This is a genomic window from Bradyrhizobium sp. 23AC, assembly GCF_054863025.1.
The window spans coordinates 729,654-955,694 of sequence record NZ_JAVAYN010000001.1 but is presented as its reverse complement, the minus strand read 5'-3'; the positions used below and the strand labels follow the sequence as shown (position 1 = coordinate 955,694).

General features: G+C 64.7%; 211 protein-coding genes, 3 tRNA genes and 1 pseudogene (2 of these 215 running past the window's edge). 86 read left to right on the top strand and 129 right to left on the bottom strand.

Annotated features, from left to right (window positions below; all coding sequences use genetic code 11):
- From RAD10_RS04500 to hemJ, 6 genes are all read right to left on the bottom strand, one after another.
- Window positions 1–692 carry the 5' portion of a ParA family protein gene (locus tag RAD10_RS04500; protein ID WP_461616470.1) on the bottom strand. Its footprint begins 175 nt before the window's first position, so only the first 692 of its 867 coding nucleotides appear in the window; the start codon lies at window positions 690–692; its stop codon lies off the left edge, out of view.
- Between the two features lie 30 nt (window positions 693–722).
- Window positions 723–1,355, bottom strand: a complete 633-nt coding sequence (gene rsmG / locus RAD10_RS04495; RefSeq protein WP_461616586.1) for a 16S rRNA (guanine(527)-N(7))-methyltransferase RsmG — start codon at window positions 1,353–1,355, stop codon at window positions 723–725.
- A gap of 150 nt (window positions 1,356–1,505) precedes the next feature.
- On the bottom strand, window positions 1,506–3,386 hold the full coding sequence (gene mnmG, locus RAD10_RS04490; RefSeq protein WP_461616469.1) for a tRNA uridine-5-carboxymethylaminomethyl(34) synthesis enzyme MnmG: 1,881 nt from the start codon (window positions 3,384–3,386) through the stop codon (window positions 1,506–1,508).
- A 606-nt stretch (window positions 3,387–3,992) separates the two neighbouring features.
- Entirely contained in the window at window positions 3,993–5,342 is a 1,350-nt protein-coding gene (gene mnmE / locus RAD10_RS04485) for a tRNA uridine-5-carboxymethylaminomethyl(34) synthesis GTPase MnmE (RefSeq protein ID WP_461616468.1), read from the bottom strand.
- A 313-nt stretch (window positions 5,343–5,655) separates the two neighbouring features.
- Complete coding sequence (gene rho, locus RAD10_RS04480; RefSeq protein WP_008133567.1) at window positions 5,656–6,921, bottom strand: transcription termination factor Rho; 1,266 nt, start codon at window positions 6,919–6,921, stop codon at window positions 5,656–5,658.
- Between the two features lie 247 nt (window positions 6,922–7,168).
- Window positions 7,169–7,603, bottom strand: coding sequence for a protoporphyrinogen oxidase HemJ (gene hemJ / locus RAD10_RS04475; RefSeq protein WP_461616467.1), 435 nt, complete (start codon window positions 7,601–7,603; stop codon window positions 7,169–7,171).
- Between the two features lie 459 nt (window positions 7,604–8,062).
- Between hemJ and RAD10_RS04470 the strand changes: the two genes are divergently transcribed.
- The 4 genes from RAD10_RS04470 to dnaQ are packed head-to-tail and all read left to right on the top strand — an operon-like array spanning window position 8,063 to window position 10,911.
- Complete coding sequence (locus RAD10_RS04470) at window positions 8,063–8,902, top strand: pyruvate, water dikinase regulatory protein (protein WP_018323540.1); 840 nt, start codon at window positions 8,063–8,065, stop codon at window positions 8,900–8,902.
- Window positions 8,903–8,910: 8 nt separating this feature from the next.
- A complete protein-coding gene (locus tag RAD10_RS04465; protein WP_461616466.1) occupies window positions 8,911–9,519 on the top strand; it encodes a Maf family nucleotide pyrophosphatase in 609 nt (202 codons plus the stop codon).
- 23 nt (window positions 9,520–9,542) lie between these two features.
- On the top strand, window positions 9,543–10,142 hold the full coding sequence (coaE, locus tag RAD10_RS04460) for a dephospho-CoA kinase (protein ID WP_461616465.1): 600 nt from the start codon (window positions 9,543–9,545) through the stop codon (window positions 10,140–10,142).
- Window positions 10,143–10,197: 55 nt separating this feature from the next.
- Window positions 10,198–10,911: a DNA polymerase III subunit epsilon gene (gene dnaQ / locus RAD10_RS04455; protein WP_461616464.1), complete on the top strand. Its 714-nt coding sequence runs from the start codon at window positions 10,198–10,200 to the stop codon at window positions 10,909–10,911.
- Here the strand turns inward: dnaQ and secB are convergent.
- Window positions 10,908–11,390 carry a protein-export chaperone SecB gene (secB, locus tag RAD10_RS04450; RefSeq protein WP_091965356.1) on the bottom strand — a complete coding sequence of 161 codons (483 nt, stop codon included), beginning with the start codon at window positions 11,388–11,390 and terminating at the stop codon, window positions 10,908–10,910. The two genes, dnaQ and secB, sit on opposite strands and share 4 nt — an antisense overlap.
- Window positions 11,391–11,801: 411 nt before the next feature.
- Here secB and RAD10_RS04445 point away from each other — a divergent pair, with 411 nt between their 5' ends.
- Genes RAD10_RS04445 through RAD10_RS04435 form a run of 3 tightly spaced genes read left to right on the top strand, consistent with a single transcriptional unit; the run spans window position 11,802 to window position 14,612 of the window.
- Window positions 11,802–12,509, top strand: a complete 708-nt coding sequence (locus RAD10_RS04445) for a Tim44/TimA family putative adaptor protein (protein ID WP_028139379.1) — start codon at window positions 11,802–11,804, stop codon at window positions 12,507–12,509.
- Entirely contained in the window at window positions 12,487–14,025 is a 1,539-nt protein-coding gene (mltA, locus tag RAD10_RS04440; RefSeq protein WP_461616463.1) for a murein transglycosylase A, read from the top strand. Before RAD10_RS04445 ends, mltA begins: the two co-directional genes overlap by 23 nt.
- Window positions 14,022–14,612, top strand: coding sequence for a Smr/MutS family protein (locus RAD10_RS04435; RefSeq protein WP_461616462.1), 591 nt, complete (start codon window positions 14,022–14,024; stop codon window positions 14,610–14,612). Before mltA ends, RAD10_RS04435 begins: the two co-directional genes overlap by 4 nt.
- Here RAD10_RS04435 and RAD10_RS04430 read toward each other — a convergent pair.
- From RAD10_RS04430 to hslV, 5 genes are read right to left on the bottom strand one after another with little or no spacing between them, the layout of a single operon-like run.
- Entirely contained in the window at window positions 14,609–15,733 is a 1,125-nt protein-coding gene (locus RAD10_RS04430) for a hypothetical protein (RefSeq protein ID WP_461616461.1), read from the bottom strand. The genes RAD10_RS04435 and RAD10_RS04430 overlap by 4 nt on opposite strands.
- 28 nt (window positions 15,734–15,761) lie before the next feature.
- Window positions 15,762–17,066, bottom strand: coding sequence for an ATP-dependent protease ATPase subunit HslU (hslU, locus tag RAD10_RS04425; RefSeq protein ID WP_104461915.1), 1,305 nt, complete (start codon window positions 17,064–17,066; stop codon window positions 15,762–15,764).
- A 49-nt stretch (window positions 17,067–17,115) separates the two neighbouring features.
- Complete coding sequence (locus RAD10_RS04420; RefSeq protein WP_461616460.1) at window positions 17,116–17,733, bottom strand: DUF2585 domain-containing protein; 618 nt, start codon at window positions 17,731–17,733, stop codon at window positions 17,116–17,118.
- A complete protein-coding gene (locus RAD10_RS04415; protein ID WP_461616459.1) occupies window positions 17,730–18,212 on the bottom strand; it encodes a GNAT family N-acetyltransferase in 483 nt (160 codons plus the stop codon). Before RAD10_RS04415 ends, RAD10_RS04420 begins: the two co-directional genes overlap by 4 nt.
- A gap of 3 nt (window positions 18,213–18,215) precedes the next feature.
- Window positions 18,216–18,776, bottom strand: coding sequence for an ATP-dependent protease subunit HslV (hslV, locus tag RAD10_RS04410; protein ID WP_018323528.1), 561 nt, complete (start codon window positions 18,774–18,776; stop codon window positions 18,216–18,218).
- Between the two features lie 200 nt (window positions 18,777–18,976).
- Here hslV and hisB point away from each other — a divergent pair, with 200 nt between their 5' ends.
- The 7 genes from hisB (at window position 18,977) to coaA (ending at window position 23,724) form a co-directional block, all read left to right on the top strand.
- Entirely contained in the window at window positions 18,977–19,570 is a 594-nt protein-coding gene (hisB, locus tag RAD10_RS04405) for an imidazoleglycerol-phosphate dehydratase HisB (RefSeq protein ID WP_018323527.1), read from the top strand.
- A gap of 64 nt (window positions 19,571–19,634) precedes the next feature.
- A complete protein-coding gene (locus RAD10_RS04400; RefSeq protein WP_461616458.1) occupies window positions 19,635–20,165 on the top strand; it encodes a DUF2628 domain-containing protein in 531 nt (176 codons plus the stop codon).
- Window positions 20,162–20,812: an imidazole glycerol phosphate synthase subunit HisH gene (hisH, locus tag RAD10_RS04395; protein WP_461616457.1), complete on the top strand. Its 651-nt coding sequence runs from the start codon at window positions 20,162–20,164 to the stop codon at window positions 20,810–20,812. Before RAD10_RS04400 ends, hisH begins: the two co-directional genes overlap by 4 nt.
- The gene (gene hisA, locus RAD10_RS04390; protein ID WP_461616585.1) at window positions 20,809–21,552 is read left to right on the top strand and encodes a 1-(5-phosphoribosyl)-5-[(5-phosphoribosylamino)methylideneamino]imidazole-4-carboxamide isomerase; all 744 of its coding nucleotides are present in this window, start codon (window positions 20,809–20,811) and stop codon (window positions 21,550–21,552) included. Before hisH ends, hisA begins: the two co-directional genes overlap by 4 nt.
- A 3-nt stretch (window positions 21,553–21,555) precedes the next feature.
- On the top strand, window positions 21,556–22,329 hold the full coding sequence (gene hisF / locus RAD10_RS04385) for an imidazole glycerol phosphate synthase subunit HisF (RefSeq protein ID WP_018323523.1): 774 nt from the start codon (window positions 21,556–21,558) through the stop codon (window positions 22,327–22,329).
- 90 nt (window positions 22,330–22,419) lie between these two features.
- The gene (locus RAD10_RS04380) at window positions 22,420–22,740 is read left to right on the top strand and encodes a phosphoribosyl-ATP diphosphatase (RefSeq protein ID WP_018323522.1); all 321 of its coding nucleotides are present in this window, start codon (window positions 22,420–22,422) and stop codon (window positions 22,738–22,740) included.
- Window positions 22,741–22,767: 27 nt separating this feature from the next.
- On the top strand, window positions 22,768–23,724 hold the full coding sequence (gene coaA / locus RAD10_RS04375; RefSeq protein ID WP_028139389.1) for a type I pantothenate kinase: 957 nt from the start codon (window positions 22,768–22,770) through the stop codon (window positions 23,722–23,724).
- Between the two features lie 344 nt (window positions 23,725–24,068).
- Here coaA and RAD10_RS04370 read toward each other — a convergent pair whose 3' ends face one another.
- From RAD10_RS04370 to RAD10_RS04350, 5 genes are all read right to left on the bottom strand, one after another.
- Window positions 24,069–25,127: an AI-2E family transporter gene (locus RAD10_RS04370; protein WP_461616456.1), complete on the bottom strand. Its 1,059-nt coding sequence runs from the start codon at window positions 25,125–25,127 to the stop codon at window positions 24,069–24,071.
- Window positions 25,128–25,369: 242 nt separating this feature from the next.
- On the bottom strand, window positions 25,370–25,999 hold the full coding sequence (locus tag RAD10_RS04365) for a histidine phosphatase family protein (protein ID WP_461616455.1): 630 nt from the start codon (window positions 25,997–25,999) through the stop codon (window positions 25,370–25,372).
- A 103-nt stretch (window positions 26,000–26,102) separates the two neighbouring features.
- Window positions 26,103–28,340: an ATP-binding protein gene (locus tag RAD10_RS04360; protein ID WP_461616584.1), complete on the bottom strand. Its 2,238-nt coding sequence runs from the start codon at window positions 28,338–28,340 to the stop codon at window positions 26,103–26,105.
- A 126-nt stretch (window positions 28,341–28,466) separates the two neighbouring features.
- Window positions 28,467–28,940: a hypothetical protein gene (locus tag RAD10_RS04355; RefSeq protein ID WP_461616454.1), complete on the bottom strand. Its 474-nt coding sequence runs from the start codon at window positions 28,938–28,940 to the stop codon at window positions 28,467–28,469.
- Window positions 28,941–29,036: 96 nt separating this feature from the next.
- Window positions 29,037–30,575, bottom strand: coding sequence for a YifB family Mg chelatase-like AAA ATPase (locus RAD10_RS04350; RefSeq protein ID WP_461616453.1), 1,539 nt, complete (start codon window positions 30,573–30,575; stop codon window positions 29,037–29,039).
- A 228-nt stretch (window positions 30,576–30,803) separates the two neighbouring features.
- On the opposite strand from RAD10_RS04350, the gene RAD10_RS04345 reads away from it, so the two are divergent.
- Both RAD10_RS04345 and RAD10_RS04340 read left to right on the top strand, forming a co-directional pair.
- Window positions 30,804–31,049: a PilZ domain-containing protein gene (locus RAD10_RS04345; protein ID WP_461616452.1), complete on the top strand. Its 246-nt coding sequence runs from the start codon at window positions 30,804–30,806 to the stop codon at window positions 31,047–31,049.
- Window positions 31,050–31,128: 79 nt separating this feature from the next.
- Complete coding sequence (locus RAD10_RS04340; RefSeq protein ID WP_461616451.1) at window positions 31,129–31,902, top strand: tetratricopeptide repeat protein; 774 nt, start codon at window positions 31,129–31,131, stop codon at window positions 31,900–31,902.
- Window positions 31,903–31,923: 21 nt separating this feature from the next.
- Here the strand turns inward: RAD10_RS04340 and RAD10_RS04335 are convergent, their stop codons facing one another.
- The 7 genes from RAD10_RS04335 to rsmI all read right to left on the bottom strand — a co-directional run bounded on the left by RAD10_RS04335 (window position 31,924) and on the right by rsmI (window position 39,112).
- The gene (locus RAD10_RS04335; protein WP_461616450.1) at window positions 31,924–33,213 is read right to left on the bottom strand and encodes an AAA family ATPase; all 1,290 of its coding nucleotides are present in this window, start codon (window positions 33,211–33,213) and stop codon (window positions 31,924–31,926) included.
- Entirely contained in the window at window positions 33,210–33,944 is a 735-nt protein-coding gene (locus RAD10_RS04330; protein WP_461616449.1) for a CpaD family pilus assembly protein, read from the bottom strand. The genes RAD10_RS04335 and RAD10_RS04330 overlap by 4 nt, the downstream gene beginning before the upstream one ends.
- Window positions 33,945–33,999: 55 nt before the next feature.
- A complete protein-coding gene (locus RAD10_RS04325) occupies window positions 34,000–35,517 on the bottom strand; it encodes a type II and III secretion system protein family protein (RefSeq protein ID WP_091965312.1) in 1,518 nt (505 codons plus the stop codon).
- 13 nt (window positions 35,518–35,530) lie between these two features.
- Window positions 35,531–36,352 (bottom strand): Flp pilus assembly protein CpaB, encoded by an 822-nt coding sequence (gene cpaB, locus RAD10_RS04320; RefSeq protein ID WP_461616448.1) that lies wholly within the window; start codon window positions 36,350–36,352, stop codon window positions 35,531–35,533.
- A gap of 466 nt (window positions 36,353–36,818) precedes the next feature.
- A complete protein-coding gene (gshB, locus tag RAD10_RS04315; RefSeq protein ID WP_461616447.1) occupies window positions 36,819–37,763 on the bottom strand; it encodes a glutathione synthase in 945 nt (314 codons plus the stop codon).
- A 10-nt stretch (window positions 37,764–37,773) separates the two neighbouring features.
- Window positions 37,774–38,175, bottom strand: a complete 402-nt coding sequence (locus RAD10_RS04310; protein ID WP_183708581.1) for a YraN family protein — start codon at window positions 38,173–38,175, stop codon at window positions 37,774–37,776.
- Window positions 38,162–39,112, bottom strand: a complete 951-nt coding sequence (gene rsmI / locus RAD10_RS04305) for a 16S rRNA (cytidine(1402)-2'-O)-methyltransferase (protein WP_461616446.1) — start codon at window positions 39,110–39,112, stop codon at window positions 38,162–38,164. The genes RAD10_RS04310 and rsmI overlap by 14 nt, the downstream gene beginning before the upstream one ends.
- A 339-nt stretch (window positions 39,113–39,451) precedes the next feature.
- Between rsmI and RAD10_RS04300 the strand changes: the two genes are divergently transcribed.
- Window positions 39,452–40,684: a penicillin-binding protein activator gene (locus RAD10_RS04300; protein ID WP_461616445.1), complete on the top strand. Its 1,233-nt coding sequence runs from the start codon at window positions 39,452–39,454 to the stop codon at window positions 40,682–40,684.
- 117 nt (window positions 40,685–40,801) lie between these two features.
- On the opposite strand, the gene hemW is transcribed toward RAD10_RS04300, so the two are convergent.
- Genes hemW through rph form a run of 3 tightly spaced genes read right to left on the bottom strand, consistent with a single transcriptional unit; the run spans window position 40,802 to window position 43,363 of the window.
- On the bottom strand, window positions 40,802–41,986 hold the full coding sequence (hemW, locus tag RAD10_RS04295; RefSeq protein ID WP_461616583.1) for a radical SAM family heme chaperone HemW: 1,185 nt from the start codon (window positions 41,984–41,986) through the stop codon (window positions 40,802–40,804).
- 16 nt (window positions 41,987–42,002) lie between these two features.
- A complete protein-coding gene (gene rdgB / locus RAD10_RS04290) occupies window positions 42,003–42,638 on the bottom strand; it encodes an RdgB/HAM1 family non-canonical purine NTP pyrophosphatase (RefSeq protein WP_461616444.1) in 636 nt (211 codons plus the stop codon).
- Between the two features lie 11 nt (window positions 42,639–42,649).
- Window positions 42,650–43,363, bottom strand: a complete 714-nt coding sequence (rph, locus tag RAD10_RS04285) for a ribonuclease PH (RefSeq protein ID WP_091962487.1) — start codon at window positions 43,361–43,363, stop codon at window positions 42,650–42,652.
- Window positions 43,364–43,545: 182 nt separating this feature from the next.
- Between rph and hrcA the strand changes: the two genes are divergently transcribed.
- A complete protein-coding gene (gene hrcA, locus RAD10_RS04280; RefSeq protein ID WP_091962484.1) occupies window positions 43,546–44,634 on the top strand; it encodes a heat-inducible transcriptional repressor HrcA in 1,089 nt (362 codons plus the stop codon).
- Between the two features lie 96 nt (window positions 44,635–44,730).
- Window positions 44,731–45,348, top strand: a complete 618-nt coding sequence (gene grpE / locus RAD10_RS04275) for a nucleotide exchange factor GrpE (protein ID WP_461616443.1) — start codon at window positions 44,731–44,733, stop codon at window positions 45,346–45,348.
- Window positions 45,349–45,468: 120 nt separating this feature from the next.
- Here the strand turns inward: grpE and pncA are convergent, their stop codons facing one another.
- Window positions 45,469–46,191 (bottom strand): bifunctional nicotinamidase/pyrazinamidase, encoded by a 723-nt coding sequence (gene pncA / locus RAD10_RS04270; protein WP_461616442.1) that lies wholly within the window; start codon window positions 46,189–46,191, stop codon window positions 45,469–45,471.
- Between the two features lie 286 nt (window positions 46,192–46,477).
- The gene (locus tag RAD10_RS04265; RefSeq protein WP_165637578.1) at window positions 46,478–47,419 is read right to left on the bottom strand and encodes a hypothetical protein; all 942 of its coding nucleotides are present in this window, start codon (window positions 47,417–47,419) and stop codon (window positions 46,478–46,480) included.
- A 393-nt stretch (window positions 47,420–47,812) separates the two neighbouring features.
- Here RAD10_RS04265 and dnaK point away from each other — a divergent pair, with 393 nt between their 5' ends.
- The 8 genes from dnaK to RAD10_RS04225 all read left to right on the top strand — a co-directional run bounded on the left by dnaK (window position 47,813) and on the right by RAD10_RS04225 (window position 55,208).
- Window positions 47,813–49,714, top strand: coding sequence for a molecular chaperone DnaK (dnaK, locus tag RAD10_RS04260; protein ID WP_028139411.1), 1,902 nt, complete (start codon window positions 47,813–47,815; stop codon window positions 49,712–49,714).
- Between the two features lie 246 nt (window positions 49,715–49,960).
- Window positions 49,961–51,088 carry a molecular chaperone DnaJ gene (gene dnaJ / locus RAD10_RS04255; RefSeq protein ID WP_028139412.1) on the top strand — a complete coding sequence of 376 codons (1,128 nt, stop codon included), beginning with the start codon at window positions 49,961–49,963 and terminating at the stop codon, window positions 51,086–51,088.
- A gap of 88 nt (window positions 51,089–51,176) precedes the next feature.
- Entirely contained in the window at window positions 51,177–51,776 is a 600-nt protein-coding gene (locus tag RAD10_RS04250; protein ID WP_091962468.1) for a class I SAM-dependent methyltransferase, read from the top strand.
- A 57-nt stretch (window positions 51,777–51,833) separates the two neighbouring features.
- On the top strand, window positions 51,834–52,412 hold the full coding sequence (locus RAD10_RS04245; protein WP_104466033.1) for an NADPH-dependent FMN reductase: 579 nt from the start codon (window positions 51,834–51,836) through the stop codon (window positions 52,410–52,412).
- A 6-nt stretch (window positions 52,413–52,418) separates the two neighbouring features.
- Entirely contained in the window at window positions 52,419–53,129 is a 711-nt protein-coding gene (pyrF, locus tag RAD10_RS04240; RefSeq protein WP_461616441.1) for an orotidine-5'-phosphate decarboxylase, read from the top strand.
- Between the two features lie 22 nt (window positions 53,130–53,151).
- The gene (locus RAD10_RS04235; protein ID WP_027566211.1) at window positions 53,152–53,463 is read left to right on the top strand and encodes a DUF1330 domain-containing protein; all 312 of its coding nucleotides are present in this window, start codon (window positions 53,152–53,154) and stop codon (window positions 53,461–53,463) included.
- Between the two features lie 282 nt (window positions 53,464–53,745).
- A complete protein-coding gene (gene dapB, locus RAD10_RS04230) occupies window positions 53,746–54,561 on the top strand; it encodes a 4-hydroxy-tetrahydrodipicolinate reductase (RefSeq protein ID WP_461616440.1) in 816 nt (271 codons plus the stop codon).
- Window positions 54,562–54,584: 23 nt separating this feature from the next.
- Entirely contained in the window at window positions 54,585–55,208 is a 624-nt protein-coding gene (locus RAD10_RS04225) for a 2,3-bisphosphoglycerate-dependent phosphoglycerate mutase (protein ID WP_461616439.1), read from the top strand.
- A gap of 132 nt (window positions 55,209–55,340) precedes the next feature.
- Here RAD10_RS04225 and RAD10_RS04220 read toward each other — a convergent pair whose 3' ends face one another.
- Window positions 55,341–56,237 carry a methylated-DNA--[protein]-cysteine S-methyltransferase gene (locus RAD10_RS04220; RefSeq protein ID WP_461616438.1) on the bottom strand — a complete coding sequence of 299 codons (897 nt, stop codon included), beginning with the start codon at window positions 56,235–56,237 and terminating at the stop codon, window positions 55,341–55,343.
- A gap of 54 nt (window positions 56,238–56,291) precedes the next feature.
- Complete coding sequence (locus tag RAD10_RS04215; RefSeq protein WP_461616437.1) at window positions 56,292–56,822, bottom strand: DUF2244 domain-containing protein; 531 nt, start codon at window positions 56,820–56,822, stop codon at window positions 56,292–56,294.
- Window positions 56,823–56,844: 22 nt separating this feature from the next.
- Here RAD10_RS04215 and nth point away from each other — a divergent pair, with 22 nt between their 5' ends.
- Genes nth through RAD10_RS04200 form a run of 3 tightly spaced genes read left to right on the top strand, consistent with a single transcriptional unit; the run spans window position 56,845 to window position 60,383 of the window.
- Window positions 56,845–57,597, top strand: coding sequence for an endonuclease III (gene nth / locus RAD10_RS04210; RefSeq protein ID WP_461616436.1), 753 nt, complete (start codon window positions 56,845–56,847; stop codon window positions 57,595–57,597).
- Window positions 57,598–57,631: 34 nt separating this feature from the next.
- The gene (locus RAD10_RS04205) at window positions 57,632–58,768 is read left to right on the top strand and encodes an HlyD family secretion protein (protein WP_461616435.1); all 1,137 of its coding nucleotides are present in this window, start codon (window positions 57,632–57,634) and stop codon (window positions 58,766–58,768) included.
- Entirely contained in the window at window positions 58,755–60,383 is a 1,629-nt protein-coding gene (locus tag RAD10_RS04200) for an MFS transporter (protein ID WP_461616434.1), read from the top strand. Before RAD10_RS04205 ends, RAD10_RS04200 begins: the two co-directional genes overlap by 14 nt.
- 6 nt (window positions 60,384–60,389) lie before the next feature.
- Here RAD10_RS04200 and RAD10_RS04195 read toward each other — a convergent pair whose 3' ends face one another.
- The 3 genes from RAD10_RS04195 to RAD10_RS04185 all read right to left on the bottom strand — a co-directional run bounded on the left by RAD10_RS04195 (window position 60,390) and on the right by RAD10_RS04185 (window position 64,351).
- Entirely contained in the window at window positions 60,390–61,130 is a 741-nt protein-coding gene (locus RAD10_RS04195; protein WP_461616433.1) for a sulfate transporter family protein, read from the bottom strand.
- A 256-nt stretch (window positions 61,131–61,386) separates the two neighbouring features.
- Window positions 61,387–61,833 (bottom strand): nickel-responsive transcriptional regulator NikR, encoded by a 447-nt coding sequence (gene nikR, locus RAD10_RS04190; RefSeq protein ID WP_461616432.1) that lies wholly within the window; start codon window positions 61,831–61,833, stop codon window positions 61,387–61,389.
- A 37-nt stretch (window positions 61,834–61,870) separates the two neighbouring features.
- Complete coding sequence (locus RAD10_RS04185) at window positions 61,871–64,351, bottom strand: heavy metal translocating P-type ATPase (protein ID WP_461616431.1); 2,481 nt, start codon at window positions 64,349–64,351, stop codon at window positions 61,871–61,873.
- A gap of 65 nt (window positions 64,352–64,416) precedes the next feature.
- Between RAD10_RS04185 and RAD10_RS04180 the strand changes: the two genes are divergently transcribed.
- Window positions 64,417–64,692, top strand: coding sequence for a metal-sensitive transcriptional regulator (locus RAD10_RS04180; protein WP_007598521.1), 276 nt, complete (start codon window positions 64,417–64,419; stop codon window positions 64,690–64,692).
- 257 nt (window positions 64,693–64,949) lie between these two features.
- Here the strand turns inward: RAD10_RS04180 and RAD10_RS04175 are convergent, their stop codons facing one another.
- Window positions 64,950–65,933 (bottom strand): YiiX/YebB-like N1pC/P60 family cysteine hydrolase, encoded by a 984-nt coding sequence (locus tag RAD10_RS04175; protein WP_461616430.1) that lies wholly within the window; start codon window positions 65,931–65,933, stop codon window positions 64,950–64,952.
- Window positions 65,934–66,125: 192 nt separating this feature from the next.
- On the opposite strand from RAD10_RS04175, the gene RAD10_RS04170 reads away from it, so the two are divergent.
- Window positions 66,126–67,514 (top strand): flavin monoamine oxidase family protein, encoded by a 1,389-nt coding sequence (locus RAD10_RS04170; protein WP_461616429.1) that lies wholly within the window; start codon window positions 66,126–66,128, stop codon window positions 67,512–67,514.
- A 176-nt stretch (window positions 67,515–67,690) separates the two neighbouring features.
- Here the strand turns inward: RAD10_RS04170 and RAD10_RS04165 are convergent, their stop codons facing one another.
- The 6 genes from RAD10_RS04165 to rpmI all read right to left on the bottom strand — a co-directional run bounded on the left by RAD10_RS04165 (window position 67,691) and on the right by rpmI (window position 73,375).
- Window positions 67,691–68,461 (bottom strand): sulfite exporter TauE/SafE family protein, encoded by a 771-nt coding sequence (locus tag RAD10_RS04165; RefSeq protein ID WP_461616428.1) that lies wholly within the window; start codon window positions 68,459–68,461, stop codon window positions 67,691–67,693.
- A 55-nt stretch (window positions 68,462–68,516) separates the two neighbouring features.
- Window positions 68,517–70,925 (bottom strand): phenylalanine--tRNA ligase subunit beta, encoded by a 2,409-nt coding sequence (gene pheT, locus RAD10_RS04160; RefSeq protein ID WP_461616427.1) that lies wholly within the window; start codon window positions 70,923–70,925, stop codon window positions 68,517–68,519.
- Window positions 70,922–71,368, bottom strand: coding sequence for an endonuclease domain-containing protein (locus RAD10_RS04155; protein ID WP_461616426.1), 447 nt, complete (start codon window positions 71,366–71,368; stop codon window positions 70,922–70,924). Before RAD10_RS04155 ends, pheT begins: the two co-directional genes overlap by 4 nt.
- Before the next feature lie 104 nt (window positions 71,369–71,472).
- Window positions 71,473–72,555 (bottom strand): phenylalanine--tRNA ligase subunit alpha, encoded by a 1,083-nt coding sequence (pheS, locus tag RAD10_RS04150; protein ID WP_461616425.1) that lies wholly within the window; start codon window positions 72,553–72,555, stop codon window positions 71,473–71,475.
- A 178-nt stretch (window positions 72,556–72,733) separates the two neighbouring features.
- Window positions 72,734–73,093, bottom strand: coding sequence for a 50S ribosomal protein L20 (gene rplT / locus RAD10_RS04145; protein ID WP_247295030.1), 360 nt, complete (start codon window positions 73,091–73,093; stop codon window positions 72,734–72,736).
- An 81-nt stretch (window positions 73,094–73,174) separates the two neighbouring features.
- Window positions 73,175–73,375: a 50S ribosomal protein L35 gene (gene rpmI / locus RAD10_RS04140; protein ID WP_008539890.1), complete on the bottom strand. Its 201-nt coding sequence runs from the start codon at window positions 73,373–73,375 to the stop codon at window positions 73,175–73,177.
- 273 nt (window positions 73,376–73,648) lie between these two features.
- Here rpmI and RAD10_RS04135 point away from each other — a divergent pair, with 273 nt between their 5' ends.
- The gene (locus RAD10_RS04135; RefSeq protein ID WP_461616424.1) at window positions 73,649–74,053 is read left to right on the top strand and encodes a hypothetical protein; all 405 of its coding nucleotides are present in this window, start codon (window positions 73,649–73,651) and stop codon (window positions 74,051–74,053) included.
- Between the two features lie 63 nt (window positions 74,054–74,116).
- Here the strand turns inward: RAD10_RS04135 and infC are convergent, their stop codons facing one another.
- Entirely contained in the window at window positions 74,117–74,656 is a 540-nt protein-coding gene (infC, locus tag RAD10_RS04130) for a translation initiation factor IF-3 (RefSeq protein WP_080670072.1), read from the bottom strand.
- Window positions 74,657–74,902: 246 nt separating this feature from the next.
- Between infC and RAD10_RS04125 the strand changes: the two genes are divergently transcribed.
- Window positions 74,903–75,691 (top strand): alpha/beta hydrolase, encoded by a 789-nt coding sequence (locus RAD10_RS04125; RefSeq protein WP_461616423.1) that lies wholly within the window; start codon window positions 74,903–74,905, stop codon window positions 75,689–75,691.
- A 161-nt stretch (window positions 75,692–75,852) separates the two neighbouring features.
- Window positions 75,853–76,320 carry a nuclear transport factor 2 family protein gene (locus tag RAD10_RS04120; protein WP_461616422.1) on the top strand — a complete coding sequence of 156 codons (468 nt, stop codon included), beginning with the start codon at window positions 75,853–75,855 and terminating at the stop codon, window positions 76,318–76,320.
- Window positions 76,321–76,393: 73 nt separating this feature from the next.
- Here the strand turns inward: RAD10_RS04120 and RAD10_RS04115 are convergent, their stop codons facing one another.
- The 3 genes from RAD10_RS04115 to RAD10_RS04105 form a co-directional block, all read right to left on the bottom strand.
- Window positions 76,394–77,191, bottom strand: a complete 798-nt coding sequence (locus RAD10_RS04115; protein WP_461616421.1) for an acyl-CoA thioesterase domain-containing protein — start codon at window positions 77,189–77,191, stop codon at window positions 76,394–76,396.
- 182 nt (window positions 77,192–77,373) lie between these two features.
- Window positions 77,374–78,549: a tRNA epoxyqueuosine(34) reductase QueG gene (queG, locus tag RAD10_RS04110; RefSeq protein ID WP_461616420.1), complete on the bottom strand. Its 1,176-nt coding sequence runs from the start codon at window positions 78,547–78,549 to the stop codon at window positions 77,374–77,376.
- A complete protein-coding gene (locus RAD10_RS04105) occupies window positions 78,498–79,190 on the bottom strand; it encodes a glutathione S-transferase family protein (RefSeq protein WP_461616419.1) in 693 nt (230 codons plus the stop codon). The genes queG and RAD10_RS04105 overlap by 52 nt, the downstream gene beginning before the upstream one ends.
- 169 nt (window positions 79,191–79,359) lie before the next feature.
- Here RAD10_RS04105 and RAD10_RS04100 point away from each other — a divergent pair, with 169 nt between their 5' ends.
- The 3 genes from RAD10_RS04100 to RAD10_RS04090 all read left to right on the top strand — a co-directional run bounded on the left by RAD10_RS04100 (window position 79,360) and on the right by RAD10_RS04090 (window position 82,343).
- The gene (locus RAD10_RS04100) at window positions 79,360–80,166 is read left to right on the top strand and encodes an undecaprenyl-diphosphate phosphatase (protein WP_028139439.1); all 807 of its coding nucleotides are present in this window, start codon (window positions 79,360–79,362) and stop codon (window positions 80,164–80,166) included.
- A 107-nt stretch (window positions 80,167–80,273) separates the two neighbouring features.
- Complete coding sequence (locus RAD10_RS04095; protein WP_461616418.1) at window positions 80,274–81,599, top strand: FAD-binding oxidoreductase; 1,326 nt, start codon at window positions 80,274–80,276, stop codon at window positions 81,597–81,599.
- Between the two features lie 3 nt (window positions 81,600–81,602).
- Window positions 81,603–82,343, top strand: coding sequence for an SDR family oxidoreductase (locus tag RAD10_RS04090; RefSeq protein ID WP_461616417.1), 741 nt, complete (start codon window positions 81,603–81,605; stop codon window positions 82,341–82,343).
- A gap of 60 nt (window positions 82,344–82,403) precedes the next feature.
- Here RAD10_RS04090 and RAD10_RS04085 read toward each other — a convergent pair whose 3' ends face one another.
- Window positions 82,404–83,369, bottom strand: coding sequence for a complex I NDUFA9 subunit family protein (locus RAD10_RS04085; protein WP_461616416.1), 966 nt, complete (start codon window positions 83,367–83,369; stop codon window positions 82,404–82,406).
- A 151-nt stretch (window positions 83,370–83,520) separates the two neighbouring features.
- Between RAD10_RS04085 and RAD10_RS04080 the strand changes: the two genes are divergently transcribed.
- The 3 genes from RAD10_RS04080 to RAD10_RS04070 all read left to right on the top strand — a co-directional run bounded on the left by RAD10_RS04080 (window position 83,521) and on the right by RAD10_RS04070 (window position 86,113).
- Window positions 83,521–83,607, top strand: a tRNA-Leu gene (locus tag RAD10_RS04080).
- A 47-nt stretch (window positions 83,608–83,654) separates the two neighbouring features.
- Window positions 83,655–85,274, top strand: a complete 1,620-nt coding sequence (locus RAD10_RS04075) for a DUF6538 domain-containing protein (protein ID WP_461616415.1) — start codon at window positions 83,655–83,657, stop codon at window positions 85,272–85,274.
- A gap of 71 nt (window positions 85,275–85,345) precedes the next feature.
- Window positions 85,346–86,113 (top strand): DUF3800 domain-containing protein, encoded by a 768-nt coding sequence (locus RAD10_RS04070; protein ID WP_461616414.1) that lies wholly within the window; start codon window positions 85,346–85,348, stop codon window positions 86,111–86,113.
- 536 nt (window positions 86,114–86,649) lie between these two features.
- On the opposite strand, the gene RAD10_RS04065 is transcribed toward RAD10_RS04070, so the two are convergent.
- On the bottom strand, window positions 86,650–87,288 hold the full coding sequence (locus RAD10_RS04065; protein WP_461616413.1) for a recombinase family protein: 639 nt from the start codon (window positions 87,286–87,288) through the stop codon (window positions 86,650–86,652).
- Between the two features lie 48 nt (window positions 87,289–87,336).
- On the opposite strand from RAD10_RS04065, the gene RAD10_RS04060 reads away from it, so the two are divergent.
- The gene (locus RAD10_RS04060) at window positions 87,337–88,005 is read left to right on the top strand and encodes a helix-turn-helix domain-containing protein (RefSeq protein ID WP_461616412.1); all 669 of its coding nucleotides are present in this window, start codon (window positions 87,337–87,339) and stop codon (window positions 88,003–88,005) included.
- Window positions 87,983–88,089: transfer RNA gene (locus RAD10_RS04055), tRNA-OTHER, on the top strand. Before RAD10_RS04060 ends, RAD10_RS04055 begins: the two co-directional genes overlap by 23 nt.
- 240 nt (window positions 88,090–88,329) lie before the next feature.
- On the opposite strand, the gene RAD10_RS04050 is transcribed toward RAD10_RS04055, so the two are convergent.
- From RAD10_RS04050 to RAD10_RS04025, 6 genes are all read right to left on the bottom strand, one after another.
- Window positions 88,330–89,127, bottom strand: a complete 798-nt coding sequence (locus RAD10_RS04050; protein WP_461616411.1) for a ParB N-terminal domain-containing protein — start codon at window positions 89,125–89,127, stop codon at window positions 88,330–88,332.
- A gap of 467 nt (window positions 89,128–89,594) precedes the next feature.
- The gene (locus RAD10_RS04045; protein ID WP_461616410.1) at window positions 89,595–89,948 is read right to left on the bottom strand and encodes a hypothetical protein; all 354 of its coding nucleotides are present in this window, start codon (window positions 89,946–89,948) and stop codon (window positions 89,595–89,597) included.
- 3 nt (window positions 89,949–89,951) lie between these two features.
- Window positions 89,952–90,191 carry a hypothetical protein gene (locus tag RAD10_RS04040; RefSeq protein ID WP_461616409.1) on the bottom strand — a complete coding sequence of 80 codons (240 nt, stop codon included), beginning with the start codon at window positions 90,189–90,191 and terminating at the stop codon, window positions 89,952–89,954.
- Between the two features lie 10 nt (window positions 90,192–90,201).
- A complete protein-coding gene (locus RAD10_RS04035) occupies window positions 90,202–90,588 on the bottom strand; it encodes a hypothetical protein (protein ID WP_461616408.1) in 387 nt (128 codons plus the stop codon).
- 134 nt (window positions 90,589–90,722) lie between these two features.
- Window positions 90,723–91,637 (bottom strand): MrcB family domain-containing protein, encoded by a 915-nt coding sequence (locus tag RAD10_RS04030; RefSeq protein WP_461616407.1) that lies wholly within the window; start codon window positions 91,635–91,637, stop codon window positions 90,723–90,725.
- Between the two features lie 289 nt (window positions 91,638–91,926).
- Window positions 91,927–93,198, bottom strand: coding sequence for an MFS transporter (locus tag RAD10_RS04025; protein ID WP_461616406.1), 1,272 nt, complete (start codon window positions 93,196–93,198; stop codon window positions 91,927–91,929).
- Between the two features lie 423 nt (window positions 93,199–93,621).
- Here RAD10_RS04025 and RAD10_RS04020 point away from each other — a divergent pair, with 423 nt between their 5' ends.
- The 12 genes from RAD10_RS04020 to RAD10_RS03965 all read left to right on the top strand — a co-directional run bounded on the left by RAD10_RS04020 (window position 93,622) and on the right by RAD10_RS03965 (window position 106,889).
- On the top strand, window positions 93,622–95,136 hold the full coding sequence (locus tag RAD10_RS04020; protein WP_461616405.1) for a YadA family autotransporter adhesin: 1,515 nt from the start codon (window positions 93,622–93,624) through the stop codon (window positions 95,134–95,136).
- A gap of 20 nt (window positions 95,137–95,156) precedes the next feature.
- Window positions 95,157–95,711 carry a hypothetical protein gene (locus RAD10_RS04015; RefSeq protein WP_461616404.1) on the top strand — a complete coding sequence of 185 codons (555 nt, stop codon included), beginning with the start codon at window positions 95,157–95,159 and terminating at the stop codon, window positions 95,709–95,711.
- 229 nt (window positions 95,712–95,940) lie between these two features.
- A complete protein-coding gene (locus tag RAD10_RS04010) occupies window positions 95,941–97,245 on the top strand; it encodes a UbiA family prenyltransferase (protein WP_461616403.1) in 1,305 nt (434 codons plus the stop codon).
- A gap of 104 nt (window positions 97,246–97,349) precedes the next feature.
- Entirely contained in the window at window positions 97,350–97,964 is a 615-nt protein-coding gene (locus RAD10_RS04005) for a ribonuclease D (protein WP_018323452.1), read from the top strand.
- 173 nt (window positions 97,965–98,137) lie between these two features.
- Window positions 98,138–98,872, top strand: coding sequence for an LPS export ABC transporter periplasmic protein LptC (gene lptC / locus RAD10_RS04000; protein WP_018323451.1), 735 nt, complete (start codon window positions 98,138–98,140; stop codon window positions 98,870–98,872).
- Window positions 98,873–98,876: 4 nt separating this feature from the next.
- Window positions 98,877–99,587: an LptA/OstA family protein gene (locus RAD10_RS03995; RefSeq protein ID WP_461616402.1), complete on the top strand. Its 711-nt coding sequence runs from the start codon at window positions 98,877–98,879 to the stop codon at window positions 99,585–99,587.
- Between the two features lie 223 nt (window positions 99,588–99,810).
- Window positions 99,811–100,815 (top strand): LPS export ABC transporter ATP-binding protein, encoded by a 1,005-nt coding sequence (lptB, locus tag RAD10_RS03990; protein ID WP_028139458.1) that lies wholly within the window; start codon window positions 99,811–99,813, stop codon window positions 100,813–100,815.
- Window positions 100,816–100,904: 89 nt separating this feature from the next.
- Window positions 100,905–102,524: an RNA polymerase factor sigma-54 gene (gene rpoN, locus RAD10_RS03985; protein ID WP_461616401.1), complete on the top strand. Its 1,620-nt coding sequence runs from the start codon at window positions 100,905–100,907 to the stop codon at window positions 102,522–102,524.
- Window positions 102,525–102,725: 201 nt separating this feature from the next.
- Window positions 102,726–103,352 (top strand): ribosome hibernation-promoting factor, HPF/YfiA family, encoded by a 627-nt coding sequence (hpf, locus tag RAD10_RS03980; protein WP_028139460.1) that lies wholly within the window; start codon window positions 102,726–102,728, stop codon window positions 103,350–103,352.
- A 232-nt stretch (window positions 103,353–103,584) separates the two neighbouring features.
- Entirely contained in the window at window positions 103,585–104,046 is a 462-nt protein-coding gene (ptsN, locus tag RAD10_RS03975; protein ID WP_008141251.1) for a PTS IIA-like nitrogen regulatory protein PtsN, read from the top strand.
- Between the two features lie 490 nt (window positions 104,047–104,536).
- On the top strand, window positions 104,537–105,853 hold the full coding sequence (locus RAD10_RS03970) for an O-antigen ligase family protein (protein ID WP_461616400.1): 1,317 nt from the start codon (window positions 104,537–104,539) through the stop codon (window positions 105,851–105,853).
- Between the two features lie 13 nt (window positions 105,854–105,866).
- Window positions 105,867–106,889 (top strand): glycoside hydrolase family 5 protein, encoded by a 1,023-nt coding sequence (locus RAD10_RS03965; RefSeq protein ID WP_461616399.1) that lies wholly within the window; start codon window positions 105,867–105,869, stop codon window positions 106,887–106,889.
- A gap of 143 nt (window positions 106,890–107,032) precedes the next feature.
- Here the strand turns inward: RAD10_RS03965 and RAD10_RS03960 are convergent, their stop codons facing one another.
- From RAD10_RS03960 to RAD10_RS03925, 8 genes are all read right to left on the bottom strand, one after another.
- Window positions 107,033–107,305 (bottom strand): BQ00720 family protein, encoded by a 273-nt coding sequence (locus RAD10_RS03960; protein ID WP_007598581.1) that lies wholly within the window; start codon window positions 107,303–107,305, stop codon window positions 107,033–107,035.
- Between the two features lie 50 nt (window positions 107,306–107,355).
- Complete coding sequence (locus tag RAD10_RS03955) at window positions 107,356–107,781, bottom strand: Hsp20 family protein (protein ID WP_027531607.1); 426 nt, start codon at window positions 107,779–107,781, stop codon at window positions 107,356–107,358.
- 286 nt (window positions 107,782–108,067) lie between these two features.
- Entirely contained in the window at window positions 108,068–109,153 is a 1,086-nt protein-coding gene (locus RAD10_RS03950; RefSeq protein ID WP_461616398.1) for a sn-glycerol-3-phosphate import ATP-binding protein UgpC, read from the bottom strand.
- Between the two features lie 108 nt (window positions 109,154–109,261).
- A complete protein-coding gene (gene ugpE / locus RAD10_RS03945) occupies window positions 109,262–110,110 on the bottom strand; it encodes a sn-glycerol-3-phosphate ABC transporter permease UgpE (protein ID WP_461616397.1) in 849 nt (282 codons plus the stop codon).
- Window positions 110,110–110,991, bottom strand: a complete 882-nt coding sequence (gene ugpA / locus RAD10_RS03940) for a sn-glycerol-3-phosphate ABC transporter permease UgpA (RefSeq protein ID WP_461616396.1) — start codon at window positions 110,989–110,991, stop codon at window positions 110,110–110,112. Before ugpA ends, ugpE begins: the two co-directional genes overlap by 1 nt.
- A gap of 50 nt (window positions 110,992–111,041) precedes the next feature.
- A complete protein-coding gene (gene ugpB / locus RAD10_RS03935; RefSeq protein ID WP_091962346.1) occupies window positions 111,042–112,358 on the bottom strand; it encodes a sn-glycerol-3-phosphate ABC transporter substrate-binding protein UgpB in 1,317 nt (438 codons plus the stop codon).
- Window positions 112,359–112,576: 218 nt separating this feature from the next.
- Window positions 112,577–113,797 (bottom strand): CaiB/BaiF CoA transferase family protein, encoded by a 1,221-nt coding sequence (locus RAD10_RS03930; RefSeq protein ID WP_442548206.1) that lies wholly within the window; start codon window positions 113,795–113,797, stop codon window positions 112,577–112,579.
- A gap of 188 nt (window positions 113,798–113,985) precedes the next feature.
- Window positions 113,986–114,411: an organic hydroperoxide resistance protein gene (locus tag RAD10_RS03925; RefSeq protein WP_018323436.1), complete on the bottom strand. Its 426-nt coding sequence runs from the start codon at window positions 114,409–114,411 to the stop codon at window positions 113,986–113,988.
- Between the two features lie 155 nt (window positions 114,412–114,566).
- Between RAD10_RS03925 and RAD10_RS03920 the strand changes: the two genes are divergently transcribed.
- Entirely contained in the window at window positions 114,567–115,025 is a 459-nt protein-coding gene (locus RAD10_RS03920; protein ID WP_028139469.1) for a MarR family winged helix-turn-helix transcriptional regulator, read from the top strand.
- Window positions 115,026–115,037: 12 nt separating this feature from the next.
- Here RAD10_RS03920 and RAD10_RS03915 read toward each other — a convergent pair whose 3' ends face one another.
- From RAD10_RS03915 to RAD10_RS03905, 3 genes are all read right to left on the bottom strand, one after another.
- Window positions 115,038–115,274 (bottom strand): GIY-YIG nuclease family protein, encoded by a 237-nt coding sequence (locus tag RAD10_RS03915; RefSeq protein WP_461616395.1) that lies wholly within the window; start codon window positions 115,272–115,274, stop codon window positions 115,038–115,040.
- A 187-nt stretch (window positions 115,275–115,461) separates the two neighbouring features.
- Window positions 115,462–115,537: transfer RNA gene (locus RAD10_RS03910), tRNA-Ala, on the bottom strand.
- 91 nt (window positions 115,538–115,628) lie between these two features.
- Window positions 115,629–116,036 (bottom strand): TIGR02300 family protein, encoded by a 408-nt coding sequence (locus RAD10_RS03905; RefSeq protein WP_091962334.1) that lies wholly within the window; start codon window positions 116,034–116,036, stop codon window positions 115,629–115,631.
- Window positions 116,037–116,196: 160 nt separating this feature from the next.
- Between RAD10_RS03905 and aroA the strand changes: the two genes are divergently transcribed.
- From aroA to RAD10_RS03845, 12 genes are all read left to right on the top strand, one after another.
- Window positions 116,197–117,534 (top strand): 3-phosphoshikimate 1-carboxyvinyltransferase, encoded by a 1,338-nt coding sequence (aroA, locus tag RAD10_RS03900; RefSeq protein ID WP_461616394.1) that lies wholly within the window; start codon window positions 116,197–116,199, stop codon window positions 117,532–117,534.
- The gene (gene cmk, locus RAD10_RS03895) at window positions 117,531–118,169 is read left to right on the top strand and encodes a (d)CMP kinase (RefSeq protein ID WP_028139472.1); all 639 of its coding nucleotides are present in this window, start codon (window positions 117,531–117,533) and stop codon (window positions 118,167–118,169) included. The genes aroA and cmk overlap by 4 nt, the downstream gene beginning before the upstream one ends.
- 267 nt (window positions 118,170–118,436) lie before the next feature.
- Window positions 118,437–120,143: a 30S ribosomal protein S1 gene (gene rpsA, locus RAD10_RS03890; protein ID WP_028139473.1), complete on the top strand. Its 1,707-nt coding sequence runs from the start codon at window positions 118,437–118,439 to the stop codon at window positions 120,141–120,143.
- A gap of 389 nt (window positions 120,144–120,532) precedes the next feature.
- Window positions 120,533–121,513 (top strand): signal peptide peptidase SppA, encoded by a 981-nt coding sequence (gene sppA / locus RAD10_RS03885; protein ID WP_091962325.1) that lies wholly within the window; start codon window positions 120,533–120,535, stop codon window positions 121,511–121,513.
- Between the two features lie 170 nt (window positions 121,514–121,683).
- Complete coding sequence (locus RAD10_RS03880) at window positions 121,684–121,989, top strand: integration host factor subunit beta (RefSeq protein WP_007598410.1); 306 nt, start codon at window positions 121,684–121,686, stop codon at window positions 121,987–121,989.
- A gap of 74 nt (window positions 121,990–122,063) precedes the next feature.
- Complete coding sequence (locus tag RAD10_RS03875; protein ID WP_183259491.1) at window positions 122,064–122,456, top strand: DUF1049 domain-containing protein; 393 nt, start codon at window positions 122,064–122,066, stop codon at window positions 122,454–122,456.
- Between the two features lie 65 nt (window positions 122,457–122,521).
- Window positions 122,522–123,193, top strand: coding sequence for a phosphoribosylanthranilate isomerase (locus RAD10_RS03870; protein ID WP_461616393.1), 672 nt, complete (start codon window positions 122,522–122,524; stop codon window positions 123,191–123,193).
- Window positions 123,190–124,407: a tryptophan synthase subunit beta gene (trpB, locus tag RAD10_RS03865; protein ID WP_104465333.1), complete on the top strand. Its 1,218-nt coding sequence runs from the start codon at window positions 123,190–123,192 to the stop codon at window positions 124,405–124,407. The genes RAD10_RS03870 and trpB overlap by 4 nt, the downstream gene beginning before the upstream one ends.
- Entirely contained in the window at window positions 124,404–125,240 is an 837-nt protein-coding gene (gene trpA, locus RAD10_RS03860) for a tryptophan synthase subunit alpha (RefSeq protein WP_461616392.1), read from the top strand. Before trpB ends, trpA begins: the two co-directional genes overlap by 4 nt.
- Window positions 125,241–125,413: 173 nt before the next feature.
- Entirely contained in the window at window positions 125,414–126,355 is a 942-nt protein-coding gene (accD, locus tag RAD10_RS03855; RefSeq protein WP_018323424.1) for an acetyl-CoA carboxylase, carboxyltransferase subunit beta, read from the top strand.
- Window positions 126,352–127,695, top strand: a complete 1,344-nt coding sequence (locus tag RAD10_RS03850; protein WP_461616391.1) for a bifunctional folylpolyglutamate synthase/dihydrofolate synthase — start codon at window positions 126,352–126,354, stop codon at window positions 127,693–127,695. Before accD ends, RAD10_RS03850 begins: the two co-directional genes overlap by 4 nt.
- 121 nt (window positions 127,696–127,816) lie before the next feature.
- Window positions 127,817–128,557 (top strand): metallophosphoesterase family protein, encoded by a 741-nt coding sequence (locus tag RAD10_RS03845; protein WP_461616390.1) that lies wholly within the window; start codon window positions 127,817–127,819, stop codon window positions 128,555–128,557.
- 124 nt (window positions 128,558–128,681) lie between these two features.
- Here RAD10_RS03845 and RAD10_RS03840 read toward each other — a convergent pair whose 3' ends face one another.
- The 12 genes from RAD10_RS03840 to ubiE form a co-directional block, all read right to left on the bottom strand.
- Window positions 128,682–129,689 carry an ATP-dependent DNA ligase gene (locus tag RAD10_RS03840; protein WP_461616582.1) on the bottom strand — a complete coding sequence of 336 codons (1,008 nt, stop codon included), beginning with the start codon at window positions 129,687–129,689 and terminating at the stop codon, window positions 128,682–128,684.
- 145 nt (window positions 129,690–129,834) lie between these two features.
- On the bottom strand, window positions 129,835–130,155 hold the full coding sequence (gene trxA, locus RAD10_RS03835) for a thioredoxin (RefSeq protein ID WP_007598398.1): 321 nt from the start codon (window positions 130,153–130,155) through the stop codon (window positions 129,835–129,837).
- A 67-nt stretch (window positions 130,156–130,222) separates the two neighbouring features.
- A complete protein-coding gene (gene addA, locus RAD10_RS03830; RefSeq protein ID WP_461616389.1) occupies window positions 130,223–133,729 on the bottom strand; it encodes a double-strand break repair helicase AddA in 3,507 nt (1,168 codons plus the stop codon).
- Window positions 133,723–136,869 (bottom strand): double-strand break repair protein AddB, encoded by a 3,147-nt coding sequence (gene addB, locus RAD10_RS03825; protein ID WP_461616388.1) that lies wholly within the window; start codon window positions 136,867–136,869, stop codon window positions 133,723–133,725. Before addB ends, addA begins: the two co-directional genes overlap by 7 nt.
- 211 nt (window positions 136,870–137,080) lie before the next feature.
- The gene (locus RAD10_RS03820; RefSeq protein WP_461616387.1) at window positions 137,081–137,803 is read right to left on the bottom strand and encodes a nucleotidyltransferase family protein; all 723 of its coding nucleotides are present in this window, start codon (window positions 137,801–137,803) and stop codon (window positions 137,081–137,083) included.
- Between the two features lie 118 nt (window positions 137,804–137,921).
- A complete protein-coding gene (locus tag RAD10_RS03815) occupies window positions 137,922–138,239 on the bottom strand; it encodes a PilZ domain-containing protein (protein WP_461616386.1) in 318 nt (105 codons plus the stop codon).
- Window positions 138,240–138,325: 86 nt separating this feature from the next.
- Window positions 138,326–139,858: a tRNA (adenosine(37)-N6)-threonylcarbamoyltransferase complex ATPase subunit type 1 TsaE gene (gene tsaE, locus RAD10_RS03810; protein WP_461616385.1), complete on the bottom strand. Its 1,533-nt coding sequence runs from the start codon at window positions 139,856–139,858 to the stop codon at window positions 138,326–138,328.
- Complete coding sequence (locus RAD10_RS03805) at window positions 139,855–142,359, bottom strand: sensor histidine kinase (protein WP_461616384.1); 2,505 nt, start codon at window positions 142,357–142,359, stop codon at window positions 139,855–139,857. The genes tsaE and RAD10_RS03805 overlap by 4 nt, the downstream gene beginning before the upstream one ends.
- Window positions 142,360–142,793: 434 nt before the next feature.
- Window positions 142,794–143,252: a dUTP diphosphatase gene (gene dut / locus RAD10_RS03800; protein WP_461616383.1), complete on the bottom strand. Its 459-nt coding sequence runs from the start codon at window positions 143,250–143,252 to the stop codon at window positions 142,794–142,796.
- On the bottom strand, window positions 143,249–144,700 hold the full coding sequence (gene coaBC, locus RAD10_RS03795) for a bifunctional phosphopantothenoylcysteine decarboxylase/phosphopantothenate--cysteine ligase CoaBC (protein WP_461616382.1): 1,452 nt from the start codon (window positions 144,698–144,700) through the stop codon (window positions 143,249–143,251). The genes dut and coaBC overlap by 4 nt, the downstream gene beginning before the upstream one ends.
- Before the next feature lie 72 nt (window positions 144,701–144,772).
- On the bottom strand, window positions 144,773–146,347 hold the full coding sequence (ubiB, locus tag RAD10_RS03790) for a 2-polyprenylphenol 6-hydroxylase (RefSeq protein ID WP_091962268.1): 1,575 nt from the start codon (window positions 146,345–146,347) through the stop codon (window positions 144,773–144,775).
- A complete protein-coding gene (gene ubiE, locus RAD10_RS03785) occupies window positions 146,344–147,105 on the bottom strand; it encodes a bifunctional demethylmenaquinone methyltransferase/2-methoxy-6-polyprenyl-1,4-benzoquinol methylase UbiE (protein ID WP_461616381.1) in 762 nt (253 codons plus the stop codon). Before ubiE ends, ubiB begins: the two co-directional genes overlap by 4 nt.
- A gap of 81 nt (window positions 147,106–147,186) precedes the next feature.
- Here ubiE and mutM point away from each other — a divergent pair, with 81 nt between their 5' ends.
- A complete protein-coding gene (gene mutM / locus RAD10_RS03780; RefSeq protein ID WP_461616380.1) occupies window positions 147,187–148,086 on the top strand; it encodes a bifunctional DNA-formamidopyrimidine glycosylase/DNA-(apurinic or apyrimidinic site) lyase in 900 nt (299 codons plus the stop codon).
- Between the two features lie 224 nt (window positions 148,087–148,310).
- Here mutM and RAD10_RS03775 read toward each other — a convergent pair whose 3' ends face one another.
- Both RAD10_RS03775 and RAD10_RS03770 read right to left on the bottom strand, forming a co-directional pair.
- Window positions 148,311–149,054 carry a nucleotide-binding protein gene (locus tag RAD10_RS03775; protein WP_461616379.1) on the bottom strand — a complete coding sequence of 248 codons (744 nt, stop codon included), beginning with the start codon at window positions 149,052–149,054 and terminating at the stop codon, window positions 148,311–148,313.
- Window positions 149,055–149,354: 300 nt separating this feature from the next.
- Window positions 149,355–150,713: a peptidoglycan-binding protein gene (locus RAD10_RS03770; RefSeq protein WP_461616378.1), complete on the bottom strand. Its 1,359-nt coding sequence runs from the start codon at window positions 150,711–150,713 to the stop codon at window positions 149,355–149,357.
- Window positions 150,714–150,961: 248 nt separating this feature from the next.
- On the opposite strand from RAD10_RS03770, the gene RAD10_RS03765 reads away from it, so the two are divergent.
- A complete protein-coding gene (locus RAD10_RS03765) occupies window positions 150,962–151,765 on the top strand; it encodes a HesA/MoeB/ThiF family protein (RefSeq protein WP_091962254.1) in 804 nt (267 codons plus the stop codon).
- A gap of 9 nt (window positions 151,766–151,774) precedes the next feature.
- On the opposite strand, the gene RAD10_RS03760 is transcribed toward RAD10_RS03765, so the two are convergent.
- Window positions 151,775–152,782: an aldo/keto reductase gene (locus RAD10_RS03760; RefSeq protein WP_461616377.1), complete on the bottom strand. Its 1,008-nt coding sequence runs from the start codon at window positions 152,780–152,782 to the stop codon at window positions 151,775–151,777.
- Window positions 152,783–152,902: 120 nt separating this feature from the next.
- On the opposite strand from RAD10_RS03760, the gene RAD10_RS03755 reads away from it, so the two are divergent.
- Complete coding sequence (locus RAD10_RS03755) at window positions 152,903–153,814, top strand: LysR family transcriptional regulator (RefSeq protein ID WP_461616376.1); 912 nt, start codon at window positions 152,903–152,905, stop codon at window positions 153,812–153,814.
- 3 nt (window positions 153,815–153,817) lie between these two features.
- On the opposite strand, the gene RAD10_RS03750 is transcribed toward RAD10_RS03755, so the two are convergent.
- Window positions 153,818–154,819: a 2-hydroxyacid dehydrogenase gene (locus tag RAD10_RS03750; protein ID WP_091962243.1), complete on the bottom strand. Its 1,002-nt coding sequence runs from the start codon at window positions 154,817–154,819 to the stop codon at window positions 153,818–153,820.
- 342 nt (window positions 154,820–155,161) lie between these two features.
- Between RAD10_RS03750 and RAD10_RS03745 the strand changes: the two genes are divergently transcribed.
- Window positions 155,162–155,692 carry an SH3 domain-containing protein gene (locus RAD10_RS03745; protein ID WP_018323403.1) on the top strand — a complete coding sequence of 177 codons (531 nt, stop codon included), beginning with the start codon at window positions 155,162–155,164 and terminating at the stop codon, window positions 155,690–155,692.
- A 176-nt stretch (window positions 155,693–155,868) separates the two neighbouring features.
- Here the strand turns inward: RAD10_RS03745 and irrA are convergent, their stop codons facing one another.
- The gene (gene irrA, locus RAD10_RS03740; protein ID WP_014490952.1) at window positions 155,869–156,360 is read right to left on the bottom strand and encodes an iron response transcriptional regulator IrrA; all 492 of its coding nucleotides are present in this window, start codon (window positions 156,358–156,360) and stop codon (window positions 155,869–155,871) included.
- A gap of 353 nt (window positions 156,361–156,713) precedes the next feature.
- On the opposite strand from irrA, the gene fabA reads away from it, so the two are divergent.
- The 3 genes from fabA (at window position 156,714) to fabI (ending at window position 159,433) form a co-directional block, all read left to right on the top strand.
- Entirely contained in the window at window positions 156,714–157,235 is a 522-nt protein-coding gene (fabA, locus tag RAD10_RS03735; protein ID WP_091962240.1) for a bifunctional 3-hydroxydecanoyl-ACP dehydratase/trans-2-decenoyl-ACP isomerase, read from the top strand.
- Between the two features lie 39 nt (window positions 157,236–157,274).
- Complete coding sequence (gene fabB, locus RAD10_RS03730; RefSeq protein WP_461616375.1) at window positions 157,275–158,498, top strand: beta-ketoacyl-ACP synthase I; 1,224 nt, start codon at window positions 157,275–157,277, stop codon at window positions 158,496–158,498.
- Between the two features lie 137 nt (window positions 158,499–158,635).
- Window positions 158,636–159,433: an enoyl-ACP reductase FabI gene (gene fabI / locus RAD10_RS03725; protein ID WP_461616374.1), complete on the top strand. Its 798-nt coding sequence runs from the start codon at window positions 158,636–158,638 to the stop codon at window positions 159,431–159,433.
- Window positions 159,434–159,550: 117 nt separating this feature from the next.
- Here fabI and RAD10_RS03720 read toward each other — a convergent pair whose 3' ends face one another.
- The 4 genes from RAD10_RS03720 to RAD10_RS03705 all read right to left on the bottom strand — a co-directional run bounded on the left by RAD10_RS03720 (window position 159,551) and on the right by RAD10_RS03705 (window position 162,583).
- Window positions 159,551–160,147, bottom strand: a complete 597-nt coding sequence (locus RAD10_RS03720; protein ID WP_461616373.1) for a glutathione S-transferase family protein — start codon at window positions 160,145–160,147, stop codon at window positions 159,551–159,553.
- Window positions 160,148–160,282: 135 nt separating this feature from the next.
- Window positions 160,283–161,212 (bottom strand): hypothetical protein, encoded by a 930-nt coding sequence (locus RAD10_RS03715; RefSeq protein WP_461616372.1) that lies wholly within the window; start codon window positions 161,210–161,212, stop codon window positions 160,283–160,285.
- Complete coding sequence (locus RAD10_RS03710; RefSeq protein ID WP_461616371.1) at window positions 161,194–161,649, bottom strand: GNAT family N-acetyltransferase; 456 nt, start codon at window positions 161,647–161,649, stop codon at window positions 161,194–161,196. The genes RAD10_RS03715 and RAD10_RS03710 overlap by 19 nt, the downstream gene beginning before the upstream one ends.
- 7 nt (window positions 161,650–161,656) lie before the next feature.
- Entirely contained in the window at window positions 161,657–162,583 is a 927-nt protein-coding gene (locus RAD10_RS03705) for a hydrogen peroxide-inducible genes activator (RefSeq protein ID WP_179732622.1), read from the bottom strand.
- Window positions 162,584–162,698: 115 nt separating this feature from the next.
- On the opposite strand from RAD10_RS03705, the gene katG reads away from it, so the two are divergent.
- A complete protein-coding gene (gene katG / locus RAD10_RS03700; protein ID WP_461616370.1) occupies window positions 162,699–164,864 on the top strand; it encodes a catalase/peroxidase HPI in 2,166 nt (721 codons plus the stop codon).
- 233 nt (window positions 164,865–165,097) lie between these two features.
- Here katG and pnp read toward each other — a convergent pair whose 3' ends face one another.
- The 8 genes from pnp to rimP form a co-directional block, all read right to left on the bottom strand.
- Window positions 165,098–167,251 (bottom strand): polyribonucleotide nucleotidyltransferase, encoded by a 2,154-nt coding sequence (gene pnp / locus RAD10_RS03695; RefSeq protein WP_461616369.1) that lies wholly within the window; start codon window positions 167,249–167,251, stop codon window positions 165,098–165,100.
- Window positions 167,252–167,626: 375 nt separating this feature from the next.
- Window positions 167,627–167,896: a 30S ribosomal protein S15 gene (rpsO, locus tag RAD10_RS03690; protein WP_008131787.1), complete on the bottom strand. Its 270-nt coding sequence runs from the start codon at window positions 167,894–167,896 to the stop codon at window positions 167,627–167,629.
- Between the two features lie 2 nt (window positions 167,897–167,898).
- Window positions 167,899–169,035, bottom strand: a complete 1,137-nt coding sequence (truB, locus tag RAD10_RS03685) for a tRNA pseudouridine(55) synthase TruB (protein ID WP_461616368.1) — start codon at window positions 169,033–169,035, stop codon at window positions 167,899–167,901.
- A complete protein-coding gene (gene rbfA, locus RAD10_RS03680) occupies window positions 169,032–169,478 on the bottom strand; it encodes a 30S ribosome-binding factor RbfA (protein ID WP_461616367.1) in 447 nt (148 codons plus the stop codon). The genes truB and rbfA overlap by 4 nt, the downstream gene beginning before the upstream one ends.
- A gap of 155 nt (window positions 169,479–169,633) precedes the next feature.
- Window positions 169,634–172,342: a translation initiation factor IF-2 gene (infB, locus tag RAD10_RS03675; RefSeq protein WP_091962215.1), complete on the bottom strand. Its 2,709-nt coding sequence runs from the start codon at window positions 172,340–172,342 to the stop codon at window positions 169,634–169,636.
- Between the two features lie 69 nt (window positions 172,343–172,411).
- Window positions 172,412–173,095 (bottom strand): RNA-binding protein, encoded by a 684-nt coding sequence (locus RAD10_RS03670; RefSeq protein ID WP_018319417.1) that lies wholly within the window; start codon window positions 173,093–173,095, stop codon window positions 172,412–172,414.
- A 23-nt stretch (window positions 173,096–173,118) separates the two neighbouring features.
- Window positions 173,119–174,729 (bottom strand): transcription termination factor NusA, encoded by a 1,611-nt coding sequence (nusA, locus tag RAD10_RS03665; RefSeq protein ID WP_018319418.1) that lies wholly within the window; start codon window positions 174,727–174,729, stop codon window positions 173,119–173,121.
- A 2-nt stretch (window positions 174,730–174,731) separates the two neighbouring features.
- A complete protein-coding gene (gene rimP / locus RAD10_RS03660) occupies window positions 174,732–175,487 on the bottom strand; it encodes a ribosome maturation factor RimP (protein ID WP_461616366.1) in 756 nt (251 codons plus the stop codon).
- A gap of 362 nt (window positions 175,488–175,849) precedes the next feature.
- Between rimP and RAD10_RS03655 the strand changes: the two genes are divergently transcribed.
- Complete coding sequence (locus RAD10_RS03655; protein WP_461616365.1) at window positions 175,850–176,932, top strand: DUF2336 domain-containing protein; 1,083 nt, start codon at window positions 175,850–175,852, stop codon at window positions 176,930–176,932.
- Here the strand turns inward: RAD10_RS03655 and trmB are convergent.
- The 16 genes from trmB to murJ form a co-directional block, all read right to left on the bottom strand.
- On the bottom strand, window positions 176,929–177,639 hold the full coding sequence (gene trmB / locus RAD10_RS03650) for a tRNA (guanosine(46)-N7)-methyltransferase TrmB (RefSeq protein WP_461616364.1): 711 nt from the start codon (window positions 177,637–177,639) through the stop codon (window positions 176,929–176,931). The genes RAD10_RS03655 and trmB overlap by 4 nt on opposite strands.
- Window positions 177,636–178,793 (bottom strand): M20 family metallopeptidase, encoded by a 1,158-nt coding sequence (locus tag RAD10_RS03645; protein ID WP_461616363.1) that lies wholly within the window; start codon window positions 178,791–178,793, stop codon window positions 177,636–177,638. Before RAD10_RS03645 ends, trmB begins: the two co-directional genes overlap by 4 nt.
- A gap of 85 nt (window positions 178,794–178,878) precedes the next feature.
- Window positions 178,879–179,292 (bottom strand): helix-turn-helix domain-containing protein, encoded by a 414-nt coding sequence (locus RAD10_RS03640; RefSeq protein ID WP_018319423.1) that lies wholly within the window; start codon window positions 179,290–179,292, stop codon window positions 178,879–178,881.
- Window positions 179,293–179,513: 221 nt separating this feature from the next.
- Complete coding sequence (lnt, locus tag RAD10_RS03635; protein ID WP_461616362.1) at window positions 179,514–181,127, bottom strand: apolipoprotein N-acyltransferase; 1,614 nt, start codon at window positions 181,125–181,127, stop codon at window positions 179,514–179,516.
- Window positions 181,124–182,242 carry a hemolysin family protein gene (locus RAD10_RS03630; protein WP_461616361.1) on the bottom strand — a complete coding sequence of 373 codons (1,119 nt, stop codon included), beginning with the start codon at window positions 182,240–182,242 and terminating at the stop codon, window positions 181,124–181,126. Before RAD10_RS03630 ends, lnt begins: the two co-directional genes overlap by 4 nt.
- 1 nt (window position 182,243) lies before the next feature.
- Window positions 182,244–182,753, bottom strand: coding sequence for an rRNA maturation RNase YbeY (gene ybeY / locus RAD10_RS03625; RefSeq protein WP_461616360.1), 510 nt, complete (start codon window positions 182,751–182,753; stop codon window positions 182,244–182,246).
- Between the two features lie 60 nt (window positions 182,754–182,813).
- Window positions 182,814–183,812, bottom strand: coding sequence for a PhoH family protein (locus RAD10_RS03620; RefSeq protein WP_028139517.1), 999 nt, complete (start codon window positions 183,810–183,812; stop codon window positions 182,814–182,816).
- A gap of 64 nt (window positions 183,813–183,876) precedes the next feature.
- On the bottom strand, window positions 183,877–185,271 hold the full coding sequence (gene miaB / locus RAD10_RS03615) for a tRNA (N6-isopentenyl adenosine(37)-C2)-methylthiotransferase MiaB (RefSeq protein ID WP_461616359.1): 1,395 nt from the start codon (window positions 185,269–185,271) through the stop codon (window positions 183,877–183,879).
- A gap of 181 nt (window positions 185,272–185,452) precedes the next feature.
- Window positions 185,453–186,133: an HAD family hydrolase gene (locus RAD10_RS03610; protein WP_461616358.1), complete on the bottom strand. Its 681-nt coding sequence runs from the start codon at window positions 186,131–186,133 to the stop codon at window positions 185,453–185,455.
- A gap of 4 nt (window positions 186,134–186,137) precedes the next feature.
- Window positions 186,138–186,593, bottom strand: a complete 456-nt coding sequence (locus RAD10_RS03605) for a Fur family transcriptional regulator (protein ID WP_018319430.1) — start codon at window positions 186,591–186,593, stop codon at window positions 186,138–186,140.
- 39 nt (window positions 186,594–186,632) lie between these two features.
- Window positions 186,633–187,118: a ribosomal protein S18-alanine N-acetyltransferase gene (gene rimI, locus RAD10_RS03600; RefSeq protein WP_461616357.1), complete on the bottom strand. Its 486-nt coding sequence runs from the start codon at window positions 187,116–187,118 to the stop codon at window positions 186,633–186,635.
- Complete coding sequence (gene tsaB, locus RAD10_RS03595; protein ID WP_461616581.1) at window positions 187,115–187,810, bottom strand: tRNA (adenosine(37)-N6)-threonylcarbamoyltransferase complex dimerization subunit type 1 TsaB; 696 nt, start codon at window positions 187,808–187,810, stop codon at window positions 187,115–187,117. The genes rimI and tsaB overlap by 4 nt, the downstream gene beginning before the upstream one ends.
- A gap of 88 nt (window positions 187,811–187,898) precedes the next feature.
- Window positions 187,899–188,468 (bottom strand): NifU family protein, encoded by a 570-nt coding sequence (locus RAD10_RS03590; protein WP_461616356.1) that lies wholly within the window; start codon window positions 188,466–188,468, stop codon window positions 187,899–187,901.
- A gap of 167 nt (window positions 188,469–188,635) precedes the next feature.
- Window positions 188,636–189,130, bottom strand: coding sequence for a universal stress protein (locus RAD10_RS03585; RefSeq protein ID WP_026202179.1), 495 nt, complete (start codon window positions 189,128–189,130; stop codon window positions 188,636–188,638).
- A 92-nt stretch (window positions 189,131–189,222) separates the two neighbouring features.
- Entirely contained in the window at window positions 189,223–190,275 is a 1,053-nt protein-coding gene (trpS, locus tag RAD10_RS03580) for a tryptophan--tRNA ligase (protein ID WP_018319435.1), read from the bottom strand.
- A gap of 91 nt (window positions 190,276–190,366) precedes the next feature.
- Window positions 190,367–191,899, bottom strand: a complete 1,533-nt coding sequence (gene murJ, locus RAD10_RS03575) for a murein biosynthesis integral membrane protein MurJ (RefSeq protein ID WP_461616355.1) — start codon at window positions 191,897–191,899, stop codon at window positions 190,367–190,369.
- A gap of 125 nt (window positions 191,900–192,024) precedes the next feature.
- Here murJ and RAD10_RS03570 point away from each other — a divergent pair, with 125 nt between their 5' ends.
- Window positions 192,025–193,026 carry an adenosine kinase gene (locus RAD10_RS03570; protein WP_461616354.1) on the top strand — a complete coding sequence of 334 codons (1,002 nt, stop codon included), beginning with the start codon at window positions 192,025–192,027 and terminating at the stop codon, window positions 193,024–193,026.
- 131 nt (window positions 193,027–193,157) lie between these two features.
- Here RAD10_RS03570 and RAD10_RS03565 read toward each other — a convergent pair whose 3' ends face one another.
- Window positions 193,158–194,852, bottom strand: coding sequence for an AMP-binding protein (locus RAD10_RS03565; protein ID WP_461616580.1), 1,695 nt, complete (start codon window positions 194,850–194,852; stop codon window positions 193,158–193,160).
- 119 nt (window positions 194,853–194,971) lie between these two features.
- Window positions 194,972–196,165 (bottom strand): serine hydrolase domain-containing protein, encoded by a 1,194-nt coding sequence (locus RAD10_RS03560; RefSeq protein ID WP_461616353.1) that lies wholly within the window; start codon window positions 196,163–196,165, stop codon window positions 194,972–194,974.
- Between the two features lie 346 nt (window positions 196,166–196,511).
- On the opposite strand from RAD10_RS03560, the gene RAD10_RS03555 reads away from it, so the two are divergent.
- The gene (locus RAD10_RS03555; RefSeq protein WP_461616352.1) at window positions 196,512–196,832 is read left to right on the top strand and encodes a hypothetical protein; all 321 of its coding nucleotides are present in this window, start codon (window positions 196,512–196,514) and stop codon (window positions 196,830–196,832) included.
- Between the two features lie 119 nt (window positions 196,833–196,951).
- The gene (locus RAD10_RS03550; protein WP_461616351.1) at window positions 196,952–198,445 is read left to right on the top strand and encodes an NAD-dependent succinate-semialdehyde dehydrogenase; all 1,494 of its coding nucleotides are present in this window, start codon (window positions 196,952–196,954) and stop codon (window positions 198,443–198,445) included.
- A gap of 52 nt (window positions 198,446–198,497) precedes the next feature.
- Here RAD10_RS03550 and RAD10_RS03545 read toward each other — a convergent pair whose 3' ends face one another.
- The 4 genes and pseudogenes from RAD10_RS03545 to RAD10_RS03530 form a co-directional block, all read right to left on the bottom strand.
- Window positions 198,498–198,773 (bottom strand): hypothetical protein, encoded by a 276-nt coding sequence (locus RAD10_RS03545; RefSeq protein ID WP_104464997.1) that lies wholly within the window; start codon window positions 198,771–198,773, stop codon window positions 198,498–198,500.
- 426 nt (window positions 198,774–199,199) lie between these two features.
- A pseudogene (locus tag RAD10_RS03540) lies at window positions 199,200–199,389 on the bottom strand (hypothetical protein); the annotation flags it as partial.
- A gap of 361 nt (window positions 199,390–199,750) precedes the next feature.
- The gene (locus RAD10_RS03535; protein WP_461616350.1) at window positions 199,751–200,665 is read right to left on the bottom strand and encodes a phosphoribosylaminoimidazolesuccinocarboxamide synthase; all 915 of its coding nucleotides are present in this window, start codon (window positions 200,663–200,665) and stop codon (window positions 199,751–199,753) included.
- 77 nt (window positions 200,666–200,742) lie between these two features.
- A complete protein-coding gene (locus RAD10_RS03530; RefSeq protein WP_104464999.1) occupies window positions 200,743–201,660 on the bottom strand; it encodes a pirin family protein in 918 nt (305 codons plus the stop codon).
- A 270-nt stretch (window positions 201,661–201,930) separates the two neighbouring features.
- On the opposite strand from RAD10_RS03530, the gene RAD10_RS03525 reads away from it, so the two are divergent.
- The gene (locus tag RAD10_RS03525) at window positions 201,931–202,992 is read left to right on the top strand and encodes a helix-turn-helix domain-containing protein (protein ID WP_461616349.1); all 1,062 of its coding nucleotides are present in this window, start codon (window positions 201,931–201,933) and stop codon (window positions 202,990–202,992) included.
- Window positions 202,993–203,138: 146 nt separating this feature from the next.
- Window positions 203,139–204,566 (top strand): serine hydrolase domain-containing protein, encoded by a 1,428-nt coding sequence (locus RAD10_RS03520; protein WP_461616348.1) that lies wholly within the window; start codon window positions 203,139–203,141, stop codon window positions 204,564–204,566.
- Window positions 204,567–204,573: 7 nt separating this feature from the next.
- Here the strand turns inward: RAD10_RS03520 and RAD10_RS03515 are convergent, their stop codons facing one another.
- Window positions 204,574–205,941 (bottom strand): MmgE/PrpD family protein, encoded by a 1,368-nt coding sequence (locus RAD10_RS03515; RefSeq protein WP_461616347.1) that lies wholly within the window; start codon window positions 205,939–205,941, stop codon window positions 204,574–204,576.
- A 118-nt stretch (window positions 205,942–206,059) separates the two neighbouring features.
- Between RAD10_RS03515 and RAD10_RS03510 the strand changes: the two genes are divergently transcribed.
- Both RAD10_RS03510 and RAD10_RS03505 read left to right on the top strand, forming a co-directional pair.
- The gene (locus RAD10_RS03510) at window positions 206,060–207,175 is read left to right on the top strand and encodes an FUSC family protein (protein ID WP_461616346.1); all 1,116 of its coding nucleotides are present in this window, start codon (window positions 206,060–206,062) and stop codon (window positions 207,173–207,175) included.
- Between the two features lie 308 nt (window positions 207,176–207,483).
- Window positions 207,484–207,978, top strand: coding sequence for a septal ring lytic transglycosylase RlpA family protein (locus RAD10_RS03505; protein WP_461616345.1), 495 nt, complete (start codon window positions 207,484–207,486; stop codon window positions 207,976–207,978).
- A gap of 16 nt (window positions 207,979–207,994) precedes the next feature.
- Here RAD10_RS03505 and RAD10_RS03500 read toward each other — a convergent pair whose 3' ends face one another.
- The 13 genes from RAD10_RS03500 to rpsT all read right to left on the bottom strand — a co-directional run bounded on the left by RAD10_RS03500 (window position 207,995) and on the right by rpsT (window position 224,701).
- Entirely contained in the window at window positions 207,995–208,657 is a 663-nt protein-coding gene (locus tag RAD10_RS03500) for a 2-hydroxychromene-2-carboxylate isomerase (protein ID WP_461616344.1), read from the bottom strand.
- On the bottom strand, window positions 208,654–209,142 hold the full coding sequence (locus tag RAD10_RS03495; RefSeq protein WP_461616343.1) for a DUF2867 domain-containing protein: 489 nt from the start codon (window positions 209,140–209,142) through the stop codon (window positions 208,654–208,656). Before RAD10_RS03495 ends, RAD10_RS03500 begins: the two co-directional genes overlap by 4 nt.
- Window positions 209,139–210,533: an MATE family efflux transporter gene (locus tag RAD10_RS03490; RefSeq protein ID WP_461616342.1), complete on the bottom strand. Its 1,395-nt coding sequence runs from the start codon at window positions 210,531–210,533 to the stop codon at window positions 209,139–209,141. The genes RAD10_RS03495 and RAD10_RS03490 overlap by 4 nt, the downstream gene beginning before the upstream one ends.
- Before the next feature lie 202 nt (window positions 210,534–210,735).
- Entirely contained in the window at window positions 210,736–212,031 is a 1,296-nt protein-coding gene (murA, locus tag RAD10_RS03485; protein ID WP_028139540.1) for a UDP-N-acetylglucosamine 1-carboxyvinyltransferase, read from the bottom strand.
- 117 nt (window positions 212,032–212,148) lie between these two features.
- On the bottom strand, window positions 212,149–212,616 hold the full coding sequence (locus RAD10_RS03480; protein WP_461616341.1) for a hypothetical protein: 468 nt from the start codon (window positions 212,614–212,616) through the stop codon (window positions 212,149–212,151).
- Window positions 212,617–212,924: 308 nt separating this feature from the next.
- Window positions 212,925–215,360, bottom strand: coding sequence for a DNA topoisomerase (ATP-hydrolyzing) subunit B (gene gyrB, locus RAD10_RS03475; RefSeq protein WP_461616340.1), 2,436 nt, complete (start codon window positions 215,358–215,360; stop codon window positions 212,925–212,927).
- Window positions 215,361–215,701: 341 nt separating this feature from the next.
- On the bottom strand, window positions 215,702–217,858 hold the full coding sequence (locus RAD10_RS03470) for a hypothetical protein (protein ID WP_461616339.1): 2,157 nt from the start codon (window positions 217,856–217,858) through the stop codon (window positions 215,702–215,704).
- 157 nt (window positions 217,859–218,015) lie between these two features.
- Window positions 218,016–218,759, bottom strand: a complete 744-nt coding sequence (locus RAD10_RS03465; RefSeq protein ID WP_461616338.1) for a hypothetical protein — start codon at window positions 218,757–218,759, stop codon at window positions 218,016–218,018.
- Window positions 218,760–218,878: 119 nt separating this feature from the next.
- On the bottom strand, window positions 218,879–220,015 hold the full coding sequence (recF, locus tag RAD10_RS03460; protein ID WP_091962119.1) for a DNA replication/repair protein RecF: 1,137 nt from the start codon (window positions 220,013–220,015) through the stop codon (window positions 218,879–218,881).
- Between the two features lie 46 nt (window positions 220,016–220,061).
- Window positions 220,062–220,349: a GIY-YIG nuclease family protein gene (locus RAD10_RS03455; protein WP_461616337.1), complete on the bottom strand. Its 288-nt coding sequence runs from the start codon at window positions 220,347–220,349 to the stop codon at window positions 220,062–220,064.
- Between the two features lie 56 nt (window positions 220,350–220,405).
- Complete coding sequence (gene dnaN / locus RAD10_RS03450) at window positions 220,406–221,524, bottom strand: DNA polymerase III subunit beta (RefSeq protein ID WP_018319464.1); 1,119 nt, start codon at window positions 221,522–221,524, stop codon at window positions 220,406–220,408.
- 260 nt (window positions 221,525–221,784) lie between these two features.
- Entirely contained in the window at window positions 221,785–223,194 is a 1,410-nt protein-coding gene (dnaA, locus tag RAD10_RS03445; RefSeq protein WP_461616336.1) for a chromosomal replication initiator protein DnaA, read from the bottom strand.
- Between the two features lie 1,240 nt (window positions 223,195–224,434).
- The gene (gene rpsT / locus RAD10_RS03440) at window positions 224,435–224,701 is read right to left on the bottom strand and encodes a 30S ribosomal protein S20 (RefSeq protein ID WP_018319466.1); all 267 of its coding nucleotides are present in this window, start codon (window positions 224,699–224,701) and stop codon (window positions 224,435–224,437) included.
- Window positions 224,702–225,078: 377 nt separating this feature from the next.
- Here rpsT and RAD10_RS03435 point away from each other — a divergent pair, with 377 nt between their 5' ends.
- On the top strand, window positions 225,079–225,396 hold the full coding sequence (locus RAD10_RS03435) for a hypothetical protein (protein ID WP_461616335.1): 318 nt from the start codon (window positions 225,079–225,081) through the stop codon (window positions 225,394–225,396).
- A 197-nt stretch (window positions 225,397–225,593) separates the two neighbouring features.
- Window positions 225,594–226,041, top strand: partial view of a peptide-methionine (S)-S-oxide reductase MsrA gene (gene msrA / locus RAD10_RS03430; protein WP_461616334.1) — the 5' portion only. It continues 209 nt past the right edge of the window; the window shows 448 of its 657 coding nt (coding positions 1–448); the start codon lies at window positions 225,594–225,596; its stop codon lies beyond the right edge, outside the window.

Below are 226,041 nucleotides of genomic sequence, written 5' to 3'. Positions count from 1 at the left end.
AACTGGCGGACGTCGGCGACGACCTGGTTGGAGAGGTTGTTGCGCGAGTCGAACATGGTCAGCACGATACCGTGGATCGACAGGTTCGGATTGAGCGTCGAGCGCACCTGCTCCACCGTCTGCAGCAATTGCGACAGACCTTCGAGCGCGAAGAACTCGCACTGCAGCGGCACCAGGATCGCGTCCGACGCAGCCATCGCGTTCACCGTGAGCAGGTTGAGCGAGGGCGGGCAGTCGATCAGCACATAGGTGTAGTCGGCATCCGGCGAGACGTTGTTGTTGAGCGCGCCGATGGCGTCGCGCAGCTTGAAGGCGCGGCCGGGCGTGGTGCCGAGTTCGAGCTCGAGGCCAGAGAGATCCATGGTCGAGGGCGCGATGTGCAGCCGCGGCACCGCGGTCGAGACCACGGCTTCACGCAGCGGGGCTTCGCCGATCAGCACGTCATAGGTCGAGCATGAGCGGTTGCGGCGATCGATGCCGAGACCGGTCGAGGCGTTGCCCTGCGGATCGAGATCGACGATCAGGACGCGCTCGCCGATCGCAGCGAGTGCCGTGCCGAGGTTGATCGCTGTGGTTGTTTTTCCCACTCCGCCCTTCTGATTCGCCAGCGCCAGGATGCGCGGATGGCCATGCGGCACCTCGCTGGTCGGTTCTTGGGTCTGCTCTGGCTGCGGCTCGTCAATCACGGTCATCGAAATTTCCCCACTCAACCCCTGAGCGCCTCAGCTGCGCCGTTCGGCGGCATCGAGCTCCACGATCCAGCCGTCGCCCGTGCGGCTTCGGTGGAGCCGAGGCTCGATATTCCAATATTTAGCGGCTTCGGTCAATTCAGCCTCTACATCTTGACCCTTGAGAAATAGCGCCTTTGCGCCCTGGCGCATCAGCGGCTCCGCAAAGCCGATGAGTTGATGTAGCGGAGCCAGCGCACGCGCGGTGACGCAATCGACGGGGCCGGTGATTCTATCCACATTATCCCCGATCTCAGCGAGATGTACGACTCCCGGAGATGCGGTGACGCGAATTGCTTCGCGCAAAAAGGCGGCCTTCTTGGCGATTCGCTCGACGAGATGGACGCTGGCGCCTGCGGTCCCGGCCATGGCACAGGCCAGAACAACGCCGGGAAAGCCGCCACCGCTGCCGAGGTCGGCCCAGCGCTTTGCGGCGGGCGCGAGATCGACGAGCTGGAGCGAGTCGGCGATGTGCCGGGTCCAGAGCTGCGGCAAGGTCGAGGGCGCGACCAGATTGGTCTTGGCCTGCCACTCCCGCAGCAGCGCGATGTAGCGGTCAAGCCGGGCTTCCGTTTCATGTGAAACGGGCGCGAGCTTGAGCGCCGCGATCTTGTCAGCGGCGATGATCGCATCAAGTGATTGATCGTTGGCGCTGGCCTTGTCGATCTTTGGTCCGGGCTGTGACGGCGCGGCTCGCCGTCCTGCCCCCTCGCCCGCCTCAGATCGTTGCGATGAAGATCTACCGCCTGCCGGCCCGCGTTGTTTCACGTGAAACGCCTATGCAATCGCTTTCGAGGTCTTGCGTGCTTCGCGCCGGAGATAGGCCGCGAGAATGCCGAGCGCTGCCGGCGTCATACCGTCGATCCGGCCAGCCTGCCCGACGGTGAACGGCCGCGCCTTCTCCAGCTTGGCCCGCACCTCGTTGGAGAGACCGGGGACCTGCTGGTAATCGACCTCCGACAGGACCATCCCCTCGTCGCGCCGGAAGGCCTCGACGTCGGCGCTCTGGCGCTCAAGGTAGACATCGTACTTGGCGTCGATCTCAAGATGGATGGCGATAACCGGATCGATGGCGGACAGCTCTGGCCAGATCGCGCGGACCTGGCTCCAGCCGATATCCGGATAGGCCATCAGCGAGAACGCCGACCGGCGCTGGCCATCCCGGTTCAGGGACAGTCCGTGCTTGATCGCCTCGTTCGGGGTGATCGCCAGCGACTTCGAGAGCGCCCTGGCCGCGTTGAGGGCGTCCATCTTGGCGCGATGATGCTGGGTCCGGGCATTCCCGACGCACCCCAAGGCGATGCCCTTCTCGGTCAGGCGCTGATCGGCATTGTCGGCCCGCAGCGTCAGGCGATACTCGGCCCTGGAAGTGAACATCCGATAGGGCTCGCTGATCCCGCGGGTCACGAGGTCGTCGATCATCACGCCGAGATAGCCGTCGGCGCGGTCGAACACGGTCAGTGCAGCCCCGCTCGCAGCCAGTGCCGCGTTCAGGCCAGCCACGATGCCCTGCCCGGCGGCCTCTTCATACCCGGTGGTGCCGTTGATCTGTCCGGCCAGGAACAGGCCGCGCAGACGCTTGGTCTGCAGGGTCGGATCGAGCTCGCGGGGATCGATGTGGTCGTACTCGATGGCATAGCCCGGGCGAACCATCTTCACTCGCTCCAGACCAGGGATGCTGGCGAGGATCGCGAGCTGGACCTCCTCTGGGAGCGAGGTCGAGATGCCGTTGGGATAGACCGTGTTGTCGTCGAGCCCTTCCGGCTCAAGGAAGATCTGATGGCCGTCGCGGTCGCCGAAGCGGACGATCTTGTCCTCGATCGACGGGCAATAGCGGGGACCAGAGCTCTTGATCTGGCCGGAATACATCGGCGAACGATGAACATTGGCCCGGATCACCTCATGGGTCGCAGCCGTCGTTCGGGTGATCCCGCACTGGATCTGCGGGGTCGTGATCCGCTCGGTCATCACCGAAAACGGCTCCGGCGGCTCGTCTCCGGGCTGCATTTCGACGGCCGACCAGTCGATCGTGGTGCCGTCCAGACGCGGCGGAGTGCCGGTCTTGAGCCGTCCAAGGGTGAAGCCGGCGCGCTCAAATGAAGCGGAAAGACCCATCGCGGGGGCTTCATCGACGCGGCCGGCCGGCCAGCTCTTCTCACCGAGATGAATGAGACCGCGGAGGAAGGTGCCCGTGGTGACAACCACAGCCCCTGCCCGAAGCTCCCGGCCGTCGGCCAGGCGCAGGCCGGTGACTCGGCCATTGGCCACGATTAGCTCGTCCGCCTCGCCCTCGATGACCGAGAGACCCTCAGTCTGCCGGATCGCGGCCTGCATTGCGGTCGCATAGAGCTTTCGATCTGCCTGGGCTCGAGGACCACGGACGGCGGGACCTTTGCGGCGATTGAGCACGCGAAACTGGATGCCGCCGGCGTCGCCCACGCGACCCATCAGACCGTCCAGCGCATCGACTTCGCGAACCAGATGGCCCTTGCCGAGGCCACCGATCGCGGGATTGCAGGACATCGCACCGATGGTGGAGAAACGATGCGTTACCAGCGCGGTCGTTGCGCCCATCCGTGCAGACGCGGCCGCGGCTTCACAGCCGGCGTGGCCGCCGCCAATCACGATGACGTCGAAGCTCTCTCGCTCTGTTCGCATGGCCGGACTTCTAACTCAGTGTCGGGAAACCCGGAAGAAGAAACTAGGGGAGCCGGATGTTTCACGTGAAACACCGGCCCAGGGCCGAACCGATTTCACGAAAACAACCCCATGCACAGTAGAACGGGCGTTGAAGTGTCTCGTGTTTCACGTGAGACGAAACGGAGTTCGTCAGCGAGGAGTAGCTCAGTTCGACGAAGACAACGACTTAACTAGGATTGCGTCGGCGCGGTAGATGCCTTTGACGAACAAGGCCTCGCCACCCGTCATTGCGAGCGTAGCGAAGCAATCCAGAATTCCCTCCCGCAGAAGCAGTCTGAATTGCTTCGTCGCAATGGCGAGGGCGGGTTTCAGCCCGAGCCGATCCTTGTACTCTCGGAGAGACTGGAACCTCCTTCGCCCCTGAGACCATGCCCTCGGCCAAGTAGTGTTTCACGTGAAACACCCAGGCGGGATCAGCACAGCGAAGTAGCAGAAGCCCGGATCGCGCTGCCTTATCGACTCGACTACGTGTTCCCCGATCGACGTAGGGCGAGCGAGCGATGGATGTTTCACGTGAAACACAAGGAATGGAACAAGCGCTAGTTCTACAATGAAGAACTAGCTCTACTTTCCAATGCAGAACTTTTGAAAGATGGCTCCGAGGACGTCTTCGACATCCACCCGGCCCAGCAACCGGCCCAAGGCGTAAGCGGCGGCGCGCAGCTCTTCGGCCGCAAGCTCCTCGCCGTCTTCTACAAGGTCCAGACTCCGGCGCAAGCTCTCTGACGTTCGGACCAACAGATCCCGCTGGCGAGCCCGGGTCACCAGCGCGCCCTCGGTGGTTCCGAAAAACTCCGAAGCGAATTTAACCAGCGCATCCACCAGTTCCGGGACACCATTCCCCCGACTCGCCGAGATTCCGAACTCGCGGGGCGGTACGACGCCCTCGCTCAGGTCAATCTTGTTGCGGACGATCCAGACCGGGCCACCGGACCGACCGCCCTCGCCGGACGTCCAAGACGATCTCATCGCACTGGGATCGACGTCCTGCTCCCCCTCCACCAGCCACAGCACGAGGTCGGCGTCCTCGGCCCGCGCTCGCGCGCGGCGCACGCCCTCCTGCTCGACCGGATCATCGGTCTCGCGAATGCCCGCGGTGTCGATCACAGTGACGGGATAGCCATCGAGATCGAGCTGGACTTCGATCACGTCGCGCGTCGTGCCGGCATGCGGCGAGACGATCGCGACCTCGCGGCGTGCGAGCTGATTCATCAGCGTCGACTTGCCGACATTGGGCTCGCCCGCGATCGCGACCACGAGGCCCTCGCGCAGACGTTCAGAATGTCCCTGTGCCGCAAGGACTTTTGTGATTTCGTCGTGCAGAGCCTTGATCGCTTTCACTGCCGGCGCCCTCAGCTCCGCCGGCACATCGCCCTCATCGGAAAAATCGATGCCGGCCTCGATCAGCGCCGAGGCCTCGATGATGCGCTCGCGCCAGTCGCGCGCGCGATCGCCGAGCAGCCCACGCAATTGCCGTAGCGCCTGGCGGCGCTGGCGATCGGTGTCGGCGTGGATGAGATCGTCGAGACCCTCGGCTTCGGTGAGATCGAGCTTGCCATTCTCGAAGGCGCGCCGCGTGAACTCGCCTGGCTCGGCGGCCCGAGTATTCGGAATTACAGAAATAACAGCAAACAGCGTGGCTAGCACAGCGCGGCCGCCATGAACGTGGAATTCGGCGACGTCCTCGCCGGTCGCGCTGGCCGGCCCCGGAAACCACAGCACGACCGCATCGTCGATCGGCTGGCCCAAGCCGTCACGAAGCAGCCGGCGGCTGGCCTGCCTCGGCGCCGGCAGCTTCCCCGCCAAGGTCGTCAACGCCAGGCCGGCCTGCGGACCCGAGACGCGCACCACGGCGATCGCACTCGGAGCCCGGCCGGACGACAGCGCAAAGATGGTCTGGTCTCGCGGATGCATGGCCTATTTGTCCGGCTCGCGCCGAAAAGGCAAACGGCCCATTCATGGACCGCGGCGGTCCGTTTTTGCTGCGCCTTTGCCGCAGCAAGTATCATATTGCAGCGCAGTATAGACCCGGCAGTTTGCTGCAAGAACCGCGCCGATCAAGGAAGGTCCGCCAGCAAATATCAAGCATTATATAGATATATCAACACCTTCGGAGAAGGTCGGACCTGCGCTTCGATACAGCTCCATGCTGCACCGTTGCCGCAGCAAAACCGCACAACGAAAAAGGGCGCCCGAAGGCGCCCTCTGATTTCATATTGCACTGCACTCAGGTGTTCATCGAATCGAAGAACTCCGAATTGCTCTTGGTCGAGCGCAGCTTGTCGAGCAGGAAGTCGATCGCGTCCATCGTGCCCATCGGATTGAGGATGCGGCGGAGCACGTACATCTTCTTGAGCACCTGCGGATCGGTGATGAGCTCCTCCTTGCGGGTGCCGGAGCGCGAGATGTCGATCGCCGGGAAGGTGCGCTTGTCCGAGACCTTGCGATCCAGGATCAGCTCCGAGTTACCGGTGCCCTTGAACTCTTCGAAGATAACTTCGTCCATGCGGCTGCCGGTATCGACCAGCGCGGTCGCGATGATGGTCAGCGAGCCGCCCTCCTCGATGTTACGGGCCGCACCGAAGAAGCGCTTCGGGCGCTGCAGCGCGTTGGCGTCGACACCGCCGGTCAACACCTTGCCGGATGACGGCACCACGGTGTTGTAGGCGCGGCCGAGGCGTGTGATCGAATCGAGCAGGATCACGACGTCGCGGCCGTGCTCGACCAGACGCTTGGCCTTTTCGATCACCATCTCGGCGACCTGGACGTGACGCACCGCCGGTTCGTCGAAGGTCGACGACACGACCTCGCCCTTCACCGAGCGCTGCATGTCCGTGACTTCTTCCGGACGCTCGTCGATCAACAGCACGATCAGGTAGCACTCGGGATGATTATGCGTGATCGAATGCGCGATGTTCTGCATCAGCACGGTTTTACCCGTGCGCGGCGGCGCAACGATCAAGGCGCGCTGGCCCTTGCCGATCGGCGCGACGATGTCGATCACGCGTGCAGAAAGGTCTTTCCGCGTCGGATCGTCGATCTCCATGCGGAAACGCTGATTCGGAAACAGCGGCGTGAGGTTGTCGAAATTGACCTTGTGCTTGGCCTTTTCCGGGTCCTCGAAATTGAGCGTGTTGACCTTCAGCAGCGCGAAGTAGCGCTCGCCCTCTTTCGGGCTGCGGATGTGGCCTTCGATGGTGTCGCCGGTGCGCAGGCCGAAACGGCGGATCTGCGACGGTGAAACGTAGATGTCATCCGGGCCCGGCAGATAATTCGCATCGGGCGAGCGGAGGAAGCCGAAGCCGTCGGAGAGAACCTCGACGACGCCCTGGCCGACAATATCGGTCTCGGCGAGCGCGAGCTGCTTGAGGATGGCGAACAGCAGCTCCTGCTTGCGCATGGTGCTGGCATTCTCGACCCCGTTCTCCTCCGCGAACGAGACGAGCTCGGCCGGCGTTTTGGACTTGAGGTCTTCGAGTTTAATTTCCCGCATTGGGGTGGTCCTGTGGGGTAACCTTGGGAGGGGTGCGAGGAGGCTCTGAAATGCGGACGTGAGAAGATAAGGTCCGCAGGTCTGGCAAGGTTAAGTGCCGATGAGGCTTCAAACCTGATGCGGTGTCCGGCCTCTGGAAAGCTCAGACACAACCACATCCGCCTGCGTTGGGTGGGATAGCGACAATATAGAAAATCGCTCCCTTCTCCGCAAGCCGAAGCGCTGAGCTAATCGTCGCGCGCCTCGCCTAGAACGGCTTCACGATCACCATGATGACGATGAAAATCATCAGAACGGTCGGCACCTCGTTGATAATTCTATAGAATTTCTGGGTTCGGGGGCGCCGGTCGGCGGCGAAATCCTTCAGCCAGCGGGAAAAAAAGCCGTGGACCGCCGACATCGCCAGGACCAGTGCCAGTTTTACGTGCAACCAGCCGAACGAGAACCAATGGCCGGACCAGGCGAGATAGAGCCCGGCGAGCCAGGTGACGATCATGGCCGGGTTGATGATGGCCTTGAGCAGCCGGCGTTCCATGATCTTGAACGTCTCGGACTGCTTCGAGCCGATTTCGGCCTCGCTGTGATAAACGAACAGCCGCGGCAGATAGAGCATGCCCGCCATCCAGGCGATGACGGCGATCACGTGCAGCGCCTTGATCCAGAGATAGACGTCTTCAAACATTTTCTGCTTCCGGATTTCTGACCCAGCCGAGGGAACGCTGGGGATAGTAAGAACTCGTTAAGGTCTTGCCTGCACACATATCCGTCCGTAGCGCCTTCCTCAAATCTAGAATCTTAGATTCTTAAGGTTTGAGTCTATGTGACCGTGGATTGGACTCACACAATTCCGTCCGCGCGTTCACGCGCGCTTGTTCACATCCATCAACATATCCCTGATCGCTCTGGCGACTTGCGATAAGTCGGCCAGCTTCAAAGGCTTGCGCCTTTCTGTCGGCAGCTTATCAAGGGGGTTGTCCGCGCAATCCCGTTTCCCTGCAGCGAGGGCGCCGGACTTGTCCTGACGGGCAGCGGTGTGAAGAAAATTGGCACTTGTCCCGCCCCTGGTGTCGCGCAACCCTTTCCGAGGGGTTAAGCTCCACAGAAATCCACAAACCACCCCGCCTTCATCCAAAGAGTTTTCGTGCCAACCTCGAACAATTATTTCCATCTGCACCTCGTGTCCGACTCCACCGGCGAGACGCTGATCACCGTGGCACGGGCGGTTGCGGCCCAATACGCCAACGTCACCCCGGTCGAGCACGTCTATCCGCTGGTGCGCAGCCAGAAGCAGCTCGACCGCGTGCTCGACGAGATCGAGGAAGCACCGGGGATCGTGCTGTTCACGCTGCTGGAGAAGGATCTGGTCTCCAGGCTCGAGGACAAGTGCAAGGAGATCAATGTTCCGAGCCTGTCGATCATCGGCCCGGTGATGCAGCTGTTCGAAGCCTATCTCGGGGCTGCGACCACCGGCCGCGTCGGCGCCCAGCACGTCCTCAATGCGGAATATTTCAAGCGCATCGATGCGCTGAACTACACCATGATCCATGACGATGGTCAGCATGTCGAAGGCCTCGACGATGCCGACGTGGTGCTGGTTGGTGTGTCCCGCACTTCCAAGACGCCGACGTCGATTTATTTGGCCAATCGCGGCATCCGCACCGCCAACGTGCCACTGGTTCCCGGCATTCCGGTGCCCTCGCAATTGGAGACGCTAACGCGGCCGCTGGTCGTCAGCCTGCACGCGACGCCGGAACGCCTGATCCAGATCCGTCAGAATCGCCTGCTCTCGATGGGAACCGATTCCGGCAACGACACCTATACCGACAGGCAGTCGGTCACCGAGGAAGTTGCGTTCGCTCGCAAGCTCAGCGCCAAGCATGATTGGCCACTGCTGGACGTCACGCGACGCTCGATTGAGGAAACCGCGGCGGCGATCATGAAGCTTTATAGCGACCGCCAGCGCAACCGGCCTTCCGGATAGTTTTCGCGATGGGTCTGTGGCTCGGCAAATCTCCGTTGATCCTGGCTTCGCAGAGCAGCGCCCGAAAAATGCTGCTGGCCAATGCCGGGCTGGAGTTCAAGGCTATTACCGCCGATATCGACGAGCGCGGTATTCAATTAGCTTCAGCGCTTTCAAATCCGCGCGAGATCGCACTGCTGCTGGCGCGCGAAAAGGCCAAGGCGATCTCGGCCAATCATCCCGGGAGCTACGTGATCGGCGCCGATCAGACACTGGCTCTTGGCAATCGTCTTTTCAACAAGCCCGCGGGCCGTCCGCAGGCATTGGCGCAATTGCGCGATCTCGCCGGCAACAGCCATGAGCTGAATTCCGCCGTGGCCCTGGCGCATGACGGCAAGATTGTTTTCGAAGACGTCGCGGTCGCACGTATGACCATGCGCGAGATGACCGAGGACGAGCTTTCAGCCTATCTGGACGCTGCCGGCGACGCCGTCACCACCAGCGTCGGCGCCTATCAGCTGGAAAGCCTGGGCATCCATCTGTTCGAGCGGATCGAGGGCGATCATTTCACCATTCTCGGCCTGCCGCTGCTGCCGCTGCTTGCGTTCTTGCGACGTGAACGGCTAGTTGCGGTGTGAATGACAGACAGGGCTGAGCGCTGATGCGGATCCTGGGACTGACCGGCTCGATCGGGATGGGAAAATCCACCACTGCGAAACTGTTCGCGGAGGCCGGTGTGCCCGTCTACGACGCCGATGCTGCCGTGCATCAGCTCTATGAGCGCGAAGCGGCTCCCGCGATCGAGGCCGCCTTTCCCGGCACCACCGTGAACGGCAAGGTCGATCGGCCAAAATTGTCGGCGCGCGTGGTGCACGATCCGGCCGCCATCAAGCAGCTCGAGCAGATCGTCCATCCGATGCTCGGCGCGTCCCGGCAAAGATTCTTCGCCGCGGCGGAAGCCGCCAAGGCGCCGGTCGTGGTGCTGGACATCCCGCTGCTGTTCGAGACCGGCGGCGAGAAGCGCGTCGACGCCGTGGTCGTGGTCTCGACCTCGCCGGAACTCCAGCGCGAGCGGGTGCTGGCGCGCGGCACCATGGACGAGGCCAAGCTCGACGCGATCATCGCCAAGCAGACGCCGGACGCCGAGAAGCGCAAGCGGGCCGATTTCGTGGTGGATACGTCACACGGACTTGACCCGGTGCGCGCGCAAATCGCCCACATCCTGGCCGAGGTCGTTAAGATGCCGCAGCGGCGGGCCTGATTCGCCGCCGCACACGGCTCTCAAGACGCTGCTCTCAAGCTACTGATCTCAAGACATGCGCGAAATTGTTCTCGATACCGAAACCACCGGCCTCGATCCGCTGCGCGGCGATCGTCTGGTCGAAATCGGCTGCGTCGAGATGCTCAATCGCATGCCGACGGGACAGACGTACCACGTCTATATTAACCCTGAACGGGACATGCCGGCGGAAGCCTTTGCGGTGCACGGGCTGTCGGCCGAATTTCTGTCGACCAAGCCGCTGTTCCACGAGGTCGTCGATGCGTTTCTGGAGTTCATCGGCGATGCGCCGCTGGTGATCCACAACGCCTCGTTCGACATCGGCTTCATCAATGCCGAGCTCGACAAGATCAAGCGTGCCGCGATTCCGCGCGAGCGTCTGGTCGATACGCTGCTGCTGGCGCGCCGCAAGCATCCCGGCGTGTCCAACCGGCTCGATGATCTCTGCTCGCGCTATGCGATCGACAATTCACACCGCACCAAGCACGGCGCGCTGCTGGACGCCGAGCTGCTGGCCGAGGTCTATGTCGATCTGGTCGGGGCACGGCAGTCGCAGCTGCTCCTGGCGTCGGACGCTCAGGAGATTCGCGTCAATGCGGCTGGCGATGCGCCGCGGCGGCAGCGGCTGGTGCCGCTCGCGTCGCGGGTTTCCGATGCCGAACGCGAGGCCCACAAGGCCTTCATCGCAACGCTCGGCGACAAGGCGATCTGGAACGAGTTTTTGCCCGCTCCAGCTCCTCCGGCTGGTTAGGCCTGGCCGCTCGGCTGAGCGGCCATTTGCCGCTCCATGTTCTGACGATAGAGGCCGACGAAGTCGACCGGATCCAGCATCAGGGGCGGGAACCCGCCGTCGCGCACGGCCGTCGCGATGATCTCGCGGGCGAACGGGAACAGCAGGCGCGGGCACTCGATCATGACCAGCGGATGCAGATTCTCCTTCGGCACGTTGGCGATACGGAACACGCCGGCATAGGCGAGCTCGAACGAGAACATGATCTTGCCCGCGGTCTCGGCCTTGCCTTCGACCGACAACGTCACCTCGAACTCATGTTCGCTGAGATTGTTAGCGCTGACATTGATCTGGATGTTGATCTGGGGGGGCTGGCTCTGCTGCTGGAGCGAGCTGGGCGCGTTCGGATTTTCGAACGAAAGGTCCTTGGTATATTGCGCCAGCACGTTGAGCTGGGGAGCCTGGGCCGCCTCGGGAGGGGTGCCGTTACCGTTGGTCATGAGAGTCTCTCCTTACCCGATTTGGGCTGAATTTCGCGGCGGTTGGCTAACATAGGGCCGCCTCATTCCACAAGGACGAACGGTCCCGGAGGCGGGATTCCGGCCGCGCCGCAACTGCCGCGTTCGTCCCGCCTTTTCCGTAAAACTGCGCCTTAAATGATTGAAGATGCGCGATTTCCGGGCAGGATCGGGTTTCCCCTTAAGCATAAAACGCGCTACACTCGGTGCTGTGCCAAAAGGCGCCATTGGCCGGGCAAGATTTCGTGCCTACATCCCACGGACCTGACGCGGACCTAAAATGGTGATGTAGACTTGCCGTTCCCGTATGGAACGGTCTACTGGCCGGATTGATTTTCCCGGCGACGACCCCAAGGCGAAGACCCAGAACAAAGACCAGAAAGCGAATCCGACGTGGACATCTACACCATCATCTTCCTGGCGCTGGCGGTCTTCATCTTTCTGCGGCTGCGCAGCGTGCTTGGGCAGCGTACCGGCAACGAGCGGCCGCCGTTCGATCGGACTGCCGCCCGCAACGCGCTCGGGGGTGCCCAGGACAACAACGTCGTGACCATGCCGGGCAAGGTGATCGACCAGGCCCCGCTGGCGCCGACGGCCGAGCCGACCCCGCCCTCCGATCGCTGGAAGGGCCTGACCGAGCCGGGCACCGCGCTGGCGCAGGGCCTTGATGCCATCGTCGACAAGGATGCCACGTTCGACCCGCGCCATTTCATCTCGGGCGCCCGCGGCGCCTACGAGATGATCGTGCTGGCCTTTGCCAATGGCGACCGCCGCGCGCTGCGCGACCTGTTGTCGTCGGACGTCTATGACAGCTTCGAGGCCGCGATCAAGGAACGCGAGAAGAACGAGCAGAAGACCGAGACCCGCTTCGTCTCGATCGACAAGGCCGAACTCGTCGGCGCCGAGCTGCGCGACCGTACCGCCCAGCTCACGATCCGCTTCGTCTCGCAGATGATCTCGGCCACCCGAGACAAGGCCGGCAACATCGTCGACGGCAGCGCCGACACGGTCGCCGACATCACCGACATCTGGACTTTCGCCCGCGACGTCACCTCTCGCGATCCGAACTGGAAGCTGGTTGGCACCGGAAGCGCGAATTAAGGTCTATCTGAAGACCGGCGCGACGGCGCTTTGCGCAGGTGTCGTCGTGCTGTCGTCGTTTTCGCTCGGCGCCGAGGCGGCGCGGCGCCACTATCGCAGCCATCACCATCATCCCCCGCAATTGCCTGCCGCTCCGCCGCGGGCCTTGCCCTATCCGCAGCTCCTGCTGCCGTTCGAAATTCCGGGCGCGCAATATCTGCCGCTGGCCTGGGCGGACGTGAAGGGCTGGAGCGATGACAATCATCTCGCGGCGTACAAGACGTTCCGCGCCAGCTGCAAGCCGATCAATGCGCAGACCGGCGCAGCCGAGCCGAAGGCCTTGGGAGGTTCGCTGAGTGAGCCTTGCCGGGCGGCAAAATCGCTCGAGCTCACCGACGACGCGAAAGCAAAGACCTTCTTCGAGGAGAATTTCGCGCCGCTGCGGATCTCGCGCCTCGGCGAGCCCGACGGTTTCGTCACCGGCTATTACGAGCCGGTGCTGGAGGGATCGCACACGCAGACCGAGGTCTACAATGTTCCGGTCTACCGCCGTCCCTCGAATCTGTTCGTGCGCGGCTACAAGCAGGATTCGGTGAGCCTGCCCAACAAGGGCCCGGTCTATCGCAAGATCGGCCGCCGCAAGCTGGTGCCCTATTACGACCGCGGCGAGATCGAGGACGGCAAGATCGCCGGCCGCGGGCTGGAGATCGCCTGGCTGAAGGATCCGACCGATCTGCTGTTCGCGCAGATCCAGGGTTCGGCGCGGATCAAGTTCGACGACGGCAGCTCGGTCCGGCTGAACTACGACGCCTATAACGGCTATCCCTACACCGCCGTCGGTCGCATCCTGATCGAGCGCGGCATCATTCCGAAGGAAGAGATGTCGATGCAGAAGATCAGGGAATGGATGACGCAGAATCCTGATGGCGCCAAGGAGCTGCGCCGCGCGAACCGCGCCTATATCTTCTTCCGCGAGGTCAACCTCTCCGACAAGGACGAGGCAGTGGGCGCGCAGGGCATTCCGCTGACGGCCGGGCGCTCGATCGCGGTCGACAAGGCGCTGCATGTCTACGGCACGCCGTTCTTCATTGAGGGCGAGCTGCCGATCGAGTCCGAACGCGCCAAGACGCCGTTCCATCGGCTGATGATCGCGCAAGATACCGGCTCGGCCATCATCGGCCCCGCGCGCGCCGATCTGTTTTTCGGCGCCGGTCAGGAAGCCGGCCGCGTCTCCGGACGCCTGCGCCATCCCATGCATTTCGTGATGCTGGTGCCGAAGGGCCTCGATCCCTCGGCACGCGGCGCGCGGCTGCCGGTGCCCGATCCGCGCCCCTCGGAGAAGATCGCCAAGCTGTTTCCGCAAACCGATCCCGGGAAGGGGACGGCGAAGCCGGCCGCTGCCGCCGGCGCCGCGGAAACCAAGAGCGACACCGTCGCCATCGCGGGTCCAGTCCCGTTGCCGGCGCCGCGTCCCGTGATCGAGCCCGCTTCCGAACCGCAGCGGCCGGTGAAGAAACGTCCCCATCGGCAGCAATGAAGCGATCGTCCCGTCCGCCCGTGCTGGAGCCTCGCCCCTCGCCGCGCCGCCGCGCGCTGAGCGAGGAGGAGCGCGCGCTGTGGGAGGTCGTTGCCAAACAGGTCAAGCCGCTGAGGAAGCACCGCGCGGCGAAGGCACATGTCGCTCCGCGCGCCGAGCCCTTGCCCGCAGCACCCGTCACGCGGCCTGCGTCATCACCACGGCCGGTTGCCGCTGCACCGGCGCCGCGCGCCGCAAAGCCGACCGTCCCGCCTTTGGCGCCGCTCGGCAAGCGCGAGCGCACAAAACTGTCGCGCGGCCGCAGCGAGATCGAGGCGCGGCTCGATCTGCACGGCATGACCCAGACGCGCGCGCATCGCGCCCTGACCGGATTCCTGCACCGCGCCCATCACGACGGCATGACCTTCGTGCTCGTCATCACCGGCAAGGGCCGCAGCGGCGGCGAAAGCGGCGTGCTGCGCCGCCTGGTGCCGGAATGGCTGAGCCTGCCGGAATTCCGCGCCTTCGTCGTCGGCTTCGAGACGGCGCATATCGGCCATGGCGGCGAGGGCGCGCTGTATGTGCGGATCAGGCGGGCGAGGTTTTAGAACGGCCGGATGATTCCGACGCGCGGGATCAGCGTGAGGATCAAGCCGAAGATATTCGTCTTCTGATCCTCTACCGGAATCAGCGACGCCTCGCGCGCGACCGGCAGCATCTTCACCGCATGCAGGATCAGGAACATGCAGACGGCCCAGTTCGAGATCCAGCGCGAATAGTCGAACACCATCGCAAACATCACGAGATAAGCGAGGCTGACGCCGATCAGTGCCGCGAGCACGAGGCGGCGGTGCGTCTCGCTTGCGAGAGCGCCGATCAGCTTGGCAAAATAGCGCCACAGCGGCGTGTGCAGCCAGATCAGCAGCGCGAACACGGGCACGCCGAGGACGTTGTGCGGCAGGCGCCCCCAGGTGTCCGAGACCTCCTTGGACAGCGGCTGGTACCAGATATAGGCGAATTGCAGCAGGTCGGTTCGCGAGGGATCGGCCATCCGGCTCTTCAGATAGGCGACGAAATCCGCTTCCGGGATCGGCATCGTTCCCAAAAATTGCGCCGCAAAGAACAGCACCGCGACGATGAGCAGGGCGACGATGCCGAAGGCGACATTGCCGCGATTGAGCCCGCAGGCGAGATAGTGTCTGATCACGACGATGGTGACGATCGTCGGCACATACATCAGCAGATGGATGTGATGGATCAGCACGAGAATGATCGAGAACAGCGCAGCCGTGGCCACGAACAGCAGAGACCTTGCCGGCATCAGCAAGAGGACGATTGCGAGCGCGCAGCCATAGATGTCGAAATGGCCGAGCGTGTGCATGAAGTTCTTCAGGAAGAACGGCGAGCCCGCGATGAAGACGAACAGCGGCAGCGTTTTCGCGGTGAAGCCAAAGCTCTTCTGAAACAGCCTTGCGTAAAGGGCCAGCGTCACCAGCCACGTCACCCCGCCGATCGCGAACACCGACCAGACCGGCACCTTGGCCGTGAACAGCGCGACGATCGCCCCGATCAGCGCGCGCTTGATGAAGCCGAAATGGTAGTCGACCACGAGGTGGATGTAGGGGACGTAAGGCGGCAGCTGGATCTTGTGAACGAACACGCCGACGATGACCGCGGCGTTGATCGCGAGTAGCAGGCGCCAGGGATTTTGCAGGATGGGTACGGTCACGCCGCATCAATAGCGTGACCGTCCAAAATTACAAAATGAACCGGCTCAAATCGGCGTTCTTGGCGAGATCACCGACGTGCTTCTGGACGAAATCCGCATCCACCTTGACGGTCTCGCCGCTGCGGTCGGGGGCGGTGAAGGAGATCTCGTCCAGCACCCGCTCCATCACGGTCTGCAGCCGCCGCGCGCCGATGTTCTCGACGGTGGAATTGACGGCGACCGCGACGTCGGCGAGCGCGTCGATGGCGCCGTCGGTGATGTCGAGCGTCACGCCCTCGGTCTGCATCAAGGCGACATATTGCTTGATCAGCGAGGCCTCGGGCTCTGTCAGGATGCGGCGCATGTCGTCGCGGGTCAGCGCCTGCAATTCGACGCGGATCGGCAGGCGGCCCTGCAATTCCGGCAGCAGGTCCGACGGCTTTGCGACGTGGAAGGCGCCCGACGCGATGAACAGGATGTGGTCGGTCTTGACCGCGCCGTGCTTGGTCGAGACCGTGGTGCCCTCGATCAAGGGCAACAGATCGCGCTGCACGCCCTCGCGCGAGACGTCGCCGGCGGCACGGCCCTCGCGCGCGCAGATCTTGTCGATCTCGTCGAGGAACACGATGCCGTTATTCTCGACCGCGTTGATCGCCTCCAGCGTCAGCTGATCGGTGTCCAGCAGCTTGTCGGATTCCTCGTTGACGAGGATCTCGTGCGAGCCCTCAACCGTCAGCCGCCGCGTCTTGCTGCGGCCCCCTAACTTGCCGAAGATGTCGCCGATCGAGATCGCGCCCATCTGCGCGCCCGGCATGCCCGGGATCTCGAACATCGGCATGCCGCTGCCGCCGCCTTGCGTCTCGATCTCGATTTCCTTGTCGTTGAGCTCGCCGGCACGCAGCTTCTTGCGGAAGGATTCACGCGTCGCAGGGCTGGCATTGGCACCGACCAGCGCATCGAGAACGCGCTCCTCGGCGGCGAGCTGCGCGCGAGCGTGCACGTCCTTGCGCTTCTTCTCGCGGACCTGGGCGATCGCGACCTCGACGAGATCGCGCACGATCTGCTCGACGTCGCGGCCGACATAACCGACCTCGGTGAACTTGGTCGCTTCCACCTTCAGGAACGGCGCATTGGCGAGCTTGGCGAGCCGCCGCGCGATTTCCGTCTTGCCGACGCCGGTGGGGCCGATCATCAGGATGTTCTTCGGCAGCACCTCTTCGCGCAGCGAGCCTTCAAGCTGCTGCCGGCGCCAGCGGTTGCGCAGCGCGATCGAGACGGCGCGCTTGGCGTCGGCCTGGCCGACGATGAAACGGTCGAGTTCGGAAACGATTTCGCGGGGAGAGAAGTCTGTCATGTCTGTCTAGCTAGGGCGGGAGGCGGTTAAGGACAAGTCGCTTTTTAGGTCAGATGATGGGCGGACCCGATTGCCATTGCTTCACTGCTTCGATCGGATGGATCAACATCAGGATATTGAGCGTCAGATTGTCGCGAATGTGCAGCGCCAGCATGATCTCGAAGGCGAGCCCGATCAGGACGGTCGCACTGACAGGCAGCGCGCGTGCGGCGAGGAACCCCAGCATCATGGCCAGATTGTCGGAGACCGAATTGACGATGCTGTCGCCGAAATAATCCAGCGAGATCGTGCCGGCGCGGTAGCGCTCGATGATGAAGGGCGAGTTCTCGACGATCTCCCAGGCGCCTTCGATCAGCATGGCGATGATCAGTCGAGCCGGCCAGGACAGAGACAGCAACGGCAATCGCGCGAACAGCAGCCAGGTGAGGCCATAGAACAGGAAGCCGTGCAGAACATGGGAAAAGGTGTACCAGTCGGCGATGTGCTGGGAGTTCTCCGAGCTGTTCACCACGCCGTGCCACAGCTTGACATAGCCGCAGGTGCAGATCGGCACCCGCCCCATGCCAAACAGGATCGCGGCCTGCAGCGCCAACAGCAACAGCGCGATGCCGGCCCAGGCGAGCGGCGGAAATGCCGTCTTGACGGTGGAGGTTGCGGCAAGCGTCATGGCTCTCGGATCATCAGGAGTGCGGGACCATCGGGCGTAACGATCTCGTGCTGCGGCACGAATCCAGCTTTCTCATAGGCACGAATTGCGCGCGGATTGGCGGGGCTGGGGTCGATCACGATGCGCGGCACGCCGCGGGCAAAGAGCTGGTCGATGAAAGCGCGGATGAAAGCCGAGCCGTGGCCGCATCCGAGCATGTCGGCCTCGCCGATGAACTGATCGAGGCCGCGGGTGCCCGCGGGCTGCGGGCCGAAGCTGACATGCCAATCGCCGATCTGGTAGCACTGCAGGTAGGCGAACGACCGGCCGTCAAGGCTGACGATGAACTGCGCCAAGTCAGGATGCTCGAGGTCGCCACCGACGAGCTCGAGCGTCTCCGGATCATGCCACCATTCGGCGACATGCGGCGCGTCCAGCCAGCGCCGGATCATCGGCAGATCGGCCGCGGTCATCGGGCGGAAGGTGTAGACGGGCGCCATGGCCTATCCCGCTGCCAGGCTCTCGATCGTCAAATTCCGGTTGGTGTAGACGCAGATGTCGGCGGCGATGTCGAGGGAGCGGCGGACGATGGTCTCGGCGTCCTTGTCGGTGTCGAGCAGGGCCCGGGCCGCCGCCAGCGCGTAATTGCCGCCGGAGCCGATCGCCATCACGCCGGCCTCGGGTTCGAGCACGTCGCCGGTGCCTGTCAGCACCAGGGAGACGTCTTTGTCGGCCACGATCATCATGGCCTCCAGCCGCCGCAAATAACGGTCGGTGCGCCAGTCCTTGGCCAGCTCGACCGCGGCCCGGGTCAGCTGCCCCGGGTATTGCTCGAGCTTGGCTTCCAACCGCTCAAAGAGCGTGAAGGCGTCGGCGGTCGCGCCGGCAAAGCCGCCGATCACGTCGCCCTTGCCGAGCTTGCGGACCTTCTTGGCGTTGGACTTGATCACGGTCTGGCCGATCGAGACCTGGCCATCGCCGCCGACCACCACTTTGCCGCCCTTGCGGACGGTCAAAATCGTGGTGCCGTGCCAGCCCGGCGAGCTGTTCTGGGAATCCTGCATGAAGTACCTCGTTGTCCGGCCTGATTTAGGCGGTCGGAGGCAAGGGGACAACCTGGGCACAACGGGCCGCTCCGGCCCCAATTCGCTCACCATAGGTGGAAGTGCCGGCCAGCCAAGGCGATCCCGCGGTAGCGAAGGCGTCATTTGGCTGTTAAAAGACCGGCGTTTTCGGCCCCGAGCCAGGATGAGAGCCAGTTTCAATGCGCACCGCGACGATCAAGCGCAAGACCAAGGAAACCGACATCGAGGTCTCCGTGAACCTCGATGGCACCGGCGTGGCCAATATCGCGACCGGCATCGGCTTTTTCGACCATATGCTCGATCTCCTCGCCCGCCATTCCCGCATCGACCTCACGGTCAAGGCCGTGGGCGATTTGCACATTGATTACCACCATACCACCGAAGACACCGGCATCGCGCTCGGCCAGGCGGTCAAGCAGGCGCTCGGCAACATGGCGGGCATCACCCGCTATGCCGGCGTCCACATGCCGATGGACGAGACGCTGTCGCGCGTGGTCATCGACATCTCGGGCCGCCCGTTCCTGGTGTTCAAGGCCGACTTCCCCCGCGACAAGATCGGCGAGTTCGACACCGAGCTGGTGCGCGAGTGGTTCCAGGCCTTCGCCATGAACGCCGGCGTGACTCTCCACGTCGAGACCCTATATGGCGATAACAGCCACCATATCGCCGAGTCCTGCTTCAAGGGCCTGGCGCGGGCGCTGCGCACCGCGGTCGCGATCGATCCGAAAGCGGCGGGAGAAATCCCGTCCACCAAGGGCTCGCTCGGCGGCTGACCTCTTCGGCTAGCGGCATGCGCCGCTTGCGGCATCACTGAATTCCTAGGAACGGGGCATCACCATGCCTGTCTACACAGTTCATGCTCCCTCCCCTGCCGGAGCCGATTTGCGCGCGACCGACAAGTTCGTGTTCGTGCGCGACGGATTCCATTTCTGGGCGATGATCCTCGGTCCGTTCTGGCTGCTGTGGAATCGGCTGTGGCTGGCGCTGATCGGCTGGGTGGTTTTCGTCGCAGCGTTCAACGCCGGACTGTCGAGCCTCGGCGTCGGACGCGGCTCGATCTTCTTCGCCGATCTCATCGTCGCGCTGCTGATGGGCTTCGAGGCCTCGAGCCTGCGTCGCTGGACGCTGTCGCGCGGCAAATGGCGACAGCTCGACGTGGTGGTTGGCGATGACGAGGACACCGCCGAGCGTCGCTTCTTCGAGCGCTGGAGCCAGAAGCAGCACGGCATCGTCAACGATCAATGGGCCGTCGATCGCGGCGGCCCGCCGCCGACCCGCAGCGTGCCGGGTCAGCAATTCTCTAACCCGCCGCCGATTCCGGCCGGCGGCATCATCGGGTTGTTTCCAGAACCGGGAGGGTCAAGATGAGCGTCGCCATCATCGATTACGGTTCCGGTAATCTGCATTCCGCCGCCAAAGCCTTCGAGCGCGCCGCGCGCAGCCTCGAAAATCCGCAGAAGGTTTTCGTCACCAGCGATCCCGATCAGGCCTACGAGGCTGACCGTCTGGTGCTGCCGGGCGTCGGCGCCTTCGCCGATTGCCGGCGCGGGCTCGACGCCGTCAACGGCATGGTCGAGGCGATCACCGAAGCGGTGCGCGTCAAGGCGCGGCCGTTCTTCGGCATTTGCGTCGGCATGCAGCTGATGGCGACCCGTGGCAAGGAGCACGTCACGACCGATGGCCTGAACTGGATCGGCGGCGACGTCGAGAAGATCACGCCGCGCGACGAGAGCCTGAAGATCCCGCACATGGGATGGAACACGCTCGACGTGCTGCAGGAACATCCGGTGCTGAACAAGCTGCCGCTCGGCCCCAAGGGCCAGCACGCTTATTTCGTGCACTCCTACCACCTCAATGCGGTCAACGAGGCGGACGTGCTCGCGCGCGCCGACTACGGCGGGGCGGTCACCGCGATCGTCGGCAAGGACACCGCGATCGGCACCCAATTCCACCCCGAGAAGAGCCAGCGTTTTGGCCTCGCTCTGATCTCGAACTTTTTGCGATGGAAACCGTGATCCTCTTCCCTGCGATCGACCTCAAGAACGGCCAATGCGTGCGCCTCGAGCAAGGCGACATGGCGCGCGCGACCGTGTTCAACCTCAATCCGGCCGCGCAGGCGCAGAGCTTCGTCGAGCAGGGCTTTGAGTATCTCCATGTCGTCGATCTCGATGGCGCCTTTGCCGGCAAGCCGGTGAATGCCGAGGCCGTCGAGGCGATGCTGAAGACGATCAAGATTCCGGTGCAGCTCGGTGGCGGCATTCGCGATCTCGCGACCGTTGAAGCCTGGCTCGACAAGGGCATCACCCGCGTCATCATCGGCACCGCCGCGGTGCGCGATCCGGAACTGGTGAAGGCTGCGGCGAAGAAATTCCCCGGCCGTGTCGCGGTTGGGCTCGACGCCCGCGACGGCAAGGTCGCGGTCGAAGGCTGGGCCGAGACCTCGCAGGTGACGGTGCTGGAGATCGCAAAGCGCTTCGAGGATGCCGGCGTTGCCGCCATCATCTTCACCGACATCGCGCGCGACGGCCTGCTCAAGGGCCTGAACCTCGATGCGACCATTGCGCTGGCCGACGCCATCTCGATTCCCGTGATCGCCTCCGGCGGCCTCGCCTCGATCGAGGACGTGAAAGCCATGCTGACGCCGCGCGCGAAAAAGCTCGCGGGTGCGATCGCCGGCCGCGCGCTCTATGATGGCCGGCTCGATCCCGCCGCCGCCCTCACCTTGATCCGCAACGCGCGCGCGCCTGGGAGCTGACACATGTTCAAGGTGCGCGTGATCCCCTGCCTCGACGTCAAGGACGGACGGGTCGTCAAGGGCGTCAACTTCGTTGATCTCAGAGATGCCGGCGATCCCGTCGAAGCCGCGATCGCCTACGATGCCGCCGGCGCAGACGAGCTCACCTTCCTCGATATCACCGCGACCCATGAGAATCGCGGCATCATGCTGGACGTGGTCCGGCGCACGGCGGAGGCCTGCTTCATGCCCGTGACCGTCGGCGGCGGCGTGCGTGAGGTCAACGACATCAAGACGCTGTTGCGCGCCGGCGCCGACAAGGTCTCGATCAACAGCGCCGCGGTGTCGCGGCGCGAGTTCGTCAAGGAAGCGGCGGAAAAATTTGGCGAGCAGTGCGTGGTGGTCGCGATCGATGCCAAGCGCGTCAAGCGCCCCGGCGGGGACCGCTGGGAGATCTTCACCCATGGCGGCCGCAACTCGACCGGCATTGACGCGATCGAATATGCCCAGGAAGTGGTCTCGCTCGGCGCCGGTGAAATCCTGCTCACCTCGATGGACCGCGACGGCACGAGGCAGGGCTTCGACATCCCGCTGACCCGGGCGATCGCCGATAGCGTTGCCGTGCCCGTGATCGCCTCGGGCGGCGTCGGCAATCTCGACCACCTCGTTGACGGTATCCGCGACGGCCACGCCACGGCCGTGCTGGCCGCCTCGATCTTCCATTTCGGGGAATTCACCATCCGCGAAGCCAAGGAGCACATGGCCCGGCGCGGACTGGCCATGCGCCTCGATGCCTGACGACTCCCGTACATAAAAGTGCTACATGAGGTAGCGGGGAATGGCCTCCGTGGCCAAGTGCGTTGCCAAGCGTGTTTCCGAGTAATTCCGATGCCGCGTTTCACAATCCACGATCTGGCCGAGACCATCGACGCCCGCGCGGCGGCCGGCGGCGAAGCGTCCTATACCCGCAAGCTCCTCGACAAGGGCGCCGAGCATTGCGCCAAGAAGTTCGGTGAGGAAGCAGTCGAAACCGTAATCGCAGCAGTCGAAAACGATCGCGCGCATCTGATCGCCGAGAGTGCCGACCTGCTCTATCACTTCCTTGTCTTGCTGAAGGCCCGCGGCGTAAAGCTGGAAGAGGTCGAAGCGGCGCTGGACAAGCGCACGAATATGTCAGGGTTGGAAGAGAAAGCGTCGCGTAAGGGCTAGTATAAGCCGCAACGGAAAGGTCGCGTCATGGATATCCGCGCACCCGAGCAGCAATATAATCCGTACCGCATCTATTCGCGCGAGGAGTGGGCGCGTCTGCGCGACGATACGCCGATGACGCTGGAGCCGGGCGAGTTCGACCGGCTGCGCTCGCTGCACGATCGCCTCGATCTCAAGGAAGTCGAGGATATTTATCTTCCGTTGTCGCGCCTGCTCTCGATCTATGTCGATGCGATGCAGCGCCTGTATTATGCGGAGCGCCAGTTCCTCAACATCCGCGACCGCAAGGTGCCCTACATCATCGGCGTCGCCGGCTCGGTCGCGGTCGGAAAATCCACCACGGCCCGCGTGCTCCAGGCCCTGCTGGCGCGCTGGTCGCCGCGCCCGAAGGTCGAACTCATCACCACCGACGGATTCCTCTATCCGAACGCCGTGCTCGACCGGCAGGGCATCATGCAGAAGAAAGGCTTTCCGGAAAGCTACGACCTGCCGCTGCTGCTCAGCTTCCTCTCCGATATCAAGTCCGGCCGCCGCCATGTGCGTGCGCCGGTCTATTCGCATCTGACCTACGACATCGTGCCGAACCAGTGGGCCGAGATCGACCAGCCCGACATCCTGATCGTCGAGGGCGTCAACGTGCTGCAGACCGGCAAGCTGCCGCGCGACGGCAAGGCGGTGCCTGTGGTCTCCGACTTCTTCGATTTCTCGGTCTATATCGACGCCGACGAAGCCCCGCTGCGGCAATGGTACATCAAGCGCTTCCTGGCGCTGCGCGACACCGCATTCACCAATCCAAAGTCGTACTTCAACCGCTACGCGCTGTTGTCGGACGAGGAAGCCACTGCCACCGCGATCGCGATCTGGGAGCGCACCAACCTCGCCAATCTCGAGGACAATATCCTGCCGACCCGCCCTCGCGCGACGCTGATCCTGAAGAAGGGCGCCGACCACACCGTGGAGAACGTGGCGCTCAGGCGTCTGTAGTCGCGGCGGTCGCCGGGTCCTGCGCGTTCGTGCAGCGGTGTCTTTTGTTGCAGACCGACAAGAGGTATTGGGCTATGACCTTGGAAAACGCGAGGTCTCGATGGTTGATCGTCTCAGAAGTGCTGCGGAACAACTCGAAGCACCGACCTGTCCGGATTGCCATGTCGAGATGAGGTGGTTCCGCTCGGAACTGCTTGCAGACGAGCCGGTTCCGGTGATCGCGCATCTCTTCGTATGCCCACATTGCAAGCGAGCAGCAAAGACCGACACCATATTCAAGGGCACTCCGGGGCCGCCTGACAAGCTCTCAGCGCCGCGCTTCGTAGCTTACGCTGCGTAGCAGGTCATTTCCGGACTTCCTGTTGCTCTTTCGAGCGGACGTAGACCTGCCAGGCCGTCAGAAACATGGCCGCGACGAGTGGGCCGATGACGAAGCCGTTTGCTCCGAAAGCCGCAAGGCCGCCCAGGGTGGCGAGCAACACAATGTAGCTTGGCATCCGGATCGACTGTCCTACCAGGATCGGGCGGAGAAAGTTGTCCGCAAGGCCAATCACGAAGGTGCCGAAAGCGAGCAGGATGATTCCCTTCGTGACTGAGCCTGCCACGAGCAGATAGAGCCCGGCTGGAAGCCATACCAGCGCGGAGCCGAGCACGGGCAGAAGCGAGAGCAGCGCCATCAGCGCGCCCGCCAGGAGCGGCGCGGTCAGTCCGAGCAGCCAGAAGATCACCCCGCCAAGCGCGCCCTGAATCAGGGCAACGAGGATGATTCCCTTGATCGTCCCGCGTACCGCCAGGGTGAACGCATTCAAAATCTCGGCGCTGTGGCTCGCGCGCAGCGGCAGGGCGTCGCGGATGCGCGCGTTCAGCTCGTCACCATCGCGCAGCAGAAAGAACAGCAGGTACAACATCACGAGCAAGCTTGCGACGAATTCGAGGGTCAACTGACCGATGTTGATCGCGTGCCCGGCCAGCTGCTGGCCGGCCGGGACGAGCAGACCCGACAGGCGTTCTTTCAGGGCCGAAAAATCGATGCTGGCGAGGCGATCCGCCATGGGAGCGGCCCAGTCGGGCAGCGCGGATTTCAGTTGCTGAAGCGGATGAGCAAAACTGATCTCCCCCGACTGAACGCGCTGATACAGCTCCCCTCCCTGGTCGATGAGCGAGGCGATGACGATCGCGACGGGGATCAAGACGATCACCACCACGACGACGACGGTGGAGAATGCGACAAGGTTGCGCTTTCCCGGCAGGGTTTCCAGGAAGCGTCGATAGAGCGGGGCGAAGATGATGGCCAGCAGCGTGGCCCACAGCAATGCTCCGGAGAAAGGCCAGAGCACCCAGCCAAATGCTAGCGTGATTGCGGCAAGCAATACCAGAAATGAGCGGTCTTCCGATGTTCTCACGTGTTCGCCAGCCTTTCAGTCGGAACTCGCAAGACGTGGGTATCACAAGACGATCGTGCGGGGGCAAGTCGCACAAGGTCAATCTGTCCACGGCGTTCTGTCCACGGCGTTTCTGCAATGTCTCGGCAAATCTCAATTGCCGAGACATTGGCCGGATACCCTCCACGTGAGCCGGCTCGTCGAGCGGCCGGGGAAATCCTTCCCCTCCATCGCACCAGCGATCAGGACTGAATGCAGGCGCTTCACTTGCCGGCTTTGGCGCTCCATTCTGCAGGCTTGATGCGCCCGGCAAAGGTGGCCGGGCCGGAGCCGCCGGCCTTGTAAACGAAGGCCTCGCCTTCCCCGACGTCACCGGCCTCCTTGCCGAAGGCATCGGCGATGTTCGTCTTGTGGGTGACCAGGAAATTGTTGGCACCAGCTTTCGGCGTCGCGTCGACGAGCTGGCGCACGGCCTGTCCGGCCTTTGCATTGGCGCCGGTCGGGTTTGCCATTCCCGATGCGCTGGCGTTGCTGCTGTCCGTCAACGCGTCGACCGGCTTGACCTCGCGGCCGGAGATCAGCTTGCCGGCCTCGATCGCACGGTTGAGCCGGCTGGTGTAGACGTCGCCGATCGGGATCTCGAGGTCCTTAATCGCCGCCCCGATCTGGCGCGCCATGTCCCTGCCCTTTTCGCTGAGCTGACGCTGGGCGTTCATGTCGTCGAACTTGAAGGGGTAGACGTCCTTTTGGCTGTCGTCGGTGGCGGTGTGCCGAAAGATCAGCACGTAGCCGCCTTGCTTGAGCGAGGCGATGAGCTCCGGCGTATCGGCCGCGGCGTGTCGGGAAAATCCAGCGAGAAAGACAATGAATATGAGGCGGCAAAGCACGTTCATGCGCGAAACCCTCCTGCAATGCCCCCGGAGGATGGTGACGCGCAACGCGGTCGATTTCAATTATCGATTGCCTGATGGGATGAGTTCCCGCGAGGTTTTCGGATCAGACTGCCAGCCGCCGTGACGCCGCAAGCCCTGCCAGCGCTTCGTCCAGCTTGTCGCGATCGAGCGGCTTGATCAGGAATCCGTTCATGCCCGCCTCGAAGCAGGCATAGCGGTCTTCCACCAGCGTATTGGCGGTGAGTGCGAGGATCGGCGTGTGATGGCCGCCGGTCGCGGCCTCATGCGTTCGGATGCGCTTCGTCGCCTCGATGCCGTCGAGCTGCGGCATCTGGATGTCCATCAGCACGAGATCATAGGGCGTGCCGGCCGATGAAGCGGCGAGCCAGGACTCCAGCGCGGCCTCGCCGTGCACGGCGATGACGACGCGATGGCCGAGTTTCGTCAGCAGCGAGCGCATCAACAGCGCGTTGATCTCGTTGTCCTCGGCGACGAGGATCGACAGGCCTTTGGTCGCTCCTTTGGCCGGTGTCGCGCCGGCAGCCTCCGCCGGTGGTTCCGGCGCCAGATCGGGCGAGGCCACCTCCGGCGTCATCGCAAGGCGCGCGGCGAGCGAAGCCGCCCGCAGCGGCTTCACCAGAAAGCCGGTGAAGGCCGGCGACAGCTTTTCGTGGCGCGAGCTGGAGGTCAGCAGCACGAGGCGCTGCAGCGCATGCGCGCGGGCCATTTCGCCCAGCTGGTCGGCTACGGCAGAGCCGATCGCACGATCGATTAGCACCGCGTGCCATGAGCGTTCCGGCAGCAGCGCTTCGGCGACCGCGGCGTCCGCAACCATGCAGGTCTGGCCTCCCCAGCGCTCGAGGCGCCGCGCGATCAGCGAAGCCTCGATGCCGTCGGCGACGAGGAGCATCGACTTGCCGGTGAGGTCGGGGCTTGGAAAGGTCGTCTGTCCCGCGCTGGCTTGCGACGGCGGAAGCGGCACCGCGATCTCGAAGGTCGAGCCTTGGCCCGGCTCGCTCGCGAGCGTGATCCGGCCGCCCATGCGCTTGACGATGCGCTCGCTGATGGCAAGGCCAAGCCCGGTGCCGCCATAGGTGCGGGCGACGCGCTCGTCGGCCTGCTCGAATTCGCGGAAGATGCGCTGCTGCGCCTCCGGCGCAATGCCGATGCCGGTGTCGCGGACCAGGAAGCTGATCTCGTTCGGCCAGATGCCGGGTTCGACGATCAGTGCGACGCCGCCGTGAGCTGTGAATTTGATGGCGTTGCCGGCGAGATTGAGCAGCACCTGGCGCAGCCGCGCGGCATCGCCGACCACCTCCAGCGGCAGGCGCTCGTCGACATAGGCGGCGATCTCCAGCGACTTGGCCTGCGCGCGCGGCGCGAGCAGCTCGGTGATCTCCTCGACCAGGGTCGAGAGCGCGAAGGGACGTTGTTCGAGATCAAGCTTGCCGGCCTCGATCTTGGAGTAGTCGAGCAGTTCCTCGATCAGCGCCATCAAGGCTTCGCCCGAGGTTTTCACCGCTTTGGCATAAGTCGCCTGCTCCGGGGTCAGCGTGGTGTCGAGCAGGAGGCCGCCCATGCCGATGATGCCGTTGAGTGGCGTGCGGATCTCGTGCGAGGCCATCGCGAGGAAGCGCGATTTGGCACGGTTGGCGGCGTCGGCCTGGTCGCGCGCGTCGGACAGAGCGCGTTCGGTCTCGGTGCGGTCGGTGACGTCGCGCCCCACGCTCTGCAATTCGGCGGGCTGTCCGGCATCGAGGCGGACGTAGCCTTCGCGCCAGGCGATCCAGCGCGCGCCGAGCGGGGTTGCGATCTTCTGGTCGTGGATGCGTGTGCCGCTGCTCTCGCGGGCGCTGTCGCCCTGCTCCAGCACGTCGAAATCGAAACGCGTGCCGACCAGCGCGCTGCGCGCCTGTCCGGCGAGCGCGCAATAGGCTTCGTTGGCAAAAGTGATGCGGCCATCGGTAGCGCGCAGCACGATGAGGTCGCCCTGCTGCTCGAATAGGCTGCGGGCGCGTTCTTCCGCCTCCTTCAGCTCCCAATTGCGGTCGATCAGCGCCTCGTTGTGGGCGGCGAGCGTACGCAGCCGCCTGTTCACGAAACGCAGGCGCATGCTCAGCGTCGCAAGGCCGAGGCAGGCGAGCGCGAACAGGAAGCTCGCGCCGATCGCAAAGGTGTGGGGATCGTAGCCGGAGTTTTCGGACCGGCTGCCGGACACGAAACCATAGGCGCCGCCGAAGGTCGCCGAGAAGATCATGAAGGAGCGGATCGCGAAGGCGATGCGGGGATGCTGTCGCCTGAAGCGGCGCATGCGCACCTTGATCCGGAACGTCCGACCCATCGTCACCGACCCCGACTCTTTTTCGAAATCCCGCCACCCGCCGTCTGCGACGATGTCGCGCCGACCTTGCGAACAGCTTGAGGCTTTGGCGCTGCCTCCAAACAGGGTTGACGAGGTGTTAACGCTTCAGAGCGAGGCGGCCTGGAGCGGGAGCGGGCGGTGGCCGCCATGGGCGCCGACGATCAGCGCCGCGGCCTCACGCTGCGAGAACGACTTCGAGCGCACATAGATGCGGTAATCCGCCGGCCCTTCGGTGGAGAGATAGATCACCTGGCCGCCATCGACGGGCTGAGCGGCAATCGAGACCAGGCGCGTCGTGGCATTGGCCTGACAGGAATCCGGCTCGGAACCGAGACCGTCGTCGACCACGGCGAAGTCCGCGGTATCGGCATCGTCGGTGATCTGAACCCGCACCGTGGCCCGGGCGGGATCTTCGGTGAAGGCGACATGGACGCCGGCGGTCCAGAACAGGGAGGTGAGCTCGACCGAGGTTTCGCCGAGGGCGATGCAGGGATGCGAGACCGAACCGATCTCCGCGCGGGCGAACACCGCAGCCGCCAACAAGGGAACAACCGAGGCCAGGATCTTGAAACGCAACATGACACTCTACTCGCCGGGGCCCCGGGAACTCATTGGGCCTTATGGTTTGCAGAGCGTAAAGGAAACTGGTTACCGCCGGGTTGATGCGCGGAATGATCAAGCCAGCTGCCGCACATCCTCCGCGAGTGCGCGGTAGGACAAGGCTTCGGCGAGATGCAGCCGGCCGATCTTGTCGGCGCGATCGAGGTCGGCCAACGTGCGCGCCACCCGCAGCACGCGGTGATAGCCGCGCGCCGACAGCCGCATGGTCTCGGCGGCGTCGCGCAGCAGCTTCTGGCCCTGCGCGTCCGGCTTTGCGATCTCCTCCAGCACGGAGGCAGGAGCCTCGACATTTGTGCGAACCTTGGGCAGGCCGGCATCGGCATAACGCGCGAGCTGGATGTCGCGCGCCGCCGCCACGCGGGCGGCGACCTCGGCGGAGCCTTCCGCCGGCGGTGGCAGGATCAGATCGGCCGCGGTCACGGCGGGCACCTCGATGCGCAGGTCGATGCGGTCCATCAGCGGGCCGGAGATGCGCGCCTGGTAGTCGCCGGTGCAGCGGTCGACGCGGCCGCGCTTGCAGGCATAGCCCGGCTCGAACGCGTTGCCGCAGCGGCACGGATTCATCGCCGCGACCAGCATGAAGCGGGCAGGATAGGTGACGCGATGGTTGGCGCGCGACACCGCGACCTCGCCGTTCTCCAGCGGCTGCCGCAGCGAATCCAGCACGCGCGGATCGAATTCGGGCAGCTCGTCGAGGAACAGCACGCCCTGATGCGCCAGCGAGATCTCGCCGGGTTTTGCGCGCATGCCGCCGCCGGTGAGCGCGGCCATGCTGGCGGAATGATGCGGCGAGCGGAACGGCCGCCGCGCCGTCAGCGCGCCGCCGTCGATCTCGCCGGCGACGGAGGCGATCATCGAGACCTCGAGCAGTTCGCTCGGTGACAGCGGCGGCAGGATCGAGGGCAGGCGCGCCGCCAGCATCGACTTGCCGGCGCCGGGCGCGCCGATCATGAGCAGATGATGCCCGCCAGAGGCGGCGATCTCCAGCGCGCGCTTGGCGCTTTCCTGACCCTTGATGTCGCGCAGGTCGAGCGTGGAGGCGGCGGGTTCGTGCACCTTCGGTGACGGCCGCGACAGCACCTGCGTGCCCTTGAAGTGATTGGCGATCTGGATCAGCGAGCTTGCCGCGATGATCTGGATGTCCGGGCTCGCCCACGCCGCTTCGGAGCCGCACGAGGCCGGGCAGATCAGTCCTTCCTCGCGCATATTGGCGCCGAACGCGGCGGGAAGAACGCCGGCCACGGGCGCGATCGAGCCGTCGAGGCCGAGCTCGCCGAGCACGGTGAAACCGGTCAGCGCATCCGGCGGGATCGCGCCGATCGCCGCCATCAGGCCGAGCGCGATCGGCAAATCGTAATGGCTGCCTTCCTTCGGGAGGTCGGCCGGCGCCAGATTGACGATGATCCGCCGCGCCGGCAGCGCCAGCCCCGAGGCGATCAGCGCCGAGCGCACCCGCTCGCGCGCCTCCGACACCGCCTTGTCCGGCAGGCCCACGATCGCGAAGGCCGGCAGACCGGGCGCAACCTGCACCTGCACGTCGACCGCGCGGGCCTCGATCCCCTCAAAGGCGACGGTGGAAACCCGTTGAACCATGCTCAAACCAGCCTGCCCCTCTCGCACAATTAGGGGTAGCAGAGGCGGGCCGTTTCCGCAAGAACAATACGGGAACGATCTGGGACGGGGAGCAAGCCCTAACCAATCGTAAACGCCACGCCGACACTACGTCTCGAATGCCAGCTTCTGTCCTCAGCACATTCCAACGAATGTCCGCTACTCCTAAGGTTGCGGGATGGGCCGTGGTCTAACGGGTGAACAATTCAAATGCTTGCAAATCGCCGGAGAAGCGAACGTCGGGTATGCAGCCGGCTCGCCAAGATCCATTTTGGCGCGGGCTCGCTGCCGCGGGACTGCACGATCACCGATATCTCGGATGGCGGCGTGAAAGTGGTGGCGGAATACCTGGAAGTGCCGCCGCAATTCACCATCATCTTCGCACCCGACTATTCCCGCCAATGCCGCCTGCGCTGGCGCATCGGCTGCGAATTCGGTGCCGAGTTCACCGACTAAGATCTCACAGGCCGCGTCCTTAACGGGACTTTAGCGTTAATCGGTAAGCATCTCTGATCAGTTGCCGAGTGATCAGAGTATGTCCAAGCGTTCGTCCCTCGCCTCTCCCCGGGCGAGATTGCTGCTTCCCGCCTTTCTCGCGCTCGCGCTCGGCGGCTGCCAGACCGCCGGCATCGAGGATGTGACCGGCGCGCTCGGTGTCAGATCGGAAACGGCGGCCAAGGCCGACGCCAAGCCAGAGATGGACGCGTTGCGCGAGCGCTATCGCGCCAAGCCCAGTGATCCCAACGTTGCGCTCGCCTACGGCAAGGCGCTGCGCGAGAGCGGCCAGCGCGCGCAGGCGGTCGCGGTCATGGAGCAGGCCGTGCTCGCCCATCCCAGCAACAAGGCGCTGCTCGCCGGCTATGGCCGCGCGCTCGCCGACAGCGGCAGTTTCCAGCAGGCCTTCGATGTCCTCAGCCGCGCGCATACGCCCGAGGATCCGGACTGGCGCATCCTGTCGGCGCAGGGTGCCGCGCTCGACCAGCTCGGCCGCAACGAAGAGGCGCAGCAATATTATGCCGCGGCGTTGAAGATCGTGCCGGACGAGCCGACCGTGCTGTCCAATCTCGGCCTGTCCTATATGCTGCAAAACAATCTGCCGAAGGCCGAACAGGTGCTCGGCCGCGCTTACCAGCGCAATCAGAATGATGCGCGGGTCCGCGCCAATCTCGCGCTCGTGCTGGGATTGCAGGGCCGCGAGGCCGAGGCCGAAATCCTCGTGAAGGCGGATTTGCCGCCGGACCAGGCCGCGGCCAAGGTCGCGGCGCTGCGGCAGCTGCTGGCGAAGAAGCAGCAGCGGGCGGACAAGTAATCCGCCCCTTTTAATGTACGCTTACGACGCCTTGCGATGCGGCGCGGAGTTGCGGCTTGATCTGCCCTTGAGCTTCTTGAGCAGCGGCCCGAGCAGCGAGCGCTTCGGCTTTTTCACCTCGCCACGCCCGGCGAGGCGGTTCGCCATGTTCTGGAACAGCTCGGTGGTGCGGTGGCTCTTGGAGACCTCCGCGATCATCTGGCCGTTATTGGCCGCGGTGGAGAACAGTTTCGAATCGAACGGGATCACCGCGATCGGCTGGCTTTCCATCGTCTTGGCGAACGCCTTGACCTCGATCTCCGCGCGCTTGTGCATGCCGACCTGGTTGAGGCAGTACAGCGGCGGCCGGTCGTTCGGCCGTGCCGCCTTCAGCACGCTCAGCATGTTCTTGGTGTTGCGCAAATTGGCCAGATCTGGCTCGGCCACGATCACGATGTCGTCTGCGTTCACCAGCGCGCGCCGCGTCCAGCCGGACCATTGGTGGGGAACGTCGAGCACGATGCACGGCGTGGTCATGCGCAGCGTGTCGAACACGGCGTCGAAAGCTTCGGCGCCAAAATCATAGACGCGGTCGAGGGTGGCAGGCGCCGCGAGGAGGCTGAGGCGCTCGGTGCATTTGGAGAGCAGGCGCTCCATCAGCGCCGTGTCCGGCCGGTCCTGCGACAGCACCGCGTTGGCGATGCCCTGCACGGGGTCCTGGTTGTAGTCGAGGCCCGCGGTGCCGAAGGCGAGGTCGAGGTCGATCACGACGGAATCGAGCGCGAGGTCACGGGCGATGGTCCAGGCCACATTGTGCGCGACGGTGGAGGCGCCGACGCCGCCCTTGGCGCCGACCACCGCGATGACGCGGCCGGTGATGATGGCCTCGGAGGCCGAGAACAGGCTGCAGATGGAGCGGACGACGTCGAGGGTTTCGACCGGTCCCACCACGTAATCGTTGACGCCGCGGCGCACCAGTTCGCGATAGGGCGCGGTGTCGTTGGGATTGCCGATCACGACCACGCGGGTGCCGGGGTCGCAGACGCCGGCGAGGTCGTCGAGTCCCTCGAGGATGTCGCGCGTACCGTCGGATTCGATCACGATCACGTTCGGCGTCGGCATCGATTCATAGACTTCGATCGCCGCGGCAAGGCCACCGTCCTTGGCGGTGAGGTGGGCCTTGGCGAGCCGGCGGTCCTGCCCGGCCGCGGTCACCGCGGCGAGCGTCTTCTCGGTTTCGCAAAAGGCCTGCACCGAGATGCGCGGAACCGGCGCAATGTGTTCCTCGGGGTGCTGCGGATCGTCCGCTTCTTCGTCGTGAATGCCGGTCATTTGCCTGTGTCGCTGAGCTTGGCCCTGTCGGCCTCGGAATTGGGAGTCGAGATCGCAGTGCCCTTGCGATAGCGATCAAAGGCGATGTCGCGCCGCGCGGTATAGGCGGGCGTCTCGGATCGCGGCTGCTCGAGGTCGGCCGGATTGTCGATCATCGCGGCGAGATTGCGCTGGCTGGCGCAGCCCAGATTGAAGTAGGGCCGGTTCTCGTTGTAGCCGGGATCGAGGATGTTGGGGCCGAGGTCTTCCGGCCACAGCCCGCAGGGGCCGGCGACCGCGGCGATCTTCGAATAGCTCAGGCGGATGGTGGGCAGCAGCCCGGGATCCTCGGGGCGATAGGGATGCTGGACGATGGCACGCGACGGCACGCCGCCGGATGCGAGGACGGAACGGATTTCCCGATAGGTCGCAGCCGCCGCGCGCGAATTCGCGCTGTCGACGGGAACGTCGACGACGACGGAGCCGGTGCCTTCGCGCACCCAGTCCCGGGCGATGCCCGCGACGTCCGAATGCTGCGCGGCCGACAGGCCGCCCCTCGCCTTGCCGACGAAGATCACGATCGACTTCTTGCCTTCCTGCACCGCGATCGGGTGGCGCTGGCGATAGTCGGTCGGCACCGTCTGGGTGACGATCTCGCCGGTGGTATTGCAGGCGCCCAGCATGACGGAGAGCCCCGTCAGTGCCAGCGCGACGCCCAGATTGCGACGTCGATCGGCTGTCGTCTTCGTCATCGCTTCATCCCCTCTTGCCCCGAATCCTGTCCCGCTCCCCAGCCGTCCGTTCGTCTCAGTCGATGATGAAGCCGAAATCGCCGGGGGCGCCGGCGATCGGATCGACCCGACGCGCGATGCCATAGAGGCGGTTCATGCGGCCGAGCAGCGCCGTCTGCGCGTCCGAGGCCGGCGCGAAGCCGTCGTCGGGCCGCGCCAATTCCTTCTGGGCGACCGCGCGCACCACATAGGGCGTCACGATCACCATCAGCTCGGTCTCGTTGTTGACGAAGTCCTGGCTGCGGAACAGCGCGCCGATGATCGGCACCTGGTCGACGCCGGGCAGGCCGTTGATCGCCTGCTTGGTCTGCTGCTGGATCAGGCCGGCCATCGCCATCGAGCCGCCCGAGGGAATTTCCAGCGTCGTCTCGGCGCGGCGGGTCTGGATCGAGGGGATGGTGATCGAGTTGCTCGAGGTCGACGACACCGCCTGCGTCAACGTGATCGAGTTCGTATTCGACAGCTCCGAGACCTCGGTCATCACGCGAAGGCTGATGCGGCCTTCGCTGAGCACGACCGGGGTGAAGTTCAGCGAGATGCCGAACTTCTTGTAGGTGACCTGGGTGGTACAGACGTGGGTGACCGGATCGCAGGAATAGCCTGCCGGAATCGGGAATTCGCCGCCGGCGATGAAGGTGGCGGATTCGCCCGAGATCGCTGTCAGGCTCGGTTCGGCGAGCGTGCGCATGACGCCGGCGCTTTCCATCGCGCGCATGGTGGCGCTGACGGTGGCGACGCCCTTGGCGAGGCCGGCGACGCCGAGCCCGTTGCTGCCGACGATCGGTCCGCCCGAGACCGAGAACGGGTTGGAATTGTTGAAATTCACCACCGCGGTGCCGGCGTTCAGGCTGGCGCTGAGATCGACGCCGAGCTGCTTGACGATGTCGCGGCGTACTTCGCCGACGACGACCTTGAGCATCACCTGGTCGCGGCCGCGCACGACGATGCTGTTGACGACCTTGTCCGAGCCGCCGACCAGCTTTGCGGCGACCTCGCCGGCCTGCTGGGCCTCGACCGGGCTCGACACCGATCCGGTCAGCATCACGCTGTCGCCGACGCCTTCGATCTGGACGCCCGGCAGCGACTGGCGCAGGGCCGCGCGCATGCCGTTGAGGTCGCGCTTCACTGCGATGTCATAGGAGGCGACCTGCTGGCCGTCGGCGGTGAAGAACACGACGTTGGTCTGGCCGACCTGACCGCCGATGATATAGGCGCGCTGGGCCGAGCGGATCACTGCATTGGCGATCTTGGGATCGGCCACCAGCACGTCCTTGACCTCGCGCGGCAGGTCGATGACGACGGACTTGCCGACGCCAAGCGAGAGAAAACGCGTCTTCGCCGACGCGATGGTCGCGACCGACGACACGCCGAGATCCGGTGCCTGCATCGGCGCCTGGTCGCCGACCGGCGCATCCGTCGCGCTGACGAGGTCGGGGGCCGCGAGCAGCCCCAGCATCAGCATCGTCCCCGTCCAGAACGAGCGCGTGCGCTTCCCCCGAAGGCGCAGGCCCATCCGATCATCCCCGTAGTTCATGCTATCCCCATCATCACTTCTGTGACGTCAATTGCCGTGCCTGCACCCCGTAACGGATCACGTTCACGCCGCCCGCGCGCTTGATCCCCTGGTCCTCAGGCGTGCCCTCGACTGCGTTGGCATCGACGATGCTCCGCAGCGCGAGCTGGAGCGTGCCGCCCTGGCGCGCGGCTGCGAGCACTGCGACCTGGTCGGGCCGGAGCTCGAGCGTGACGGTCTTGCCGACGACGGCGTTCTGGCCGTCCTTCTCCTTCGGCGCCTGGTCGATCGCGAGTACGCGGATATTGGTCAGGATGACCTCGGACAGGACGAGGTCGTTGCCGCCGGTCGGACCGTTGTTGTTGGCGCCGTCGGGGTTCTTCAGACGGCGGGTCAGGACGATGTCGACGCGGTCATTCGGAAGGATGAAGCCGCCAGCGGCGGTCTCCGCTGAAATCTCGGTGGAAACGGCGCGCATCCCGGCGGGCAGGATCGCGGCCATGAAGCCGGAGCCGTCGGCCTTGACCAGCTTCTGCTCGCGGATCGGCTCGCCCTGCATCAGCGGGACGCGGGCGATCGAGCCGGCGATCTGGGTCTGCGCCTCGGGCCTGCTGTCGCGGCGGATGAAGGCGCTGCTCGCGGTCGCTGCCGGCCAGGCCTGCCATTGCAGGTCGTCGGGCTTCACGGCCTGGCCGAGCCCGATGTCGGACTTGGCGACGAGGACCTCGACGGTCGGCAGCTTCTCGGCGACGGGCAGGACGGGCGCGGGCTTGTTGTCGAAGCCGCTCGCCAGATACGCAGCGACACCGCCGGCGCCCAGCGCGATGACGAGAACGACAATGCGTGCGGTATTCATACGCTTCTACTCTTACGCGGGGCACTCGAACCGCACCTGGCGGGTTCCCCGTGTCGATGAGTAGGGAGTAAAAGTATAAGGGGTGTTGCGAGGCCGAACGCGCCGGCCGGCCGCGATGCTGGTTTTCGGCAGATGGTGAACGCGGCGTTATCCGGTCGGCCAGCGGCCCCGTAGATTCACGCAGTACGAGGCGTCCGTTCGAATGACAGGCGCGGCGTCATGGTGAATGGGGGGTTAGTGATGCGCGGCCGCGATCATGCCAATGAGATCGCAGCAGCGCTCCACAACATCGATGTCGTCCCGGCGAACGCCGGGACCCATAACCCCAGGGAGCAGTTTGACGAAGATTGAGCGCCCGGTACCGCGACCAAGCTCTCCGGATAGATTCCGCGGTATGGGTCCCGGCGTTCGCCGGGACGACGTTGAGGAGAGTTCGCGCGCTCCCCAACGTCATCATTGCAGAGTGCTACTGCGCCCGCTTCTGCTCGATCACGTCCCAGACCTTCGCCGCAACATCGGGGCCGCCGAGGCGTGCGATCGCGCGGATGCCCGTTGGCGAGGTCACGTTGATCTCGGTGAGGTTGCCGTTGATGACGTCGATGCCGACGAACAACAGGCCGCGCTCGCGCAGCGCCGGGCCGACGGTGGCGCAGATCTCGCGCTCGCGCGGGGTGAGCTCGGTCTCCTGCGCCGCGCCGCCGCGCACCATGTTGGAGCGAAGGTCGTCGGCGGCCGGCACGCGGTTCACCGCGCCGGCGAACTCGCCGTTGACCAGGATGATGCGCTTGTCGCCATGCTTCACCTCGGGGATGAATTGCTGGATCACCCAGGGCTCCCGGAACGTCACCGAGAACATGTCGAACAGCGAGCCGAAATTCATGTCCTGCGGCATCACGCGGAATACCGCCGCGCCGCCATGGCCGTGCAGCGGCTTCATCACGACGGCGCCGTGCTTGTCGCGGAAGGCGTTGATCTCATCTAAGTCGCGCGAGATCAGGGTCGGCGGCATCAGCTGCGGAAAATTCATCACGAACAGCTTTTCCGGCGCGTTGCGCACGGAAGCTGGATCGTTGACCACCAGCGTCTTCGGATGGATGCGCTCCAGAAGATGCGTCGAGGTGATATAGGCGAGGTCGAACGGCGGGTCCTGGCGCAGCAGCACCACGTCGAAGCCGTTCAGCGCCTCGCGCCTGGGTTCGCCGAGCGTGAAATGGTCGCCGGACTCGTCGCGGACGGTCAGGAGCTGAACCGGCGCCACGATCTCCTCGCCGACCATCGAGAGCTTGTCGGGCGTATAATAGGACAGGCCGTGGCCGCGCTTCTGCGCCTCCAGAAGCAGCGCAAAGGTGGAATCGCCCTTGATGTTGATGCGGGCGATGGGGTCCATCTGGACGGCGACGTTCAGTTTCATGGTCTGCCTTTCAGGTCGAGGCGTCGAATGCCGCCAACACATGGCGCGGAAGTGAGCGCGGCGCAATCAGCATGGCGTCGAATCGCAATTCGAATTCGGCATGCTCGGGATGCGCCACGAGCCAGCCTTGCGCGGCGGCGATGATGCGCTGCTGCTGGCGCGGCGTCACGGCGAAGGCGGCGTCATCCAGCGTGGCCCGCGCCTTGACCTCAACGAAGGCGATCAGATTGCGGCGGCGCGCCACGATGTCGATCTCGCCATGCGGGGTGCGGTAGCGCTTGGCCAGGATGCGATAGCCCTTCGCCATCAGATAGGCCGCTGCGCGACTCTCCGCGGAGATGCCGGTGTGGAACGCGGCGACGCGCTCGGGCGAGGCGACCTTCGGTTCCACCGGGACCTCAGTCTTCGCCATCGCCGGCCCTTAAGTCTTTGGCGAGTTCGAGCGCACGGGCATAGACCTCGCGGCGCGGCCGGCCCGAGAGCGCGACCGCATGTGCGACGGCATCCTTGACGCTGTGCGCGGCAAGCTGTTCGCGCAACAGATCGTCCAGCGCATCCGATGTCAGCATTTCGGCATCGGCCGCTGGCGGAGCGATCACCAGCACGAACTCGCCGCGCGTCTCCAGCGTATCGGCCTCGCGCGCCAGCTGGCTCAGTGGTGCGCGCGAAATCTCCTCGTGCAGCTTGGTCAGCTCGCGGCAGATCGCGGCCTCGCGTGCCCCCATGATCTCGGCGAGCTCTGCGAGTGTGTCCTGCACGCGGTTGCCGGACTCGAACATCACCAGCGTGGCGTCGATGCGCGCGAGTTCGGTCAGGCGCGAGCGCCGCGCGGCCGATTTCGCCGGCAGAAACCCCTCGAAAAAGAAGCGGTCGGTCGGCAGCGCCGCCACCGTCAGCGCCGCCAGCACCGAGGACGGGCCGGGCAGGGCATACACCGCATGGCCGGCGGCGCAGACCTCGCGCACCAGCTTGAAGCCGGGATCGGAGATCAGCGGCGTGCCGGCGTCGGAGACCAGCGCAATCGAGCCGCCCTGCCCCAGCGCCTCCAGGATTTTCGGACGCGCGGCTTCCGCATTGTGCTCGTGATATTGCTTGAGCTGCGCGGCGATGGCGTAGCGCTCGGTCAGGCGCCGGGTGATGCGGGTGTCCTCGCAGGCGATGACGTCGACGCCAGCGAGGGTCTGCAGCGCCCGCAGCGTGATGTCGCCGAGATTGCCGATGGGGGTTGCGACCAGATGGAGGCCCGGTGCCGCCTTCGGCGTCGCAACTCGATGGGCGTCGATAGAGAAACCGCGCGAGGCGGCGTCTTGAGCTTCAGGCGTATTTATCGGGGCCGGCTTTGCGCGCATAATGAAGTCAACTTAGGCACGATCCGCAGGGCTGGGAACCGGTTCGCCGAAAAAGATCGTGCCGAGGTGAGGGGCGAGGAACGGACGGGAATGTGATCGATCCAGGATCACGTCGAGCGGGCGTGAGGGCTCTCGCGCCATATTCGCGACCGAAACGCCGCCTTGATGCTGAATGAGCGAGGGCAAACAGCTGCCGGGACAGCAAGGCGGCCGCGTTAAGCGGCTATTATCCTTTTGTTTCGGTTAACTATTTGCCGACAATATGCCTGAATCCGCGGCTTGTGTCGTGGAAAGAATGTCGTGACCGGCCGGCGCCGGCGGGTCAGAAGAGAAGCTGAAATGGTGGGCCCGCGTTATCCAAAATCTCCTGTTCCGGGGTCCCTGATGTCAGGGGCGACCCGCCGGAGCGCGCTCGGCCTGTTGCTCGGCACGCCCCTGCTGTCGGCCTGCGCCGGCGTGCAGCAGAGCCTGAGCCAGTTCTCCAACCCGTTCTCGAGCTCGACGCCGCCGGCTCAACCGGCAGGTCCCCCGCAACAGGCGACGACCGCCGGCACCGGCGGCGTGAAGGTCGCCGTGATCCTGCCGCTCTCGGCCGCCGGCAATGCCGGCCTTGCCGCGCAATCCATGCGTAACGCCGCCGAGATGGCGCTGGCCGAGTTCCAGAACCCGAACATCCAACTGCTGATCAAGGACGACAATGGCAGCCCGCAGGGCGCGCAGGCGTCCGCGCAGCAGGCCGTCGACGAAGGCGCCGAGATCATTCTGGGACCGCTGTTCGCGCAATCGGTGCCCGCGGTGGCGCAAGTCGCGCGCACGCGCGGCATCTCGGTGATCGCGTTCTCGACCGATTCCAGCATCGCCGGCCGCGGCGTCTATCTGCTCTCGTTCCTGCCGGAGTCCGACGTCAACCGCATCGTCGAATATTCCGCCAGCATCGGAAAGCGTTCCGTCGCCGTGCTGGTGCCGGACAATGCCTATGGCAATGTCGTCGAGGCGGCGGTGAAAGCGGCTGTGCCGCGGCGTGGCGGGCGCATCGTCGCCTTCGAGAAATACGGCGCCGATCGCGCTACACCGGCGCGCACCGTGGCGCAGCAGCTCGGCAGTGCGGATGCATTGTTCATTGCCGATGACGGCGATGCCGTGGTGACGGTCGCAGATGCGATGACCGCGGCGGGCGCGAACTTGCGCAACATCCAGCTGCTCGGCACCGGCCTGTGGGACAATCCGCGGGTCTATGCCAATGCGAGCCTGCAAGGCGGCCTCTATGCCGCGCCCGACCCGGCCGGCTTCCGCGCCTTCTCCGGCCGCTACCGCACCAAATACGGCGCCGAGCCGATTCGCACCGCGACACTCGCCTATGACGCGGTCGCCCTCGTCGCCGCGCTGGCGCGCACGCAAGGCACCACGCGCTTCTCGCCCGACGTGCTCACCAATCCCTCCGGCTTCGCCGGCATCGACGGCCTGTTTCGTTTCCGCGCGGATGGCACCAACGAGCGTGGCCTCGCGGTGATGAAGGTGGCGACGGGTGGCGGCGTTGCGGTCGCGGGCTCGCCGAAGAGTTTTGGGGCGTAGCTCGGGAGACGGTGCCGTAGGGTGGGCAAAGCGAAGCGTGCCCACGAATTTCACGTGATAAAGTGAAAGATGGTGGGCACGGCGCAAGTGCGCCTTTGCCCACCCTACGAGATCTCGTTACGCCGCGAGATCCGCGACCACCGCGTCCAGCACCGGAAATCCGCTGCTCGTCACGCGCAAGCGGCCCGTCGCATCCACCGTGATCGCGCCTTCCTCGCGCAGCAGCGCGATGCGCTTGGGATCGAGCGGGCGGCCGGAGAGGGCTTTGTAGCGCTCGGGGTCAATGCCTTCGGCGAGGCGCAATCCCATCAGCAGGAATTCGTCGGCCCGTTCTTCGCTGTTGAGGAGATCGTCGGTGACGATTCCATGGCCGTTGGTCTCGACCCGCATCAGCCAGGCCTCGGGGCGCTTCTCGGTGGCGGTCGCATGCCTGACGCCGTCGATGTCGAGCCGGCCATGCGCGCCGGGACCGATGCCGGCATATTCCTCACCGCGCCAGTAGACCAGATTGTGCCGGCACTCGGCGCCGCGCCGCGCGTGATTGGAAATCTCGTAGGCGGGCAGGCCGAGCTTGTCGCAGGTCTCCTGCGTGACGTCGTAGAGCGCGCGCGAGACTGCTTCGTCGGGCGTCTTCAATTTGCCGGCCTGGTGGAGGCCGAAGAACGGCGTGCCTTCCTCGATCGTCAATTGATAGAGCGACAGATGCTCGGCCGCCTCGTCGATGGCAAGACGCAGTTCATCGGCCCACATCGCCGGCGTCTGGTCGGGACGAGCGTAGATCAGGTCGAACGAATAGCGATCGAACGAGCGGCGTGCGATGGCGACGGCATCGAGCGCCTCGCGCGCGCTGTGCAGGCGGCCCAGCGCTTTCAGCGAGGCATCGTCGAGCGCCTGCACACCGAGCGAGACACGGTTGACGCCGGCGGCGCGATAGCCGGCAAAGCGCGTGGCTTCGACGCTGGTCGGATTCGCCTCCAGCGTCACCTCGACATCGCCGGCGACGGTCCAGTGCTTGCCGATCGCGTCGAGCACCGCGCCGACGGTTGCGGGCTGCATCAGCGAGGGCGTGCCGCCGCCGAGAAAGATCGAGCTGACCTCACGGCCGGGCGAGCGCTCGGCGGTGGCTGCGATCTCGCGCGCGAAGGCGGAGGCGAAGCGCGCCTCGTCGATCGCGGCGTGACGGACATGGCTGTTGAAGTCGCAATAGGGGCATTTCGACAGGCAGAACGGCCAGTGCACGTAGACGCCGAAGGCTTCAGATTCTTGTTTTGACGCGTTTTCCTGGCGCGAACCGGTATCCACTTCGCTCGAAAACGCTCTAGCGCGGCTCAAGGCAGATCTCCGCCAGTTTTACGAAGGCGCGGGCGCGATGCGACAGGCCGAGGCCGAGCGGCGGCAGGCCATGCTTCTCGATGCTGTCCATCTCGCCGAAGGTGCGGCTGTGGCCGTCCGGCAGGAACATCGGGTCATAGCCGAAGCCGGCGGTGCCGCGCGGCGGCCAGACCAGCGTGCCGTCGACGCGCGCCTCGACCTCTTCGAGATGATCGTCGGGCCAGGCCACGCAGAGCGCGGAGACGAAATGCGCTTTGCGCTTGTCCGGCTTGGTGGCGCCGCGCTCCTGCAACAGGCGCTCGATCTGCGCCATCGCCGCGGCGAAATCCTTGGAAGGTCCAGCCCAGCGCGCGGAGAAAATGCCCGGCGCGCCGTCGAGTGCGTCGACCACGATGCCGGAATCGTCGGCAAAGGCGGGAAGCTTGGTCGCCTTCGCCGCTGCGATCGCCTTGATCGCGGCATTGCTGCGGAAATCGTTGCCGGTCTCGTCCGGCTCGCCGAGGCCGAGCTCTCCGGCCGACACCGCCTCGATGCCGTACGGCGCGAGCAGCTCCTTCATCTCGGCGAGCTTGCCGGGATTATGAGTGGCGATGACGAGCTTTCCGGTGATTCGGCGGTGCATGGGCCTATTGACTACGCGACAGCCAGTTTCTGCAAGTCCACGAGACGCGCGATGCCCTTCTGGGCCAGCGCCATCAGCGCCAGGAACTCGTCCTGCGTGAAAGGCTCGCGTTCCGCGGTGCCCTGCACCTCGATGATGCGGCCATCGCCGGTCATGACGAAATTGGCGTCGGTCTGGGCTTCCGAATCCTCGGCATAGTCGAGATCGAGCACCGGCGTGCCGTTGTAGATGCCGCAGGAGATCGCGGCGACGTTGTCGCGCATCACGTTGGCCTTGATCATGTTGCGCGCCTTCATCCAGTTGATGCAATCGGCGAGCGCGACCCAGGCGCCGGTGATCGAGGCCGTGCGCGTGCCGCCGTCGGCCTGGAGCACGTCGCAATCGACCGTGATCTGGCGCTCACCGAGCGCTTCGAGATCGACGATGGTGCGAAGCGAGCGGCCGATCAGGCGCTGGATCTCGACGGTGCGGCCGCTTTGCTTGCCGGCGGAGGCCTCGCGGCGGGTGCGTTCGGAGGTCGCGCGCGGCAGCATGCCGTATTCGGCGGTGACCCAGCCGCGGCCCTGGCCCTTCAGCCACGGCGGCAGGCGATCTTCCAGCGTGGCGGTGACCAGCACGTGGGTGTCGCCGAATTTCACCAGGCAGGAGCCTTCCGCATATTTGACCACGCCGCGCTCAAGCGTCACGGGGCGCAATTCGTCGGGCGCACGGCGGCTTGGCCGCATGGGAAATCCTCCAAAACTCGCAGGTGTAGGGCTGTTCGCGGTGCTTGTAGGTGGGGTGAGGGTATGCGGCAAGGGGAAAGGACAAGGCTTTTTCACCCCCGGTTTTCCACCCTGCAAACGCGACGCTTGTCAGAACCCTCCTGGATGGACAAATTATGAGCATCTGAGAGGAGTTACCGTCTGTGGCCCATCACGATCCGATCCATCTGATCGCGCCGCGCGCAGGCCTCGCCCAGCTCAACGAGCGTTCTCGCGACATCTTTCGTCAAATTGTCGAAAGTTATCTCGCGACCGGTGAGCCCGTGGGCTCGCGCAATATCTCGCGCCTCATCGCCATGCCGCTGTCGCCAGCCTCGGTCCGCAACGTCATGGCCGATCTGGAACAGCTCGGCCTGATCTACGCCCCGCACACCTCCGCCGGCCGGCTGCCGACGGAACTCGGCCTGCGATTCTTCGTCGATGCCCTGATGCAGGTCGGCGACCTCAACGAAGCCGAGCGGCAGTCGATCCAGAGCCAGCTTGCCACCGTCGGCCAGGCGCAATCGGTCGAGGCGGCGCTGGACCAGGCGCTGACGCGGCTGTCGGGCCTGACGCGCGCCGCCGCGGTGGTGCTGACGCCGAAATCCAATGCCCGGCTGAAACACATCGAATTCGTCCGTCTGGAACCGGAAAAGGCCCTGGTGATCCTGGTCGGCGAGGACGGCCAGGTCGAAAACCGCGTGCTGTCGCTGCCCCCCGGAGTTCCCTCCTCGGCGATCACCGAGGCCGGCAATTTCCTCAATGCGCGCATCCGCGGCCGCACCCTGGCCGAGGCGCGGCTCGAGCTCGAGACGGCACTTGGACAGGCCCGCGCCGAGCTCGATCAGCTTGCACAGAAGGTGATTTCCGCCGGCATCGCCAGCTGGTCCGGCGGCGAGAACGAGGATCGCCAGCTCATCGTCCGCGGCCACGCCAATCTGCTCGAAGACTTGCATGCGCTGGAGGATCTGGAACGGGTGCGCCTGCTGTTCGACGATCTCGAGACCAAGCGCGGCGTGATCGACCTGCTGGGGCGCGCCGAGACCGCTGAGGGCGTGCGCATCTTCATCGGTTCGGAGAACAAACTGTTTTCCCTGTCCGGCTCCTCCACGATCATCTCGCCCTATCGGGATGCCGCCGGCCATATTGTCGGTGTTTTGGGCGTGATCGGGCCGACGCGGCTGAATTATGCCCGCGTGATCCCGACCGTGGACTACGCGGCCCGCATCGTCAGCCGCCTTTTGGGAGGCTGATCGGCGTTTCCGCCGATCACGGGCGCTTGATTTTCGGCGCTTTAGGCACGATATCCGGGCCAACAATCCCTGGAAACGAGTTCGAGATTAGAGCCGATGACCGAGCAAGACCGGCAACCCGAAGACACGACTGCCGCGACCGGCGAGCCCGTGGTGTCAAAACCCTACATCATGCCCGACGATCCCGAGCCCGGCTCGGTCGAGCTGTTGCAGAAGGAAGCCGCCGAGGCGCGTGACCGCATGCTGCGGACGCTGGCCGAGATGGAGAATCTGCGCAAGCGCACCACCAAGGAGGTCGCCGACGCCCGGCTCTACGGCATCACCGGCTTTGCCCGCGACGTGCTCGACATCGCCGACAATCTCCAGCGCGCGCTCGATGCCGTTCCGGCCGAGGCCCGCGCCACGGCCGATCCCGGCCTGACCGCGCTGATCGAAGGCGTCGAGCTCACCGAGCGTTCGCTGCTCAACGCGCTGGAAAAGCACGGCGTGAAGAAGCTCGATCCGCAGGGCCAGAAGTTCGACCCGAACTTCCACCAGGCGATGTACGAAGTGCCTGATGCGTCGGTGCCGTCTGGCACCGTGGTGCAGATCATGCAGGCCGGCTACACCATCGGCGAGCGCGTGCTGCGCCCGGCCCTGGTCGGCGTCGCCAAGGGCGGCGCGAAGCCCGCGGCCGCGGCGAACAACAACGAGTCGAGCGGCGCGGGGAATTGAGTTTGGTGTCATTCCGGGGCGATGCGTAGCATCGAACCCGGAATCTCGAGATTCTCAGGTGCGCAATTGCGCACCGTAGTTCGGCTCTTCGAGCCGCCCCGGAATGACAGCTCGGAAATCTTACGCGCTCACCGCGATATCCGCAGACTGAATCCGCTTCACGCCGGCCTTGGCCATATCGGCCCAGGCTTTTGCCAGCGAGCCCTGCGTGTCGATGCCGCGGCAGGCGTCTTCCACGACATAGACCTCGAAGCCCGCCTTGCGCGCGTCGAGCGCGGTCCAGGCAACGCAGAAATCCGTCGCGAGCCCTGCGACGAAGACGCGCTTGATCTTGCGTCCCCTCAGATAGCCGGCAAGTCCGGTCGAGGTCTTGCCGTCGGCTTCGAGGAAGGCCGAATAGCTGTCGACGTCCTTGTGAAAGCCCTTGCGGATGATGAGTTCGGCGTGCGGGATCGCAAGGTCCTTCGACAGCGAAGCGCCGTCGGTGCCCTGCACGCAATGGTCGGGCCACAGCACCTGCTTGCCATAGGGAAGGTCGACGGTCTCGAACGGCTTCTTGCCGGAATGCACCGACGCAAACGAGATGTGGCCCGGCGTGTGCCAGTCCTGCGTCATCACCACATTCGCAAATGCCTTCGAGATCTTGTTGATGACGGGCACCACCTGCTCGCCCTCTTTCACCGCGAGGCTGCCGCCGGGCAGGAAGCAGTTCTGCACGTCGATCACCAGCAGCGCGGAGGCATCGTCCGGCTTGATCGATGCCGCTGCAAGGAGTGCGGTTGGAGCCAGCGTTGCAAGCGCCGTCGTCCCAAGCATTGCCAAGACTTGTCGCCGATCCAGCATCGTTCGCCTCCCCTTAGGATGAACTCAACGGAGACGAAGCCTAGTTCCGTTCGTGTACGAACAGAAGCCCGAAAATGCGGCCGGCTTTGGTGAGGGCTTGGGCTGGCAAGCCCACAGTACCGTCATCCCGGGGCGCGCAAAGCGCGAGCCCGGGATCCATAACCACGGGGAGAAGTTTGGCGAAGACTCTTTGTGGGACTGCGACCGACTGCCGACCGCGAGATCACGCGGTATGGATCCCCGCCTTCGCGGGGATGACACCGAATGTGTTGCGCCGCCTTCGCAGCTAACCCTTCGGCTGAATCCCGTCGCGCACGGCGCGGAAGCGGGTGAAGGCGGCCAGCCACTGGTCGCGCGGGGCGCTGGCGATGATGCGCAGCGAGGCGCCGCCGCTCGAGAAGCGGATCCACTGAACCACGGTCACCGGGACCTTGTCCTTGCCGCTGACGCCGTCGATCCGGGTCTCGAAGCCTTGCTGGCCGTTGATGCGGATCGGCTCGGACATGGTGACGCGCGATTCGCGCACGCCGGGAATCTGAAGCGCGGCCTCCTGGGCGAAGCGGGCGCGGTCGTCGGCCTGCTGCGGCGTGGCGCCGATCAAGCCGAGGATCATGAACGGCTTCGACTCGTAACCGGTGCTCTCGTCGCCGTCGGCCAGGATGATGCTCGATCCCGGCGCCAGCGTGCGGATGTCCTTGAATTCGGCGAGATCGGTGATCCTGAAAGGCATCAGCGCGATCTGCTCCTCCGCCGAGACCTGCTTGCGGGTGGTGGCGGTCGCAAACATCTGCCGCACCGCTTCATCCGTGTAGATCTTGGTGGCATTCTCCGGGACCTGCACCGCGACATAGCCGGAGAAGCCGGCGCCCGGCACGATCATCGAATAGCGCTTCACCGGGGTGTCGCCGGCCTTGCCGCTTTCGGTGGTGAAATAGGCCAGGCCCGCGGGCGTCTCGATCTTGTCCTGCTTGACGCCGCCAGCGCCGGCCGGATTGGAATTGAAGGCGCTCACGACCTCGCCATAGGCCGCCGGCGGCAGCTCGGTGATCAACACCTTGACGCTGCCGTCCTCGCTCTCGAATCCCGGAAAGGTTTTTGCCGTGCTGAGACCGACCAGCGGCACCATGCCGAGGCGCAAGCCGGGCGGAAACACGGCGTCGGCGGCGAGGGCCGGAAACGCGGAGGCGATCAGAAGGGCGAGCGCGGCGAGGGGGCGGATCAGCTTCATGGGCACTCTGATTGGTTCACATTGAGGCCGTTCGATGGTCGGCCACCGGGCCGCATTGTCGCGCGAAGCAGCTGTGGCGGCTGACCGGCCGGTCCGCCTTTTACCGGGTTTGGGCGTGCGGCAACAGGGCGGGCGGGCTTGCGGTAGCGGGGGCTTGCTGAAGCCTGAACCTGTTAATAATTCCTCACCCGCAAGGGCGGTGAAGCCCGGATATCATCGTCCAAAACCCAATGTTTTCACGGCAGAAACGTAGCTTCGGTCCTTGCGGGCCCCTCCCCCCCTCCTATATGAGCCTCAATCATCGCAATATCGCGGATGTTTGATCTTAGGGGGTTTCGGTCGGGTGCCTTCTGGGCCCAGCCAACCTGCCGCAAAAACAAGGATATCAGGACCATGGGAAAGGTCATTGGGATCGACCTCGGCACCACGAATTCGTGCGTCGCCGTGATGGATGGCAAGAACGCCAAAGTCATCGAGAATTCCGAAGGCATGCGCACGACGCCTTCGATCGTCGCCGTGACGGACGACGGTGAGCGCCTCGTCGGCCAGCCGGCCAAGCGCCAGGCCGTCACCAATCCCGAGCGCACCTTCTTCGCAGTGAAGCGCCTCATCGGCCGCCGCTACGACGACCCGATGGTCGAGAAGGACAAGAAGCTCGTCCCCTACAAGATCGTGAAGGCTTCCAACGGCGACGCCTGGGTCGAGGCCGACGGCCAGACCTACTCGCCCTCGCAGGTCTCGGCGTTCATCTTGCAGAAGATGAAGGAGACCGCGGAAGCCCATCTCGGCCAGAAGGTCGATCAGGCCGTCATCACCGTTCCCGCATACTTCAACGACGCCCAGCGCCAGGCGACCAAGGACGCCGGCAAGATCGCGGGTCTCGAAGTGCTGCGCATCATCAACGAGCCGACCGCGGCCGCGCTCGCCTATGGCCTCGACAAGACCAAGACCGGCACGATCGCCGTGTACGATCTCGGCGGCGGCACGTTCGATATCTCGATCCTCGAGATCGGCGACGGCGTGTTCGAGGTGAAGTCGACCAACGGCGACACCTTCCTCGGCGGCGAAGACTTCGACATGCGCCTGGTCGGCTATCTCGCCGACGAATTCCAGAAGGAGCAGGGCATCAACCTGCGCAACGACAAGCTCGCGTTGCAGCGCCTGAAGGAAGCCGCTGAAAAGGCCAAGATCGAGCTGTCCTCGACGACGCAGACCGAGATCAACCTGCCCTTCATCACCGCGGACCAGACCGGCCCGAAGCATCTGACGATGAAGCTCACCCGCGCCAAGTTCGAGGCGCTGGTCGATGACCTCGTCCAGAAGACCGTCGAGCCCTGCCGCAAGGCGCTGAAGGACGCCGGCGTCACCGCCGGTGAGATCGGCGAAGTGGTTCTGGTCGGCGGCATGTCGCGCATGCCGAAGGTCCAGGAAGTCGTGAAGCAGCTGTTCGGCAAGGAGCCGCACAAGGGCGTCAACCCGGACGAAGTCGTGGCGATCGGCGCTGCGATCCAGGCCGGCGTGCTCCAGGGCGACGTCAAGGACGTGCTGCTGCTCGACGTCACCCCGCTGTCGCTGGGCATTGAGACGCTGGGCGGCGTGTTCACCCGCATCATCGACCGCAACACCACGATCCCGACCAAGAAGAGCCAGGTGTTCTCGACCGCCGAGGACAGCCAGAACGCGGTCACCATCCGCGTCTTCCAGGGCGAGCGTGAAATGGCGGCCGACAACAAGATGCTCGGCCAGTTCGACCTGATGGGCATTCCGCCGGCTCCGCGCGGCATGCCGCAGATCGAGGTGACCTTCGACATCGACGCCAACGGCATCGTCAACGTTTCGGCCAAGGACAAGGCCACCGGCAAGGAGCAGCAGATCCGGATCCAGGCCTCCGGCGGCCTGTCGGAAGCCGACATCGAGAAGATGGTCAAGGACGCCGAGGCCAATGCCGAGGCGGACAAGAAGCGCCGCGAGGCCGTGACCGCCAAGAACGAGGCGGATGGTCTGGTGCATTCGACCGAGAAGGCTTTGGCCGAGCACGGTTCGAAGGTCGGCGAGACCGAGCGCCGCGCCATCGAGGATGCCGTCGGCGACCTCAAGGAAGCGCTGAAGGGCGACGATGCCGAGGCGATCAAGGCCAAGACCCAGACGCTGGCCCAGGCTTCGATGAAGCTCGGCGAGGCCATGTACAAGCAGCAGGCCGAGGCCGACGCCAAGAAGGATGCGGCCAAGGACGACGTCGTCGACGCGGAATTCACCGAAGTCGATGACGACAAGAACAACAAGAAGTCCGCCTGAACCCCAAGAGGGTCATGATGCGGACGGCTTGGACCCCACACGCTCTACCGGCCTCCTCCTTCGCGGGGGAGGCCGTCGTGTCGGGACGGACGGGCGGGTCGCCCGTTACGATCGATCAATTCCCAGCCGTTATGCTGAACGCCGCCACGCTGCCCTCTGCCGCCAGGCAGAAGGCTGCCTATATCGTCGTGTGGCGACGTCGTTTCGCTCCGACTTGAAATCGCGATTGGATAGACCGAGTCCCACATGTCCACGTCCACCAAGCGCTGCTATTACGAAACCCTCGAAGTCGAACGCGATGCCGACGAATCCGTTCTGAAATCGTCGTTCCGCAAGCTGGCGATGAAGTTCCACCCGGACCGCAATCCCGGGGACGACACCAGCGAAGTCAAGTTCAAGGAAATCAACGAGGCCTACGAGGTCCTCAAGGACAAGGACAAGCGCGCGGCCTATGACCGTTACGGCCATGCCGCCTTCGAGCAGGGCGGCGGTGGCGCCGGCTTCGGCGCGGGTTTCGCCTCTTCCTTCTCCGACATTTTCGAAGATCTGTTCGGCATGGCCGGGCAGCGCGGCCGCGGCGGCCGCGAGCGCGGCGCCGACTTGCGCTACAATATGGAAATCACGCTCGAGGAAGCCTTCGGCGGCAAGACCGCGCAGATCGAGATTCCGGTCTCGGTCACCTGCGAGGCCTGCTCGGGCATCGGCGCCAAGGCGGGAACCAAGCCGAAGACCTGCTCGAGCTGCGGCGGCGCCGGCCGCGTGCGGCAGTCGCAAGGCTTCTTCACGCTGGAGCGGACCTGTCCGGGCTGCCAGGGCCGCGGCCAGATGATCGAGGATGCCTGCCCGTCCTGCTCGGGCCAGGGCCGCGTCACCCGCGAGCGCAATCTTTCGGTCAACATCCCCCCGGGCGTCGAGGACGGCACAAGGATCAGGCTCGCCGGTGAGGGTGAGGCGGGGGTCCGCGGCGGTCCGCCCGGCGACCTCTACATCTTCCTGTCGCTGGCCCAGCACCAGTTCTTCCAGCGCGACGGCGCCGATCTGCATTGCCGTGTGCCGATCTCGATGGTCACGGCCGCGCTCGGCGGCGAATTCGAGGTGCCGACCATCGAGAAGGGCAAGGCCAAGGTGAAGGTGCCGGCCGGGACCCAGTCGAACCGCCGGTTCCGCATTGCATCAAAAGGCATGCCAGTGCTGCGGTCGCGCCAGATGGGCGACATGTATGTTCAGGTCGTGGTCGAGACCCCGCAGAACCTCACCAAGAAGCAGCAGGAATTGCTGGCCGAGTTCGAAAAGCTGTCCTCAGGCAACACCCAGCCGGAATCCGAGGGCTTCTTCGCCAAGGTCAAGGATTTCTTCGGTAATCGGGCGAGTTGACCCGGCTTGACCATACCGCCTTCGGCCTATACGTCTTTATGACCATTTTCTGACACGCCGCGGTCCCGCGGTCCCGTCCGGTCCTGACATGCCATTGCCATCGTCCGCGCGTGCGTTGAAGAAGCCTCGTCTCGATGACGAGGTGCGCTTCCTCAGATCATGGATCGAAAAGCCCCTGCACATGGGCGCCGTGATGCCGTCGGGCAAGCTGCTGGCCCGGACCATGGCCCATTACGTCGATATCGATTCGGACGCGCCTGTGGTCGAGCTCGGGCCCGGCACCGGCGCGATCACCTCGGCCCTGATCGAGCGCGGCGTCGATCAGAAGCGTCTCGTCCTCGTCGAATACAATCCCGGTTTCTGCGCGCTGCTGCGCGACCGCTATCCGCAGGCCAAGGTTGTGCAGGGCGATGCCTATCGCCTGCGTGACACGCTCTGGAACGTCCTGAGCGCGCCGGCCTCCGCGGTCGTCTCCGGCCTGCCGCTCGTGACAAAACCGATGCTGACGCGGCTGCGGCTGATCCGCGACGCCTTCACGGCGCTCGCGCCGGGCGCGCCCTTCGTCCAGTTCACCTATGCGGTGGTGCCGCCGATCCCGAAATCGCTGCCCGGCGTGTCCACAGAGGCTTCGGAACGGATCTGGATGAACCTTCCGCCCGCCCGCGTCTGGGTGTATCGCAAGGACTAATTCCGCCGGCTTGGTTCTTTGCGCGGCGGGCTCGTTTCGCCGAACGCATTGGATTGGATGTCAGCTCCCAAGATCCTCATCATTCCCGGCTCGCTGCGCACCGGCTCGCACAATGCGAAGCTGGCGGCGGTCGCCGCCTATGAATTCGCCCGGGCCGGCGTCGACGTCACCCGCATCTCGCTCGCCGATTTTCCGCTGCCGATCTATGACGGCGATCTCCAGGCCAAGTCCGGCCTGCCGAAGCACGCGATCAACCTCAAGCGCATGATCGGCGCGCATCATGGCGTGCTGATCGTCTCGCCCGAATACAATGCCTCGGTGCCGCCGCTTCTCAAGAACGCGATCGACTGGGTCAGCCGCGTGCATGATCTGCATGAGGCGCGCGGCGATGTGTTTCGCAACCGCGCCTTCGCGCTCGCCGGCGCTTCGCAGAGCCGGCTCGGCGCCGCGCGCGCGCTCCAGGCGCTCAGGCTGATCCTGACCTCCTGCCACGCCAACGTGATTGCCAGCCAGCTCACGCTCGCCTTTGCCGACCAGGCCTATGACGATATGGACAGGCTGAAGAACGAGGGCGATATCGCCGCGTTGAAGGAGCTGGTGGCGCAGTTGATCGACATTTCCCAACGCATGATGTGAGGTGACATGACGCCAGCCGAGATCGCCCCCAAGGACCGCCTGATCGTCGCGCTCGATCTGCCCGGCGTCGATGCCGCGGAGGCGACGATCAATCGTCTCGGCGACAGCGTCACCTTCTACAAGATCGGTTATCGGCTCGCTTATGCCGGTGGATTGCCGCTGGTCGGCAAGCTCGCCGACAAGGGCAAGAAGGTCTTTCTCGATCTCAAGCTGCACGACATCGGCAACACCGTGATGCAAGGCGTCGAAAGCATCACCAGGCTCGGCGCCACCTTCCTCACCGTGCACGCCTATCCGCAGACCATGAAGGGCGCGGTCGAAGGCCGCGGCAATTCCAGCCTGAAGATCCTCGCCGTCACGGTGCTGACATCCTACAACGAGGACGATCTGCACGCGGCCGGCTATCGGCTCGGCGTCTCCGAGCTGGTCGAGGCCCGCGCGCAGCAGGCCCAGGTGCTTGGCATCGACGGACTGGTATCCTCGCCTGAGGAAGTCGGAGCCTTGCGCAAGATCGTCGGCCACCAGATGCATCTCGTCACCCCCGGCATCCGGCCGGTCGGTTCGGCGACCGGCGATCAGAAGCGCATCATGACGCCGGGCCGCGCGATCGCCGCCGGCGCCGATTATCTCGTCGTCGGACGGCCGGTCGTCGAAGCCGCCGACCCGAAGGCGATCGCGGAAGCCATCCAGGCCGAGATCGCGCAAGCGCTCGGCTAGAGCAACAACAGGGAGAAGAACAATGGCAAAAGGCTACTGGATCGGACGCGTCGATGTGAGCAGTGACGAGGGCTACAAGCCCTACGCCGTCGCCAACGGCCCGATCTTCAAGAAGTGGGGTGGTCGCTTCGTCGTCCGCGCCGGCAAATTCACCACCGTCGAAGGCGCCAGCCGCACCCGCAACGTCGTGATCGAATTCCCGGACTACGAGACCGCCATCGCCTGCTACAATTCGCCGGAATACCAGGCCAACATCAAGGTGCGTCAGCCCCACTCCGTCGCCGACCTCATCATCATCGAGGGCTATGACGGCCCGCAGCCGTCTGACGGCTGAGGCCTTCTCTTACCCTCCCCTGGAGGGGGAGGGTCGGCACGCGATCGAGCGACGCGAGATCGTGTGACGGGGTGGGGTGATCTCTCCACTCGGGCACTGTTCGTCGCGGAGGGACCGTCACCCCGCCCCGCTGTGCATTTCGCTTCGCTGCATGCCCAGCGACCCACGAGCGAGCTACGGTCTCGGACCCCTCCAGGGGAGGGTGCAAGCATGCCGCGCGTTCCTGCCCTCGGTTGCCGGAACTGCGTCCCCCCGCTACAACGGCCGTGAGAGGATCACACCATGTCCGACATGCGCCTGATTGTTGCTGGAGCCGGTGGCCGGATGGGCCGCGCGCTGGTGCGAGCGATTGCCGAGAGCAAAGGCGCGGTGCTGGCCGGCGCGCTCGAGGCCCCCGGCTCGGAGCTGCTCGGCAAGGATGCCGGTGTGCTCGCAGGACTGCCGGCCAACGACATCAAGCTCTCCGCTGACCTCTGGGCGATGTCGAAGGAGGCCGACGGCATCCTCGACTTCACCGTTCCGGCGGCGACCATCGCAAATGTCGCGATCGCGGCACAGCGCGGGATCGTGCATGTCGTCGGCACGACCGGATTGTCGGGCTCCGACAATGCCGTGATCAAGAGTGTCACCAACCGCGCCGTCGTGGTGCAATCAGGCAATATGAGCCTCGGCGTCAATCTGCTGGCGGCCCTGGTCAAGCGCGTCGCCAAGGCGCTCGACCAGAGTTTTGATATCGAGATCGTCGAGACCCATCACCGGATGAAGGTCGATGCGCCATCCGGCACCGCGCTGATGCTGGGGCAGGCCGCAGCCAGCGGTCGCGGCGTGACTCTCGATGACCATTCCGAGCGTGGCCGTGACGGCATCACCGGCGCGCGCAGGCCGGGCAATATCGGTTTCGCCTCGTTGCGCGGCGGCACCGTCGCCGGCGATCACAGCGTCACCTTCCTCGGCCCGTTCGAGCGCCTGACGCTGTCGCATCAGGCCGAGGACCGCATGCTGTTCGCCCATGGCGCGCTGAAGGCGGCGCTGTGGGCGCATGGCAAGAAGCCGGGCCACTACTCCATGGCCGACGTGCTCGGCCTGTCCGACATCTAATCGAACCCAACGGAAAGCAGTCAATGAGCGAACGTCTTCTCGTGCTCGTGCGCCACGGCCAGAGCGAATGGAATCTGAAGAACCTGTTCACGGGTTGGAAGGACCCTGACCTCACCGAGCTCGGCGTCAAGGAAGCCACGGAAGCCGGCCGCAAGCTGAAGGCGCAGGGCCTCGTGTTCGACGTCGCCTACACTTCGGTGCTCACGCGCGCGCAGCACACGCTCGATCTCATTCTCGGCGAGCTCGGCCAGGAGGGCCTGCCGACGATGAAGAACCTCGCGCTGAACGAGCGCGATTACGGCGATCTCTCCGGCCTCAACAAGGACGACGCGCGCAAGAAATGGGGCGAGGACCAGGTGCTGATCTGGCGCCGCTCCTACGACGTGCCGCCGCCCGGCGGCGAAAGCCTGAAGGACACCCTCGCGCGCGCATTGCCGTACTACGTGCAGGAGATCCTGCCCGGCGTGCTCAACGGCAAGCGTACCCTCGTCGCCGCCCATGGCAACTCGCTGCGCGCGCTGATCATGGTGTTGGAAAAGCTCTCGCCCGAAGGCATTTTGAAGCGCGAGCTGGCAACGGGTGTGCCGATCATCTACCGCCTCAACGCGGATTCGACGGTGGCCACAAAGCTCGATCTGGCGAGTTAGGTTTTCGCCGCATGCACGCTGCCGTAGGGTGGGCAACGCGTAGCGTGCCCACGCAGCGTCAGCGACTTGAGACAGATGGTGGGCACGGCGCTATGCGCCTTTGCCCACCCTACGGCAGTGTGCTTGCAGTGCCTACAGCACCCCAAGCTGTCCGGCCTCCCAGCCCAGCATCGCCTGCTTCCTCGTGATGCCCCAGTGATAGCCGGTGAGCGTGCCGCTCTTGCCGAGCGCGCGGTGGCAGGGCACGACGAACGAGACCGGGTTCTTGCCGACCGCCGCACCGACGGCGCGCGAGGCCTTCGGGCTGTTGATGTTGCAGGCGATGTCGGAATAGGACACCGCGCGCCCCATCGGGATCTTCAAGAGCGTCTCCCACACCCGCACCTCGAAATCGGTTCCGATCATCACCACGCGCAGCGGCTGGTCCGGCCGCCACAGCTTCGTATCGAAGATGCGCGCAGCGAGCGGCGCGGTGCCTTCGTGATCCTCGACATAGGTGGCGTTCGGCCAGCGCCGCGTCATGTCGGCGAGCGCAATCTTCTCCTCGCCGTGGTCGGCGAAGGCGAGGCCTGACAGGCCGCGATCGGTCGCGATCACGATCGCGGTGCCGAACGGCGAGGGGTGAAAGCCGTAACGCAAGGTCAGGCCGGCGCCGCCGTTCTTCCATTCGCCCGGCGACATCGCTTCATGGGTCACGAAGAGATCGTGCAGCCGGCCGGGGCCTGACAGCCCGGAGTCGAGCGCGGCGTCGAGGATGCTCGCGGAGTCCCGCAGCAAGCCCTTGGCGTGATCGAGGGTGAGCGCCTGCATGAAAGCCTTCGGCGTGATCGAGGCCCAGCGGCGGAACAGGTGGTGCAGTTCATCCGGCGTGACCCCGGCCGCATCCGCCATGGCCTCGATGGTCGGCTGCGCGCGCCAGTTCTCCGAGATGAAGGCGATCGCCCGGCGCACCGAATCATAGTCGCGCAGCGCGGCGTTCTGGGTGCCCGGCCTGGCCAGGCGCTGGTCATGTATGGCGAGTGTCATCATGACTGGAAATGTAGGAGAGGGACGGGTCGGAAACCACCCGATTTCTGACTGCGCTCAGGTCACCGGATTGTAGGTCGGGCCGCGCCGGGCGGCATTCAGGGCGCTGACCAAGGCATTGTAAAAACTCGCTTTTTCCTCGGGCCCGAGAAAACCGGCAATGAGCAGCCGGCGGCCGCGCGAGATCAGATAGAGGTGCTCGATGCCGTATTCCTCGTCGACCTCCTGGTCGAGCCGGACCCAGAGCGGATTGAACGTCCATTCCGAGACCTGGCCGCGATGGCTGACGCGGCGCACGCGCAGCTCCGACGGCGTGACCACGATCTCCTCGCTGGCCCGCGCCGCGCGGAAATTGGCCTTGAAGGCCCACCAGATCACGAGCACGTCGAGGCCGAAGAAACCGAACACCGGCCAGGCACCCATCATCAGGAAGGCGAGGCCCGTGACGAAGCTGACCACGCTCAGGAACAGCATTACGGCGAGGAAGCCGGTGCGGTTCAGCGAGCGGTGCGGCGCCAGCAGCGCGGAGAAGATCTGCACGTCGCGCGGATCAGGATCGCTGCCCTCAATTTCGTTGCCTGTGCTCATCGTCCCTCAGTATATCCCGATCATGGCGAAAATCACCCGCAAGCCGGCTCCGCGCAAAGCGCCGGTGCCGAAGAAGAAGGCAAAGGCGGTCGTCGCGAAGCCGAACGCGCCCGCCAAAAAGACGCTCAAGGCGATAAAGCGCTGGACGCCCGCCGAGGTCCATGAGGTCTTCAGCCGTTTCCGCAAGGCCAATCCGGAGCCGAAGGGCGAGCTCGAGCACGTCAATCCGTTCACGCTGCTGGTCGCCGTGGTGCTCTCGGCACAGGCAACCGATGCCGGCGTCAACAAGGCGACGCGCGCCTTGTTCGAGGTGGCCGACACCCCGCAGAAGATGCTCGATCTCGGCGAGGAGCGCTTGCGCGAGTACATCAAGACGATCGGCCTCTACCGCACCAAGGCCAGGAACGTGATCGCGCTGTCGGCCAAGGTGCTGAGCGAGTTCGGCGGCGAGGTGCCGCGCACGCGCGCCGAGATCGAATCGTTGCCCGGCGCGGGCCGCAAGACCGCCAACGTCGTGCTCAATATGGCCTTCGGCGAGCACACCATGGCGGTCGACACGCATGTCTTCCGCGTCGGCAACCGCACCGGGCTTGCGCCCGGCAAGACGCCGCTGGAGGTCGAGCTTGGTCTCGAAAAGGTGATCCCGGCCGAGTTCATGCTGCATGCCCATCATTGGCTGATCCTGCACGGCCGCTATACTTGCCTCGCGCGCAAGCCGCGCTGCGAGGTCTGCCTGATCAACGATCTGTGCCGGTGGCCGGAGAAGACGGTGTGACGGCGGTGAGAGCAGAGCGTCTTGGGGTAAAATCGTGAGTCAACAGGAACAAGTCCCGCCCCCGGCTGCCGCCGCGACACCGGCCCCGTCATCGAAGCCAACGCAGCGGCCAGCCACTTCACTGTGGAGCCGGTTCGCGATCCCGCTGTTCGCCGTGATCGTCGCGCTCGGCTTCGTCGCGCTGGCGACGCTGCGCTTCGACGAATGGGTCGGCAATGCGGTGATCCAGACCACCAATGATGCCTATGTGCGCGCCGAGCTGACACGGCTTTCGAGCCGCGTCTCGGGTGAAGTGCTGACCGTCGCCGTGACCGACTTCCAGCGCGTCAAGGCCGGTGATCTCCTGATCCAGATCGATCCCGCCGATTACGAGGTCCAGGTCGCGCAGTCCGAAGCTTCGGTCGCCGCCGCGCAGGCCGCACTCGACAATCTGGCCAACCAGGTCGAGCTGCAATATGCGACGATCGCACAGGCGCAGGCGGCGCGGCTCTCCGCCGAAGCCATGGAAGTCGAGGCACGGCAGGAGCAGGAGCGTCAGCAATCGCTGTCGCAGACCGAATCCGGCACGCGGCAGCGGCTCGAGCAGGCGGTGGCCGCCTACGCCAAGGCGCAGGCCGACGTGCGCGCGAGCCGCGCCGTGATCGCAGCCCAGCAGCACCAGCTCGAAGTCCTGCAAGGCACCCGGAAGCAGCGTGCCGCCGATGTCGCGGCGGCCAAGGCAACGCTGGCGGGTGCGAAGCTCAAGCTCGGCTACACCAGAATATCGGCGCCGTTCGACGGCGTCGTCGGCGAGCGCCAGGTGCAGCCTGGCGACTACGTCAATATCGGCACCAATCTCATCAACGTGGTGCCGCTGCCGCAGGTCTATGTGATCGCGAATTACAAGGAAACCCAGCTCACTCATGTGCAGCCGGGCCAGCCGGTCGAGATCACCGTCGACAGCTTTCCGCGCGAGACGCTGCGCGGCAAGGTCGAGCGCATCGCGCCGGCGACGGGCTCGCAGGTCGCGCTGCTGCCGCCTGATAACGCCACCGGCAATTTCACCAAGGTGGTGCAGCGCATTCCCGTCCGCATCCAGCTCGATGATAACCAGCCGCTGCTGGCGCGGCTGGTGCCGGGCATGTCGGTCGTCACCCGCATCGACACCAAGGCCGGCAATGGCGGAAAATGACGACGCCGATCGCGGACCGCTCTCGCGCGGCGGCGTCGCGCCGCGGCCGCTGTTCGCGGTGGCGGCGGTCCTGCTCGGCTCCTTCCTCGCCAATTTCGACAGCCGGCTGACCACCGTCGGTCTGCCCGATTTGCGCGGCGCGTTCTCGCTCTCATTCGACGAGGGCGCCTGGCTTTCGACCGCCGGCATCGGCTCGCAGATCTTCATCGCGCCGGCAGTGGCATGGCTCGCGACCGTGTTCGGGCTGCGACGCGTGCTTGGCATTCCGAGCCTGATCTATGCCGTGATCTCGCTGATCGTTCCCTTCGTGCACGATTATCCGACGCTGCTCGCGCTCAGCGTCGTGCACGGCCTCCTGCTCGGCACCTTCGTGCCGGCGACGCTGATGATCGTATTCCGCAATCTGCCGATCCGCTGGTGGCTGCCGGCGATCTCGATCTATTCGATCCGCGTCGGCTTTGCGCTCGATACCTCGAGCTCGCTGGTCGGCTTCTATGTCGACCATCTCGGCTGGCAATGGCTGTACTGGCAGAGCGTCGTGATCGCGCCCCTGATGGGGCTGATGGTCTATCTCGGCACACCGAACGAGCCCGTGAACCGCGCGCTGCTGCGCGAGGCCGATTGGGGCGGCATGCTGCTGCTCGGCGCAGGGGTCGCGATGATCTATGCCGGGCTCGATCAGGGCAACCGGTTGGACTGGCTCGGTTCGGGAACGGTGATGGCGCTGCTCGTCAGTGGCGCGGTGCTGTTCGCAGGCTTCCTCGTCAACGAGTCGCTGGTGCGGCAGCCCTGGGCGCATGTGAACGTGCTGTTCTCGCGCAATATCGGATTGGGGCTGGTGCTGATCCTGCTGTACACGTTGACCAGCCTGTCCAACGCCTCGCTGGTGCCGAACTTCCTTGCCGCCATCGCCCTGCTCAGGCCCGAGCAGAGCGGCGTGCTGCTGCTCACCTATGGCGCGCTGCCGATGTTCGTGCTGGTGCCGCTCTCGATCTGGCTGCTGCGGCATTTCGATACGCGCACCGTGATTGTCGTGGGTTTCGCCTGCTTCGCCGCCGCCAATCTCTGGGGCACGCAGCTCACCCATGACTGGGCGCGCGAGGACTTTGTCGGCATCGTGCTGCTCCAGGCGATCGGGCAGTCGCTGACCCTGCTGCCGCTGATCATCACGCTGCTGTCGAACTCCGATCCAAGCCGTGCCACCTCCTTTGCCGCCTATATCCAGATCATGCGGCTCGGCGGCGCCGAGATCGGTGTGGCACTGATGGGGACATGGTTGCGGGTGCGCGAGCAGGTCCATTCGTTTTATCTTGGCCAGAATCTCGCGGTCGGCGACGTCGATGTGGTGCAGAGACTGAAGCAACTCGGCGATCACTTCGCGGCCCACGGCACAGGCTCGGCGAAGGCGCGTGCAATTGGCACCCTCGCCGGCACCGTGCAGCGAGAGGCCAATGTGCTCGCTTATGCCGACGGTTTCTGGCTGTGCTTCTGGCTCGCGATAGCCGCGCTCGGTGTCGTCGCGCTGATCACCCGCGCGCCACCCGGCCCGTTCACGCCGGCACCGTTCGGCTTCGCCAGGATGCTGTTGCGCAAATGCGGGGTGCAGGTGAGCTGAGAGGTATCACCGCATCTGCCGCGCCGGCTCGATCAGCTCGGGCCGCGGGCCAGACAGACGCTTGTGCATGTGGACCATGAAGGCCATGCCGAAGATCGGCGTCGCCAGATTCACGATCGGGATCGAGACGAAGGCGGCGATGAACAGGCCGGCGGTGAAGATGGTGGCCGCATTGTCGCGCCGCATCGCCTTGGCCTCCTCCGGCGAGCGGAAGCGCATCGCCGCGAGCTCGAAATATTCACGGCCGAGCAGCCAGGCGGCAGCGAGGAAGAAGACCAGGAAGCCGGCGCCGGCGAACAACACCAGCGGCAACGCGATCAGATAGACCAGGATCGTCAGCAGCGCGGTCTTGACGCCCTCGTAGATCGCCTGGTTGAACGGCAGCGCGACGCCCGGCCGCTCGGCGGGATAATGCTCGCGCTCGACGACATCGGCGACGTCGTCGACGAACAGGCTCGCCACCAGCGAGGTGATCGCGGGCATCAGGAAGACGCCGCCGAACACGACGCCGAGGCCCGCCGCGATCGAGACGATCCACGACAGCACTTCGAGCGAAGAGTGCCAGCCCGGTCCGAGCAGGCCTTCCAGCCAGACCTCGCCATAGGTCGCAAACCAGCTGAGCAGCCGCTGCAGGCCGATCGCCAGCGCGGTGATCAGCACGAGCGCGAGCCCGATCGATCGCCACAGGATCGAGCGCATCGGCGGCGAGATCATTTGCGACAGCGCCTTCACGGCGGCATCCAGCATGGGGCACCCTCTCAGAAAACTACCTGCGAGAGGTAGACACCCAATGCGGCTTCGGCAAGGGAGGGTGGCTTGTCGCGATCTGTTGCGACCCTCCCTGGAGGGGGAGGGTCGGCACGTGATCGAGCGAAGCGAGATCGCGCGACGGGGTGGGGTGATCTCTCCACTCGGGCCCTGTGCGTCGCGGAGGGACCGTCACCCCACCCCGTTCGCGCTACGCGCGATCGACCCTCCCCCTCCAGGGAGGGTAAGATCCGGTCTACCCATGCCGATGCCCGTGCTTGCGTCCCTTCGCCTGCTTGCCTTCGCCGGTCGGGATCATCACCACGCGGCCGTAGCGCACGCCGCGTTCGGCGATGATGTGGTCGGCAAAATGCCTGACCTCGGAGGCGTCGCCCCGCAGTGCCGTCATCTCCATGCAATTGTTGTCGTCGAGATGGACGTGCAGGGTCGCCAGCGCGAGGTCGTGGTGGCCGTGGAATTCCTGCACCAGGCGTTTCGACAGATCGCGGGCGGCGTGATCGTAGACATAGACGAGGCCGGCGACGCAGGCGCCGGTCTGGGCGGTGCCTTCGGCGCTCTGTTGCAGGCCGGCGCGGGCGAGATCGCGGATGATCTCGGAGCGGTTCTGGTAGCCGCGCGCTTCGGCCGCCGCGTCGATCTCCGCCAGGAGGTCGTCCTCGATCGTGATCGTGATTCGCTGCATCAGATGCTCTCCGGGCTACGATTCCAGCTCGCTTGTCTCACAGCCGCGTCGCCCGCAGCCGCAGCGCATTGCCGACCACGCTCACCGAAGACAGTGCCATCGCAGCCGCAGCGATGATCGGCGAGAGCAGCACGCCGAAGGAGGGATAGAGGATGCCGGCCGCGATCGGAATACCGGCGGCGTTGTAGATGAAGGCGAAGAACAGGTTTTGGCGGATATTGCTCATGGTCGCCTGCGACAGTTTTCGTGCACGCACGATGCCGGTGAGGTCGCCCTTGAGCAGGGTGACGCCCGCGCTCTCCATCGCGACATCGGTGCCGGTGCCCATGGCGATGCCGACTTCGGCGGCGGCCAGCGCCGGAGCATCGTTGACGCCGTCGCCGGCCATCGCGACGCTGCGCCCGGCCTTTTGCAACTTGGTCACTACAGCGCTCTTCTGGTCCGGCAGCACCTCGGCCTCGACCTCGGCGATGCCGAGCCGGCGCGCCACCGCCTCCGCCGTAGTGCGGTTGTCGCCGGTCAGCATGATGACCTTGATGCCTTCGGCCGCGAGCGCCTTCAGCGCCTCCGGCGTCGAGGCCTTGACCGGATCGGCGATCGCGAACAGGCCGGCGAGAGTGCCATCGACGGCCATGTTGATCACGGTCGCGCCGTCGCCGCGCAGCCGTTCGGCTTCAGTGTCGAGCGTCCCGGTGTCGATACCGATCGACGTCAGATATCTGGCGTTTCCGAGAACGATGGTCTTGCCGTCGACCTTGCCGGTCGCGCCCTTGCCGGTCGGCGAATCGAACTCTTCGACCTGGCCGAGGGTGAGCTGCTTCTCCTTGGCCGCGCGCACGACGGCGTCGGCGAGAGGATGCTCGCTGGCGCGCTCGACGCTGGCCGCCATGCGAAGGATGTCATCTTCCGCAAAGCCGGCCGCCGGCACGATCGCGACCACCTTGGGCTTGCCCTCGGTCAGCGTGCCGGTTTTGTCGACCACCAGCGTGTCGATCTTCTCCATCCGCTCCAGCGCCTCGGCGTTCTTGATCAGCACGCCTCCTTGCGCGCCGCGGCCGACGCCGACCATGATCGACATCGGGGTCGCCAAGCCAAGCGCACAGGGGCAGGCGATGATCAGCACGCTGACGGCGGCAACGAGGCCGAAGGCAAGCCGCGGCTCCGGTCCGAACCAGGTCCAGGCACCGAAGGCGGCGATGGCAACGACAATCACCATCGGTACGAACCAGCCGGCGACCTGATCGGCCAGGCGCTGGATCGGCGCGCGCGAGCGCTGCGCGTCCGCGACCATCTGCACGATCTGCGACAGCAGCGTCTCGCGTCCGACCTTGTCGGCGCGCATGACGAAGCTGCCGGACTGGTTCAGCGTGCCGGCGATGACTTTTGCGCCGCTCTCCTTGGTGACTGGCATGGATTCGCCCGTCACGAGCGATTCGTCGAGCGAGGAGCGGCCCTCCAGGATGACGCCGTCGACCGGCACCTTCTCGCCGGGGCGAACGCGCAAATGCTCGCCGGCATGGAGCGCATCAATCTCGACCTCGTGCTCGCTGCCATCGGCATCGACGCGGCGCGCGGTCTTTGGTGCGAGCTGGAGCAGCGCCTTGATCGCGCCCGATGTCGCATCGCGGGCGCGCAGCTCCAGCACCTGGCCGAGCAGCACCAGCACGGTAATGACGGCGGCTGCCTCGAAATAGACCGCGACCGCACCCTCATGGCCGCGGAAATTGGCGGGGAAGATCTGCGGCGCGACGGTGCCGATGATGCTGTAGACATAGGCGACGCCCGTGCCCATCGCGATCAGCGTGAACATATTGAGGTTGCGCGTCAGCAGCGACTGCCAGCCGCGGACGAAGAACGGCCAGCCGGCCCACAGCACCACGGGGGTCGCGAAGACGAGCTGGATCCAGTTCGACAGCGTCTGATCGATCCAATTGTGCGGGCCCGCGAGGTGACCGCCCATCTCCAGCACCACGGCCGGCAGCGCCAGCGCGCCGCCGATCCAGAACCGCCGCGTCATGTCGGCGAGCTCGGGGTTGGGACCGGTCTCCAGGCTTGCCACTTCCGGCTCCAGCGCCATGCCGCAGATCGGGCAGCTGCCGGGACCGACCTGGCGGATCTCCGGATGCATCGGACAGGTGTAAATCGTGCCCGCGGGCATCTCCGGCGCGGGCGCCTTGTCCTTGGCGAGATATTTGGCGGGATCGGCGGCGAACTTGGTGCGGCAGCCGGCCGAGCAGAAATGGAAGGTCTCGCCGTGATGGTCGAAGCGGTGCTTCGAAGTCGTGGGATCGACAATCATGCCGCAGACGGGATCGTGCACCTTGCTGGCCGCATCGCCATGGTCAAGCGCGTGATGATGGCCGTGGCCGGCATGATCGCCGTGCCCGCCGCAGCAGGAGGACGCCGCCGGCTTGGCTGCTTCGGTCTTGGCCGGTTCAGTCTTGGCCGCTTCCGTCCTGGCGGAACAACCGCATCCGGAATGTCCGTCCGCGCCCTGATGATGCCTATGTTCGTTCATTGCCCTTGCTCCGGCCTTGTACCCTGGGTCTTGCAACCCATACCCGGTAGGGGTATATAGACCCCATGCGCAAGGACATCAAGGCATCTGTCGGAAAACGCCTCGGCCGGATTGAAGGCCAGGTTCGCGGCCTCTCGAAAATGGTAGAAGAGGACCGCTACTGCATCGACATCGTGACGCAGATCTCTGCGGTGCGTGCCGCACTGCGCCGGGTCGAGGAAGAGGTCCTGAAGGACCACGTCGCCCATTGCGTCGAGCACGCGATCGCGAGCGGCGACAAGGCCGACCAACGCGAGAAGATCGCGGAGCTGATGGCGGTGATCGGACGGGCGGAGCGGTAGGTCTTTACGTCTGTCATTGCGAGCGAGGCAATCCAGACTGTCCCGAAGACGTAGTCTGGATTGCTTCGTCGCAAGAGCTCCTCGCAATGACGGTTACTGAGGAGAGGTTGCGCCACACTCACAGCCGTCGTCCCTGCGAACGCAGGGACCCATAACCCCAGGGAAGGGTTTGACGAAGACTGGGAGTTCGGGATTTCTACCGGCGCAGCCGATAGATCACGCGGTATGGGTCCCTGCTTTCGCAGGGACGACGGCCGTTACGCCGCCCTCTCGCGTACCCGGCCACGCCGCCTCGGGCGGTACATCGCCAGCTTCTTCAGCAACGGGACATGCCCGGAGACGGGCACGTTTTCAGCCGCCTCCGCAGCTTGCGCACTCATTTGCGCAGCCGGAATTTCAGCCGGCGCTTCTTGGTCAACCGCCTCAGGAACGAGCGGCGGCGCACTGATCGTTTCTGGAAACACACTGAATGTGCCCGCTACCTCCTCGAGCGGCTTCTGCTTGTCGGCCCAGTGCAGGGCGGTGTAGTCGAACCCGTGCACGATGGTGGGTTTGACGACTTCGAAATAGGGCGAGATGTCGAAGTCGCGGGGCATGTAGAGCGAGGAATCGCGGATGTGCAGGATGTCGCGGCGGGCGGCGCGGCTGCCGGCCTTGGTGATCTTCGGCAGGATCGGATAGCGCACCGCGTCGAACGCTTGTGCGATCAGCGCCGAGCAGATGATCTTGGTCGGATCGCCCGAGCCGATCGCGATCATGCGCCGCCGCCAGCGTTGCGGTATCGGCAGCGGGAACAGGAAGCGCATGAGGTCGACGATGTTCTTGGTGTCGTAGCCGAAGCCGATGCGGTTGATCGCATAGCGGCAGACCGTGGTGCGGTCCTCATAGGACAGCCCGACCGGACGGCAGAGGCGGGTGTGATAGGGGAAGTATTTCGACAGCGGCGCAGAGGTGACGCCTTCGCCGATATTGGCCTCGATCAGCACATGCGGCTCGCCGTTGGGCTCTTCCGCGCCCTCGATCGGACCGACATAAAGCGCGGCATGCGACCAGGTCGACTGCGTCAGATATTTGATGATGCCGGAGATGCGGTTGTTGCCCTCGACCAGCAGCACATCACCGGGCTCGATCACGCCGCGCAGGTGCTCCGGGTCGCTCGGCGTGAACGGCTCGTAGCCCGGCACCTCCTTGGAGAGGTACGCGGCAATCAGCTTGCCGACTGAATCTAGGGCCGTCCCCATCTCAAACTCCCCCCACGGCCTTTTCCGGCCGCCTTTTTTCCTTCTCTATCATGGTCGAAACATGTTGCAATTCGGTTCATCACTCCGTGAGATCAAGCACGATTGATTCACCATGATGGTTGCTGTGCAACATCAGATGCGGCAAGGTTCGCGGGCTGTTCCCGTTTGCCGCAAGCCCCCGGAAACCATGACATGACAATCACGCGCCGCGGCTTCCTTTCGGCGTCGGCGGTTCTTGCCGCGATGCCGGCCCTGCGCGCAAACGCCGCGACTCTGCCGCGCGAGACCGACATCGTCGTGATCGGTGCGGGGGCCGCGGGAATCGCCGCGGCGCGGCGCATCATGGCGACGGGGCGCAAGGTCATCGTGGTGGAAGCGGCGTCCCAGATCGGCGGCCGCTGTATCACTGACAGCACGACCTTCGAAGTGCCGTTCGACCGCGGCGCGCGCTGGATGCACAACCCCGACACCAATCCGATGATCCGGCTGGCGCGCAGCGCCGGGCTGGATGTACTGCCGGCACCGTCGGGTCAGAAGATGCGCATCGGCCGCCGCAACGCGCGCGCGGGCGAGACCGAGCAGTTTTTGGCGGCGCTGGTGCGTGCCAACCGCGCCATCGACGAGGCCGCGCGCGGCAAGCTGGATTCCTCTTGCGCGTCCGTGCTGCCGAAGGATCTCGGCGACTGGGCGGGCGCGGCCGAGTTCATGCTGGGCGCAAGCTTTGCCGGCAAGGACCTGAAGGAGCTGTCCGCAATCGACAAGGGACGCGCGCAGGACCGCAATGCGGCGATCGCTTGCCGTCAGGGCCTCGGCACGCTCATGACCAAGCTCGGCGAGCAGGCGCCGGTGGCGCTCTCGACACCGGCGAGCCGAATTGCCTGGAGCAACCGCGACGTCAGCGTGGAGACGCAAGCCGGCAAGATTGCCGCGCGCGCCGCCATCATCACGGTCTCGACCAACGTGCTGACATCGGGCGCGATCAAGTTCACGCCCGACATTCCCAAACGAACGTTAGACGCGGCATCAAAACTCGGCCTCGGCAGCTACGATCGCATCGTGCTGCAATTGCCGGGCAATCCGCTCGGCCTGTCGCGTGACGATATCCTCATCGAGCAGAGCAATTCGACGCGCACCGCGCTCATGTTCGCCAATATCGGCGGCTCCTCGCTGTGCTCGATCGACGTCGGCGGCTCGTTCGGGCGCGATCTCTCCGAGCAAGGCGAGAAGGCGATGGTCGCCTTCGCCAGGGAATGGATCACAAAACTGTTCGGCAGCGAGGCCGCGGTCGCCGTGCAAAAGACCAGCGCGACGCGCTGGAACGCCTCGCCCTACGTCATGGGTGCGATGTCGGCCGCCTCACCCGGCGGCCAGCTCTCGCGAAAAATCCTGGGCGAGCCGATCGGCAATGTGTTCCTCGCCGGCGAGGCCACCCACGAGACGCTGTGGGGCACCGTCGACGGTGCCTGGGAAAGCGGCGAGCGCGCCGCGGACGCAGCCTTGCGCAAGATCGGTGCGCTCAAGGACGATTCGGCGGATGTGCCGACGCAGTCGACGAAGAAGCGGCGGGCGCCAAGGCAGTAGGGCAATCAAGCCGCAACACACTCCGCCGTCGTCCCTGCGAACGCAGGGACCCATAACCACATGACGTGGTTCGGTGAAGACTGGCAGTTAAGAGATCTTCGTCGGTACGGCCACCTGTGCTTAATCGATAGATCACGCGGTATGGGTCCCTGCGTTCGCAGGGACGACAGCGGTGGTTACCGCAACACCCCGTCCAGCACCGGCAATCCCGCGATCACCGCCATCGCAATCAGCCCGTAGCAGATGCCGCGAAACATCCGCTCACTCGCACGGCCGAACAGCGAGGCCCCAAACGCGACGCCGATCGCATAGACCGGGCCGACGATGAGCGAGAGCACGAGCGACTCGCGGCTGATCAGGCCCGTGGTCGCGTAACTGATCATTGAGAAAAAATCAGACGCGCCGAAGAACAGCACGATATTGGCGCGGGCGACGATCGGCGCGATCGGGCGGCCGAGCCAGTAGCCGACGATCGGCGGGCCGCCGGTCTGCGCGAGGCCACTACAGAAGCCCGAGAGGCTGCCGATGCCGACCGAGAGCCAGGCGTGGTCCTTGCCCCGATAGCGCCAGCCCGACAGCAGCAGAAGCAACAGCGCCGCGACGAAGCAGGAGATGATCCAGCGCGTGGTGACGGGCTCGAGCACACTGAGGAAATAGGTGCCTACGGGCACGCCGAACAGCGCGCCCAGCACGATCACGGCGGTGGCCTTGCGATCGGCCTTGCGCCAGGCGTCGGGCAGCAGCGGCGCCGCCGCGACGAAATCGATCACGAGCAGCAGAGCTGCCACGAGCCGTGGCGCCGCGATGCTGCTCGCCAGCGGCATGAAGATCAGCGCCGAGCCGAAGCCGGAGAAGCCGCGCGCGGTGCCCGAAACGAAAGCGACGGCGCAGAGCGCCATCGCAATGGTGAGGCTGACGTCCTTTGGGAGGAAGTCCGTAAGGGTCATGCTCTATGATTCTGGAGCATGACGTTGTCCGAAGACCGTTTCACACTTTTCGGCATCATGCTCTCAAGACGCCGCCGGTCTTCTTCGTGACCTCGGCCACGATCTTTCCGGCCACGGCCTCGATCTCCTGATCGGTCAAGGTCTTCTCGCGCGGCTGGATCGTCACTGCGATCGCGATCGACTTCTTGCCGTCGTCGATGCCCTTGCCTTCGTAGACGTCGAACACGTTCACGCCGGTGATCAGCTTCTTGTCGACGCCTTGTGCCGCGCGCACGATGTCGCCGGCCTTCACGGCGCGGTCGACGATGAAGGCGAAGTCGCGCGACACCGGCTGGAATGCCGACAGCTCGATCACGGGCTTGGCGCGGGTCGGCTTCTTCTTCGCCTCGGGGATGCGGTCGAGGATCACCTCGAACACCATCAGCGGGCCGTCGGCGCCGAGCGCTTCGAGCGCGCGGGGATGCACCTCGCCGAAAGTGCCGAGCACGTTCTGCGGCCCGATCTGGATCGTGCCGGAGCGGCCCGGATGCAGCCACGCCGGCCCGCCAGCCACGATCTGCAGCGCCTGCATCGGCGCGCCGGCGGCGGCCAGCACGGCGAGCGCATCGGCCTTGGCGTCGAACACATCGGCCTGTGCCGAACCCGACCAGTGCCGCCCCTGACCTTCCGACGAAGCAAAGCCGCGGCGGACGCCGCTTGCCGCCATGAACTGATCCTGCGGGCGGTCGCCCTTGAAGACCTGACCGACCTCGAACAGCGCGACATCGCCAAAGCCGCGATCGGCATTGGCCTGCGCCGCCGCGATCAGGCCCGCCAACAGGGTCGGGCGCATGTCGGACAGATCCGACGCGATCGGGTTGGCGACCTCGAGCTCACGCTGGCCGCCACCGAACAATTTTGCCGCAGGCTTCGTGATGAAAGACCAGGTCACCGCTTCGATGATGCCGCGGCTCGCGAGTGCGCGCTTGGCGCGGCGGGTGCGCAGCTGAAGCGGCGTCAGCACCGGTTTGCGCGCGTCCTCGCCGCGCTCGAACGGCGTCATCGGCACCTTGTCGACGCCGAAGATGCGGACGATCTCCTCGACGATGTCGGCCTTGCCGTGCACGTCGGAGCGCCACGAGGGCACCGCGACCTTCACCACCGGGCCCGGGCCCGCCATCATGAAGCCGAGATGGGTGAGGATGCGCTTCATCTCCACCTGCGGCACCTCGATGCCGGACAGACGCTTGACCTCGGTGACGGGGAAGTCGATCACGCGATCGTCGCCGAAGGCCTTGCCGACCACGACGGTCTCGGACGGCGCGCCGCCGCACATCTCCATCACCAGCTTGGTGGCGAGCTCCAGCCCCGGCACCATGAAGGCCGGATCGACGCCGCGCTCGAAGCGGTAGCGCGCATCCGAATTGATGCCGAGCTTGCGGCCGGTTTGCGCGATGTTGATCTCGTTCCACAGCGCCGATTCGATCAGCACGTCGGTGGTATCATCGTCGCAGCCCGAGGCTTCGCCGCCCATGATGCCGGCGAGCGATTCGACGCCGTGCTCGTCTGCGATCACGCAGATGTTGGGATCGAGATTATAGCTGCGGCCGTCGAGCGCCAGCAGCGTCTCGCCGTCGCGGGCGCGGCGCACGACGAGATTGCCCTTCACCTTCTTGGCGTCGAACACGTGCAGCGGCCGCGCGCGGTCGTAGGTCATGAAGTTGGTGATGTCGACCAGCGCGTTGATCGGACGCAACCCGATCGCGGTCAGCCGCTTCTGCAGCCATTCCGGCGACGGTCCGTTCTTGACGCCGCGCACGAGGCGGAGCGCGAAGCCCGGACACAAATTGGCGTCCTCGACCGTGACCTTCACGGGGCAGGGGAATTCGCCCTTGATCGGCTTGATGGCGGGGTCTTTGAACTTGCCCATGTCGGCGGCGGCGAGATCGCGCGCGATGCCGTGCACGCCGGTGCAGTCCTGCCGGTTCGGCGTCAGATTGATTTCGACCACGGGATCGCCGAGGCCGGCCCATGCGGCGTAAGCCGCGCCGATCGGCGCATCCGCCGGCAATTCCATGATGCCGTCATGGTCGTTGGAGATCTGCAGCTCGGCCGCCGAGCACAGCATGCCGCGGCTCTCGACGCCGCGGATGGTGCCGACACCGAGCGTGATGTCCTTGCCGGGAATGTAGGTGCCGGGCGGCGAGAACACGCTGACGAGACCCGTCCGCGCATTCGGCGCACCGCACACGACCTGCACCGGGGCACCGCCGTCGCCGGTGTCGACCATGCAGACGCGCAGGCGATCCGCGTTCGGGTGCTGCTCGGCCGAGATCACCTTCGCAATGGTGAAGGGCTTGAGCGCCTTCGCCTTGTCCTCGATGTTCTCGACCTCGAGCCCGATCATGGTGAGCTTCTCGGCGAGCTTGTCGAGCGGCTCGTCGGTCTCGAGATGATCCTTCAGCCAGGAGAGGGTGAATTTCATGGCTGTGTTTTCTCCACGGAGACGGTCTGCTCCCTCTCCCGCTTGCGGGGGAGGGTCGGGGTGGGGGCTCTCTCCGCGACGGTGGTCGCGATGGTTTCGAGAACGCCGCCACGATTTGTCATGACATCGAGATTGCTGAAGCGGAGCACCTTGAAGCCCATCGCTTCGATTGCGGTAGAGCGACGCGCGTCGGCGCGCTCGCCATCATTCGAGAAGTGTTGGCCGCCGTCGAGCTCGATGACGAGCTTGGCTGCGTGGCAGATGAAATCGGCGATGTAATTCTCGATCGGCACTTGGCGGCGGAAGCTCGCGCCGTTCAGTCGGTGGCCGCGCAGTTCCGACCAGAGGATCCGCTCCGCATCGGTTGAGTCGCGCCTGAGTGAGCGAGCATTGCCTCGCAGCTTGCCCGAGACCTTCCAGTCCGGATGTTCAGGATCGACCATTGGCAACCCCATCGAGGAGAGACCCCCACCCCAACCCTCTCCCGCAAGCGGGAGAGGGAGTCCGACCGTCGTTGCGGCTGGAGCAATTGTGTCCCAGCAGGCCATCACGAGCTCAGACCCCCAGCCAGCGTCGGCACCTCCAGCGGCTTGAAGCCGTAATGGGACAGCCAGCGAACGTCGCTGTCGAACAGCTGGCGCAGATCGGCGATGCCGTATTTCAGCATGGCGATGCGATCGATGCCCATGCCCCAGGCAAAGCCCTGGTACTCGTCGGGATCGATGCCGCAGGCGCGCAGCACGTTGGGATGCACCATGCCGCAGCCGAGGATCTCCAGCCAGTCCTCGCCCTCGCCGAAGCGGATCTCGCCCTTGTCGCGGCGGCACTGGATGTCGACTTCCAGCGACGGCTCGGTGAACGGGAAGAACGAGGGCCGGAAGCGCATGTTGATATGGTCGACCTCGAAGAACGCCTTGCAGAACTCGTGCAGGATCCATTTGAGGTGGCCGAGATGCGAGCTCTTGTCGATGACGAGACCTTCGACCTGGTGGAATTGCGGCGTGTGGGTCGCATCCGAATCGATGCGGTAGGTGCGGCCCGGGCAGATCACGCGGATCGGCGGCTTCTGGTTCAGCATGGTGCGCACCTGCACCGGCGAGGTGTGGGTGCGCAACAGCATGCGCGAGCCGTCCTCCTTCGGATGGAAGAAGAAGGTGTCGTGCATCTCGCGCGCGGGATGGCCTTCCGGGAAATTCAGCTTGGTGAAGTTGTAGTCGTCGGTCTCGATGTCGGGGCCTTCGGCGACCGAGAATCCCATGTCGGCGAAGATCGTCGTCAGCTCGTCCCAGACCTGGCTCAGCGGATGGATGCGTCCGGCGTCAGTCGGCGCATCGCGCAGCGGCAGGGTGACGTCGATGGTCTCGGACGCCAGCCGCGCATCGAGCGCCGCCGATTTCAGCACGTCGCGCCGCGCGGCGAGCGCTGCGGTGACTTGGTCCTTGGCCTGGTTGATCGCGGCGCCTTGCGTCTTGCGCTCGTCCGGCGACATCTTGCCGAGCGTTGCGAGCAGCGCGGAGATCGAGCCCTTCTTGCCGAGCGCTGCGACACGCACGGCTTCCAGCGCGGCCTCGTCGGTGGCGGCCGCGATGTCGGCGATGATCTGGGCTTCGAGCTTGGCAAGATCGGTCATGGCAATCCCTTTTGGCCAGGATGCTGAGCCGATGATCCTAGCTCGCCACACCCGGCATCGCGCCGGGCATCCACGTTTGAGAAGTGTATTTGCGCGAGAGATGATGACGGCCGGGGCAGCAAAGCGCGAGACGCGCCCCTGCCCAGGCCCTCATAAGTCGAACGCAGTGGAGAACGGCTTACGCCGCCAGAGCGGCCTTGGCCTTCTCGGCAATCGCCTGGAACGACGCGGGCTCGTTGATCGCGAGATCCGACAGCACCTTGCGGTCGACGGTGATGCCCGACTTGGCGAGACCGTCGATAAATCGGCTGTAGGTCAGGCCGAACGGACGCACCGCGGCGTTGAGGCGCTGGATCCAGAGCGCGCGGAAAGTCCGCTTCTTGCGCTTGCGGTCACGGAAGGCATATTGCATCGCCTTCTCGACCGCCGGCTTGGCGGCGCGGATGGTGTTCTTGCGGCGGCCGTAGAAACCCTTGGCGGCCTTGTAGACTTTCTTGTGCTTGGCGTGGGCGGTCACACCGCGTTTGACGCGTGACATGACAAAAATCCTTCAGAGATGACTTCGGTTTTCGGATCGCCGCGGGACATGCGGCGCTGGCGGCAATGATCGTGGACGCGATCAGGCGTTCGGCAAGAAGTACTTCTTGACGTTGTCGCCGTCGGTCTTGAACAGCACGCGGGTGCCGCGGAGCTGACGGATCTGCTTCTTCGTCCGCTTGATCATGCCGTGACGCTTGCCGCGCTGGGCGTGCATCACTTTGCCGGTGGCAGTCACCTTGAAGCGCTTTTTAGCGCCCGATTTGGTCTTCAGCTTGGGCATTTGGCTCTCCTAATGGCCACAGAGATCCGCCCGCGAAAGGCGGCTGGCCGTCAAAATGCTCGTTAGAGCGTTGATTGTGCTCAGGTTTTTACGAACAAGCGCAAAACCCGCACGAAACACCGCCACGGCAGCCCTTAATCAGCCGGGCGATGAAGGCTGGGCTTATGGCAGAGGACAAGCCAATTGGCAACGATGAACCGCCGGAACCTGCCCGGCGACTATCCGGAATTGCAACCCATATGTCCAAGCCGTGTCGCCTGGAGCAGGACCCAAATGGCCCGTTTTTCCCAATCGCACTCCTCTTTGACTGCTTTCGCCCGTCCGCGCCGTCTGGCGCTGCTCGCCATGCTTGCCGCAGCCGCGATGCCCTCGACCGCCGACGCCCGCATGGGCGGCTATGACGGCATCTGGAATGTCACCTTCGCGACCACGCGCGGCAATTGCAGCTCCGGCTACAGCGTTCCCTTCACCGTGACCGGCAGCCGGGTGTCGTCCGCCGGCGGCGGCCGGGTCTCCGGCAAGGTCAAGCGCGGCGGAGCTGTGGCGGTCCAGGTCTCGGTCGGCGCCTCCCATGCCAGCGGCGGCGGCCGGCTCGCCGGCGTGCACGGCGCGGGCTTGTGGAGAGGCGTCATCTCCGGCGACCAATGCAGCGGCACCTGGCAGGCGACGCGAACCTGACACGCAAACGGCCCGCCGGAGATCCGGACGGGCCGTTGAATTCTCAGTCCTAACGAGCCGGCGTCAGCGCGGCGCCAGCACCATGACGACCTGACGGCCCTCGAAGCGCGCGTCCTGCTCGACCTTGGCGAGCTCGGCGACGTCGGTCTTGATCTTGTCCAGAAGCTTGGTGCCGATCTCCTGGTGCGCCATTTCGCGGCCGCGATAGCGCAGCGTGATCTTGACCTTGTCGCCCTCTTCGAAGAACCGCTGCATCGCGCGCATCTTCACGTCGTAATCGTGGTCGTCGATCATCGGGCGGAGCTTGATCTCCTTGATCTCGACGATCTTCTGCCGCTTGCGGGCTTCGGCGGCTTTTTTCTGGGCCGAATACTTATACTTCCCGTAGTCCATGATCTTGCAGACGGGAGGGCTGACGTTCGGGGAGATCTCGACCAGATCCATGCCGGCTTCCTGGGCCATCCGGATGGCCATGACGGTCTCGACCGTGCCTTTGTTGTCACCGGCCTGATCGATCAGCTGGATCTGCGCATTGCGAATATCATCATTGATGCGCGGCCCATCTTTGCTGGCGACGGGCGGGGCTTTATTGGGACGGCGAATGGGTGGTTCTCCAAAGTTGTGAAAGAGGCTGCTATTTTGCAGGAAGATGCGTTTGCCGGCAAGCAATTCGCTCGTGCGCGAAACGAAAAACCCTCAAATGCGAGGTATTTCGGCCACGCCTGGGCACGCTGACCGACATAGACACCTTGCTTCCGTTCCGCAAGCGTCCCAAAGGGACAATGCCGGTCTCCGGCGCTGCGGACTACGACCCGACAGCTCAAACCGCACAGCCAGGGTAAACGTTCCATGAGCCATGCAATTCCCGATGCCGTGCTCGACTCCATCGACGTGGGTGAAGGCCCGTCAGCACGCAGGATCGCGGTGCGCAGCCGGCGCGGGCAGGGGCCCGGGCTGGTCTGGCTCGGCGGATTCAAATCCGACATGCAGGGCAGCAAGGCCCTGGCACTGGACGCCTGGGCCCGGGATCACGGCCGCGCCATGGTCCGGTTCGACTATTCCGGCCACGGAGAATCCGGCGGCGATTTCGCCGATGGAACCATCGGACGCTGGCTGGAGGAGTGCGTGGCGGTGTTCGAACGGTTCTGCGATGGCCCGCAGGTCCTGATCGGCTCCTCCATGGGCGGCTGGATGGCGCTGCTGCTCGCGCGCGAGATCAGGAAGCGTTCTGGCGCGGCCTCGCTCGCGGGCTTGGTGCTGATCGCGCCGGCGCCGGACTTCACCGAAGAGCTGATGTGGAAGAATTTTTCGCCGGCGGTGAAGCAGGAGATCGAGACCAAGGGTCTCTGGCTGCGGCCATCCGAATATGGCGATGGCTCGCCCTATCCGATCACGCGGAACCTGATCGAGGAAGGCCGCAATCATCTCGTGCTCGGCAGCGCCATCGATCTCGGCTGCCCGGTCCGCATCCTGCAAGGTGCGAAGGATCCTGATGTGCCCTGGCAGCACGCCTTCGCGCTGACACATCGTCTGCCGGCCGACGACGTCGTGCTGACCATGATCCAGGACGGCGATCACCGCCTCTCCCGCCCGCAAGACATCGCGCGCATTCTTGCCGCGGTGGCTGAGATCGCGTGAGGTGTCTCTAAACAATCGGTGTCATCGTCAGCGAAGGCGGACGATCCAGTATTCCAGAGGCGGTCCTTTCTAATCGAGAAGCCGCGGCGTACTGGATGCCCCGCCCCCGTGCGCAATTGCGCACTAGGCGGGGCATGACGAAGAAATTGGGAGACACGCCAATGACCACCACCGCCATGCTGCGCGCCTTCTGCGATGCGGTCGAGCAGCGCAACGGCAGAGCATTCGCCGAGCTGTTCACCGAGGACGGCGTCTATCACGACGTGTTCTACGGCGCCTTCGCAGGCCGCGAGAAGATCGCCGCGATGATCGACGACTGGTTCTATCGCACGGCGACCGATTTCCGCTGGGACATGCACGATCCCGTCACCGACGGCACCACGCTCTATGCGCGCTACACCTTCAGCTATCGCTCGATCTTGCCAGAGGCGGACGGCGCGCGGGCCATGTTCGAGGGTGTCGCGATCATGACGCTGAACGGCGGCAAGATCGTGAGCTATCACGAGGTCGCCAATACCGCGCCGGCGTTTGTCGACCTGAAGTTTGCGCCGGAACGGATTGCCAAGATCGTCGCCAAGCAGGGCGCGGCGCTGAAGGCGCGGCCGGAGATGCAGCGGCATTCGAAGTAGAGGCGCAACTCTCTCCTCTTGTCATTCCGGGCTCACGCTTCGCGTGCCCGGGAATGACGAATGAAGAAAGCTCCTATCGCTTCGACGGATTGGCCATCGGCTTGCGCTGCGCCAGCGCGGCCACCGTCGCGGTGCCGATCGGGCCCTGTTCGTCATAGAGCCAGCATTCGCCGATCGCGACGCCGTCGGTGGCGTGGTGGTTCACCACCTCGAAGCCGATCCAGTTCGTCACCGGCAAGCGGTGCAGATAGATCGTCACGTCGCTGTTGATGTAGCCGAGCCCGTTGTCGCCGGCATTGGCAAACGGGCTGGCGAAATCGGCGCCGGTGGCGACGTGGACGAACGGCGTCATCGGCACGCCCGCGACGAGCTCGCGCACCTCGCTCATCCAGAGTCTTCGCGGACCGAGCGAGCCCATGTGACCCACGATCGGCCGCGTCGTCCATTTGCCGTTCATGCCGAGCCGGGGATCGCTGGGTTTTGGAATGTCGGCCGGCTTCGGCACGTCCCAGTTCAGCGGCGACCAGACATTGCCATCAGGATTTTGCGTCTTGCGCAGCAGCTGGCATGAGGCCCGCGCCATGCTGACACCGCCGGAGACGAATTCCGCCTCGACCACGCGGATGCGCAAGCCGTCGCGCACGAGGCGCGTCGTCACCTCGATCGGCTTGTCGATGGTCGGCAGCCGAAACATGTCGACGGTGAGCCGCGCCGGCACCAATTCGGGACTGGAATGGCGCTCCTCGATGGCGAAGCCGAGCAGCCCGACGACGACGCGTCCATGCAGCGATTTCGGATCCCACGGACCGTTGGCGGCTTCCGTCGGATGGAATGTGTCGCCATCGCGGGTGAAGAAAGGCAGGTTTGTCATGCCCGCGACTTTGCGGGAATGGATGGGGAAATCAAGAGTGGTGAAGCGCGCGCACCGTGACCACAACAAGGGTGTCATCGCCCGCGAAGGCGGGCGATCCAGTACTCCGAGACGGCGGTGATTCAGTCGAGAAGCCGCGGCGTACTGGATTCCCCGCCTTCGCGGGGAATGACGGCGGTGGGTTAGGAAGCGGCCTGCCACTCCTCGCGCACACCCTCGTCGTGTTCACTCGCGACTGCGGCAGACTTCATCGCCTCAAACTCTTCCCGCCCCACCAACTGCCCCAGCGCCCACACCGCAGCCCCGCGCACCAGCGGGCTCGCATCCTCCAGCAACCGTCGCGCTTCCTCGGCTAGCGCCGCCTCGCCCGAGTTACCGATCGCGATCAGCACGTTCCGCAAAAACCGATCGCGGCCGATGCGCTTGACCGGCGACTTCGTGAACAGCGCACGAAATGCGGCGTCGTCGAGCCGTGCAAGCTCCGCAAGTCCAGGCGCGCGCAATTCGCTGCGTGCGGCGAGCTTGGCTTCGCGCCCCTCCTGCGCAAACTTGTTCCAGGGACACGCAGCGAGGCAATCGTCGCAGCCATAGATGCGATTACCGATGGCTTTGCGAAACTCGTGCGGGATCGGTCCCTTGTTCTCGATGGTGAGATAGGAGATGCAGCGCCTCGCATCGAGCTTGTAGGGCGCGGGAAACGCCGCCGTCGGGCAGATGTCGAGACAGGCCTGGCACGAGCCGCAATGATCGATCTCGGCAGCGTCGCGAGGCAGTTCCAGCGTGGTGTAGATCGCGCCGAGGAACAGCCACGAGCCGAACTCGCGCGAGACGAGGTTGGTGTGCTTGCCCTGCCAGCCGAGACCCGCGGTCTGCGCCAGCGGCTTCTCCATCACCGCGGCGGTGTCGACGAACACCTTCACGTCCGACGGCGCGGTCGCGACCAGCCAGCGCGCCAGCGCCTTCAGCCGCTTCTTGATGAGATCGTGATAGTCGTCGCCCTGCGCATAGACCGAGATCGCCGCGCGCGTGCCCTGCTCGAGGATCGCGAGCGGATCCTGGTCCGGGCCGTAATTGACGCCGAGCATGATCACCGAGCGCACGTCGCTCCACAGCCCGCGCGGATCGACTCGGCGTTCCGGCTGCGCCGCGAGCCAGTCCATGTCGCCATGGCCGCCGGAGGCGATGAATTCGAGGAAGTATTTTCCGGCACTCTCGATCGTGCCTGGCGCAGTGATGCCGATGCAGTCGAAGCCGAGCGCCCGCGCCTCGCGCGTCAGCGCCGCCTTCAGTTCAGTCGGATCGGAGTTCAGAAATCCAGGTCCACATAGGTCCGCGACGCCGGCACGCCGGCCAGCCATTCGCTCAGCAGCGGACGGAACGAGGGGCGGGATTTCACCCGCGCGTACCACGCCTTTGCTGCGTCGTCCTCGCTCCATGGCACGTCGCCCAGATAGTCGATCGCCGAGAGATGCGCCGCGGCGGCGAGATCCGCGTAAGTGAGCCGGTCGCCGGCGAGGAAATTACGCGTCTGCGCCAGCCAGCCGATATAGGCCAGATGATAGCGCACATTGGCCTTGGCGGCGCGCATCACGTCGGCCGAGGGCGGCCCGCCGCCGTTGTCCTCGCTCATGAAGCGCTTGTAAATGCGCTCGGTGACGAGAGGATGCGAGACCTCCTCGAAGAATTTTTCGTTGAACCAGGCCATCAGCCGGCGCACCTCGACGCGCTCGGAGATCGTCTCCGGCATCAGGCGCTTGGGTCCCATCTCGGCGCCATAGGCCTCGTCGACATATTCGGCGATGATCGCAGCGCCCGGGATCGGGGGCTGCTCGTCGTCCACCATCACAGGCGTCGTGCCTGCCGCATTGAGCAACAGAAATGCCTCGCGCCGCTCCCAGCTGCGCTCTTCGACCAGCTTGAGGTCGAGCCCGTATTCGCCTGCGATCAGGCGGATGAAACGCGAATGCGGACAGAACGGATGATGAAACAGCGTAAACATGAAGCCTTTGACTATTTGATGGTGCTTAAGATTCCATCAATGTTTGTGCGGCGCCACACTAGTCCTTCAAAACCGCGAGGCAAGGGCGTGATTTCGCATTTTGCGATTGCGGCATGGGGGCGAATAGGCGAGAAGAGCCCCGCTTTTCCAGCCGAAATGGACCGTAAATATGTCAGACGCAATACGGGCAGTGATCCTCGGCATCATCGAGGGTGTGACCGAGTTCCTTCCCGTGTCCTCGACCGGCCATTTGCTGCTCGCGGAACGCTTCTTCCATCTCGGTGAAGGCGCGTTCTGGGATTCGTTTACGGTTCTGATCCAGCTGGGTGCGATCCTCGCGATCGTCGGGCTGTACTTCAAGAAGCTCTGGGATGTCGTGATCGGCTTCTTCACGGGCGACACCTATTCGCGCCGCTTCGTGCTCGGCGTGCTGGTGGCGTTCCTGCCGGCCGTGATCGTCGGCCTCGTCGCCGGCAAATACATCAAGAGCGTGCTGTTCAATCCCTGGGTCGTCTGCTTCACGCTGATCGTCGGTGGCGCCATCCTGCTCTGGGTCGACAAGCTCGACCTCAAGCCGCGCGAGCATGACGCCACGAGGTTTCCGCTGCTGATGTATCTCTATATCGGCATCGCACAATGCGTGGCGATGATCCCGGGCGTGTCGCGTTCCGGCGCCAGCATTGTCGCCGCGATGTTCCTCGGCGCCGACAAGCGCGCGGCGGCGGAGTTCTCGTTCTTCCTCGCCATCCCCACCATGATCGGTGCGTTCGCCTACGACTTCTACAAGAACCGCTCCGAGATGACGATGGACCATATGGGCATCGTCGCGATCGGCTTCGTGGTGTCGTTCATCACCGCGATCATCGTGGTCAAGACGTTCCTGGAATATGTCACCCGGCACGGCTTCGTGGTGTTCGCCTGGTGGCGCGTCATCGTCGGCACGCTCGGCCTGATCGCGCTGGCGCTGGGGCGGTAGACTTATGGTCCGTAGCAGTTGGACCGGCGTTTTCAACGCAAAATAAGCTTTTGATCGGTAGTCAGTTCCAACGCCGGGCGGCGCGCGCCCGGCACAGGAGCTGAGCCATGACCCTCGTCAGCGGCTGGGGCCGTTTCCCGGTCGTCGATAGCGACGTGCTGCGCCCGCGCTCGTTCGCGGCGGTCGGCGAGGCTGTCTCGGCCGGCACCGTCGCGCGCGGCAACGGTCGTGCCTATGGTGATGCCGCGATCGGCACCGTCAGGACCGTTGCGATGACCGGCTTCGACCGGGTCAGGTCGTTCGATCCGGGAACCGGGCGCATCCGTCTCGAAGCCGGTATTCTCCTCTCGGACCTGATCGACACCTTTGGCCCGCGCGGCTTCCTGCCCTTCGTCGTGCCCGGTACCCGCTTCGTCTCGGTCGGCGGCGCCATCGCGGCCGATGTGCACGGCAAGAACCATCATTGCGAAGGCGGCTTCGGCCGCTATGTCGACAGCCTCCTGCTGCGCACCGGGCAGGGCGAGGTCATCGAGGCCTCGCGCGAACAGAACTCCGATGCCTTCTTCGCGACCGTCGGCGGCATGGGCCTGACCGGCATCATCCTCGAAGCGACGATGCGGCTGCGCCGGGTCGAGACCGGGTGGATCCGCGAGCGGGTGATCTCCGCGTCCGATCTCGATGCCGCGATGCGCGCGCTCGAGGCGGGCGATGCCGCGACCTATTCGGTGGCATGGATCGACTGCGTGGCACGCGGGCGCGATCTCGGCCGTTCGCTGATCTATCTCGGCGAGCACGCGGACAGAGGCGAACTGGCGGAAGGTGCCGATGCTTTTCCGGTCGGCAAGGAGTCTCGCCTCAGCGTGCCCGTCGACCTGCCGTCGATGGCACTGAACCGCACCAGCGTCCGCGCCTTCAACGAGCTCTACTATCGCATGGGCGCGCGGCGCGCCGGCGGCAGCCATGTGGTCTCGCTCTATCCGTATTTCTTTCCGCTCGACAGCGTCGGTGAGTGGAACCGCATCTATGGCAAGCGCGGCTTCCTGCAGCATCAATGCGTGATCCCGCAAGCCGGCGCGCGCGCCGTGCTCGGCGACATCCTCGATCGCGTCGCACGGCGCGGCGACGCTTCCTTCCTCGCCGTGCTCAAGAAGCTCGGCCAGGGCGACGGCATCCTGTCGTTCCCGCTGCCCGGCTACACGCTCGCGCTGGATTTCCCGGTGAAGGGCGACATCCTGAATTTCCTCGACGAGATCGATCGCCTGGTCGTCGCCGCCGGCGGCCGGCTGTATCTGGCGAAAGACGCGCGCCAGTCGCGCGCGACCTTCACGGCGGGCTATCCTGCCTTGCAGCGTTTCAACGCGATCCGCAAATCGCTCGATCCCGCCGGCAACATCCGATCGAAACTTTCACAGCGTCTGTTTGATGAGGTCTAGGCCGTGACGTCACGCAAATCTGTCTTGGTGCTCGGCAGCTCCTCCGACATCGGCCGCGCCGCCGCGCGTGCCTTCGCCAAAGCCGGCTACGATGTCGGCCTCGCAGGCCGCGACGTCGCCGCGCTGGAGCCTGACGCGGCCGATCTGCGCGCGCGCTACGCGATCGACGTCGGTCTCTACAAATTCGATGTGCTCGACACCGCCGCATTCGCTGGCTTTGTGAGCGGCCTGCCGGCATTGCCCGATGTCGTCATCTCGATCGTCGGCCTGCTCGGCGTGCAGGAGAATGCCGAGAGCGACCTTGCCCACGCCACGGCGGTCATGCGCTCGAATTACGAAGGCCCGTCGCTGATCCTCGGCGTGTTCGCCGAAAAATTCTTAGGCCGCGGCACCGGCACGCTTGTCGGCGTGTCGTCCGTGGCCGGCGATCGCGGCCGGGCCTCGAACTATGTCTATGGCTCGGCCAAGGCCGGCTTCTCCGCTTTCCTCTCCGGCCTGCGCGCCCGCGCCAGCCGTGGCGGCGTGCATGTCGTCTCCGTCAAGCCCGGCTTCGTCCGCACCAAGATGACTGATGGCATGAAGCTGATCGGCCCGCTCACCGTCGAAGCGCCGGTCGTCGGCGATGCGATCCTCAGCGCCGTCAAGAACAAGACCGACGTCGTCTATGTCAGCGGCAAATGGCGCCTCGTGATGCTGATCATCAAGACGCTGCCGGAAGCGGTGTTCAAGAAGCTGAAGTTTTGAGGCTGTAGCCGGGGCGGCGGTCTGCTCCCTCTCCCGCTTGCGGGGGAGGTGACACCCACCTCACACGCTCATACGCTGGAACTGACCGGCGGCGCGGAAGCGCCAGAGATATTGCGGGGCGATCGCCTCCAGCGAATCGCCTGTTATGCCGAGCCCTTCCAGCGTCAGGCTGGCGGCCTTCGCCGCATCCGAGACGACATTGTCACGCTCAAGCATCGTGACCTGGTCCGGCGTCAGCTTGAAGGCGCCCGGCGCGAATTGCAGGAAGTTCGCCTGGAAACGGGCGAGGCCGAACGGCAGCGGGATCAGCGCCGGCTTGCGCGCGGTGATCTCGAGGATGGCCTCGATGATCTCGCGCATGGTCAGCACTTCCGGCCCGCCGAGCTCGTAGGTCGCGCCCGCCTTGGCCTTGCCGTCGACGGCGTCCGCGATCGCGGTGGCGACGTCGCCGACATAAACCGGCTGCATCCTGGTCTCGCCGCCGATCAGCGGCAGCACCGGCGACATCCGGGCCAGCGCGGCAAACCGGTTGGTGAACTGGTCCTCGGGGCCGAACATCACGGAGGGGCGGAAGATCGTCGCCGAGGGCACCGCAGTCGACACCGCGGCTTCGCCGGCCGCCTTGGCCTTGGCATAGCGCGAGGGCGATTCGGCATCGGCCCCGATCGCCGAGACATGCACCAGGCTGGCGCCGGCCGCGGCCGCCGCCTTGGCGACGGTTTCGGCGCCCTTGGCCTGGACCGCGTCAAAGGTCTGCGCGCCGCTCTCGGTCAGGACGCCCACGAGGTTGATGACGACGTGCGAATCACGCAGCGCCGCCTCGACCGATGCCGGATAGCGCAAATTGGCCTGCACGGTGTGGACCTGCCCGACCTTGCCGGAGGGCTGGAGAAAGCCGGCCAGTTCCGGCCGCCGCACGGCGACCCGGACGCGGTAATCGCGCTTGCACAGCGCGCGGACGACATTCCGGCCCAAAAACCCCGATCCGCCGAAAACCGTGACGAGCGTGTCCAGATTCGATGCCATGGGAGCCGTTCCTGCGGAAAAGAGTGCGTCTTGTCAGGCTTGTATCGGGCCGGTTTGCGATGCGCAATCGGCATCCCGAAACAGGCTTCAAGCATGAATTGACAACGGCGTCACCGAACCGTAGTAACCGCCTCCGTGCCCCAAACGGCATGCCCAGGTGGTGGAATTGGTAGACGCGCTGGCTTCAGGTGCCAGTGGCTTAACGGCCGTGAAGGTTCGAGTCCTTTCCTGGGCACCATCGCTCCGCGATGTAGTTGATTTCGCTGAAGTCCCTGATAATCAAGGGTGATCGACCGTCTCAACTGGTACACAGAGACGGTGCACATGCTTCTGCGAATGGCTTCTCCTATCCGCCGCGACGGCTCCTCCGTTCATTACCTCCGAAAGCGCGTTCCCGCCGACCTGGCCGGTAAGGCGGTGGGCCTAGTGCTGTGCATCCCCGTTGGAGACAAGACCGCCACGGTTCGGGTCGGCCCGGACTGCAAGGTCAAGGTATCGCTGCGCACCCACGATCCCCGGGAGGCCAAGACACGGCAGGCCAAGGCACTCGCCTACCTTGATGATGTGTGGCGCTCGATGCGCGAAGCTCCTCGCCGCCTCACTCATCGAGAGGTCGTTGCATTGGCCGGCGAGGCCTACCGCCACGCCAAGAAGACCTGGGAGAACGATCCCGGCCGGGCAACGCTCTGGAACATGCTCCACCAAGCCGCCTGCAAGTGGGACGTTGACACCGCGAAACGTGAGATGGCCCCGTACGTTGCTGAGTTGCTCCAGCGGAAGGCCATCCAGATCGATGATGACACTCGGGCTCGGCTGGCTGCCGCCCTACATGACGCGTTCAAGGACGCTACGTCGCTGTTGGAGCGCAGAGGCCGAGGCGACTACGGCCCTGACCTTGTCGAGGCGCGGTTTCCTCAATGGGAAACGAACGTCGCTCCGATCGGTCAGGCGGGATTGACAGTGGCCACGCTCTTCGCAGGCTGGGAGTTGGAAAACCGGGCTGCTGGCGTCACTGAGAAGACCATCAGCGAGTACAGGTCAGTGCTTACCCGCTTCGTTGCCTTCGTCGGGTACGACGACGCCACCCGCCTAACCCCTCACGACATCATCGGTTGGAAGGACAAGCGTCTTGCGGACGGTCTCGCACCGAGGACCGTGAAGGACGTAGATTTGTCCGCAATGAAGTCGGTCTTCGGCTGGGGCGTTCGGAACCACAAGCTGCGCAGCAATCCCGCTCAGGGCATAACGTTGAAGGTCGGGAAGAAGAAGCGTGAGCGCGACAGGGGGTTCACCGCCGAGGAAGCAAACGCGATCTTGAAGGCGGCGCTGGATCACGTAGGGGCCGCGCAGGAACACAAGAAGACCACTGCGGCGAAGCGTTGGCTTCCCTGGCTGTGTGCTTACACCGGTGCCCGGATCGGCGAGGTTGCGCAGTTGCGCCGCGAAGACGTTCGACGCGAAGGCGACCACTGGATGGCGAAGATCACTCCAGAGGCGGGGCCGGTGAAGAACAAGGAGGCGCGGGAGGTGCCGCTACATCCGCATCTGGTAGAGCAGGGCTTCATTGACTTCGTGATGGCGTCCTGCGACGGCTACCTGTTCCTGACCGTCGCTAAGAGCGAAGACCCGCAAGGGAAGCTGCGGACGTTGAAAAATCGAATGGCTGAGTTCGGGCGAGCCGTCGTAACTGACGAGCGCGTCGCACCCAATCACGGCTGGCGGCATCACTTCATCACGAAGTGCCGGAAGTATCGCGTAGACCCAGAAAAGCGGCGCATGATCACCGGACATGCTGGCGAGAGCGTTGACGAGCGAGTGTATGGCGATCCGGCCGGACTGTATCAGGAGGTCTGCAAACTGCCCCACTATCAGGTGCCGATGTATTCTACGCCGCGGCCTTCGTAAGGTTGCATGACCCTGTCCAGCGATCCACGGGACGCTATACTGGCCGCTAGCATCACGAGTGGGGCGAGATCATGTACTTCCTCTTCCTGGATGAATCCGGTTCGCCTCCGAAGCCGGAAAAGGCAGAAGGCAAATACCTCGTCATTGGTGGATTGATAATCCCCGAGGGTGCTTGGCACCCCGTCGCCAAAGACTTCAAGAAGGCCACTGCCAATGTCAGAGGTGAACTGAAGTGGAAGTACTTCGGCACGGGAAACACAGAGAACTCGCTGTCGCACCTCAGTAAGGAGGACAAGGAGCAGGTACGGACGGATGTGTTTCGCACGATCACGTCCCGCAAGGCGATCAAGCTGATCTGTTGCGTAACGTCAGTGGAGGCCGCTTACAAGCGTCCGACGATCACGTCGCAGGACGACGTATACCATCTAACCTACAAGGGAGTGACGGAGCGGTTCCAGTACTTCCTACAAGACGCGACCCGAGTGACCGGACAATCTCAGTTCGGCATCGTCGTGTCAGATCATAGAATGGCGGCTGACGATGAGAAGCTGCGCACAAGACATCATGAACTCATCGACACTGAGGAACGATACACCGCGACCTATGCCAACATCATCGAAACGATCTTCTTTTCTCCCAGCGACGCCAGTGTCGGCCTTCAACTGGCTGACATGGTAGCAGGCGCGGTGCATCGATCATTCCAGCACGGCGAGAATCGTTTTGCCGAAGCAATCAAGGGCAGCTTCAGAACATCGCCTCAAGGGACGATCCCGGGCTTTGGATTGGTGCGAATGCCGATGCAGACCTTTGTCGCGCCGGGCTACCAAACATTTGTCTGAAGAGCCGTGGGGTGGAGGGTACTCGGGAGTGACCCCTTTCCGCCCCCAACGCGCTAAAGCCGCGCTCCCCACTGACCTTCTATATAAGTTATCTCATTGATTTGTCAATGTTTTATTTTCTCGAATCACGTCAGGGCCTTAGCGTGGCTTGCGCGTCATCCTTTCCCAACCCGTAGTCTCTTCCCAATGCTGCCCCGAGACCCCACTGTCGAGCCACCCCACCATCTCGTTGCGGGTTCCGAGCTGTAAGTAGACGCAAGCGCAGTACGAGCAGCGCATCAAAGGCCCCCGGTTGATCTCACGATAGGCATCGATCTTCCCCCGAGCCTCCGCCGGGATGGTCTCGTAGTAGGCAGGACTGATCTCCGACTGGCGATCTGATCCTGCGCGACAGTCTTCTGCGGGACAGTCGTATCGTGATTTGGTCAAGTGTCTCTCCCAAAGGTTTGACCACGCAAACACTGATCGTGGGCGGGCGTTCAATCGTGGATGTAAAAACACTGATTGGGCCAGGAAGATGTATCTAACGCAGACCGCTATGCAGCCCATGCCTTGAGCGCGGCTTGCGCTGCGGTTGGGTCTTCCTTGATACGGTAGATCGTCTGTCGGCTCAGGCCTGTCGCTGCAGCGATCTGCCCAACGCCTGCCGACTGCTCCAGCATGTTGCAGACCGATTCGAGCTGATCCTTGTCGAACGTCGGCTTCCGTCCACGATACTTCGTCTCGCCCGCCGTTGCCTTGGCAAGGGCGATGCCGCCGCGCTGCGCTTCCTTAATGGCTTCGGCGTTCGCCTGAGCGGTGGCGGCCATGAACGCAATGAGCGCGTCCCTGACGGCCTGCTGCATGGGGTCCTTCGTTGCGCCGTCGAAGGTGAGCCCGTTGATCACGGTGCGGATGACGACGCCGCGCCGCATGAACTCCCTGATGGTGTCGCACACGTCAGCGTAGTTGCGCCCGAGGCGGTCGATCCAGCGGACCACTAGGGTGTCACCGCTGCGCAGGATGTCGAACAGCCGCTTGCCCTCGGGACGTTCGGCAAGGCGGGTGCTGATCCCCGACACGCCGTGGTCCGCGACGACGCGATCGATCTTGAAGCCTGCAGCCTCCGCCCCTGTCCGCTGATGCTCGACGGTCTGGTCGGTAGTGGAAACTCGCGCGTAGAGGATCGTAGCCATGGAGGCCCTGCTGTCTGTTAGGGTTATGTCCGTTGAATATCGCGTCCGTTGAACGAAGTCAACCCTAACGGACGCATTCTTGGGGCAGTCTGGCGCGTCCGCACGGGCATGCCTCAGCGGACAGCCCCGAGAGCATCGGTAGGGGACAGAGATAGAAAAAGCGTCAAATCTGTCACCGTTAATCAGACCTCGATTGCGGGGTTCTCCGTTTTTGCGTATGTAGTCCGCATGACGAACTCTCAATCCCCAATCACGGAGATCGACTTCGACGACTTCATTGCCGTCGCGCCTTCGACCGACGTGGCCAAGCAGCAGGAGCCTCGGCCGGAAAGCCGGGTCGAAGCGCGCTATGGAGTTGCTGGGAAGGCTGGATGGTCGCCGGTGCCCGACGTGCTGCTGTTCAATCAGCACAAGCTGAAGATCACCGGCGACGATCTGATCGTGCTGCTCAACCTGATGGCGCACTACTACGTGAAGGACGAGATGCCGTTCATTCGGCCCACGACCATCGCCAAGCGCATGGGCGTCAGCCAACGGAAGGTGCAGCGCTCAATCGCCAGTCTCAGGAAGAAGGGCCTCATCCTCAAGGGTAAGCACAAGGAGAACGGGCAGATCATCCATGATCTGACACCGCTAATCGACCAACTACAGCCGTTCGGAGAGGAGCGGATCGCTACCCGTACGGCATGGCAATCGCAGCGTAGCTCAACTGGATAGAGCCATCGGTTTCGAGGGCCCGCCCCTAGAGGTCTGGGTGGGTCCGCCGATGAGATGCAGGTTCGACTCCTGCCGCTGCGCCCACAAGCCGCCGAGCCCCCCCAGGGGGAATCCCGCCGCACGATGGGGTGGAATGGGGGCTTCACAGTTTTCTGCCAAACTATCCGAGGACCGGGAGTAGCGACGGCATTAGCGACGCGCTGCTGTGTGAACGGCGCTAACGAGGGGTGAGACTTCAGTCGCTTCGCGAATGGGGCTATATCCCTCCACTTCCAAGGCTTTTCCGGCTGGCTGTTCACTGGAGCTGGGACAATGTCCCAACCATTAGAAGTCGTTGTTCGCCGGCATCGCGTGGAGCCCATTTTCACGCTCTTCAGCGGTCCACTGGGGGAGACTTTCCAGCCGGGTGAGCAGACGCCGAGCGTAGTCGAGGAGGGCCCGACGATCCTCTGAGGACATCCCTCGGGCTTCTGCGAGGGCATTGTCGAGGCTCATAGCGGCGAGCTGAAGGGGGCCGATCTCGCTCGGCTGGGGCGGCTTACCATCGTGATACTGGTCCTTGTTCTCACCGCCGTGCTGCACTGACATCTCCTTCGCGATCTTCGGATGATCCAACTCCATCCAACGGTTCAGGGTCCGGTAGCTGACAGCGCCGTTCAACTCGCTTGCCATCTCGCGGTAGGACTTGAGGCGACCGTTCGACCTGTAGTGCCGGCGAGCCGTGATGTAGGCCTTGAAGACGTTACGCACTTCCTTGGGCTTGAGGGGTAGACCGTGAGCGAGGTTCGCGCTTGCCGCGGCCCAGCGGGCTTCGCTCATCGACATCTCGGTGATGTTCGCTTCCACGCTGTCGCGTTCGAGGAGTTGAAGAGCTTTCACTCGGTGCCAGCCGTCCACGAGACGAAGCACTCCGTCCACCATCGCGATCTCGATGGGCGGCAGCTTGCCTTCGTTCTTGTAGACCGCTTGGTAGCGTCTGACGGTAGTGGGGTCGATCTTGGCGCGGACCTGCCAGTCGTCGCGAATAGCAATGTCGGCGATCTTGATGACATCCCACCGGGATGTCTTTTCGGTCTCTGTAGGGATGGCGGCGGTGTTCTGAGGTGTTTTGTTATGTCGCATGTTCAGGGATGCTTGAAGCGCCCCCAGGAGGGGCCCGTCCTGAACGGCTGAAGATCAGCCACGGACGCCTGAGGGGACGCGGTGGGTTGGTGATGATTGAGGACGGAAGAACGCTAGCCCCGATGGCATCGAGGGCCTGCCGGACTGCTCGCGGCGGGAGGTGTTTCTCTTCCGAAAGTGCAACCTATTTCAGTGCCATTCCGCCAACCCAAAGAGCCCCGCTGGCGGGCCCCCGCGCGGGCCGCTAGGCCCCCTAGCTGGTACAGGGAGCGCGTGTCGATGACTCTCTAATCGCGTCCTCACCCTCGGCGTTTGCAGGCACTCATGGATTGCTGGTTGTACCTTGTGAGCAATCACATGGGAAAGAGCCCAAAGATCCCCGATTGTCCGGTAGGCGATGCCTCGCCGCGCACAGTTCGATCAACTCATGCCCTTCTTTGCCGCCACGCCAGTACTTGCCGCGTAAGTTACTTCCTCTTGAGGAGGCCCAATCCCTTCGGACCATAGGTCTCCATGGCGTCGGCGCACTCCTTTGTCGGATTCGCCTTGAACTCTCCCTGCCGTTTCTCGCGCCAGGCTCCGCCTTGCTCTGATACCTCGAAGGCCTTCAACATGCCCGGTCCGCTCGATCCGGCAAGTTTGCGCACTTCTTTGTCCCACTTGTTGATGTCTAAGCCGACGCCCGGACACTCATCCGACGCGATGATGACATCGGTGTACTCCTGATGGAGTGTCGCGGCTGAGGCCACGTCGGCGCCCTTCTGGGCAATTGCGAAAGTCGGGACAGCCACGAAGGCTGCAATCAGTGCCAGCTTCTTCACTCTTCACTCATCGTACAGCTCGGGATGCGACAGGCGCAGGTCCCATTCTTCCCTTTTCCACCGCATCTGCAGTTTGTTGACCTCTCGGTGATACTTCGTCGTGACCTCTTCCAACACTTCGCCGCGATGGTTCAAGCGGCGGATAGCCCAAGTGGTGGGCCGGCCGATCTTCATGTCCTTCTTGATGGAATGGGTGCGCTGAGCGAGAGCGTCCTCGTTAGACCCGGGGAACTTGAACGGCATGAGGGCCAGCCTAGGAGGGGAGTACTACCATTGGCTCTGGAGAGCTCGCGGCATTTTCGTCGTCTGGATCGTAGGTAAAGTAGTTACTGAGCGTACCGCCATGGTCCCCCAAGGGCAGTGCTTTGCTAATCGAAGACATCTCGCCTCGATAGGATGCATACCGCAGGACGGCCCCCTGTGGTGGGACTTCGCTGATCTCGATAATGTAATCTACGTAGATGCTTGAGCCTCTCTCAAAGATTTCGCCGTCAAGAGGGAGGGCAGCAAACGCTTCCTTACACCGTGCCTCCGCATCGTCTGCGGTTTCGGCCTGGATCAGATACTCGAAATGATCATGTCGAGTGTTGCGGTGTGACGGACGATCAAGCTGGCAGTAAACAAGGTAAGTCTTCGGCATGTGTCTGGCTCTTAGTGTCCCTTAACTGCTGCGAGAGCGTGGTCGTATACAGCGATCGAGTCGCCCGCAAGCGAGATCGTGTAGGACTTTATGCTAGCCGTCTAGAGCTCGCGCGACGATGCCAATGCGTCAGCTTATCGCTTCAGCAGCAAGCGGAACCCCGTTATGTCTGCAGGGTCGGACGTTCGATGGATCATGCGGTGACAGTTGGAACAAAGAACCGCGAAATCGGTCGCCACATCGTACGAAACCGCCTCACCCTCGTTCAAAGATCCAATTGGCTTTAGGTGGTGAGCTTCAATGAATCCCCGCCCGATCTCACCGTAGCGTTCGTGGAACTCAAGCTCGCAGGCCTGGCATTTGGTGCCGTGATGGCTCTTTGCCGCTTTGGCGGCCTTGGGATTCCGTTCGATGCGGCGATGTAGTTTGTACCGCCGTTGTTCGATTAGAGAAGCTCCCTCACCGGGCGCATCTTCGTCGCTTTTCTCCGCGATCGGATCGAGCCCCCCGCGGAAGGTCAGGGCCTTGTAAGCCGCTACAGCGGCCTGGAGATCGGAGGCCAATTCCGCATCCGATGGCAGGTCCGATACAGAGTAAGAGATACCCATGGCGTGGCCTGCGGCATAGTCGCCTGGGAGTTCTCCAGTCGAACCAAGGTCAATTGAGGTGACGGGCAGTCTTGACGTGAAGTCGGGAAGCCGCCGTCGCATCAACTGAGCGCGTTCGCGCAGCACATCATGTGTTGCGCTCTTGAACTCGAGCCGCGTGCCGGTGGTCCCCTGGTTCAACGAGAGGTGCACCGTCGGTTCTGACATGTGAAACAGGTAAACGACGTAGTAGCCTTCAGTCGCAGTGTCGGTGACTACGTCATCGTAGACTGCGATCCATGGAACATCTGCCCAGCGGCCCGACCCGGCACTGCCTTTGAACGACAGGCCTTTGGGGTTTCCCAATGCGGTTTCGACCTCTTGCTTGGCCGCGCCACGAATGTGGTTCGCAAGCGGGTGCCCAGAGAACTCTTGAAGATGCGTGCCCGCCCACTCCTTCATCACCCTCTCAAGCGCAGCCCTCAATGTCATAGGAACCCTCTTGTTCGCGACCTACGAGCGACATTGAAGTCAGTACACGTAGCTGGTACACAGCGGCTCAAAGGCGGAAGAAAATCCACAGCAAAATCAACGCGCCCTACGTGGCGCACCCCCAATCCTTTCCTGGGCACCATTTTGCGGAATTCGGACGCAAATTAAGACGGCTCCCGATCCGCGAAGATAGCGGGGCGGCGATTGCTGCATCGCCGTCGCGACGGTCCCCTGGTACGCCAGCTCGTCCCGTTTCCCCTTACACCACCCGCTTCCCCGTCCGCTCCGCCACCGCCTTCTGCACAAAATACATCGCGACCAGCGAGACAATCGAGGTTGCGACGACGACGTAGCCGATCCGGTCGAAATGGATCAGCGAGCCATCCGCCCCTTCCGTGATGATGCTGGCGGCGAGCACCGAGCCGAGGCCGCCGGAGAGCTGTTGCAGCGAGGCGCTGATCGCGCTGAAGGAGCCGCGCTGGTCGGGATCGGGGATCGCCGACATCAGCGCCTGCGACGGGATCATCCGCGAGAAGATGCCGACGAACATCAGCACGTTGACGAGGATCGCGGTCGTCAGCGCGACGTGGCCGAGATGGGTGTAGATCAGCACCATGATGACGGACACCACGCTGCCGAACACGAAGGTCGGGTATTTGCCGAACGCATCGCTCGCCCTGCCGACCAGCGGCCCCGTGACGATGCTGAACAGGCCGGAGACGAGATAGATCGTCGGCAGATGCGTGATGTCGATGCCGAGATTGTGCACGGTGAAGGCGCTGGAGAACGGCATCAGCATGTAGCCGCCGGTCGCCAGCAGCGTCGTGACGGCGAAGGCCAATGTATAGCGCGGCTGTCCGACCGTCGCGATCAGATGGTGGAACGGGTTTCTGTCCTGCTTCCGCTTCAGATGCGCGTCGACCGGCTCCATGGCGAAGGCGATGATGGCGATCGCCGCGATAGACACCACGACGATCGCGATGAAACAGACGTGCCAGTTCCAGTGATTGGCGAGAAACAGGCCGGCCGGAATGCCCAGCACCTGGCTCGCGGCGAACGCGGTCTGGACGAAGCCCATCACGCGGCCGCGCAGGTGCAGCGGGAATAGATCGGTGATGATGGCGAGCACCACCGAGCCGATCACGCCGCCGAACAATCCGGTCACGATCCGGCCGAGCAGCAGCACGTGATAATTCTGCGCCGCCGCGCAGAGCATGGTGCCGAGCGTGAAGCCGACATAGAAGAACAGCAGCAGGCGCTTGCGGTCGAAACGATCGGCAAAGCCGGCGGCCAGCACGCCCGAAATGCCCGCGCTGAACGCGTAGGCCGACACCGCGACGCCGAATTGCCCGGCCGTGATGTCGAGCGCGGGCATCAGGATGGCGCCGAGCGGCGACATGATGATGAAGTCGAGGATGATCGTGAACTGCGTGAACGCGAGCAGCGCGATGAGAAGCGCCTGATAGCGCGAGAAGCCGCGTTGGCGTCCTGATGGATCGTCGATCGGCGCGGCGAGCGTCTGTTCGGTCATGGATCTCGATTTCGTCGGAGCGGAGAGAGAATCTGGCAGATGGGGTGGGCTCGCACGATTTTTCAGGGGGCGCACGGCCCTCGTTCCTGCCGGAACCTGAACTCGCGCCCGGTTGTGGGATCCATGCAACAGCCCACCATCCGACGAACAGTCCGGCTTCTTCGCGAAAAAGAGTGCGCGGATTGAGAAGACGAGCGCCGGCCCGCACCCCATGAATATGGGAGGACGGAATGCCGCGCCGTCCGCCGCGCATCGGCGTCTTCTCAAAGCCACGGCCTGCGTGCTTTGAGTGTCGAGCGTCGCCGAAGCGTTAATCGCGTTGACGTGGTGGCGGCTTGCGGCTGGAAAGTGACGGCGGTCTTCGTTCTTCGTGCGCCACTTGCCAGTCGCAAGGTCGGAAGACGGGGTGGGGAGACCAACAGGATGATTTCATCGCGCGCACGAATCACCGCTTGCCTCGCAACGGCGGTGATTGCCGTGATCGCGGCCTGCGCCGGCGGGCCGGAAGCCCGGGCTCAGTTCGTGTGTGTGGATGGTGCCGCGTCTGAGCAAGGCGCCACGGCGGCCGGCTCTGGGGGCAATTTTGCCTGTGGGCCCTCCGCGTCCGCTGACGGCAACGGCAGCAACAACTCCGCGACCGGGACCGGCGCCAACGCCAGCGGCCACAACAGCTCCAATATTGCGAGCGGAAACAATGCCAACGCCAGCGGCAACAACAGCTTCAACAGCGCGACCGGAGCGGGAGCCATTGCCAGCGGTGATGGCAGCAAAAACATCGCGTCCGGAAACAACGCGCAAGCCAGCGGTGACAACAGTACCAATATCGCGGCCGGCGCCGGATCCAACGCCAGCGGCAACAACAGCGGCAATCTTGCGTCCGGGTTGACCGCCCTGGCCAACGGAGACAACAGCAGGAACGTTGCGACAGGGCGCAGTTCCAATGCCTCCGGCAACAACAGCAGAAATCTTGCGAACGGGTTTGTCGCCAAGGCCTACGGTGACGCCAGCGCCAACACGGCGACGGGGAGCAACGCCAACGCCTTCGGCAACGGCAGCGGCAACATCGCGTCCGGCGTGAACTCCAACGCGACCGGCGACAACAGCTCCAATATCGCGACCGGCATGAATACCAACGCGAGCGGGTCCGGAAGCAATAACGTCGCCACCGGCAACGCCGCCATCGCATTTGGCGCCAACAGCTCCAACGCGGCGACCGGCTATCTGGCGAATGCCAACGGCGCCAATTCGAGGAATATCGCCAACGGTGCGCAATCCAATGCCAGCGGCACCGGCAGCTTCAACATTGCGGTCGGAAACGGCGCCAACGCGAGCGGAAGCGGTGTCGCGAACACCGCGGTGGGCAACGGCGCCAACGCAACCGGCGCGAATTCGTCGGCCTTCGGCAATGGCGCCTCCGCAACCTTCGCCAACGCCACCGCGATCGGCAACGGCGCCACCGCGACGCGCACCAACCAGCAGGTCTACGGCACCGCGAGCAATACCTACACGATGACGGGCGTCACCTCGGCCGCGAGCACGGCCGCGCAGTCCGGGCCCGTGCAACTCGTCACCACGGACGCGGCCGGCAATCTCGCCTCCACCTCGCTCAATGCACTCGGGTTTGCGAGCCCCGCGGATATCGCAAGCATCAACAGCCAGCTCGCAGGCATCAATGCCCGCCTCAACGACCTCGACGGCAGGACCGGCAAGGCGATCAACGGCGTCGCGATGGCCTTTGCGATGTCCGGCTCGCCCTGGCTGATGCCGTCCGAGAAGATCGCGATGAGCATGAACTGGGGTACGTTCCAGAACACCAATGCGCTCTCCATGAGTGCGGCGCTGCGCGTCAGCGAGCACGTGCAGGCCAGCGGCGGCCTGACCTACGGCACCAACGGCGGCGGATTGGGCGGCCGCGTCGGAATGCGCGTCGGCTGGTGATGCCAGGCTTTGGCAATTCGATGCAATTGATCGCGCGAGCCGTGATGGCACTGGCGCTGCCGCTGTGCTGCGGAAGTGACGGGGCGATAGCGCAACAGAAGACGCCCGCGCCGGCCGCGGCTGCTGCCGCGCCATCGCTGCCCGTCACGCTGGAGCAGGCTCTCTATCTGATCCGCTCGACGCTGCTCACGCTCAACGATGCCAACCGCACGGGCAATTATACGGTGCTGCGCGACCTCGCTGCGCCCGATTTCCAGGCGCGCAACACCGCGGCCGATCTCGCACTGAATTTTCTCGACCTGCGGCGCCGCAACTTCGATCTCTATGGTGCGGCATTGCTGGCGCCGCAATTCAGCGACGCGCCCGCGCTCGATCAGCGCGGAATGCTGCGCTTGGCGGGTTACATCCCGACCCGGCCGCAGCAGATCCAGTTCGATCTCACGTTTCAAACCGTGGCCGGGCAATGGCGTCTGATCGCCATCGCGATCTCTACGCCGGAAGCCGCATCCCCCCAGCCGCAAGCCCAGGTGACGCCCGTGAAGCCGGCCGTGCCTGCGCAGAAGAAGACGCCGTGAGCGTTGCTGAGAACTATCTCATTGATAAATCTGCGTTTGTCGCCGGATTGGTGGCCGCGCCGCACCCTGTTCTCGCGGCTCCTGGCAGCCCCGATTAAGTCGCCCTTAGCGAATGCTCCCCTAGTGTCCTGACCGTCCATTTCCCTGCTCCCCGGCGCTGAGCCGGTCAGTTTGCGGCAAGTCAGAGCGTATTCGGATGGAGCAGCCTGCCCGGCAGTATGATCCTGGCGTGCCCGAGCCGTTGGTCACGGCGGCGGCCACGCGGACGCTCGTCATCGATCTCGAAGGCGGCCTGCTGCGGTCCGAGCTGCTGATGGAGGCGCTGTTCTCCAGCCCCGGCCGCATGCTCGCCCGCTTCGGCGCTGGCGGACGCCCGGGCATGGCGGCGCTCACGGATATCCTGGCGCGCGCCGAGATCGACTACGCCCATCTGCCCTATGAGCCGGACGTGCTGAACCGGGCGCTCGCGGCGCGGGCGCGGGGCGAGAAGATCTATCTGGTGGCCGGCCGCTTCGCCCGCCACGCCGCCGGCATTGCCGCGCATCTCGGCTTTGACGGCGTCGTTGCGCCGGCTGATCTGGCTGCAGGCGAAAGCCTGCCGTTCGACCGCGGCGCCATCGAGCGCATCGAAAACCGCGGCAGCCGCAACGTCAGCCTCAAGACCAGTCTCAGGACCTGGGCCAAGGCGCTGCGCGTCTATCAATACGCCAAGAACACGCTGGTGTTCGTGCCTGTCATCACCGCGCATCAGTTGAATTTTGCCAGCTTCGGCTCCGCGCTGCTGGCGTTCCTGGCGTTCTCGGCCTGTGCGTCTGGCGCCTATCTGATGAATGATCTCCTGGATCTCGCAGCGGACCGGCAGCATCCGACCAAGCGCCATCGCGCGCTGGCGGCCGGAGATCTGCCGATCTCGTCCGCGCTATCAGCGATTCCTGCGTTGTGGCTGTTCGCGGTCGTGGCCGGCCTCTGCATCTCGCCTTTGTTTCTCGGCGTGCTCGGCGCCTATCTCGTCACCACGATTACCTATTCGCTCGCGCTCAAGCGCAAGATGCTGGTCGACATCGTCACGCTCGCCGGTCTCTACACGCTTCGCATCGTCGCCGGCGCGGTCGGCGTCGGCGTGGTGCTGTCGGAATGGCTGTTGATCTTCTCGCTGTTCGTGTTCACCTCGCTGGCGCTGATCAAGCGCTTCAGCGAGCTCAGCATGCGCGAGAGCGCCGGCCTTTCCGATCCCTCCAACCGCGACTATCGCGTCACCGACCTGCAAATCATCGCCGCGATGGCGGCGGCGAGTGCGATGAACGCGGTGACCGTGTTCTCGCTCTACGTCTCCTCGACCGCGGTGACGCCGCTGTACAGCCGTCCCTGGCTGCTGTGGCTGCTCAATCCGCTGCTGCTGTATTGGTTCGGCCGCGCCCTGATGATGGCGCATCGCCGCGAGATGCCCGATGACCCGATTCTGTACGCCTTCCGCGACGGCCCCAGCCGCATTGCGGTTGCGGCGATGATCTGCATCATGCTGGCGGCGATCTGAGCGAAGCCCGTGCTTGCGCGGCCCGCCGGCAATGGCTACATCGCGGGCAATCCGAATTCGCTATAGTGCCGACGCACCGATTAGACCCGAGGTTTTGAAACGCCATGACCGTACGCCTGCATCGCGGCGACCTGCCCGACCTGTCCCGCTACACCGGAGCGGTGGCGATCGACACCGAGACCATGGGGCTGAATCCGCACCGCGACCGGCTCTGCGTGGTGCAGCTCTCGCCGGGTGACGGCAGCGCCGACGTGGTGCAGATCCCCAAGGGTCACACCGACGCGCCGAACCTGAAGGCGCTGCTGGCCAATCCCGCCATCACCAAGATCTTCCACTTCGCGCGGTTCGACGTCGCGGTGCTGTACCAGACCTTCGGCGTCATGACCGGCCCGATTTATTGCACCAAGATTGCCTCGCGCCTGACCCGCACCTACACTGATCGCCACGGCTTGAAAGACCTCGTACGCGAGGTGCTCAATGTCGATCTCTCCAAGCAGCAGCAATCCAGCGATTGGGGTTCCGACAGCCTGACCGAGCCGCAACTCGCCTATGCCGCCTCCGACGTGCTGCACCTGCATGCCTTGCGCGAGCGGCTCGATGCCATGCTGGTGCGGGAGGGCCGCACCGCGCTGGCCAAAGCCTGTTTCGACTTCCTGCCGACCCGCGCCCTGCTCGACCTTCAGGGCTGGGCGGAGGAGGACATTTTCGCGCATTCCTGAGCCCTCACGCGCCAGTTAGACTTGGACTGCGCCCCGTTTCGGACACTTTCGTGCGGCCTGTCCGAGCCTGATATGTCCAAGGCTGATATGTACAAGGCTGCATATTGCGGCGCTGACGGGTACAATGGAGCGGCCTGCAACCCGGCTTGGCGAGCGGCACCTCAGGAGCTCAGGTGAATTCGGCCCATAATCCCACCTACGACGCCGCGCTTGCGGCGAAGTTTGCCAGCGCGGCTCGCCACAGCCGTCTGGTGCGGATTCTGCGCCTCGCGGTGCCGGCTGCAGTGCTGTTGTCGATGGCAGCGATCGTCGGCGTCTCGGTCTTCAATCCGTTCCGCATGCTGATGCCGAAGCTGCCGCTCGATTCCGGAAACCTGGTGGTGTCGGGCACCAAGATCACGATGGAATCGCCGCATCTGGCGGGCTACACGCCGGACCAGCGACCCTACGAGCTCTGGGCCAAGACCGCGACGCAGGACATCACCGACCCCGATCATGTCGATCTCTCCGACCTGCGCGCGAAAGTGCTGATGGAGGATCAATCGACCCTGTTCCTCGATGCCCGCACCGGCCGCTTCGACAACAAGCAGCAGCAGCTCGATCTGCACAAGGACATCTTCCTGCGCACCTCGACCGGCTACGAGGCGCGGCTGAACTCGGCCTTCGTCGACATGGGCAAGGGCACGGTCTCCTCGGACGAGCGTGTCGACGTCAAGCTGACCAACGGCACGCTGTCCGCGGACAAGCTGCGCATCACGGAAGGCGGCGACGTCATCCGCTTCGAGGGCAATGTGGTGATGCATCTGGACAAGCTGGATGACCCCGCCGCCGCGCAGCCTGCGCCAGCCGAGCCCGCGCCGGCGGCGCCGCCGGCCAAATCAAAGAACAAATCTGCCAATTCAAAGTGATTTCATGATCAGGCCTTTTCCGCGCAACCACACGCGCAATGCCATCTTCAGTGCAGCTGCGCTCGCCGCCACTGTCGTGCTTGCTGCAATTGGCGCCGCATTTGCGCAGAGCACGATGCAGGGCGTGCCCAACGCGATGCAGGGTTTTTCGCAGAACCGCGATCAGCCGATTCAGATCGAGGCTGCCTCGCTCGAGATGCGCGACAAGAAGAAGGAGGCGACCTTCGCCGGCAATGTGAAGGTCATCCAGGGCGACACCACCATGACCTCGAAGACGCTGGTGGTGTTCTACGAATCGGGCGGCGACAAGCCCGCCACGCCGCAGCCTGCGGCCAAGGCGACCAAGGGCGCGCCGATGCAGTCCGCGCAGCCGGGCCCCGGCGGCAGTTCCTCGATCAAACGGCTGGAGGCGCGCGGCAATGTCGTGGTCACCCAGAAGGACCAGGTGGTGACCGGAGAGACCGCCGTGTTCGACACCAGGACCAATCTCATCACCATGCTTGGCGGCGGCGGCCAGGTCGTCCTGACGCAATGCAAGAACGTGCTGCGCGGCGACCGTTTGATGGTCGACATGACGACGGGCGTGTCGCGGGTGGAATCCGACAACGGCCGGGTTCAGGCCCTGCTGCCGCAGGGCGGCGGCAATGATTGCGGTTCGGGCAAGCCCGGCGGGGCGCCGCCTTTGCAATTGCCGGGCGCAACTAAATCGAAATGAATTCAATGGCTTGGTCCGGATGCTCCCGAACCGAGGTTGAAGCTTGGCCGGTGAGACTGTATCTAGCGCGCAGGGCTTTCGAAGCGGGGTCCGCCGCTTTTCGGGCGTGTTTCACTGGGCATGAGACATCCCTTCACTCATGCTGCACCGGCTAGTCGAACGGCCGGTGCGGCAGATCGCGCGAATTCGCGCAGGATCGTCGCGAAAGGCTTAGAAGGCGGGGATGGTCGATCTCTTCAGCATGTTCCGTCGGCGCCCCGCCAAGCGCGGCCGGCCAGGATTTGCGCGTCAGGACATCACCGCGCTCGGTGACGGCGTCGGCGGGCTTGTGACCAGCCCGATCCGGGACGCGCCGATGGCCCGCGACCAGGCGATCCATGCGCCCGATCAGTTCCCGGACGACTATCAAGGCGACTATCAAGCCGAGGCGCCGCGTCAGCCGGCAGTTCACCCCGTCAGGGCCGCCGCCAAGCCGAACGGCGGTGGGCCGCAGCTCCTGAAGCGGCCCGGCTTCCTGGCTGTGCATAGCGTGGAAAAGGCCTTCGGCAGCCGCCAGGTCGTGCGCGGCGTCAGCATCTATGTGCGCCGCGGCGAAGCCGTCGGCCTGCTCGGTCCGAACGGCGCCGGCAAGACCACCGTGTTCTACATGATCACCGGCCTGATCAAGGCCGACCGCGGCGCCATCGAGCTCGACGGCCACGACGTCACCAAGCTCCCGATGTATCAGCGCGCGCGGCTTGGCATCGGCTATCTGCCGCAGGAAGCCTCGATCTTCCGCGGCCTTACCGTCGAGCAGAACATCCGCGCCGTGCTCGAAGTGGTGGAGCCCTCGCGCAAGAAGCGCGAGCAGCAGCTCGATTCGCTGCTCGACGAATTCAACATCACGCGGCTGCGCAAATCGCCGTCGATCGCGCTATCAGGCGGCGAGCGGCGCCGCGTCGAGATCGCGCGCGCGCTGGCGACGCGGCCGAATTACATGCTGCTCGACGAGCCCTTCGCCGGCATCGATCCGATCGCGGTCGGCGACATCCAGGACCTCGTCCGCCATCTCACCAATCGCGGCATCGGCGTCCTCATCACCGACCACAATGTCCGCGAGACGCTCGGCCTCACCGACCGCGCCTACATCGTCTATGCCGGCGAAATCTTGACCGAGGGGAGCCCGGATGAGATCGTCGCCGATCCGGACGTGCGCCGCCTTTACCTTGGCGAGGAATTCCGCCTCTAGCCCGTTTTTGCGTTCGTCAAGACGTGTACATCGGGCCTGGACTAGGATAAGCAAAAATCGGACCAATTTTTGGGAACGGTTCTTGCTTCATGGCGCTCACGCAGAGATTAGAGTTCCGGCAATCGCAGTCGCTGGTCATGACGCCGCAGTTGATGCAGGCGATCAAGCTGCTGCAATTGTCCAATCTCGATCTCACGACCTTCGTGGAAGAGGAGCTCGAGCGTAACCCCCTGCTGGAACGGGCCAATGACGAGGCCCCCGCGGGCGAGGGCCCGGCCGAGGCCGGCCAGTACAGCGATGGCGAGGAGTCCGGCGGCCAGGGCGACGACGGTTTTGGCGACAGCGCCGAGGCGTTCGAGCCGGGCCAGGAGGAATGGATGAGCAAGGATCTCGGCACCCGCGCCGAGATCGAGCAGACCCTCGATACGGGCCTCGACAACGTCTTCTCCGAGGAACCGGCCGAGGCCGCGGCGCGCAACGCCCAGGACGCCGCGCCGACGACCTATACGGAATGGGGCGGCGGCGCCTCCGGCGACGAGGACTACAATCTCGAGGCCTTTGTCGCGGCCGAGTTGACGCTCTCGGACCATCTCGCCGAGCAGCTCTCGGTGGCCTTCACCGCACCTGCCCAGCGCATGATCGGCCAGTATTTGATCGACCTCGTCGACGAAGCCGGCTATCTGCCGGGCGATCTCGGCCAGGCCGCCGAGCGCCTTGGCGCGACGCAAGCCGACGTCGAGGGCGTCCTTGCCGTGCTGCAAAAATTCGATCCGCCCGGGGTCTGTGCGCGCAATTTGAGCGAATGCCTGGCGATCCAGCTCCGCGAGCTCGACCGCTACGACCCCGCGATGCAGGCCCTGGTCGAGCATCTCGATCTCCTGGCCAAGCGCGACATCGTGGCCCTGCGCAAGATCTGCGGCGTCGACGACGAGGACATCGCCGACATGATCGGCGAGATCCGCCGTCTCAATCCCAAGCCCGGCATGAAGTTCGGCTCGGCGCGTCTGCAGACCATGGTGCCCGACGTCTATGTCCGCCCGGGTCCCGACGGCGGCTGGCATGTCGAGCTCAACAGCGACACCTTGCCGCGCGTGCTGGTCAACCAGACCTACTATTCCGAGCTGTCGAAGAAGATCGGCAAGGACGGCGACAAGTCCTATTTCACCGACGCGCTGCAGAACGCGACCTGGCTGGTGCGCGCGCTCGACCAGCGCGCCCGCACCATCCTGAAAGTTGCAACCGAGATCGTGCGCCAGCAGGACGGCTTCTTCACCCACGGCGTGGCGCATTTGCGGCCGCTCAATCTGAAGGCCGTGGCCGACGCCATCCAGATGCATGAATCCACGGTGTCGCGCGTCACCGCCAACAAATACATGGCGACCAATCGCGGCACGTTCGAGCTGAAATATTTCTTCACGGCGTCGATCGCCTCGGCCGACGGCGGCGAGGCGCATTCCGCCGAAGCCGTGCGCCACCACATCAAGCAGCTGATCGATTCGGAGGAGCCCGCGGCGATCCTGTCGGACGACACCATCGTGGAACGCTTGCGCGCCTCGGGCATTGATATTGCCCGCCGCACGGTCGCGAAGTACCGCGAAGCCATGCGCATTCCTTCCTCGGTGCAACGTCGCCGCGACAAGCAGAGCGCTCTTGGTAACGTCCTCTCTACCGCCTTGTCCGATCGTTCCCGCAACACCGAACCGGCCTGATTGCGCTGGCGCGAAATCGCGCTACTCTCGACCCCCCGTCGAGACGGATCCAAGCACGCGCATGATCCCGAAAAGTGTCCAGCGGTTTTGCTTCCCGACAAGCGCCAAAGGCGTTTGCGGGGAGATCATGCGCAGGCAATATTCCAGAGGTGCGATGACGTGTCATCGCACCGCGAGCACGTGAACCAAGCGAGGCATCACATGACTCTCAGAATCTCGGGAAAGAGCATCAGCGTCGGCGAGGCCCTGCGCGGCCGCGTTTCCGACCGCACCGACGAGGTGCTGCGCAAATATTTCGACGGCAATTATTCCGGCCACATCACGCTCAGCAAGGACGGCTTCGGCTTCCGCACCGATTGCGCCCTGCACCTCGATTCCGGAATCACGCTGGAGGCCGATTCGAACGCGCCGGATGCCTATGCCAGTGCCGACCAGGCGCTGCTGATGATCGAGAAGCGGCTGCGCCGCTACAAGAACCGGCTCAAGGACCGCTCCGCCCGCAAGGCCCATGTCGCTTCCGAAGCGATGGCTGCGCTCGATGCCACCAGCTACGTGCTCGAGGCGCCGGAGGGCGAGGACGAGGTCACCGGCTACAGCCCCGTCATCATCGCCGAAGCCACCACCTCGCTGAAGCCGTTGTCGGTCAGCGAAGCCGTCATGGAACTCGACCTGAGTGGGGCTCCCTGCCTGGTCTTTCAGCATGGCTCCAGCGGCCGGGTGAACATCATTTACCGCCGGGCCGACGGCAATGTGGGCTGGATAGACCCGCCCGGAGCCAAAACGGATGCCGGCGCGGATGGCAAGGGGAACAGCAGGGCCGGGGGTTAGGGCAAAAGCCCGGCCCCGTACCATCCGCAGGCCTTAACAATGACCGGGGCAAAGCCGCACGCGGGAGTTGGCACCGGGATTGCGTTGGAGTAGAAGCGCCCCACATCAGGACTTAACGGGATTTGGGCTAAGTCCTCCTCCTGCTTGACCTTCTTGACGCCGGCCCGGCGTGGTTTCTCTCCAAGCCGGCCAATTCGGAACCTGACGGTTTAATTCACCTCGGAAACCCTCCATGCCGATTACCGATCTGGTCGCACCCGAGGCGATTCTCCCGGCATTGAAGGTCAACAGCAAGAAGCAGGCCCTGCAGGAGCTCGCGGCCAAGGCCGCCGAGCTGACCGGGCAGAACGAGCGCTCCGTGTTCGAGGTGCTGCTGCAGCGAGAGAAGCTCGGCACCACCGCGGTCGGCTATGGCGTCGCCATTCCGCACGGCAAGCTGCCCAAGCTCGAAAAGATTTTCGGCCTGTTCGCACGTCTCGACCGCCCGATCGATTTCGAGGCGATGGATGGCCAGCCGGTCGATCTCGTCTTCCTGCTGCTCGCCCCCGAAGGCGCCGGCGCCGATCACCTCAAGGCCCTCGCCCGCATCGCCCGCCTCCTGCGCGACCAGGACATCGCCAAGAAGCTGCGCGCCTCGCGCGATGCCCAGGCGATTTACTCTGTGCTGGCACTGCCGCCGGCCACCGCGGCGTAACGTCGCCGTCAAAGGCCGGATCGACTCTGGCCTCCTGGATCGCCCGGCATTGTCGGCGTCGCGCCCTGCCTCAGGGTTCTCCAGGTAGACGCTCCGAAAATTTTCCCGCTTGAGACGCACGGCATATTGGGCAGCGCCAAAATCCGCTAACAGTCGTTCAAAGCTGTGGACTGAGCGGACGTGATTTGGAATGGAAATGCGTCGTTGCGCATTGGCGCGGCGGGGGGAGAACGGCCCGGGGAACCGGGCCTCGGCCGGCGGATGCCCGGCGTATCGTCCAAAAGCTACGCGCCTGGCAAGACGCCCAGGCGATCCCTTCGGTGCTGGCGTTGGAGCCGGCGACGAGCCGCCAATCATCGATATCGTTGGGTTCAGGCTGCGTTTTTGCTCGAACTGACGTCCGGGCCAATTGAGGCCCGCTCGCGGCGCAAGTCCCGGGAATGTCGACCGCGCGAAGGCGGTCGCGAGGCGCGGTAAGGGAGCATCAGCCGTGCTTCAGGAAGGTCAGCTCAGGGCCAGCCTACAAATCGCTCCGGATTCCGAGACATACGAAAGCGCGATCTGGAAAGCGCGCAGCGTCGGCGTGGAGAAGCTTGCCGGAAACGTGATCCGCGGTTCGATCACCGTCAACGTGGTCGCGTCGATGGGGGTCTTCCATCCCGCGCTGCTTCCCGCAGAGTGGAGCTATCTGCAACAGGCCGTTGCGCTCGTGATGTGGATCATCCTGATCTACGCCAGTGCTTTCGTACGTCCACGCGTACGCGTGCAGCTCAATCCCGATCTCATCGCGCTGGTGGCATTCTATTCCCTCGCTGCCATTTCCGTTCTCTGGACCAGTCTCGCCATTGCGGCGATCATGAAGAGCGCGGCGCTCGTGGTGACGACCTTCGGTGCGTACTGCCTCATTACGCGTATCGACATGGACGAGATCGTCGGATCGACGGCTCTTGGGTTCTTCATTCTGGTCGCCGCCTCGGCCTTGTGTGCCGTCTTCGTGCCCGAGATCGGCGTCGACCAGAGCTGGATGCACAACGGCCAGTGGCAAGGAATCTACGAATCGAAGCAGACGCTCGGCTTTATCAGCGCATATCTGATGTTCTTTGCCTGCTATCAGAAGATGACCGGGCAGGGATGGATCGCTTTTCTCGTGACGTTTCTCCTGGCATTGACGTGCGTTATTGCCTCGGAATCCCGTGGTGCCGGTGCCGTCGCTGTTGCCGCTTGTGGACTGCTCCTGACCTCGATGTGGTCGATCCGCTGCATGAAAGTCTATGCGGTGCTGCCATTCATGATGTGCATCCTGGCCGCCCTGCTGTTCCTGTATTTCTATCTGACCGGGTACGATTCCTTTCATCTCGGCGGTGAATCGACCATCGACTTGACCGAGCGGACTTTCATTTGGCAGTACGCCATCAGCCATTTCAACGACGCGCCCCTGCTGGGCTTTGGCATCAACGGATTCTGGACGCGCCCGTCGATTTACGACTATTTCAACCAGAACCATGGCTGGGTGCTCGACAATTATCATAGCGGTTACATCGCGGTGGCGATTGAAACGGGATTTCTGGGATATTTTCTGTTCGTCGCGAGCGTCTATCTGTTTTCGGAAAAGGTCCTGTACTTGATCGCCACCCGGTCGATCAATCGTTCCCATTGCGCTCTCATCATCGGATTTGTCGTCTTGAGCTTTCAATCGAACTTCACGGAGACGATGTTCCTTCGCTCGACGATGTTCACGTCGGTGCTTCTCGTCGCGTTCTTCTTCGCGGTGTGCAGGCCGGTGCCGCAGCAATCCCTGCTGCCATGATGGAGAAGGCAGCATGAATGCCATCTGTGCCCGCTGGTCGGTGACCTTCCGTGTCACCTTGGCGATCGCCATGCTCGCGATCTGCTCTCGGGCCGACGCAGCCAAGCAGGGCACCGCGCGCGCTCCAGGAGAGTTGGGGCGCGGCATCAACATCCTCGGCTATGACGGCATCTGGGAAGGAGGCCGGAACGCGCCATTTCGTCTGGACAACCTCACGGCCATCCGAAAGGCCGGGTTCTCGCACGTTCGGATCAATTTCTTCGGCTTCAAGTTCATGGGCGAAGGGAATCTGCTGGATGAAATCGTCTTGAAACGGCTCGATGCCGTGATCGATGAAGTGCTCGCCCGGAAGCTCATCCCCATTCTCGACGAGCACGATACGGATACTTGCCAGCGCGACGTGTCCGGATGCGCCGAGAAGCTGAAGGCATTCTGGACGCAAATCGCCGAGCGCTATGCCGGAAGATATCCGAAGCTTGTCTTCGAGGTCCTCAATGAGCCGGGCGGGCAGATGACGTCGAGCAGCTGGAACGCCCTTCTGAACGAGTGTCTCGGCATCATCCGCACCAGCAACCCCGGACGGACCGTCATTGCTGCCGTTCTCAACGTCGACGACATGCCGGTCGAGGAACTGGCCCTGCCATCAGGTGACAGAAACCTCATCGTCACGTTTCACTATTACGCGCCGATACGCTTCACGCATCAGGGTGCGCCGTGGTCCCCAACGTTTTCGCGGCTCGGGCCACTCGATTGGGGCACCCCGGAGGACGAACGGAAGGCTCTCGCCGACTTCGAAAAGATTCGTAGCTGGTCCGAAAAGGAAAAGCGCCCGATCTATCTCGGCGAGTTCGGCGTGTACGAGCGCGCTCCGACGGACGCCCGGACGCGATATCTGTCGTTCGTGGCGCGAACTGCGGATCGGCTTGGCTGGGCATGGGCCTATTGGCAGTTCGACCATGATTTCGCGGCCTTCGACAGCGCGCGTCAAACCTGGAAGGCGGACATCCTGCGGGCCCTGATCCCGGCGGGGCGTTGAAGCGCGCGTTCGGGATTCGAGAGTTGAGCCCACTGCGGCCTCACGCACCGTCATTGCGAGGAGCGTCATCGCGTCAAAATGAAAGCGGGCATGCCTTCGCAAGAAGGCATGCCCGCTGGAAACTCCATTCGTGCGACGTGCGCTCAGTGCACGCTGACGGCTTGCAGCTCGTTGCTCCAGGCGTTGGCGATCGCGGCTTCGCGGCTGTCGGTCAACATGATCGGCGTGCCGTCGGCGGCGTGGAGCGCGAAGAGCTTTAAGCCCGGCGCGATTTTCGGCGCTTCGGGAAACAGGCCCGGCACGTCCTCGGAGCGGATCTGCTTCACATAGGCGATATGGCCTTCGCCAAGGGTTGCCAGCGTCTCGGGCGAGACGTTCTTGGCTTCGTATTCGAACGCAACGTGACCTTCACTCATGGTCTCGACTCCTCTGGAACACTAAGCGGTCGAGTCCGCTACTCGTTCCATTATTCGTGCTCATTGATAGCGATTGTCTTAACGATCCTCTCCGGTTCAGGCCGGGCCAGATCGACCGACAACAACCCGTTCTTCAGATCCGCACCCAGCACCAGCATCCCCTCCGCCAGCACGAAGGTGCGCTGGAAGTGGCGCGCGGCGATGCCGCGATGGATGTATTGCCGGGTCTTGTCGTCCTGCTGCCGCCCGCGGATCACGAGCTGGTTTTCCTCAATGGTTACATCGAGTTGGTCGCGCGTAAATCCGGCGACCGCCAGCGTGATCCGTAAGCGCTCGGGCTGGCCGTCCGCGCCGCCACACCTCTCGATATTGTAGGGAGGGTAGCCGTCGGCGCCTTTGACGACGCGATCGAGCACGCGCTCAATCTCGTCGAAGCCCAGAAGGAACGGACTGGATAACGTGGGAACACGAGACATAGTTTACAAAGTCCTCGCAGAAAGCGACTTTGGTGCATCAGGGCCCTGAGAGGCGCCCCTTGATCAACAATATGGGCATATCCCCGTGTCGGTTCAAGCAGGTAGCCGGGGAGCTGTGGATGGGCCATTTCGGCCGTAACGCGGTTCATCGCCGCACGGACGCTTCCGGAACGTCATGGCTGCGCAGGGCCAAACCGCGACGCGATTTATCCCAATGAAAACAGACCCCCTTCTACTGTGCATGGGGTTGTTTTCGCATTTGTGTTGTCAGGCCTTTCGGAGCCGATCAGGCCTCTAGCCGCGTCCGCCCGTCGCCGCTGAACAAATGCAGCTTCGCCCGCAGCGCCGCGACGCGGATTTTCGCGCCGATGGCGGGAGCCTCGGTTCCGGGAATGCGGACGATGATCTCGCCGGGCGGCAGCTCGCCGGGGGTGGCGGCGACGCGCTGCTCCTCCTGCTCGCGCGAGCCGTAGACGAAGGTTTCGGCGCCGACGCGCTCGATCGCCTCCACGGTCAGCGGCAAAGCGACGCCGCCGGCCGGGGTCTGGTCGGTGATGACGAAATCTTCCGGGCGGATGCCGAGAATGCCGGCGTCAGAGGCACTGCCACCGAGCTGCGATCTGATCTCTTCCGGGCGCGTCGACATCAAATTCATCGGCGGCGCGCCGATGAAGGAGGCGACGAACGTGGTCGCCGGCTTCTCGTAGATCGCCAGGGGATTGCCGACCTGCTCGACCTGGCCGCCGTTCATCACGACGAGAATGTCGGCGAGCGTCATGGCTTCGAGCTGGTCGTGGGTGACGTAGATCGACGTGGTGTTGAGTCGGCGCTGCAATTTGCGGATCTCGACGCGCATTGCGATACGGAGCTTCGCATCGAGGTTCGACAGCGGCTCGTCGAACAGAAACACCTTCGGCTGGCGCACGATGGCGCGGCCCATGGCGACGCGCTGGCGCTGGCCGCCCGAGAGCTGGCGCGGCTTGCGCTCCAGCATCGGCGTGAGCTCGAGCACGCGTGCGGCTTCGTCGACGCGGGACTTGATCTCGGTCTCCTTCATGCCGCGGTTGCGCAGGCCGTAGGCCATGTTGTTGAAGACGCTCATATGCGGATAGAGCGCGTAGTTCTGGAACACCATGGCGATGTCGCGATCGGCGGGCTCGACCTGGTTGACCACGCGTCCGCCGATATCGATCTCGCCGCCGGTGACGGTCTCCAGGCCCGCGACCATGCGCAGCAAGGTGGACTTGCCGCAGCCGGAGGGGCCGACCAGCACGCAGAACTGTCCGTCGCCGACATCGACGTTGACGCCCTTGATGGCCTCGAAGCCGCCGAGATAGGTCTTGCGGACGTTGCGCAGGGTGACGTTAGCCATGGGTTTTTCCAGCGAATAGCGAATCGGGAGTGGCGAGTTGGGAAGGCGGGCAAGCGGAAGCGCTCAATGAATCATCCATTCGCCATTCGCTACTCACCACTCGCCCCTTCATTTTTCCGTCTCGACCAGGCCGCGCACGAACAGTTTCTGCATGGCGACGACGACGAACACCGGCGGCAGCATGGCCAGCACGGCGGTCGCCATCACGATCGGCCATTCGGTCAGCGCGTCGGTGGTGGTGATCATCTTGCGGATGCCGACCTGGATGGTCTGCATGTCGTCGCGGGTGGTGATGAGCAGCGGCCAGAGATATTGATTCCAGCCGAGGATGAACAGGATCACGAACAGCGCCGCCATGTTGGTGCGCGACAGCGGCAGCAGCGTATCCCAGAAGAAGCGCAAGGGACCCGCGCCGTCAATGCGGGAGGCTTCCAGGAGTTCGTCCGGCACCGTCATGAAGAACTGGCGGAACAGCAGCGTCGCGGTGGCCGAGGCGATCAGCGGCAGCGCCAGGCCCGCATAGCTGTCGAGCATGTGCAGATCGGCGACGATCTTGTAGGTCGGATAGATGCGGACCTCGACCGGCAGCATCAGGGTGATGAAGATGATCCAGAAGATCGCCATCCGGAACGGAAAGCGGAAATACACGATCGCATAGGCCGAGATGATCGAGATCGCGATCTTGCCGATCGCGATCAGCAGCGCCATCACCAGCGAGTTCAATATCATGTTGCCGACCGGCTCGCGGGTCGAGCCGCTCGTGCCGACGAAGATGGTTTGATAATAGGTCTCGAAGAAATGACCGCCCGGCAGCAGCGACATCTGCCCGTTCGCGATCAGCGCATTGTCCTGGGTCGAGGCGATGAACGCGATGTAGACCGGGAAGGCGACGATCGCGATTCCGATCCAGAGAATGATGTGCGCGACGTAGCGCCGAAAGCCCTCTTCCTCGACCATCAGTAGGTCACCTTGCGTTCGACGAAGCGGAACTGGATTCCCGTCAGCACGATGACCATGACCATCAGGATCACCGATTGCGCCGCGGAGCTGCCGAGATTGCCGCCGAGCAGGCCGTCGGAATAGACCTTGTAGACCAGCGTCTCGGTCGACTTGCCGGGACCGCCGCGGGTCATGGTGTCGATGATGCCGAACGTGTCGAAGAAGGCGTAGACGATGTTGACGACCAGCAGGAAGAAGATGGTCGGCGACAGCAGCGGGAAGGTCACGGTCCAGAACCGGCGCATCGGACGGGCACCGTCGATCGCGGCAGCTTCGAGCACGCTTCGCGGGATGCTCTGCAGGCCGGCGAGGAAGAACAGGAAATTGTAGGAGATCTGCTTCCAGGCGGCGGCGAGGATGATCAGCGTTGCCGCCTGGTCACCGTCGAGCAGCGGATTCCAGTCGATCCCGATCGCGCGCAGGTAGCGCGCGATGATGCCCAGCGAGGGATGCAGCATGAAGATCCAGAGCACGCCGACGACCGGCGGCGCCACCGCATAGGGCCAGATCAAGAGGGTGCGGTAGAGCATCGAGCCGCGCAGTGGCTTGTCCGCCATGACGGCGAGCAGCAGCGCAAAGGACAACGACGAGACCGCGATGGCGAACGAGAAGAAGAAAGTGCGGAGGATCGCCTCGAAATAGGCGGGCTCCCTGAACAGGTCGAGATAGTTGTCGAACCAGACGAAGCTCGTCGACAGGCCGAAGGCGTCCTGGAGCAGGAAGGACTGGATCACCGCCTGCAGGGCCGGCCAGTAGAAGAATAGCAGGACGATCGCGAGCTGCGGCGCAACCAGCGCGTAAGGCAATAGCCTGGATTGGAAAATGGCTTGCTTTTGCATGGTATCCGCCGAAAGCGGCAGGCCGGGGGACCGGCCTGCCGCTCATCGCCTCACTTGACGGCGGTCTTTTCGAACTGCCGCAGCATGGTGTTGCCGCGCTCGACGGCGGCATCCAGCGCCTGCTTGGCGGTCTTCTTGCCGGCCAGCGCCTGCTCGATTTCTTCCGACCAGACGTCACGGAGCTGAACCATGTTGCCGAGGCGCAGACCGCGCGAGTTCTCGGTCGGCTCCTTGTTGGTCAGCTCGAGCAGCGGGGTCTCGAGATAGGGCTGGTCCTTGTAGAAGCCCTCGGCCTTGGCCTTCTCATAGGCCGCCTTGGTGATCGGCAGATAGCCCGAGGCCTTGTGGATGTAGACTTGGCGATCGGTGTCGGAGAGGAAGGTCAGGAATTTTGCGACGCCCTTGTATTCGTCGGCCGGCTTGCCGCCCATGACCCAGAGCGAAGCGCCGCCGATGATCGAGTTCTGCGGCGCGCCCTTTGCCTCCGGATAATACGGCATCGGCACAGCGGTGAAGTTGAACTTGGCCTGGGCCTTGACGTTGCCGAAGAAGGCCGACGAGGTCAGGTAGATCGGGCATTCGCCCGAGGTGAAGCGGCCTTCGCCGGTGTTGGTACGGCCAGCATAGTCGTAGACCTTGGTCTTCTGGAGCTCGACCAGGTTTTCGAGATGCTTGACCTGGAGCGGCCCGTTGAACTCGAGCTTGGTGTCGAAGCCGTCGAGGCCGTTGGCCTTGCTGGCGAGCGGGACGTTGTGCCAGGCGGAGAGTTGCTCGAGATTGACCCAGGTGACCCAGGAGCCGGAGAAGCCGCAGGTGTCATGACCGGCAGCCTTCAGCTTCTTGGCGGCCTCGAACGTCTCGGGCCAGGTTTTCGGGATCGCGACATTGGCCTTCTTCAGCTCGTCGAGATTGACCCACATGACGGTGGACGACGAGTTGAAGGGGAACGACAGCATCTCGCCCTTCGAGGTCGAGTAGTAGCCGGTGATGGCGGGCAGGTAGATCTTGGGATCGAACTTCTCGCCGGCGTCGGCCATCAGCTTGTAGACGGGCTTCACCGCGCCGGTCGCAGCCATCATGGTGGCGGTGCCGACCTCGAACACCTGCATGATGTGCGGTGCGTTGCCGGCACGAAACGCCGCGATGCCCGCGTTCATGGTGTCGGCGTAATTGCCCTTGTAGGTCGGAACGACCTTGAAGTCGCTCTGCGACGCGTTGAAGTCGTTGGCGAGCTTGACGATGACGTCGTTGTTGGCGCCGGTCATCGCGTGCCACCACTGGATTTCCGTCACGGCCAGCGCCGGCGACGCCGTCATGCCAACCGTGAGTGCAAATGCGGCAGCCGCCCCAAAGTGTCGAAGAGCCATCAAGTAAACCTCCCTTGGCCGTCAAAAGAAGCGCTTGCGCTAGCAGCGCCATATGACGTTCACATGACTGTGTAAGCGGCCGAAACGAAAGCGGCAAGCGCTGGAAAAGGGAAGCCGGCAAATAGGCGAAGACGGAGCGGGCAGCCTCCTCCGTTCGCGGTGCACTATCGTGCCCGCGCCGCACTGCGGCATCATTCGTTGGACGGAGGTGGTCGCCTCTAGCGCTTGCGCTCGGGGCCGCAGACGGTGCCCTTCTCGACCATCGCGTCGATCTCGGCCTTGGAGTAGCCGAACTCGCCCAGCACCTCCTGGGAGTGCTGGCTGAATTTCGGCGGCAGCCGGCGCAGGCTCGGCTTGCTGCGGTCGAGCCGGATCGGCGAGGCGACGCCCTTGTACCAGTCCTTCTCGATAATATCGCCGCGCGCGATCGTGTGCGGGTTGGTCAACGCCTGGTCGATCTTCTGCACGGGCCCTGCGGGCAGGCCCGCGGCGAGCAGGCGATTGCACAGCGGCTCGGCCTCGTGCTGGCTGAACACGGCAGCAAGCTCGGCGCGCAGCGCCTCGCGGTTGGCGATGCGGTCCTTGTTGCGGGCAAAGCGCGGATCGGTGCCGAGCTCGGGCTTGCCGATCTCCTTGGCGAGCTTGCGGAAGGTGCCGTCATTGCCGACGCCGATAAAGATGTTGTCCGTCTTGGTCGGGAAGATCGCGTAGGGCACGAGGTTCGGATGCTCGTTGCCGGTCAGCGACGGCGGCTTGCCATGCATGAAATAATTCGCGGTGTGCGGATGCATGATGGCAAGGCCGGTCTCGTACAGCGTCGTCTCCAGGAACTGCCCCTTGCCCGAGCGCTGCCGCTCCGACAGCGCCATCAGGATGCCAATCGCCGCGTAAAGTCCCGTCGTGATGTCGACCAGGGGCACGCCGATCCGCATCGGTCCGCTCTCGGGCGAGCCGGTCGCGGCGATCATGCCGGTCATGGCCTGGATGATGGCGTCATAGCCGGGATTGCCGCCGCGCGGCCCGTCGGCGCCGAAGCCGCAGATCCGGCAATGCACGAGGCGCGGGAATTTCTTGCTGAGCACATCGTTGCCGATGCCCCATTTCTCCAGCGTGCCCGGCTTGAAATTCTCGATCAGGACGTCGGCGGTCTCCAGCATCTTGAGCAGCACGATGCGGCCACCCTCGGAGGCGAGGTCGAGGCCGATCGAGCGCTTGTTGCGGTTGATGCCGACGAAATAGGCCGCGTCCTCCTCGTGGAAGGGAGGGCCCCATTCACGCACCTCGTCGCCCGCGGGCGGCTCGACCTTGATCACGTCGGCGCCGTGGTCGGCGAGGATCTGGGTGCAGTAGGGACCGCCGAGCACGCGCGTGAGATCGATGACGCGCAATCCGCTCATTGCGCCCAATGCGGCTTCAGAACTGGCGGCTTCAGAACTCATGCCTTCGCTTCCCCTGTGTCGATATTTGGTCACAGGCCTAGCGAGGTTCGCACAAGCCAGCAATGGCCTGTTGCGTAGGGGCGTATGCACTGCCGGCCGCATGCCGCGGCATGGCAAATCAGGATTGGCAGATCAGCGGAAGCGGCCGGCCCGAGGGGGATCCCGGGCCAGCCAATCCGCACTTTCGATCAGACGACCGTCAGGCGAACGTCGACATTGCCGCGCGTGGCATTGGAGTACGGGCACACCTGGTGCGCCTTCTCGACCAGCGCCTCGGCTTCCGCGCGGGCGAGGCCCGGCAGCGAGACGGCGAGATCGATGTCGAGACCGAAGCCGCCCTCGGAGCGCGGGCCGATGCCGACGGTCGAGGTGACGGAGGCATCGGCCGGAACCTTCGGCCCGCCCTGCGACGACACGAACTTCATCGCGCCGATGAAACAGGCGGCATAGCCGGCCGCGAACAGCTGCTCGGGATTGTTGCCGGCGCCGCCGCCGCCGCCGAGCTCCTTCGGCGTGGTGAGCTTGACGTCGAGCGCGCCGTCGAGGGTTGCAGCATGGCCATCACGGCCGCCGGTGGCCTTGGCGCTGGTCTTGTAGAGGACGTTCACGGACATTGTCGTCTCCTCGGGTCTTCCGGTTGGGGTGCGCTCTGTATCGCAAACAATTTGATTGTGCGCAATTGAAAATAGCATGGCTCACATTTAATTGTTCGCAATTGAATGTGCCGCCCGCCGGCCCCAGAATGGGAGGAAATCCCGTGAGATTCTCCATGCCCCGGAAGCTATCGACCCTCGATCCGCAACGCCTCGACAACCAGATCTGCTTCGCGGTCTATTCGGCCGCGCACGCCTTCAACCGCGTCTACAAGCCGCTGCTGGACCGGCTGGGCCTGACCTATCCGCAATATCTGGTCATGCTGGTGCTGTGGGAGCGCGACGACGTGCCGGTCAAGGACATCGGCGAGCGGCTGTTCCTGGATTCGGGCACGCTGACGCCGCTGCTCAAGCGGCTCGAGGCCGCCCATCTCGTCAGGCGCACCCGCTCGAGCGAGGACGAGCGTCAGGTCTTGATCGCGCTGACGGCGCAGGGCCATGCGCTGAAGGAAAAAGCCCGCAGCGTGCCACAGTCGATCCTGGCGGCCTCGGACTGCTCGGTGTCGGAACTGGTGTCGATGAAGGACGAGATCGTCGCGCTGCGGGATCGGCTGAACGCGGTGATCGGGGAGTAGGGGGTTCGGCGATCAGAAATGCTTCTTTGCGAGAGCGCGTCCTGAGCCAGATTTCAGATATCGCTCGAACGCAACAGCGCGTGCAGCGTCGTCGAAGGCGAAATAGGTCCTAATTCGCCAAGGCCCAAATTTGGAGGTGTGCGGTACTTCGCCTGCGTTGTGCTTCGCCAAGCGTGCCCGCAAATCATCCGTGATGCCGACATAGAAGCGCTCGGAATCGAGACTTTCGAGGATATAGACGTATTTCATTCTGCTTCCTCCCCGGAGGGTAGGATAGCAGCCTCAAGGCACGTTTAGCGTGTTGCTTCAATGCAGCGTGGATATCAGCTTGAGCCCGCCGACGCCCTTCGGGCTATGGCGGGGCAGCCTTCGCTCGCTTCGCTACGAGAGACTTCCACAGGCTTGCCTAGCCGAAGCTCGCGAAGCGAGCGAAGGCTGGTGGAGCCAGGCGGGATCGAACCGCCGACCTCTTGCATGCCATGCAAGCGCTCTCCCAGCTGAGCTATGGCCCCTTAGTCCTTGCGGGGATCCTGGTGGATCACCCGCACCGGCGAGTCCTGGTGACTCGCGCGGTGCACCCTTTTTCACAGATCAGGGCTGATCTCAAGTCTCTTCATCACCTCCGACATCACCAATGATGTCGGTCACGTCCTCATCGCCCTCTTCTTCGTCGGCAATGAAGGTCGAATCATCGTCATCGTCGTCATCGAGGGTCTCATCGACCTCGATATCGTCCTCGGATTCGGGCACGGCGGCCTTGACCTTGCCGGTGTTCTCCTCGGCGTCGGCCTCCTCGAGCGAGACCTCCTCGACCTCTGCCGGCTCCGGCGTGGTGTCGGCCGTCGCTGCGTGCCGGGCTTCGGCGCCGCGGGGCATGCGCGCGGGCGCGACCGGGGCGATCGGCACGACTTCGCCGGTATAGGGCGAGATCACCGGATTCTTGTTGAGGTCATAGAACTTCTTGCCCGTGGTTGGGCAAATACGTTTGGTTCCGAGTTCGGACTTGGCCACGGCAGGAATCCTGGGAATGTCTGAAAAGCGGTGTTTCACTTGGCTAGTTGGCGGCCCGCTGTCAATAGCGCATTACGGGAGAACGACATGCCCGTGACGGGGCGCTGGCCATGTGGTACCTGCGCCCAGCCCCCTTGAGGGCGCATCCAAGGACACAATCGTGACCCATTCCGACCAAACGAGGCCGCTCCAGGCTCGCGCCAGTGGGCCCCTGACCGGGAAAGTACGGGTGCCCGGGGACAAGTCGATCTCCCACCGTGCCCTCATCCTGGGCGCGCTCGCGGTCGGCGAGACCAGGATTTCAGGCCTGCTCGAGGGCGAGGACGTCCTCAACACCGCCAAATCGATGCAGGCGCTGGGCGCCACCGTCGAGCGGACCGGCGATTTTGCCTGGAAGGTGCAGGGCGTCGGCGTCGCGGGCTTCGCCCAGCCCAAGGCCGTACTGGATTTCGGGAACTCTGGCACCGGCTGTCGGCTGGTGATGGGCGCCGTCGCCGGCTGCCCGATCTCGGCGGTTTTCGACGGCGACGCCTCGCTGCGCAGCCGCCCCATGCGCCGGATCCTCGATCCGCTGGAAAAGATGGGCGCCAAGGTCATCTCCGGCAGTGAGGGCGGCCGCCTGCCCCTGACACTCCAGGGTGCCCGCGATCCGCTGCCGATCACCTACAAGACCCCGGTCGCCTCGGCCCAGATCAAATCTGCGGTGCTGCTGGCGGGCCTTGCCGCACCTGGCATCACGACCGTCATCGAGACCGAGGCCAGCCGCGACCACACCGAATTGATGCTGAAGCATTTTGGCGCCGACATCACCTCGGCACAGGAGGGCGTGCACGGCCGCCGTATCACGCTCAAAGGCCAGCCCGAGCTGCACGGCGCCAATGTCGTGGTGCCGGCCGATCCCTCCTCAGCGGCTTTCCCGGTGGTCGCGGCGCTGATCGTCGAGGGCTCCGATGTCGTCCTGTCGGATGTCATGACCAATCCGCTACGCACCGGCCTGTTCACCACGCTGCGCGAAATGGGCGCCTCGATAGAGGAGAGCGAAGTCCGCGGCGACGCCGGCGAGCCGATGGCGAAGCTGCGCGTGCGGGCCTCGAAGCTGCGCGGCGTCGTGGTGCCGCCGGAGCGCGCGCCCTCGATGATCGATGAATATCTCGTGCTGGCGGTGGCAGCCGCCTTCGCCGAGGGCACCACGATCATGCGCGGCTTGCAGGAGCTGCGCGTCAAGGAATCGGACCGCCTGGAGGCCACGGCCGCCATGCTCCGCGTCAACGGCGTGAAGGTCGAGGTCTCCGGCGATGATCTGATCGTCGAGGGTCGCGGTCACGTCCCCGGCGGCGGCACCGTCGCGACCCACATGGACCATCGCATCGCGATGTCCGCATTGGTGATGGGCTGCGCTTCCGACCAGCCGGTGACCGTCGACGACACCGCCTTCATCGCCACCAGCTTTCCGGACTTTATTCCGATGATGCGTTCGCTCGGGGCCGAGTTTTCATGATCATCGCCATCGACGGACCTGCGGCCTCGGGCAAAGGCACACTCGGCAAGCGTCTCGCGCACCACTACGGCTATCGTCATCTCGATACCGGCGTGATCTATCGCGCGGTGGCCTATGCCCTGATGCAGTCTGGTCACGATCTCCGGGACGAGGAGGCTGCGGTCGCCGCGGCGCTGGAACTCGATCCCGAAAAGTTCGGCAATCCCGCCCTGAAGACCCAGAAGGCCGGCGAGGGCGCCTCCATCGTCTCGGCGATCCCCAGGGTTCGCGAGGCCCTCGTCAATTTTCAGCGGCAATTCGCCGCCGATCCGCCCGGAGCGGTGCTGGACGGCCGGGACATTGGAACTGTGATCTGCCCGCATGCGGACGTGAAGATTTTCGTCGTCGCAGACCCAAAAGTCCGAGCGCGCCGCCGGACCATGGAAGCCAAGGCGAGGGGCGAGGAGGCCGACGAGGCCGCCGTGCTCGCCGACATCATCCAGCGCGACGAACGCGACAAGAACCGGCCGATTGCCCCCCTGAAACCGGCCGCGGATGCTTACTTGCTAGATAACTCCCAACTGGATATAGAAGGCGGCGTCCGGGCCGCCATCGACATTATCGAGGCCGTCCGAGCGGGCCGGTCGCGGGGTTAAGCCGCCGCCGTCATTGGAGGAAGTGCCCGCTCCCGCTCTTTGAGGTCGATACCTCGGTCCCCTGTTTGGGGCCGACGCGATCTAGGCTCCGGACACAAGATTTCCACGTATCGAACGCGCGGGCCTCAGCCGGCCCGCTTCCGCTGTTCCGCCTCTCAGGCCGGAGCAGCGAGCGGTCGCTCGAAGGTCTTGCGGACCTTCCGACACTGCGCGTGCGATGCGCCCATGAACCCAACGGCCGGCACGACATCCGCAACTGGAGAACAAATGGCTTCGACTTCTGCTGATACCTATAGCCCGTCGCGCGACGATTTCGCCGCGATGCTCGACGAGTCCTTCGCAGGTGGCAACCTGCAGGAGAGCTCCGTCGTCAAGGGCAAGGTTGTTGCAATTGAAAAGGACATGGCCGTCATCGACGTCGGCCTGAAGACCGAGGGCCGCGTCGCCCTGCGCGAATTTTCCGGCCCCGGCCGTGATAGTGAACTGAAGGTCGGGGACGAGGTCGAAGTGTTCCTCGATCGCATCGAGAACGCGCTCGGCGAAGCCGTGCTGTCGCGCGACAAGGCGCGCCGCGAAGAGAGCTGGGGCAAGCTCGAGAAGGCGTTCCAGAACAACGAGAAGGTCAACGGCGTCATCTTCAACCAGGTCAAGGGCGGCTTCACCGTCGATCTCGACGGTGCCGTGGCCTTCCTGCCGCGCTCGCAGGTCGACATCCGTCCGATCCGCGACGTTGCGCCGCTGATGAACAACTCGCAGCCGTTCCAGATCCTCAAGATGGATCGCCGCCGCGGCAACATCGTCGTGTCCCGCCGCACGGTTCTCGAAGAGACCCGCGCCGAGCAGCGTCAGGAGCTGGTGCAGAACCTTGAAGAGGGTCAGGTCATCGACGGCGTGGTCAAGAACATCACCGATTACGGTGCGTTCGTTGATCTCGGCGGCATCGACGGCCTGCTGCACGTCACCGACATCGCGTGGCGCCGCGTCAACCACCCGACCGAGGTGCTCTCGATCGGCCAGACCGTGAAGGTCAAGATCATCAAGATCAACCACGAGACGCACCGCATCTCGCTGGGCATGAAGCAGCTGCTGGATGATCCGTGGCAGGGTATCGAAGCCAAGTACCCGCTGGGTGCCCGCTTCACCGGCCGCGTCACCAACATCACCGACTACGGTGCGTTCGTCGAGCTCGAGCCGGGCATCGAAGGCCTGATCCACGTCTCCGAGATGTCGTGGACCAAGAAGAACATGCACCCCGGCAAGATCGTTTCGACCTCGCAGGAAGTCGAAGTGCAGGTGCTGGAAGTCGATTCCGTCAAGCGCCGCATCTCGCTCGGCCTCAAGCAGACCATGCGCAACCCCTGGGAGGTCTTCGTCGAAGGTCACCCGACCGGTTCGACGGTCGAGGGCGAGGTCAAGAACAAGACCGAGTTCGGTCTGTTCCTGGGTCTCGAGGGCGACGTCGACGGCATGGTCCATCTCTCCGACCTCGACTGGAAGCTTCCGGGCGAGCAGGTGATCGACAACTACAAGAAGGGCGACATGGTGAAGGCCGTGGTGCTCGATGTGGACGTCGAGAAGGAGCGCATCTCGCTCGGCATCAAGCAGCTCGAAGGCGACCCCTTCGCCGAGCCGGGCGATGTCAAGAAGGGCGCGGTCGTGACCTGCGAAGTGCTCGAAGTGAAGGAAAGCGGCATCGAGGTGAAGATCACCGGTACCGACTTCTCGACCTTCATCAAGCGCTCCGAGCTCGCCCGTGACCGCAACGACCAGCGCGCCGAACGCTTTGCCGTCGGCGAGAAGGTCGATGCCCGCGTGATCCAGTTCGACAAGAAGGCCCGCAAGGTCCAGGTGTCGATCAAGGCGCTCGAAGTCGCCGAAGAGAAGGAAGCCATCGCGCAGTACGGCTCCTCCGATTCGGGAGCAACGCTCGGCGACATCCTCGGCACCGCGCTCAAGAACCGCGACAGCAAGTAAGCGAGACGTTCGTTTCGCTGCATCAAAGCCCCGGCGTGAGCCGGGGCTTTTTTGTTTGCTGTCTCCACAAGCTCCGCTGTCGTCCCGGACAAGCGCAGCTTCTGACAACGCGCAGCGTTGTCGGAAGTGGAGCGCCGATCCCGGACCCATACCCATAGGGAGCGGTTTGACGAAGACCCGCAATTGCGAGCTTCGCGCGACAATTTCTCCCTATGGTTATGGGTCCCTGCGTTCGCAGGACGACAGCGAGGGTGTGGCGAGGTACCGGGCTCCCACCGCGCTCACAGCCTTGTTTTCTTCTAATTGCGCCGCAATTGATGTATCCAGATAAGCCGTTGGTCACGCTGTGAGGGCACAACGCGTCCGGCCTTTCATTTGGAGATATCTAGATGTCGCTCGATTCGGACATCATCGTCGATCGCCGCAGGATCCGCCGCAAGCTGACGTTCTGGCGCGTGGTGGCTGCGCTGATCGCGATTGCGGCGATTGCGGGCTTTGCGCTGGTCGTGACACCGGGTACGCGGGGCACGTTCGCATCCGCCGGCTCGATCGCGCGGGTCCAGATCGAGGGCCTGATCCGCAGCGATTCCGATCGCACGCAGGCGCTGGAGCGGCTGGAGAATTCGCAGGCCGCCGCCGTCATCATTCACATCAACTCGCCGGGCGGCACCACGGCCGGCTCCGAGCAGCTTTACGATTCGCTTGTCCGGCTGAAGGCGAAAAAGCCGCTCGTCGTGGTGGTCGAGGGCCTGGCTGCCTCCGGGGGCTACATCACGGCGATTGCCAGCGACCACATCATCGCGCAGCAGAGCTCGCTGGTCGGGTCGATCGGCGTGCTGTTCCAATATCCCAACGTCAGCGAGCTGCTGAAGACCATCGGCGTCAAGGTCGAGGAGGTGAAGTCGTCGCCGCTGAAGGCCGCGCCCAACGGTTTTGAGCCGACCAGCCCGGAAGCACGGGCCGCCCTCGATGCGCTGGTGAAGGATTCCTATGCCTGGTTCAGGGGATTGGTGAAGGAGCGGCGTGGCATGGATGACACGCAGCTCGAGAAAGTGGCCGACGGCCGCGTCTTCACCGGACGCCAGGCGATCGACCTCAAGCTGATCGATCAGATCGGCGACGAGAAGACGGCGGTGACCTGGCTGGTCGAGCAGAAGGGCGTCAAGAAGGGGCTCTCCGTGCGCGACTACAAGCTCCAGCCGCGCTTCGGCGATCTGCCATTCCTCAAGACGGCCGCCGCCGTTACGCTGGAAGCGCTCGGTTTGGGCTCGATTGCGCATCAAATCGGGCAAACCGGCGTCGCGCAGGCGGTCGATCGGTTCGGAATGGATGGAATGCTGGCCCTGTGGCAACCGGCCGCCTCAAATTGAGGGGTTGGGCGAGCGGCTGAGGGTTTTCCCGTTTGACGGGCGTCGGGTCAGCCCGCTTTTTCGGCATTTGTCACGTAATTTCACGACGCTCAACCTTGATTTAGCGTCTTGACAGATCAAGGTATTTTCACGGAAATGGTCATCCGCACGCTTCCGGGTCCTATCTCTCGATGATCAAATCCGAACTTGTTCAGCGTATCGCCGAGCACAACCCGCATCTGTACCAGCGGGATGTCGAGAACATTGTGAATGCGATTCTCGAAGAGATCGTAGCGGCCCTCGCGCGCGGTGACCGCGTCGAGTTGCGCGGCTTCGGTGCCTTCTCGGTCAAGCACCGCCCTGCACGCGCCGGGCGCAATCCACGCACCGGCGCCCATGTGCCCGTCGATCAGAAGAGCGTTCCGTTCTTCAAGACCGGCAAGGAAATGCGCGAGCGGCTGAACCGCGACCATCCGGATCCCGGCGCGCCCGACTAAGGCTGTCGTCGTCGGGGTTTAACCTGATAGCCGCATGATGCGGCCGCAAGCTTGATTCAAGACGAGCGATCGCGATGCGAAAGTTCCTGACCGCGCTGATCGTGATCCCGCTGGGCCTGATCCTGGTGGCCTTCGCCGTTGCCAACCGGCACTTCGTCACGGTCTCCTTCGATCCGTTCATTGCGAACGACCCGTCATTGTCGGTCACGCTGCCGCTGTTCCTGCTCCTGATCCTGGTCGCCGCCCTCGGCGTCTTCGCCGGCGGCTCCGCCGTCTGGCTCGGTCAGCGGCACTGGCGCCGCGCGGCGCGCCGGCACGAGGCGGATTCGCGGGTCGCCAGGGCCGAACTGGCCGATTTGCGGGCCCAGGCGGCCGCAGCAAAGCCCGGCTCGCAGCGCCTTCCCGTTCCCTCCGGGGTTGGGCTTTACGGGCCCATCGGGCGAGACAAGCAGCGCGCGACGTTGTAGAAGCGGCCCCGACCGGAAACCCTGTTTTCCGGCCGCACATTGCGGCCCCCATTTGCTTTGAGACCATGTCCCTGCTCGTCAAAATCTGCGGCCTGTCCACGCGCGAGACGCTTCAAACGGCGCTCGAGGCGGGTGCGGATATGGTGGGGTTCGTGTTCTTCCCGCCTTCGCCGCGGCACCTGTCCCTGGAGCTCGGCCGCGACCTCGGCCGCCAGGTGAAGGGGCGCGCGCTCAAGGTCGCCCTCACGGTCGACGCCGACGATGCGACGCTCGACAACATCATGGACGCGCTGTCGCCGGACATTTTCCAGCTGCACGGCAATGAGAGCGTGGCGCGGCTGCGCGACATCAAGCAGCGGTTCGGCCGCCCGGTGATGAAGGCGGTCCCGGTCGCAACCGCGGCCGATCTGGCCGTGTTGCCCGGCTATGCCGCGATCGCCGACCGCATCCTGTTCGATGCCCGCGCGCCGAAGGATGCGACCCGGCCCGGCGGCCTCGGGGAGCCCTTCGACTGGCACCTGCTCGAAAACCTCGACCTGAAGCTGCCCTACATGGTTTCGGGCGGGCTTCATGCCGACAACCTCGCCGAGGCACTCCGCGTCACCCGCGCCGGCGGCGTCGACGTCTCCTCCGGTGTCGAGAGCGCCCCCGGCGTGAAAGATCCGGAGATGATCAAGGCCTTCATTCGCGCCGCGCGCGCCAGTCAAGAGTCCAGCCAAGAGTTGAGTGTTCGATGAACGTCGCCAAACCCAATTCCTACCGCAGCGGTCCCGACGATCGCGGCCATTTCGGCATTTTCGGCGGCCGCTTCGTCGCCGAAACCCTGATGCCGCTGATCCTCGATCTGGAGAAGGCCTACACCGAGGCCAAGGCCGATCCGGCCTTCCAGGCCGAGATGAACGGATATCTCACGCATTATGTCGGCCGGCCCTCGCCGCTCTATTTCGCCGAGCGCCTGACCGAGCATCTCGGCGGCGCCAAGATTTATCTGAAGCGCGAAGAGCTCAACCACACCGGCTCGCACAAGGTGAACAACGTGCTCGGCCAGATCATGCTGGCGCGGCGCATGGGCAAGAAGCGCATCATCGCCGAGACCGGTGCCGGCCAGCACGGTGTCGCCACCGCGACGCTGTGCGCGCGCTTCGGGCTCGAATGCGTGGTCTATATGGGCGCCGTCGACGTCGAGCGGCAGCAGCCCAACGTGATCCGCATGGAGATGCTGGGTGCGACGGTGGTCCCGGTGCAGTCGGGCACGCGCACGCTGAAGGACGCCATGAACGAGGCCCTGCGCGACTGGGTCACCAACGTGCACAACACCTTCTACTGCATCGGCACGGTGGCCGGCCCGCATCCCTATCCGACCTTGGTGCGCGACTTCCAGTCGATCATCGGCAACGAGACAAAGGCGCAGATGCAGGAGGTCGAGGGCCGCCTGCCGGATTCGCTGGTGGCCTGCATCGGCGGCGGCTCGAACGCGATGGGCCTGTTTCACCCGTTCCTCGACGATCCCTCCGTCGAAATCTTCGGCGTCGAAGCGGCGGGCCATGGCCTCACGCAATTGCATGCAGCGTCGATCGCGGGCGGCCGTCCCGGCGTGCTGCACGGCAACCGCACCTATCTCTTGATGGATGCCGACGGCCAGATCCAGGACGCGCATTCGATCTCGGCCGGCCTCGATTATCCCGGCATCGGCCCCGAGCATTCCTGGCTGCACGAGATCGGCCGCGTGAACTATCTCTCCGCGACCGATGACGAAGCGCTCGCCGCGTTCCAGCTGCTGTCGCGCCTCGAAGGTATCATCCCCGCGCTCGAGCCCGCGCACGCCATCGCCAAGGTGATGGAGCTCGCGCCGAAGCGGCCAAGAGATCACCTGATGGTCGTCAACCTCTCCGGCCGCGGCGACAAGGACGTCCCGCAGGTCGGCGACATCCTGAGGGGCAAGAGCAAGTGACCACGCGTATCGACACCCGTTTCGCCGCATTGAAGAAAGAGGGCCGCGCGGCCTTCGTCACCTATGTGATGGCCGGCGATCCCGATCTCACGACGTCGCTCAATATCGTCAAGGCGCTGCCGAAGGCAGGCGCCGACGTCATCGAGCTCGGCATTCCCTTCACCGATCCGATGGCGGATGGTCCCTCGATTCAGGCTGCAGGTCTGCGCGCGCTCAAGGCCGGCATGACCTTGAAGAAGACGCTGGACCTCGTGCGCGACTTCCGTAAGGACGACAACATCACGCCGCTGGTGCTGATGGGCTATTACAATCCGATCTACATTTACGGCGTCGACAAGTTTCTGGCTGACGCCAAGACGGCCGGCGTTGACGGTCTCATCATCGTCGACTTGCCGCCGGAGGAAGACGACGAGCTCTGCATTCCCGCGCTGAAGGCGGGCCTGAACTTCATTCGCCTGGCGACCCCGACCACCGACGACAAGCGCCTCCCGGCGGTGCTCGCGAACACATCAGGCTTTGTCTATTACGTCTCTATCGCCGGCATCACCGGTGCAGCGGCGGCGGACGCGAATGCCGTCGGTGAAGCCGTCGCGCGCATCAAGCGGCATACCAAGCTGCCGATCTGCGTTGGTTTTGGCATCCGCACGCCGGAAGCGGCGCGCGCCATTGCCGAGAAGGCCGATGGTTCGGTGGTCGGCACCGCCCTGGTCGACGCGCTCAAGCACAGCCTCGACGCCGAGGGACGGGCGACCGGCAAAACCGTTAACGCCGTGGCTGAGCTGACCGCGGCCCTGGCCCAGGGCGTCAAGGGCGCGCAACAGGCGGCGGAATAGGCCATAATTCCGCTTTAGCTCTTTAGTTTGAGCATGATCTTGTCGGAAAACCGCTTCACACTTTTCCGGATCATGCTCTAAGGCGGACGACACGGCGGCTTGCCGGGCAATGGCCCGGTCGCCATATATCCCTTCAGGCGATCCGCGGGGCGGGTCGCACATCGGAGCAAACCATGAACTGGCTTACCAACGTGGTCCGGCCGAAGATCCGCAACATGCTGCGGCGGGAGACGCCGGAGAATCTGTGGATCAAGTGCCCGGATTCCGGGCAGCTCGTGTTCTACAAGGACGTCGAGGCCAACCAGTTCGTCATCCCCGGTTCGAACTACCACATGCGCATGGGCGCGGTGGCGCGCTTGAAGTCGATCTTCGACAACGAGACCTGGTTCGACGTCGCGCTGCCCGACGTCACGCCCGATCCGCTCAAGTTCCGCGATGAGAAGAAATACGTCGACCGCATCAAGGACGCGCGCGCCCGAACCAATCTGAATGATGCGATCAAGGTCGGTTACGGCAAGCTCGAAGGCTCCGCCGTCGTCGTCGCCGTGCAGGATTTCGACTTCATGGGCGGCTCGCTCGGCATGGCCGCAGGCGAAGCCATCGTCCGTGGGCTCGAGCTCGCGGTCGAGAAGAAGTCGCCGTTCATCGTGTTCGCCGCATCCGGCGGCGCACGCATGCAGGAAGGCATTTTGTCGCTGATGCAGATGCCGCGCACGACGGTCGCGGTGCAGATGCTGCGCGAGGCCAAGCAGCCCTATATCGTCGTGCTGACCAACCCGACCACCGGCGGTGTCACCGCGTCCTATGCGATGCTCGGCGACGTGCAGATCGCCGAGCCCGGCGCGCTGATCGGCTTTGCCGGCGCCCGCGTGATCGAGCAGACCATCCGCGAGAAGCTGCCTGAAGGTTTCCAGCGCGCCGAGTATCTGAAAGAGCACGGCATGGTCGACATGGTCGTGCATCGCCACGAACTGCGTCCGACCCTGGCGCGGCTCTGCCGTCTGCTGACCAAGGCGCCGGCGCTGGAGACCGCGTCGAAGCCGATGCAGCCGGTACTCAGCCCGGCACAGATCGTATCGGCCGCCGAGACGGCGCCGGCTGCGCCGCACGCGTGAACGCGTCCCCTGACAGCGCGAAGACGCCGCTCGGTGAATTGATCGGGCGGCTGTCGGTCCTGCATCAGAAGCGTATCGATCTCGGGCTGGAGCGGATGCACCGCCTGCTCGAACGGCTCGGCCACCCCGAACGCAAGCTGCCGCCGGTGATCCACATCGCCGGCACCAATGGCAAGGGCTCGACGCTGGCTTATCTGCGCGCGACGCTGGAGGCCGCAGGCCTGCGCGTCCACGCCTACACCTCGCCCTATCTTGTCAGGATCAACGAGTGCTTCCGACTCGGCCGCGTTGGCGGTGGCGTGCTGGTCGGTGACGACGAATTGCGCGCGGCTCTGGAAGAGGTCGAGCGCGTCAATGCCGGCGAAGCCGCGACATTGTTCGAGCTGAAGACGGCGGCCGCTTTCCATTTGTTCGCACAGAACCCGGCCGACGTGGTGCTGCTCGAAGTGGGCCTCGGCGGTCGGCTGGATTCGACCAACGTGATCGATGCGCCGGCGGCCTGCGTGATCACGCCCGTCAGCATGGACCACATGGATTTCCTCGGGGACACTCTGACATCGATCGCCGGCGAGAAGGCGGCGATCATCAAGCGCGGCGTGCCCGTGGTTTCTGCGGAGCAGGCGGGCGAAGCCATGGCGGTGATCGAGGCGCAGGCCAAGCGCATGCGCGCGCCGCTGTTTGCGGCGAATGAGAGCTGGCACGTCAATGTCGAGCACGGTCGCCTCGTCTACTCCGACGATCGCGGCCTGATGGATCTCACGGCGCCGCGGCTGTTCGGCCGCCACCAATTCGACAATGCCGGTCTCGCGATCGCGACGCTGCGCGCGATTCCGAACTTTGGGATCAATCAGGCGGCGTTCGAGGCCGGCATCGTCGGTGCCGAATGGCCGGCGCGGATGCAGCGCATCACCTCGGGCGAGCTGCTCGCTCTCGGACCGCAGGGCTCGGAGATCTGGCTCGATGGCGGGCACAATGCCGAAGGCGGCCGTGTGGCAGCCGCCGCGCTCGGCGATCTCGAAGAGCGGGTGTCGCGGCCGCTGGTCGTCATCGCCGGCATGATGGCCAACAAGGATGCACAGGGCTTCCTCGCCAATTTCGCCGGTCTCACCCGTCACATCATTGCGGTGCCGATCCCCGACACCGAGAACGCGATGCCGGTCGATCGCCTCGCCGACGCCGCGCGCAGCCTCGGCATGCGCGTCGAGACCGTCACCGGCGTCGAGGCCGCGCTGCGTGGCCTGTCGAAGCTCGCCTACGAGGTGCCGCCGCGCATCCTGATATCAGGCTCGCTGTATCTGGCCGGCCACGTGCTGGCGATCAACGGCACGCCTCCTGCATGATTTCTCTTGTCCCGGACGCGCGGAGCGCGAGCCGGGATCCAGGGCCGCATGGGCCCCGGCTCTGCAGCGCACCGCGAAAGATGCGCTGCGCTGCGTCCGGGGCATGAAAGAGAGAACACCAATGCGCTTCGCCGCCATCGCCGACGTCCACGGGAACTATCTCGCGCTGGAGGCGGTGCTCGCCGACATCCGTGCCCTTGATATCACCGCCATCGTCAATCTCGGCGACATGCTGAGCGGCCCGCTCGATGCGCGCCGCACCATCGAGATACTGATGCAGCTGGACGCCGTGCACGTGCTCGGCAATCACGACCGCTACCTGCTCGACCGTCCGCCGGAGAAAATGGGCTCGTGGGATCGTCCCGCCCACGCAGCGCTCAACGCCGCGCAACTGGATTGGCTGCGCGCACAGCCGATGACGCGGGTGTTTCGCGAGCACGTGTTCCTCTGCCACGCCACGCCCGAGAACGACGAAGTCTACTGGCTCGACACGGTGCATCCCGATGGCACGGTCGCGCTGTCGCCGCTCGACCGGATCGAGCAGCTCGCGCATGGCGTGACGCAATCCCTGATCCTCTGCGCCCACACGCATCTCGCACGCACCGTGCGCCTGCGCGACGGCCGGTTGATCGTCAATCCCGGCAGCGTCGGCAGTCCTGGTTATCGTGACAAGCATCCGTATCCGCATGTCGTGGAGGCCGGCACGCCGCATGCGCGTTATGCGATTCTCGAACTGGCCAGCGGCGACTGGCAGGTGACATTCCGCCACGTCACGTACGATCACGAGGCAATGGCGGCGTTGGCACGCAATAACAGTCAGCCGGAGCTGGCACAGGCAATAGCGACTGGTTGGCTGAGGTAAATCCTCTCGTGTCCCGGACGCGGTGCAGCGCAAAGCGCTGCTCCGCAGAGCCGGGACCCAGACTCGCGGCTTCTGGGCCCCGGCTCTGCAGCGCTTCGCGCTGCGTCCGGGGCACTAGACCGACTTACTTCAACATCTTCATCGGATCCGCGGCCTTCTGCTTCAATTGCTCGAAGCTGCATTGCCGCGGCGCCTTGTCGGGGCGCCAGCGCAGGATCGAGGTGCCGTGGCGGAAGCGTTCGCCGCTGAAATGGTCGTAGCAGACCTCGATCACCAGCTTTGGTTTGAGCGGACACCATTTTGCCGAGCGCTCGGTGGACCAGCGGCTCGGCCCGCCCGGCGCGTTGCCGGTGAAGCCGGGCTCTGCGATCAGCGCCTCAACCCGGTCGGTCAGCGCAGGCTTCGCCTCCGCCTTGATCGCGGATGTGAAGCCGACATGGTGCAGCAAGCCACCATCGTCGTAGAGCCCGAGCAGCAGCGAGCCGACCACCTTTCGCCCGGCGATCTTGTTGGTGGCATAGCGGAAGCCGCCGACCACGCAATCGGCGCTGCGGAATTTCTTGATCTTCTGCATGCCGTCGCGATTGCCCGCCTGGTAGGGCAGATCGATGCGCTTGGCGATGACGCCGTCCGAGCCGCCGCCGGATTGCGCCAGCCATTTTTTCGCGGTGGCGTAGCTCGTCGTCGCCGGGGACAGGTGGAAGAGACTGCCCTTCAGATTGGCCTTCGCAAAAGCCTCCAGCGCGGGCCGCCGTTCGCTCAGCGGCCTTCCGGCAAGCTGCTTCTGTTTTACCGTCGCGAGCAGATCGAAGGTGAGATAGAGCGCCGGCGTCTCCGTCGAGAGCTTCTTTACGCGGCTCGCCGCCGGATGAATCCGTTGCAGCAGCGCGTCGAACGAAAAGCTCTTGCCGTGCGGTACGACGATCTCGCCGTCGAGCGTGAAACGGTCGGCTTTCAGCTTCAGCGCGGCAGCGACAACTTCCGGGAAATAGCGCGCGAGGTCCTCGCCGGATTTGGAGCGCAGATCGACATGGCGGCCGTCGCGCGACAGCAGGCAGCGAAAGCCATCCCATTTCGGCTCGTACTGCCACTCCCTGCCGCGCGGAATCGCGTCGACCGACCGCGCCTCCATGGCAGCGAGAGAAGTCGATTTTCGCGCGCGCTTTGCGGGAGGGGCAGGCAAGGGCTGGGACTCGTCATACGCTGGACACGTCCCATCAACGCAAAACGGCCGGCTTTCGCCGGCCGCTTCCGAAAAAAATCTTACGCCGGAGAGATCACACCGCGGAGGTGATCCACTGCTGCAGCTTCGCCTTCGGCGCCGCGCCGACCTGGCGGGAGGCCATCTCGCCGCCCTTGAAGATCATCAGGGTCGGGATCGACATCACGCCGTACTTCGAGGCGGTCTTCGGGCTCTCGTCGACGTTGAGCTTCACGATCTTGACCTTGTCGCCCATCGCGCCGGCGATCTCGTCAAGGGCGGGCGCGATCATGCGGCAGGGGCCGCACCACTCAGCCCAGAAATCGACGACCACAGGACCGTTCGCCTTGAGCACTTCGGCTTCGAAATCGGTGTCAGAAACCTTGCCAACGGCCATGGGAGTACCTCGTTCGGTTGAAAGAATCGGCGCAGATGGGAATCGCGCCCGGGATCATGCCGTCAACCTATGAACGGCCCCTTGCCGGGTCAAGGACGCTCACACCGAGATGAAGGGATGCCAGCGCCGCGTCCAGCGCGGGGGCCGAAATCTCCATATATTCAAGGGCCTCGGTCCAGAGCAGGACGGCGCGGATGGGCTTTTGGGGATAAAGCCGCGCCAGCACCGCCCGGTACAGCGCAAGCTGCCGGACATAGGCGGCGGGCGCTGCGGCCGCGTTCTTGGGCGCCGCCTGGTTGGTCTTGAAATCGACGATCAAAACCTCCTCCGGACGAACGACCAGCCGGTCGATCTGCCCCGACACCAGCGCTGGCGCCCGGCTCGGCCGCTCCAGCCGGCCGGCGATGGCGACTTCCGCCCGACTGCCGGCGGCAAACACGGCTGCGAAGCGCGGCTCCGCGATCAAGGCGAGCACCTTGTCGGCCAAAGCGGCGCGGTCGACCTCCGTCCAGTCCGCGGCGTTGCGCGCCATGAAGCCGAGCGCGGCCTCGCGCCGGCGTTCCGCGGCGATATCGGGCAGGGATTGCAGCAGCCGATGCACCAGCGTGCCGCGCTGCAGTGCGAGCGCGCGCGACTGCACTGATTCGCCTGTCCGCGCGCTGCGGCCTTCCTCGGCCGACTGGCCGGACGGACGCACCAGGTCGTCGTCAACGATCTCGCGCGGCGCCGGCGTTCGCAGCCAGGCCGGCAGCGCGACCGTCTGGTCGACGGTCGCCGCCGGGACACCCAGCGCCGCGACATCCTCCGGCCGGGCGAACCGGGTCACCTTGCCGAGGGGCGTCTCGATCGTCTGCTTGTCCAGGCCCGAGCCGGCCAGGCCGGTGTCGACCAGATCGTACCAGCTCAGCTTGCGCACGGTCTTCATGTTGCCGGGCATGCAGCCGCCGACGATCAGCCGATCGGCCGCGCGCGTCATCGCGACATAGAGCAGGCGGCGATATTCGTCCTCGGTCTCCTCGAGCATGGCCTTGCGCGCGTCGGCGACGGGCTTGGGGTCGTCGGCCTTGCGGCCAGCCCACACCACGACCTCGCCGCCATTGCCGCGCGGCACGTGGATCAGCCGGACCCGCTGCGAGTCCGCGGGCGACGATGTCGTGTCGACCATGAACACGACCGAGGCCTCCAGGCCCTTGGCGCCGTGCACCGTCATCACCCGCACCTCGTCGCGCGAGATTTCCATGTCGCGCTTCACCTCGGTGTCGGCGGAGCGCAGCCAGGCCATGAAGCCTTGCAGCGAGGCCGGCGCCTTGCGCTCACAGCTCAGCGCCAGCTCCAGGAATTCGTCGAGCGCGTCGTTGGCCTCATGCCCGAGCCGGCGCAGGATGCGCGCACGGCCGCCGTCGCCCCCTAACAGCCAGGCGTAGAACGCGAACGGCGTCTCCTCGCGCGCGCGCGTCTCACAGGCTTCCAGGCGCCGCAACACAGTCGCGAACTTCTCGCTTCCGGCCGCATCGCCGAGCGCGCGGCGCAGCGATCCCTTGCGATCATGGGCTAACTGAAACAAATCGTCGTCATCGAGGCCGAACAGCGGGCTCTTCAGCGCCACCGCCAGTGCGAGGTCGTCCTGCGGCAGCAGCAGGGCATCAGCGAGGTTCATCAGGTCGATGATCGCGATGTGCTCGGTCAGCTTGAGCCTGTCGGCGCCGGCGACCGGAACGCCAGCGTGCTTCAGTGCCTGGATCACGGCATCGAAGGCATTGCCGCGCCGGCGCACCAGGATCAGCATGTCGCCGTAGCGTAGCGGCCGCCGCTCGCCTTCGTGCCCCGTCAGCGTGCCGCTCTCGACCAGCCGCTTGATCTCGGCCTGGATGCGGCGCGCGAGCTTGACCTCGGGACTGGTGACGGCGACGCCGTCGAACGGCGCGCGCCAGCCTTCGATCTCCTGGCGGTCGTCGGCGACAGCCAGATCCCACAGCTCGATCACGCTCGGACCGGCATCGGCCAGCGCATTGTGCAGGGGATGGCCGATCTCGACCGAATGGATGCTCTTGTAGATCTCCTGCTCGCGGAAGACGTGGTCGACCGAGTGCAGGATCGCAGCGCCCGAGCGGAACGAATAGGTGAAGGCGACCGGATCGAACTTCAGCCCGGCGGCGGTGAACTTGCGGTGCAGCTCGCGCCGGCGCGCGTCGAATTCGTGCGGGGCCGCGCCCTGAAACGAGAAGATCGACTGCTTCTCGTCGCCGACCGCGAAGACCGTGCGGTTCAGCCCCTCGCGCGCGCCTTCGCCGGCGGTGAATTCGGAGATGATGTGCGCGACGATGTCCCATTGCCGCGGGCTGGTGTCCTGGGCCTCGTCGATCAGGACGTGATCGACGCCGCGGTCGAGCTTGTAGTGCACCCAGCCCGAGGCGATGCGGTTCAACATCGCCAGCGTCTTGTCGATCAGATCGTCATAGTCGAGCAGCCCGCGCTCCTGCTTCTCGCGGCGGTAATTTGCCGCGGCCGCGGTCGCGATGTGCAACAGCGCCACGGTGCGGTCGCGCATGGTGACCGCGCGGCGCTTCTCGATCAATTCACTGACCCGCTGCGCCTCGTTCTCGAACAGGCGAGCGACGGACGGGTTGTGGTCGCCAAACTTCTTGGTCAGTACCGCCTTGCGCGACAACTTTTCGTCGGTGAGGAAGACGCAGAGATAGGCATCGACCTGTGCGCTGCCGGAAAAGACCTTTGCCTCCCGGAGCCGGCTGGCCTGGTCGTTGTCGGACTTGCTGCCGTCCTCCAGCGCATAGGCGATGTCGTCCCAGCGCGATCGCGGCAGATAGGGTCCATCGAGAATCTCGGTCTCGACGTCCTCGATGCGATCGCTCACGTCGACGCCCAGCACGGCCGCCATCTGCGCGGCGGCGGCCTCGGCGTTGCCGGCCTCGTCCGTCCAGGTCATGAAGTGATCGCGGCTCAGGCACGCCTCGCGCACGACCTCCTTGAAGGTGACGTCGGCCGCGCTCGCCATCGCGGTCAGCAATGCGCGACCGGTGACGCTCTCCGGATCGCGCGCCGCCTCCAGCAGCACCTTCAGATTGGCGCGCTCCATCATGTCGGTCTGGTCGCGCTCGTCGATCACGGCGAAGCGCGCGGGCACGTTGGCCTCGAACGGGAATTGCTGGAGCAGGCGCGTGCACAGCGCGTGAATGGTCTGCACCTTCAGCCCGCCCGGCGTCTCCAGCGCGCAGGCGAACAGTTTTCGCGCGTCGCGCCGAATTTTCGCGCTGGGATGCGGGATGCCGACAGCGCGGATCGCTGCGTCGAGCCCGGTATCATCCAGCGTCACCCAGTGACCAAGCGTGGTGAACACGCGCTCGGCCATGTTGGCGGCGGCGGCCTTGGTAAAGGTGATGCAGAGGATCTTCTCCGGCGGCACGCCCGACAGCAGCAGGCGGATCACGCGCTGCACCAGCACATGGGTCTTGCCCGAGCCGGCATTGGCCGACACGAACGCCGACGCAGTCGGATCGGACGCGCGCGCCTGCCGCGCGCGCACCTCGTCGGGAATGGGGCGTGGCAGCTTCACCATTCCTCGATCCCCAAACCGCCGGCCGCAGACCATTCCTTGATCCGGGCGAGATCGTCATAGGTGCCGTAGCGGTTGGACCACATCGGCAGGTTCAGCGAGGTGTAGGGCTGGTTCTCGTCGTCGAAGGCACGGATCAGGGCCTCCAGCTTGGCGCGCGCTTCGGCGGCCGCTGTGTCCGGCGGCTGCGGCTCGTCGCCGGGTTTGTACTTGAGCTCGAGGATGCGCTCCTCGCCCGGCGGATTGTTACCGCTCAGGCGCACATAGACGAGCTGGCTTACCGACGCGCCGGCGTCGATATCGGGGAAGCCACCCTCGCGCAGGATCGCGGCCTCCAGGGTGAGCTGCGGCGACAGGCCCATGCGGACCTGCTTGCCGGTCGGCGGCTGGCCGGTCTTGTAGTCGAGGATGGCGTAGCCGCCGCCCTGGCGCCGCTCGATGCGGTCGGCGCGCGCGGAAAGTCGGAAGCTGCGATTATTATCTAGCGTGATCGAAATCTCGCCGCGCGTCTCCGCGACGATGGCCTCGATCGCGTCGCGCCGCGCGGTCTCCCATTCGCCGAACCAGCGCGCGATGCGCTGGAAGCGCGGCCACCACAGCGCCCGCGCTTCGGGCCGCTCCATCAGCGGCGCAAAGTGCTTCTCGCCGATCGTGCGTAGCACGCGCGCGGGGTCTTCAGGCAGACGCGTCGCATAGCTCTCGGTGAACTCGCCGATCGCATCGTGGATCGCCGAGCCGCGGTCGGCGGCCGACAGCGGCATGTCGACGGGATCGAGCGCATCGAGCCGCAAGATGTGTTTGGCGTAGATCGTGTAGGGATCGCGCAGCCAGTCCTCGATCGCTGTCACCGACATCCTGAGCGGCCGCGTCGCGCGCGGCGGCCGCGGCTCGGGCTGCTTGATCGGCCTGACCTCGTCCGGCTGGTCCAGCGCGCCCGCGAACTGCACATATTTCTCGCCGGCGCGAACGGCCGCCTTCCAATGATCGTCGCCCGCAACCGCCTCCAACCGGTGCAGGAAGCGCGAAGCCACCGCCGGCGCGCCGCCAGCCTTGGCGGAATGGGTGAGGATCACCTCGTCGCCGCCGAGCAGCTGGGCAAAATCGTGGGCGGAGAGGCCGATGCGCCGCTCCGGAAGATCGAGGCCGAGCTCGTGCCGCATCGGCCGGCTGAGCCAGGGGTCGATGCGCGGCGCCGGTGGCCAGACGCCTTCGATCAGCCCGCCGACGATGATGCGATCGGCCTGCATCAGGCGCGATTCCAGCGGGCCGTAGATCTGGAGCCGCGCGCCCGGCTTGTCGCGCCGCCGCACCGCGCGCTCGCTGAACGCGGTCTGGAAGACGTCGGCATAGTCGGGCAGCGTCACCATCAATCCGCTGGTCGTGCCGCCGCGTAGCAGATCGTCGAAGGCGCCGGCGAGCGCGAGGCCTTCGCGCTCCTCGAAGGCGAGCGGAATGCCCTGCTCGTCGCGCGATAGCTCGATCATGATTTCGCGGTGCCGGTGCGCGAGTTCGGCGAAGTCATATGGTTTTGCCGACGCCAGACTCTCGATCGGTGCCAGCGCCTTTTGCAAGGCATCGATCAGCGTCTGGATGCGGTCGATATTCTCGGCCTTGAGACGCGCACGGGGCTCGGCCTTGTGAAGCGCGGAGACCTCGCTGCGCCACAGCTTTGTCAGCTCGTCACGAAAGCGGTTGAATTCGCGCAGCAGGCCGCCGGTGCCGGCAGGCGGACGCGTGCCACGCAGGACTGCAAGCTCGAGATCTTCGATCGCCGCCTTCCACGCGCCAGGCAGCCGGCCGAGCCGGCATAGCGAATGCTTCAGCATCGCCAGCAGCGTCGGCGGCTCCAGTCCTTTGGTCGCCGCTTCCGCCGTGAGCCGGGCAAAGACGCCGGCGGATGTTTCCATCAGCACGTCGCCGCCGGAATCGTCGAAGGCGAGATCCCATCGGGTCAGCGCAGCCATCACCCGCCGCGCCAGCGCGCGGTCCGGCGTGACCAGCGCCGCCGATTTGTCGAGATGCCGCGCCTCGCGCATCGCGATGGCAATGGCGAGCGCTTCCATTTCAGGGTTGGGTGCTTCGACGACCGCGAGGTTTTTCATGCCGCCGGCGATCTTCGCCGCGACGACCGGCTGCTTCAGCCGGTCGTGCCAGACTTCCGTTTTGGCCGACGGCCGCATCGATTCCGATGCGAGCAGATCGCGGCCGCCGTCCGCTGGCGGCTGGAGGATCTCGACGTCGGAGCGCTTGATGCCAAAACGATCCAGCAGTGCGTTCATCGCATATTGCGGATGGTTCGACGCCGGATGCTCCGCGAACTTGCCGAGCGAGTCGCGCACGCCGCCGATGCTGCGCCAGGCGTCGTCGTCGAGATCGGTATCGAGGCCCGGCAGCACCACTGCGCCATGCGGCAGCGAGGCGACCGCGTGCAGGAATTTGGCGGTGGCCGGCATCGAGCCGGTCGAACCGGCTGCGATCACCGGCCCGCTCGGATGCGCGGTCAGCCGTTTGGCTTCCGCCGCGATCAGGAGATCGCGCCGCGCCGCGGGCTCGATCCGGTTGATCTCGGCGAGATGCCCGGGCCAGGCGATGCGCGCGATGCGCAAAAATTCGAGCGAGTGTTGCCAGTAGCGGTCGAGGTTGTCAGGTACGAGACCGTCGAGCGCGCTCCAGTCAACGCCGCGCGTCACCATGTCGTCGATCAGGCGCGCGAGGTCGCCGGCGAGCGCCAGCGTCGAAGCAGGCCCGCCGACCACCAGCGGCGACAGCACCGGGCCCTTGGCCCAGGCCGCGACCAGCTGAGCCAGCGTCAACCGTCGTTCGAGCTCGCCGAGCCGCGGCGGTATGTCGAGCGGCGTTGCGCCGGAGAACTGCTCGCCCTCGTCGGCGAAGGCGAGCTCATCCTCGTCGATGTCGCCGAGCGCGACGATGCGCGGCAGCACCACGGCGTCCGCCTTCATCTCGTCGAGGAAGATCTCGCGGACCACGCGCATCGCGCGCCTTGTCGGCAGATACAGTGTGGCATCCGCCAGACGCGCCGGTTCCTTGCGCGCCTCGAATCCCTCGACCAGCCGTCCGTCGAGCAGGCTCGCGACGATCGTGCGCAGGAATGGAACTGAGAGGGGAACGCTGAAGACGCGCATGAGCTGCCTGATTCGGAGATCAGGGCAATATAGGGAGGCGAGGCCGAATGGTCATGGGGCGGGGGGAAGTCGTCCCCGCTGTTCGCGAGACCTGACAGGTCTTGTAGGGTGGGCAAAGCGAAGCGTGCCCACGCATTTTGCCATCGAGAGAGATGGTGGGCACGGCGCAAGGGCGCCTTTGCCCACCCTACGGCACCCCTTCGGGGCGCCTTTACGCCACGCTCTCCAGAAACGCCTCTTCCGCGGCGTGCACGGCGTCGGGCGTGCCGACATGCATCCAGACGCCGTCGAGGCGGAGGCCGAACAGCCGCTCCTGCTCGTTGGCGCGGTCGAACATTTTCGTCAGCGAGAACTCGCCCTGCGGCGCGCCTTCGAAGATCGACGGCGACAGGATCGCAGCGCCGGCATAGACGAACGGAACGACTTCCTTTTCCTTGCGCTTGCGCAGGGCGCCGTCGGGCAGCATGCCGTAATCGCCGCGACCGCTATAGCCGATGCTGGTCGCGGTCGGCGCCATCAGCAGCAGGATGTCCATGCGCGCGGGGTCGAAATTTTCAGCGAGCCGCGTCAAATTGGAGCGCACGCCGTCGATCCAGAGCGTGTCGGAATTGACGTGGAAGAACGGTGCGTTGCCGAGCAGCGGCAGCGCCTTGACCACGCCGCCGCCGGTGCCGAGCACCTGGTCGCGCTCGTCAGAGATCGTCACGCGCGGAAGCTGGCGCGATGCGACGTGATCGATGATCTGGTCCGGCAGGTAATGCACGTTGACCACGGCCTCGGTCACGCCCGCCTGGCCGAGCTTGTCGAGCACGTGGTCGAGCAGCGGCTGGCCGGCCACCGGCACCATCGGCTTCGGCATCCTGTCCGTCAGGGGACGCATGCGCAGGCCAAACCCTGCGGCGAGCACCATGGCTTTGGTCGGTTTGACGGACATCCTTCGCTTTCTCAGACCTTTCGCGTTCGCAGCAATCCTAACACGAGGTTCGATCACCCGCACCGCATCTCAACCGCCTTAGCCACCCGCCGTGACGGTTGTACGACGGGTGTTGCCATCATGCCCCGACGGCTGTGGAACGGGCCCTTTTCTTCTTGTCGCCGAGCTTGAGGAAATTGACCCCAATCTGGTCGCCATTGACCCAGGCCAGCTCGCAACGCCGGTACGCAAGTCCGGTGGACGACAGCAGCAGAAAGAACTCCTTCAGATGGAGGCCCTCCACCGAGCCGTCGATGGTCAGCTTGGCACCGGTCTCGGAGACGTCCTCCATGGTGCAGTCGCGCCGCCAGGTGCCGTCGATCCCCATCATCTGGGCCGAGATCCCGCGCTCGAAGACAACCCGGCTGTTGCCGCGCTGGTCCGTCTTTACCGCCATCTGCCCGCTCCAGCCCGTAATGATCCGGCTGCCTTGCCGCCAGAATACCGGCGTCTTGGCTAACAGCTGGTAAATCGGCCCCCAAATCAGGCCTTTGGTGGACTTTGGGGCGGTGGGACGTTGGCGAGATACCAGTCGCGCAAAGAGCTCAGCGCGGGATGTGCCAGCGAGCGCTGGAGATAGGTCCAGATCCGCGGCTGGTGACGCAAATAATGCGGCTTGCCGTCGCGGCGGTTGAGGCGGGCGAAGGTGCCGAGCAGCCGCGTGTTCCGCTGTGCCGACATGATGGCGTAGAGCTCGGCGAACTCGGCCGGATCGAAGCCGGCATCGCCAGCGCGCCGCGCCTTGATGTAGCGCGACAGCAGCGTCAGCTCGAGGCTTTCGGGCACGTCGATGCGGGCGTCCTGGAGCAGCGACACCACGTCGTAGGATTGCGGACCGAGCACGGTGTCCTGGAAATCGATCACGCCGACGCGCGCGATGCCGGCGCGATCCCCAAGCCAGATCAGATTGGGCGAGTGATAGTCGCGGATGATCCACGTCCTCGGCGCGGCCAGCGGCTTCTTTAGCAGCTCGCGCCACATCGCGAAAAACTCTCCGCGCGCCGCCTCGCTCAGCGGCGCGTTGCGATCGGGCAGGTACCATTCCGGCATCAAGCCGATCTCGATCAGCAGCGCCTCGGTATCGAAGAGGGGGATAGCGTAGGTCTGATCCGCCAGCGGCAATGTTTCCGAAAGCGTCTTGCCGTGGAGCGTGGCCAGCACGTCGGTCGCGGCCTCGTAGCGCTCGGCAATCGGGCGTGCCGGGTCGCCTTCGATCACGCCTTCGCTGCCGAAATCCTCGGTGATCAGGAAGCCATGGTCGAGGTCGGAATGGTGGATCGCGGGCGCCGAGATGCCCTGCGCGCGCAGGCCTTCGTCGATCGCGACGAAGGGTTTTACATTCTCGGCGAGATGAACCGCGGCGCTGTAGGATTTTCCGTTGTACGTCGCAGCACCATCAGGGCGCTGCGGAAAGTTCATGAGGATGACGATCTCCTCGTCGCGCAAGAGCCGCGCATAGGAGCGCGTCGAGGCGTCGCCGGCCATGCGCTTGCGAGTCGCATCCATGTAGCCGGAGGCATCGAGGAATTCGCGCAGCGCCTGCAGCCGCGCGACAGTGGCGGCCCCCTTGCCGTAACCGGTGATGTCGGCGGCGCGCGCATTCGAGCCCAGCGCCGGCCGATGCGTCAGCGCGATGTCGATGCGATCCTGTGGCATCGCCGACGGCGCGCGCTCCGGCCATTCGATCAGGACGAGTGTGGCATCGGGCAGCGGCGACAGCCCGATCTCCTCGAGCTCGCTCTCGTCCTCGACCCGGTAGAGATCGGCGTGCATCACCGGGAACGGCGGCAGCTCATAGCCTTGCACCAGCGTGAAGGTCGGGCTCGGCACCTCCAGCGCCTCGTCGCCGGCGAGGTAGCGGATGAGCGCGCGCGCGGCGGCGGTCTTGCCGGCGCCGAGATCGCCGGTGAGGGTGACGACATCGCCAGGGCCGACCAGCAGCGCGAGGTCGGCCATCAATTGTGCGGTGGCCGTCTCGTTGTGAAGCGCGACGGAGAGTTTGGTGGGTTCTGTCATTCGGCGGCGTCGCGATGCGCCGCCTGGTCGGTCGGGAAGTCACAGATCACGACCGTGCCCCGGCCGACGATCGAATCCACCCGCACCTTGCCGCCATGCAGCTCGACGAAGGAGCGCACCAGCGACAGGCCGAGCCCGGCGCCGCGGTGACGCGAGCCCTGCGAGCGGCTTTCGAACCAGTTGAACACCTTGTCCTTCATGTCGGCAGGTATTCCAGGCCCGGAATCTGTCACAGTGAAGACCACGCTGCGTTCGGTGCGGCGCGCGCTGATGCCGACGGTGGAATCCTGTGGAGAAAACCCGACGGCGTTGGCAAGGAGGTTATAGAGCACCTGCACCACGCGCTTCTCGTCGCCGACGAAGCTGCCGACATCGGGCGCGATCTCGACCTTGAGGCGGATGCGGTCGGTGGCGAGCCGGTCCTGGATGCCTTCTGCCGCGAGCTCGATGGTCTTGCTGACGTCGACCGGGCCGAGTTCCAGCTTCATGGCGCCGGCGTCGATGGTGGCGAGATCGAGGATGTTGTTGGTCAGCGCCAGCAGCGCGTTGGTCGATTTGGTGACGTAGTCGAGATATTCGGCCTGTTTCGGCGTCAGCGGCCCGGTCGAGGGATCGCTGAGGAAATGCGCGAAGCCGATGATGGTGGTGAGCGGCGAGCGCAGCTCGTAGGAGACGTGGTGGACGAAATCCACCTTCATCTGGTCGGCAGCCTCCAGCGCCTCGTTGCGCTCGCGCAGCGCGCGCTCGACGTTCTCGGTGTCGGTGATGTCCTGGAACGTCAGCATGGTGGCGCCGTCATGCAGCGGGCGGATCATGCCGTCGAGCACGCTGCCGTCCTTGCGCTCCAGCTTCAGCGGCACGTCGGCGCGGCTCTCGATCGAGGTGACGGCTTCGCGGATCTGGCGCCAGACCGTGGGGTCGTCGAACAGCTGATGGCACCAGCCTTCCACCGTCTGGATATGCGGCTCGTCGCGCATGGCATCGCTCGACAGCTTCCACATCCGGACGAAGGCCGGGTTGAACAGTTGCGCCTTGCCGTTGCTGCCGAACACCGCAACGCCCTCGGCGAGGCTGTCCAGCGTTTCGCGCTGGACCCGGATCATGCCGTCGAAGCGGCGGGCGAGCTCGAGGCTCTCGGTGACATCGTCGAACAGATAGGTGACGCCGCCTTCCGGGTTCGGCGTAGTGACGACCGAGAGCGCGCGGCCGTCGGGCAGGTACCAGGTGTCCTTGGTGGTCTCGACCGCGCGATAGGCCTCGTGCAGCTTGGACTTCCAGGCACGGAAGTCCGGCTGCTCCGGCAGCTTGCGCGCGGCGCGGAGCTGATCGAGCACGCTGGAATCATCGGGATTGGCGTCGAGGAAGGTGCGGTCGAGGTCCCACAGCCGGCGGTAGGAATCGTTGTAGAAGGCGAGCCGGCGCTGACCGTCGAACACGGCAACGCCGGAGGAGAGCTGATCGAGCGTGCGGCGATGCGCCTCCGCCATCCGCACCAGCGCCGAGCTGAGCGCGTCCGCCTCGCTGGCATCGATGGCGACGCCAACGCTGCCGCTGCCGACATTGACCGCGCGCACGTCGTAGATGCGGCGCTCGCCGCTGATCACGATCGGCAGCCGCGCGTTGAAATTGGCGGTGTCCTTCAGTCCCCGCTCCATCGCGGTGCGGTCGGCGCTGTCGAGCAGCTCGAGCTTGCGCTCCTGCGCGTCGGTGACGTTGTTCGCCTCGGTGGCACGGACATAGGCCGGGTTGGCGTAGGTCAGCGCGCCGTTCTCGCCTTTGGCCCAGATCGGCCAGGGTGCGTTGGCGGCAAAGCCGCGCAGCATCTCGGTCTCGTCGGAGAGCGCGTTGTAGCGCAGATTGGTCTCGGCCAGATCGCGGCGGAGCCCCGAGAGTTCGCGAATCCGGACAATGGCTTGGCCGCCGATGGCGCGGCCGATGGCCTCGAGCGTGTGGCCATGCGCGGTCGTCAGTGTCAGCTGGAACCCGTCGCCGCGGTCACGCAGCGCATTGACGGCATGATCCATCTGGAGCGCAGGTTCCGGCGGCAGCCAGGTTCCGAATGCGAGCACGCGTTGTGGCGAGGAATCGCGCGGCAGCACCATGGAGATGTCGCCCGAGATCTGCGCGCGATTGTCGCCGGCCGGCCAGGAGATCAGGATCTGCGGTTCGGCGAACAGCAGCGCGCCGAAGCGGTCGGCCTGGAGCTGGAGTTCCCCGATTCGGGCGCGCAGCCGCGCCTCGTTCTTCGCGGTGCGCACGCGCGTGCGCATCAAGAGGATCGCAGCCACCACCGAGAAGCCGAGCAAGGCCAGCGCGGTGGCGAGCACCGCGAGTTCCTGCCGGTTGAAATCCAGCATGATGGAGAGGGTGTCGATGAGGTCGGCCGCCTCGGCCGGCGCAGCCGGCAGCAGCGCTGCAAGAGCGCCTCCCAACAAGCCGTTGCGCACGAGCGATGTGCACGACAGCAGCGTCCGACGCATCGACACGATCACGCCTGACATAGTTGCCCCAAGACCGCACGAATTTACGCGCGGCGACCCCCGTCGCGCGCGAATCAAACGACAATACCCCCACCGTGACTCCGCCGGTAAGAGTCCAGATCGTGAACGCAAAGGCGGCCCCAAAAAAATGCAGGGTGAGGGGTTCCAACTCACGTAAATCTTCGGACGATTCGGCTGGAACCGTCGTGCGTTAGCGGATGAGATGAGACACCACGGGCGCTCCGACGGAGGTGCGTTCCCTCCCCCTTGTGGGGGAGGGTTAGGGAGAGGGGTAGCCCAGGAAGAAGTGCCAATTCTTGACGATGCAAAGAGGAACGGTGCGCGATTGAAAGAGTCCCCGTGTGGACCCCCTCCCTGCCCCTCCCCCACAAGGGGGAGGGAACGGAGAGAGCGCCCGATTGATCGGACTCTGTTCGACTTCAACCCACCACGACTTAGCGGCCGGTCGAGCCGAAGCCGCCGGCGCCGCGATCGGTGGCCGACAATGTGGCCACCGGAACCAGCGCGGCCTGCACCACGGGCGCGATCACCATCTGGGCGATGCGCTCGCCGCGCTTGATCACGAACGGCGCTGTGCCGTGATTGATCAGGATCACCTTGATCTCGCCGCGATAGTCCGCGTCGATCGTGCCCGGCGAGTTCAGCACGGTGACGCCGTGCTTGGCGGCAAGCCCCGAGCGCGGCCGCACCTGCGCCTCGTGCCCGGCCGGCAATGCGATCGCAAGACCGGTCGGCACCAGCGCGTATTGGCCGGCGGCGAGTGTCATCGGCTCGCTGTCCGGCACCGCCGCCATCAGGTCGAGGCCGGCAGCCTCGGTGGTCTGATAGGCCGGCATTGGCAGGCCTTCGGCATGGGCCAGGCGTTGCAGTTCGACAGTGACCTTCGTGCTCAAGATGCCGGCTCCAGGGATTTGTCGGTCACGCTTCGTGCGACATGCGCGACCAGTTCGATGGCGACCTGTTCCTTGGTCATCACCGGCCAGGAATCAACTGCAATCTCGCCGTCCTTCTCACCATTCTTGCGACTGATCAGATGCACGGTGTTGCGGTCGCCGCCCATCACGCCGGTGGCGGGCGAGACGTCATTGGCGACAATCCAGTCGCAGCCCTTGCGGACAAGTTTTGACTTGGCGTTGTCGATGAGGTGCTCGGTCTCGGCGGCAAAGCCGATCACCAGCGGCGGGCGCTTGTCGGTCAGCCTGGAGATCGTGGCGAGGATGTCGGGGTTCTCGATCAGCTGAAGCGGCGGCATGCCGGCCGAAGTCTTCTTCAGCTTCTGCTCGCCCTCGTTGGCAACGCGCCAGTCGGCGACCGCCGCGGCGAAGATCGCGATGTCGGCGGGAAGCGAGGCCTGCACCTGCTCCAGCATCTGCCGCGCCGATTCGACATGCTTTACCGTCACGCCCCGGGGATCGCTGAGGTCGACCGGACCGCTCACCAGGATCACCTCGGCGCCGGCGGCTTGTGCGGCGGCGGCAATGGCAAAGCCCTGCTTGCCGGAGGAGCGATTGGCGATGTAGCGCACCGGATCGATCGGCTCGTGGGTGGGACCTGCGGTGATCAGCACGCGCTTGCCGGCAAGTGGCTTCGGCACCGGCGGCCGCAGCAGGCGCTCGGCAGCGGCGGCGATCTCGATGGCTTCCGACATGCGGCCGACACCAGCTTCGCCCGCTTCCGCCATCTCGCCGGAATTGGGTCCGATCAGCACCACGCCGTCGCGCTGCAGCTGCGCGAGGTTGCGGCGCGTCGCCGCATTGTTCCACATCAGCGGGTTCATCGCCGGCGCCAGCAGCACCTTGCGGTTGGTCGCGAGCAGGATGGCGCTGGCGAGATCGTCGGCGTGGCCGTTCGCCATCTTCGCCATCAGATCGGCGGTCGCGGGCGCGACGACTATCAGGTCGCAGTCGCGCGCGAGGCGGATATGGCCGGCGTCGAACTCGCTCTGGGGGTCGAACAGGTCGGTATAGACGCGCTCATGGGAGAGGGCGCTGACCGCCAGCGGCGTGACGAATTGCTGGGCCGCCTTGGTCAGCACGCAGCGGACCTCGACGCGGCGCTCCTTCAGCCTTCGGATCAGGTCGAGCGACTTGTAGGCCGCGATGCCGCCGCCGATGATCAGGGTGACGCTGGCCTCGGGGACAGCGCCGGTGCGCTGGAGTGCGGGGGTGGGGGATGCCGCGGGCGGTACCGCAAACGGCGTCAGCGGCTCCTCGCGGTCCTCGATCAGCTCCCGCAGGATGACCCGGACCTCTTCCTCGACCGACCTGCGGTTCTTGGCCGAGCGCAGCCGCAAATAGGTTTTGACGGCGTCGTCGAGCTTGCGGATGGTCAGGCTTGCCATGACGCCCCTCCAGCACGAAATGATAGCGATGCTATCACTCGTGTGATTGCAATGCAATCAAGCTTTTGGCAGTCATAGATTCCGGACGGCGATCAGGATCCCGATGAAGGTCGCGGCGATGATCCAGAGCGCGACGGTGCGCCAGCGGTTCTTGCGGCCCTCGCTGCGGCCCATCGCGGCGATGCTCTCGGGCGACAGCCTGATGCCCTCCCGCGTCATGGTCTCGAGCTGCTCGAGCACCTTCACGGACCGCTCGGCGATCTCCGGCATGCGCATCAGCACGCGCGCGATGTCTCCGGTCCCGGCGAGCGCGCCCTGCACCCGGCCGATCGGACCGAGATTGCGCTCGATCCATTCGCGTACCACGGGGTCGGCGACCTTCCAGATGTCGAGCCTGGGATCGAAGCCGCGCGCCACGCCTTCGACCACGACCATGGTCTTCTGGAGCAGGATCAGCTCGGGACGCGTGGTCATGTCGAACAGGCCGGTGACCTCGAGCAGCAGCGTCAAGAGCCGCGCCATCGAGATCTCTTCCGCCGTGCGGTTGTGGATCGGCTCGCCGATGGCGCGGATCGCCTGCGCGAAGTTCTCGACCGAGTGATGTGCGGGCACGTAGCCCGCCTCGAAATGCACCTCGGCGACGCGGCGATAATCGCGGGTGATGAAGCCGAGCAGGATTTCGGCGAGGAAGCGCCGCTCCTTCATGCCGAGCCGGCCCATGATGCCGAAATCGACCGCGACGAGCCGCCCCGCGTCATCCAGGAACAGATTGCCCGGATGCATGTCGGCGTGGAAGAAGCCGTCGCGCAGCGCGTGCCGCAGGAAGCTCTGGATCACCTTGCGGCCGAGATCGGGCAGGTCGACCTGCGATTCCGCCAGACGCTTGTGATCGTTCAGCGCGATGCCGTCGATCCACTCCATCGTCAGCACGTTGTGCGTGGTGCGGTCCCAGTCCACGGACGGCACGCGGAAATCAGGATCGCCCTGCGTGTTCTCCGCCATCTCCGACAGCGCCGCAGCTTCCAGCCGCAGATCCATCTCCATCGCGACCGAGCGCGACATGGTGTTGATGACTTCGATGAGGCGCAGGCGCCGCGCTTCGGCCGAATAAGCCTCGGCCTTGTGCGCGACGAAGAAGAAATCGGAGAGGTCGCGGCGGAAGCGTGTGGCGACGTTGGGCCGGAGCACCTTGACCGCAACCGACTTGCGGATGCCGGCGTGCAAGACCTCGCCGCGATGCACCTGAGCGATCGAGGCCGCCGCGACGGGGGGGCCGAAGCTCACAAACACGTCCTTCAGCGGCCGCTCCAGCGAGGTCGCGATCGCGGCTTCGGCTTCGTCCTGCGGAAACGGCGGCAGGCGATCCTGGAGACTTTCGAGATCGCGCGCCATGATGACGCCGACGACGTCGGGCCGCGTGGCCAGGAATTGTCCGAGCTTGAGATAGGCGGGGCCCATCCGCGTCAGCGCGCGCGATATCCGCGGGCCGTGCTTGACGCCACGCCGTTCGACGAGGCGCGCCAGCTTCAGCGCGAGCTGTCCCGGCGGCGGCACCAGGCTCGGATCGACCGAGCCGAACACGCCCTCGCGCGCAAACACGAACGCGGCGCGGATCAGGCGCGCAATGTGGGTGAACGCAGAGATCACAAACGCCAGCCCGAATGCAGTGCGACGATACCGCCGGACAGGGTCTGCCAGCTGACGCGGGCGAAGCCGGCGTCGCGGATCATGTCGGCGAAGGCGTTGGGTTTCGGAAACTTGCGGATGGACTCGACGAGATATTGGTAGGACTCGGCATCGCCCGTGATTATGCGGCCGAGCGGCGGGATCACCTTGAACGAGAACAGGTCGTAGATCCGATCGAGCCCGGGCATCTCGACGGTGGAGAATTCCAGGCACAGGAAGCGGCTGCCGGGCTTGAGCACGCGATGGGCCTCGCGCAGCGCCAGATCGATCTGGGGCACGTTGCGAATGCCGAAAGCGATCGTATATGCGTCGAAGCTGCGGTCGGCGAAGGCGAGCGCTTCGGCATTGCCTTCGACGAAATCGACACGGGTTTCGAGATGGCGCTTCGCGGCGCGCTCGCGGCCGACCGCCAGCATGTCGGTGTTGATGTCGCAGACGGTGGCATGGAAGCCGGGGCCCGCGGCCTTGGCGGCGCGGAACGAGATGTCGCCGGTGCCGCCGGCCACGTCGAGCAGCGCGAACGGCCGGTCGCTCCTGGGCGGGTCGAGCGCGGTGATCATGATGTCCTTCCAGACCCGGTGCAGGCCACCGGACATCAAATCGTTCATCAAATCATAGCGCGACGCCACGCTGTGAAACACATCGTTCACCAGCGTCTGCTTGTCCCCCAGGGGGACGTCCCTGAAGCCAAAATGCGTGGTTTCGCCCGGCCGATCCATTACTCTACTCCACTGGGCGAACCATAGCGCGCCCGCCGCAATGGCGCTATCACACCGCCTTCATAAGGTGAATGCCTGACCATGCCTGAATTGCCCGAAGTCGAGACTGTCCGCCGCGGCCTTCAGCCTGTGATGGAGGGAGCGAAAATCCTGGTGGCGGAAGCCCGCCGGCCAGACCTTCGCTTTCCGTTCCAGCCGGATTTCGTAGCCCGGCTCCAGGGGCAGGTCGTCACGGGGCTCGGCCGCCGTGCAAAATATCTCATGGCCGATCTCGCCTCCGGCGATGTGCTCTTGATGCATCTGGGTATGTCGGGCTCGTTCCGCGTCATCAAGCCGGACAACGAGGCAGCTCCCGGCGAGTTTCACTATCCTAGGGGTAAGGACTCGACGCACGACCACGTGCTGTTTCGGATGTCCTCCGGCGCCGACATCGTCTTCAACGACCCGCGCCGCTTCGGTTACATGAAAGTGATCGCACGTAACGCACTCGAAGAGGAGCCGCTGCTGCGCGGCCTCGGCCCCGAGCCGCTCGGCAACGAATTCGACGCCGCGATGCTGGCGCGGTCCTGCGAAGGCAAGACCACCAGCCTTAAGGCCGCGCTGCTCGACCAGCGCGTGGTGGCGGGGCTCGGCAACATCTATGTCTGCGAAGCCCTGCATCGCTCGCATCTGTCGCCGCGCCGGATCGCGGCGACGCTCGCGACCAAGGGTCGCAAGGGCGTTGGCGGCGGCGAGCCGACCGATCATGCGAAGCGATTGGTAAGTGCGATCCACACCGTGCTGAACGACGCCATCAAGGCCGGCGGCTCGTCCTTGCGCGACCATCGCCAGACCTCGGGTGAGCTCGGCTATTTCCAGCACTCGTTCAAGGTCTACGACCGCGAAGGCGAGAAATGCACGACGCCGGGGTGCGGCGGCACGGTGAAGCGATTCACGCAGAATGGCCGGTCCACCTTCTGGTGTCAGAAGTGTCAGAAGTGACGTAGCCCGTAGCCCGGATGGAGCGCAGCGAAATCCGGGTCCAGCGTGACCGCGGAGAGACTTCCCGGATTGCGCTGCGCTCCATCCGGGCTACGACGCGAAAATAGAGCGTTTACAAAACCCGCGAAGCGAAGCAATCCGGCCGGGCTGGTGGCCGGATTGCTTCGTCGCTAGGGCCCTTCCGGATGGTGAAGCGCCAACCGCCGTCAGAGCGATTGCCCCGCTCAGGACGCCAGTGTCGTGGTCTCGTCCGCCGAAAGATCGGCAGCGACATGCAGCACGCCGTCCGCAGGCGACATCATCTGATCGATCAGGACATTGGTCGTGGCGCTGAGCTCGAGCCGGGTTTCGATCCAGCGCCAGAGGCCGCGGATCTCGTCCGCCGACTTCCCGTTCGGCGCGAATTCGCTCACGGCAAGGCCGCTCGCGAGCGAATCCTGGTGGTCGTTACGCATCACGATCAGCGGGCGCGCGAGCACGTCCGAAAGATCGAGCGCCGCTTCCTCGGCGAGGGTGTTGGCGGCGTTGTCGATGCGCTGGCCGCGGATCGGCGTCTGGTTCAGCACGAAGCTGTAGGGCCGCTTCCAGGCGCGTGCGACGCTGAGCGTCGAGACGGTCGCCTCGATGTCGGCGACGCTCGGGCGGGCCGGGATCAGGCAGAGATCGGAATGGCGGATCGCAGCGGTGGTCGCGGCGCTGAGGCCGGCGGCGGTGTCGATGATCGCGAGCTGCAGGCCGCTGTCAGCCAGCATCTTCAGGCGCGGCTCGATGTCGGCGGCGTGATAAATCGGCTCGACGACGAGATCATCGGTGGTGCGGCGGCGCTGCCAGCTCGACAGGGTGCCCTGCGGGTCGGTCTCGATCAGGCGGACGGTGAAGCCGGCCAGCTTGGCCGCGAGCGCGAGGCCGATGGCGAGCGTGCTCTTGCCGCTGCCACCCTTTTGGGTGGCCAGTACGATCGTGTGCATTGGAAGATGAATCCTTTGGATTGCTTGGGTCTCGGGATAACGCCACGCGAACGTGCATCGCTTCTCGATGCTGAGCTCTTCTCGCTCAGGACGTGCCCTGCCCGATCCAAAGGGGGACCGCGGATGTCCGAATCAACAATAACGATGATGGCGAAATCGGGATTGCCGGCGAATCCGTACCATTACTGGACCAGTAGTCGTACGTGTGATGATGCTCGCGGCTCAGTTGAACTCGTGTCCAGGACAAAGCGCAGCACTACGCGCCGCACCGCGTCCGGGACACGAGAGTTGGCGTTAAACCTACTTCCGCACGCAAATCACGCGCACGACGGCGGCTTTCGCGTCGGTCGAGGTGCCGTTCGCTGTGACTTCGTTCGCCTTGAGGAAATCGCGCACCGTTTCCGCGGGCACCATCACGGCCTGTGATGCCGGCACCGATGTCGCGGGTCCCGCCACCATCGCCGGCTTCACCAGCGCAATGCCGGCGAACTTGCCGTCGCCATCGATCGCCGGACCACCTGATAACCCGACCGCCGGCGGTGGGGACAGCATGGAATCGCTGCTCGGGACCGGCGCCAGCGCGGTCTTGATGCTCGACACGCCGGCCGCGCCACCCTGGCTCTGCGGATCGGCGATGCCGACGACATCCACGTTCGTCTTGGCCGCGCCGCCAGTAAGGCTGAGCGGCTTCAGGCCGCGCGCACCGTAGATATGCAGCAGTGCGAGACCGCGCTCCTTGTCCTCGGCGAGGCGATCCGCGCTGCCATAGCCGGCGATCGTGATGGCGAGGCAGCTGTCGGTGACGAGGCGGTCGGTGACGATCGCGCCGTCGTCGCTGACGACGAGGCCGGTGCCGTACTCGACGGTCTTGCGCGGCGACGGCCCGGCTTGCGGTCCGGACGGAAACGCGTTGAACGCGCTCGACATCGCGATCACGACCGGCTCGACCGTGTTCTCGGTCGCCTGGTCGTACAGGATCGTCATGGTGCGGACCTCGTCACCTCTAAAGGTGCCGCGGACGTAAAATTTCTTCAGGCCCTGCAATCCCGAGAGCACGAAGAAATCGGGCTTCACCACGGTGTAGTCGACCTTGCGCCCGGATGGCTCCTTCTCGAGGTCGGCGAGTTTTGCCGCGGTCGGGTTCGCCTCCTTACGGCGGCTGAGCAGCACCTGGACGGTTCCGGTCGGCGAGGTCCATTTCGAGCCGTTGGCGTCGCTCGCCTGCTGCGGCACCAGTTTCGAGGGGATCCCGAGCCGGGCGCCGCTGGTCGGCTCCGTCACGATCTTCCAGCCGACGCCCTCCTGCTTCTCTCGCGCCGTCTCGGCCAGCGCGGCGCGCTCCTGCGGGTTGAGCACGCCGGTCGGCTTGGCGCCCTTCGCCTTCTGGTATTCCTTGATGGCGTTGACCAGGCGCGCGCTGACGTCGCCGGTGATGGCGCCGTTGTACTGGCCGACCCAGGCGAGGTCGGATTGCAGCGACAGCCGCTCCGCCTGCGCCATCGCATCCGCCGTCGCCGATGGCGTCTGCGTGGCCGGAGGCCGGATCGGCACGGTCTGGACCGGCTTCGGCTTGGTACCGGGGATCTGCGGTGTCGTCATCTGGGCGTGCGCGCCTGTGGCAGCCGCAAACATCAAGGTTGCCGCAAGCATCGATCTCATGACAAATCCAACCAGCCCATTGAACGCAATGCCATTCAAGCACATCTCGTTGGTCGCGAACAATGTTGGGCTGGTTCAGGCCTAAGGTCGAGCCGCGTACTCAGGTCCTCATCCTGAGGAGCGGCCTCAAGGCCGCGTCTCGAAGGATGGCCGCGGCGAGATCGGGGCCTGCATGGTTCGAGACGGCGCTTTGCGCCTCCTCACCATGAGGAGTGAAAGCGACGGCTTGGTAAGAGAGGCGTACGACGATGCTGAGCCCGGACGAACTCGAACGCTATGCCCGCCATATCGTGCTGCGCGACGTCGGCGGACCGGGCCAGGCGGCGCTGAAGCGGGCCTCCGCGCTGGTGGTCGGTGCCGGCGGGCTAGGCGCGCCGGCGCTGATGTATCTGGCCGCCGCCGGTATCGGCACGCTCGGCGTGGTCGATGACGACGTGGTGTCGCTGTCCAACCTGCAGCGCCAGGTGATCCACACCACGCCCGATATCGGCCGGCACAAGGTCGAGAGCGCGGCCGAGCGGATTGCGGCGCTCAATCCGCATGTTCGTTTCGTCGGCCACGCCACCTGGCTGAATGCCGACAATGCGCTCAGCCTGATCGGCGACTACGACCTCGTGCTCGACGGCTCCGATAATTTCTCGACGCGCTATCTGGTCTCGGACGCCTGCTTCTTCGCGAAGCGGCCGCTGATCACGGCGGCGCTCGGCACCTTCGACGGCTCGCTCACCACCATCCGCGCGCACGAGACCAACGAGCAGGGCGAATTCAATCCGACCTATCGCTGCCTGTTTCCGGAGGCGCCGCCGCCGGGTACCGTTCCTGCCTGCGCGGAAGCCGGCGTCATGGGTGCGCTGGCGGGCGTGCTGGGATCGATGATGGCGATGGAGGCGATCCGCGAGATCGTCGGCTTTGGCGACGGCCTCGTCGGCCGCCTCCTGATGATCGATGCGCGCGCGATGCGCTTCGAGACGCTGCGCTATTCGCGCGATCCGGCCAACCCGCTCAACGGCGACGGGCCCGTGGTCACCGACCTCAGCGCCCATCGCACTTGATTTGCTCCGTTACGCCGTGGCCGGCTTCTCGCTGTCGAGATGGGCCATCTGCTCGGCGGCATAGCGCGTGCCGGCGGCAACGTTGGGCGGAAACGCCTTTGCCAATGCCGCGAGATGCGTCTGTGTCAGCGTCACCTTCGTCGCGCCGAGCGCTTCGCTGAGACGATTGCGCGTACGTGCGCCCACGAGCGGGATGATCTCCTTGCCCTGCGCCGCCACCCAGGCGATTGCGACCTGCGCCGGCGTTGCACCGATCTCGGCGGCGATGGCACGCAGGGACTCCACCAGCGCCAGATTGGCGTCGAGGTTCGCGCCCTGGAAGCGCGGCGTCATCAGCCGGTAGTCCTTGCCCGCCCCGCCCGAGTCCTTCGACCAATGGCCGCTGATCAGGCCGCGCGCCAGGACGCCATAGGCGGTGATGCCAATGCCGAGTTCGCGGCAGGTCTTGAGAATGTCGCGCTCGATGCCGCGCTCGATCAGCGAATATTCGATCTGGAGATCGACGATCGGATGCACGGCATGCGCGCGGCGGATGGTGTCGGAGCCGACCTCGGACAGGCCGATATGCCTGATGTAGCCGGCCTTCACGAGATCGGCGAGGCCGCCGATCGTCTCTTCGATGGGAGTGCTGGGGTCGAGCCGCGCCGGGCGGTAGATGTCGATATAGTCGGTGCCGAGCCGCTGCAGCGAATAGGCGAAGAAATTCCGGATCGCGGCCGGGCGGCAATCCATGCCGGTGAATTCACCGGCGGGGCCGCGTAGCGCGCCGAACTTGACGCTGATCTGCACCTTGTCGCGCGCCACTTCCTTCAGCGCATCGCGGATCAGCATTTCATTGTGGCCCATGGCGTAGAAATCGCCGGTGTCGAGCAGCGTGATGCCGGCGTCGAGCGCCGCATGGACCGTGGCGATGCTCTCGCCGCGATCGGCCGGGCCATAGGCGTCCGACATGGCCATGCAGCCGAGACCAAGGGCAGAGACGCTGGGGCCGGTTGAACCGAGTTTGTGCTGTTCCATGGTGGCTCTCCTCGAAAAGGCGGCAGGCTGATTGCGCCGCGGGACGAGGAGGGATATGCGCCTGGTCTATTGCGCCGATAAGCTGGACAATGCCGAATGGCTTGTTCATCCTATCGAACAATGACTGAGCCTGATCTGCGCGATCTCGACGTCTTCGTGGCGGTCGCCCGCACCCGGAATTTCCGGCGGGCGGCGGTCGAAATTCGCGTGTCGGTGTCGAGCCTTAGCCAGCGGCTACGCGACCTCGAGGAGCGCCTCGGCGTCCGCCTGATGAACCGCACCACCCGCAGCGTCGCCCTGACCGAGGCGGGCGAGCTGCTGCTGTCGCGGGTGGCACCTGCGCTGCGCGATGTCGGCGATGCCCTGGCGGAGGTGCGGGGCCTGCGCGAGGTCGCCTCCGGCCGCCTGCGCATCAACGCGCCGCCCCCGGCCGTCGATCTCGTGCTGGCGCCGATGGTCGGGCCGTTTCTTAGCGTCCATCCGCAGGTGGATCTCGACGTCGTGTCCGAGAGCGGTTTCGTCGACATCGTCAGCGCCGGATATGATGCCGGCGTGCGCTATGGCGAGCATCTCGCGCAGGACATGGTGGCGATCCCGCTGAGCGGTCCGCAGCACTATGTCGTCGTCGCCTCGCCCGATTATGTCGCGCGCCGCGGCGAGCCGAAGCATCCGAAGGATCTGCTCGATCATGATTGCATCCGCGCCCGGTATTCGAGCGGCGTGATGCACGATTGGGAGTTCGAGAAGGCCGGCCAGATCGTGAAGGTCGATCCGCCGGCCAAGCTGATCTCGACCAACATGAATCTTGCGATGCAGGCCGCGCTCGCCGGCGCGGGCATCTGGGCAAGCCTCGATGGCTATGTCGGCGATGCCTTGAAGTCAGGCGCGCTGATCAGCCTGATGGAAGATTGGTGCGAGCCGTTTCCCGGCCCGTTCCTGTATTACCCGAGCCGGCGCCAGACGCCGCCCGCGCTGCGCGCCTTCATCGATTTCGTCGCCGACTGGCGCAAGCGCGAGACGCGCAGGAAATAAACCTTAGAGCATGCTCGGCAGCACGCGATCCGGCGGCTTGTGGGCGTCGAGGAAGGTGCGGATGTTGATGATCACCTTCTCGCCCATCTCGACGCGGCCTTCGATCGTGGCCGAGCCCATATGCGGCAGCAGCGCCACCTTGCCGGCCTTGGCGAGCCGCACCAGCTTCGGGTTGACCGCGGGCTCGTGCTCGTAAACGTCGAGCCCGGCGCCGCCGATCTCGCCGCCTTCGATCAGCTTGATCAGCGTGTCCTCGTCGGTGACCTCGCCGCGCGCGGTGTTGACGATGTAGGCGTCCTTGCGGATCAGCTTCAGCCGCCGCGCCGAGAGCAAATGATAGGTCGCCGGCGTGTGCGGACAGTTCACCGAGATGATGTCCATCCGCGCCAGCATCTGGTCGAGGCTTTCCCAATAGGTCGCGCCAAGCTCTTCGGCGATCTTCGGCGCGACGGGACGGCGGTTGTGATAGTGGATCTGCAGGCCGAAGGCGCGGGCGCGGCGCGCCACCGCCTGGCCGATGCGGCCCATGCCGATGATGCCAAGCCGCTTGCCGCCGATGCGGTGGCCGAGCATCCAGGTCGGCGACCAGCCCGGCCAGGGTTTTCCTTCGGTCAGGATCGAGGCGCCTTCGATCATCCGCCTGGGCACGGCGAGGATCAACGCCATGGTCATGTCGGCGGTGTCCTCGGTCAGAACCTTCGGCGTGTTGGTGACGGTGATGCCGCGGGCATGCGCGGCCTCGACGTCGATATTATCGACGCCGTTGCCGAAATTGGCGATCAGCCGCAGCTTGCAGTCGGGCTGGTTAATGATGTCGGCGCTGATATGGTCGGTGACGGTCGGAACCAGCACGTCGGCGGTGCGTGCGGCTTCCGCGATCTGGTCGGCGGACATCGGCGTGTCCTCGAGATTGATCCGCGCGTCGAACAATTCGCGCATCCGCGTCTCGATCGAATCCGGCAGCTTGCGCGTCACCACGACGAGGGGCTTTTTCTTCACCGACATGTCCTGCTCTCATGAGGCGTCGCAAGCCGCCTCTGTCGCCAAAGGCCGGTCGTTGAGGTCTCATTAACCCGGTTGTTCGACACTGCCCTTGCCGTGTCCGTCCCCGGGCGTTTCCTTCAAGCTCTCCCGATATTTCCGGCCGGAAAATCGGGGCAAACTGGTTGTTCAAGTGCCCGTCCTCTCTAGCAGAAGGCCGGGCCAAGACAAGAACCACGGGTCAAGGCTTCAAGGAGCCCGGTTTGGGGAACACCCGCGTGGGGCGGGTCAGGGGGGTGCGCGGCAGGATTTGGAATTTGGGGTGAGGACCGGGCTCGGGCCGGGTCTTCGACAGGAGACGGGTTGATGGCGTTGGGGCGTTTTTGTTCGGTGATGGCGCTCGTTTGCACCTGGTTGAGCGCTTCGGTCGGCCCCTCGCATTCCGCCAAGGATACGACGCCCCAGACCGCCAGCGGCCTGCCGGTGCCGCGCTATGTCAGCCTCAAATCGGATCATGTGAACGTCCGCGCCGGCCCGACCAAGGACAATGACGTGGCCTGGGTCTACACCCGTTCGGGCCTGCCGGTGGAAATCACCGCCGAGTTCGAGAATTGGCGCCGGGTGCGCGATTCCGAAGGCGCCGAGGGCTGGGTCTATCACTCGTTGCTGTCGGGCCGCCGCACCGCGGTCGTCACCATGAAGCACAAGGACGACCTCGCCCCGATCTACGATCGCGCCGACCTCGACAGCGCGGTCGCAGCAAGACTCCAGGCCGGCGTCGTCACGCAGGTAAAGAAGTGCGCTGCAAACTGGTGCCGCGTCACCGGCAACGGTTTCGACGGCTGGATCCAGCAGGAGCGCCTCTGGGGCGTGTATTCGGACGAGCAGGTCAACTGACCCGAAGGGTCATCCCGGGGCGATGCGCAGCATCGAACCCGGGATCTCGAGATTCCCCGGTGCGCAATTGCGCGCCTGAGGTCTGGTGCTAGCGCACCATCCGGAATGACGGCCTAAAACGACAATGGCCGGGACGAGCCCGGCCATGACGATCGCATCAGCAATCTAGAATTAGTTCAGCGCTTCTTGCGCAGACGCACGACCATGTCGATGCGCGCGATCTCGTAACCTTCCGGCACCTCCGGCATCTTGGACAGCGCCAGATGCGGATCCTCTATGTCGACCAGCTCATGGCTGTTCTCGAGGTAGTAGTGATGGTGGGTGGTGACGTTGGTATCGAAATAGGTCTTGGTGCCGTCGACGCTGACCTGGCGGAGCAGGCCGGCATCGGTGAGCTGGTTCAGCGTGTTGTAGACAGTCGCCAGCGACACCGGAACCTTGGCCAGCGTGGCTTCCTCGTAGAGCATTTCAGCCGTGAGGTGGCGAGCACCTTTGCCGAACAACAGCCAGCCCAGTGCCATGCGCTGACGCGTCGGACGGAGCCCGGCGGACTGGAGCATTTCGTTGACGTCGTGCCAGGGGCAGCCGGTGAGAGCCGGCTGGCGGCCGGACAGCAGGGCCGCGGAGTGGACGTCGTCGTCGTGATGGGGCGCAGTATTCTCGCTCATTTCCAGATTTCGGGCACGCGTGAACAATATCTCTCCGCAATATAAGAACAGAAAGATGCAGATGCAAGTTTCTCGCAACTAGAGAGGTTCTAATCAGGCTTGGAACTGCACCGGGATCGCGTCATTTTACCTTCATGGTTGCGCTTTGCTACCCGAAATAGCCTGTGTTAGAGAGCGCGCGGTTCCGCTTAGCCGATTTTGGCGCTGCCGGGCATCGAAGCCCGGTCCGCAGTCCATCCGGGGCATGCGGGCGCGGCGCCTGACGGTGGCAATTGGCGTTGCTCTCCGACCGAGACGGGGCCCATTTTCGCCAAAAAGCGCCGCTCAATCGGAATTCAAACAGAGGCTCGTGCATGCTGAACAGGCGCAACGGTTACGAATACGAAGATCTGCTGGCCTGTGGCCGCGGCGAGATGTTCGGCCCGGGCAACGCCCAGCTGCCGTTGCCGCCGATGCTGATGTTCGACCGCATCACGGACATCAGCGACAATGGCGGCGAGTTCGGCAAGGGGGTGGTGCGCGCCGAGCTCGACGTGAAGCCCGACCTCTGGTTCTTCGGCTGCCACTTCAAGAACGATCCGGTGATGCCCGGCTGCCTCGGCCTCGACGCGCTGTGGCAAATGGTCGGCTTTTACCTGGGCTGGACCGGGGGCGAAGGTCGTGGTCGCGCGCTTGGCCTGAACGAGCTGAAGTTCAGCGGCCAAGTGCTGCCCGAGGCCCGCAAGGTTGTGTACAACGTCGATATCAAACGCGTGATGCGTTCAAAGCTGGTGCTCGGCATCGCCGACGGGTGGCTTTCGGTCGATGACCAGATTATTTATCGCGCCAAGGACTTGAAGGTTGGCCTGTTCAAGCAGGGCACGAGCCTGGGCTGAGCGCATCACCAAGACAACAACGATTAAGGCGAGGCTGTCATGAGGCGGGTTGTGGTCACCGGGATGGGCATCGTCTCGTCGATCGGAAACAACACCCAGGAAGTGCTTGCGAGCCTTCACGAGGCGAAGTCGGGCATTTCGCGGGCTGAGAAATATGCCGAGCTCGGCTTCCGTTCGCAGGTAGCGGGCGCGCCGACGCTCGATCCTGCGACGGTGGTCGACCGCCGCGCGATGCGTTTCCTCGGTCAGGGCGCGGCATGGAATCACGTCGCGATGGAGCAGGCGATCCAGGACTCCGGCCTGTCGCCCGACGAAGTCTCCAACATCCGTACCGGCATCATCATGGGTTCCGGCGGCCCCTCCGCCCGCACCATCGTTGAATCCGCCGACATCACCCGCACCAAGGGACCGAAGCGCGTCGGACCGTTTGCAGTGCCGAAGGCGATGTCGTCCACGGCCTCTGCGACGCTTGCGACCTGGTTCAAGATCAAGGGCGTGAACTATTCGATCTCCTCGGCCTGCGCGACGTCGAACCATTGCGTCGGCAACGCCTATGAGACGATCCAGATCGGCAAGCAGGACGTCATCTTCGCCGGCGGCTGCGAGGAGCTGGACTGGTCGCTCTCCGTGCTGTTCGACGCCATGGGCGCGATGTCCTCGAAGTACAACGACACGCCGGCCACGGCCTCGCGTCCCTACGACGTCAACCGCGACGGCTTCGTGATCGCCGGCGGTGCCGGCGTGCTGGTGCTGGAAGAGCTCGAACATGCCAAGGCGCGTGGCGCCCGCATTTACGGCGAGATCGTCGGCTACGGCGCGACCTCGGACGGCTACGACATGGTCGCACCCTCAGGCGAAGGCGCCGAGCGCTGCATGCGCATGGCGATGTCGACGGTGAAGACCAAGGTCGACTACATCAATCCGCACGCGACCTCGACCCCGGCCGGCGATCCGCCGGAGATCGACGCGCTCCGCCGCGTGTTCGGAAGTGGCGAGAAGTGCCCGCCGATCTCGGCGACCAAGGCGTTGACCGGCCACTCGCTGGGCGCCACCGGCGTGCAGGAGGCGATCTACTCGCTGCTGATGATGAACAACGGCTTCATCTGCGAGAGCGCGCATATCCAGGAGCTCGATCCCGTGTTCGCCGACATGCCGATCGTGCGCAAGCGCATCGACAACGTCAAGATCGGCACCGTGCTGTCGAACTCCTTCGGCTTCGGCGGCACCAACGCCACGCTGGTGTTCAGCCGAATGGATGTGTGACGTCATTGTTGGCGCACTGTTGATTTTCTCCTCATGGCCGGGCTTGTCCCGGCCATCCACGTCTGGGGCCCATGCTGCGAAGGGCGTGGGTGCCCGCGACAAGCTCGGGTACGACGAAAGCGGAAGGTGATCGCGAGATGGAAGGTTTGATGAAAGGCAAGCGCGGTCTGATCATGGGCATCGCCAATGATCATTCGATCGCCTGGGGCATGGCGAAGACGCTGCACGCCCACGGTGCCGAGCTTGCCTTCACCTTTCAGGGTGAGGCCTTGGGCAAGCGCGTCAAGCCGCTGGCAGAATCGCTTGGGGTCGATCTGGTGCTACCGTGCGATGTCGAGGACATCGCCAGCGTCGATGCAACCTTCGACGCGCTCCGTGAAAAATGGGGCAAGCTCGATTTCGTCATCCACGCCATCGGCTTTGCCGACAAGAACGAGCTGAAGGGCCGCTACGCCGACACCAGCCGCGAGAACTTTTCACGTACCATGGTGATCTCCTGCTTCTCGTTCACGGAGGTCGCAAAGCGCGCCGCCGAGCTGATGACCGAGGGCGGCAACATGATCACGCTGACCTTCGGCGCTTCGGAACGCGCGATGCCGAACTACAACGTGATGGGCGTCGCCAAGGCGGCGCTGGAAGCCTCCGTGCGCTATCTCGCCGCCGATTTCGGACCGCGCGGCATCCGCGTCAACGCGATCTCCGCAGGCCCCATCCGCACGCTTGCCGGCTCGGGCATCGGCGAGGCGCGCGCGATGTTCGCCTTCATGCAAAAGCATTCGCCGCTCCGCCGCGGCGTTACGCTCGACGAGCTCGGCGGCTCGGCGCTGTATCTGCTGTCGGATCTCTCCGGCGGCGTGACCGGCGAGATCCATTACGTCGATTCCGGCTACAACATCGTGCTGATGCCGCGGCCTGACGATTTGAAGACGGAATAGACGAAGCTGCCGCAGGGTGGGCAAAGGAGCGCAAGCGACGTGCCCACCATCTCTGCGTGATCGCAATAGATACATGACGTGGGCACGCTACGCTTTGCCCACCCTACGAGAGTTCGTCTAACCCGCCGCGATCTTCTCCGCCCGCTGGAACGCGGGACGTGCCATGCAGCGTGCGAGATAGGCATCGAAGGCGGGGCGCGACGGCACCATCTTGAACAGGCGCACCGCGTAATTCAGGCCCGATCCGATCGTGATGTCGGCGGCCGAAAACTCCTCGCCGAGAATCCACGGCCCCTTGGCAAGCGCAGCCTCCAGCACGTCGAACACCTGCGTCGCGCTGCCCCAGGCGGCGGTCGAGGTCGGGATCTCGATCTTGGTGAAGATCTGGATGATGGCCGGCTCGATGCAGCTCGGTGAGAAGAACAGCCATTGCAGATAGCGCGCGCGGCGCGGATCGGTTACGGCAGGCGCCAGCTTGGTCTCCGGATAGCGGTCGGCAATGTAGGCGCAGATCGCGGCGGCCTCGCCGAGTGCGGCTTCGCCGTCGCTGAGCGCCGGCACCTTGCCCATCGGATTGATCTTCAGATAGTCCGGCGCCTTCTGCGCGCCGGTCGAGATGTCGGTCAGCACGCGTTCGTAGGCAAGGCCGCTCTCTTCCATCAGCCAGAGCGTCGAGAACGAACGCGAGCGGGGCGACCAATAGAGCTTGATCATGGCGGGGAACCTTCCATCTGCGTGAGGCGGGCGAAGGCTATTCATCGCGTGTCTGCTTCGAAATCGCAACGCACTACGGTTGGTCCGATGCAGCGTTCGGTCGTCAACATCTTGGTCGACGCGAATGAGTGCGTGTCAGTCTTGCTTCAGATAGCCGGGAAGCCCCCGATCGAGCCTGTCGGTGATGAGCGCCCGCGTTCTCTCGCGCAGGATCGCGCTGCTCGAAGCGGTCGCGGGCGGGTTGGGGAACTGATCATTGTCGAGCTTGTTAAGCGGGTCTTCGGTCAGTCGCATACTTGCGGCGAAGTTCGCGCCGAAATTTACAAAGGGGCGCTTGATCTCCTCGTAGCTCCGGCCGTCGATCAGGTTGATCGAGATGTTCGCGAACAAATGCGAATGCCGGATCAGATTTCCGAGCCCTTGATTGAATGTGCCGATTCCGTTCAACATCATGCGGCTGCCCGGCAATTCTCCCTTGTACGTCGTCGCAACCAGATAGCGATCGCAGCTCACGTTCGGCGTGATGCCACGCACGATCGCCGGCAGGCGTTCGTTGGGATCGGGAATGAATCGCGATTTCGGATGATAGAACGGTTCGAAGGCGCCCTTGGGGTAGGCGATCCTGCGAACACCGGGATCGCCGCCGGTTGCCGCTTTCACGCGCGCAAACACGAGATCGTCGAGACCCCAGTCGATAGGGACTTCGGCCTCCTCGTTCTCGAAGATGGTCAGCCCGAACTTCTGGACGGAGTAGCGCTCCCCGATCACGGAGATTACGCCGAGCTTGCAGGGGCCGACGTCCACCGCTTGCGGCTTGTTCGCTGCCGGCTGCTTGGCCTTCGGCGCAGCCTTTTTCGCAACAGGCTTGGCTGTTGCCGGGGGTGTGGCAGTTGGTGGAGCGGAGGGAGACTGGGCCGATCCGGTCGATGCACAAAGCGACGCGAACAGGGCGGCGACGGCGAGATTGCGTAACATGACTCGTGAGCGGAAGTTGCTGAGATGCAATCCGCAAACTAGAGCGTGCGGGGCGGCTCCGCAAGCAGAACCTATGACGTCTTCTGCCACCGATAATATTTCATCACGAACCCGTTCGACGGCTCGATCTCTTCTTTCTCGAACACAAAGCCTTCGCGCTCGTACCAGCGCCAGGCTTTTTCGTTCTCGCGCACGCAGCGCAGATACATCTCATCCGGCATTTGCGTGCGGGTGAAGGCGAGCAGCTTTCGCCCGAGCGATTGCCCTTGATAGGCGGGTCCGACGAAAAGCATGTCGAGATAGAGTTTCGGCACATGCAGTGCCAGCATGGCGGCGATCGTGCCGCGATCATCGGCGACGAACAGGCTCCAGCCATTCTCGATCTCGCGCCGGATGCGCGCGCGGAGATTGGCGAGCAGAAAGTCGCTCGCTTCGCCGAGGCCGGTCGAGACCCAGCTCTCCATCCAGACGCGGCCGACCTCGTCATATTCGTCGGCGCGGGCGGGGCGGATGATGGGGATGAGCATCAAGGCCTCAGGCCCGCTGGCTGCGCACAGGCGGGCGTGCGCGCACCTTGCCGGCCGACAAGCACACCACCTCGGAGATTTGCAGCAGCTGCCGCGCCAGCGGGCTGGTCTTGCGCCAGACCATGCCGATGGTGCGGGATGGCTGCGGGTCGCGGAAGCGCGCGAGCGAGACCGACGCCGATCGCGTCTCCACCGGCACCGCCATCTCCGGGATCAACGTGACCCCGATGCCGGCGCTGACCATCTGGACCAGCGTCGACAGCGAATTAGCATCCAGCATCTCGCGCGGCGGCGCCGACTGCATGTTGCAAAACGACAATGCCTGATCGCGGAAGCAGTGTCCCTCTTCGAGCAGCAACAGCCGCATCTCGCGCATCATCTCGCGCGACGGCGCCGGGGTCCCTTCATCTGCGCTCGGCCGGACCAGCAGGAATTTCTCCTCGAACAGGGCGACCTCGGTGAGGGAAGGCTCGGACACCGGCAGCGCCACGATGGCGGTGTCGAGCCGCCCTTCCACCAGCTCCTGGATCAATCGCGGCGTCATGGTCTCGCGTACGCGGATGTCGAGCTCCGGATGCATGCGCGTGAGATTCTTGGTGATGGTGGGCAGCAAATACGGCGCGATCGTCGGGATCATGCCGATGCGCAGGCGGCCGGCGAAGCGGTCCTGCGAGGCGCGGGCGAAATCGCCGAGCTCATCGACCGAGCGCAAAATGTCGCGAACGCGTTGCGCGAGCTCCTCGCCGAACCGGGTCAGCGCCACCTGCCGGGCGCTGCGCTCCAGCAGCAGGCCGCCGAGCGTCTCCTCCAACTCCTTGATCTGCATCGACAAGGCCGGTTGCGAGATGGAGCAGGACTCGGCTGCGCGGCCGAAATGGCCGTGACGCGCCAGGGCGTCGAAGTACCGGAGCTGGCGCAGCGTCAGGTTTATCATCAGAAAATCCTATCGCAGCGATCATTAAAGTCAACTTTACCTGATAGGACGCGACGCTTAGAGTGGTTCTACCTGGTCAAAGGCGCAAGTTCGACGCCACCAGAGGAGGTATTCAATGGACGACACTTCGAAGTGCCCGTTTTCGGGTGGAAAACGCGTGCCAGCGAACCGCGATTGGTGGCCAACTCAGCTCAGCATCGAGATGCTGCACAAGAATTCCGGCTTGTCCGATCCGATGGGCGGCGAATTCGACTATGCCAAGGAATTCAAGACGCTCGACCTTAACGCGGTCGTCAAGGACCTGACCGCGCTGATGACGGACTCGCAGGAATGGTGGCCCGCCGATTTCGGTCACTATGGCGGTCTCATGATCCGCATGGCCTGGCACAGCGCAGGCACCTACCGCATCACCGACGGCCGTGGCGGCGCCGGTGCCGGCCAGCAGCGTTTCGCGCCGCTGAACAGCTGGCCCGACAACGCCAACCTCGACAAGGCGCGCCGGCTGCTGTGGCCGATCAAGCAGAAATACGGCCGCAAGCTCTCCTGGGCCGACCTGATGGTTCTCGCCGGCAATGTCGCGCTGGAATCGATGGGCTTCAAGACCTTCGGCTTCGCCGGCGGCCGCGCGGACGTCTGGGAGCCGGAAGAGCTCTATTGGGGTCCCGAAGGCACGTGGTTGGGTGATGAGCGCTACAGCGGTGAACGCCAGCTCGCCGAGCCGCTCGGCGCGGTGCAGATGGGCCTGATCTACGTCAATCCGGAAGGCCCGAACGGCAAGCCGGATCCGGTCGCTGCGGCCAAGGACATCCGCGAGACCTTCGCCCGCATGGCGATGAACGACGAAGAGACCGTCGCGCTGATCGCCGGCGGCCACTCCTTCGGCAAGACACACGGCGCGGGCGATCCGTCGCTGGTCGGTCCGGAGCCGGAAGCGGGCGCGCTCGAGGATCAAGGCCTCGGCTGGAAGAGCAAGCACGCTTCGGGCCTCGCCGGTGATTCCATCACCAGCGGTCTCGAAGTGACCTGGACGGCGACGCCGACCAAGTGGAGCAACAACTTCTTCGAGAACCTGTTCAACTACGAATGGGAGCTGACGAAGAGCCCGGGCGGTGCGAACCAGTGGACCGCCAAGGGCGCCGACGCGATCATTCCCGATGCCTTCGACAAGTCGAAGAAGCATCGGCCGACGATGCTGACCACCGACCTCTCGCTGCGCTTCGATCCGGCCTACGAGAAGATCTCGCGTCGCTTCCTGGAGAACCCGGCTCAGTTCGCGGACGCCTTCGCCCGCGCCTGGTTCAAGCTCACCCATCGCGACATGGGTCCGATCCAGCGCTATCTCGGCCCGCTGGTGCCGAAGGAGACGTTGATCTGGCAGGATCCGATTCCGGCCGTGAATCACGAGCTGGCCAGCGAGCAGGACATCGCTGCGCTGAAGACCAAGATCCTGGCCTCGGGTCTGTCGGTCTCCGAGCTGGTCTCGACCGCGTGGGCGTCGGCCTCGACGTTCCGCGGCTCGGACAAGCGCGGCGGCGCCAACGGCGCGCGCATCCGTCTTGCCCCGCAGAAGGATTGGGAGGTGAACCAGCCGGCTCAGCTCTCCAAGGTTCTCGGCAAGCTCGAAGCGATCCAGAAGGACTTCAACGCGTCTTCAGGCGCGAAGAAGGTCTCGCTCGCGGACCTCATCGTGCTCGGCGGTTCTGCCGCGGTCGAGAAGGCTGCCAAGGATGCCGGCGTCGACGTGAAGGTCGGCTTCACGCCGGGCCGCATGGATGCTTCGCAAGAGCAGACCGACGCTGATTCATTCGCGCCGCTGGAGCCGCGGGCCGATGGCTTCCGCAACTATGTCGGCAAGAAGCATCAGTTCCTGCAGCAGGAAGAGGCTCTCGTCGATCGCGCGCAGCTTCTGAAGCTGAGCGGGCCCGAGATGACGGTGCTCGTCGGTGGCCTGCGTGTGCTGGGTGCCAATGCGAACGGCTCGAAGCACGGCGTCTTCACGTCGAAGGTGGGCACGCTGAGCAACGACTACTTCGTCAACCTGCTCGGCATGAGCACGCAGTGGACGCCGGCTTCTGACGGCACCTACGAAGCCCGCGACCGCAAGACCAATGCGGTGAAGTGGACCGGCACGCGCGCCGACCTGATCTTCGGCGCACACTCGCAGCTCCGCGCCTTCGCCGAGGTCTATGCTTCGTCGGACTCCAAGGAGAAGTTCGTAAAGGACTTCGCCAAGGCCTGGACCAAGGTGATGAACCTCGACCGTTACGACATCGCGGGCTGAGGTCGACTGATCTCACCTCGGGCTCGGTGCAACCTCTCCCGCTTTGCGGGGGAGGTCGCGCCGAAGGCGCGGGTGGGGGCTCTCTCGTCGTTGGGAGTCTCTTTGCGGAAGCACCCCCACCCCAACCCTCCCCCGCAAGCGGGAGAGGGGGCGCATCTCGCCCGGAGCGAACACAAACAAAAAAGGGCGGCCCTTCGGCCGCCCTTTCGTTTTTCTGCAGTGTAGCGAGCGCTTTACTCGCCGGCGGCTTCGCGCGGGGCCTTTTCGCCCTCGCCCTTGCCCTCGAGGTCTTCGCCGGTGGTCTGATCGACCACCTTCATCGACAGGCGAGTCTTGCCGCGATCATCGAAGCCGAGCAGCTTGACCTTGACCTTGTCGCCTTCCTTGACGACGTCGGAGGTCTTCTGCACGCGCGCCGAAGCGAGCTGGCTGATGTGGACGAGACCGTCCTTGGAGCCGAAGAAGTTCACGAAGGCGCCGAACTCCATCACCTTGACGACGGTGCCGTCATAGATCTGGCCGACTTCCGGATCGGAGGCGATCGACTTGATCCACTTGATCGCGGCCTTCATGGCCTCGCCGTCGCTGGAGGCGACCTTCACGGTGCCGTCGTCCTCGATGTTGACCTTGGCGCCGGTCTTCTCGACGATCTCGCGGATCACCTTGCCGCCGGTGCCGATCACTTCGCGGATCTTGTCGGTGGCGATCTTGAAGGTCTCGATGCGCGGCGCGTATTCGCCGAGCTCGGCGCGGGCGTTGGTAAGCGCCTTGGCCATCTCGCCGAGGATGTGGATACGTCCATCCTTGGCCTGGGCCAGCGCGACCTTCATGATCTCTTCGGTGATGCCCTCGATCTTGATGTCCATCTGGAGCGAGGTGATGCCTTGCTCGGTACCGGCGACCTTGAAGTCCATGTCGCCGAGATGGTCCTCGTCACCGAGAATGTCCGAGAGAACCGCGAAGCGCTTGTCTTCGAGGATCAGGCCCATCGCGATGCCCGCGGTCGGCCGCTTCAACGGCACGCCGGCATCCATCAGCGCGAGCGAAGCGCCGCAGACCGAAGCCATCGAGGACGAGCCGTTCGACTCGGTGATCTCCGACACCACGCGCGTGGTGTAGGGGAATTCGTGGTGTGGCGGCAGCACCGGGTGGATCGCGCGCCAGGCGAGCTTGCCGTGGCCGATCTCGCGACGCTTGGTGCCGCCGAGGCGACCGGTCTCACCGACCGAGTAGGGAGGGAAGTTGTAGTGTAGCAGGAACGTCTCTTTGTACGTTCCCGACAGCGCGTCGATGTACTGCTCGTCCTCGCCGGTGCCGAGCGTGGTCACGACCATCGCCTGGGTCTCGCCGCGGGTGAACAGCGCCGAACCGTGGGCGCGGGGCAGCACGCCGACTTCGGCGACGATGTTGCGCACGGTCTTGCTGTCGCGACCGTCGATGCGCTTGCCGGTGTCGAGGATGTTCCAGCGAACGATCTTCGCCTCGAGTTCCTTGAACACGCCGCTGATGCGCAGCTTGTCGAATTTCGGCTCCTGCCCTTCCGGGAAGTAGTGGGCGATCACCTTTTCCTTGACCTTGCCGACCGCGGCGTAGCGATCCTGCTTGACCGGAATGGCGTAGGCGGCGCGCAGCTCCTGCTCGACCAGGCCGAGCATTTCCTTCTCGAGCGCCGAATTGTCGATCACGGTGACTTCGCGCGGCTCCTTCGCAGCCTTCTCGGCGAGCTCGATGATCGCGTTGATCACCGGCTGGAAGTGGCGGTGACCGAACATCACTGCGCCGAGCATGATGTCTTCGTTCAGCTCCTTGGCTTCCGATTCGACCATAAGCACGGCGTCGGCGGTGCCGGCGACGACCAGGTCGAGCTGGGTGTCGACCATCTCGTCGAGCGTCGGATTGAGGATGAACTCGTCGTTGGCGAAGCCGACGCGTGCGGCACCGATTGGGCCCTTGAACGGCGCGCCGGACAGCGTCAGCGCAGCGGACGAAGCCACCAGCGCGACGATATCAGGATCGTTTTCCATGTCGTGCGAGAGCACGGTGACGATCACCTGGGTCTCGTTGCGCCAGCCGTCGACGAACAGCGGACGGATCGGACGGTCGATCAGGCGGGAGACCAGCGTCTCCTTCTCGGTCGGACGTCCCTCGCGCTTGAAATAGCCGCCGGGAATGCGGCCCGCAGCGTAGGTCTTCTCCTGGTAGTCGACGGTCAGCGGCAGGAAGTCGACGCCTTCGCGCGGCGCCTTGGCCGCGACGACGGTGGCGAGCACCACGGTCTCGCCATAGGTGGCGACGACGGCGCCGTCGGCCTGACGGGCGATCTTGCCGGTTTCCAGCTTGAGAGTGCGTCCACCCCAGTCGATCTCGACCGAATGCTTATTGAACATAGATGTCTTCTTTCATGGGTTCTCGAAAGAAGGACGGCTCGAAAAACAAAAACCATGCGCAAGATTGCGGGGCGCTGATCGAAGCGGGTGATCAGCGTCCTGCGATCCTGCCATGGTTTTTGGATTTCGGATGGCGTCCATCCTTTCGGGTCATACGGGCGCCTTGCCCGTTGTGCCCAGCCGCCGGATTGCTGCTGGACTGTCAGTCGGCACGAATGCGAACACCGAATCGCGATCTTCGCTCATCATGCCCGGATGCTGGCCGTCAACGGCCCGCATCCGACGTGCACGCAACCTCGATCAAAAAGCTTAAAATAAGCGCTTTCGTTCGAAACCACGTGCGAAAACGCGCGCCGTTGGCGCGCGCAAGAACTCTTAACGGCGAATATTGTGCTTCTCGAGCAGCGCCTTGTAACGCGCCTCGTCCCGCTTCTTGAGGTAGTCGAGCAGCGAGCGGCGGGTCGAAACCAGCTTCAAGAGGCCGCGACGCGAATGGTTGTCCTTCACGTGGGTCTTGAAATGGTTGGTGAGGTTGTTGATGCGTTCCGACAGGATCGCGACCTGAACCTCGGGCGAGCCGGTGTCGCCGGCCTTGTTGGCATTCGTCTTGATGACTTCCGCTTTGCGTTCTGCGGCAATCGACATCGTCAATTTCTCTCGTTGCGACCGGGGCTGGCAGTCAGGCCGGTCAGGTTGAACACACGCTTGGGGATGATTTCGCCATTGCCGACTTCAGCAAGCGCGAGAAGACGGCCTGCCACCGTGACATAGACTGTGCCGCTACAAGTGGGCGCATCCCGTCCGCGCAACAAAACGGCTTGGCCCCGATGGAGCCTTGCCGCATCAGCCCGAGTGACGGCCAGTGCCGGGATGTCGTCCAGCGCGGTCTCAACGGGCATAAGCGCGTCCGCGAGGCTACCCTCGCCGGACGCGGCTCTATCGCACAAAGCCTCCAGCTGATCCAGCGGAATCATGTCGTTTTCGCCAAATGGGCCGACCAGGGTCCGTCTGAGCGCGCAGATATGGCCGTAAGTGCCGAGAATCCGGCCCATATCGCGGGCCAGTGCCCGGACGTAGGTGCCCTTGCCGCATTCGGCCTCGAATACGGCCCGGTCGTTATCCGGTTGATCCACAAGGGTTAATTGGTGAATTTCGACCGGACGGGGGGCCAGCTCCACGACCTCGCCGTCGCGGGCGAGGTCGTAGGCGCGCTCGCCCTGGACCTTGATCGCCGAATAACGCGGCGGGATCTGCTCGATCACCCCGGTGAAGCTGGGCAACAGGGCCAGGATGGCCTCGCGGGTCGGACGCTGGTCCGAGGTCGCGGTCACCCGGCCCTCGATGTCGTCGGTGTCGCGCTCCTCGCCCCAGCACACCGTGAACTGGTAGCGCTTGCGGCCGTCCATGACGAAGGGAACGGTCTTGGTGGCTTCGCCGAGCGCAATCGGCAGCCCGCCCGAGGCGAGCGGATCGAGCGTGCCGGCGTGTCCGGCGCGCTTGGCGTTGAACAGGCGCTTGAGCACCGCGACCGCCTGCGTCGAGGTCATGCCGATCGGCTTGTCGAGCACGACCCAGCCATGGACGTCGCGCCGGTCGCGGCGAACCTGGTTGCCCTTCTGCTTGGCATTGGCACGGGGATCGTTGTTGACGCGGCGCGGCTCCTGATGCGGCTGCGAATTGCCGCCCAGGCCCGCAAAATTGTCGTCCGCAAAATTATTTTTCTGCACGTCGCGCTGATCGGCCTGTTCGCCGCTGATCGTGTCGTGAGCCGGGTCCATGGTCATCGTTCTTCTTCCCGATCCGTCTCCGGATCCTGTTCCAAATCCTGTTCGAGGTCCTTCTGAACCGCAGGTGTTCGCAAAAGCTTCTCGATCCGTTCCGCTTCGTCGAATCGTTCATCGACGCGGAAACGAAGATCAGGTGCAAATTTCAGGTTAACGCGCCGCGCGACCTCGCCGCGCAGAAACTTCTTGTTGCGTTCGAGCGCAGCGATGACGACCTCGGTGTCACGGCCACCGAGCGGCATCACGTAGACTGTCGCGAGCTTCAGGTCGGGCGACATCCGCACCTCCGGCACGGTGATGATGTGACCTTCGAGATCCGCATCATGCACATTGCCTTGCGCCAGAATCTCGGCCATCGCGTGGCGAACCTGCTCGCCGACGCGCAACTGACGCTGCGAGCCTCCGCCGGGCGCGGAATTTTTTTTCTGATGATGGCGTGGCATTCTCGAAAATCACCTCGTCATGCCCGCGTTTGGGACACGAGCATTGTCATTTGTCCTGTTGAAACGAATGCGGTGCGATGGCCGGAATAAATCCGGCCATCGCACTCCCGCAATTTCAGCTCAAAAAGATCCAGTCGCTTCGGTAAGATTTGGACTTACAGGGAGCGCTGGATCGTCTCCACGCGATAACACTCGATGACATCGCCTGCGCGCATGTCGTGGTAGTTCTCGAAGGCCATGCCGCATTCCTGACCGGACTGGACTTCCTTCACTTCGTCCTTGAAGCGCTTCAGCGTCGACAGCTTGCCTTCGTGCACGACGACGTTGTCGCGGATCAGGCGCACATTGGCGCCGCGTTCCACGGTGCCGTCGGTGACGCGGCAGCCGGCGACCTTGCCGACCTTGGAGATGTTGAAGATCTCCAGGATGGAGGCATTGCCGAGCATGGTTTCGCGCAAGGTCGGCGCGAGCAGGCCGCTCATCGCCTTCTTCACGTCGTCCACGAGGTCGTAGATGATGTTGTAGTAGCGGATCTCGATGCCGTTGCGCTTGGCGGCCGCAGCGGCCTCCTTGTTGGCACGAACCGAGAAGCCGATGATCGCGGCGTTGAAGCCTTCGGCCAGCGTCACGTCGGATTCCGAGATGCCGCCGACGCCGGCATGCAGGATGCGGGCTGCGACTTCGTCGGTGCCGAGCTTCTCCAGCGAGCCGAGGATCGCTTCCAGCGAGCCCTGCACGTCAGCCTTGATGATCAGCGGGAATTCCTTGCGGCCCGCGGTCTTCAATTGCGACATCATCTGCTCGAGCGAGCCGCGCATGCCGGAGATCGAGGCAGCCGCGTTCTCGCGCTTCTGGTGTGCACGGTAGCTGGTGACCTGGCGGGCGCGGGCTTCGTTCTCGACCACGGCGAGACGATCGCCGGCTTCCGGCGGGCCGTTGAAGCCGAGCACTTCGACCGGCACCGAGGGACCGGCTTCCTGCACTGTCTCGCCCTGATCCGAGATCAGCGCGCGGACGCGGCCCATCTCGGCGCCCGCGACGATGATGTCGCCGACCCGGAGCGTGCCGCGCTGGACCAGCACGGTCGCGACCGGACCGCGGCCGCGATCGAGCTTGGCTTCGATCACGGTGCCCTCGGCCGGCCGTTCCGAATTGGTCTTGAGGTCGAGGATATCGGCCTGGAGCGCGATCATCTCGAGCAGCTTGTCGAGATTGGTCTTGTTCTTGGCGGATACTTCGACGTCGACGACTTCGCCGCCGAAGGATTCCACCTGCACCTCGTGCTGGAGCAGCTCGGTGCGCACGCGCTCGGGCTTGGCATCGGGCTTGTCGATCTTGTTGATGGCAACGATGATCGGCACCCGCGCCGCCTTGGCGTGATTGATGGCTTCGATCGTCTGCGGCATGACGCCGTCATCGGCCGCAACCACCAGCACGACGATGTCGGTCACCTTGGCGCCGCGGGCGCGCATCGCGGTGAACGCGGCGTGGCCGGGCGTGTCGATGAAGGTGATCTTCTTGCCGCTTTCGGGCGACAGCACCTGATAGGCGCCGATATGCTGGGTGATGCCGCCGGCTTCGCCGGAGACGACGTTGGCATGACGGAGCGCGTCGAGCAGCGAAGTCTTGCCGTGGTCGACGTGACCCATGACGGTCACCACGGGCGAACGGGTCTCGGTGTCGGTCGAATCGTCGGTGGCGTCGAACAGGCCTTCTTCAACGTCGGACGCAGCAACGCGCTTGACGGTGTGGCCGAGCTCTTCGGCAATGAGCTGCGCGGTGTCGGCGTCGATCACGTCGGTGATCTTGTGCATCGCGCCCTGCTTCATCAGCATGCGGATGACGTCGACCGCGCGCTCGGCCATGCGGTTGGCGAGTTCCTGGATCGTGATCGCTTCCGGAATGACCACCTCGCGGATGAGCTTTTCCTTCGGCTCGTTCGAGGCGTGGCCCTTCAGGCGCTGGGTACGCCGGCGGAACGAGGCGATCGAACGCTCGCGGACTTCGTCGGCATTGAGCGCGGTGACGACGGTCAGGCGGCCGCGCTCCTTCTGCGGGCCGGGCTTGTGGGTGGGCTTGGGGGCTACCACGGGACGCGCGGCGCCGCCGGGACCGCGGCGGATCTGGCGCGGACCATCGTCCTCGTCCGGGCCGGCAGCAACCGCGGGAGCGCGGCCCAACGGGCCACCTGCCGGTCTCGCTGTGGTCGTTCCGGGGCGCGCGGTCGATGTTCCCGGGCGTGCCGTGGTGGTGCCGGGGCGCGCGGCGGGGGCGCCGGTGCGCGGCGCCGGAGTGGCCGGGGCGGCGGCTGCGGGGCGCGGCGCGGATGCCGGCTGCTCGCCTTCGCCAAAACGCTTCTTGGCCTCGGTCTCTGCCTTGCGCTTGGCTTCGTCCTCGTGACGGTGACGCTCTTCCTCGGCCTTGCGGCGGGATTCGGCAGCTTCGCGCTCGACGCGTTCAGCGGCTTCGCGAACAGCGCGGCGCTGGGCCTCTTCCTCGGCCTGGCGGCGCTCTTCGACTTCGCGCACCTTGGCATCGGCCAGCGCGCTGGCGCGGGCGGAACGTTCGTCCTCGGTCAGCGTGCGCAGCACCACGCCGGATCCGGCGTTACGCGGCGGCGCAGGGCGCGACGGAGCGGGCGTCGGAGTTGGCGCGGCCGGCGCCGGCTTCGCGACGACCGTGGGAGCCTGCGGTTCGGCACTGCCGTCGATGCGGCGCTTGCCGCGCTTCTCGACCACGACCTGCTTGCTGCGGCCATGGCTGAAGCTCTGGCGGACAGTGCCCGTTTCGACGCGCGGCTTGAGCGATAGCGTCTTGCTCGGAACGCTCAGCTTCTTGTCGTCAGGGGTCTTGGTATCAACCATTCAGCAGTCCTAATCCTGATTTATCAGTGTTGTGCGTTGCCGCACCGTCCTATTGGGTCGTCGTATCTCTCAGAAATCCTGGCCGGGCTTTTCGGCAGTCTTGTCAGCGTCCGCCATCCGGTATCGGACCAGCATCTGGCTACGTGACAGGAATGACTTGCTCGCCGGGCCCGCGAGCAGGGCAGCATGTATCACATTTGACCGGGTCAGTGCCAAATCCAATTCTAACGATTTCAGGGCGGTAACGACGGGAATCTGCGGCTTGGCGCCGCGATTTCCGGCATTTTGACGCGCCAGCATGTCCAATTTGCGGATTCCGTCCGCGGCCCCGTCGCTGGCGTGGATCAGGACCCCGGCCGTGCCTTCCCGGAGGGCGCTTTCGACCTTGCCGAAGCCGGCCACGACCTGGCCCGCTTTGGCGGCGATCCCAAGGGCTTCCGTCACGCTCCGAACCAGGAGCGCCTCGATATCGGCAGGAAGCGTCTGAGGGATGCGCAGCTCGCGCTTGAAGGCCTTGCTAAATTGGTGACGCCGGACGGCTTCCGCAACCACCCCGCGTGAGGCGGTGAGCCACATGCCGCGTCCGGGCAGCTTGCGCTTGAGATCTGGAACTACGTCGCCTTGCGGCGAAATGACGAAGCGGATCAGCTCGTCGATCGGCCGGACCTGCCGACTGACCGCGCACATCCGCATGGTCGCGGACCTTTCGGTCCGCGGGCCATGGTCAAGTTCGGGGTCAGTATCGGTGAGCATCCGGGCGACATTCTCCTTTGCCCTTAAGCCGGCTGATCTTCGGTGGCCTCAGCCTCCTCGGCGGGCTTGGCGAGATCGGCCTCGGTGATCCAGCCGGCCTTGACGCGGGCCTGCATGATCATCGCCTCGGCATCGTCACGGGAAATGTCGATACCGTCGAGCGCACCCGGGAATTTGGTCTGCTCGCCGCCTTCCTTGCGTTCGGTCCAGCCGACCAGATCGTCGGTGGCGCAGCCGGCGAGGTCGTCGACCGTCTTGATGTCGTTCTCGCCGAACTTCACCAGCATCTTGGAGGTGACACCGGGGACGTCCTTGACGGCGTCCTCGACACCGAGCTCCTTGCGCCTGGCCTCGATCTCAGCTTCCTGCTGCTCGAGATATTCGCGGGCACGGCTCTGGAGCTCCTGCGCGGTCTCCTCGTCGAAGCCCTCGATGCCGGCGAGTTCCTTGAGGTCCACCATGGCGAGTTCCTCGACCGAGGTGAAGCCTTCGGACGCCAGCAGCTGGCCGACCACTTCGTCGACGTTGAGCGATTCCATGAAGACGCGGGTGGAGTTCTCGAAGTCGGCCTGGCGGCGCTCCGATTCCTCCTGCTCGGTCAGGATGTCGATGTCCCAGCCGGTGAGCTGCGAGGCCAGACGCACGTTCTGGCCGCGGCGGCCGATCGCCAGCGAAAGCTGGTTGTTGGTGTCGGGCACCACGACCTCGATGCGCTCGCGGTCTTCGTCGATGACGACCTTGGACACTTCGGCCGGCGCCAGCGCGTTGACCACGAAGGTCGCGATGTCGGGTGACCACGGAATGATGTCGATCTTCTCGCCCTGCAATTCGTTTACCACGGCCTGCACGCGCGAGCCGCGCATACCGACGCAGGCGCCGACCGGATCGACCGAGGAATCGCGGGAAATCACGCCGATTTTCGCGCGCGAGCCCGGATCGCGGGCAACCGCCTTGATCTCGACGATGCCGTCATAGATTTCCGGCACTTCCTGCGCGAACAGCTTCGCCATGAATTGCGGATGGGTGCGGGAGAGGAAGATCTGCGGACCTCTCGTCTCGCGGCGGACGTCGAAGATGTAGGCACGGACGCGGTCGCCGTTTCGGAAGACTTCGCGCGGCAGCATCTCGTCACGGCGGATGATGGCTTCGCCACGACCGAGATCGACGATCACGCTGCCATATTCGACGCGCTTGACGACGCCGTTGACGATGTCGCCGATGCGATCCTTGAATTCCTGATATTGCCGGTCGCGCTCGGCCTCGCGCACCTTCTGCACGATGACCTGCTTGGCCGATTGCGCGGCGATGCGGCCATATTCCAGCGGCGGCAGGGTGTCGGCGATGGTGTCGCCGACCTGGGCGCCGGGATTGGCGCGCTGCGCGTCCACCAGCGAGATCTGGTTGGAATGGTTTTCGACCTTCTCGACCACCAGCATGTGGCGCGACAGCCGCAGCTCGCCCTTTTTCGGGTCGATCTCGGCGTGAACGTCAGTTTCGCTGCCGTAACGTGCGCGGGCCGCCTTGGCGATGGCATCCTCCATCGCCGCGATGACGATGCCGCGGTCGATCGATTTCTCGCGCGCAACGGCATCGGCGATCTGGAGCAACTCAAGTCGATTGGCGCTGACTGCCATGGCTAGTCTCCTTCGTCAGGCTCGATCTCGCCCCGTCGCGCGCGTTCGGCGGCCAGGCGATGCTTCTTCGTATTGGTCGGGGCCGGCTTCTTCTTCGGCTTGGTGTTCTTGGTGGTCTTTTCGCTGATCTTGGCGTGCGGCGCCTGCGGCGGCTCGATGCCGAGATCGCGGCGCATCTGGCGCTCCTCGGCCTTGCCGCGGCGCATCGATTCCGCGATCAATTCGTCGGTCAGCACCAAGCGGGCCTCGCCGATATCCTCCATCGTCAGGAGCACGTCGGCATCGTCGCCCGCTTTGACATCGTCGCGGCGCAGATGCACGCGATCGCCTTCGACCGGACCGATCATGCCGCGGAACCGCTTGCGCCCTTCATGGGCAACCGCCATCTCGATCTTCACCAGATGGCCGGAATAGCGCTCGAAATCGGAACGGCGGACCAGCGGCCGGTCGATCCCCGGCGAGGAGATTTCCAGCCGGTAGGCGCGATCGATGGGATCGGCGACATCGAGCACGGGCGACAGCGCCCGCGAGATCGCCTCGCAATCCTCGAGCTGCATCGAGCCGTCCGGCCGCTCGGCCATGATCTGCACGGTGCAACCGGATTCCCCGGAAATGCGGATCCGCACCAGGCGGTAGCCCATGCCCTCGAGCACCGGCGCTGCAACCGCGGACACACGTGCCGCCACGCCCGGCTCGACCACGAGCCTCGGCTCGGCCAGCAACTCGGCATCCGTGGAACCAGTGTTCGGTTCGGTCATATCAGGGGTCAAGGCGCTCGATGGTTAAGGCTTGGTTACGATTTTCAAAGCCCGCTTCGGAACTCCCCGACAGCGCGTCGGGCCGCATCTTCCGCCAAGCCGCGTTCGGGTAATAAAAAAGAGCGGGTCCTTTCGGGCCCACTCTCACTACGCGGATCGTATGAGAAGATGAATTGGCGCTGATATAGCGCTTTCTGTCCCCCCGGACAAGGCCCATCGCGGGCCAGACGAGGCTTTTTGCGCCCGATTCGCGGCGCCCCGGGCCTAACGCTTCCTTCACCTCGAGGGGCTAAATTCCCTGATTGTGGGGCGGCTTGGACCAAGGGCGCGCCCGCGGCGTGCCCCGTACGAGTTGCGTTTTCATGACCGTTGCCACGTCGCTCATTCCCGGACTGGACGATATCGTCAAACGCGGCGATCCGCGGCGACGCGGCGAAATCGCGCGCGCCATCTCCGAGTTGTTCTTCCAGGATTCCGCCAATCTTCGGCCCGAGCTCATCGATCTCTTCGACAACCTCCTGATCGATCTCGTCCCGCATGCGGAGCTTGCCTCGCGCGTCGACCTCGCCGAGCGCTTCTCGCACCTGAACAACGCGCCGCCGCATCTGGTCAATCAACTCGCGCGCGAGAACGAGATCATGGTGGCCGGCCCCGTGCTGCGTCGCTCGCCCGTGCTCGATGATGCCGCGCTGGTCGAGATCGCGCGGCTGAAGGGCCAGGGGCATTTGCTGGCGATGACGGAGCGCCCCGCTTTGTCTCCCGTCATCACCGACGTGCTGGTGGAGCGCGGCGATCGCGACGTGGTGCGCCGCGCCGCGGGCAATGCCGGTGCGGTGTTCTCGCCTGGCAGCTATTCCGAGCTGATCAAGCGTGCGGCGCAGGACGGCGTGCTGACGCTCAAGATCGGCCAGCGCCGTGATCTCTCGGGCGAAAACCTGAAACAGCTTCTCGACGGCACGCTCGACGTCATCCGCCGCCGGCTCTCCAGCGTGGTCAATCCCGCGCGCCAGGTCGAGATCAAGCGCGCGATGGTGGCCATCGAGGAGGCTGCGCTGCCGCCGGGACCGCGGCGCGATTTCTCCGCGGCCCAGCGCACGGTGCTCACCCTGCATCGCGAGGGCCATCTCGGCGAGAGCGCGCTGCTCGGCTTCGCCAAGGCGAACAAATACGAGGAATCGATCGCCTCGCTTTCGGCAATGTCCGGCGTTCGCCTCTCTGTGCTCGACCGCCTGATCTCAGGCGATCGCTACGACCCGATCCTCATTCTCGGCCGCGTGCTGAATCTCGGCTGGCCCACGGTGCGCGCGCTCATCCTGCTCTGGTACGGTCCGCATCGCACGCCGGCCGATGCCGATATCGAGGCTGCGCGCGTGAACTTCACGCGCCTGATGCCGACGACCGCCGAGCGCGTCGTCAATTTCTGGCGCAACCGGCAGACGATCTAGAGTCGTCTGAATCGCAAATACGCAGCCTTCCGTCCTTCGCGCGCGGCCTTTCGGCCGTAGCGCGTCATGGTGTAGCCCGCCCATGGCTGTCTGAAGTCGTCGGCGCGTTCGGCAAGCCAGACGAAATCCTGCGAGCGCGCAAGATGCGACAGCGTCCAGGCGCAGTAATCGTCGATGTCGCAGACGAAGCGGAATTCGCCGTTCGGCTTCAGCACGCGCGCCATTGCAGCGATCGTCCTGTCCTGGACGAAGCGCCGTTTCCAGTGCCGCCGCTTCGGCCAGGGATCGGGATGGATCAGGTCGATCCGCGACAGCGATGCCTTGGGCAGCCAGGCCAGCAGCTCGGCGGCATCGCCCGCAAACAGGCGGATGTTGCCGATGTTGGCGGCCTCGATCTGCGCGAGGATCTTGGCCATGCCGTTGACATAGGGCTCGCAGCCGATGAAGCCTGTCGTGGCGAAGCTTTGTGCCTCGGCCGCAAGATGCTCGCCGCCGCCGAAGCCGATCTCGAGCCTGACATCGTCGGCGGCGGGATCGAAGATCTCGCTTGCATCCGCCGGCGTCTCGCCGTCGATGTCGAGCGCAAGATGCGGCAGCAGTTGACCAATCAGCTCGGCCTGATGCTGCCTGAGCTTGTGACCCTTGCGGCGCCCGAAGAACGCGCGCTCGCTGTCATCGCGATCGGGCTCTGATTTGCGCTCGCTCATCGCAGCGTCTGGTACAGGCGGTGGAGCAGCCGCGCACGCGGCGCGAGCGACGAGATATAGAGCTGCTCATAATGGGTGTGCGCGCCCTTGCCGTCGACGCCGAGACCGTCGAGCGTTGCGGTATGGGCCGCGGTGAAATTGCCGTCCGAGCCGCCGCCGGTGTGGGTGTCGACCAGCTCGAAGCCGATCTCGCCGGCGAGCGTCTTCGCATGCTCGTACAGCGAGGCGCCTGCGTTGCTCTTCTCGTAGGGCGGACGATTGAGCTCGCCGGTGACCGTGACGGTGACGCCGTCGGTCTTCGACGTCAGCCCAAGGATCTTGCCGACGAACTCCTCTGCGTCCTTGAGGCTCAGCACGCGCAGATCGACTTCGGCATAGGCCTCTTCCGGCGTGACGTTGGGGCGCGTGCCGCCACGCACCACGCCGACATTGACGCTCACGCCGCGTGTCAGGTCGTTCATCCCTTCCAGAGCCAGGATGACGTTGCCAAGCTCACGCACGGCGCTGCGGCCGTCCTCCGGCCGCGAGCCGGCATGCGCGGGCACGCCCTTGATGAAAACCTTGAAGCGTCCGACGCCCTTGCGTCCAGTGACGATCTTGCCGCCGTCGCGCGCCGGCTCCGTCACCAGCACGTATTTGGCCTTGCGCCCTTCCGTCTCGATGAGTGCGCGTGAGGTGGGACTGCCGATCTCCTCATCGGAGGTGAACAAATGCGTGATGCCGAGCGGCGAGCGATCGACTGTGGCACACAGTGCGCGAAACGCGTGATGGGCGATGTAGGCGCCGCCCTTCATGTCGTAGATGCCGGGACCGAACGCGACGTCGCCTTCGACCTTGAACGGCAGGCGCTCGATGAATCCCATGGGATGAACGGTATCGAGGTGGCTCAGCACCAGGATGCCCGGCCGGTCCTGCCCCCAATTCGAGCGCGCCATGAGATGATCGCCGCAGCCATTGACGCCGGCGACGCGCTCCAGCGTGACGGGCAGATCGCGGTATTGCTCCGCGACCATTGAGATCAGCCTGTTGACCTGTTCGGGCGCCTCCGTCGGCGTCTCGACCTCCACCCAGCGGCGGATGCCATCGAGAATAGTTTGGGAATCGAACCAATTGGAGTTGGCCATGGACGCATCTGTGCCTTTGAATCGCATCATCGAAGCGGACGCACATCAAAGCGCGGCCACAAATGACGACATAGGCCAGATTTGACGCGGTCTCAAATCGCCATTGAGATGGCGATCAGCGCTTGTCGGGACCTTCGCGAGCCGCAATCTGCTCGACGAGATCGACGATCGAGCGGCGCATCTTCGAATCGGTGATTCGCGTGAACGCCTTGGTCAAGGCAAGCCCTTCGGACGTCGCGAGAAAGTCCGACACATAGGAAGGCGAGGCACCTTCGCTGAAGCCATCCGGACCCGGCACGCCGCTCGGGCCGCCCTCGAACAGGAACGACACCGGCACCTGGAGAATCTCGGCGATCTGCTGGATTCGGCTCGCGCCGACCCGGTTCGTGCCCTTCTCGTATTTCTGGATCTGCTGGAAAGTCAGGCCCAAAGCTTCACCGAGCTTTTCCTGGCTCATGCCCAACATGATGCGGCGCATACGCACGCGACTGCCGACATATTTGTCAACAGGGTTGGGCGCTTTCGACATTTCCTCAGCCCTCCAAACACCACCTTCAGCGCAATCAACTGGAGTGCCTCAGGTGCAAGCATCGTCAAATCAGACCCTCTTATTGGGAAACATTGCGGAGAAATTTAGCAATGCCCACTGTCTTTTGCAGCCGGTGCAGAATGGGGAGCCCATGTGCAGTCTGTCAACCGTCGGACTACGGTTGTCAAAAGTTTCCGGCCGCCTTCGCGGCGACGGCGCGATCAGGCCTTCCGCTTGGTGACACGTCGACGGACCGCCAGAATCACGGCCAGCGCGACGAGCATGGCGGCCGGCACATCGCCTACCCGCGCATAGACCGTCGGTGATATCGCGGCAGGCAGGCTTGCATCCAAAATGCCTTCGATGCCGAGACCGAGGCTGGCGACGGTGCGGCCCACCGGATCGATCACCGCAGAGATACCGGTATTGGCGGAGCGGACCAGCGGCAATCCGAGCTCGATCGCGCGCATGCGCGACTGCTCGAGATGCTGATAGGGGCCGGTCGAAATGCCGAACCAACCGTCATTGGTGAGGTTCACGATCCAGCCCGGACGTTCGTTGCGTCCAGCCACCTCGCCGGGAAAGATTGCCTCGTAACAGATCAGCGGTAGCGCGGGCGGCGCGCCGGGCACCTGCAGCGCATGCCGCACCGTGCCGGGAATGAAGCCGCCGCGCACACGCGTCAGTTGCTCGAAACCGAGCTTCTCCATCAGTGCCTGATAGGGAAGAAATTCTCCGAACGGCACCAAATGCAACTTGTCGTACACTGCGAGCACGCTGCCGTCGTGATCGATGACGTAGATCGAATTATAGGCACGCGTGATCGGCGTGCCTCGCGGCAGGTCGGGCGCGCGGACCGAACCCGTGATCAGCACCGTGCCCTTGGGCAGTAGATCGGCGATCTGCGCCATCGCATCGGCTTCGCGGGTCAGGAAAAACGGAAAGGCCGATTCCGGCCAGATCAGGATGGTGGCATCGCGCACGCCGGTCGATTGCGGGCCGGAGGCGCGGTCCGACAGCGCCAAATATTTTTTCATCACCTCCGACTTGGCGGCGTAATTGAATTTGGCGTCCTGCTGCAGGTTCGGTTGCATCAGGCGCAGCTTGGCGCCTGCGACCATCGTGGTCGGATGCAGCGACAGGCGGATCGCGCCGAAGATGCTCATGACAACCAGGAGCGCAATTGCGGCCGCCGGCACGCGCCACGCCAGGCGGCGATCGGGCGTGCGGTCGATCAGCGTCGCGGGGCTCGCGAAGATCGCAACCGTCAGGAACGTCATGCCCCACAGCCCGACCAGCGAGGCCGTCTGCGCCAGCGGCAGCGGCTCGGATAGCGCATAGCCGAACGCGTTCCAGGGAAAGCCGGTCAGCAGGTGGCCGCGCAGCCATTCGCTGATTGTGAGGCTTGCTGCGAGCGCAAGCACGCGCGTGGCGTTCTTGGTCCAGAGCAGGCGGGCCAGCGCAAACCCGATCGCAGTGAATATGGACAGGTAAGCCGGCAGGCCGAGCACCGCGAACGGTGTCAGCCAGGCGAACACATCGGCCTCGACGAAGAAGGCGTAGCCGATCCAGTAGAGGCCGGGGACGAAATAGCCGAGCCCGAACCAGTAGCCGGTCAGCGCCGCGGCGGGGACGCCGCCATAGCGTCCGGCGCCGGCGCCGTCGATCAGCCAGACCAGCACCGGGAAGGTGATGAACAGCACCGGGAAGAGGTTGAACGGCGCCAGCGCCAGCACGGACAGCGCTCCGCACCCCATGGCGATGACGGCGCGCTTCCATCCCCAGGCGAGGATGATGGCAAGCGCAATCTGCCGAAGTCGCTGGAACGGACTCACTGTTGGCCGGTCCCGTCGCTTGGCGGCGGGGTGGGCGTGTCGTTGGCCGGCGATTGACCGCTGTCCGGAGTAGCCTCGCGGCGCCGGCTCTCGCGCTGAGTGCGGGGCGCAGGGCGCTCCTTCCGCGTCGAGATGCGCAGCCGCTTGACGCGGCGCGGATCGGCATCGAGCACCTCGATCTCGTAATTGCCGGGACCCGAGATCACCTCGCCGCGCACCGGCAGGCGCCCGACGAAGCTGACGAGATAGCCGCCGAGCGTCTCCACTTCCTCGCCGGCCTCGCCGGTGACGAAATCCTCGCCGATCACCGAACGGACGTCGTCGAGGCTGGCGCGGGCGTCGGCGATGAAGGCATTGTCGGGCAGGCGCACGATCGAGGGCGGCTCGTCGCTGTCGTGCTCGTCGTCGATCTCGCCGACGATCTGCTCGACGATGTCCTCGAGCGAAACCAGCCCGTCGCTGCCGCCATATTCGTCGACCACCAGCGCGAGGTGAATGCGCGTGGCCTGCATCTGCGCGAGCAGGTCGATCGCCCGCATCGACGGCGGCACGTAGAGCAGCTTGCGGATGATGCGTGCTTCCTCGAGCGGCAGCGCCAGATCGACGGCGCGGAGGTCGAGCCCGGCCGGCAGCGGCTTCTTGCGCTTGGTCTTGGTGGCTTCCGACACGCGCGCACGCGCGGTCATGAAGGCGAGCAGGTCGCGGATATGGACGATGCCGACGGGATCGTCGAGCGTCTCGTTGTAGACCACGAGGCGCGAATGGCCGGCGCTCTCGAAGCGGTCCATCAACTCGGCGAGCGGGATGTCGCGCTTCACCGCGACGACGTCGGCACGATGGACCATGACGTCGGCGATGCGGCGCTCGTGCAGGCTGAGGATGTTGCGCAGCATGGTGCGCTCGACCGCCGAGAAGCCGGTGTCGTCGGGCGTGGTCGCATCGAGCACGACCTGGAGGTCGTCGCGCACCGATCCCGCCTTCCAGCCGAACAGCGTGCGGATGGCGCGCAAGAGCCAGCCATCGGCGGTCGGGCGCATCACCTCGCCCTGGGTCACCACGGCTGGCAGATTGGCCGTGTGGCGCGGGTTGTCTTGAATCGGGTCGGAGTCCGGCATCTCAGTGCGTCCCTGCGCGGTCTGCATAGGGATCGGGAATTCCAAGGTGAGCCAGGATCTGCGTCTCCAGGGCTTCCATCTCTTCGGCGTCGCCGTCGTTCTCGTGGTCGTAGCCGATCAGATGCAGGAAGCCGTGCACGGCGAGATGGCTCAAATGGTGGTCGAACGGCTTGTGTTCCTCGTCCGCCTCGCGCCGCATGGTCTCGTAGGCGATCGCGATATCGCCGAGCATGCGCGGCGCATCGCCCGGCTTCCATTCGCCCTCCGGCTGGAGCGCGGGAAACGACAACACGTTGGTCGGCTTGTCGATGCCGCGCCAGTTGCTGTTGAGGGTGCGGATGCCGGCATCATCGGTCAGCATCACCGCCACTTCCGCGTCGGCAACGTCTTCGTCGACACTCTCAGCGGCGGCCGCAACCGCGCGCTGGATCACGGCTTCGGAATCGGGCTCGCGCTGCCAGCAATCGGCGACGACGAGGACCTCGGTCATGGGAAGGTTGGGATGGGACATTGTGTTGTCTGGGACGAAAGGGCGCCGTATCCGCGCCCTCTGGGTCCGGCTGTTGCCTCGTCAGGATTTGCCGGCGGCCGGCCGCTGCGGCGAGCCTTCGTAAGCGGCGACGATCCGCGCCACGAGTTCGTGGCGGATCACGTCCTCGGCTTTGAAATGAACCTGGGCAATGCCCTCGACGCCGCCCAGGAGACGGGTCGCTTCGGCCAGGCCCGAGGTCTGACCGTTCGGCAGGTCGATCTGCGAGGGATCGCCGGTCACGATCATGCGGCTGTTCTCGCCGAGGCGCGTCAAAAACATCTTCATCTGCATCGACGTGGTGTTCTGCGCCTCGTCCAGGATGATGGCGGCGTTGGTGAGGGTGCGGCCGCGCATGAAGGCGAGCGGCGCGATCTCGATCTCGCCGGTCTGGAGCGCGCGCTCGACGATGCGTGCATCCATGAGATCGTAGAGCGCGTCGTAGATCGGACGAAGATAAGGATCGACCTTCTCGCGGAGATCGCCAGGCAGGAAGCCGAGCCGCTCGCCGGCTTCCACCGCCGGTCGCGACAGGATGATCTTGTCGACCTCCTTGCGCTCGAACAGTTGCGCGGCATGCGCGACCGCGAGCCAGGTCTTGCCGGTGCCGGCCGGGCCGATGCCGAACACCAGCTCGTGGCGCTTCAGCGCGCGGATATAGGAGTCCTGGGCGGCGGTGCGCGCGCGCACCGGGCGCTTGCGCAGATTGATGCTGTCGAAGGTCGCCGATTTGGCCGATTTGGCGTCGAACTCGAACAGTGAGCCCTGGGCGATGACCGCGCGAATCGCGCCCTCGACCTCGCCCTGGTCGAGATCCTGCCCCTTCACGGCCTGCGCGTAGAGCATCTCCAGCACGCGACGTGCGGCGTCGCAGCCGTCGCGCGTGCCGCCGATCGTGATGTGGTTGCCCTTGGAATCGACGACGACGCCGAGCCGCCGCTCGATCTGCGCCAGATGCTGGCCGTAGGGGCCGACCAGCGCGGAAGCGGCGCGGTTGTCGTCGAAGTCGATGACGACCTGGGTCTCGGGCGGAACTTGCATGTCGCGGTCAAATTTGCGGCTGGGAGCGAGAGAAGACGAATCCGATGCGCTTTTTGGCAAGGGTTCAGGCTCCAATGGCTGGCGATAAAGCGGGCTCGCGCGCCCCACGCGGCGTCACGAGCTCACCGAGAAAGCTGTAGCGTTCGAGGCTGTCGATCCTGACAGGCAGGATTTGTCCGATGATGTCGGGCGAGGCCATCACGTGGGCGGGCTGCAGGAAAGCGGTGCGGCCGACGATCTGGCCGTCCTTGCGCGCCGGACGCTCGAACAGCACGTCGACCGTTGAGCCAATCGCGGCCTTGTTGAAGGCCGATTGCTGGCTGTCGATCAGTTCCTGGAGCCGCTCCAATCGCTGGTCCATCTCGGCGGGGGACACCGTCTCCTGCATGTCCGCGGCCGGCGTTCCCGGCCGGGCGGAGTATTTGAACGAATAAGCCGCAGCGTAGCCGATTTGCGTGACAAGCGCGAGGGTGGCGAGAAAATCTTGCTCGCCCTCGCCGGGGAAACCCACGATAAAATCTGATGAAAAAGCAATGTCTTGGCGCGCGGCGCGGAAACGGTCGATGACCCGCCGGTAATCATCGGCGGTATGTTTCCGGTTCATGGCCGCCAGAATGCGGTCCGAGCCCGACTGCACCGGCAGGTGCACGAACGGCATCAGGGCACCGAGATCGCGATGGGCGGCAATCAGGCTGTCGTCGACGTCGCGGGGGTGGCTGGTCGAATAGCGCAGCCGCGCGATGCCGGGAATCGTCGCCAGATGCTCGAGCAGCCTGCCGAGCGGCCAGGTTTTTCCGTCCGGTCCGTCGCCATGATAGGCGTTGACGTTCTGCCCGATCAGCGTCAGCTCGCGCACGCCGTTGTCGGCGAGGCGCTTCACGTCGTCGACGATCTTCGCGACAGGGCGCGAGACTTCCGAGCCGCGCGTATAGGGCACGACGCAGAAGGTGCAGAACTTGTCGCAACCTTCCTGCACCGTGACGAAAGCGGAAATGCCGCGCGCGCGGATCGCGTCGGGCTTGGGCTGAGCCAGGAAGCCGAACTTGTCCTGGGCAGGAAACTCGGTCTCGATCGCGCGGCCTTCGTCGCCGGCGCGCTTCAGCAGTTCCGGCAGGTGATGATAGCTCTGCGGTCCCACCACGACGTCCACGACAGGCGCGCGGCGCACGATCTCCTCGCCCTCAGCCTGCGCGACGCAGCCCGCGACCGCGATCTGCATCGCGCGGCCCGCGCGCGCGGCCTCGTCCTTGGCGACACGCAATCGGCCGAGCTCGGAATAGACCTTTTCGGAGGCCTTCTCGCGGATGTGGCAGGTGTTGAGGATGACGAGGTCGGCGTCTTCAGCGCTGGCCGTCTCCACGAATCCTTCCGGAGCCAGCGTGTCCACCATGCGCTGGGCATCGTAGACGTTCATCTGGCAGCCATATGATTTGATATGCAGCTTGCGCGGCGGCGTCATGGAACCCGGAATTGTGGTGGAGAACGGCCCTCAAATATAGGTTGGAGGGACGAAAATCCAGCGACTGGAGCCTCTTGGGCCGTCATTCCGGGGTGCGATGCAGTCGTGCCCCGGAATCCGGAGGTTTTGGGCGAGATTCCGGCTTCACGCGCTCTGCACGTGCCCGAATGACGGTCAAAGGCTACCTCACGGGGCGGGCCGGTTCGATCCGTCGGACCAGCTCCGGCAATTGCCGCATATCATCGAATGTCGATCCGGCGCCGGCGGCGCGCAGCCTTTCGGCGTGACCCGGCGGGCAGTGGCTGCCGCCGTGAAAGCCCAGCACGGTCATCCCGGCTGCGGACGCGCCTGTTACCCCGGGGACGCTGTCCTCGATCACAAGGCAGCGTTCCGGCGCGACTTTCATCTGCTTGGCGGCGAACAGAAACAGATCGGGCGCGGGCTTGCCGCGTGCGACCTGGCTCGCTGAGAAGATGTGCGGAGCGAGCAGGTCGTAGAGGCCGGCACAGGTCAGGCCGTGAGTGATCTTCTCCGGCGTGCCGCTCGATGCGACGCATTTGGGCAAATCGATCGCGCCGATCGCCGCAGCCACATGGGTAATCGGCTGCAGATCGCTGGCGTAGAACTGCAGCGTGGCCGCATTCACCTGCTGCTCTATATCGTGGGGGAGGCTGCGACCGATCTCCTGCTCGACCATCCGCCGCGCATCCTTCTCGGACACGCCGAGGAAGCGGACCAGCACCTGCTCCGAGGTGATCGGATAGCCGTGCCGCGTCAGCACATCGGCATGGGCGCGACAGGAGATCACCTCGCTGTCCACGAGCACACCGTCGCAATCGAAGATGATGAGGTCTATCGGCACTAAATCAAGACGTCGGCTTGTCGTCGTCGAGCGGGACGCAATAGAGCTCGAGCCGGTGGTCGACCAGCCGGTAGCCGAGCTTGCGGGCGATCTCCGCCTGCAGCTTCTCGATCTCCTCGGAGGTGAACTCGATCACCTTGCCGTCGCGCAGATTGATGAGGTGGTCGTGATGGCTGTCGCGCATCTGCTCGTAGCGCGCGCGGCCCTCGCGGAAATCATGGCGCTCGATGATGCCGGCATCCTCGAACAGCTTGACGGTGCGATACACGGTCGAGATCGAGATCTTGTCGTCGACGGCGACGCAGCGCCGGTACAGCTCCTCGACATCGGGATGATCGATCGCCTCCGCGAGCACGCGGGCGATGACACGGCGCTGCTCGGTCATGCGCATGCCGGTGGCGGCACAGCGCGCTTCGATGCCGGACGCCTTGGATGCGGAAGAAGGTTTCAGTGCGGTCATAGTTTGTCTGCCTGGCGGGGGCGCTTTCTGCCACCAATGTTACGACAAGTCACGTCGCATCAGAAGGGCGTTCAATTGTTCCCCGTTCGGCTGCTTATAGTAGCGTTCGCGGCGCCCGACCACCATGAATCCGGCCCCATCGTACAGCCGCCGCGCCGGCTGGTTATTTTCCTCAACTTCGAGAAATATTGTGCGCACGCCGCGCCCCGCGAGATGGCCGAGATGGGTCATCAGCAGCGTGCGGGAGAGGCCGCGGCCGCGATAGGCCTCGTCCACCGCGATCGAGAGGATTTCCGCTTCGTCCGCCCCGATCCGCGATACCGCGAATCCGACCGTCCTGCGGCCGAGGCGCAGCCGATGCACGAGCGTGTTGTGCTCGCTGACCATGCTCTCGAATTCGCCCTCGCCCCAGCCGCGCGCGAAGGCGGCGCCGTGAAGCTGCGCCAGCTGCGCGGCGTCACGCACGGATGCGGGCTCGACGGCGGCGGTGCCGCCGCGCCACCATTCCGACAGCCATCTCATCATGGGGTCGCGGCTTGTGCTGCAAATGGCGGCGGTGCCGCCGGCTTGGCGTCGGGCGCCTTCAGATAGAACGGCCGCGCCGGATTCGTCGCGGGATCGGCGGCAGCGCCGAGCCATGCGACCCAGCCGATATCGGGCGCGGGCTGCGCGTCGACCGCGACCGGCGGTGGGACATCGTTCGGCCAGCGCTCGGCGAGGATGTTTGCGGCATTGCCGACCAGATGCGGCGCGCCGAATTGCGAGGCCGCGATCGCCTCGTCGATGGGAGCGACGCTCGGCCGCACCAGCTGGCTGCCGTCGCCGGCGACGATCTGGAAATAGACATGGTCGTGCCGCGCGTCGATCGCGGAGATCACGGGTGCCGATTTGCTCTGGCCGACGATGGCGGCGGCATAGGCCGACAAGGTGGTCAGGCCGATCGCCGGCCGCTCGGCCGCGAGCGCAAGGCCGCGCGCCGCCGAAATGCCGACGCGCAGGCCGGTGAAGCTTCCGGGGCCGACGGTGACCGCGATGCGGTCGAGCGCGGTGAAGGCGAGATCGGCCGATTGCATCACGCGCGCGATCATCGGCATCAGGGCCTCGGCGTGGCCGCGCTTCATGAGAAGCTGCTCCTGCGCAACGAGCTCGGCCGTTTCGGTGTCGAGCACGGCAGCGGCGCAGGCGTCGAGCGCGGTATCGATGGCGAGGATCAGCATGGACAAGCGAATGGCGAGTGGTGAATGGCGAATAGTCTAGCCGATCGGAATGCCATTCGCCATTCGCTACTCGCCATTCGCGGATCGATCACATCGGTCGGACTTCGACCACGTCCGGCACGAAGTGCTTCAGCAGGTTCTGGATGCCATGCTGGAGCGTCGCGGTCGATGACGGGCAGCCGGAGCAAGCGCCCTTCATGTTGAGATAGACGATGCCGTCCTTGAAGCCGCGGAAGGTGATGTCGCCGCCGTCATTGGCGACCGCCGGCCGCACGCGGGTCTCGATCAGGTCCTTGATCATGTCGACCGTTTCGGCATCGGCCTCGTCGAAGAACTCGTCCTCGTCGTCGAGATCGGCATCATCAGCAGCCGCGCCGTCGGCGAGCAGCGGCGCGCCGGACATGTAGTGCTCCATAATGGCACCGAGGATCGCGGGCTTGAGCTGCTGCCATTCACCGTTCGCCTTGGTCACGGTGATGAAGTCCGATCCGTAGAACACGCCGGTGACGCCGGGCACCTCGAACAGCTTTTCGGCCAGCGGCGAGCGCGTGGCGGCTTCGCGGCTCGCAAATTCCATCGGGCTGCCGTCGACCACGACGCGGCCCGGAATGAATTTCAGCGTGGCAGGATTGGGGGTGGCTTCGGTTTGAATGAACATGGTTTTCTCCAGACGTCGCCGGTTCAAGGCCGGCGCGTGCTCTCTCCACTAGCAGATGGCGACGGAGAACGCACGATCAAGGGGAACGAGCAATTTCGTCCATAAATTTCAGTGAGTTAGGGCGCTGCTCACCCTCCCCCTCCAGGGGAGGGTAAGAGGTACCGTCGCTACGATAGCGAATCCACGCTTTGGTCGCTGAGCGCGCCGGAAATGATGGTCACGGGAATCGGGAAGGTTCCGACCGCGTGGGCCAGCAGCGCAACCAGGGGACCCGGCCCCTCCGCACCGGGATTGGCGGCGAGCACCAGCATGGCGATATCAGGGTCCTCGTCGATCACCGCCAGCAGTTGCTCCATCGGCACACCCTCGCGGATCACCCGCTCCGGGGTGATCGCGGCGATGCCGTTGGCGCGGCCGGCGGCACGGTCGAGCGCGGCCTCAGCCGCTTCCTGTGCTTCGGCGCGCATGATATCGGCGACCCCCAGCCATTCCTGGCTCTGCTGTTCGGGTTCGATGATGCGCAGCATCACCACGCCGCCGCCGGCACGGATCGCCCAGCGGCTGGCATAGTAGACCGCGCGATCCCATTCGGCGGTGTCGTCGACGACGACGAGGCATTTGGGCTTGTGACCCGGCTCGAAGCAAAGTCGCTTGCTGGTCATGCATGTCCCGGCATGTGCACGGCCGGCATGCTGCCACACTCCCGCAAGGTTGGGGAGAGGAGATGCGGCCGGCGCGCTGGCGCCGACCGTCTCTATCGCCGGCGGATGAAGCCGACGATGTCCTTGGAGAGCTTCATCGTCTCGTCGGCGATGGCGCGGGCCCGGTCGGAACCTTCGTTCAGGATCGAATCGATATGGCCGGGGTCGGCGACGAGGCGCTTCATCTCGCCGGCGATCGGCGCCAGCTTGGTGACGCACAGCTCCGCCAGCGCGTTCTTGAAGCTGGAGAACTGGCCGCCGCCGAATTCGCGCAGCACGTCCGCCTTGGGGCGGCCGGACAGTGCGGCGAAGATGCCGACGAGGTTGTCGGCCTCGGGACGGGCCTCGAGGCCCTTCTCCTCTGACGGCAACGGCTCCGGATCGGTCTTCGCCTTGCGGATCTTCTGCGCGATGGTGTCGGCATCGTCGGTCAGATTGATGCGCGAATTGTCCGACGCATCCGACTTCGACATCTTCTTGGTGCCGTCGCGCAGGCTCATCACCCGCGTCGCGGGGCCCGTGATCAGGGGTTCCGGCAGCGGGAAGAACAGCCCGTCATTGGCGCCGAGGTTGCGGATCGAGTCACCAAAGTCGTTGTTGAACTTCTGCGCGATGTCGCGCGAGAGCTCGAGATGCTGCTTCTGGTCCTCGCCGACCGGCACGTGGGTGGCGCGGTAAAGCAGGATGTCGGCGGCCATCAGCACGGGATAGTCGAACAGGCCGACGGAGGCGTTCTCGCGGTCCTTGCCGGCTTTCTCCTTGAACTGGGTCATGCGGCCGAGCCAGCCCATGCGCGCGACGCAGTTGAAGATCCAGGCGAGCTCGGCATGGCCGGAGACCTGGCTCTGGTTGAACACGATGTGCTTCTTGGGATCGATGCCGCTCGCGATGAACGCCGCAGTCACTTCGCGGGTGTTACGCGCGAGCTCGGCCGGTCCGCCCCAGACGTCGACGCCTTGCGTGATCGCGTGCATGTCGACGACGCAATAGATGCAGTTGTGGGTTTCCTGCATCTTCACGAAGTTGACGATGGCGCCGAGGTAATTGCCGAGATGCAGATTGCCCGTCGGCTGGACGCCCGAAAAGACCCGTTCAACGAATGGCATGGTAAGCCTTCCCATAGGTATTCGGCCGTCGTTTCCAACAGCGGCGCTGCCCCGTCAAGGGTAATTCGATGGACCCGCGCACCGGGCCGGGCTAGGCGGGTCGCTTCAAGGCGGCTACCGCCTCGCGCCAGGAAGCGGCGCCGAGGATTTGCAGCAGCAAGCCGTAAACGGCGATCCCGGCCGCGATCTGCACGCCCAGCACGATGAATTTGATGAAGCCGTGCGCCTCGGCGGGCACCAGGCCTGTAGTCAGCCAGAGCAGGGCGCCCATGACCGCGGCGGCGAGCACGATCCTTGGCAGCCGCTTGCGGGCGGCAGAATCGATCGAGAAGCCGAATTCGCTGGTGCCCTTCCGCAGCAGCGAGAGCGCACTGCTCCAGGCGCCGGCCGCGATGCTCGCCGCGATCCCGCTTGTGCCAAAGAAATGGCCGAGCAGCACGGCGAGGGCGACCGCGACCACAAAGCCTTTGGCCGTCGCCAGCAGCGGCGTCATCGTATCGCTGCGGGCATAGAAGGCCGGCGACAGCGCCTTGATCAGCACGTGGGCGGGCAGGCCGAGCGCCAGCCACATCAAGGCATGCGCGGTCGCCGCGCTATCATCCGCGCTGAACGCGCCATGCTCGAACAACAGCCGCACGATCGGCTCGGCCAGCACGATCAGGCCGAGCGTGGCGGGGAGCGCCAGCCCGGTCGCCAGCTCCAGCGCCCGCGATTGCGCATGCGCCACCGCATCACGGTCACCGCCGCTCACCGCGCGCGTCAATTCCGGCACCAGCACGGTGCCCATGGCGACGCCGACGATGCCGAGCGGCAGCTCGATCAGGCGGTTTGCGAAATAGAGCCAGGACACTGCGGACGGCGTCGCGGACGCGATGATCGCGCCCGCGACCATCAGCCATTGCGGTCCCGAGCTTGCGATCATGCCGGGGATCGCCTTGGCGAAGAAGCTGCGCATCTCCTTGTCGAAGCTGACGCGCAGAGGCGCGGCGAGGCGCGCACTCCTCTGCGACAGCAGCATCAGGAGTTGCAGCAGGCCGGCGACGCCGACCGTGGCCGCCAGCAGCCACGCGGCGAAGCCGGCGTCAGCGTGCCAGACAAGCAGCAAAGCGATCGCAGCGATCAGCGCGATGTTGAACAGCAGCGGCGAGAATGCCGTGAGCGCAAAGCGTCCTTGCGCGTTGAGCAGGCCCATCAGCACGGTGACGGGACCGGCGAAGGCGAGATAAGGCAGCATCAGCCGGGCGTTCTGAACCGCGAGATCGAGCGTGCCGGCACCGAGAAAGCCCGGCGCGATGACGGTCATGATCAGCGGCATCAGCAGGGCAATGCCGATCGAGATCGCAATCAGCGCCGCGCTGACCGTGCCCAGCACGCGCCCGGCGAACGCCGCCGCAGCCGCCGCACCGTCGCGGTCACGGATGCGCAGCCAGGCCGGGACCAGCGCCGCGTTCAGCGCGCCTTCGCTGAGCAGCCGGCGCACCACATTGACGAGCTGGAAGGCGGCCAGGAACGCATCCGCCACGGCGCCGGTGCCGAGCAGCGCCGCGATCAGGGAATCGCGGGCAAAGCCCAGCAGCCGTGAGGCCAGTGTTCCCGTCGAGACGGTCAGGAAGGAGCGGATCATCGGCTCTTTATCATACCGTTGCTTGCTCGCGCAGGCCCGGTCGTGATAGGCCGCGAGCCAGATTTCGGGATGACAGGAAGCGGATTTCCGCAGGGTTCGCAATCCGCCAAACAGGATCAAGGTGAATGGTTGACGTGAAATATGACGTTCTCGGCATCGGCAACGCGTTGTTCGACGTGCTGGTCAGGACCGACGAGGCCTTTTTGGGCAAGCACGGCATGACCAAGGGCAGCATGTCCCTGATCGATGAGGCACGGGCGGCTGCCATCTACAAGGACATGGGCCCGGCCACTGAAGTCTCGGGCGGCTCGGCGGCCAACACCATCGTCGGCATCGGCAGCTTAGGGGCACGTGCGGCCTATGTCGGCAAGGTCAAGGACGACCAGATCGGCAAGCTCTACGTCCATGACATCCGCGCTGCCGGCGTCGCCTTCAACACGCCCGCCGCGAAGGACGGCCCCGCCACCGGCTGCTCCTACATCCTGGTCACTGGTGACGGCGAGCGCACCATGAACACCTATCTCGGTGCCGCGCAGGATCTTTCGCCCGCCGACATCGATCCGGCCGAGATTGCCGGCGCCGGCATCGTCTATCTCGAGGGCTATCTCTGGGATCCCAAGAATGCCAAGGACGCCTTCGTCAAGGCGGCCAAGATCGCCCATGACGCCAAGCGCAAGGTGGCGCTGACGCTGTCGGATTCCTTCTGCGTCGACCGCTATCGCGACGAGTTTCTCGCGCTGATGCGCAACGGCACCGTCGACATCGTCTTCGCCAACGAATCCGAGCTGCATTCGCTCTACATGACCTCGGATTTCGACACCGCGCTGAAGCAGCTGCGCAACGACGTCAATCTCGGCGTCGTCACCCGCAGCGAGAAGGGCTGCGTGGTGGTGACACCGACCGACGCCGTCGCAGCTCCGGCCTCGCCGATCACGAAGCTGGTGGACACCACCGGCGCCGGCGATCTCTTTGCAGCGGGCTTCCTCTACGGCCTTTCGCGTAACCTCGCGCACAAGCAGTGCGGCGAGCTCGGCGCGCTCGCGGCCGCCGAAGTGATCCAGCACATCGGCGCGCGTCCGCAGGTGTCGCTGAGGGAGCTGGCCCAGCAGCGCGGGCTGACGGTTTAGGAAAGTCCCGCACCTGCCTCGCTGATCCAGTATTCCAGAGGCGGTTGTGATCGATCGAGAAGCCGCGACGTACTGGATTCCCCGCTTTCGCGGGGAATGACAACCGTTGTGCGGAAAGGGTACTCAGTCCCTCACGCCGTCTTCGCCGCCTTCAATCCCAGCCGCTGCTCCACGGCATCGCGCATCACGAATTTCTGGATCTTTCCCGTCACCGTCATCGGGAATTCATCGACGAACTCCACGTAGCGTGGGATCTTGTTGTGGGCGATCTGGCCGTCGCAGAAGGCGCGGACCTCCTCGGCCGTCAGCGTTTCGCCCGGCCTGACGCGAATCCAGGCGCAGAGCTCCTCGCCGTAGCGGGTGTCGGCGACGCCGAAGATCTGCACGTCCTGGATCTTGGGGTGACGGTACAAAAACTCCTCGATCTCGCGCGGGTAGAGGTTCTCGCCGCCGCGGATCACCAGATCCTTGATGCGGCCGACGATGTTGCAATAGCCTGATACGTCGATGGTGGCGAGGTCGCCGGTGTGCATCCAGCCATTGGCGTCGAGCACGTCGGACGTCTTTTCCTTCTCCTCCCAATAGCCCAGCATGACGCTGTAGCCGCGGGTGCAGAGCTCGCCGCGTTCGCCTCGCTTGACGATCCTGCCTTCGAGATCGACGACCTTCACCTCGACATGCGGGTGAATGCGGCCGACGGTGGAGACGCGGCGCTCGAGCGGATCGTCGGTCGCGCTCTGGAAGCTCACCGGGCTGGTCTCGGTCATGCCATAGGCGATGGTGACCTCGCGCATGTTCATCTCGGTGTTGACGCGCTTCATCACCTCGATCGGGCAGGGCGCGCCCGCCATGATGCCGGTGCGCAGCGATTTCAAATTGAAATTCTTGAATTCGGGGTGGTCGAGCTCCGCGATGAACATGGTCGGCACGCCGTACAGCGCAGTGCATTTCTCCTGCTCGACCGCGCGCAGCGTCGCAAGCGGATCAAAGCCCTCGCCCGGGTAGACCATGGTGGTGCCGAGCGTGACCGAGGCAAGGTTGCCCATGACCATGCCGAAGCAATGATAGAGCGGCACCGGAATGCAGATGCGATCCGCTTCCGTCAGGCGCATCGCGCGTCCCGTGAAATAGCCGTTGTTGAGGATGTTGTGGTGGGTCAGCGTCACGCCCTTTGGCGATCCGGTGGTGCCGCTGGTGAACTGGATGTTGACGGGGTCGTCGAACTGAAGCGCAGCACCGAGCGTGGCAAGCTGTTCGCGATGCTCGGCTCTGCCCATCCGCGCGACCTCCTCGAAAGGGATCGTACCTGAGGCCGCCGGGCCGCCGATCTGGATCACCATCCGCAAGGCCGGCAATCGCGCCGCCTGCAACTGTCCGGGCCTGGCACCCGCCAGCTCCGGCAACAGCGTGTTGAGCATCTCCATGTAATTGCTGGTCTTGAACGCCGTCGCCGTGACGATCGCCGCGCAGCCGACCTTCTTCAGCGCGAATTCGAGCTCGCTGAGGCGGTAGGCCGGATTGATCGTCACCAGGATCAGGCCGGCTTTGGCGGCGGCGAACTGGGTCAGCGTCCATTCCGGCCGGTTCAGCGACCAGATGCCGATCCGTTCCCCGCGTTCGAGCCCGAGCGCGAGAAAGCCGGCGGCGAGCTCATCGACCCGCTCGGCGAATTCTTTCCAGGTCCATCTGACGCCGTGGCTGGGCGAGACCAGCGCCTCGCGATCGCCCCACCGCCGCACCGCGTGGTCGAGGCTGCGGCCGATGGTGTCGCCGAGCAGCGGCGTGTCCGAGATGCCGCAAACGTAGCTGTCCGCTTTGTCCGCCAGATCGCTCGCCAAGTTCGTCTCCTCGAAGTTGATGCCTCGTGCCTGAAGCCGATGGCCTTGGGCACGAGGTTATCGATTGCGGCGAAGGCGCGCGACGCCGCGCACCTCATACTAAGTGGCTAGGCCGCCTTCTTCCCGCTGCCCGCGTCGAGCCCGGCATAGATGCCACGCTCGAAGCCCGCGAACGCCTGCAGGCACTTGGCGTCGACGAACGGCAACACCTGCATCAGGATGACGCCGGAAACATCGCGTGCCGGGTCGATCCAGAAATAGGTGTTGGCAAGACCGGCCCAGGCGAGGCTGCCGGCGCTGCGGCCTTCTGGCGTCTTGGCGGTGTTGATCAGGAAGGAGAGCCCCCACTTCTTCACGATGTCGGGGAAGAGATCGACGTCGTTGGTGTACATGGGCGCCACTGTCGTCATCTTGCCAATCGTGAGATCACCGATGTGGTTCTGGCCCATCAGCGCGACCGTCTCGGGCTTCAGCACCTGGTTGCCGTTGCCGCGGCCCTTGTTGAGGATCATCTGGGTGAACTTGATGTAGTCGCCGGCCGTGCTGTAGAGGCCGCCGCCGCCCATGTGGAATTCCGGATTCTGTTCGATCTCGAACGGAATCGGCGCCAGCGATCCATCCTCGCCGCGTGCGTGCGTGGCGACCAGGCGCTGGCGCATGTCGTCGGTAATCTTGAAGGCGGTGTCGTTCATGCCGAGCGGTGTGAACATGTGATCGCGCAAGTAAGCATCGAGACGCTTGCCGCTCACGGCTTCCACCGCCTTGCCGACGAAGTCGATGTTGATGCCATATTCCCAGCGCGTGCCGGGATCGGACATGATCGGCGTCTTCAGCGCAACGTTCTGGCAGGAGAAGATGTTCGGCGTTCCGGTCTTCTCCAGATATTGCGCGCAATCGCCGTTCCAAACGTTGTAGGCAAACCCGGCAGTGTGGGTCATGAGATGGCGCAGCGTGATCGCGCCCTTCGCCGGCCGCAGTTTTGGTTCGCCATTGGCATCAAAACCTTCGAGCACCTGCGGCTTGGCGAGATCGGGCAACACTTCACCGATCGGCGTATCCAGCGACAGCTTGCCCTGCTCGACCAGTTGCATCGCGCCCGCCGACGTCACCGCCTTCGTCATCGAGGCGATCCAGAACACGCTGTCCACTGTCATCGCGTCGGACTTGGACAGGTCGCGCTTGCCGAATGCGCCCTGATACAGCACGTCGTTACCGCTGGCGGCGATGGCGACGACGCCGGGGATCTCCTTGGCGTCGCTCTTCTGACGCAGAATCTCGTCGATCTCAGCTTTGCTTTGCATGGCGTTTCCTCGAGTTTGATTATTGTTGGCAGTGATCGATTGTCCTCCCGCACGCTCCGCGCGGCAAGCGCGTCCAGATGCCCGCGGCGGTCGCGATGTCGTGACTTGACGGTCCGTGCCCCACGCAGGACGACAGGCAGGCCGAACGGCAACACTCCGTCACAATCTGCGGTGGATGGCCGCATCTCCCCGTGACCGTGAATGGGCGCTGGCGATATGATTCCTGTGTTTGAAGCACTTGAAACATTTTGTGCGTTGCGGCGTTCAGCACTCGGCCAATCGACGGCCGACGTTAAGACTTGATGCAAATTTGGCGATCGCCAAGCGGCCGCGAGGGGGACCTCAGATGATTTCGACATGGAGCGAATGGAAGCGCTATCCCCGTCCCGGACGGGGCGAGAACCTGGAGGCGCCGATTTCGCCAGGGATCTACGAGGTGCGCATCGCCGGGACCGGCGCGCTCTATTCCTTCGGTGCAGTCGACAATCTGGCGCAGGCGCTGGCGCTGCTGCCGGTGGGCTCCAAGAACTGGTTCGGCCGCCGCAACCCGTCCGACGTTCCCCATCTCGAATACCGTACCTGCGCAACCTCGTCGAAGGCCGACGCCAAGGCCGCGGCCGAACGCATGATCGGCCGCCGCGAGACCTATATGAGCGGCGCGGCCTAAGGCCGCTGCCGGTTTAGCTCCCATCAGATGTGCGTTGGGGGACGGTGCATTGCGCGCTGCTTGTCCCTATATTCCGGCCGATCCGATCGCCCCGAAATGATCGTTCGAGGAGTAACGCCATGACCCCGCCCGCTGCCGCACGCGCCACGCAAGCCACCGCCACCCTGCGCGACCGGTTGAAAGACCCCTCGCTCCTGAAGGAGGCCTGCTACATCGACGGCGCCTGGGTCGGCACGCCGGTCTTTGCCGTCAACAATCCCGCCAACGGCGTCGAGCTTGCAAAAGTGCCGCAGCTTGGTGCGGACGATACCACCAAGGCGGTCGAGGCCGCTCAGCGTGCCTTTCCGGCCTGGGCCAAGCACACCGCCAAGCAGCGCTCCAACATCCTGCGCAAATGGTTCGAGCTGATCATCGCCAACCGCGAGGATCTCGCGCTGATCCTGACCTCAGAGCAGGGTAAGCCACTCTCGGAAGCCCTCGGCGAGGTCGATATCGGTGCGGCCTATATCGAGTTCTTCGCCGAGGAAGCGAGGCGCGTCTACGGCGAGACCATTCCGACGCAGCGGTCCGACGCGCGGCTGCTCGCGATCAAGCAGCCGATCGGCGTCTGCGGCGCGATCACGCCGTGGAATTTCCCGAACTCGATGATCACCCGCAAGGTCTCCCCGGCGCTCGCCGCCGGCTGCACCGTGGTGCTCAAGCCCGCCAACGAAACGCCGCTCTCGGCGCTGGCGCTGGCCGTGCTTGCCGAGAAGGCCGGCATCCCCAAGGGCGTCCTGAACATCATCACCGGTGATGCGCCGCCGATCGGGAAGGTGCTGTGCGAGCATCCGGCGGTGCGCTTCGTCGGCTTCACCGGTTCGACCGCGGTCGGCAAGATCCTCTACCAGCAGGCCTCCGTCGGCGTGAAGCGGCTTGGCCTCGAGCTTGGCGGCAATGCGCCCTTCGTAGTGTTCGACGACGCCGATATCGACGCTGCGGTCGAAGGCGCCATCGTCTCGAAATACCGCAACATGGGCCAGACCTGTGTCTGCGCCAACCGGCTCTACGCCCAGGACAAGATCTACGACGAGTTCGTGCAGAAGCTGTCGAAGAAGGTCGCCGCGATGAAGATCGGAGATGGCACCGAGAGCGGCGTCACGCAGGGGCCGCTGATCAACCTGAAGGCGGTCGACAAGGTCGAACGCCACATTGCGGATGCGGTCAAGCGCGGCGCCAAGGTCGTCACTGGTGGCAAGCGCAGCGAGCTCGGACGCTCCTTCTTCGAGCCGACCGTGCTGGCCGACGTCAAGCCGGACTCGCTGGTGTCGCAGGAGGAAACCTTCGGCCCGCTGGCGCCGGTGATTCGCTTCAAGGACGAAGCCGATGTGGTCGCGATGTGCAACGCCTCGCCGTTTGGCCTGGCGTCGTACTTCTACTCCCGCGATCTCGGCCGCGTCTGGCGCGTCGCCGAAGCGCTGGAGTCTGGCATGGTCGGCGTCAACACCGGTCTCATCACCACGGAAGTCGCGCCCTTCGGCGGCGTCAAGGAAAGCGGCCTGGGACGCGAAGGCTCACGTCACGGCATGGAAGAATATGTCGAGATCAAATACGTGATGATGGCGGGGGTGTGACCGGCAATCGAGGCTCCCGCGCCGGCGATTTGGACTCGCCGGCGCGAATGCATCAGCGGCACACGTAGGCGCCGTTCACATAGACGCGGACGCATGCTGCGCCGGCAGCTGCCGCACCCACAGCCGCGCCACCGACGACCGCGCGCCGCGTGGTTCGGCGTGCGACGCCGGCGACGCTCGCTGGGGTGGCCGGTCGGCCGACCCTGGCTTCGGCGCTTGAAACGCCGAGTGCGATACCGGTGCCGTTCGACCAGTTCGCCGAGCCGAACATTCCGCAGCCCAGAACGGCTGCAACAAGTAGCATTCGCTTGGTGCCGACCAGCCTCATGGCAATCTCCCTCGTTGTGTCAAAGCCGAGTGAGCAGCATTCCTCCGCCATTCGCTTCCGGTTTGATCTGGATCAATGCAGCCGAGGACTTGCAGAGCGGCTTGCTCGCTGCTGCGAGGCGCGGGACTTGCGGCGGAGGCGCGAAATGTGGAAGGCGGCTCGAAGGCCGCCTCCCGTTCGTGCGCCTATGTCGTTACTGGCAGCGATACATCCGGCCGTCTTCCATCTTGGTCATCGTACCGGGCGTGCAGACCATGCCGTTTCGCTTGCGCCAGTCATCCGGCGAGTAGGCGTAAGACGCGTAGGGGCCGCTCCCCGCATAGTAATCCGGACCGGTCCCCCATCCCGGCGACGTTGCGGCAACCGCGGCGGCCGTGCCAACTGCTGCGGCGCCTGCGCCGACTGCGGCGGCACCGTAGCCGTATGCGGCGCGCCGAGTCTGTCGACGCGCCACGCCGGCAACGCTCACCGGAGTCAGCGGGCGGCCGACCCGCGCCTGTGCATTGTCGACCGACATCGAGACGCCGTGCTCCTCAGACCACGCGAAGGAGAACAACGCCGCGCAGGCAAAGGTCGAGGCTGCTATGGCAATTCTTGTCACACGTGTAGGTGTCATGCTTCTTCTCCATGGCTGTCTTCCAAATGCGCCTTCGCTGTCCAGGGGCGGTGTCCCTGGACGTCTTCGTCGCGCTGGTCTGGAGCGGCGTGCAACCGAAGCCGTTTGCGCTCAGCGCAAGCGGCGGCAGGAGCGATTGCGAGAGGAGAGGCTTCATCGGAGGCACGCCGTGTCGTGCTTTGGAGAGCCATGGATCATATGGGAAATCGGTGAGGGGCGCTATTGTGCCGACGCGCCTCAATGGGTCACGCCAACTGCCTTATCAGGGTCTAGCGCCGCAGCACTTACATTCGCGGGAACAGCCTGGATTGCTTCGTCGCAAGGGCTCCCGCAATGAAGGAGTGAGTCACAACAGCCGGACTTAAATCTTCAGCTCTTTCCCCGTCACCCGCCGATACGCTTCGAGATACCGCTTGCTGGTCGCCTCCACCACGCTTGCCGGCAGCGGTGGCGGCGGAGCGTCGCCGTTCCAGCGGCCGGCCCGGCGCTCGACGTCGAGATAGTCGCGCAAGGGCTGCTTGTCGAAGCTGGCCTGCGGCTGGCCGGGCTTGTAGGCATCGACCGCCCAGAAGCGCGAGGAATCCGGTGTCATGACCTCGTCGATCAGGATGATGCGGCCGTCCTTGTCGCGGCCGAATTCGAACTTGGTGTCGGCGATGATGATGCCCTGCTCGCGCGCCAGTTCCTCACCGAGCGTGTAGATCGCACGCGTCATGCTCTCGAGCGTGTAGGCAACCTCGTCGCCGACGACCTCGCGCATCTTCGCGATGGTGATGTTCTCGTCGTGGCCGGTCTCGGCCTTGGTCGCCGGGCTGAAGATCGACGGCTCCAGCTTTTCGCTCTCGACGAGGCCCGCCTTCAGCTTCTCGCCGGCGAGCGTGCCGCTGGCGGCGTATTCCTTCCAGGCCGAGCCCGAGAGATAACCACGGATCACGCATTCGATCGGAAACACGGTGGTGCGGCGGGACAGCATGGCGCGGCCGAGGATCTCGGCGCGGTGCCGCTTCAAGGGCGGCACGGCGGCGATGATCTCGTCGGTGTCGGCGCTGATCATGTGATGCGGCACCACGCCTTCGAGCTCGTTGAACCAGAACGCGCTGATTTGCGTCAGCACCGCGCCCTTCATCGGGATGGTCTCGCCCATCACCACGTCGAAGGCGCTGATGCGATCGGTGGTGACGAGCAGCAGGCGATCGTCGTCGACGGCGTAGATATCGCGCACCTTGCCGCGTCCGATCTTGGGCAGGGGCAGGTCGCTGGAGAGCATGGTGGTCATCGCAAAGCTTTCGCAGACTTGGCTATCAGGCAGGACATCCGGCCGTACTGGACGGCACGGCCGGCAACCGGATTAGCCTATTCCGGCAGCGGAATGAACTCATGTTCCTGCGGAACTGCAGCGAAACGGCCGGTTTTCCAGTCCTGCTTGGCCTGCTCGATCCGCTCCTTGCTGGAGGATACGAAATTCCACCAGACGTGGCGCGGCCCCTCCAGCGCATCGCCGCCGAGAAACATCATCCGGGTCGCTTTCAGCGCCTTCACGGTGATGCGGTCGCCCGGGCGGAAGATCAGCAGTCGCGGCGCCTCGTAACGCTCGTTTGCGATCTCGACCTCGCCGTCGACGATATAGATCGCGCGCTCCTCATGATCGGGATCGAGCGGCACGCTCGCGCCGGCGGCGGCCGTGACCTCGGTGTAGAACCAGGGCGAGACCATCGTCACGGGCGACGTAATGCCGAACGACGAGCCCGCGATCACCCGTGCGGTGAAATCGCGCTCGGAGATCATCGGCAAATCGCCGGCGCCGTAATGCTGGAACGACGGCGCGATCTCTTCCGATCCCGCGGGCAGCGCGATCCAGCTTTGCAGGCCCAGCATCTTCTGGCCCGAGGCGCGCTGCGCTTCGGGCGTGCGCTCGGAATGCGCGATGCCGCGCCCGGCCGTCATCAGATTCATCGCGCCGGGCGCGATCTCCTGGACGTTGCCCTCGCTGTCGCGATGCATGATCGCGCCGTCGAACAGATAGGTAACGGTGGCAAGGCCGATATGCGGATGCGGCCGCACGTCCATGCCCTTGCCGGAGACGAACTGCACCGGTCCGAAATGATCGAAGAAGATGAAGGGCCCGACCATCTGCCGCTTGCCATGCGGCAGCGCGCGTCGCACCGCGAATCCGTCGCCGAGATCGCGCGTGCGCGGCACGATGACGAGATCGAGCGCATCGCAGGACATGGGATCGCCGAGCACGGGATCGTTCGAGGGTTGCCAGCTCATGGTGGATTCCTTCCGTATCTTTGTGAGCTTGATCTTAGCAGAGTTTGTCGTCGTCGTGGCAAAGGCCGCTCCACAAACTCCGCTGTCATTCCCCGCGAAAGCGGGAAATCCAGTACGTCGAGGCTTTTCGGTTCAATTATAACTGTCTCGGAGTACTGGATCGCCCGGTCGAGCCGGGCGATGACAGTTGTGAGTAAGGATGGTCCTTGAAAAAATAACGCCAACGAACGATGTTCGGCTGGTTCCAACCACTCCCGTTCGCCCCAGCCGATGACCCTTGCCGCAACCGAGCTCGCCTTCCGCGCTGCCAGCGTTGCGCTGCTACTGATGCTGGCGGCGTCGCTGTTGCACGACTTTCGCAACGTGCTGGCAGCCCGCCTCGGCGCCGCCTTCGCGCTCAGCTCGGCCGCGCATGCGGTGAGCTATTCGGTGGATGTCACCTCGCCGATCGCGCTCTGGCATGCACCGCTGATCGCGTTGTCGACTGGCACCATCGTAGTGTTCTGGCTGTTCACACGCTCCCTGTTCGACGACGAGTTTCACCTCCGCTGGTGGCACGGATGGGTCTGGGCGCTGGTGACGGCCTTCAGCTTCGCAGGCTGCGTCTGGATTGCGCCCAGCGGCCATGTGCGCTTCTCGGTGACGGTGGTCAATCTGATCGTGCTCGGTTTCATCGCCCTTGCGGTCGGGCAGATGATCGCCTCCTGGCCGGCTGACCTGGTCGAGCGCCGCCGCAGCGCTCGTGTCTTCGTCGTCTGTGCAACCGCGCTCTATGGCGGGCTGAACGCGGTGCTCCAGATCGCCGTCGTAGGCCACCACGTCGGCGACGTCGCCGAAACCATCAATGCCGGCGTGCTCGCCTGCACCGTCGCGGCGATCGTCTATGCCATGATGCGCATCGATGGGGCGGATCTGTTTCCGGCCGCGGTGGCGCCCGCCCCGCCGGTTGCTTCCAGTCAGCCTGCGGCAGATGAATCCGCCGATCAAAAACTCATCGACGCCCTGATGCGACTGATGGCGGGCGAGCGGATCTATCGTCAGGAGAATATCACCATCGGTGTGCTGGCGGGCCGGCTGAAAATTCCGGAATACCGGCTGCGCCGGCTGATCAACCAGCGGCTCGGTTATCGCAACTTCAATGTGTTCCTGAACAATCACCGGATCGAGGAGGCCAAGGCCGCGCTCGCCGATGCCAGCCAGGCCAAGGTTCCCGTCATCACCATCGCGATGGACGCCGGCTTCCAGTCGCTGGGTCCGTTCAACCGCGCCTTCAAGGCCGTGACTGGGGTGACGCCGACGGAATATCGGCGGCTCAAGGCTGACGCGGCCTAGATTTTTAGACCTTTGAAATCACGTAAGAATTCCGAAATCGACGAGCCTCGATCACTTTCGACGAGGTCTTTTTTCAAATCCGGCGAGCGCGTATCGCCTGCATCCGGCCTGCTCTCCCGCACTAGCCTCAAAGCCGGAGAAAGCCCGTGACTCGCCGCCGCAAGATCATTCTCCTCACCACCACCATCGCCTGTGCCGGCCTCGCGCTCGGCGCCGCGCGCGCCCGCGACGCGCCGAAGGTTGCGACCGGCTTCATCGCCCACACGCTCTGCTCGGAGACCTTCGTCTCCGGCCTCGATCCCATGCGCGACCTCGCCGAGACCACCGACGCGATGCCGGGCGCGGGTCTGCTCACCTGGGCGATGGATATTCGGGTCGATCGCACGCGCAAGGATGTCACGGTGTCCCTGTTCGGAATCGGCCGCAGCCATGCCGTCTATCGCGAGGGACTTGGTTGCACGCTCGAACACGGGCAGGGGATCGCCGATGTCGCGTTGCCGCCGGACGACAAGCAGCCCGCGCTGCTCCCCGAGATCGCCGGCCCGGGCATCGTGTCGCCGCAGAGCGAGGGCCTGGCAGCCGCGCTCGACCGCGCCTTTGCCGAGCCCACGCAGCCGCCTTATCGCCGCACCCGCGCTATCGTTGTCATGAAGGCCGGCCGCGTCATCGCCGAGCGCTATGCCGACGGCATCGGGCCGGAGACGCAACTGCTCGGTTTCTCCATGACGAAGTCGGTGATGTCAGCGCTGACAGGCATTCTGGTGCGCCAGGGCAAGTTGAAGCTCGACGGTCCCGCGCCCATCGCCGCCTGGCAAAATCTGGATGATCCGCGTCATCCCATCACCGTCGATCAATTGCTGCGTCACACCGCAGGCATTGCGCTTGGAAGCTCGCTGGAGGCCTCGCTCGGCTCCGCGCTGGAACCGGTCAACACCATGAAATACGCCGAAGACGATATGGCCAGCTTTGCCGAGCGCGCGCCGCTTGCAACCGCGCCGGGCACGGCGTGGAATTATCACGACGGCAACTTCCTCATCCTCGCGCATCTGTTGCGTGATGCCGCCGGCGGCAAGCCCGCCGATGCGCTCCGCTTCGCGCGCCGCGAATTGTTCGCGCCACTCGGCATGGTCAACGTCACGCTTCAGCTCGACGCTTCAGGCACGGTCGAAGGGTCCGGCGAAATGCTGGCCTCTGCGCGCGACTGGGCGCGCTTCGGCCAGCTCTATCTCAACGACGGCATAGCCGGCGGCAAGCGTATCCTGCCCGAGGGGTGGGTGAATTATTCCGCGTCAGCCACGCCGCATGCCTGGGTCGGCATCGGCGCCGGCTTCTGGACCAACGAGGGCGGCAGCATTGGTGCAAAGTTTCGCATCGAGCACGGCTGGCCGCGCGATGCCTTCTTCGCCAAGGGCACGATCGGGCAGTACGCGATCATGATCCCGTCGGAGAAGTTGGTGATCGTGCGGCTCGGTCGCTCGCCGAACGGGCCGCCGGGGGCGGATGGCGTGTTCGATCTGGTGCGTGATGTGATTGCGGCAACGCGCGAGAAGGGGAAGCTGGCGGGGACGAACTAGGCGGCTGTTACCGCCCCAGCTCCGTCGCCTTGGCCACGCGATCGAATCGCTCCAGCGTCATGATCGCATCCGCGAATTTTTCCGCGCGCGCGTTCAGCACGGGGCGCGCCAGCGTCAGGAATTTCTGCTGCATGGCCTGCGCGTCCGGGAACGAATTCGGCTCGCCGGACGGATCCGCATAGAGCCGCTCATGCACGCCATCGTCCGTCGTGATGCTCACGCGGGCGCCGAACGGATGGGTGCGGCCGATCTCGAGCCGGTCGTCCTGCACCACGTCGAACTTGTCGGCGAGCGCGTCGATCGCGGCATCGCCAAGGCGGTTGTAGTCGTCCCAACCGAACGAACCCTGGTCGAGCGCGAGCGCGCCGGTGAAGAACATCGAGAACTGGCCGCCGACGATCGAGGTCGGGTGGCGCTTGGTGGCGGCATCGCCGGTCAAGGTGATGCCGTTGCGATGCAGGCCGATCTCGACGCGCTTGACCTGGTCGGGCGTCAGATTGTGCTCACGCCGCATCGCGATCAGCGCATCGATCGCCGCATGGGTGTAGCGGCAGCTCGGATATGGCTTCACGCCGATCTTCATGGTCTCGTAGGTCTTGCCGAGCTCAGCCACCGCCTTGTCCGGATGCGCATCGTCGGTGTAGCCGGCGAGCAGGCCGTGCTTGCCCTCAACTGATTCCGTCGCGCCGACGAAATCGTTGCGCGCCAGCGTCGCGGCGATCACGCCATTCATCGCGGCGGCGCCCACCTGGTAGCGCTTGTTCCAGGCGCCGTTGACCAGGAATTGCAGCGAACCCGCGGCCTGGCTGCCGGAGACGCCGAAGGCGGCAATGAGTTGCTGCTCCGACAAGCCGAACAGCTTTCCGGCAGCTGCGGCAGCGCCATAGGTGCCGGCGGTCGCGGTCGGGTGGAAGCCGCGCGCATAATGCGAGGTCGGGTCGAGCGCGTTGCCGAGCCGGCAGCAGACCTCATAGCCCGCGACGATCGCGGTCAGCACGTCGCGGCCCGAAGCGCCGACCATCTCGCCGACGGCGAAGGCGGCCGGAACGACCGGCGCACTCGGATGCAGCGAGGAATCGGCGTGGGTATCGTCGAAATCGAGAGAATGGCCGAGCGCGCCGTTGAGCAGCGCCGCCACCGCCGGCGTCCAGGTCTTGGTGTCGCCGAACACGGTGGATTCGCCCTTGGTGTCGAGCGCCAGCGCCTCCAGCATTTTCAGCATCGACGGGGTCGATTCCGCCTCGCGCCTGGCCCGGATCGCGCTGCCGAGGAAGTCCAGCGTCAGCACCTTGGCGCGATCCAGCACCTCGGCCGGAATATCCTGGTATTCCAGATTGAAGACGTAGGCGGCAAGCGTTGCGGTTTCGTGGGCCATCGTGTTTCCTCGTTTTGGCGCGCAAATTAGGCGGGCTGATTTGGCCTTTCAAGCGGCCTTGGGGCCGCGGGCATCAGCCATGCTTTTGCTTGGCCTGAGAAGATTGGGACGTCTGACGATGGCATTCGCAGGACAGGTGTGGGAGCGGATCAGGTCGCGGCGGACGCAACTCGGGCTGGCGATCCGGGTCACGGTGGCCGCGACCGCGGCCTATGCGCTCGCCGCGGCGCTGCATCTGCTATTGCCGCTCTGGGCGGTGCTGACCTCACTGATCGTGACCCAGATGAGCGTCGGCCGCTCGTTGAAGGCGACGCGCGACTACATGCTCGGCACCATCGGCGGTGCCATCTATGGCGGTGCCATCGCGATCCTGATCCCCTATTCCAGCGAAGCGGGCCTATTGGGGCTTCTGGTGCTCTCGGTCGCGCCGCTCGCCTTCATCGCCGCGATCAATCCGAGCCTCAGCGCGGCCACGGTGACCGCAGTGATCGTGCTCTTGGTTCCGACCATGCATCACTCCGATCCCATGACCTCGGCGATCGACCGTGTCAGCGAGGTCGGGGTCGGTGCCATCACGGGATTGCTGGTGTCGTTCCTGGTGCTGCCCTCGCGCGCGGTACGGCAGATCCGTGCCAGCGCCGCGATCCTGCTCGAGCTGATCGCCGATGCCTTCACCGAGCTGCTCGCGGGCCTCACCCGCGGCCGCGACAACGACGCGCTGCACCGGATCCAGGACGGGATCGGCACCGCGATGGTTGGTCTCAATGCCATCGGCAGTGAAGCCGAGCGCGAGCGCGCCGCGCGGCTGTCGAGCGGTCCGGACACCGGTCCGCTGCTGCGAACGGTCCTGCGGTTGCGTCATGACGTCGTGATGATCGGCCGCGCCACGGTGGTGCCGTTGCCGATCGAGGTGCAGACGCGGCTCGCAGCGCCCCTGACGGAAGTCTCGACCGTGATCGCACGCTTCCTGCGGTCGGCCGCGGCGGCCTTGCGCGACGGCGCCGGCGCGCCGCCGATCCATCCGGTCCACGTCGCGCTCCAGCACTACGCCGAAGCGGTCGCCGCCGTCCGCCACGACGGCCTGATCCGCGGCCATGCCGGCGACACTGCCGAACGCTTCTTCGCACTCGGTTTCTCGCTGGAGCAGATGCACCAGAATCTCTGCGACCTCGACCGCGTCGTCGGCGAATGGTCGGAGGTCTCGGCAGACAAGACCGCGCGCGTTGCGGAGTGAGTTCGGAGCGTCCTCGTAAACGTCGGCTTTCGACAGCAATGCGCACATCGCGCGGCTTGGCTCTGATCGGCTGCCTGCGACGCTGCACGCGCTAGGTTCCATCGGGTCATGCTGCTGACGCAATCTCTGTCTTAGTCGGTGTGAAGCTAAAACACTACGTGAGGGCCACTCCGGTTCCCACGACGGTTCCGTAGCCAGGGGTTGGCTCGAATCCGCAAAACGATTGGCGCAAGTTCATGAACGCTTCTGCGTTCGCTTGACCACGTTTGCGGTTCTGGAACCGGACAATCTAAAAAATCACAGGACTTATGATGCTATTCCGCTCGAGCGCCGCAATTTGCGGCGCCCTGGTTGCGCTCGCCTTCTCTGTTGCCGTTGCTCGAAGTGAAACACGCGGGGATCACTCAAGTGACGTCGTCGATGCCGCCTCTGGCGATGCGATCGTTGGCGCGGCGTCCACATACAATCCGTTCAAGCCCGGCAAGGAGGAGGGCGGTCCGAAGACAGCCACCGGCGAGCGTTATGATCCCTCTGCCTGGACGGCTGCCATCAAGACGAGCTTGCGTCGCAAATTCGGTGGGGTTCAATTTGGCGCGAGGCCGAAATATGCCCTCGTCGAAGCCGTGGGCAAGAAGGTGATCGTCAAGATAAATGACGTGGGGCCACTAAGACCTGGCCGCATCATTGATCTCAATGAGCGGACGATGCGCCATTTCGATCCAAGCATGGACCTCGGAGTCATTCCCGATGTGAAAGTGAGTCCGCTTGCAGGGGACAATTGGACCCCGGGGCCGGTGGGCTGAACACGGGCGGTGTTCGTCAACGTCGGCCCGGAAGCTTCGTCAGCCCCTTGCCCTGCATGCGCCAGAGCAAGAGATCGATGCGGTCCTGGCCGAAGAACGGCTCGTTCTCGAATACGAAGGTCGGCACGCCCCAATGGCCGGAGGCGGCGTGATCGTTCTCGTTTCCGGCGATCACCTGCTCGTAGCGATCCGCGTCGGCGCTGATCGCTTCATCCATCGCGGCGAGGTCGAAGCCGGCGCTCTCGGCGGCGCGCGCGAGATGTTCGCCTTCGTTCCAGCCCGCCACCGAGCCGTCCCACAGCACGCGCGCGATCGCGGAGGTGAATGCGAGCGAGCGTCCCTCGAGCTGCGCCATGGCGCCCAGGCGGGTCAGGCGGTGGATGTAGGGCTGCTCGGCCGCGACATCGAACGTCGTCTTGTCCTGCACGATCGGATCGGGCCGGGGAAAGCGAAACGGAATGCCTTCGTGCTGCGCCACGCGCGTGCTGTCGAGCACCACATAGCGAATGAAGTTCGGGCTGGCCTTCTTGAAGAAGCCGGGCACGCGGACCGCGAGCGGGTAGACCGGCCGCAGATTCACCGCGAGGTCGTAGTCTTCGACGAGCTTCAGCGTCTTCGGCAGCGCCAGATAGCTGAACGGGCTGCGGAAGGAGAAGAACAGATCGACGGACAGCGTCATCGCGCCGGCTCCACGATCCGCCCCATCATGGCGCGGACGACGAGCTTGTGGAAGGGTGTGATGAGGGCGAGGTAGGTTCGGCCCAGAAGATTATGCGTCCGCACCAGCGTGGTCGAGGTCACCTGCCGGCTTGTGGCACCTCCTGCAACATCGACCACGATGCGGAAGTCGAGATGATAATCGTTGAAGCCCGCGACCAGCCGCTCCGGCGTTTCGCTGACGACCGGAAACAGGCCGATCAATCCGTGCGGCGCCGGTGCGTCTTCGCCTGATGTCTTCAGCCCGAACGGCGTCACCAGAATATTACGGAGGCGCAGCAGCACGTCGATCCAGCGCGGCCCGTGCAGCACCATCCGGGTGCAGGCCTCGCGGGCATTCACCGTCGCTGCGCCGATCTCGACGCGAAACGCGTCGACGAATTGCGCGCCTGCCAGCAGCGTGTCGGCATCGACCTCAGGCGTGACTTCGCGGATGGTCCCGTTCATCCCGCCAGTCTGCGCGTCAGCATCCGGAAGCGCAAGATCAAGAGCCCGGCATAAACGAACGTCCCGACCGAAAACCCGACCCAGACGCCGACCGCGCCGAGCCCGGCGTTGAAGGCCAGTACCCAGGCGATGGGAAAGGCGATGCCCCAATAGCCGATTGCCGCGAACAGCAGCGTCATTCTCGTATCGTTGATGCCGCGCAGCGCGCCGCCCATGATGGTCTGCAGGCCGTCTGCGATGAAGAAGGTGGCGCCGACCAGCAGCAGCGTCGCGGTCAGCTCGATGGTGGCCGCGCTCGCCTCGCCGCTGCCGAAGAACAGCCGGCCCAACTGGTAGCGGCCGAGGATGATGGCGATCGTCAGGGCGGAGACGAGCGCCATGCCGAGCAAGGCGGCGACGAGCCCTGCGCGCTTCACCGCGGCCGGCTCGCCGCGGCCGAAGGCGTGGCCGACCCGCACGGTGGCCGCCATGCCGATGCCGAGCGGCACCATGAACAGCACGGCGGTGATCTGCAGCGCGATCTGATGCGCGGCAATCGCGGCGGTCGAGATCAGCCCCATCAGCAGCGCTGCCGAGGAGAACAGGCCATATTCCAGCAGCAGCGAAAACGAGATCGGCGCGCCGATCGCGATCAGCTGACGCATCAGGGGCCAGTCGATCCGCCACAGGCGGGCGAGTGGGCGGTAGTCCGAAAACGGTTTGCGCAGCCCTGCGATCGCGAGCACGGCGACGAACGTGCCGAGGTTGACGATCGTGGTCGCAAGTCCGGCGCCGAACAGGCCGAGCTCCGGCAGGCCGAACAGGCCGTGAATCAGCGCATAGACCAGTGCGGCATTGACCGGGATTGCCGCGAGCGTGATCCAGAGCGGCGGCTGCGGCCGGTTCACCGCGCTCATCATGCTGCGCAGCGCGATGAAGCCGAGCGCCGGCGCGATGCCCCAGGCCAGGCCGTTGAGATAGCGCTGGGCCAGCGCGGCCGACTGCGGCGCCTGTCCGAGCGCGAGCAGGATCCGCTCGCCATAGAGCGGCGAGGCCATCATCGGCAGCGAGATCAGCAGCGCGACCCACAGGCCGACGCGCAAGGAGCGGCGGATCAGCCTGACATCTCCGGCGCCAAACGCCTGCGCCGCCAGCGGCGACACCGCGGCCATCAATCCGAGCCCGAACGTGAAGCTGACGAAATAGACCGTGTGCGCCAGCGCCGCCGCGGCCACCGCATCCTCGCCAAGCCGCCCGATCAGCGCGAGATCGGTCGTGATCATCGCAATCTGCCCGAGCTGCGTCAGCATCATCGGCACGGCAAGCCGCAGCGTCTCGACGAACTCTTCGGCGAGATGGTTCTGCGGCACGCCAGCTTGCGGCTGCGAATGATGTTGGACGGTGTCGAGCATGGCGCGCTCAATAGCACGGCCGCGCGACGAAAACATGGCCCGTGAGAACGAGAGGTGAGGTGCTCTGTCCGCTAGCTCGGTCTCGTAGGGTGGGCAAAGGCGCGTTAGCGCCGTGCCCACGACCTCGTCAATATCCAACAGATGCGTGGGCACGCTCCGCTTTGCCCACCCTACGATACTGTGGTTGGGATGAGGGCGAACCTCAGCCCTTCCGCTCCGGCACGCGCTTGATCTTCGCGCCGAGCGCGTTCAGCCGTTCCTCGATGCGCTCATAGCCGCGCTCGATCTGGTCGGCGTTGTTGATGGTGGAGGTGCCCTGGGCGCATACGGCGGCCAGCAGCATCGCCATGCCGGCGCGGATGTCGGGCGAGGTCATGGTCGCGCCGTGCAGGCGGCTGGGCCCGGCGATGATGGCGCGGTGCGGGTCGCACAGCACGATGCGCGCGCCCATCGCGATCAGCTTGTCGACGAAGAACATCCTGGATTCGAACATCTTCTCGAACATCAGGATCACGCCCTCGCATTGCGTGGCGGTGACGATCGCGATCGACATCAGATCGGCCGGGAAGGCCGGCCATGGCTGGTCCTCCAGCTTCGGCACGTGGCCGCCGAAATCGTCCTGGATCTTCAGCGTCTGGTTCGACGGCACGATCAGGTCGTCGCCCTCGACCCGGCAGACGATGCCGAGCCGCTCAAATCCCATGCGGATCGAGCGCAGATGCTCGACGCCGGCGCGCGTGATGCGAAGCGGCGAGCGCGTCACGGCGGCAAGCCCGATCAGCGAGCCGACCTCGATATGGTCGGGCTGGATCCGATAGGTCGCTTCTCCCAGCGTTGCCGGCCCATGAATGATCATGGTGTTGGTGCCGATGCCCTCGATCTTCGCACCGAGCGCGACCAGGAAATTGGCGAGGTCCTGCACATGGGGCTCGGAGGCCGCGTTGCGCAAATGGGTGACGCCGTCGGCGGCGACCGCCGCCACCAGCGCGTTCTCCGTCGCGGTGACGCTCGGCTCGTCCAGGAACACGTCCGCGCCGGCAAGCTTGGGCGCGCGGAATTCGAGCCGATCGGTCGCGGTGACCTTTGCCCCCAATTGTTCGAGCGCGAGCACATGCGTGTCCAGGCGGCGGCGGCCGATGACGTCGCCGCCGGGCGGCGGCAGCATCACTTCGCCGCAGCGCGCGAGCAGGGGGCCCGCGAGCAGGATCGAGGCGCGGATGCGCACGCAGAGCTCAGGGTCGAGATCGGCGGCGCGGATGCTTTTGGCATGGATATGAAGCGTGTTGCGCCCGGTCCATTCCGCCGCCGCGCCGACCGAGCGGATCAGCTCGACCAGCGTCTCGGTGTCGCGGATGCGCGGCACGTTCTCCAGCGTCACCGGATGCTCGGTGAGCAGGGCGGCAGCGATGATCGGCAGCGCCGAATTCTTGTTGCCGGACGGCTCGATCGAGCCCGAGAGCCGGTGACCGCCCTCGACGATATATTGGATGGGCGCCACGGGGTTCTCGCTGTCCTGTTAATGGGTCGGGCTGTTTCGGAGGCGGAAACTACAGAGAATTGAGCGCGGTAGCAATTGTGCTGGCCGCGACTCCGGCCCGTCCGTCAGCCCGGGGGCTTAGAACAAGCCGATAATATTCCCCACCACATACAGGATCGCGATCAGGATCAGCGCGCCGATCATGACGAAGGAGATTTCGATCGCGATGGCGCCGGTGCCGAGGATGGCGGCCACGCCGGCCAGGAGGCGTTCCTCCCGGAAGATCAGCGAGAGGACCGAGAGCAGGATGGCGAGCAGGCCGAGCGCGACCGCGGTGGCGGAAGCTGTTTCCCTCCAGCTTCTCCCGGCGGATTTCTCGACCTTCGGCGCCTGATACTCCACGCCCTTCACGCGTGCGATCAGGCGATCCTTGATGCGATGTCCGGTGTCGACGATCACCTGGTCGGCCGGCGGCGGCGGAAACACCATCGGCACGACCCAACGCGGCAGCACAGCCGCTATCAGCGCCAGCACACCGACAATGCTGCCGATGATGCCGAGCCGGCGGGATGGCTGGGCGGAACTGGGTGCTGCAGAGGCGGCCATGGCGTGAGGGCTTCCCGGCCGGAATCGGCCAACGGAGTCATGCCACTTCGTCGCGATGGCTCAAGGTGAGGTTCAGGGGCGGCTTAGAGTGCAATGGGACTCGTAGCCAAGACGGCGGTGCGCTCCCTCTCCCGCTTGCGGGGGAGGGTTGGGGTGGGGGTGCTTCCGCGGTGGGATCGTCGAAATCTAGGGAGAATGTCCCCGCGAGGAGAGAGCCCCCACCCGGCGCTTCGCGCCGACCTCCCCCGCACGCGGGAGAGGTTGCAGCGAATGCGCGGCTGGCAGATCAACCCAAGATCGACAAAGCCTCAGATATCGATCGTCGCGCTGAGGGAATGTTCCTGGATGAAGTCACGGCGCGGTTCGACCACGTCGCCCATCAGCTTGGTGAAGATGTCGTCGGCCTCGTCGACCTCCTTGACCTTCACCTGCAGCAGCGAGCGCACGTCGGTATCCAGCGTCGTCTCCCAGAGCTGCTCTGGGTTCATCTCGCCGAGACCTTTGTAACGCTGCAGCGAGATGCCCTTGCGGCCGGCCTCGGTCACCGCCTCGAACAGGTCGACCGGGCCATGGACCATGTGCTCGGTATCCTTGCGCCGCAGCTTGCCGGAGCGGGCGTAGACGTCCTGCAGCTTCGTCGTGTACTCGTCGAGCTTGCGGGCTTCGGCCGACCCCAGGAACGCATCGTCGATCACAGCGGCTTCCTTGACGCCGCGCACGGTGCGCTCGAACTGGAAGCCCTGGCCTTCCACGTATTGCCCGATCCAGCCGCGCTCGACCTCCTCGGCCTGATTGTCCAACCGGCTCGCGATGTATTGTGCGGCGGCAGCGGCGTTCTCGGGATTGCCGTAGATCGACTTGTTCAGCACGCCGGTGATGGCGGCCTGCTCGATCACCTTGCGGTTATAGCGGCTGTGCAGGTTGCGCAGGATGCTGCGGACCACGCGGGCATCGTCGACCAGCGCGCGCAGATCGCGGCCGGACCGGTCGCCGCCAGTGCCTGGAATGTACACGCAGTCGTCGAGGCCGGCGTCGATCAGATAGTCTTCCAGCGCCCGCTCGTCCTTCAGATACTGCTCGGACTTGCCGCGTGAAACCTTATAGAGCGGCGGCTGGGCGATATAGAGATAGCCGCCGTCGATGATGTCGCGCATCTGCCGGTAGAAGAAGGTCAGCAGCAGCGTGCGGATGTGGGCGCCGTCGACGTCGGCGTCCGTCATCACGATGATCTTGTGATAGCGCAGCTTCTCGACCGAGAATTCGTCGCTGATGCCGGTGCCGAGCGCGGTGATCAGCGTGCCGATCTGCTCGCTCGACAGCATCTTGTCGGGGCGGACGCGTTCGACGTTGAGGATCTTGCCGCGCAGCGGCAGCACCGCCTGGAATTCGCGGTTGCGGCCCTGCTTGGCGCTGCCGCCTGCCGAGTCGCCCTCGACGATGAAGAGCTCGGATTTGGCCGGATCCTTTTCCTGGCAGTCGGCGAGCTTGCCGGGCAGCGAGGAGACCGAGAGCGGGCTCTTGCGCGTCAGCTCGCGCGCCTTTCGCGCAGCCTCGCGCGCCGCGGCGGCCTGGATCACCTTGCCGACGATCATCTTGGCTTCGCTGGGATGCTCCTCGAACCAGGCCTGGAGCGCCTCGTTGAGCACGTTCTCGACCACCGGGCGCACTTCCGAGGACACCAGCTTGTCCTTGGTCTGCGACGAGAATTTCGGATCGGGCACCTTCACCGACAGCACGGCAGTGAGGCCTTCGCGGCAATCGTCGCCGGTCAGCGCGATCTTTTCCTTTTTCGCATTGGCCTCGGCATAGCCGTTGACCTGGCGCGTCAGCGCGCCGCGGAAACCGGCGAGATGGGTGCCGCCGTCGCGCTGCGGGATGTTGTTGGTGAAGCACAGCACGTTCTCGTGGTAGCTGTCGTTCCACCACAAGGCCGCCTCGACGCCGATGCCGTTGGCTTCCGCGCGCACCATGATCGGCGCCGGCACGATCGCCTTCTTGTTGCGGTCGAGATATTTGACGAATTCCTCGACGCCGCCGGAATAGTGCATCTCCTCGCGCTTCTCGACCGCGTGACGCATGTCGGAGAGAGCGATGTTGACGCCGGAGTTGAGGAAGGCGAGCTCGCGCAGCCGGTGCTCGAGCGTGGCGAAATCATATTCGATGTTCTTGAAGGTCTCGCCCGAGGCCAGGAACGTCACCTCGGTGCCGCGCTTGCCCGGCGCATCGCCGACCATCTTCAGGGGTGCGACGGCATCGCCATGAGCGAACTCGATGTAGTGCTCCTTGTTGTCGCGCCAGATCCGCAAGCCGAGCTTGCTCGACAGCGCGTTGACGACGGAGACGCCGACGCCGTGCAGGCCGCCGGAGACCTTGTAGGAGTTCTGGTCGAACTTTCCGCCGGCATGGAGCTGGGTCATGATGACCTCTGCCGCCGATATGCCTTCGCCTTTGTGGATGTCGACGGGAATGCCGCGGCCGTCGTCGCGCACGGTGACGGAATTGTCGGCATTGAGCACGACGTCGACGCGCGTGGCGTGGCCCGCCAGCGCCTCGTCGATCGCGTTGTCGACGACCTCATAGACCATGTGGTGCAGGCCGGAGCCGTCGTCGGTGTCGCCGATATACATGCCCGGACGCTTGCGGACGGCATCGAGACCCTTGAGCACGCGGATCGATTCCGCGCCGTAATCGCTCGCGTTGGAGGGCTCGTTTTCGGCAGCGGGCTGCCGAGCAGGTTCTGTCATGAGAGGCCTTCGAGATGTCGCCCGAATCAGCGGCGCAAAAGGCGCTGATTTGCAGGCTATTTGTGCCACGAAAGAGGGCTTGCGCCTAGCGCAAAGTATCTTCCGCCAACCCTTTGACTAAATGGGGTTTTTAGGCCGGTTTTCAAGGCTTTTGAAAGCCGATTTAGAGGGCTGCAAAAAGCCCGATTCGAAGGCGTGTTTCGGGGCGTTGAATGGCGTGGTTTTGCGGGCTCGCGAAGGGTGTTCCGAGGCGCCCTCTGAGGCACCGCAGGCCATCGTCATGCCCGGGCTAACACTTGTCCCGGGCATGACGATGCAGAGAGACCAGAAGCGCAGCAGCCTCAATACATTTGCAGCGGCAGCACGTCGCCGCTCGGCCCCACCAGGAGGCCCCACGCATCACCGGCGGCAACGGTGAGGGTCTCGGTGTGGGCCGGGCGCCCGGGCATGCGCAGGGCGTACTGGTACGTGCCCGGCGGCAGGTCGAGCATCGGGCCTTTCGGCGATTGCGGACCGCCGGCGCCGGCCGCGATCTTCACCGTCTGCTTGTTGATGGTCAGCGAGGCTTCCTTCGTCCCGATATTGCCGAGCATCAGTCTGGCCTGGCCGGGCTTCGGCATGATGTCGGCCTTCACAGCGGCATCCGGATTCTTCTGCGCCAGGCTGACCGTGGTCTCGCCCTTGGCGCGGCCGAGCTTGAGCACGGCCGGGCCTTGCGGCGAGGTGAAGTCGATCTGTGCGCGTTCGGCGGACACGGTCGCGCCGTCGGCCTTTTCCTGCCAGCCGAGCTTGGAAAGCTCGGCCCGGTAGAAGGCCAGGACATCGCCGAGCGGGGCCGGGATGCTGGCTGCCAGCTCGCGGCGGAACGGCATCTCACTACCCGGCATTTTGGTGGTGGCGAGCGAGGTCGATGACCGCTGTGTCGGCACGGGGAGCTTGGATTCAGGGTCGGGCTGGAGCGGCTCGGAGGATTGGGCCTGCACTTCCGCGGTGGCCGCCGGCTTCGCGGCGGCCATCACCAGCCCCGATCCCTCGGCGCGGACATTCACCTTCGGTCCCATCTGCATCACGGTCATCGAGATCGACTTGCCGCTCTTGGAGAATTCCATCACCGCCATGTTGGGCTGGTTGATGACGGAGGGCTGCTCCTTCCAGCCGGCGGGCTTGAGCGATGCGCGATAGAACGCGGTGAGCGCCTTCACGCTCGATGTCGAGGAGAATTCCAGCCGGCCATCGTCGCCCTCGAATTTCACGCCCTCGGCGGTCTCGGGCAGCGGCACCGGCGTGTTGCTGCCCGCGAGCGCAGCGAGCGGCGCATCCGACAGGGAAGCGGCCTGCGTCTTGCGCCTGGCTTCGTCGGCGGCAATGAGCTGCTGAGCCGCCCCCAAAGCATCGCCGAGGAACCTCGCGTCCGCCTCCTTCTTCGCCTTGGCGCGGGCCGCAAGGGCGGAGTCCTTCACCTGCGCGGTCAGACTGATCATCGTGAAATCGTATTTGCGGCCGAGCCGCAGCACGCCGGTTTCCTCCGCCGATGAGACATTGATCGCGATCTCGTCGCCGGGCGCGAGCGGCGCGTTGCCGTCTTCCCGCCAGCCACGCGCGGCGAACTCGCGGTGATAGAAGGCGAGCACGGCGGGCAGCTCGGCCATCGCGGCGGCCGACATCTCGCGCTTGTTGGAGCTCGCGCTGCCAAGGCCTCTCGCCGACTTGGTCGGCTTGGGCCGCGGCAGGCCGGCCATGTCATCGTCGGCCTCGAGCTCCTGGGGCAGCGCGAACGGCGCCACCCGGATGTCGACATTGGTGCGGCCGTCGTCGCGTCGTGTCAGGGTCAGCATCACCGGCTTCTGGTAGATGTGCGTCGCGTCGCGATCGGGGTGATCGTAAAAGACGCGCACGCCGTTCGGGACGGTCTCGTGAAGATCGGCGTTCGGCCAGCGCGAGGACGTTTCAGGCGTGAGCTTGCGCCAGCCGATCGCCGCCATGTCCTTCGTGAAGAACTCCGAAGTCGCCTCGAACGCACCGGGCGCAATGCAGCCGAGATAGGGTCGGGTCTCGTCGAACACGAGATCGGTCGCGCCGTCCGGGAACGGCACGTTCGCATAGATCCGGTTCGGCGTGTAGAACACGGCGGATTGGTCGGAGCGCCCGCGCGCCTGTGTGAAGGAGACGCGCAGCCCCTGCTGTCCTTTCTTGAAGGTCAGCGCGGCACTCTTCTCGTCCAGCGGATACACATAGGGCACCCAGCCGTCGGCGCTCAGCAGCCTCTTCGTGGCGTCGGACGCGGCGGCAAGCGCGGTCGGCACAGTGTAGATGACGCGATGGGTGTCCGGGCGCGAAGTATCCTCCACCGCGCCGTCCAGCCGCGGCAGCGTATGGACGTCGACGAAGCTTTCGTCTGCCGCGTCCGCGGGATACGACGTGCTCGCCATCGCGAGAACGCCGCAGGCAAGCAGCAGCCATCTTGCCGGGACTTGCGCCCCAAGCGGGATCATCCGCATCGTCAAACTCCTGGGTGTTGCGCGGGCCGTCGCCCTGCGCATGGGCAGGCTGCGACACCTCGGCGCGCGGCCTCAGACGAGAAGTCGCGATGGGAACCGGAGAGGTTCAACGGACGGCGTACGAGCGGCGTCACGGGCCTGATCAGGCAGGCATGGCTCAATACAGCTGGAGCGGGGGCCAGGCGTCGCCGTCGCGCCCGATCGTGAGCTCCCAGGTATCGCCGGCGGCAAGGGTGAGGACGTTCGTGGTGGCTGAATGGTCCGGTACGGTCAGCTCGTAGGAATACTTGCCGGGCGCCAGATCCAGCGATACCGCATTGGCGCCGGCGGCGCGCTTGACGGTTCGTGCGTTGATCGTGAGCGCGGCGTTCCTCCCGCTGATATTGCTGAACACCAGTTTGGCCTGGCCGGGTTCGGGCATGATATTGGCCCGGGTCGCCGCATCGGCGTTCTTCTGCACGAGATGGATCGAGGTGCTGCTGTCCTTGCGGGCGAGCTGCAGTGCGGCCGGCCCCAGCGGGGAGGCGAAAGCGAGTTGGGCGTGATCGGTTGCGATCACCGCGCCATCGGGCTGTTCCTGCCAGCCAAGCTTTCCGAGTTCCGTGCGATAGAAGCTGAGGACGTCGCCGAGCTCGGCGGGCACGGTGGTTTCGAGCCTGGTGCGGAGCGGGGCTTCGACGCCGGGCATCACGGTGGTGTGGGTGCCTCGATAGAGGTAGCGGGTCGGCGCGGGCAGCCGCGCATCGGGATCCGGCGTAAGCGCGATTGAGAACAGTGGCGACAAATTCGATACCCAGGCGCCGGCGCTTGCTGCGAGCAGGCAGCTCGCGAACAGGGCGAGGCCGCACGCAAGAAGTTGCCATCGCGCAGGAGCTGTTGCCCCATGCCTTACCGTCGTCATGCCTATGCTCCAAACATCGCGCGCGTGAAAAATACTGCGCGATTGCACAACGGCGACACCGTCGGCGCCGCTTCAGACAGCTAGTCGCTGATGGAACAGAGCGGGTTCAACCCGGAGGCCTAGCGTCGCGACGAGACCTGTCCGCTCTCGACGTCGAAGACTTCGCCTCCAGCGCCGATCTCGGCGAAGGCGGCCGGGTCCGCGCCGGTCAACCACACCTGCGCGCCGAGCTTGCGCAGCTCGTCGAACAGCGCGGCGCGCCTGCTAGGATCGAGATGGGCGACGACCTCGTCGAGCAGCAGCAGCGGCACGATGCCGGTCATCTCGGCGACCAGGCTCGCATGCGCCAGCACCAGCCCGATCAGCAGCGCCTTCTGCTCGCCTGTGGACGCATCACGCGCGGGCATGCTTTTCGGCGCATAGATCACCTGGAGATCGGTGAGATGCGGACCGTCGGTGGTGCGGCCGGCGATGGCATCGCGCGGACGGTTGTCGCGCAGGATCTGGCGGTAGCGATCCTCGACGGATGTCGCCGTCTCGGTCAGCAGCGCGTTCTCCATCCAGCCGTCGAGCGCGATCTGCGCCGAGGGAAAGGCGGAGGCCTGCGCGCGCGCATTGAGCATGCCGGTGAGCCTTGCCGCGGTCTGGCCGCGCGTTGCCGCGACCGCGACCGCAAGCTCCGCGGTCTCGCGCTCGATCGCGTCACACCAATGGTCGTCGTAATTGCGGGTTTCGAGCAGGCGGTTGCGCGAGCGCAAGGAGCGTTCCAGCGCGTTGATGCGGCTGGAATGCTCGTTGTCGATGGCCAGCACCAGGCGGTCGAAGAAGCGCCGCCGCTCCGAGCCAGCGCCCATGAACAACCCGTCCATCGCCGGCGTCAGCCACACCATGCGGATATGGTCGCCAAAGGCCGTCGCGGACCCTACCGGCTCGCGGTCGATGCGGCAGCGCCGGCTCACCGCGCTGTCAGGCCGCGGCGCATCGATGCCGGTCCCGAGCGTGGCCAGCCCCAGCGCGCCCTCGACCTGCGCCGAGACGGCCCAGGACCCGTCGCCCTGGTTGTCAGCGACGTCTTCCAGCGTCGCCCGCCGCAAGCCGCGCCCGGGCGAGAGAAACGAGATCGCCTCGATGCAATTGGTCTTGCCCGCCCCGTTCGGCCCGACCAGCGCCACCATGTCAGCCGCCGTCTCGAGCCCCGCCGCCCGATAATTGCGAAAATGCGTAAGCGTCAGGCGATGAATGCGGGAGGGGGTCATGTCACTCTGTCATTGCCGGGCTTAACCCGGCAATCCATCGCCCGCTTCAGCGGGCAATTTCATCATATAGGTCTTGCCACGCGGGATTGCCCTTCACGATCAAATCGATCTTCCACTCGCGCGACCAGTGTTTCATGTTCTTTTCGCGCTGAAGGGCAGCGGCGATCGTGTCATGGGCCTCGAAATAGACCAGAGTCTTCACCCCGTAACGTTTGATGAAGCCATCGGCCAGACCTTCGCGATGTTCGTAGACGCGCCGGACCAGATTGTTCGTGACGCCGATGTAGAGCGTTCCACCGGGCTTGCTAGTGAGGATATACACCCAATAGGTCATCTTGTTCGATGGATGGCCGGGTCAAGCCCGGCCATGACGAGAAGAGAGAAATCGTCTCACACCCGCATCGGCATCAGCACATACAGCGCGCTCTTGTCGTCGCGGTCTTGCACCAGGGTGGGCGAGCCGGGATCGGCGAGTCTGAGCGTTGCGACGTCGCCTTCGATCTGGGCGGCGATGTCGAGCAAATAGCGGGAGTTGAAGCCGATATCGAGGGCGTCGGAGGCGTATTCGACCTCGAGCTCTTCGGTCGCGCTGCCGGAATCCGGATTGGTCACTGACAGCACCAGCTTGCCCGGCGACAGCGACAGCTTCACCGCCCGGCCGCGCTCGCTCGAGATCGTCGAGACGCGGTCGACCGCGTTCTCGAAGTCCTTCTTGTCGACGACGAGCTCCTTGTCGTTGCCTTGCGGAATGACGCGGCCGTAATCGGGGAAGGTGCCATCGATCAGTTTCGAGGTCAGCACGACGTTACCGATCGTGAAGCGGATTTTTGCCTGCGACAGCTCGATCGTCATCTCGGCGTCGGTGTCCTCGATCAGGCGCTGCACCTCGCCGACGGTCTTGCGCGGCACGATCACGCCGGGCATGCCCTCGGCGCCTTTGGGCTGCACCAAATCGAGCTGGGCGAGGCGGTGGCCGTCGGTGGCGACGCCGCGCAAGGTCGCAGCCTTGGGCGTGCCCGCGGCGTGCAAGTAGATGCCGTTGAGATAATAGCGGGTCTCCTCGGTGGAGATCGCGAACTGGGTGCGGTCGATCAGCCGCTTGACGTCCTTGGCGGCGAGCGAGAAGGAGTGCGACATGTCGCCGGCGGCCAGATCCGGGAAATCATTCTCTGGCAGGGTCTGCAGCGTGAAGCGCGAGCGGCCGGCGCGGATCGCCAGCACGGCGCGGTCGCCGTCGGCCTCCAGCACGATCTGCGAGCCGTCCGGCAGCTTGCGCACGATGTCGTAGAACATGTGCGCCGGCACGGTGGTGGAGCCTGCGGTCGCGGTTTCCGCCGGCAGCGTCTCCGTCACCTCGAGGTCGAGGTCGGTCGCCTTCAGCGACAATTTGGCGTTCTCGGCCCGGACCAGCACGTTGCCGAGGATCGGAATCGTGTTGCGGCGCTCGACCACGCGGTGGACGTGGCCCAGTGACTTCAGGAGTTGCGCGCGTTCGACCGTAACCTTCATTGCACTACTCGCCCGATCCCCAAAATGAAGAAGCCGGGCGGTCGAAAAGCCCCGCCGCGGCACCGATGACCCCGGCAGGTCAGGGCCATCCAACCGATATGACCAAAGCCGCCAGGGTCGCGCAAGGTGGCTCGGATGGCCCCCGGATTCAAGGGATCGGGGGCCAGTTCCGCACGATTCCCACGATTTACCGCCCAAACGAAAACCGCCGCCCAGGCATGGCCGGGGCGGCGGGGGAATGGCAGGAGCGCCTTAGGCGTTTATTCCTGAAGCTGGCGCTTCAGCGACTCCACTTCCTCGGACAGTGCGGTGTCCTTGGAGACCAGGGCCTCGATTTTGCGCACGGCGTGCAGCACCGTGGTGTGGTCGCGCCCGCCGAAGCGGCGGCCGATCTCGGGGAGCGAGCGCAAGGTCAGCGTCTTGGCGAGATACATCGCCACCTGGCGCGGGCGCACCACGTTGGCGGTGCGGCGCGAGGAGAGCAGGTCGGAGCGGCTGACATTATACTGCCGCGCCACCACGCGCTGGATGTCCTCGATCTTGATCCGCTTCGGCTCCTGCGGCCGGACCAGGTCGCGCACCTCGTGCTCGGCCATCTCCAGCGTCACCGGCCGGTTGTTGAGCTTCGAATGCGCCAGCAGGCGGTTGATCGCGCCTTCGAGGTCGCGGCCGTTATGGGTGATGGTGCGCGCCAGATAATGCAGCACCTCCTCCGGCACCTCGAAGGTCGCATGATGGGCGCGGGCCGCGGCGACGCGCGACTTGAGGATGCCGTGGCGCAGCTCTTCGCCGAGCGAGCCCATCTCGACCACGAGGCCGCCGGCGAGCCGCGAGCGGACGCGGTCGTCGAGGCTTTCGAGATCGGACGGCGGACGGTCGGCCGCGATCACGACCTGGCGGCCGGCATCGATCAGCGCGTTCAGCGTGTGACAGAACTCGGCCTGGGTCGACTTGCCCTGCAGGAACTGCAGATCGTCGATCACCAGCACGTCGATGCCGCGCAGCGCTTCCTTGAAGGCCAGCGCCGTCTGCGTCTTCAGCGCGGCGACGAAGCCGTACATGAATTTTTCTGCCGTCAGGTACAGCACCTTACGCTCGTTGCCGGAATTGCCGGCCCAGGTCACCGCCTGGAGCAGATGCGTCTTGCCGAGGCCGACGCCGGCATGGATGTAGAGCGGGTTGAACATCACGGGGTCGCCGCGGCGACCTTCTGCGACCTGGCGCGCGGCCGCATGCGCCAGCGTGTTGGAACGGCCGACGACGAAGCTCGCGAAGGTCAGGCGCGGATCGAGCGGCGAGCCGCCGAGCGCATCATGATTGGCCGACACCGGCGCGGTCGCGGTCGAGCGCAGCTCCGGCGTGGGCGTGCGTCGCGTCTCGACCGGCGCGGGGGCTTCCTTCGGCTGTATCACCGGGCGCACGGCCGAACGCACCGTGAGGTCGATGCGATGCACTTCCGGCATCTCGGCCTGCCAGCACGACAGCACGCGCTCGGCATAATGAGCCTGAATCCAGCTCTTCAGGAACCGGGTCGGCACCGAGAGCCGCACGCTCTCCTCCTGCACGCCTTCCAGATCCATGCGCGCAAACCAGCTCGTGTAAACGTCTTCGCCAACGCTCGAGCGCAGCCGACCCTTCACGCGTGACCAGCGATCCTGTTCCATTGTCATCGTCAGAAAACTTCTCTTGAGAGATAAGGTTGCGTGGTGAGCGCCAAGCAGGGTTTCCTGTCATGGCGCGACCTCAAGCGAGTCCATCGTCAGGCATAGCTCGACCGTTCGGCGCAAACGCCGCGGTCAGATCAGCGATGTCGGAGATGGAGAGTTCGCGAGGTCAGCGCGTACTCGACGCGCCCTCGCATGTGGGAGGCTGAACGCAGGACGGATCGGAGACGGCATCGTTGAACGATGGAACTTGTGTCAATACCGCGTTGAATCCGTAGGACATGATACCTCCCCGTCCTGCCGTGATCGCTCACGACAAGGTCCTGCTTCTGAAGACGCCCGCGACGAAAATCGCTGATGCCCCTGCCCGTCTGCACTGCTCGTCCGCTCGGCTTCGCCATCGCTCGTGTCGGGGTAACTTTGCGATGTCCGTGCGCCTCGCGAGATCGGGATACGCAATATCCCGCTTGGAGACATTCAGACAAAGAGATACCATTCCCATATTGCTATGGGTTTTTAATCCGACATTCGCTTTTTGAAGCGTCGCCTACGTGCACACCGCCGCCGATTTGCACGCTCGCCCCGTTTCCTAAACCGCGCTGGTCTGAAGATCGTGGGCGCCGCTGACGACTTAAGGAATACACTATGCGGAAAGACTCGCAACGAAATTGATTCACACTTGAGGCGTCAAAAAACTTGACCTCGGTTAACGACGCGCGCGAGTTGTTCACAGGCTCGGAAGCAAGTTTTTGGATTCGTGCACAGAATCGAGAATGCCGGGCATCATGTGACAATTCTCCGTCACTGCTAAAAAAATTTTTACAAATTCGTCATGCGCCGGACGTGTCGGCGAATTTTCCAAATGCTTGCGGTCGCTATGTCGATAAGTGATTAGCGAGACATCGCTTTTTGAGTCTCGTTTCACAGGGTAACTCCACAGCCACGCGCGTTCCGGTGAATCTACGGTGTGCAGAACTCCTGCGTGCGGGAATTCATCTTAGCCCCGCAGCACAGGGGTTTTTGCAACGCGGTGAAAGTTTCCACTGTTGCAAAACATCGGCAGGTAGAACTACGGAACGAAGAATAGCGCAGGCGGTGCAAACCTTCCGATCAAAGATCGACTGTGGCGTGACCGGTTGCGTGAATATGACGGGCAACAAAAAAGCCCGGCGCGATGCCGGGCTGTTTGACGCGTGCGATGTTCGATCGGATCGGCCGACCGATTGGTTCGCCGTTACCTGGCTCGTTACTTGGCGAGCTTGGCGATCTGCGCGGTGAGGCGCGAGACTTTGCGGCTGGCGTTGTTCTTGTGAATGATGTTGCGCTGGGCGGCGCGCATCAAGGCGGGCTCGGCATTCGCCAGCGCCTTCACGGCAGCGGCGCGGTCGCCGGTCGCGATGGCTTCTTCGACGTTACGCACGGCACCGCGCATCTGGGTGCGGCGCGACTTGTTGACGGCGGTGCGGCGGGCGATCTTGCGCGTCGCTTTCTTGGCGGAAGTGGTATTGGCCATGGTCTCAATATCCTTTGCGGGTACCGGTCGCGTCTTGGTCGGGTAGCGCCGGCTTGCTTGACCGCGGAATCGACGCTCGGATTTAGGGTGTTCGGTTGCTGGGCTGTCCCCGGAACATGAGGCCGCAAAGAGCTCAAAGCTCAAGGAGCCTGCAACTGCTCAAAGAACAGCGGCGGCAGGATTGCGCCCGCCGCCAGTTGGCGCCCTTATAGAGAGGGTCTTCGGCACCGTCAACGCTTTCCAGGCTGGAAAAGCGGCCCCCGGGGCCCTGCAGGGCGTCGTAACGCCCTGAAGAGGTTGAATTTCTGCCGTCTCCCGGCTATTGGCTGGCGGCGTTTTGTCGGCTCCTCCGATCGGACGACCATATAAGGTGAGGCATGATCCGCGGTTTTTTCCGACTGATTGGGCTGTTGCTGCTCGCTGGCGGGTTCATCTTCATGGTCTATGACGGCGCCCGCTGGGTGGCCGACCAGACCCTCAAATTCACCCGGTTCGGCCAGTTCTGGAACGACATCCATCAGGCCAGCCAATCGGCATTCCGCACCTGGGTCGAGGCCAAGGCGCCCTGGCTCTGGACCTCGGTGATCCGCCTGCTGCTGGATCAGCCGGTGTTCGCCGTCCTCGGCATTCTCGGCATCCTGCTGATGATCCTGTTCCGGCCGCGGAAACCGCTGATCGGCTATTCCCGGGATTGAACTTCAATTCCCGCCGGGATTGAACTTCGATTCCCGCCGGGATTGATCTTCAATTCCCGCGATTGAGCGCTCGCGAGGCGTGCGGCGTAACAAGGCTGCCCTCGCCAGCGTAGATCCCTATATTCCCACCTGACCGCGAGCACGCCGCCTGAGCATCTGGTTCAGGCGACGGACGGCTCGTCTGCGGAGATCCAATCATGCTGTTCATGCGCAAGACCACCGCGTTGCCGAGCGCAGCCGAGGCGCTGCCCGGCCGTGCGCAAGCCATTCCGACCGCGACCTTCCATTTCGTCAACGGCAGCAAGCTCAAGCCGCCTTATCCCGCCGGCCTCGAGCAGGCCGTGTTCGGGCTCGGCTGCTTCTGGGGCGCCGAGCGCAAGTTCTGGCAGCTCGGCGATGGCATCTACACCACCGCCGTCGGCTATGCCGGCGGCCACACGCCGAACCCGACCTATGAAGAGACCTGCTCGGGACGAACCGGTCACACCGAAGTGGTGCTGGTCGTGTTCGATCCGAAGAAGGTGTCTTACGAGACGCTGCTGAAGACGTTCTGGGAGAGCCACAACCCGACGCAGGGCATGCGTCAGGGCAACGATGTCGGCACGCAATATCGTAGCGCGATCTATACCTATTCCGATGCGCAGA

Coding starts and splice junctions, on each gene's coding strand:
- mnmG (WP_461616469.1), bottom strand. CDS start 3,386: ATGCGAACAGAGCGAGAGAGCTTCGACGTCATCGTGATTGGCGGCGGC.
- mnmE (WP_461616468.1), bottom strand. CDS start 5,342: ATGCATCCGCGAGACCAGACCATCTTTGCGCTGTCGTCCGGCCGGGCT.
- rho (WP_008133567.1), bottom strand. CDS start 6,921: ATGCGGGAAATTAAACTCGAAGACCTCAAGTCCAAAACGCCGGCCGAG.
- hemJ (WP_461616467.1), bottom strand. CDS start 7,603: ATGTTTGAAGACGTCTATCTCTGGATCAAGGCGCTGCACGTGATCGCC.
- RAD10_RS04465 (WP_461616466.1), top strand. CDS start 8,911: ATGGGTCTGTGGCTCGGCAAATCTCCGTTGATCCTGGCTTCGCAGAGC.
- coaE (WP_461616465.1), top strand. CDS start 9,543: ATGCGGATCCTGGGACTGACCGGCTCGATCGGGATGGGAAAATCCACC.
- dnaQ (WP_461616464.1), top strand. CDS start 10,198: ATGCGCGAAATTGTTCTCGATACCGAAACCACCGGCCTCGATCCGCTG.
- secB (WP_091965356.1), bottom strand. CDS start 11,390: ATGACCAACGGTAACGGCACCCCTCCCGAGGCGGCCCAGGCTCCCCAG.
- RAD10_RS04435 (WP_461616462.1), top strand. CDS start 14,022: ATGAAGCGATCGTCCCGTCCGCCCGTGCTGGAGCCTCGCCCCTCGCCG.
- hslU (WP_104461915.1), bottom strand. CDS start 17,066: ATGACAGACTTCTCTCCCCGCGAAATCGTTTCCGAACTCGACCGTTTC.
- RAD10_RS04420 (WP_461616460.1), bottom strand. CDS start 17,733: ATGACGCTTGCCGCAACCTCCACCGTCAAGACGGCATTTCCGCCGCTC.
- RAD10_RS04415 (WP_461616459.1), bottom strand. CDS start 18,212: ATGGCGCCCGTCTACACCTTCCGCCCGATGACCGCGGCCGATCTGCCG.
- hslV (WP_018323528.1), bottom strand. CDS start 18,776: ATGCAGGATTCCCAGAACAGCTCGCCGGGCTGGCACGGCACCACGATT.
- hisB (WP_018323527.1), top strand. CDS start 18,977: ATGCGCACCGCGACGATCAAGCGCAAGACCAAGGAAACCGACATCGAG.
- RAD10_RS04400 (WP_461616458.1), top strand. CDS start 19,635: ATGCCTGTCTACACAGTTCATGCTCCCTCCCCTGCCGGAGCCGATTTG.
- hisH (WP_461616457.1), top strand. CDS start 20,162: ATGAGCGTCGCCATCATCGATTACGGTTCCGGTAATCTGCATTCCGCC.
- hisF (WP_018323523.1), top strand. CDS start 21,556: ATGTTCAAGGTGCGCGTGATCCCCTGCCTCGACGTCAAGGACGGACGG.
- RAD10_RS04380 (WP_018323522.1), top strand. CDS start 22,420: ATGCCGCGTTTCACAATCCACGATCTGGCCGAGACCATCGACGCCCGC.
- coaA (WP_028139389.1), top strand. CDS start 22,768: ATGGATATCCGCGCACCCGAGCAGCAATATAATCCGTACCGCATCTAT.
- RAD10_RS04365 (WP_461616455.1), bottom strand. CDS start 25,999: ATGAACGTGCTTTGCCGCCTCATATTCATTGTCTTTCTCGCTGGATTT.
- RAD10_RS04360 (WP_461616584.1), bottom strand. CDS start 28,340: ATGGGTCGGACGTTCCGGATCAAGGTGCGCATGCGCCGCTTCAGGCGA.
- RAD10_RS04355 (WP_461616454.1), bottom strand. CDS start 28,940: ATGTTGCGTTTCAAGATCCTGGCCTCGGTTGTTCCCTTGTTGGCGGCT.
- RAD10_RS04350 (WP_461616453.1), bottom strand. CDS start 30,575: ATGGTTCAACGGGTTTCCACCGTCGCCTTTGAGGGGATCGAGGCCCGC.
- RAD10_RS04345 (WP_461616452.1), top strand. CDS start 30,804: ATGCTTGCAAATCGCCGGAGAAGCGAACGTCGGGTATGCAGCCGGCTC.
- RAD10_RS04340 (WP_461616451.1), top strand. CDS start 31,129: ATGTCCAAGCGTTCGTCCCTCGCCTCTCCCCGGGCGAGATTGCTGCTT.
- RAD10_RS04335 (WP_461616450.1), bottom strand. CDS start 33,213: ATGACCGGCATTCACGACGAAGAAGCGGACGATCCGCAGCACCCCGAG.
- RAD10_RS04330 (WP_461616449.1), bottom strand. CDS start 33,944: ATGACGAAGACGACAGCCGATCGACGTCGCAATCTGGGCGTCGCGCTG.
- RAD10_RS04325 (WP_091965312.1), bottom strand. CDS start 35,517: ATGAACTACGGGGATGATCGGATGGGCCTGCGCCTTCGGGGGAAGCGC.
- cpaB (WP_461616448.1), bottom strand. CDS start 36,352: ATGAATACCGCACGCATTGTCGTTCTCGTCATCGCGCTGGGCGCCGGC.
- gshB (WP_461616447.1), bottom strand. CDS start 37,763: ATGAAACTGAACGTCGCCGTCCAGATGGACCCCATCGCCCGCATCAAC.
- RAD10_RS04310 (WP_183708581.1), bottom strand. CDS start 38,175: ATGGCGAAGACTGAGGTCCCGGTGGAACCGAAGGTCGCCTCGCCCGAG.
- rsmI (WP_461616446.1), bottom strand. CDS start 39,112: ATGCGCGCAAAGCCGGCCCCGATAAATACGCCTGAAGCTCAAGACGCC.
- RAD10_RS04300 (WP_461616445.1), top strand. CDS start 39,452: ATGGTGGGCCCGCGTTATCCAAAATCTCCTGTTCCGGGGTCCCTGATG.
- rdgB (WP_461616444.1), bottom strand. CDS start 42,638: ATGCACCGCCGAATCACCGGAAAGCTCGTCATCGCCACTCATAATCCC.
- rph (WP_091962487.1), bottom strand. CDS start 43,363: ATGCGGCCAAGCCGCCGTGCGCCCGACGAATTGCGCCCCGTGACGCTT.
- grpE (WP_461616443.1), top strand. CDS start 44,731: ATGACCGAGCAAGACCGGCAACCCGAAGACACGACTGCCGCGACCGGC.
- pncA (WP_461616442.1), bottom strand. CDS start 46,191: ATGCTGGATCGGCGACAAGTCTTGGCAATGCTTGGGACGACGGCGCTT.
- RAD10_RS04265 (WP_165637578.1), bottom strand. CDS start 47,419: ATGAAGCTGATCCGCCCCCTCGCCGCGCTCGCCCTTCTGATCGCCTCC.
- dnaK (WP_028139411.1), top strand. CDS start 47,813: ATGGGAAAGGTCATTGGGATCGACCTCGGCACCACGAATTCGTGCGTC.
- dnaJ (WP_028139412.1), top strand. CDS start 49,961: ATGTCCACGTCCACCAAGCGCTGCTATTACGAAACCCTCGAAGTCGAA.
- RAD10_RS04250 (WP_091962468.1), top strand. CDS start 51,177: ATGCCATTGCCATCGTCCGCGCGTGCGTTGAAGAAGCCTCGTCTCGAT.
- RAD10_RS04245 (WP_104466033.1), top strand. CDS start 51,834: ATGTCAGCTCCCAAGATCCTCATCATTCCCGGCTCGCTGCGCACCGGC.
- pyrF (WP_461616441.1), top strand. CDS start 52,419: ATGACGCCAGCCGAGATCGCCCCCAAGGACCGCCTGATCGTCGCGCTC.
- RAD10_RS04235 (WP_027566211.1), top strand. CDS start 53,152: ATGGCAAAAGGCTACTGGATCGGACGCGTCGATGTGAGCAGTGACGAG.
- dapB (WP_461616440.1), top strand. CDS start 53,746: ATGTCCGACATGCGCCTGATTGTTGCTGGAGCCGGTGGCCGGATGGGC.
- RAD10_RS04225 (WP_461616439.1), top strand. CDS start 54,585: ATGAGCGAACGTCTTCTCGTGCTCGTGCGCCACGGCCAGAGCGAATGG.
- RAD10_RS04220 (WP_461616438.1), bottom strand. CDS start 56,237: ATGATGACACTCGCCATACATGACCAGCGCCTGGCCAGGCCGGGCACC.
- RAD10_RS04215 (WP_461616437.1), bottom strand. CDS start 56,822: ATGAGCACAGGCAACGAAATTGAGGGCAGCGATCCTGATCCGCGCGAC.
- nth (WP_461616436.1), top strand. CDS start 56,845: ATGGCGAAAATCACCCGCAAGCCGGCTCCGCGCAAAGCGCCGGTGCCG.
- RAD10_RS04200 (WP_461616434.1), top strand. CDS start 58,755: ATGGCGGAAAATGACGACGCCGATCGCGGACCGCTCTCGCGCGGCGGC.
- RAD10_RS04195 (WP_461616433.1), bottom strand. CDS start 61,130: ATGCTGGATGCCGCCGTGAAGGCGCTGTCGCAAATGATCTCGCCGCCG.
- nikR (WP_461616432.1), bottom strand. CDS start 61,833: ATGCAGCGAATCACGATCACGATCGAGGACGACCTCCTGGCGGAGATC.
- RAD10_RS04185 (WP_461616431.1), bottom strand. CDS start 64,351: ATGAACGAACATAGGCATCATCAGGGCGCGGACGGACATTCCGGATGC.
- RAD10_RS04180 (WP_007598521.1), top strand. CDS start 64,417: ATGCGCAAGGACATCAAGGCATCTGTCGGAAAACGCCTCGGCCGGATT.
- RAD10_RS04175 (WP_461616430.1), bottom strand. CDS start 65,933: ATGGGGACGGCCCTAGATTCAGTCGGCAAGCTGATTGCCGCGTACCTC.
- RAD10_RS04170 (WP_461616429.1), top strand. CDS start 66,126: ATGACAATCACGCGCCGCGGCTTCCTTTCGGCGTCGGCGGTTCTTGCC.
- RAD10_RS04165 (WP_461616428.1), bottom strand. CDS start 68,461: ATGACCCTTACGGACTTCCTCCCAAAGGACGTCAGCCTCACCATTGCG.
- pheT (WP_461616427.1), bottom strand. CDS start 70,925: ATGAAATTCACCCTCTCCTGGCTGAAGGATCATCTCGAGACCGACGAG.
- RAD10_RS04155 (WP_461616426.1), bottom strand. CDS start 71,368: ATGGTCGATCCTGAACATCCGGACTGGAAGGTCTCGGGCAAGCTGCGA.
- pheS (WP_461616425.1), bottom strand. CDS start 72,555: ATGACCGATCTTGCCAAGCTCGAAGCCCAGATCATCGCCGACATCGCG.
- rplT (WP_247295030.1), bottom strand. CDS start 73,093: ATGTCACGCGTCAAACGCGGTGTGACCGCCCACGCCAAGCACAAGAAA.
- rpmI (WP_008539890.1), bottom strand. CDS start 73,375: ATGCCCAAGCTGAAGACCAAATCGGGCGCTAAAAAGCGCTTCAAGGTG.
- RAD10_RS04135 (WP_461616424.1), top strand. CDS start 73,649: ATGGCCCGTTTTTCCCAATCGCACTCCTCTTTGACTGCTTTCGCCCGT.
- RAD10_RS04125 (WP_461616423.1), top strand. CDS start 74,903: ATGAGCCATGCAATTCCCGATGCCGTGCTCGACTCCATCGACGTGGGT.
- RAD10_RS04120 (WP_461616422.1), top strand. CDS start 75,853: ATGACCACCACCGCCATGCTGCGCGCCTTCTGCGATGCGGTCGAGCAG.
- RAD10_RS04115 (WP_461616421.1), bottom strand. CDS start 77,191: ATGACAAACCTGCCTTTCTTCACCCGCGATGGCGACACATTCCATCCG.
- queG (WP_461616420.1), bottom strand. CDS start 78,549: ATGGCTGGCCGGCGTGCCGGCGTCGCGGACCTATGTGGACCTGGATTT.
- RAD10_RS04105 (WP_461616419.1), bottom strand. CDS start 79,190: ATGTTTACGCTGTTTCATCATCCGTTCTGTCCGCATTCGCGTTTCATC.
- RAD10_RS04100 (WP_028139439.1), top strand. CDS start 79,360: ATGTCAGACGCAATACGGGCAGTGATCCTCGGCATCATCGAGGGTGTG.
- RAD10_RS04095 (WP_461616418.1), top strand. CDS start 80,274: ATGACCCTCGTCAGCGGCTGGGGCCGTTTCCCGGTCGTCGATAGCGAC.
- RAD10_RS04085 (WP_461616416.1), bottom strand. CDS start 83,369: ATGGCATCGAATCTGGACACGCTCGTCACGGTTTTCGGCGGATCGGGG.
- RAD10_RS04070 (WP_461616414.1), top strand. CDS start 85,346: ATGTACTTCCTCTTCCTGGATGAATCCGGTTCGCCTCCGAAGCCGGAA.
- RAD10_RS04065 (WP_461616413.1), bottom strand. CDS start 87,288: ATGGCTACGATCCTCTACGCGCGAGTTTCCACTACCGACCAGACCGTC.
- RAD10_RS04050 (WP_461616411.1), bottom strand. CDS start 89,127: ATGCGACATAACAAAACACCTCAGAACACCGCCGCCATCCCTACAGAG.
- RAD10_RS04040 (WP_461616409.1), bottom strand. CDS start 90,191: ATGCCGTTCAAGTTCCCCGGGTCTAACGAGGACGCTCTCGCTCAGCGC.
- RAD10_RS04035 (WP_461616408.1), bottom strand. CDS start 90,588: ATGCCGAAGACTTACCTTGTTTACTGCCAGCTTGATCGTCCGTCACAC.
- RAD10_RS04030 (WP_461616407.1), bottom strand. CDS start 91,637: ATGAAGGAGTGGGCGGGCACGCATCTTCAAGAGTTCTCTGGGCACCCG.
- RAD10_RS04025 (WP_461616406.1), bottom strand. CDS start 93,198: ATGACCGAACAGACGCTCGCCGCGCCGATCGACGATCCATCAGGACGC.
- RAD10_RS04020 (WP_461616405.1), top strand. CDS start 93,622: ATGATTTCATCGCGCGCACGAATCACCGCTTGCCTCGCAACGGCGGTG.
- RAD10_RS04015 (WP_461616404.1), top strand. CDS start 95,157: ATGCAATTGATCGCGCGAGCCGTGATGGCACTGGCGCTGCCGCTGTGC.
- RAD10_RS04005 (WP_018323452.1), top strand. CDS start 97,350: ATGACCGTACGCCTGCATCGCGGCGACCTGCCCGACCTGTCCCGCTAC.
- RAD10_RS03995 (WP_461616402.1), top strand. CDS start 98,877: ATGATCAGGCCTTTTCCGCGCAACCACACGCGCAATGCCATCTTCAGT.
- lptB (WP_028139458.1), top strand. CDS start 99,811: ATGGTCGATCTCTTCAGCATGTTCCGTCGGCGCCCCGCCAAGCGCGGC.
- rpoN (WP_461616401.1), top strand. CDS start 100,905: ATGGCGCTCACGCAGAGATTAGAGTTCCGGCAATCGCAGTCGCTGGTC.
- hpf (WP_028139460.1), top strand. CDS start 102,726: ATGACTCTCAGAATCTCGGGAAAGAGCATCAGCGTCGGCGAGGCCCTG.
- ptsN (WP_008141251.1), top strand. CDS start 103,585: ATGCCGATTACCGATCTGGTCGCACCCGAGGCGATTCTCCCGGCATTG.
- RAD10_RS03965 (WP_461616399.1), top strand. CDS start 105,867: ATGAATGCCATCTGTGCCCGCTGGTCGGTGACCTTCCGTGTCACCTTG.
- RAD10_RS03960 (WP_007598581.1), bottom strand. CDS start 107,305: ATGAGTGAAGGTCACGTTGCGTTCGAATACGAAGCCAAGAACGTCTCG.
- RAD10_RS03955 (WP_027531607.1), bottom strand. CDS start 107,781: ATGTCTCGTGTTCCCACGTTATCCAGTCCGTTCCTTCTGGGCTTCGAC.
- RAD10_RS03950 (WP_461616398.1), bottom strand. CDS start 109,153: ATGGCTAACGTCACCCTGCGCAACGTCCGCAAGACCTATCTCGGCGGC.
- ugpE (WP_461616397.1), bottom strand. CDS start 110,110: ATGGTCGAGGAAGAGGGCTTTCGGCGCTACGTCGCGCACATCATTCTC.
- ugpA (WP_461616396.1), bottom strand. CDS start 110,991: ATGCAAAAGCAAGCCATTTTCCAATCCAGGCTATTGCCTTACGCGCTG.
- ugpB (WP_091962346.1), bottom strand. CDS start 112,358: ATGGCTCTTCGACACTTTGGGGCGGCTGCCGCATTTGCACTCACGGTT.
- RAD10_RS03930 (WP_442548206.1), bottom strand. CDS start 113,797: ATGAGTTCTGAAGCCGCCAGTTCTGAAGCCGCATTGGGCGCAATGAGC.
- RAD10_RS03925 (WP_018323436.1), bottom strand. CDS start 114,411: ATGTCCGTGAACGTCCTCTACAAGACCAGCGCCAAGGCCACCGGCGGC.
- RAD10_RS03920 (WP_028139469.1), top strand. CDS start 114,567: ATGCCCCGGAAGCTATCGACCCTCGATCCGCAACGCCTCGACAACCAG.
- RAD10_RS03915 (WP_461616395.1), bottom strand. CDS start 115,274: ATGAAATACGTCTATATCCTCGAAAGTCTCGATTCCGAGCGCTTCTAT.
- cmk (WP_028139472.1), top strand. CDS start 117,531: ATGATCATCGCCATCGACGGACCTGCGGCCTCGGGCAAAGGCACACTC.
- rpsA (WP_028139473.1), top strand. CDS start 118,437: ATGGCTTCGACTTCTGCTGATACCTATAGCCCGTCGCGCGACGATTTC.
- sppA (WP_091962325.1), top strand. CDS start 120,533: ATGTCGCTCGATTCGGACATCATCGTCGATCGCCGCAGGATCCGCCGC.
- RAD10_RS03880 (WP_007598410.1), top strand. CDS start 121,684: ATGATCAAATCCGAACTTGTTCAGCGTATCGCCGAGCACAACCCGCAT.
- RAD10_RS03875 (WP_183259491.1), top strand. CDS start 122,064: ATGCGAAAGTTCCTGACCGCGCTGATCGTGATCCCGCTGGGCCTGATC.
- RAD10_RS03870 (WP_461616393.1), top strand. CDS start 122,522: ATGTCCCTGCTCGTCAAAATCTGCGGCCTGTCCACGCGCGAGACGCTT.
- trpB (WP_104465333.1), top strand. CDS start 123,190: ATGAACGTCGCCAAACCCAATTCCTACCGCAGCGGTCCCGACGATCGC.
- accD (WP_018323424.1), top strand. CDS start 125,414: ATGAACTGGCTTACCAACGTGGTCCGGCCGAAGATCCGCAACATGCTG.
- RAD10_RS03845 (WP_461616390.1), top strand. CDS start 127,817: ATGCGCTTCGCCGCCATCGCCGACGTCCACGGGAACTATCTCGCGCTG.
- RAD10_RS03840 (WP_461616582.1), bottom strand. CDS start 129,689: ATGGAGGCGCGGTCGGTCGACGCGATTCCGCGCGGCAGGGAGTGGCAG.
- trxA (WP_007598398.1), bottom strand. CDS start 130,155: ATGGCCGTTGGCAAGGTTTCTGACACCGATTTCGAAGCCGAAGTGCTC.
- addA (WP_461616389.1), bottom strand. CDS start 133,729: ATGGTGAAGCTGCCACGCCCCATTCCCGACGAGGTGCGCGCGCGGCAG.
- addB (WP_461616388.1), bottom strand. CDS start 136,869: ATGCGCGTCTTCAGCGTTCCCCTCTCAGTTCCATTCCTGCGCACGATC.
- RAD10_RS03820 (WP_461616387.1), bottom strand. CDS start 137,803: ATGTCCGTCAAACCGACCAAAGCCATGGTGCTCGCCGCAGGGTTTGGC.
- RAD10_RS03815 (WP_461616386.1), bottom strand. CDS start 138,239: ATGGCGGTAAAGACGGACCAGCGCGGCAACAGCCGGGTTGTCTTCGAG.
- tsaE (WP_461616385.1), bottom strand. CDS start 139,858: ATGACAGAACCCACCAAACTCTCCGTCGCGCTTCACAACGAGACGGCC.
- RAD10_RS03805 (WP_461616384.1), bottom strand. CDS start 142,359: ATGTCAGGCGTGATCGTGTCGATGCGTCGGACGCTGCTGTCGTGCACA.
- coaBC (WP_461616382.1), bottom strand. CDS start 144,700: ATGGCAAGCCTGACCATCCGCAAGCTCGACGACGCCGTCAAAACCTAT.
- ubiE (WP_461616381.1), bottom strand. CDS start 147,105: ATGGATCGGCCGGGCGAAACCACGCATTTTGGCTTCAGGGACGTCCCC.
- mutM (WP_461616380.1), top strand. CDS start 147,187: ATGCCTGAATTGCCCGAAGTCGAGACTGTCCGCCGCGGCCTTCAGCCT.
- RAD10_RS03775 (WP_461616379.1), bottom strand. CDS start 149,054: ATGCACACGATCGTACTGGCCACCCAAAAGGGTGGCAGCGGCAAGAGC.
- RAD10_RS03770 (WP_461616378.1), bottom strand. CDS start 150,713: ATGAGATCGATGCTTGCGGCAACCTTGATGTTTGCGGCTGCCACAGGC.
- RAD10_RS03765 (WP_091962254.1), top strand. CDS start 150,962: ATGCTGAGCCCGGACGAACTCGAACGCTATGCCCGCCATATCGTGCTG.
- RAD10_RS03760 (WP_461616377.1), bottom strand. CDS start 152,782: ATGGAACAGCACAAACTCGGTTCAACCGGCCCCAGCGTCTCTGCCCTT.
- RAD10_RS03755 (WP_461616376.1), top strand. CDS start 152,903: ATGACTGAGCCTGATCTGCGCGATCTCGACGTCTTCGTGGCGGTCGCC.
- RAD10_RS03750 (WP_091962243.1), bottom strand. CDS start 154,819: ATGTCGGTGAAGAAAAAGCCCCTCGTCGTGGTGACGCGCAAGCTGCCG.
- RAD10_RS03745 (WP_018323403.1), top strand. CDS start 155,162: ATGGCGTTGGGGCGTTTTTGTTCGGTGATGGCGCTCGTTTGCACCTGG.
- irrA (WP_014490952.1), bottom strand. CDS start 156,360: ATGAGCGAGAATACTGCGCCCCATCACGACGACGACGTCCACTCCGCG.
- fabA (WP_091962240.1), top strand. CDS start 156,714: ATGCTGAACAGGCGCAACGGTTACGAATACGAAGATCTGCTGGCCTGT.
- fabB (WP_461616375.1), top strand. CDS start 157,275: ATGAGGCGGGTTGTGGTCACCGGGATGGGCATCGTCTCGTCGATCGGA.
- fabI (WP_461616374.1), top strand. CDS start 158,636: ATGGAAGGTTTGATGAAAGGCAAGCGCGGTCTGATCATGGGCATCGCC.
- RAD10_RS03720 (WP_461616373.1), bottom strand. CDS start 160,147: ATGATCAAGCTCTATTGGTCGCCCCGCTCGCGTTCGTTCTCGACGCTC.
- RAD10_RS03710 (WP_461616371.1), bottom strand. CDS start 161,649: ATGCTCATCCCCATCATCCGCCCCGCCCGCGCCGACGAATATGACGAG.
- RAD10_RS03705 (WP_179732622.1), bottom strand. CDS start 162,583: ATGATAAACCTGACGCTGCGCCAGCTCCGGTACTTCGACGCCCTGGCG.
- katG (WP_461616370.1), top strand. CDS start 162,699: ATGGACGACACTTCGAAGTGCCCGTTTTCGGGTGGAAAACGCGTGCCA.
- pnp (WP_461616369.1), bottom strand. CDS start 167,251: ATGTTCAATAAGCATTCGGTCGAGATCGACTGGGGTGGACGCACTCTC.
- rpsO (WP_008131787.1), bottom strand. CDS start 167,896: ATGTCGATTGCCGCAGAACGCAAAGCGGAAGTCATCAAGACGAATGCC.
- truB (WP_461616368.1), bottom strand. CDS start 169,035: ATGACCATGGACCCGGCTCACGACACGATCAGCGGCGAACAGGCCGAT.
- rbfA (WP_461616367.1), bottom strand. CDS start 169,478: ATGCCACGCCATCATCAGAAAAAAAATTCCGCGCCCGGCGGAGGCTCG.
- infB (WP_091962215.1), bottom strand. CDS start 172,342: ATGGTTGATACCAAGACCCCTGACGACAAGAAGCTGAGCGTTCCGAGC.
- RAD10_RS03670 (WP_018319417.1), bottom strand. CDS start 173,095: ATGCTCACCGATACTGACCCCGAACTTGACCATGGCCCGCGGACCGAA.
- nusA (WP_018319418.1), bottom strand. CDS start 174,729: ATGGCAGTCAGCGCCAATCGACTTGAGTTGCTCCAGATCGCCGATGCC.
- rimP (WP_461616366.1), bottom strand. CDS start 175,487: ATGACCGAACCGAACACTGGTTCCACGGATGCCGAGTTGCTGGCCGAG.
- RAD10_RS03655 (WP_461616365.1), top strand. CDS start 175,850: ATGACCGTTGCCACGTCGCTCATTCCCGGACTGGACGATATCGTCAAA.
- trmB (WP_461616364.1), bottom strand. CDS start 177,639: ATGAGCGAGCGCAAATCAGAGCCCGATCGCGATGACAGCGAGCGCGCG.
- RAD10_RS03645 (WP_461616363.1), bottom strand. CDS start 178,793: ATGATGCGATTCAAAGGCACAGATGCGTCCATGGCCAACTCCAATTGG.
- RAD10_RS03640 (WP_018319423.1), bottom strand. CDS start 179,292: ATGTCGAAAGCGCCCAACCCTGTTGACAAATATGTCGGCAGTCGCGTG.
- RAD10_RS03630 (WP_461616361.1), bottom strand. CDS start 182,242: ATGCCGGACTCCGACCCGATTCAAGACAACCCGCGCCACACGGCCAAT.
- ybeY (WP_461616360.1), bottom strand. CDS start 182,753: ATGTCCCATCCCAACCTTCCCATGACCGAGGTCCTCGTCGTCGCCGAT.
- RAD10_RS03620 (WP_028139517.1), bottom strand. CDS start 183,812: ATGCAAGTTCCGCCCGAGACCCAGGTCGTCATCGACTTCGACGACAAC.
- miaB (WP_461616359.1), bottom strand. CDS start 185,271: ATGACGCCGCCGCGCAAGCTGCATATCAAATCATATGGCTGCCAGATG.
- RAD10_RS03605 (WP_018319430.1), bottom strand. CDS start 186,593: ATGACCGCACTGAAACCTTCTTCCGCATCCAAGGCGTCCGGCATCGAA.
- rimI (WP_461616357.1), bottom strand. CDS start 187,118: ATGATGAGATGGCTGTCGGAATGGTGGCGCGGCGGCACCGCCGCCGTC.
- tsaB (WP_461616581.1), bottom strand. CDS start 187,810: ATGCTGATCCTCGCCATCGATACCGCGCTCGACGCCTGCGCCGCTGCC.
- RAD10_RS03590 (WP_461616356.1), bottom strand. CDS start 188,468: ATGTTCATTCAAACCGAAGCCACCCCCAATCCTGCCACGCTGAAATTC.
- RAD10_RS03585 (WP_026202179.1), bottom strand. CDS start 189,130: ATGACCAGCAAGCGACTTTGCTTCGAGCCGGGTCACAAGCCCAAATGC.
- trpS (WP_018319435.1), bottom strand. CDS start 190,275: ATGCCATTCGTTGAACGGGTCTTTTCGGGCGTCCAGCCGACGGGCAAT.
- murJ (WP_461616355.1), bottom strand. CDS start 191,899: ATGATCCGCTCCTTCCTGACCGTCTCGACGGGAACACTGGCCTCACGG.
- RAD10_RS03570 (WP_461616354.1), top strand. CDS start 192,025: ATGGTTGACGTGAAATATGACGTTCTCGGCATCGGCAACGCGTTGTTC.
- RAD10_RS03560 (WP_461616353.1), bottom strand. CDS start 196,165: ATGCAAAGCAAAGCTGAGATCGACGAGATTCTGCGTCAGAAGAGCGAC.
- RAD10_RS03555 (WP_461616352.1), top strand. CDS start 196,512: ATGATTTCGACATGGAGCGAATGGAAGCGCTATCCCCGTCCCGGACGG.
- RAD10_RS03550 (WP_461616351.1), top strand. CDS start 196,952: ATGACCCCGCCCGCTGCCGCACGCGCCACGCAAGCCACCGCCACCCTG.
- RAD10_RS03545 (WP_104464997.1), bottom strand. CDS start 198,773: ATGAGGCTGGTCGGCACCAAGCGAATGCTACTTGTTGCAGCCGTTCTG.
- RAD10_RS03535 (WP_461616350.1), bottom strand. CDS start 200,665: ATGACCACCATGCTCTCCAGCGACCTGCCCCTGCCCAAGATCGGACGC.
- RAD10_RS03530 (WP_104464999.1), bottom strand. CDS start 201,660: ATGAGCTGGCAACCCTCGAACGATCCCGTGCTCGGCGATCCCATGTCC.
- RAD10_RS03525 (WP_461616349.1), top strand. CDS start 201,931: ATGACCCTTGCCGCAACCGAGCTCGCCTTCCGCGCTGCCAGCGTTGCG.
- RAD10_RS03515 (WP_461616347.1), bottom strand. CDS start 205,941: ATGGCCCACGAAACCGCAACGCTTGCCGCCTACGTCTTCAATCTGGAA.
- RAD10_RS03510 (WP_461616346.1), top strand. CDS start 206,060: ATGGCATTCGCAGGACAGGTGTGGGAGCGGATCAGGTCGCGGCGGACG.
- RAD10_RS03505 (WP_461616345.1), top strand. CDS start 207,484: ATGATGCTATTCCGCTCGAGCGCCGCAATTTGCGGCGCCCTGGTTGCG.
- RAD10_RS03500 (WP_461616344.1), bottom strand. CDS start 208,657: ATGACGCTGTCCGTCGATCTGTTCTTCTCCTTCCGCAGCCCGTTCAGC.
- RAD10_RS03495 (WP_461616343.1), bottom strand. CDS start 209,142: ATGAACGGGACCATCCGCGAAGTCACGCCTGAGGTCGATGCCGACACG.
- RAD10_RS03490 (WP_461616342.1), bottom strand. CDS start 210,533: ATGCTCGACACCGTCCAACATCATTCGCAGCCGCAAGCTGGCGTGCCG.
- RAD10_RS03480 (WP_461616341.1), bottom strand. CDS start 212,616: ATGGCCGCCTCTGCAGCACCCAGTTCCGCCCAGCCATCCCGCCGGCTC.
- gyrB (WP_461616340.1), bottom strand. CDS start 215,360: ATGACAGAACCTGCTCGGCAGCCCGCTGCCGAAAACGAGCCCTCCAAC.
- RAD10_RS03470 (WP_461616339.1), bottom strand. CDS start 217,858: ATGCGGATGATCCCGCTTGGGGCGCAAGTCCCGGCAAGATGGCTGCTG.
- RAD10_RS03465 (WP_461616338.1), bottom strand. CDS start 218,759: ATGACGACGGTAAGGCATGGGGCAACAGCTCCTGCGCGATGGCAACTT.
- recF (WP_091962119.1), bottom strand. CDS start 220,015: ATGACCCCCTCCCGCATTCATCGCCTGACGCTTACGCATTTTCGCAAT.
- RAD10_RS03455 (WP_461616337.1), bottom strand. CDS start 220,349: ATGACCTATTGGGTGTATATCCTCACTAGCAAGCCCGGTGGAACGCTC.
- dnaN (WP_018319464.1), bottom strand. CDS start 221,524: ATGAAGGTTACGGTCGAACGCGCGCAACTCCTGAAGTCACTGGGCCAC.
- dnaA (WP_461616336.1), bottom strand. CDS start 223,194: ATGACAATGGAACAGGATCGCTGGTCACGCGTGAAGGGTCGGCTGCGC.
- rpsT (WP_018319466.1), bottom strand. CDS start 224,701: ATGGCCAATACCACTTCCGCCAAGAAAGCGACGCGCAAGATCGCCCGC.
- RAD10_RS03435 (WP_461616335.1), top strand. CDS start 225,079: ATGATCCGCGGTTTTTTCCGACTGATTGGGCTGTTGCTGCTCGCTGGC.